Annotated in this window: 213 protein-coding genes, 1 tRNA gene, 1 pseudogene and 1 riboswitch (1 of these 216 only partly in view); of the genes and pseudogenes, 133 read left to right on the top strand and 82 right to left on the bottom strand. The window is 71.0% G+C overall.

Features of this window, described 5'->3' with window-relative positions:
* Nucleotides 1–249 precede the first annotated feature (249 nt).
* The gene (locus tag H293_RS0121210) at nt 250–1491 is read right to left on the bottom strand and encodes a glycosyltransferase 87 family protein (RefSeq protein WP_020119853.1); all 1242 of its coding nucleotides are present in this window, start codon (nt 1489–1491) and stop codon (nt 250–252) included.
* A 120-nt stretch (nt 1492–1611) separates the two neighbouring features.
* Between H293_RS0121210 and H293_RS0121215 the strand changes: the two genes are divergently transcribed.
* Entirely contained in the window at nt 1612–2754 is a 1143-nt protein-coding gene (locus H293_RS0121215) for a glycosyltransferase family 4 protein (RefSeq protein ID WP_020119854.1), read from the top strand.
* Between the two features lie 47 nt (nt 2755–2801).
* On the top strand, nt 2802–4418 hold the full coding sequence (locus H293_RS0121220; protein WP_472726405.1) for a GMC oxidoreductase: 1617 nt from the start codon (nt 2802–2804) through the stop codon (nt 4416–4418).
* A gap of 15 nt (nt 4419–4433) precedes the next feature.
* On the opposite strand, the gene H293_RS0121225 is transcribed toward H293_RS0121220, so the two are convergent.
* Nucleotides 4434–6230: an AMP-dependent synthetase/ligase gene (locus H293_RS0121225; protein ID WP_020119856.1), complete on the bottom strand. Its 1797-nt coding sequence runs from the start codon at nt 6228–6230 to the stop codon at nt 4434–4436.
* Between the two features lie 333 nt (nt 6231–6563).
* Between H293_RS0121225 and H293_RS0121230 the strand changes: the two genes are divergently transcribed.
* From H293_RS0121230 to H293_RS0121255, 6 genes are all read left to right on the top strand, one after another.
* Nucleotides 6564–7319 (top strand): metallophosphoesterase family protein, encoded by a 756-nt coding sequence (locus H293_RS0121230; protein WP_020119857.1) that lies wholly within the window; start codon nt 6564–6566, stop codon nt 7317–7319.
* Nucleotides 7320–7402: 83 nt separating this feature from the next.
* A complete protein-coding gene (locus H293_RS0121235) occupies nt 7403–7843 on the top strand; it encodes an SRPBCC family protein (RefSeq protein WP_007381461.1) in 441 nt (146 codons plus the stop codon).
* 108 nt (nt 7844–7951) lie between these two features.
* Nucleotides 7952–9109 carry an ArsA family ATPase gene (locus H293_RS0121240; protein ID WP_020119858.1) on the top strand — a complete coding sequence of 386 codons (1158 nt, stop codon included), beginning with the start codon at nt 7952–7954 and terminating at the stop codon, nt 9107–9109.
* A gap of 57 nt (nt 9110–9166) precedes the next feature.
* The gene (locus tag H293_RS0121245) at nt 9167–9649 is read left to right on the top strand and encodes a DUF5304 family protein (protein ID WP_020119859.1); all 483 of its coding nucleotides are present in this window, start codon (nt 9167–9169) and stop codon (nt 9647–9649) included.
* Nucleotides 9650–9716: 67 nt separating this feature from the next.
* Entirely contained in the window at nt 9717–10670 is a 954-nt protein-coding gene (locus tag H293_RS0121250) for an ROK family glucokinase (RefSeq protein ID WP_007381458.1), read from the top strand.
* A gap of 87 nt (nt 10671–10757) precedes the next feature.
* On the top strand, nt 10758–11465 hold the full coding sequence (locus H293_RS0121255) for an endonuclease/exonuclease/phosphatase family protein (protein ID WP_020119860.1): 708 nt from the start codon (nt 10758–10760) through the stop codon (nt 11463–11465).
* A gap of 6 nt (nt 11466–11471) precedes the next feature.
* Here H293_RS0121255 and H293_RS0121260 read toward each other — a convergent pair whose 3' ends face one another.
* Nucleotides 11472–12071, bottom strand: a complete 600-nt coding sequence (locus H293_RS0121260) for a hypothetical protein (RefSeq protein ID WP_020119861.1) — start codon at nt 12069–12071, stop codon at nt 11472–11474.
* The gene (locus tag H293_RS0121265; protein WP_020119862.1) at nt 12064–12843 is read right to left on the bottom strand and encodes an alpha/beta hydrolase; all 780 of its coding nucleotides are present in this window, start codon (nt 12841–12843) and stop codon (nt 12064–12066) included. Before H293_RS0121265 ends, H293_RS0121260 begins: the two co-directional genes overlap by 8 nt.
* A 146-nt stretch (nt 12844–12989) precedes the next feature.
* Between H293_RS0121265 and H293_RS0121270 the strand changes: the two genes are divergently transcribed.
* The 5 genes from H293_RS0121270 to H293_RS0121290 all read left to right on the top strand — a co-directional run bounded on the left by H293_RS0121270 (nt 12990) and on the right by H293_RS0121290 (nt 17819).
* Entirely contained in the window at nt 12990–13745 is a 756-nt protein-coding gene (locus tag H293_RS0121270; RefSeq protein ID WP_078612643.1) for a lysophospholipid acyltransferase family protein, read from the top strand.
* A 37-nt stretch (nt 13746–13782) separates the two neighbouring features.
* Nucleotides 13783–15009 carry a MacS family sensor histidine kinase gene (gene macS, locus H293_RS0121275; RefSeq protein ID WP_020119864.1) on the top strand — a complete coding sequence of 409 codons (1227 nt, stop codon included), beginning with the start codon at nt 13783–13785 and terminating at the stop codon, nt 15007–15009.
* Nucleotides 15006–15680 carry a response regulator gene (locus H293_RS0121280; RefSeq protein ID WP_020119865.1) on the top strand — a complete coding sequence of 225 codons (675 nt, stop codon included), beginning with the start codon at nt 15006–15008 and terminating at the stop codon, nt 15678–15680. Before macS ends, H293_RS0121280 begins: the two co-directional genes overlap by 4 nt.
* Nucleotides 15681–15733: 53 nt before the next feature.
* Entirely contained in the window at nt 15734–16762 is a 1029-nt protein-coding gene (locus H293_RS0121285) for a 6-phosphofructokinase (protein WP_020119866.1), read from the top strand.
* A 61-nt stretch (nt 16763–16823) separates the two neighbouring features.
* Nucleotides 16824–17819: a 2-hydroxyacid dehydrogenase gene (locus H293_RS0121290; RefSeq protein ID WP_020119867.1), complete on the top strand. Its 996-nt coding sequence runs from the start codon at nt 16824–16826 to the stop codon at nt 17817–17819.
* Here H293_RS0121290 and H293_RS0121295 read toward each other — a convergent pair.
* Together H293_RS0121295 and H293_RS61675 are read right to left on the bottom strand one after the other, a co-directional pair.
* Entirely contained in the window at nt 17771–19672 is a 1902-nt protein-coding gene (locus H293_RS0121295) for a phenazine-specific anthranilate synthase component I (RefSeq protein WP_020119868.1), read from the bottom strand. The two genes, H293_RS0121290 and H293_RS0121295, sit on opposite strands and share 49 nt — an antisense overlap.
* A 117-nt stretch (nt 19673–19789) precedes the next feature.
* On the bottom strand, nt 19790–19846 hold the full coding sequence (locus tag H293_RS61675) for a trp operon leader peptide (RefSeq protein WP_071528813.1): 57 nt from the start codon (nt 19844–19846) through the stop codon (nt 19790–19792).
* A 96-nt stretch (nt 19847–19942) separates the two neighbouring features.
* Between H293_RS61675 and H293_RS0121300 the strand changes: the two genes are divergently transcribed.
* Together H293_RS0121300 and H293_RS0121305 are read left to right on the top strand one after the other, a co-directional pair.
* A complete protein-coding gene (locus tag H293_RS0121300) occupies nt 19943–21295 on the top strand; it encodes a class II 3-deoxy-7-phosphoheptulonate synthase (protein WP_020119869.1) in 1353 nt (450 codons plus the stop codon).
* A gap of 147 nt (nt 21296–21442) precedes the next feature.
* Entirely contained in the window at nt 21443–21676 is a 234-nt protein-coding gene (locus tag H293_RS0121305) for a (2Fe-2S)-binding protein (protein WP_033415555.1), read from the top strand.
* Here the strand turns inward: H293_RS0121305 and bfr are convergent.
* Nucleotides 21673–22152 carry a bacterioferritin gene (gene bfr, locus H293_RS0121310; protein WP_020119871.1) on the bottom strand — a complete coding sequence of 160 codons (480 nt, stop codon included), beginning with the start codon at nt 22150–22152 and terminating at the stop codon, nt 21673–21675. The two genes, H293_RS0121305 and bfr, sit on opposite strands and share 4 nt — an antisense overlap.
* 177 nt (nt 22153–22329) lie before the next feature.
* Between bfr and H293_RS0121315 the strand changes: the two genes are divergently transcribed.
* Nucleotides 22330–22962: a sulfite oxidase-like oxidoreductase gene (locus H293_RS0121315; protein ID WP_020119872.1), complete on the top strand. Its 633-nt coding sequence runs from the start codon at nt 22330–22332 to the stop codon at nt 22960–22962.
* A 3-nt stretch (nt 22963–22965) separates the two neighbouring features.
* Here the strand turns inward: H293_RS0121315 and H293_RS0121320 are convergent, their stop codons facing one another.
* A complete protein-coding gene (locus H293_RS0121320) occupies nt 22966–23472 on the bottom strand; it encodes a DUF4396 domain-containing protein (RefSeq protein ID WP_020119873.1) in 507 nt (168 codons plus the stop codon).
* A gap of 233 nt (nt 23473–23705) precedes the next feature.
* On the opposite strand from H293_RS0121320, the gene H293_RS0121325 reads away from it, so the two are divergent.
* From H293_RS0121325 to H293_RS0121345, 5 genes are all read left to right on the top strand, one after another.
* Nucleotides 23706–24404 (top strand): Crp/Fnr family transcriptional regulator, encoded by a 699-nt coding sequence (locus tag H293_RS0121325; protein ID WP_028808062.1) that lies wholly within the window; start codon nt 23706–23708, stop codon nt 24402–24404.
* A 105-nt stretch (nt 24405–24509) separates the two neighbouring features.
* The gene (locus H293_RS49815) at nt 24510–25250 is read left to right on the top strand and encodes a nucleotidyl cyclase domain-containing protein (protein ID WP_051138137.1); all 741 of its coding nucleotides are present in this window, start codon (nt 24510–24512) and stop codon (nt 25248–25250) included.
* Nucleotides 25247–27448 carry a hypothetical protein gene (locus tag H293_RS0121335; protein WP_020119875.1) on the top strand — a complete coding sequence of 734 codons (2202 nt, stop codon included), beginning with the start codon at nt 25247–25249 and terminating at the stop codon, nt 27446–27448. The genes H293_RS49815 and H293_RS0121335 overlap by 4 nt, the downstream gene beginning before the upstream one ends.
* The gene (locus H293_RS0121340; protein ID WP_028808064.1) at nt 27445–28521 is read left to right on the top strand and encodes a hypothetical protein; all 1077 of its coding nucleotides are present in this window, start codon (nt 27445–27447) and stop codon (nt 28519–28521) included. The genes H293_RS0121335 and H293_RS0121340 overlap by 4 nt, the downstream gene beginning before the upstream one ends.
* A complete protein-coding gene (locus H293_RS0121345; RefSeq protein WP_020119876.1) occupies nt 28518–29006 on the top strand; it encodes a Pycsar system effector family protein in 489 nt (162 codons plus the stop codon). Before H293_RS0121340 ends, H293_RS0121345 begins: the two co-directional genes overlap by 4 nt.
* Before the next feature lie 29 nt (nt 29007–29035).
* Here H293_RS0121345 and H293_RS0121350 read toward each other — a convergent pair whose 3' ends face one another.
* The 5 genes from H293_RS0121350 to thiO form a co-directional block, all read right to left on the bottom strand.
* The gene (locus tag H293_RS0121350; RefSeq protein WP_078612637.1) at nt 29036–29899 is read right to left on the bottom strand and encodes a deoxyribonuclease IV; all 864 of its coding nucleotides are present in this window, start codon (nt 29897–29899) and stop codon (nt 29036–29038) included.
* A gap of 135 nt (nt 29900–30034) precedes the next feature.
* The gene (gene pknB / locus H293_RS0121355) at nt 30035–31972 is read right to left on the bottom strand and encodes a Stk1 family PASTA domain-containing Ser/Thr kinase (protein WP_020119878.1); all 1938 of its coding nucleotides are present in this window, start codon (nt 31970–31972) and stop codon (nt 30035–30037) included.
* 118 nt (nt 31973–32090) lie between these two features.
* On the bottom strand, nt 32091–32885 hold the full coding sequence (locus H293_RS0121360) for a thiazole synthase (RefSeq protein WP_020119879.1): 795 nt from the start codon (nt 32883–32885) through the stop codon (nt 32091–32093).
* Nucleotides 32886–32888: 3 nt separating this feature from the next.
* The gene (thiS, locus tag H293_RS0121365; RefSeq protein ID WP_020119880.1) at nt 32889–33089 is read right to left on the bottom strand and encodes a sulfur carrier protein ThiS; all 201 of its coding nucleotides are present in this window, start codon (nt 33087–33089) and stop codon (nt 32889–32891) included.
* Nucleotides 33086–34243 carry a glycine oxidase ThiO gene (gene thiO, locus H293_RS0121370; protein ID WP_020119881.1) on the bottom strand — a complete coding sequence of 386 codons (1158 nt, stop codon included), beginning with the start codon at nt 34241–34243 and terminating at the stop codon, nt 33086–33088. The genes thiS and thiO overlap by 4 nt, the downstream gene beginning before the upstream one ends.
* Nucleotides 34241–34353, bottom strand: a riboswitch (TPP riboswitch). (Overlaps the previous gene by 3 nt.)
* A 52-nt stretch (nt 34354–34405) precedes the next feature.
* Between thiO and H293_RS0121375 the strand changes: the two genes are divergently transcribed.
* The 6 genes from H293_RS0121375 to H293_RS0121400 all read left to right on the top strand — a co-directional run bounded on the left by H293_RS0121375 (nt 34406) and on the right by H293_RS0121400 (nt 39641).
* Complete coding sequence (locus H293_RS0121375; protein ID WP_020119882.1) at nt 34406–34756, top strand: avidin-fold protein; 351 nt, start codon at nt 34406–34408, stop codon at nt 34754–34756.
* Between the two features lie 32 nt (nt 34757–34788).
* Nucleotides 34789–36003 carry an NAD(P)/FAD-dependent oxidoreductase gene (locus H293_RS0121380; RefSeq protein ID WP_020119883.1) on the top strand — a complete coding sequence of 405 codons (1215 nt, stop codon included), beginning with the start codon at nt 34789–34791 and terminating at the stop codon, nt 36001–36003.
* A gap of 440 nt (nt 36004–36443) precedes the next feature.
* Nucleotides 36444–36815: an Rv2175c family DNA-binding protein gene (locus tag H293_RS0121385; protein ID WP_020119884.1), complete on the top strand. Its 372-nt coding sequence runs from the start codon at nt 36444–36446 to the stop codon at nt 36813–36815.
* A gap of 93 nt (nt 36816–36908) precedes the next feature.
* Nucleotides 36909–37559 (top strand): thiamine phosphate synthase, encoded by a 651-nt coding sequence (thiE, locus tag H293_RS0121390; protein ID WP_020119885.1) that lies wholly within the window; start codon nt 36909–36911, stop codon nt 37557–37559.
* Between the two features lie 124 nt (nt 37560–37683).
* The gene (gene metF, locus H293_RS0121395) at nt 37684–38607 is read left to right on the top strand and encodes a methylenetetrahydrofolate reductase [NAD(P)H] (RefSeq protein WP_033415556.1); all 924 of its coding nucleotides are present in this window, start codon (nt 37684–37686) and stop codon (nt 38605–38607) included.
* 56 nt (nt 38608–38663) lie between these two features.
* Nucleotides 38664–39641 (top strand): SCO2102 family sporulation regulator, encoded by a 978-nt coding sequence (locus tag H293_RS0121400; protein WP_020119887.1) that lies wholly within the window; start codon nt 38664–38666, stop codon nt 39639–39641.
* Nucleotides 39642–39657: 16 nt separating this feature from the next.
* On the opposite strand, the gene H293_RS0121405 is transcribed toward H293_RS0121400, so the two are convergent.
* The 5 genes from H293_RS0121405 to H293_RS0121425 form a co-directional block, all read right to left on the bottom strand.
* Nucleotides 39658–41160, bottom strand: coding sequence for a phytoene desaturase family protein (locus tag H293_RS0121405; protein WP_020119888.1), 1503 nt, complete (start codon nt 41158–41160; stop codon nt 39658–39660).
* Nucleotides 41161–41237: 77 nt separating this feature from the next.
* Nucleotides 41238–41852: a DUF4126 domain-containing protein gene (locus H293_RS0121410; RefSeq protein WP_020119889.1), complete on the bottom strand. Its 615-nt coding sequence runs from the start codon at nt 41850–41852 to the stop codon at nt 41238–41240.
* Nucleotides 41853–42241: 389 nt separating this feature from the next.
* Complete coding sequence (locus H293_RS0121415; RefSeq protein ID WP_020119890.1) at nt 42242–42874, bottom strand: TetR/AcrR family transcriptional regulator; 633 nt, start codon at nt 42872–42874, stop codon at nt 42242–42244.
* Nucleotides 42875–42921: 47 nt separating this feature from the next.
* Nucleotides 42922–45006: a YhgE/Pip domain-containing protein gene (locus H293_RS0121420; protein WP_020119891.1), complete on the bottom strand. Its 2085-nt coding sequence runs from the start codon at nt 45004–45006 to the stop codon at nt 42922–42924.
* Nucleotides 44978–45733, bottom strand: a complete 756-nt coding sequence (locus H293_RS0121425) for an ATP-binding cassette domain-containing protein (RefSeq protein ID WP_020119892.1) — start codon at nt 45731–45733, stop codon at nt 44978–44980. The genes H293_RS0121420 and H293_RS0121425 overlap by 29 nt, the downstream gene beginning before the upstream one ends.
* 180 nt (nt 45734–45913) lie before the next feature.
* Here H293_RS0121425 and H293_RS0121430 point away from each other — a divergent pair, with 180 nt between their 5' ends.
* From H293_RS0121430 to H293_RS0121440, 3 genes are all read left to right on the top strand, one after another.
* Entirely contained in the window at nt 45914–46483 is a 570-nt protein-coding gene (locus H293_RS0121430; RefSeq protein WP_020119893.1) for an SAV_6107 family HEPN domain-containing protein, read from the top strand.
* A 164-nt stretch (nt 46484–46647) separates the two neighbouring features.
* Nucleotides 46648–47418 (top strand): methyltransferase, encoded by a 771-nt coding sequence (locus H293_RS0121435; protein WP_020119894.1) that lies wholly within the window; start codon nt 46648–46650, stop codon nt 47416–47418.
* A gap of 277 nt (nt 47419–47695) precedes the next feature.
* Nucleotides 47696–48091, top strand: coding sequence for a DUF3040 domain-containing protein (locus H293_RS0121440; RefSeq protein ID WP_020119895.1), 396 nt, complete (start codon nt 47696–47698; stop codon nt 48089–48091).
* Nucleotides 48092–48244: 153 nt separating this feature from the next.
* On the opposite strand, the gene H293_RS0121445 is transcribed toward H293_RS0121440, so the two are convergent.
* The 4 genes from H293_RS0121445 to H293_RS0121460 all read right to left on the bottom strand — a co-directional run bounded on the left by H293_RS0121445 (nt 48245) and on the right by H293_RS0121460 (nt 53932).
* Complete coding sequence (locus H293_RS0121445) at nt 48245–50653, bottom strand: transglutaminase TgpA family protein (protein WP_020119896.1); 2409 nt, start codon at nt 50651–50653, stop codon at nt 48245–48247.
* Nucleotides 50653–52020 carry a DUF58 domain-containing protein gene (locus H293_RS0121450; protein WP_020119897.1) on the bottom strand — a complete coding sequence of 456 codons (1368 nt, stop codon included), beginning with the start codon at nt 52018–52020 and terminating at the stop codon, nt 50653–50655. The genes H293_RS0121445 and H293_RS0121450 overlap by 1 nt, the downstream gene beginning before the upstream one ends.
* Nucleotides 52020–53054 carry an AAA family ATPase gene (locus H293_RS0121455; protein WP_020119898.1) on the bottom strand — a complete coding sequence of 345 codons (1035 nt, stop codon included), beginning with the start codon at nt 53052–53054 and terminating at the stop codon, nt 52020–52022. The genes H293_RS0121450 and H293_RS0121455 overlap by 1 nt, the downstream gene beginning before the upstream one ends.
* A 272-nt stretch (nt 53055–53326) precedes the next feature.
* Complete coding sequence (locus tag H293_RS0121460; RefSeq protein WP_078612638.1) at nt 53327–53932, bottom strand: beta-class carbonic anhydrase; 606 nt, start codon at nt 53930–53932, stop codon at nt 53327–53329.
* Nucleotides 53933–54285: 353 nt separating this feature from the next.
* Between H293_RS0121460 and rsmH the strand changes: the two genes are divergently transcribed.
* From rsmH to H293_RS0121540, 16 genes are all read left to right on the top strand, one after another.
* On the top strand, nt 54286–55242 hold the full coding sequence (gene rsmH / locus H293_RS0121465; RefSeq protein WP_028808068.1) for a 16S rRNA (cytosine(1402)-N(4))-methyltransferase RsmH: 957 nt from the start codon (nt 54286–54288) through the stop codon (nt 55240–55242).
* A 60-nt stretch (nt 55243–55302) separates the two neighbouring features.
* Nucleotides 55303–55881: a cell division protein FtsL gene (gene ftsL, locus H293_RS49820; protein ID WP_033415557.1), complete on the top strand. Its 579-nt coding sequence runs from the start codon at nt 55303–55305 to the stop codon at nt 55879–55881.
* A 5-nt stretch (nt 55882–55886) separates the two neighbouring features.
* Complete coding sequence (locus tag H293_RS0121475; protein ID WP_020119902.1) at nt 55887–57863, top strand: peptidoglycan D,D-transpeptidase FtsI family protein; 1977 nt, start codon at nt 55887–55889, stop codon at nt 57861–57863.
* Nucleotides 57864–58097: 234 nt separating this feature from the next.
* Nucleotides 58098–59618, top strand: a complete 1521-nt coding sequence (locus H293_RS0121480) for a UDP-N-acetylmuramoyl-L-alanyl-D-glutamate--2,6-diaminopimelate ligase (protein WP_028808069.1) — start codon at nt 58098–58100, stop codon at nt 59616–59618.
* A gap of 4 nt (nt 59619–59622) precedes the next feature.
* A complete protein-coding gene (locus tag H293_RS0121485; RefSeq protein WP_020119904.1) occupies nt 59623–61023 on the top strand; it encodes a UDP-N-acetylmuramoyl-tripeptide--D-alanyl-D-alanine ligase in 1401 nt (466 codons plus the stop codon).
* Nucleotides 61020–62093 carry a phospho-N-acetylmuramoyl-pentapeptide-transferase gene (gene mraY, locus H293_RS0121490; RefSeq protein WP_020119905.1) on the top strand — a complete coding sequence of 358 codons (1074 nt, stop codon included), beginning with the start codon at nt 61020–61022 and terminating at the stop codon, nt 62091–62093. Before H293_RS0121485 ends, mraY begins: the two co-directional genes overlap by 4 nt.
* Nucleotides 62075–63508, top strand: a complete 1434-nt coding sequence (gene murD / locus H293_RS0121495) for a UDP-N-acetylmuramoyl-L-alanine--D-glutamate ligase (protein ID WP_199790183.1) — start codon at nt 62075–62077, stop codon at nt 63506–63508. Before mraY ends, murD begins: the two co-directional genes overlap by 19 nt.
* Before the next feature lie 20 nt (nt 63509–63528).
* Nucleotides 63529–64890, top strand: coding sequence for a putative lipid II flippase FtsW (gene ftsW, locus H293_RS0121500; RefSeq protein WP_020119907.1), 1362 nt, complete (start codon nt 63529–63531; stop codon nt 64888–64890).
* A gap of 6 nt (nt 64891–64896) precedes the next feature.
* Nucleotides 64897–65991 carry an undecaprenyldiphospho-muramoylpentapeptide beta-N-acetylglucosaminyltransferase gene (murG, locus tag H293_RS0121505; protein ID WP_020119908.1) on the top strand — a complete coding sequence of 365 codons (1095 nt, stop codon included), beginning with the start codon at nt 64897–64899 and terminating at the stop codon, nt 65989–65991.
* 19 nt (nt 65992–66010) lie between these two features.
* Entirely contained in the window at nt 66011–66805 is a 795-nt protein-coding gene (locus H293_RS0121510) for a cell division protein FtsQ/DivIB (protein WP_028808071.1), read from the top strand.
* Between the two features lie 287 nt (nt 66806–67092).
* Nucleotides 67093–68289, top strand: coding sequence for a cell division protein FtsZ (gene ftsZ, locus H293_RS0121515; RefSeq protein WP_007381416.1), 1197 nt, complete (start codon nt 67093–67095; stop codon nt 68287–68289).
* Nucleotides 68286–69014, top strand: coding sequence for a peptidoglycan editing factor PgeF (gene pgeF / locus H293_RS0121520; RefSeq protein WP_020119910.1), 729 nt, complete (start codon nt 68286–68288; stop codon nt 69012–69014). Before ftsZ ends, pgeF begins: the two co-directional genes overlap by 4 nt.
* 6 nt (nt 69015–69020) lie before the next feature.
* On the top strand, nt 69021–69740 hold the full coding sequence (locus tag H293_RS0121525; RefSeq protein ID WP_020119911.1) for a YggS family pyridoxal phosphate-dependent enzyme: 720 nt from the start codon (nt 69021–69023) through the stop codon (nt 69738–69740).
* Between the two features lie 129 nt (nt 69741–69869).
* Entirely contained in the window at nt 69870–70511 is a 642-nt protein-coding gene (locus H293_RS0121530; RefSeq protein ID WP_020119912.1) for a cell division protein SepF, read from the top strand.
* A gap of 51 nt (nt 70512–70562) precedes the next feature.
* Nucleotides 70563–70853: a YggT family protein gene (locus tag H293_RS0121535; protein ID WP_020119913.1), complete on the top strand. Its 291-nt coding sequence runs from the start codon at nt 70563–70565 to the stop codon at nt 70851–70853.
* Nucleotides 70854–70905: 52 nt separating this feature from the next.
* Nucleotides 70906–72129, top strand: coding sequence for a DivIVA domain-containing protein (locus H293_RS0121540; protein ID WP_020119914.1), 1224 nt, complete (start codon nt 70906–70908; stop codon nt 72127–72129).
* 162 nt (nt 72130–72291) lie between these two features.
* Here H293_RS0121540 and ileS read toward each other — a convergent pair whose 3' ends face one another.
* Entirely contained in the window at nt 72292–75423 is a 3132-nt protein-coding gene (gene ileS / locus H293_RS0121545) for an isoleucine--tRNA ligase (protein ID WP_020119915.1), read from the bottom strand.
* Nucleotides 75424–76011: 588 nt separating this feature from the next.
* Between ileS and H293_RS0121550 the strand changes: the two genes are divergently transcribed.
* The 6 genes from H293_RS0121550 to H293_RS0121575 all read left to right on the top strand — a co-directional run bounded on the left by H293_RS0121550 (nt 76012) and on the right by H293_RS0121575 (nt 82136).
* Entirely contained in the window at nt 76012–77601 is a 1590-nt protein-coding gene (locus H293_RS0121550; protein ID WP_020119916.1) for a TraR/DksA C4-type zinc finger protein, read from the top strand.
* A 61-nt stretch (nt 77602–77662) separates the two neighbouring features.
* Complete coding sequence (gene lspA / locus H293_RS0121555) at nt 77663–78238, top strand: signal peptidase II (protein WP_020119917.1); 576 nt, start codon at nt 77663–77665, stop codon at nt 78236–78238.
* A 58-nt stretch (nt 78239–78296) separates the two neighbouring features.
* A complete protein-coding gene (locus H293_RS0121560) occupies nt 78297–79241 on the top strand; it encodes an RluA family pseudouridine synthase (protein WP_020119918.1) in 945 nt (314 codons plus the stop codon).
* Entirely contained in the window at nt 79238–79708 is a 471-nt protein-coding gene (locus H293_RS0121565) for a GNAT family N-acetyltransferase (protein ID WP_020119919.1), read from the top strand. Before H293_RS0121560 ends, H293_RS0121565 begins: the two co-directional genes overlap by 4 nt.
* A 92-nt stretch (nt 79709–79800) precedes the next feature.
* Entirely contained in the window at nt 79801–81375 is a 1575-nt protein-coding gene (locus H293_RS0121570) for a Na+/H+ antiporter (RefSeq protein ID WP_020119920.1), read from the top strand.
* 20 nt (nt 81376–81395) lie between these two features.
* Nucleotides 81396–82136: an SDR family NAD(P)-dependent oxidoreductase gene (locus H293_RS0121575; RefSeq protein ID WP_020119921.1), complete on the top strand. Its 741-nt coding sequence runs from the start codon at nt 81396–81398 to the stop codon at nt 82134–82136.
* A 451-nt stretch (nt 82137–82587) separates the two neighbouring features.
* On the opposite strand, the gene H293_RS0121580 is transcribed toward H293_RS0121575, so the two are convergent.
* A complete protein-coding gene (locus H293_RS0121580; protein WP_020119922.1) occupies nt 82588–83718 on the bottom strand; it encodes a mechanosensitive ion channel family protein in 1131 nt (376 codons plus the stop codon).
* Between the two features lie 119 nt (nt 83719–83837).
* Here H293_RS0121580 and H293_RS0121585 point away from each other — a divergent pair, with 119 nt between their 5' ends.
* The gene (locus H293_RS0121585; protein ID WP_020119923.1) at nt 83838–84407 is read left to right on the top strand and encodes a dienelactone hydrolase family protein; all 570 of its coding nucleotides are present in this window, start codon (nt 83838–83840) and stop codon (nt 84405–84407) included.
* Nucleotides 84408–84425: 18 nt separating this feature from the next.
* On the opposite strand, the gene H293_RS0121590 is transcribed toward H293_RS0121585, so the two are convergent.
* The 4 genes from H293_RS0121590 to H293_RS0121605 all read right to left on the bottom strand — a co-directional run bounded on the left by H293_RS0121590 (nt 84426) and on the right by H293_RS0121605 (nt 89187).
* Nucleotides 84426–86081, bottom strand: a complete 1656-nt coding sequence (locus H293_RS0121590; protein ID WP_028808072.1) for an alkaline phosphatase D family protein — start codon at nt 86079–86081, stop codon at nt 84426–84428.
* 84 nt (nt 86082–86165) lie between these two features.
* On the bottom strand, nt 86166–86981 hold the full coding sequence (locus H293_RS0121595; RefSeq protein ID WP_028808073.1) for a thioredoxin domain-containing protein: 816 nt from the start codon (nt 86979–86981) through the stop codon (nt 86166–86168).
* Nucleotides 86982–87077: 96 nt separating this feature from the next.
* Nucleotides 87078–87770 (bottom strand): hypothetical protein, encoded by a 693-nt coding sequence (locus H293_RS0121600; protein WP_020119926.1) that lies wholly within the window; start codon nt 87768–87770, stop codon nt 87078–87080.
* Nucleotides 87771–87861: 91 nt separating this feature from the next.
* Complete coding sequence (locus tag H293_RS0121605; protein WP_020119927.1) at nt 87862–89187, bottom strand: DUF2252 domain-containing protein; 1326 nt, start codon at nt 89185–89187, stop codon at nt 87862–87864.
* A 203-nt stretch (nt 89188–89390) separates the two neighbouring features.
* Between H293_RS0121605 and dnaE the strand changes: the two genes are divergently transcribed.
* Complete coding sequence (gene dnaE / locus H293_RS0121610; protein ID WP_020119928.1) at nt 89391–92930, top strand: DNA polymerase III subunit alpha; 3540 nt, start codon at nt 89391–89393, stop codon at nt 92928–92930.
* A 93-nt stretch (nt 92931–93023) separates the two neighbouring features.
* On the opposite strand, the gene H293_RS59235 is transcribed toward dnaE, so the two are convergent.
* Nucleotides 93024–93188, bottom strand: a complete 165-nt coding sequence (locus H293_RS59235) for a hypothetical protein (protein ID WP_020119929.1) — start codon at nt 93186–93188, stop codon at nt 93024–93026.
* 221 nt (nt 93189–93409) lie between these two features.
* Between H293_RS59235 and H293_RS0121620 the strand changes: the two genes are divergently transcribed.
* The 4 genes from H293_RS0121620 to H293_RS0121635 all read left to right on the top strand — a co-directional run bounded on the left by H293_RS0121620 (nt 93410) and on the right by H293_RS0121635 (nt 97336).
* Nucleotides 93410–94630 carry an NYN domain-containing protein gene (locus H293_RS0121620; RefSeq protein ID WP_020119930.1) on the top strand — a complete coding sequence of 407 codons (1221 nt, stop codon included), beginning with the start codon at nt 93410–93412 and terminating at the stop codon, nt 94628–94630.
* 106 nt (nt 94631–94736) lie between these two features.
* A complete protein-coding gene (locus H293_RS0121625) occupies nt 94737–95711 on the top strand; it encodes an ABC transporter ATP-binding protein (RefSeq protein WP_028808074.1) in 975 nt (324 codons plus the stop codon).
* A 73-nt stretch (nt 95712–95784) separates the two neighbouring features.
* Nucleotides 95785–96609, top strand: a complete 825-nt coding sequence (locus H293_RS0121630; RefSeq protein WP_020119932.1) for an ABC transporter permease — start codon at nt 95785–95787, stop codon at nt 96607–96609.
* A 34-nt stretch (nt 96610–96643) separates the two neighbouring features.
* Nucleotides 96644–97336, top strand: a complete 693-nt coding sequence (locus tag H293_RS0121635; RefSeq protein ID WP_078612639.1) for a DUF2567 domain-containing protein — start codon at nt 96644–96646, stop codon at nt 97334–97336.
* A 183-nt stretch (nt 97337–97519) separates the two neighbouring features.
* Here H293_RS0121635 and ybaK read toward each other — a convergent pair whose 3' ends face one another.
* The 4 genes from ybaK to H293_RS0121655 form a co-directional block, all read right to left on the bottom strand.
* Nucleotides 97520–98020, bottom strand: a complete 501-nt coding sequence (gene ybaK, locus H293_RS0121640) for a Cys-tRNA(Pro) deacylase (RefSeq protein WP_020119934.1) — start codon at nt 98018–98020, stop codon at nt 97520–97522.
* Nucleotides 98021–98036: 16 nt separating this feature from the next.
* Entirely contained in the window at nt 98037–98777 is a 741-nt protein-coding gene (locus tag H293_RS0121645; RefSeq protein WP_020119935.1) for an LON peptidase substrate-binding domain-containing protein, read from the bottom strand.
* An 11-nt stretch (nt 98778–98788) separates the two neighbouring features.
* Nucleotides 98789–99799 (bottom strand): hypothetical protein, encoded by a 1011-nt coding sequence (locus H293_RS0121650; RefSeq protein ID WP_020119936.1) that lies wholly within the window; start codon nt 99797–99799, stop codon nt 98789–98791.
* A gap of 163 nt (nt 99800–99962) precedes the next feature.
* Nucleotides 99963–101540 carry a hypothetical protein gene (locus H293_RS0121655; protein ID WP_020119937.1) on the bottom strand — a complete coding sequence of 526 codons (1578 nt, stop codon included), beginning with the start codon at nt 101538–101540 and terminating at the stop codon, nt 99963–99965.
* Nucleotides 101541–101697: 157 nt separating this feature from the next.
* Between H293_RS0121655 and hisD the strand changes: the two genes are divergently transcribed.
* From hisD to H293_RS0121705, 10 genes are read left to right on the top strand one after another with little or no spacing between them, the layout of a single operon-like run.
* Nucleotides 101698–103047 (top strand): histidinol dehydrogenase, encoded by a 1350-nt coding sequence (hisD, locus tag H293_RS0121660; protein WP_020119938.1) that lies wholly within the window; start codon nt 101698–101700, stop codon nt 103045–103047.
* Nucleotides 103044–104189: a histidinol-phosphate transaminase gene (locus H293_RS0121665; RefSeq protein ID WP_020119939.1), complete on the top strand. Its 1146-nt coding sequence runs from the start codon at nt 103044–103046 to the stop codon at nt 104187–104189. Before hisD ends, H293_RS0121665 begins: the two co-directional genes overlap by 4 nt.
* Complete coding sequence (hisB, locus tag H293_RS0121670; protein ID WP_028808075.1) at nt 104186–104779, top strand: imidazoleglycerol-phosphate dehydratase HisB; 594 nt, start codon at nt 104186–104188, stop codon at nt 104777–104779. Before H293_RS0121665 ends, hisB begins: the two co-directional genes overlap by 4 nt.
* Nucleotides 104776–104940, top strand: coding sequence for a hypothetical protein (locus H293_RS59240; protein WP_020119941.1), 165 nt, complete (start codon nt 104776–104778; stop codon nt 104938–104940). Before hisB ends, H293_RS59240 begins: the two co-directional genes overlap by 4 nt.
* Entirely contained in the window at nt 104937–105584 is a 648-nt protein-coding gene (gene hisH / locus H293_RS0121680; RefSeq protein WP_020119942.1) for an imidazole glycerol phosphate synthase subunit HisH, read from the top strand. Before H293_RS59240 ends, hisH begins: the two co-directional genes overlap by 4 nt.
* Entirely contained in the window at nt 105584–106321 is a 738-nt protein-coding gene (gene priA, locus H293_RS0121685) for a bifunctional 1-(5-phosphoribosyl)-5-((5-phosphoribosylamino)methylideneamino)imidazole-4-carboxamide isomerase/phosphoribosylanthranilate isomerase PriA (RefSeq protein ID WP_020119943.1), read from the top strand. Before hisH ends, priA begins: the two co-directional genes overlap by 1 nt.
* Nucleotides 106318–106716, top strand: a complete 399-nt coding sequence (locus H293_RS0121690; protein WP_007381379.1) for a RidA family protein — start codon at nt 106318–106320, stop codon at nt 106714–106716. Before priA ends, H293_RS0121690 begins: the two co-directional genes overlap by 4 nt.
* Nucleotides 106713–107468, top strand: coding sequence for an imidazole glycerol phosphate synthase subunit HisF (hisF, locus tag H293_RS0121695; RefSeq protein ID WP_020119944.1), 756 nt, complete (start codon nt 106713–106715; stop codon nt 107466–107468). Before H293_RS0121690 ends, hisF begins: the two co-directional genes overlap by 4 nt.
* Before the next feature lie 53 nt (nt 107469–107521).
* A complete protein-coding gene (locus H293_RS57315) occupies nt 107522–107662 on the top strand; it encodes a hypothetical protein (RefSeq protein ID WP_020119945.1) in 141 nt (46 codons plus the stop codon).
* 57 nt (nt 107663–107719) lie between these two features.
* A complete protein-coding gene (locus H293_RS0121705) occupies nt 107720–108961 on the top strand; it encodes an MFS transporter (RefSeq protein WP_020119946.1) in 1242 nt (413 codons plus the stop codon).
* 4 nt (nt 108962–108965) lie between these two features.
* Here the strand turns inward: H293_RS0121705 and H293_RS0121710 are convergent, their stop codons facing one another.
* Complete coding sequence (locus H293_RS0121710; protein ID WP_020119947.1) at nt 108966–109601, bottom strand: TIGR03085 family metal-binding protein; 636 nt, start codon at nt 109599–109601, stop codon at nt 108966–108968.
* Between the two features lie 83 nt (nt 109602–109684).
* On the opposite strand from H293_RS0121710, the gene hisI reads away from it, so the two are divergent.
* The 11 genes from hisI to lgt all read left to right on the top strand — a co-directional run bounded on the left by hisI (nt 109685) and on the right by lgt (nt 118472).
* The gene (hisI, locus tag H293_RS0121715) at nt 109685–110083 is read left to right on the top strand and encodes a phosphoribosyl-AMP cyclohydrolase (protein ID WP_020119948.1); all 399 of its coding nucleotides are present in this window, start codon (nt 109685–109687) and stop codon (nt 110081–110083) included.
* Between the two features lie 11 nt (nt 110084–110094).
* Nucleotides 110095–111573 carry an anthranilate synthase component I gene (locus H293_RS0121720; RefSeq protein ID WP_020119949.1) on the top strand — a complete coding sequence of 493 codons (1479 nt, stop codon included), beginning with the start codon at nt 110095–110097 and terminating at the stop codon, nt 111571–111573.
* Nucleotides 111574–111644: 71 nt separating this feature from the next.
* Nucleotides 111645–112283: a TIGR02234 family membrane protein gene (locus tag H293_RS0121725; protein ID WP_020119950.1), complete on the top strand. Its 639-nt coding sequence runs from the start codon at nt 111645–111647 to the stop codon at nt 112281–112283.
* Nucleotides 112284–112391: 108 nt separating this feature from the next.
* The gene (locus H293_RS0121730) at nt 112392–112640 is read left to right on the top strand and encodes an HGxxPAAW family protein (protein WP_020119951.1); all 249 of its coding nucleotides are present in this window, start codon (nt 112392–112394) and stop codon (nt 112638–112640) included.
* Nucleotides 112641–112719: 79 nt separating this feature from the next.
* Complete coding sequence (locus tag H293_RS0121735) at nt 112720–113160, top strand: DUF2752 domain-containing protein (protein WP_020119952.1); 441 nt, start codon at nt 112720–112722, stop codon at nt 113158–113160.
* A gap of 138 nt (nt 113161–113298) precedes the next feature.
* Nucleotides 113299–114108: an indole-3-glycerol phosphate synthase TrpC gene (trpC, locus tag H293_RS0121740; protein WP_020119953.1), complete on the top strand. Its 810-nt coding sequence runs from the start codon at nt 113299–113301 to the stop codon at nt 114106–114108.
* A 33-nt stretch (nt 114109–114141) separates the two neighbouring features.
* On the top strand, nt 114142–114297 hold the full coding sequence (gene trpM, locus H293_RS61680) for a tryptophan biosynthesis modulator TrpM (protein WP_389112687.1): 156 nt from the start codon (nt 114142–114144) through the stop codon (nt 114295–114297).
* A 132-nt stretch (nt 114298–114429) separates the two neighbouring features.
* Complete coding sequence (gene trpB / locus H293_RS0121745; protein WP_020119954.1) at nt 114430–115716, top strand: tryptophan synthase subunit beta; 1287 nt, start codon at nt 114430–114432, stop codon at nt 115714–115716.
* Nucleotides 115713–116531, top strand: coding sequence for a tryptophan synthase subunit alpha (gene trpA / locus H293_RS0121750; RefSeq protein ID WP_020119955.1), 819 nt, complete (start codon nt 115713–115715; stop codon nt 116529–116531). The genes trpB and trpA overlap by 4 nt, the downstream gene beginning before the upstream one ends.
* A 104-nt stretch (nt 116532–116635) precedes the next feature.
* Nucleotides 116636–117418, top strand: coding sequence for a DsbA family protein (locus tag H293_RS0121755; RefSeq protein ID WP_020119956.1), 783 nt, complete (start codon nt 116636–116638; stop codon nt 117416–117418).
* A 103-nt stretch (nt 117419–117521) separates the two neighbouring features.
* Nucleotides 117522–118472: a prolipoprotein diacylglyceryl transferase gene (gene lgt, locus H293_RS0121760; protein WP_033415560.1), complete on the top strand. Its 951-nt coding sequence runs from the start codon at nt 117522–117524 to the stop codon at nt 118470–118472.
* 57 nt (nt 118473–118529) lie between these two features.
* On the opposite strand, the gene H293_RS0121765 is transcribed toward lgt, so the two are convergent.
* From H293_RS0121765 to H293_RS0121795, 7 genes are read right to left on the bottom strand one after another with little or no spacing between them, the layout of a single operon-like run.
* Nucleotides 118530–119363: an HpcH/HpaI aldolase/citrate lyase family protein gene (locus H293_RS0121765; RefSeq protein WP_020119958.1), complete on the bottom strand. Its 834-nt coding sequence runs from the start codon at nt 119361–119363 to the stop codon at nt 118530–118532.
* Nucleotides 119360–120550: a CaiB/BaiF CoA transferase family protein gene (locus H293_RS0121770; RefSeq protein ID WP_020119959.1), complete on the bottom strand. Its 1191-nt coding sequence runs from the start codon at nt 120548–120550 to the stop codon at nt 119360–119362. The genes H293_RS0121765 and H293_RS0121770 overlap by 4 nt, the downstream gene beginning before the upstream one ends.
* Nucleotides 120547–121440 (bottom strand): ribokinase, encoded by an 894-nt coding sequence (rbsK, locus tag H293_RS0121775; protein ID WP_020119960.1) that lies wholly within the window; start codon nt 121438–121440, stop codon nt 120547–120549. Before rbsK ends, H293_RS0121770 begins: the two co-directional genes overlap by 4 nt.
* Nucleotides 121437–122795, bottom strand: a complete 1359-nt coding sequence (locus tag H293_RS0121780; RefSeq protein WP_020119961.1) for an ADP-ribosylglycohydrolase family protein — start codon at nt 122793–122795, stop codon at nt 121437–121439. The genes rbsK and H293_RS0121780 overlap by 4 nt, the downstream gene beginning before the upstream one ends.
* The gene (locus tag H293_RS0121785) at nt 122783–123949 is read right to left on the bottom strand and encodes an ADP-ribosylglycohydrolase family protein (RefSeq protein ID WP_020119962.1); all 1167 of its coding nucleotides are present in this window, start codon (nt 123947–123949) and stop codon (nt 122783–122785) included. The genes H293_RS0121780 and H293_RS0121785 overlap by 13 nt, the downstream gene beginning before the upstream one ends.
* Before the next feature lie 8 nt (nt 123950–123957).
* On the bottom strand, nt 123958–125199 hold the full coding sequence (locus tag H293_RS0121790; RefSeq protein WP_078612640.1) for an ADP-ribosylglycohydrolase family protein: 1242 nt from the start codon (nt 125197–125199) through the stop codon (nt 123958–123960).
* Nucleotides 125200–125234: 35 nt separating this feature from the next.
* A complete protein-coding gene (locus H293_RS0121795) occupies nt 125235–126332 on the bottom strand; it encodes an ADP-ribosylglycohydrolase family protein (protein WP_020119964.1) in 1098 nt (365 codons plus the stop codon).
* A gap of 285 nt (nt 126333–126617) precedes the next feature.
* On the opposite strand from H293_RS0121795, the gene H293_RS0121800 reads away from it, so the two are divergent.
* From H293_RS0121800 to H293_RS0121810, 3 genes are all read left to right on the top strand, one after another.
* Nucleotides 126618–127349 (top strand): VIT1/CCC1 transporter family protein, encoded by a 732-nt coding sequence (locus H293_RS0121800; protein ID WP_020119965.1) that lies wholly within the window; start codon nt 126618–126620, stop codon nt 127347–127349.
* A gap of 379 nt (nt 127350–127728) precedes the next feature.
* On the top strand, nt 127729–132336 hold the full coding sequence (gene gltB, locus H293_RS0121805; RefSeq protein ID WP_028808078.1) for a glutamate synthase large subunit: 4608 nt from the start codon (nt 127729–127731) through the stop codon (nt 132334–132336).
* Complete coding sequence (locus tag H293_RS0121810) at nt 132329–133789, top strand: glutamate synthase subunit beta (RefSeq protein ID WP_020119967.1); 1461 nt, start codon at nt 132329–132331, stop codon at nt 133787–133789. The genes gltB and H293_RS0121810 overlap by 8 nt, the downstream gene beginning before the upstream one ends.
* A 99-nt stretch (nt 133790–133888) precedes the next feature.
* Here the strand turns inward: H293_RS0121810 and H293_RS0121815 are convergent, their stop codons facing one another.
* Complete coding sequence (locus tag H293_RS0121815) at nt 133889–134794, bottom strand: rhomboid family intramembrane serine protease (protein WP_020119968.1); 906 nt, start codon at nt 134792–134794, stop codon at nt 133889–133891.
* Nucleotides 134795–135035: 241 nt separating this feature from the next.
* Between H293_RS0121815 and H293_RS61685 the strand changes: the two genes are divergently transcribed.
* Nucleotides 135036–135185 (top strand): hypothetical protein, encoded by a 150-nt coding sequence (locus tag H293_RS61685; RefSeq protein ID WP_020119969.1) that lies wholly within the window; start codon nt 135036–135038, stop codon nt 135183–135185.
* Here H293_RS61685 and H293_RS0121825 read toward each other — a convergent pair.
* Both H293_RS0121825 and H293_RS0121830 read right to left on the bottom strand, forming a co-directional pair.
* Nucleotides 135163–136149 (bottom strand): acyl-CoA dehydrogenase family protein, encoded by a 987-nt coding sequence (locus H293_RS0121825; RefSeq protein WP_020119970.1) that lies wholly within the window; start codon nt 136147–136149, stop codon nt 135163–135165. The genes H293_RS61685 and H293_RS0121825 overlap by 23 nt on opposite strands.
* A complete protein-coding gene (locus H293_RS0121830; RefSeq protein WP_020119971.1) occupies nt 136149–137279 on the bottom strand; it encodes an acyl-CoA dehydrogenase family protein in 1131 nt (376 codons plus the stop codon). The genes H293_RS0121825 and H293_RS0121830 overlap by 1 nt, the downstream gene beginning before the upstream one ends.
* A gap of 48 nt (nt 137280–137327) precedes the next feature.
* Here H293_RS0121830 and H293_RS0121835 point away from each other — a divergent pair, with 48 nt between their 5' ends.
* Genes H293_RS0121835 through H293_RS0121845 form a run of 3 tightly spaced genes read left to right on the top strand, consistent with a single transcriptional unit; the run spans nt 137328 to nt 139925 of the window.
* Nucleotides 137328–138113 carry an SDR family oxidoreductase gene (locus tag H293_RS0121835; protein WP_020119972.1) on the top strand — a complete coding sequence of 262 codons (786 nt, stop codon included), beginning with the start codon at nt 137328–137330 and terminating at the stop codon, nt 138111–138113.
* Nucleotides 138114–138126: 13 nt separating this feature from the next.
* On the top strand, nt 138127–138741 hold the full coding sequence (locus tag H293_RS0121840) for a TetR/AcrR family transcriptional regulator (RefSeq protein ID WP_028808079.1): 615 nt from the start codon (nt 138127–138129) through the stop codon (nt 138739–138741).
* A gap of 26 nt (nt 138742–138767) precedes the next feature.
* Nucleotides 138768–139925 carry an acetyl-CoA C-acetyltransferase gene (locus H293_RS0121845; RefSeq protein ID WP_020119974.1) on the top strand — a complete coding sequence of 386 codons (1158 nt, stop codon included), beginning with the start codon at nt 138768–138770 and terminating at the stop codon, nt 139923–139925.
* A gap of 143 nt (nt 139926–140068) precedes the next feature.
* Here H293_RS0121845 and H293_RS0121850 read toward each other — a convergent pair whose 3' ends face one another.
* Genes H293_RS0121850 through H293_RS0121865 form a run of 4 tightly spaced genes read right to left on the bottom strand, consistent with a single transcriptional unit; the run spans nt 140069 to nt 143376 of the window.
* On the bottom strand, nt 140069–141118 hold the full coding sequence (locus H293_RS0121850; RefSeq protein WP_020119975.1) for an NAD(P)H-dependent flavin oxidoreductase: 1050 nt from the start codon (nt 141116–141118) through the stop codon (nt 140069–140071).
* Nucleotides 141118–141834 carry a CoA-transferase subunit beta gene (locus H293_RS0121855; RefSeq protein WP_020119976.1) on the bottom strand — a complete coding sequence of 239 codons (717 nt, stop codon included), beginning with the start codon at nt 141832–141834 and terminating at the stop codon, nt 141118–141120. The genes H293_RS0121850 and H293_RS0121855 overlap by 1 nt, the downstream gene beginning before the upstream one ends.
* Entirely contained in the window at nt 141815–142636 is an 822-nt protein-coding gene (locus tag H293_RS0121860; RefSeq protein WP_020119977.1) for a CoA transferase subunit A, read from the bottom strand. The genes H293_RS0121855 and H293_RS0121860 overlap by 20 nt, the downstream gene beginning before the upstream one ends.
* Nucleotides 142633–143376: an enoyl-CoA hydratase family protein gene (locus H293_RS0121865; protein ID WP_020119978.1), complete on the bottom strand. Its 744-nt coding sequence runs from the start codon at nt 143374–143376 to the stop codon at nt 142633–142635. Before H293_RS0121865 ends, H293_RS0121860 begins: the two co-directional genes overlap by 4 nt.
* Nucleotides 143377–143430: 54 nt before the next feature.
* Between H293_RS0121865 and H293_RS0121870 the strand changes: the two genes are divergently transcribed.
* Nucleotides 143431–144171, top strand: a complete 741-nt coding sequence (locus tag H293_RS0121870; RefSeq protein ID WP_020119979.1) for an SDR family oxidoreductase — start codon at nt 143431–143433, stop codon at nt 144169–144171.
* A gap of 22 nt (nt 144172–144193) precedes the next feature.
* Nucleotides 144194–145099, top strand: a complete 906-nt coding sequence (locus tag H293_RS0121875; RefSeq protein ID WP_020119980.1) for an SDR family oxidoreductase — start codon at nt 144194–144196, stop codon at nt 145097–145099.
* Between the two features lie 68 nt (nt 145100–145167).
* Here the strand turns inward: H293_RS0121875 and H293_RS0121880 are convergent, their stop codons facing one another.
* Together H293_RS0121880 and H293_RS0121885 are read right to left on the bottom strand one after the other, a co-directional pair.
* Entirely contained in the window at nt 145168–146049 is an 882-nt protein-coding gene (locus H293_RS0121880) for a hypothetical protein (protein WP_020119981.1), read from the bottom strand.
* A 37-nt stretch (nt 146050–146086) separates the two neighbouring features.
* Nucleotides 146087–147856 carry a glycoside hydrolase family 35 protein gene (locus H293_RS0121885; RefSeq protein WP_020119982.1) on the bottom strand — a complete coding sequence of 590 codons (1770 nt, stop codon included), beginning with the start codon at nt 147854–147856 and terminating at the stop codon, nt 146087–146089.
* An 84-nt stretch (nt 147857–147940) separates the two neighbouring features.
* On the opposite strand from H293_RS0121885, the gene H293_RS0121890 reads away from it, so the two are divergent.
* From H293_RS0121890 to H293_RS0121915, 6 genes are all read left to right on the top strand, one after another.
* Entirely contained in the window at nt 147941–148813 is an 873-nt protein-coding gene (locus H293_RS0121890; RefSeq protein WP_020119983.1) for a helix-turn-helix domain-containing protein, read from the top strand.
* A 128-nt stretch (nt 148814–148941) separates the two neighbouring features.
* Nucleotides 148942–149292 carry a chorismate mutase gene (locus H293_RS0121895; protein ID WP_020119984.1) on the top strand — a complete coding sequence of 117 codons (351 nt, stop codon included), beginning with the start codon at nt 148942–148944 and terminating at the stop codon, nt 149290–149292.
* A gap of 138 nt (nt 149293–149430) precedes the next feature.
* Nucleotides 149431–150006, top strand: a complete 576-nt coding sequence (locus H293_RS0121900) for a response regulator (RefSeq protein WP_020119985.1) — start codon at nt 149431–149433, stop codon at nt 150004–150006.
* Nucleotides 150007–150062: 56 nt separating this feature from the next.
* Entirely contained in the window at nt 150063–152549 is a 2487-nt protein-coding gene (pepN, locus tag H293_RS0121905; RefSeq protein ID WP_020119986.1) for an aminopeptidase N, read from the top strand.
* A 116-nt stretch (nt 152550–152665) separates the two neighbouring features.
* Nucleotides 152666–154084: a pyridoxal phosphate-dependent decarboxylase family protein gene (locus H293_RS0121910; RefSeq protein WP_020119987.1), complete on the top strand. Its 1419-nt coding sequence runs from the start codon at nt 152666–152668 to the stop codon at nt 154082–154084.
* A complete protein-coding gene (locus H293_RS0121915) occupies nt 154081–155505 on the top strand; it encodes a lysine N(6)-hydroxylase/L-ornithine N(5)-oxygenase family protein (RefSeq protein WP_020119988.1) in 1425 nt (474 codons plus the stop codon). Before H293_RS0121910 ends, H293_RS0121915 begins: the two co-directional genes overlap by 4 nt.
* Before the next feature lie 80 nt (nt 155506–155585).
* On the opposite strand, the gene H293_RS0121920 is transcribed toward H293_RS0121915, so the two are convergent.
* The gene (locus tag H293_RS0121920; protein ID WP_020119989.1) at nt 155586–157385 is read right to left on the bottom strand and encodes a bifunctional metallophosphatase/5'-nucleotidase; all 1800 of its coding nucleotides are present in this window, start codon (nt 157383–157385) and stop codon (nt 155586–155588) included.
* A 151-nt stretch (nt 157386–157536) separates the two neighbouring features.
* Between H293_RS0121920 and H293_RS0121925 the strand changes: the two genes are divergently transcribed.
* Together H293_RS0121925 and pyk are read left to right on the top strand one after the other, a co-directional pair.
* The gene (locus tag H293_RS0121925) at nt 157537–158232 is read left to right on the top strand and encodes an SIMPL domain-containing protein (protein ID WP_020119990.1); all 696 of its coding nucleotides are present in this window, start codon (nt 157537–157539) and stop codon (nt 158230–158232) included.
* Between the two features lie 144 nt (nt 158233–158376).
* On the top strand, nt 158377–159813 hold the full coding sequence (gene pyk, locus H293_RS0121930; protein WP_020119991.1) for a pyruvate kinase: 1437 nt from the start codon (nt 158377–158379) through the stop codon (nt 159811–159813).
* Between the two features lie 13 nt (nt 159814–159826).
* Here pyk and H293_RS0121935 read toward each other — a convergent pair whose 3' ends face one another.
* Both H293_RS0121935 and H293_RS0121940 read right to left on the bottom strand, forming a co-directional pair.
* Nucleotides 159827–160603, bottom strand: a complete 777-nt coding sequence (locus tag H293_RS0121935; RefSeq protein ID WP_020119992.1) for a hypothetical protein — start codon at nt 160601–160603, stop codon at nt 159827–159829.
* A 106-nt stretch (nt 160604–160709) separates the two neighbouring features.
* Nucleotides 160710–160784 (bottom strand) — tRNA-Leu (locus H293_RS0121940).
* A gap of 100 nt (nt 160785–160884) precedes the next feature.
* On the opposite strand from H293_RS0121940, the gene H293_RS0121945 reads away from it, so the two are divergent.
* Complete coding sequence (locus H293_RS0121945; protein WP_020119993.1) at nt 160885–161541, top strand: ANTAR domain-containing response regulator; 657 nt, start codon at nt 160885–160887, stop codon at nt 161539–161541.
* A gap of 72 nt (nt 161542–161613) precedes the next feature.
* Here the strand turns inward: H293_RS0121945 and H293_RS0121950 are convergent, their stop codons facing one another.
* From H293_RS0121950 to H293_RS0121985, 8 genes are all read right to left on the bottom strand, one after another.
* Nucleotides 161614–162330, bottom strand: a complete 717-nt coding sequence (locus H293_RS0121950) for an ABC transporter ATP-binding protein (protein WP_020119994.1) — start codon at nt 162328–162330, stop codon at nt 161614–161616.
* A complete protein-coding gene (locus H293_RS0121955) occupies nt 162327–163175 on the bottom strand; it encodes an ABC transporter ATP-binding protein (protein ID WP_020119995.1) in 849 nt (282 codons plus the stop codon). Before H293_RS0121955 ends, H293_RS0121950 begins: the two co-directional genes overlap by 4 nt.
* Nucleotides 163176–163180: 5 nt before the next feature.
* Entirely contained in the window at nt 163181–164950 is a 1770-nt protein-coding gene (locus H293_RS0121960; protein ID WP_051138141.1) for a branched-chain amino acid ABC transporter permease, read from the bottom strand.
* A gap of 5 nt (nt 164951–164955) precedes the next feature.
* On the bottom strand, nt 164956–165885 hold the full coding sequence (locus H293_RS0121965) for a branched-chain amino acid ABC transporter permease (protein ID WP_020119997.1): 930 nt from the start codon (nt 165883–165885) through the stop codon (nt 164956–164958).
* A gap of 134 nt (nt 165886–166019) precedes the next feature.
* Nucleotides 166020–167246, bottom strand: a complete 1227-nt coding sequence (locus H293_RS0121970; RefSeq protein ID WP_020119998.1) for a branched-chain amino acid ABC transporter substrate-binding protein — start codon at nt 167244–167246, stop codon at nt 166020–166022.
* 226 nt (nt 167247–167472) lie between these two features.
* A complete protein-coding gene (locus H293_RS0121975) occupies nt 167473–168159 on the bottom strand; it encodes a hypothetical protein (RefSeq protein WP_020119999.1) in 687 nt (228 codons plus the stop codon).
* 259 nt (nt 168160–168418) lie between these two features.
* A complete protein-coding gene (locus tag H293_RS0121980; protein WP_020120000.1) occupies nt 168419–168880 on the bottom strand; it encodes a PaaI family thioesterase in 462 nt (153 codons plus the stop codon).
* Nucleotides 168881–168932: 52 nt separating this feature from the next.
* The gene (locus tag H293_RS0121985) at nt 168933–171227 is read right to left on the bottom strand and encodes an FdhF/YdeP family oxidoreductase (protein WP_020120001.1); all 2295 of its coding nucleotides are present in this window, start codon (nt 171225–171227) and stop codon (nt 168933–168935) included.
* Nucleotides 171228–171395: 168 nt separating this feature from the next.
* On the opposite strand from H293_RS0121985, the gene polA reads away from it, so the two are divergent.
* Complete coding sequence (gene polA, locus H293_RS0121990; protein ID WP_020120002.1) at nt 171396–174125, top strand: DNA polymerase I; 2730 nt, start codon at nt 171396–171398, stop codon at nt 174123–174125.
* A 537-nt stretch (nt 174126–174662) separates the two neighbouring features.
* Nucleotides 174663–175109: a hypothetical protein gene (locus tag H293_RS0121995; RefSeq protein WP_028808080.1), complete on the top strand. Its 447-nt coding sequence runs from the start codon at nt 174663–174665 to the stop codon at nt 175107–175109.
* On the opposite strand, the gene H293_RS0122000 is transcribed toward H293_RS0121995, so the two are convergent.
* Complete coding sequence (locus H293_RS0122000; RefSeq protein ID WP_020120003.1) at nt 175042–175887, bottom strand: DUF4184 family protein; 846 nt, start codon at nt 175885–175887, stop codon at nt 175042–175044. The two genes, H293_RS0121995 and H293_RS0122000, sit on opposite strands and share 68 nt — an antisense overlap.
* Before the next feature lie 308 nt (nt 175888–176195).
* On the opposite strand from H293_RS0122000, the gene H293_RS0122005 reads away from it, so the two are divergent.
* The 3 genes from H293_RS0122005 (at nt 176196) to pgfA (ending at nt 179216) form a co-directional block, all read left to right on the top strand.
* Nucleotides 176196–177935: a lytic transglycosylase domain-containing protein gene (locus tag H293_RS0122005; protein ID WP_020120004.1), complete on the top strand. Its 1740-nt coding sequence runs from the start codon at nt 176196–176198 to the stop codon at nt 177933–177935.
* A gap of 146 nt (nt 177936–178081) precedes the next feature.
* Nucleotides 178082–178216 carry an SPW_0924 family protein gene (locus tag H293_RS49825; RefSeq protein ID WP_106968376.1) on the top strand — a complete coding sequence of 45 codons (135 nt, stop codon included), beginning with the start codon at nt 178082–178084 and terminating at the stop codon, nt 178214–178216.
* A 16-nt stretch (nt 178217–178232) separates the two neighbouring features.
* Nucleotides 178233–179216, top strand: coding sequence for a cell envelope lipid trafficking protein PgfA (gene pgfA / locus H293_RS0122015; protein WP_020120006.1), 984 nt, complete (start codon nt 178233–178235; stop codon nt 179214–179216).
* Here pgfA and hrpB read toward each other — a convergent pair.
* Nucleotides 179206–181680, bottom strand: a complete 2475-nt coding sequence (hrpB, locus tag H293_RS0122020) for an ATP-dependent helicase HrpB (RefSeq protein WP_020120007.1) — start codon at nt 181678–181680, stop codon at nt 179206–179208. The two genes, pgfA and hrpB, sit on opposite strands and share 11 nt — an antisense overlap.
* Nucleotides 181681–181718: 38 nt before the next feature.
* Nucleotides 181719–182615 (bottom strand): class I SAM-dependent methyltransferase, encoded by an 897-nt coding sequence (locus tag H293_RS0122025; RefSeq protein WP_028808081.1) that lies wholly within the window; start codon nt 182613–182615, stop codon nt 181719–181721.
* Nucleotides 182616–182931: 316 nt separating this feature from the next.
* On the opposite strand from H293_RS0122025, the gene rpsA reads away from it, so the two are divergent.
* From rpsA to H293_RS0122045, 4 genes are all read left to right on the top strand, one after another.
* Entirely contained in the window at nt 182932–184440 is a 1509-nt protein-coding gene (gene rpsA, locus H293_RS0122030) for a 30S ribosomal protein S1 (protein WP_020120009.1), read from the top strand.
* Nucleotides 184441–184716: 276 nt separating this feature from the next.
* Nucleotides 184717–185655 carry a PAC2 family protein gene (locus H293_RS0122035; RefSeq protein WP_028808082.1) on the top strand — a complete coding sequence of 313 codons (939 nt, stop codon included), beginning with the start codon at nt 184717–184719 and terminating at the stop codon, nt 185653–185655.
* A 28-nt stretch (nt 185656–185683) separates the two neighbouring features.
* Nucleotides 185684–186301: a dephospho-CoA kinase gene (coaE, locus tag H293_RS0122040; protein WP_020120011.1), complete on the top strand. Its 618-nt coding sequence runs from the start codon at nt 185684–185686 to the stop codon at nt 186299–186301.
* 50 nt (nt 186302–186351) lie between these two features.
* The gene (locus H293_RS0122045) at nt 186352–186732 is read left to right on the top strand and encodes a tetratricopeptide repeat protein (protein ID WP_007381308.1); all 381 of its coding nucleotides are present in this window, start codon (nt 186352–186354) and stop codon (nt 186730–186732) included.
* Between the two features lie 13 nt (nt 186733–186745).
* Here H293_RS0122045 and H293_RS0122050 read toward each other — a convergent pair whose 3' ends face one another.
* On the bottom strand, nt 186746–187012 hold the full coding sequence (locus H293_RS0122050) for a DUF6343 family protein (protein ID WP_199790185.1): 267 nt from the start codon (nt 187010–187012) through the stop codon (nt 186746–186748).
* 76 nt (nt 187013–187088) lie between these two features.
* On the opposite strand from H293_RS0122050, the gene H293_RS0122055 reads away from it, so the two are divergent.
* Both H293_RS0122055 and H293_RS0122060 read left to right on the top strand, forming a co-directional pair.
* On the top strand, nt 187089–187988 hold the full coding sequence (locus H293_RS0122055) for an acyltransferase domain-containing protein (RefSeq protein WP_020120013.1): 900 nt from the start codon (nt 187089–187091) through the stop codon (nt 187986–187988).
* Nucleotides 187989–188065: 77 nt separating this feature from the next.
* Nucleotides 188066–188530 carry a DoxX family protein gene (locus H293_RS0122060; RefSeq protein WP_028808083.1) on the top strand — a complete coding sequence of 155 codons (465 nt, stop codon included), beginning with the start codon at nt 188066–188068 and terminating at the stop codon, nt 188528–188530.
* Between the two features lie 123 nt (nt 188531–188653).
* Here the strand turns inward: H293_RS0122060 and H293_RS0122065 are convergent, their stop codons facing one another.
* Nucleotides 188654–189382, bottom strand: coding sequence for a S4 domain-containing protein (locus H293_RS0122065; protein WP_020120015.1), 729 nt, complete (start codon nt 189380–189382; stop codon nt 188654–188656).
* Between the two features lie 127 nt (nt 189383–189509).
* Here H293_RS0122065 and H293_RS0122070 point away from each other — a divergent pair, with 127 nt between their 5' ends.
* The gene (locus tag H293_RS0122070) at nt 189510–190241 is read left to right on the top strand and encodes a uracil-DNA glycosylase (protein WP_033415573.1); all 732 of its coding nucleotides are present in this window, start codon (nt 189510–189512) and stop codon (nt 190239–190241) included.
* Between the two features lie 9 nt (nt 190242–190250).
* Entirely contained in the window at nt 190251–191213 is a 963-nt protein-coding gene (pip, locus tag H293_RS0122075) for a prolyl aminopeptidase (RefSeq protein WP_020120017.1), read from the top strand.
* Here the strand turns inward: pip and H293_RS0122080 are convergent.
* The gene (locus H293_RS0122080) at nt 191210–191878 is read right to left on the bottom strand and encodes a GntR family transcriptional regulator (protein WP_020120018.1); all 669 of its coding nucleotides are present in this window, start codon (nt 191876–191878) and stop codon (nt 191210–191212) included. The two genes, pip and H293_RS0122080, sit on opposite strands and share 4 nt — an antisense overlap.
* A gap of 193 nt (nt 191879–192071) precedes the next feature.
* On the opposite strand from H293_RS0122080, the gene H293_RS0122085 reads away from it, so the two are divergent.
* A complete protein-coding gene (locus tag H293_RS0122085; protein WP_020120019.1) occupies nt 192072–193544 on the top strand; it encodes an NCS1 family nucleobase:cation symporter-1 in 1473 nt (490 codons plus the stop codon).
* Nucleotides 193545–193546: 2 nt separating this feature from the next.
* Entirely contained in the window at nt 193547–194266 is a 720-nt protein-coding gene (locus H293_RS0122090; protein ID WP_020120020.1) for an aspartate/glutamate racemase family protein, read from the top strand.
* Nucleotides 194267–194274: 8 nt separating this feature from the next.
* On the opposite strand, the gene H293_RS0122095 is transcribed toward H293_RS0122090, so the two are convergent.
* Complete coding sequence (locus H293_RS0122095; RefSeq protein ID WP_020120021.1) at nt 194275–194724, bottom strand: GNAT family N-acetyltransferase; 450 nt, start codon at nt 194722–194724, stop codon at nt 194275–194277.
* The gene (locus H293_RS0122100) at nt 194721–195134 is read right to left on the bottom strand and encodes a RidA family protein (RefSeq protein ID WP_020120022.1); all 414 of its coding nucleotides are present in this window, start codon (nt 195132–195134) and stop codon (nt 194721–194723) included. Before H293_RS0122100 ends, H293_RS0122095 begins: the two co-directional genes overlap by 4 nt.
* A 182-nt stretch (nt 195135–195316) precedes the next feature.
* Between H293_RS0122100 and H293_RS0122105 the strand changes: the two genes are divergently transcribed.
* Nucleotides 195317–196081 carry a nucleotidyltransferase domain-containing protein gene (locus H293_RS0122105; RefSeq protein WP_020120023.1) on the top strand — a complete coding sequence of 255 codons (765 nt, stop codon included), beginning with the start codon at nt 195317–195319 and terminating at the stop codon, nt 196079–196081.
* Between the two features lie 199 nt (nt 196082–196280).
* Complete coding sequence (locus H293_RS0122110; RefSeq protein ID WP_028808085.1) at nt 196281–198275, top strand: FUSC family protein; 1995 nt, start codon at nt 196281–196283, stop codon at nt 198273–198275.
* A gap of 3 nt (nt 198276–198278) precedes the next feature.
* On the opposite strand, the gene H293_RS0122115 is transcribed toward H293_RS0122110, so the two are convergent.
* Nucleotides 198279–199259, bottom strand: a complete 981-nt coding sequence (locus H293_RS0122115; protein WP_020120025.1) for an endonuclease/exonuclease/phosphatase family protein — start codon at nt 199257–199259, stop codon at nt 198279–198281.
* A 136-nt stretch (nt 199260–199395) separates the two neighbouring features.
* Here H293_RS0122115 and H293_RS0122120 point away from each other — a divergent pair, with 136 nt between their 5' ends.
* From H293_RS0122120 to H293_RS55025, 5 genes are all read left to right on the top strand, one after another.
* On the top strand, nt 199396–200748 hold the full coding sequence (locus tag H293_RS0122120) for an amidohydrolase (protein WP_020120026.1): 1353 nt from the start codon (nt 199396–199398) through the stop codon (nt 200746–200748).
* Between the two features lie 118 nt (nt 200749–200866).
* Nucleotides 200867–201082 (top strand): hypothetical protein, encoded by a 216-nt coding sequence (locus H293_RS0122125; RefSeq protein WP_020120027.1) that lies wholly within the window; start codon nt 200867–200869, stop codon nt 201080–201082.
* A 25-nt stretch (nt 201083–201107) separates the two neighbouring features.
* Nucleotides 201108–202304, top strand: coding sequence for a cytochrome P450 family protein (locus H293_RS0122130; RefSeq protein ID WP_020120028.1), 1197 nt, complete (start codon nt 201108–201110; stop codon nt 202302–202304).
* A 57-nt stretch (nt 202305–202361) separates the two neighbouring features.
* Nucleotides 202362–203051: a DUF899 domain-containing protein gene (locus H293_RS0122135; RefSeq protein WP_020120029.1), complete on the top strand. Its 690-nt coding sequence runs from the start codon at nt 202362–202364 to the stop codon at nt 203049–203051.
* Nucleotides 203052–203223: 172 nt separating this feature from the next.
* A complete protein-coding gene (locus H293_RS55025) occupies nt 203224–203409 on the top strand; it encodes a hypothetical protein (protein ID WP_028808086.1) in 186 nt (61 codons plus the stop codon).
* 2 nt (nt 203410–203411) lie between these two features.
* Here H293_RS55025 and H293_RS0122145 read toward each other — a convergent pair whose 3' ends face one another.
* The 3 genes from H293_RS0122145 to H293_RS0122155 all read right to left on the bottom strand — a co-directional run bounded on the left by H293_RS0122145 (nt 203412) and on the right by H293_RS0122155 (nt 206650).
* Complete coding sequence (locus H293_RS0122145) at nt 203412–205355, bottom strand: ABC transporter ATP-binding protein (RefSeq protein WP_020120031.1); 1944 nt, start codon at nt 205353–205355, stop codon at nt 203412–203414.
* A 171-nt stretch (nt 205356–205526) separates the two neighbouring features.
* Nucleotides 205527–205973, bottom strand: coding sequence for a hypothetical protein (locus tag H293_RS0122150; RefSeq protein WP_020120032.1), 447 nt, complete (start codon nt 205971–205973; stop codon nt 205527–205529).
* On the bottom strand, nt 205964–206650 hold the full coding sequence (locus tag H293_RS0122155; protein ID WP_259294507.1) for an ATP-binding protein: 687 nt from the start codon (nt 206648–206650) through the stop codon (nt 205964–205966). The genes H293_RS0122150 and H293_RS0122155 overlap by 10 nt, the downstream gene beginning before the upstream one ends.
* 261 nt (nt 206651–206911) lie before the next feature.
* Between H293_RS0122155 and H293_RS0122160 the strand changes: the two genes are divergently transcribed.
* Both H293_RS0122160 and H293_RS0122165 read left to right on the top strand, forming a co-directional pair.
* Nucleotides 206912–207772 carry a helix-turn-helix domain-containing protein gene (locus tag H293_RS0122160; protein ID WP_020120035.1) on the top strand — a complete coding sequence of 287 codons (861 nt, stop codon included), beginning with the start codon at nt 206912–206914 and terminating at the stop codon, nt 207770–207772.
* Nucleotides 207773–208027, top strand: a complete 255-nt coding sequence (locus tag H293_RS0122165) for a DUF397 domain-containing protein (protein ID WP_020120036.1) — start codon at nt 207773–207775, stop codon at nt 208025–208027.
* A gap of 165 nt (nt 208028–208192) precedes the next feature.
* Here H293_RS0122165 and H293_RS0122170 read toward each other — a convergent pair whose 3' ends face one another.
* Nucleotides 208193–209761, bottom strand: a complete 1569-nt coding sequence (locus H293_RS0122170; RefSeq protein ID WP_020120037.1) for an aminotransferase-like domain-containing protein — start codon at nt 209759–209761, stop codon at nt 208193–208195.
* A 46-nt stretch (nt 209762–209807) separates the two neighbouring features.
* Here H293_RS0122170 and H293_RS0122175 point away from each other — a divergent pair, with 46 nt between their 5' ends.
* Entirely contained in the window at nt 209808–210287 is a 480-nt protein-coding gene (locus H293_RS0122175; RefSeq protein WP_020120038.1) for a carboxymuconolactone decarboxylase family protein, read from the top strand.
* 95 nt (nt 210288–210382) lie between these two features.
* On the opposite strand, the gene H293_RS0122180 is transcribed toward H293_RS0122175, so the two are convergent.
* The 3 genes from H293_RS0122180 to H293_RS0122190 form a co-directional block, all read right to left on the bottom strand.
* Complete coding sequence (locus tag H293_RS0122180) at nt 210383–211870, bottom strand: glutamate synthase subunit beta (protein ID WP_020120039.1); 1488 nt, start codon at nt 211868–211870, stop codon at nt 210383–210385.
* A gap of 233 nt (nt 211871–212103) precedes the next feature.
* Nucleotides 212104–212583, bottom strand: a complete 480-nt coding sequence (locus H293_RS0122185) for an anthrone oxygenase family protein (protein WP_028808088.1) — start codon at nt 212581–212583, stop codon at nt 212104–212106.
* A gap of 278 nt (nt 212584–212861) precedes the next feature.
* A complete protein-coding gene (locus H293_RS0122190) occupies nt 212862–213569 on the bottom strand; it encodes a DUF2293 domain-containing protein (RefSeq protein ID WP_078612642.1) in 708 nt (235 codons plus the stop codon).
* Between the two features lie 140 nt (nt 213570–213709).
* On the opposite strand from H293_RS0122190, the pseudogene H293_RS52795 reads away from it, so the two are divergent.
* Nucleotides 213710–214341 (top strand): annotated as a pseudogene (locus tag H293_RS52795) (nucleoside/nucleotide kinase family protein).
* A 158-nt stretch (nt 214342–214499) separates the two neighbouring features.
* Complete coding sequence (locus tag H293_RS0122200; protein ID WP_020120042.1) at nt 214500–214931, top strand: CBS domain-containing protein; 432 nt, start codon at nt 214500–214502, stop codon at nt 214929–214931.
* 22 nt (nt 214932–214953) lie between these two features.
* Here H293_RS0122200 and H293_RS0122205 read toward each other — a convergent pair whose 3' ends face one another.
* Entirely contained in the window at nt 214954–216081 is a 1128-nt protein-coding gene (locus H293_RS0122205) for a magnesium and cobalt transport protein CorA (protein WP_020120043.1), read from the bottom strand.
* Nucleotides 216082–216282: 201 nt separating this feature from the next.
* On the opposite strand from H293_RS0122205, the gene H293_RS0122210 reads away from it, so the two are divergent.
* On the top strand, nt 216283–217077 hold the full coding sequence (locus tag H293_RS0122210; RefSeq protein WP_020120044.1) for a methyltransferase domain-containing protein: 795 nt from the start codon (nt 216283–216285) through the stop codon (nt 217075–217077).
* 130 nt (nt 217078–217207) lie between these two features.
* Here H293_RS0122210 and H293_RS0122215 read toward each other — a convergent pair whose 3' ends face one another.
* Together H293_RS0122215 and H293_RS0122220 are read right to left on the bottom strand one after the other, a co-directional pair.
* Nucleotides 217208–218149, bottom strand: coding sequence for a carbohydrate kinase family protein (locus H293_RS0122215; RefSeq protein WP_020120045.1), 942 nt, complete (start codon nt 218147–218149; stop codon nt 217208–217210).
* Nucleotides 218146–219054, bottom strand: coding sequence for a pseudouridine-5'-phosphate glycosidase (locus tag H293_RS0122220; RefSeq protein ID WP_020120046.1), 909 nt, complete (start codon nt 219052–219054; stop codon nt 218146–218148). The genes H293_RS0122215 and H293_RS0122220 overlap by 4 nt, the downstream gene beginning before the upstream one ends.
* 99 nt (nt 219055–219153) lie before the next feature.
* Between H293_RS0122220 and H293_RS0122225 the strand changes: the two genes are divergently transcribed.
* The gene (locus H293_RS0122225) at nt 219154–219582 is read left to right on the top strand and encodes a VOC family protein (RefSeq protein ID WP_020120047.1); all 429 of its coding nucleotides are present in this window, start codon (nt 219154–219156) and stop codon (nt 219580–219582) included.
* A 21-nt stretch (nt 219583–219603) separates the two neighbouring features.
* Here the strand turns inward: H293_RS0122225 and H293_RS0122230 are convergent, their stop codons facing one another.
* A complete protein-coding gene (locus tag H293_RS0122230; protein WP_020120048.1) occupies nt 219604–220158 on the bottom strand; it encodes a methylated-DNA--[protein]-cysteine S-methyltransferase in 555 nt (184 codons plus the stop codon).
* A 56-nt stretch (nt 220159–220214) separates the two neighbouring features.
* On the bottom strand, nt 220215–221084 hold the full coding sequence (locus tag H293_RS0122235; RefSeq protein WP_020120049.1) for a glycerophosphodiester phosphodiesterase: 870 nt from the start codon (nt 221082–221084) through the stop codon (nt 220215–220217).
* 279 nt (nt 221085–221363) lie between these two features.
* Here H293_RS0122235 and H293_RS0122240 point away from each other — a divergent pair, with 279 nt between their 5' ends.
* The 7 genes from H293_RS0122240 to H293_RS0122270 form a co-directional block, all read left to right on the top strand.
* The gene (locus H293_RS0122240; protein WP_020120050.1) at nt 221364–222233 is read left to right on the top strand and encodes an MHYT domain-containing protein; all 870 of its coding nucleotides are present in this window, start codon (nt 221364–221366) and stop codon (nt 222231–222233) included.
* 590 nt (nt 222234–222823) lie between these two features.
* Entirely contained in the window at nt 222824–224959 is a 2136-nt protein-coding gene (gene uvrB / locus H293_RS0122245; RefSeq protein WP_028808089.1) for an excinuclease ABC subunit UvrB, read from the top strand.
* Between the two features lie 133 nt (nt 224960–225092).
* Nucleotides 225093–225671, top strand: coding sequence for a TerD family protein (locus tag H293_RS0122250; RefSeq protein WP_007381272.1), 579 nt, complete (start codon nt 225093–225095; stop codon nt 225669–225671).
* 51 nt (nt 225672–225722) lie between these two features.
* Nucleotides 225723–227762, top strand: coding sequence for a TerD family protein (locus tag H293_RS0122255; RefSeq protein ID WP_020120052.1), 2040 nt, complete (start codon nt 225723–225725; stop codon nt 227760–227762).
* A gap of 226 nt (nt 227763–227988) precedes the next feature.
* Nucleotides 227989–228990: a TerC family protein gene (locus tag H293_RS0122260; protein ID WP_028808090.1), complete on the top strand. Its 1002-nt coding sequence runs from the start codon at nt 227989–227991 to the stop codon at nt 228988–228990.
* A gap of 130 nt (nt 228991–229120) precedes the next feature.
* A complete protein-coding gene (locus tag H293_RS0122265) occupies nt 229121–229423 on the top strand; it encodes a hypothetical protein (RefSeq protein ID WP_020120054.1) in 303 nt (100 codons plus the stop codon).
* A 45-nt stretch (nt 229424–229468) separates the two neighbouring features.
* Nucleotides 229469–229758: the start of a calcium:cation antiporter gene (locus tag H293_RS0122270; RefSeq protein ID WP_020120055.1), read on the top strand. It continues 811 nt past the right edge of the window; the window shows 290 of its 1101 coding nt (coding positions 1–290); it begins with the start codon at nt 229469–229471; the stop codon falls past the right edge of the window.

Here is a 229758-nt window from a genome sequence, read left to right on the forward strand (position 1 = left end):
GGGGTCGGCGCGGGTTGTGGGGTGTCGGGCGCGGTGTCGCGGACGGCGTCCGGGAGCGGGGTCGGGTGGTTCAGGCCGGTGGCCGGTGGCCGGTGTCCGGGTTCGGGGGAGGTGGAGGTCTCGTGGGCGGGGGCGGTGGCCTGATCCGGGTGGGCGGGGTCGGCGGGTCTGTGGGATGTCGGGCGAGGTGCCGCGCACGGCGTCCGCGAGCGGGGTCGGGTGGTTCGGGGCGTTGGCCGGTGTCCGGGTTCAGGAGGAGGCCGAGGCTTCTCGGGCCGGGGCGGCGGGCTGGTCCGGGACCGGGGGCGGCGGGGTCTGCTTCGGGACCGTGGCCAGCCACAACTCGCGCATGCCGATGACCGTGGCGAGGACCAGCAGGCCGTTGCGCACGAGCAGGAGGGTGATGCCGCGCGGGGTGCTGCCCACGACGTCCGCGAACCAGATCGGGAACTCCAGGACCGTCACGAAGCACGCCGCCAGTACCAGAACGGCCGGGAGGCCCATCCGGCTCGCGCGGAAGCACAGACAGGCCGCCGCGAGGCCGACCAGCCACACCATGTACTGCGGGCTGATCACCCGGCTGGTGGTGGTGAACATCAGGACCGCCACGAGCGCCGCGTCGGCCACCGTGTGCGCCTCGAACCGCGTGGCCGTCAGCCGCCACAGCAGCAGCAGTCCGAAGGCCATGCCGGTCAGCGCGAGCGCGGCCGTGCTGACGGCGGTCACCCAGGGGCCGAGGAACTCGACCGAGCCGTAGTTGAGCAGGACCGAGCCGTCCCAGCCGTGATGGCGGGCGACGTGGAAGACCAGGGAGCCCAGCGACTCCACCTCGGTGCCCCGCTCCCGCTGGAAGGTCAGGAAGGCGAAGGCCCCCGGCATCGCCACCCAGAACACCCCGGCGACCACCGCGACCGTCACCGCCGCCGAGGCCCAGACGCTGCGCCTGCGGATGCCGACCAGGATCAGCGCCGGCCACACCTTCAGCATGGCCCCGAAGCCCACCAGCGCCCCCGCCACCTTCGGATGCCGGGCGGCCGCGAGAACCGCGGCGACCGCCACCGCGGTCACCATCACGTCGTAGCGGGAGTAGACGGTCGGCCCGAGGAGAGGTACGCCCGCCACCCAGACCCAGGCCCCCCGCAGCCGCCGCCCGGGGCGCAGGCCCGCGTACAGCAGCAGGAGGAGGACGGCCAGGTCGGCGGCGAAGGCGATCAGGAAGAAGGCCTGGGTGTACTCCAGGAAGGGCAGCAGCGCGGGGGAGAGGATCGCGAGTGCCGCGGCCGGCGGGTACTGCCAGGTCACGTCGTCCTGCGGGAACGTTCCGGTGCGCAGGACGTCGTACCAGCCCTGGTAGATGACCGACACGTCACTGGTGACGTCCGGGCCCGGGAAGACGTACACCTTGTAGACCCACAGCAGGAGCAGCAGCCTGGTCACGCCCCAGGTCAGCAGCAGTCCGGTCAGGGATCGCCGCCAGGCCGTCGTCTCCACGTGGTCCCCTGCCGTTCTCTTGCGGTCTTGAGGGGAACATGATGTCCCGCTCTCCTGTGAGGGTGCCACAAACGTGGCCGCGCCCGGCTGTGAGCAGCCGGTTCGGTAGGGTCGGCCGCGATGCACAAGACCCTGATCGTGACGAACGACTTCCCGCCCCGCCCCGGTGGCATCCAGGCGTTCCTGCACAACATGGCGCTGCGGCTCGACCCCGAGCGCCTGGTCGTCTACGCCTCCACCTGGAAGCGGAGCCGGGAGGGCGTGGAGGCGACCGCCGCCTTCGACGCCGAGCAGCCCTTCACCGTCGTACGCGACTCCACGACCATGCTGCTGCCGACGCCCGGAGTGACCCGCCGGGCCGTCGGGCTGCTGCGGGAGCACGGCTGTACGTCGGTGTGGTTCGGGGCGGCCGCGCCGCTCGGGCTCATGGCCCCGGCGCTCCGGAGGGCCGGTGCGGAGCGGCTGGTGGCGACGACCCACGGGCACGAGGCCGGGTGGGCACAACTACCCGCCGCACGGCAGCTGTTGGGCCGTATCGGGGAGTCCACGGACACGATCACCTACCTCGGCGAGTACACGCGGTCGCGGATCGCCGGCGCGCTGAGCCCGAAGGCCGCCGCACGGATGGTGCAGCTGCCGCCGGGGGTCGACGAGAAGACCTTCCATCCCGGGTCGGGCGGCGACGCCGTGCGGGCACGGCTGGGACTGACGGACCGGCCGGTGGTCGTGTGCGTCTCGCGGCTGGTGCCGCGCAAGGGGCAGGACACCCTCATCCTCGCCATGCCGCGGATTCTGGCCGAGGAGCCCGACGCCGTGCTGCTGATCGTCGGGGGCGGCCCGTACGAGAAGGAGCTGCGCACACTCGCCCACGAGACCGGGGTCGCCGACTCCGTGCGCTTCACCGGGGCCGTGCCCTGGGCCGAGCTGCCCGCGCACTACGGCGCCGGGGACGTCTTCGCGATGCCGTGCCGCACCCGCCGGGGCGGGCTCGACGTGGAGGGGCTCGGGATCGTCTACCTGGAAGCCTCGGCCACCGGACTGCCCGTCGTCGCCGGCGACTCGGGCGGTGCCCCGGACGCCGTGCTCGACGGCGAGACCGGCTGGGTCGTGCGCGGCGGCTCCCCCGAGGAGGTCGCCGAACGGATCACCGTCCTGCTCGGCGACGCGGAACTGCGGAGGCGCATGGGGGAGCGGGGACGGGAGTGGGTCGAGGAGAAGTGGCGATGGGATTTGTTGGCGGAAAAGTTGAAGGCATTGCTATAGCCGGAGGCCGATAATCCGCCGATGCTGCGGGCATGGCAGCAAAACTGATGCAGCGTCAGCTGACTAGACGTCAGATCCTTGGTATGGCCGCCCTTCAGACGGCGGCCACTCTCGGCTTCACCCGCGTCGGGCTCCAGTCGGCCCGGGCGGACGAGCCCGCCGCGGTCGAGTCCGCGCCCGCCATCGTCGTCGGCTCCGGCTACGGCGCCTCGGTCGCCGCCCTCCGCCTCGGTCAGGCCGGCATCCGCACCCTCGTCCTGGAGATGGGCCGGCTCTGGAACACCGCCGGTCCCGACGGCAAGGTCTTCTGCAACACCGCCAACCCCGACCAGCGCTCCATGTGGTTCCGCACCCGCTCCGAGGCGCCGCTGGCCACCTTCCTGTGGCTGGACGTCGTCAACAAGGACATCAACCCCTACCCGGGCGTCCTGGACCGGGTCCACTTTCCCAACATGTCCGTCTTCGTGGGCCGTGGCGTCGGCGGCGGCTCCCTCGTCAACGGCTCGATGGCGGTCACCCCGCTCCAGTCCTACTTCGCCGAGCAGTTCCCGAGCGTGGACGCGACCGAGATGTACGGCACGTACTTCCCGCGCGCCCGCGCCATGCTCGGCGTCAACACCATCGACCCGGCGTGGTTCGAGTCGACCGAGTGGTACCGGTTCAGCCGTATCTCCCGGAAGCACGCCCAGAACACCGGCCTGAAGACCACTTTCGTGCCCAGCGTCTACGACTTCGGCTACATGCAGCGCGAGGCCGCCGGCACCGCCACCAAGTCCGCCCTCGGCCAGGAGGTCATCTACGGCAACAACTTCGGCAAGAAGAGCCTCGACAAGACGTATCTGGCGTCCGCGCTCGGCACCGGCAACGTCACCATCCACACCATGGAGAAGGTCACCGGGATCAGCCGGGCGGGCGACGGCAGTTGGGTGCTGAGCGCCGAGCGCATCGACTACACCGGCGCGGTCGTGGAGACCAAGCAGTACGGCTGCACCTATCTGTTCCTCGGCGGCGGCAGCCTCGGCACGAGTGAACTCCTGCTCCGGTCACGGCAGTCGGGGACGCTCCCGGCGCTGGACGCGAGCGTAGGAGCGGGCTGGGGGCCCAACGGCAACACGATGCTCGGGCGGGCCAACCACCTGTGGGACACCGTCGGCGCCAACCAGTCGACCATGCCGGTCATGGGCATCGACGACTGGGCCAACACCGACAACCCCGTGTTCGCCGAGATCGCGCCTTTGCCCACGGGACTCGAACACTGGGTGAGCCTGTACCTGGCCATCACCAAGAACCCGCAGCGCGCCAGGTTCTCCTACGGCAGCGGCGGGTTGAGCCTCGACTGGAGCGCCGCACAGAGCGCGGTCTCCTCCGGCATGGCCAAGAAGCTCTTCGACCGGATCAACTCCGCCAACTCGACCATCTACCGGTACGACCTCTTCGGATCGCCCAGCAGGGTCTTCGCCGACGACTTCACCTACCACCCGCTCGGTGGCTGCGTGTTGGGCAAGGCCACCGACAACTACGGCCGCGTGAAGGGCTATTCGAGGCTGTACGTCACCGACGGCTCGCTGATCCCCGGCAACATCGGGGTGAACCCGTTCGTCACCATCACCGCGCTCGCCGAACGCACGATGGCGCGGGTCCTCGTGGAGGACACCGCGCCATAGGTCCCGTACGGGCGACTACTTCGCGTAGATCGCCTCGATCTCGTCCGCGTAGTCCTTCGCCACCACGTTCCGCTTGAGCTTCAGGGACGGCGTGAGGTGGCCCGTCTCCTCCGTGAACTGGGAGGACAGAATGCGGAACTTCCGCACCGATTCCGCCTTCGACACCGCGGCGTTGCCGTCGTCGATCGCGGCCTGGATCGCCGCGTTCAGGTCCGCGTCCCCGGCCAGCGACGCCGCGGTGGAACCCGCCGGCTTGCCGTGCTCCTCGGCCCAACGGCCCAGGAACTCCTCGTCGACGGTGATCAGCGCGCCGACGAACGGCCGCCCGTCGCCCACCACCATGCACTCCGCGACCAGCGCGTGCGCCCGGATGCGGTCCTCGATCACGGCCGGGGCGACGTTCTTGCCGCCCGCGGTGACGATGATCTCCTTCTTGCGGCCGGTGATCCTGAGATAGCCGTCCTCGTCGAGGGTGCCGATGTCACCGGTGTGGAACCAGCCGTCGGTGAGCGCCTCGGCGGTCGCGGCCTCGTTGTTCCAGTAGCCCTTGAACAGGTGCTCGCCGTGCAGCAGCACCTCGCCGTCGTCCGCGATCCGGATCACCGAGCCCGGCAGCGGCTGCCCGACCGTGCCGATCTTCGTGCGGTCCCAGGGGTTGAAGGCGGTCGCGGCGCACGACTCGGTCAGGCCGTAGCCCTCCAGGACCGTGAAGCCGATGCCGCGGAAGAAGTGCCCGAGGCGCTCGCCGAGCGGGGCGCCACCGGAGATGGCGTACTCGCCGCGACCGCCGAGGACGGCCCGCAGCTTGCTGTAGACGAGTTTGTCGAAGGTCTTGTACTTGATCTTCAGACCGAGCGACGGGCCCGACGGGGTGTCCAGCGCCTTGCTGTAGGCGATCGCCGTGTCGGCGGCCTTGTCGAAGATCTTGCCCTTGCCGTCCGCCTGCGCCTTGGCGCGCGCCGAGTTGTATACCTTCTCGAAGACGCGCGGCACGCCGAGGATCAACGTCGGCCGGAAGGACGCCAGTTCGTCGGTGAGCTGCTTGATGTCCGGGACCATGCCCAGCTTGATCGGCGCCATCATCGGCGCGATCTGCACCAGCCGCCCGAAGACGTGCGCGAGCGGCAGGAAGAGCAGGACCGAGCACTCGCCGGTGCGGAACAGAGGGCGCAGCCGCTCCACGATGTTGCCGCACTCCGCGAAGAAGCTGCGGTGGGTCAGCACACAGCCCTTGGGCCGGCCGGTGGTGCCGGAGGTGTAGACGATGGTCGCCGGGTCGTCGGCCTTCGCCAGCGAGCTGCGCTCCTCGACGGTCGCGTCGCTGATGTCCTTGCCCGCGCGGCCCAGCTCCTCGATCCCGCCGCCCTCGATCTGCCAGACGTGCTTGAGCGCGGGCAGCTGCTCACGGACCGACTCGACCGCCGCGCTGTGACCGTCCAGCTCCACGACGCAGGCGGTCGCGCCCGAGTCGCTGAGAATCCACTGGATCTGCTCCGCCGAACTGGTCTCGTACACCGGCACGGTGATCGCGCCCGCGCTCCAGATCGCGAAGTCGAGCAGCGTCCACTCGTAGCGGGTACGGGACATCAGACCGACCCGGTCGCCCGGCTGGACGCCGGAGGCGATGAGCCCCTTGGCGGCGGCGTGCACCTCGGCCAGGAAGGCCGTGGCCGTCACGTCCTGCCACTGACCGGCCACCTTGCGGGCGATGACGGCGACGTCAGGATGCTGCGCGGCGTTTCTACGGACAATGTCGGTGAGATTGCCGTCCGCAGGGACCTCGTACAAAGCCGGAAGGCTGAACTCGCGCAAGACTGCTGCTCCTCATAGGGCGCCGGCGCCACGACGTTGTGTGATGCGACGGTCGGTCCAAGGCTCGGGCAGGTGCTCAGGATTTCAGTAATTGAATGCTGAGCACGACTGGACTGCCCGGACGTTACCCGCCGGTATGGCTTCTTCGACAGGGGGTCCCGGCGAGATGTTCGCTGCGTCACACGATTGGGGTTCCCCGGCACAGTAGTCCACCCGCTTGCCGACTGGCCAGTAACCGCAGGTCCGGTCGGCACTGTTCACGTATGCCGCACAGGCTTACCCTTGATCGTCATGGCACCCACACCGGCCGGAAACCGGAAGACACGCGTACATGTGGTGAGTGACGTGCACGGCAACGCCCGTGACCTGGCCAGGGCCGGCGAGGGTGCCGACGCCCTGATCTGCCTGGGCGACCTGGTGCTGTTCCTGGACTACGCCGACCACTCGCGCGGCATCTTCCCCGACCTGTTCGGGACGGAGAACGCCGACCTGATCGTGGAACTGCGCACCGCCCGCCGCTTCGAGGAGGCGCGGGAGCTCGGGGCCCGGCTGTGGGGCGGGATCGGCGCCGACCGGGGCTCGGTGATCGAGACGGCGGTGCGCAAGCAGTACGCCGAGATGTTCGCCGCGTTCCCGACACCGACGTACGCGACCTACGGCAATGTCGACATGCCACCTCTGTGGCCGGAGTACGCCGGACCCGGCACGACCGTGCTCGACGGCGAGCGGGTGGAGATCGGCGGCTGGACGTTCGGCTTCGTCGGCGGCGGGCTCAGGACCCCGATGCGGACGCCGTACGAGATCGACGACGAGGAGTACGCGGCGAAGATCGAGGCGGTCGGCGAGGTGGACGTGCTCTGCACCCACATCCCGCCGGAGGTGCCGGAGCTGGTCTACGACACGGTGGCGCGGCGGTTCGAGCGGGGGAGCCGGGCGCTGCTGGCCGCGATCCACCGCACCCGGCCCCGGTACTCGTTGTTCGGTCACGTCCATCAGCCCCTGGTCCGCCGGATGCGGATCGGGGCGACCGAGTGCGTGAACGTGGGGCACTTCGCGGGGAGCGGGAAGCCGTGGGCGCTGGAATGGTGACTCCGTCCGCGCGGTAGCCTTCACGCTGCACAGACGTGCGTACCACCCTTCCTCACCGGACCTTATCTGGAGGAGCCACGGCGATGGCGGAACACACCAGTTCGAGCATCACGATCGAAGCTGCGCCGGCCGACGTCATGGCCGTGATCGCGGACTTCGCCCGCTACCCGGACTGGACGGGTGAGGTGAAGCAGGCGGAGGTGCTCTCCACGGACGCGTCCGGCCGCGCCGAGCAGGTCCGGCTGGTCATGGACGCGGGCGCCATCAAGGACGACCAGGTCCTCGGCTACACCTGGACCGGTGAGAACGAGGTCTCCTGGACGCTGGTCAAGTCCCAGATGCTGCGGCAGCTGGACGGTTCGTACGTGCTGAAGCCGGCGGGTGCGGGGGCGACCGAGGTCACGTACCTGCTGACGGTCGACGTCAAGATCCCGATGCTCGGCATGATCAAGCGCAAGGCCGAGAAGGTCATCATCGACCGGGCGCTGGCGGGGTTGAAGAAGCGGGTCGAGTCGGGGCAGTAGGGGCACGTTTTCGGGTGCGGGCCCGTCGTGGCGACCAGCCCCCACCGGCCCGCAGCCGCAAGACGGCACAACGAGGCACATCCTCGGCGTCCGTTACGGTTCACCCCTATGCGCACCATCCTGATCACGGGCCCCGGCGGCAGTGGCCGTACGACCGTCGCCGCCGCCACCGCGCTCGCCGCCGCCCGCGAGGGAACCCGCACTCTTGTGCTGAGCGCCGACCGGACCGACACCCTGGGCACGGTCCTCGGCGCGGCAACCGGCCCCACCCCCACCCAGGTCACCCCCACCCTCACCGCCTGGCGCCCCGACGCCACCGCCGGATTCCGGGACGACCTCGCCGCCTTCCAGGACCGTGCCTCCCATGTGCTCGACCTGCTCGGCGCCTCCCGTCTCGACCCCGAGGAGGTCACCCCGCTCCCCGGCGCCGAGGAACTCACCCTGCTGCGCGCCCTGCGCGACGCGGCCCTCTCCGAGCGCCATGAGCTGCTGGTCGTGGACCTGCCGCCCACCCCGCAGGCCCTCGCCCTCCTCTCCCTCCCCGAGGAACTGCGCCGCTACCTGCGCCGGCTCCTCCCCGCCGAGCGCCAGGCGGCCGCCGGCCTGCGCCCCGTCCTCGGACGGCTCGCCGGCATCCCCATGCCCTCGGAGTGGCTGTACGAGACCGCCGCCCGCTGGGACACCGAACTCGGCGCGGTCCAGGCCGTCCTCGCCGACCGGCAGGCCGTGGTGCGACTCGTCGCCGAACCCGGCCCCGCCGGCACCGACGCCGTACAGGCCGCGAGCCTCGCCCTCGCCCTGCGCGGCCTGCGCCCCGACACCCTGGTCGCCAACCGGGTCGTACCGGAGGACTGGCCCGCGGGACTCGTCGCCCAGCAGCGCAAGGCCCTGGAGGAGTGGCAGGAGTCCTACGACGTCCGGGCCGTCCCGCATCTCGGCCACGACCCGCGCGGCGACGACGACCTCGGCGCGCTCGCCGTCCCCGAGGTCAACGACACGACCTCCACCGTCGAGTGGCCCGTCGTCGACCACCTCGCCGAGGACGGCGTGCTGGTGTGGCACATCCCGCTGCCCGGCGCCCTCCGCGACGAGCTGGACCTGGTCCGGCGCGGCGACGAACTCGTCGTCAGCGCGGGGCAGTTCCGACGGATCGTCCCGCTGCCCTCGGCCCTGCGCCGCTGCACGGTGGCGGGCGCCGCCCTGCGCGAGGGCGAGCTGCGGATCCGGTTCGCGCCGGACCCGGATCTGTGGCCCCGCACCCCGTGAACCGCGTACGCCCATTCGGGTAACGTCGTAGGGACGAACCGTAGTCAGGAGTCCGTCATGAGCGAAGAGCTCCCCCCGTCCGACGCCGCTGACCGTGAGCCCGCGGACGCCGTGGACGAGGTACGGGCGACCGACGCCGACGCGTGGGCGACGGCGGTCGCGGAGGACCTCGCGGCGGAGAAGGCCCGCCGCCGCACCCAGTACGGCCCGCCCCCGGGCTCGGCCGCCGAGGAGCTGCGCAAGCTCGTCGACAACGTCGCCGAGAAGCTGTCCGGCCTCCAGTCCCCGCTGCTCGGCGGCATCGCGGGACCCGCCGCCCAGCAAGTGGTCAAGCAGGTCGTCCAGCAGGCCAAGGCCGCGGTCGAGCCGGTCATCGAGCGCAACCCCGACGTCTTCGACCACCTCGCCGCCGCCGGTGGCGAACTCCTCGCCGCGTACCGCTCCGCGGTGCAGGCGCAGGAACAGCGCTGGAGCCGCCGTGACGACACCCTGCGCGACAAGGGCGAGGACCCCGGCCCCGAGCGCATCGACCTGGACTGAAACCCCCTGACGGCAGGGCCTCGGGTACGGTTGGCCGTAGCGGGGCTCGACCGAAACTGAGGGATTCATGGGACTCACCATCGGCGTCGACATCGGCGGCACGAAGATCGCGGCCGGCGTGGTCGACGAGGAAGGCAACATCCTCTCGACCCACAAGGTGCCGACCCCGGGCACGGCCGAGGGCATCGTGGACGCGATCGCCTCGGCGGTGGAGGGCGCGCGTGCCGGGCACGACATCGTGGGCGTGGGCATCGGTGCGGCCGGCTATGTCAACCGCCAGCGCTCGGAGGTCTACTTCGCCCCCAACATCCACTGGCGCAACGAGCCGCTGAAGGAGAAGGTCGAGACCCGGGTCGGCCTTCCGGTCGTCGTGGAGAACGACGCCAACGCGGCCGCGTGGGGCGAGTACAAGTTCGGCGCGGGCAAGGGCCACCGCAACGTCATCTGCATCACGCTCGGCACCGGCCTCGGCGGCGGCATCATCATCGGCAACAAGCTGCGCCGCGGCCACTTCGGCGTGGCGGCCGAGTTCGGCCACATCCGCATGGTCCCGGACGGCCTCCTGTGCGGCTGCGGCAGCCAGGGCTGCTGGGAGCAGTACGCCTCCGGCCGCGCCCTGGTGAGGTACGCCAAGCAGCGCGCCAACGCCACCCCGGAGAACGCCGAGATCCTCCTCGGACTCGGCGACGGCAGCCCCGACGGCATCGAGGGCAAGCACATCTCCATGGCCGCCCGGCAGGGCGACCCGGTCGCCGTCGACTCCTACCGCGAGCTCGCCCGCTGGGCCGGCGCGGGCCTCGCCGACCTGGCCTCCCTCTTCGACCCGTCCGCCTTCATCGTCGGCGGCGGCCTCTCCGACGAGGGCGAACTGGTCCTGGACCCGATCCGCAAGTCCTACAAGCGCTGGCTGGTGGGCGGCAACTGGCGCCCGGTGGCAGACGTCATCGCCGCCCAACTGGGCAACAAGGCGGGCCTGGTGGGCGCGGCGGACCTGGCGAGAGAGCCCGACCCGATCATGTAGGCCCGATCACGCAGGGGTGACTTTTCGGCTTCAGGGGCGTGGGGCGCAATCCCCGCGCCCCTTCCTCTCGGGCGTAGATTGATCCACATGGTTCTGGTCAAGGTCCTGAGCTACAACATCCGCTCGATGCGGGACGACACAGACGCGCTGGCCCGGGTCATCCAGGCCTGCGAACCAGATCTCGTCCTGATCCAGGAAGCCCCCCGCTTCTTCCGCTGGCGCAAGAAGCTGGCAAGGCTGGCGTCGGCCGCGGGACTGGTCGTCCTCACCGGGGGCGGCACCGCGGCGGGCCCCGCGATCCTCTGCAACCTGCGGGCCACGGTCGAACGTACGGAAGACGTCCTCCTCCCCCTTGCCCGGGGCCAGCACAGAAGAGGCTTCGCCACGGCCGTCGTACGCATCGGCGGAGCCCGGCTCGGCGTACTGAGCTGTCACCTGTCGTTGCAGAAGGACGAGCGCTACGACCAGGCAGGCATGCTCCTCGACCGCCTGGCCGGCATGGGCGTGGAGCACGCCGTGGCCGGCGGCGACCTCAACGAGCGCCCCGGCGGACCCGCCTTCAGCCGTATCGCGGACAGCCTTCAGGACTGCTGGGCGACCAGCCCCACCGGCGGCGAGGTCACCTGGACCCGCACCGAACCCCACCGGCGCATCGACGCAATCTTCGCCACGAAGGGCATCGAGGTGCGCGGCTGCGGGGTTCCCCTGGACCTCCCCGGAATCACGGCGACAGACCTGAGGGCGGCCACGGACCATCTCCCGGTCCTGGCCACCCTCGACATCCCCGCGAGCTGAGCCGGACTAGACGACCGCTCCCCGCCCGGGATTCTCGTCGTCCTCGTCGTCCGTCCGCATCCGCGTCACCAGTGTGCCGAAGCCGCCCAGGAACCCGCCGATCCCGACCGTGGCCAGCCACCAGGTCATCTCCCAGCCGAGCAGCACCGCGACCAGCAGCAGGACCGGGCCGCCCAGCACGCCCAGCCAGGCGAACTTCGCCGTGGTGTCGGCGGCGGGCAGCGGTGGCGGCTCCGGCGGCACGAAGTGCCCCTCGTCGTCCTCCTCGAAGTCGTCCTCGGACGGCTCCGGGCCGCTGTAGTCACGGGGGCCGACGCCGGGCGCGAAGGAGATGGAACCGCCCAGCGGCTTCGCGGGCTTCTCGTCCTTCTTCGGCTTGGGCTCCGGCTTCTCCAGCGCCGTCACCGTCGGCTCGTCGTTCGTCTCGGTCTCAAGAAGCGCGAGATCCTCGACCGACTTGAACGGCTTGGTGCCCGGCGGGTCCTTCGGCTCGTCGCCGTACCCGGCGACGATGGCCGCCCACGCGGCCTCCTCGTCGAACGGGACGCCCTGCTCCTCGGGCTCGTGGCCCTCGCGGTCCTCGCGTTCGGAGTCGTGCTCAGCCACGGGCGGCCGTCCCTTCACTGCCGATGCCGGTGGTGTGCCGGTCGATGAACGCGAGGCTCTCGTCGAAAATCCGCTCCGCGTCATGGTCCAACGTCGCCACGTGGTAGCTCTGTTCCAGCACGATCTCCGTCACGTCCGTCGAGGACACCCGGCTCAGCACGCGCGCGGAGTCGGCCGCCGGCACCACATGGTCCTGCGTGCTGCGCAGCACCAGCAGCGGCTGGGTGACCTGCGGCAGCTCGCCGTCGACCTGGCGGAAGAAGGTCCGCAGGGAGTGCGCCGCGTGCAGCGGCACCTTGTCGTACCCCAGCTCGACGCTGCCCTCCTTCTTGATGTCACTGGCGATCCCGGGCGCCGTACGGACGAAGTGGCGGGCCACCGGAAGGGCGTAGGGCGCGAGGCCGTGCATGCGGTTCGCCGGGTTGACGACGACGACACCGCTGACCGCGTCCCCGTGCTTGGCGGCCAGCCTGAGGGCCAGGGTGCCGCCCATGGACAGGCCGGCCACGAATACGGAGGTGCAGCGCTCGGTGAGGGCGCGCAGCTCGCGGTCCACCTCGGCGTACCAGTCCTGCCAGCCGGTGAGGGCCATGTCCTGCCAGCGGGTGCCGTGCCCGGGCAGCAGCGGCAGGGAGACCGTCAGGCCGTGCGCGGCGAGGTGCTGGGCCCAGGGCCGCAGTGACTGGGGGGAACCGGTGAAGCCGTGGCAGAGAAGGACACCGGCCTCCCCGCCCTCATGGCGGAACGGCTCGGCTCCGGGGAGGACCGGCACCTAGGTCTCCTGTTCATGAAAGAAGCGTGAGCAAGTCCAGGTGTGGTTCACCGTACGCGACCGCACTGACACCGACCAGGGCCGTCGGACTGTTTGACAGGCTCCGGGTTAAGGTCTGTTCGACGGACACAGGAGGCACTCGGTTGTTGTACGGCACGATGAAGGTAGCCATCGGCGGGCCGCTGAAGGTCGCCTTCAGGCCCTGGGTGGAAGGCCTGGAGAACATTCCCGCCGAGGGCCCGGCCATCCTGGCGAGCAACCACCTCTCGTTCTCCGACTCCTTCTTCCTGCCCGCGGTCCTCGACCGCAAGGTCACCTTCATCGCGAAGGCCGAGTACTTCACCACGCCCGGGGTGAAGGGCCGGCTCACGGCCGCCTTCTTCAAGGGCGTCGGCCAGCTCCCGGTGGACCGCTCCGGCGCGCGCGGCGCGGGCGAGGCGGCCATCAAGAGCGGCCTCGACGTCCTGGAGCGCGGTGAGCTGTTCGGCATCTACCCCGAGGGCACGCGCTCGCCCGACGGGCGCCTCTACCGCGGCAAGCCCGGCGGCCTCGCGCGCGTGGCGCTCGCCAGCGGCGCCCCGGTCATCCCGGTCGCCATGATCGACACCGAGAAGATCCAGCCGCCGGGCAAGGTCATGCCCAAGCTGATGCGGCCGGGCATCCGCATCGGCGAGCCGCTGGACTTCAGCCGCTACCAGGGCATGGAGCACGACCGTTTCGTACTGCGCGCGGTGACCGACGAGGTCATGTACGAGATCATGAAGCTCTCCGGCCAGGAGTACGTCGACATCTACGCGACCGCAGCCAAGCGGCAGATCTCGGAAGCGGCCAAGGCCGAGAAGGCCGCCAAGGCGGCTGCCGCGAAGGCCGAGCAGGACAAGCCCGGGCAGTCGGCGTCCTAGGATCCTGGGACAGCAGTCGAACCCGGGGGTGGGGGACATGGCCAAGCAGGTGCGCGTCATGCGCATGTCGGTCGAGCAGCCGCTGTGGCGTGCCCTGACCGGGTACCGGGTGCTCACCATGCTGTACGCGGTCGGGCTCTTCGCCACCGCCTACGACGAGTACGACCGGCCCGGCGTCGCCATCGCCTACTACGTCGTCCTGTGCGTCTGGACGCTCGCCACCCTGCCCCGCGTCCAGAACGCGGCCGCGTGCACCAAGCGCTTCCTCGCCGTCGACCTCGCGATCGCGATCACCGGGATCGTGCTGACCCCGCTGGTCGTCAACGACCACCACATCGACAGCGGCGGCCCCACCCTGCCGTCGATATGGACAGCCGGTTCCGTCCTCGCGTTCGCCATCAAGGGCGGCTGGCGCTGGGCCGCGCTCGCCTCCACGCCGGTCGCCGCCGCCAACCTGATCGAGCGCGGCCACCCGGCCCGCGACACCGTCCACAACGTGATCCTCGTCTGGGTCGCCTCCATCGCCATCGGCTACGTCGTCGAGGTCGCCCGCGCCTCCGAGCGCACCCTCGCCCGCGCCCTGGAGATCGAGGCGGCGACCCGGGAGCGCGAGCGGCTGGCCCGGGACATCCACGACAGCGTTCTCCAGGTGCTCGCCATGGTGCAGCGCCGGGGCGCGGTCATGGGCGGCGAGGCGGCCGAGCTGGGCCGGATGGCCGGCGAGCAGGAGGTGGCGCTGCGCACCCTGGTCTCCGGCGGCCTGACGTCGGTCTCCCGGGTGTCGCGGGACGCGGCCCAGGGGGCGTTCGTCCACGTGGTCGACGACGGGCCGGACGACGAGTCGGTCGACGGCCCGCTCGACCTGCGCGCGCTGCTCGCCCCGTACGCCTCGGCGAAGGTCTCCCTCGTCGAGCCCGGCGCCCCCGTCCCGCTGCCCCCGCCCGCCGCCCGCGAGCTGGCCGCGGCCGTGGGGGCCGCCCTGGACAACGTGCACCGGCACGCCGGAGAGCACGCGCGGGCGTGGATCCTCGTCGAGGACGAGCCCGATGGGGTGATCGTGACCGTGCGGGACGACGGACCAGGCATCGCCGAGGGACGACTCGCGCAGGCCGAGGGGGAGGGGCGGCTCGGAGTCGCTCAATCGATCCGGGGCCGGCTGCGTGACCTCGGCGGCAGCGCCGAGTTGATCTCGCCTCCGGGGCAGGGCACGGAAGTCGAGCTGAAGGTACCGAAGGTCTCCCGGGGGAAGGCAGGACAACGATGAGTGACAAGGACCTGATCAAGGTCATGGTGGTCGACGACCACCCCATGTGGCGCGACGCGGTCGCGCGGGACCTGGCCGAGTCCGGCTTCGACGTGGTCGCCACCGCGGGCGACGGCGACCAGGCCGTACGCCGGGCCAAGGCCGCCGGGCCCGACGTGCTGGTGCTCGACCTGAACCTGCCGGTGAAGCCCGGCGTCCAGGTCTGCAAGGAGCTCGTCGGCCACAACCCGGCCCTGCGGGTCCTCGTCCTGTCGGCGAGCGGCGAGCACGCCGACGTCCTGGAGGCCGTGAAGTCCGGCGCGACCGGCTATCTGCTGAAGTCGGCGTCGACCGAGGAACTCCTGGACGCGGTCCGCCGCACGGCCGTAGGCGACCCCGTCTTCACGCCCGGCCTCGCCGGCCTGGTCCTCGGCGAGTACCGCCGCCTCGCCTCCGACCCGGCGCCCGCCTCCGACCCCGACCAGCCCAAGGCCCCGCAGCTCACCGAGCGCGAGACCGAGGTGCTGCGGCTGGTCGCCAAGGGCCTGAGCTACAAGCAGATCGCCGAGCGGCTGGTGATCTCCCACCGCACGGTCCAGAACCACGTCCAGAACACCCTCGGCAAGCTGCAACTCCACAACAGGGTCGAGCTCGTCCGCTACGCCATCGAACGAGGCCTCGACGACGAGTGAGACGCGCGTCACACTGACCCTTCGTCAGGCACCTGCGGCGAAGGGAACTGTCCATGCGCGTCGGAGTACTGACCGGAGGCGGCGACTGCCCCGGCCTCAACGCCGTCATCCGGGCCATAGTCCGCAAGGGCGTACAGGAGTACGGCTATGACTTCACCGGCTTCCGGGACGGCTGGCGGGGTCCACTGGAAGACCGCACCGTGCGTCTCGACATCCCGGCCGTCCGCGGCATCCTGCCACGAGGCGGCACCATCCTCGGCTCCTCCCGCACCAATCCGCTGAAGCAGGAGGACGGCATCCGCCGGATCCAGGAGAACCTGGCCGCGCGGGAGGTCGAGGCGCTCATCGTGATCGGCGGCGAGGACACCCTCGGCGTCGCCGCAACACTGACCAACGAGCACGGCGTGCCCTGCGTGGGCGTACCGAAGACCATCGACAACGACCTCTCCGCCACCGACTACACCTTCGGCTTCGACACCGCGGTCGGCATCGCCACGGAGGCCATCGACCGGCTGCACACCACCGCCGAGTCCCATATGCGCGTCCTGGTCTGCGAGGTGATGGGCCGCCACGCCGGCTGGATAGCCCTGCACTCCGGTCTCGCGGGCGGTGCCAACGTCATCCTCATCCCCGAGCAGCGCTTCGACGTCGACCAGGTGTGTGCCTGGATCACCTCCCGCTTCAAGGCGTCGTACGCCCCGATCGTGGTCGTCGCCGAGGGCGCCATGCCGAAGGACGGTGACATGGTCCTCAAGGACCAGTCGCTCGACTCCTTCGGACACGTGCGGCTGTCCGGGGTCGGCGAGTGGCTGGCCAAGCAGATCGAGAAGCGCACCGGCAAGGAGGCCCGCACCACGGTCCTCGGGCACATCCAGCGGGGCGGCACCCCCAGCGCCTTCGACCGCTGGCTCGCCACCCGCTTCGGCCTGCACGCCATCGACGCCGTCCGCGACGGCGACTTCGGCACGATGGTCGCGCTGCGCGGGACGGACATCGTGCGCGTGCCGATCGCCGAGGCGACCGCACGGCTGAAGACCGTCGACCCGCAGCTGTACGAGGAGGTGGGGGTCTTCTTCGGCTGACCGGGCGGGGCGCGGCTGTGGGTCGTATATTCGGCCCACAGCCGGCCGAACGGGAGACGCCTTGGAGATCCTGGCCTTCGGCGTGCAGGCCGACGAGCAGCCCCTGATCGAGCACGCGTTCGCCGGGCACCACCAGGTCCGCTGCCTGGACGTCTTCCTCAACGAGGACACCGCCCCCATCGCCGCCGGCTACGAGACCGTCTCCACCAGCGTCAACGCCGAACTCGGTGCCCGCGTCCTGGAGATCCTCGCGGCGGGCGGCACGCGGATGATCGCCCAGCGCTCCACCGGCTTCAACAACATCGACCTCAAGGCCGCCGAGCGCCTCGGCCTGACGGTCGCCCGGGTCTCGTACTACTCGCCGTACTCGGTCGCCGAGTTCGCCTGGACCCTCGCCATGGCGGTCAACCGCCGTGTCGTGCGCGCCTCCACGCGCACGCGTGACTTCGACTTCCGCCTCGACGGACTGATGGGCCGCGACATGCACGGCCGCACCGTCGGCGTCCTCGGCACCGGCAAGATCGGGGAGGCCTTCACCCGGATCGCCCACGGCTTCGGCATGCGGCTGCTCGGCTGGGACGTCGCCGAGAACCCCGGCTGTCTCGAACTCGGCATGCAGTACGTCCCCAAGGAACAACTGCTCGCCGAGTCCGACCTGATCACCCTGCACGTCCCGCTGATGCCGGAGACCACCCACCTCCTGGACGCCGACGCCCTGAAGGCCATGAAGGACGACGCGATCCTGGTCAACTCCAGCCGCGGCGGCCTCATCGACACCGCGGCCCTCGTCACCGAACTGCGCGCCGGCCGCTTCGCGGGCGTCGGCCTCGACGTGTACGAGGCGGAGGCGGGCCTGTTCTACGTCGACCGGTCCCTGGAGGCCATCGAGGACGACATCCTGGCCCGCCTGGTCACCTTCCCGAACGTCCTGGTCACCTCCCACCAGGCCTACTACACCGAGGACGCCGTCGGCCAGATCATCGACGCCACGGTGAAGAACGTCCTCGACTACAAGGCGGGCCGCCGCTCCGAGAACGTGCTGGTGCCCCGCAGCTGAGCGACCAGCTCCCGTACGACGGCGGCGCCGTTCAGTGTCAGGACCGACTCGGGGTGGAACTGCACCCCGGCGAAGCCCGGCCCGCGCAGGGCATGGACCTCGTGCGTGCCGCTGCGGCTCACCTCGATGCCGTGCGCGGCCAGCTCCCTGGCGGCCTCGTCGTCGCAGCGCGCCACGAAGCTGTTGTAGAAGCCGACCGTCTCCGGCCGCCCGAACAGGTCGACGGTCGTCTGCGCCCCCTGGTACGGCACTTCCTTCCGTACGATCCCCAGCCCCAGCTCGGCCGCGATCAGCTCGTGCCCGAGGCAGACGCCGAGCACACCGTGCCGGTGGGTGCGGATGACGTCGGCGGTCAGGGCGCGCAGGAACCGCATCTTGGGATCGTCGAGGTCGGAGGGATCGCCGGGACCGGGACCGAGCACGACGGGCCCCTCGTGCGCGAGCACGGCGTCCCTGAGGCCCGGTTCGTCGTAGCGCCGCACGGTCACGTCCAGCCCGCCCGAACGCAGCACGTGCGCGAGCATCGAGGTGAAGGTGTCCTCGCCGTCGACCACGAGGGCGTGCCCTTCGAGCTCGTTCGACCGCTCCTGCATCCGCAGCCAGAACGGGGCGAGGTTCGTGCGCCGCCCGTCGAGCGCGGCACGCACGCGTGGATCGTCGGCGAGACTCAGGCGCGCGTGGTCCGCACGGGGCCGGGACGGCCGTACACCGAGAGCCGCCAGCACCCCCGCCGCCTTCGCGTGGGTCTCCGCGACCTCGCTCGCCGGGTCCGAACCGCGCACCAGGGTCGCGCCGACCGGGACCCTCAGGTGTCCCCCGGCGGAGATGTCCGCCGTGCGGATGAGGATGGGGGAGTCCAGGGTCTGCGCGCCGACAGATCCATCCCGCCCGCCACCCGCGCAACGGCCGAGCAGCGCCAGCGCGCCCGCGTAGTAGCCCCGCCCGCCGACCTCGTGCCGCTCGATGACCCGGCAGGCGTTCTGCACCGGGGAGCCGGTGACGGTGGCCGCGAACATGGTCTCCCTCAGGACCTCCCGCACATCCAGCGAGGACTTGCCGCGCAGCTCGTACTCGGTGTGCGCGAGGTGTGCCATCTCCTTCAGCCGGGGTCCGACGACGACCCCGCCCATGTCGCCGACGGTGCACATCATCTTGAGCTCCTCGTCGACGACCATCGACAGCTCCTCGATCTCCTTGCCGTCGGCCAGGAAGTCGAGCAGATGCTCGGGGCTCGGGCCCTCGGCGGGATAGCGGTACGTCCCGCTGATCGGGTTCATGACCACGGTCCCGCCGGTCATCCGGACGTGCACCTCGGGGCTCGCGCCGACGAGCGTGCGGTCACCGGTGTGGACGACGAAGGTCCAGTAGGCGCCCCGCTCGCCCACCAGCAGCCGCCTGAACAGCGCGAGGGCGTCCGCGCGGGAGAACCCCGGGATCTCGCCCTCGTACGTCCGCCGGATCACGAAGTTGGCGCCCTCGCCGCGCCCGATCTCCTCGTGCAGGACCCGTCCGACGATCTCGGCGTACTCCTCGTCGGGGACGTCGAAGCCGCCGTTCTCGACCCGTACGTCGTGAGCGGGGAGCTGTTCCAGCACTTCGGCGAGAGGGAGCTCGTACGTCTCCTCCGGGGTCAGCACCGCCAGTGGTGTGCCGTCGTCCCTGACGTCGAAGCCGCGCTCGCGGATCTGCCGGAAGGGGATGAGCGCGAGCCCCTCGTCGGGGAGGTCGGCAAGGCGGTCGTAGGAACGGACGGGGCCGAGCAGCAGCTCCACCGTGTTCTCGTCGTGGCCGGGGGTGCGGCGGCGGAGCAGGGCGAACGGACGGTCGTCGCCCAGCAGGTGTGTCAGGTCCATGGTTCCTCAGCTCTCGATGAGTCAATGGCTCGATGACTCGGTATCGGTGAGGAACGACCCCGGAAACGCCGAAGGCCGCCCCTCGGGCGGCCTTCGCGAAGTCTTGCGTACGCGCAGTCAGTGGGCCGCCGGATGAGCGGTCCACCACCAGTTCTGGGTCGAGTGCGCGAACATGCGAGGCACCTTATCCCATGTCCGACCCTCGTACCCTGTGTCTCATTTGCTGGGCACGGCGCTGGGGCCCCGACACGACCCCGTAATGTTGATGCCGTGACCGTGAACGCTAAGACCAGCGCGAGCGCTGGCAACACCTGGCGAGACCTGCCCGCGGCGCAGCAGCCCGAGTACCCCGACACCGAGGCTCTGCGCGCAGTGATCGCGGACCTCGAGTCGTATCCGCCGCTCGTCTTCGCGGGCGAGTGCGACCAGCTGCGCGCCCGGTTGGCGGCCGTCGCCAAGGGAGAGGCGTTCCTCCTCCAGGGCGGCGACTGCGCCGAGGCCTTCGACGCCGTGTCCGCGGACCACATCCGCAACAAGCTCAAGACGTTGCTCCAGATGGGCGCCGTGCTGACGTACGCCGCCTCGGTGCCGGTCGTGAAGGTCGGCCGCATCGCCGGCCAGTACTCCAAGCCGCGCTCCAAGGGCACCGAGACCCGCGACGGCGTGACGCTGCCGACGTACCGCGGCGACTCCGTCAACGGCTTCGAGTTCAACGAGAAGGCCCGCATCCCGGACCCCGAGCGCCTGAAGCGGATGTACAACGCGTCCGCGTCCACGCTCAACCTGGTGCGCGCCTTCACCACCGGCGGCTACGCCGACCTGCGCCAGGTGCACGCCTGGAACCAGGACTTCGTGAAGTCGTCCCCCTCCGGCCAGCGCTACGAGCAGCTGGCCCGGGAGATCGACCAGGCGCTGAACTTCATGCGGGCCTGCGGGACCGACCCCGAGGAGTTCAAGACCGTCGAGTTCTACTCCTCGCACGAGGCGCTGCTGCTCGACTACGAGTCGGCGCTCACCCGCGTCGACTCCCGCACCGGGCGGCTGTACGACGTCTCGGCGCACATGGTGTGGATCGGTGAGCGCACCCGGCAGCTGGACCACGCGCACATCGAGTTCGCCTCGCAGATCCGCAACCCGATCGGCATCAAGCTCGGCCCGACGACCACGGCCGAGGAGGCGCTGCAGTACATCGAGCGGCTGGACCCCGACCGTGAGCCCGGCCGGCTGACCTTCATCGTCCGCATGGGCGCCGACAAGGTCCGCGACAAGCTGCCCGAGCTGGTCGAGAAGGTCACGGCCTCCGGCGCGACCGTGGCCTGGATCACCGACCCGATGCACGGCAACACCTACGAGGCGGCCTCCGGTCACAAGACCCGCCGCTTCGACGACGTGCTCGACGAGGTCAAGGGCTTCTTCGAGGTCCACAAGGGCCTCGGCACCCACCCGGGCGGCATCCACGTCGAGCTCACCGGTGACGACGTCACCGAGTGCGTGGGCGGCGGCGACGAGATCTTCGTCGACGATCTGCACCAGCGCTACGAGACGGCCTGCGACCCGCGGCTCAACCGCAGCCAGTCGCTCGACCTGGCCTTCCTCGTCGCGGAGATGTACAGGGACCAGTAACGGGGGCACCTGTTACAGGGACGTGAATGGGGCGCGGATCACATACGATCCGCGCCCCGCTCCACTTTTGCGGTTCCTGAGCGCCGGGTAAGGTTAGGTTAGCCTCACCGATCATCGGGATGGCGACACTGATCAGCCCGTCGGGAGGTGAGCCGCGTGTACATCTGCAGTTGCTTCGGCGTCACCGAGCAGCAGGTCAAGAAGCACGCGGCGGACGGTGCCTGCACTCCCCGCCAGATCGCCTCCGCCTGCAAGGCGGGCACCGACTGCGGTTCCTGTGTACGGCGCATTCAGGCCCTTCTGGGCCGCGGGGCGTGCTCGCGGGGCGAACTCGTCGAGCAGGGCGAGCCCACCCGCGCCGCACTGGACGAGGCCGCCTAGCTCTCCGGCTGCTCGATCAGCTGCGCGATGTAGAGCGCCTCACCGAGCTTCTCCAGAAGCTCCAGCTGCGTGTCGAGATAGTCGATGTGGTGCTCCTCGTCCGCGAGGATCGACTCGAAGATGTTCGCCGAGGTGATGTCACCCTTGGCGCGCATCACCTCGATACCGCGCTTGAGGCGGTCGATGGCCTCGACCTCGACCTGCCGGTCGGCCTCGAACATCTCCTTGACGGTCTGGCCCACGCGCACGTGGAACAGCCGCTGGTAGTTCGGCAGGCCCTCCAGGAAGAGGATGCGGTCGGTCAGGATCTCGGCGTGCTTCATCTCGTCGAACGACTCGTGGCGCGTGTACTTCGCGAGCTTCGTCCAGCCGAAGTTCTCCTGCATCTTCGCGTGCAGGAAGTACTGGTTGATCGCGGTGAGCTCGCCCGTGAGCTGCTCGTTGAGGAATTCGATGACCTCGGGGTCGCCCTGCATCGCAGAGGCTCCTTCCAACCGTGGGGAACTGGCAGGCTGCGCCGCATCCTCGCACCGGCGAAGAAGATCGTCCAGTAAGCCCTCACTTAGTAAGTAAGGGCATGCTTATTCCGATTTGAGAGCCGCTGCGGGGAGCCTGGTCAGGTGCATCGCCTCGGGTCTGTCAGGATGGAAGGCATGGGTCAGCCGGTGGAGCGGGAGAGTGGAGAAGCGGCGCACTCCGAGCTTCCGCCGGGGCAGCGACTCCAGCGCGGCTGGCCCGTCACCCACTACGGCCCGGTCCCCCGGTTCCGGCCCGAGCGCTGGGAGTTCCGGGTCTTCGGCGCCACCGCGGACGACGAGAAGCACTGCTGGAACCACGAGGAGTTCACGGCCCTGCCGTACACCACCGTCGTGGGCGACCTGCACTGTGTGACGAAGTTCAGCATGCTGGGCGCCGAGTGGGGCGGCATCCCCGCCCGCACGCTCCTGGACGTCGCCCCGCCCGCGCCGGCGGTCACCCATGTGATGGTCTGGGCCGAGTACGGCTTCAGCTCCAACCTGCGGCTCGACGACTTCGCGTCCGAGCGCACGATCTTCGCCACCCACAAGGACGGGGAACTGCTGACCGCGGAGCACGGGTTTCCGCTCCGGCTGGTCGTCCCCCATCTGTACGCCTGGAAGGGGCCCAAATGGGTCCGCGGCGTGGAGTACATGATCGCCGACCGGCGCGGGTTCTGGGAGGAGCGCGGCTACCACAACGTCGGCGACCCCTGGAAGGAACAGCGGTACTCGTACCAGGAGGAGCCGGGAGACGGCCCCGAGCTGTGACGCTCAGTGGGCGTGGTGCCGGTGGACCACCGCGTGTCCCTTGCCGCGGCCGATCATCCACTTGTTGACCGGCACGGTGACGACGAACGCGATGGCCAGCGAGATCGCCAGCGACGCCCAGAACAGCAGATCGGCGAGTTCCGCGTCCATGGCGTCCGGCCACAGGGCGATCACGCCGTTGTCGATCAGCTCCATCACTGCGATGGACAGGGTGTCGGCGGCCAGCGCCACCCGAAGCGCGGCCCGGAAGCTCATGCCGGCCCTCAGGACCCCGCGCAGGGTGAGGGAGTAGCCGAAGAAGAAGGCCAGGACGATCGCCAGCACGGTGGTCGCCGGATTGCCCCACCCCAGCGCGGTGCCGATGACCATCCCGAGCACTTCGCCGATGGCGCAGCCGGTGAGGCAGTGGAGGGTGGCCTGGACGGCTGTGGACCAGGTGGCGCCCGGCGGTGCGGCGTCGGTGTGCCCGGTGTGGGTGTGTGCGGTCCCTGCGGTGTGCTCGTGGTCCACGACTGCCCCCGGTGTCAGGTGACGGATCCTTCGACAGGGGCAACTTTATACCCCCTGGGGGTATTCCTGTGAAGGTTCGGGCGCCGTTCCGTGTAACGGACAGCACATTCCGTGCCCAGAGCGCTACGCTGTGATCCTTGCCTGGCGGGGAAGGTCGGGTGGAGACGGATTCGTCGGGTCTGTGGGGTTCCGCTTGCGATCCGGTTCGGGGGAGAGCGGTTCGGGGGACGACGGTGGGCCTGTTCGGAGAGCGGCATACCTTTTTCGGGAGTCTCAGCCCGGCGGACCGGGAGGCGTTGTCGAGTCTCGGCACCCGGCACGAGTACCCACCGCACGACGCGCTCCTCGCGGAGGGGGACCGCACCACGTTCGTGGTGGTCCTGCTCAGCGGCTGGTGCACGGTGTGGACGCCGACCGAGCGTGGCGGCCGTCTGATCCTGGCCCTGCGGCGGGCCGGCGAGGTCGTGGGCGACATGGCGGCACTCGACGGCCGTCCCCGAAGCGCCTCGGTGAGCGCTCTTGGCCCGCTTACCGGACTGGTCGTACCCGGAGAGCGTTTCCGTCGCTTCCTGGGCTCGCGGCCGCACGCCAACGCGCTGATGACGATCCAGCTCACCGAGCGGCTGCGCAGCGCGGACCACGAGCGCCGTGCCCTCGCCTCCATGACCGTGTTGCAGAGACTGGCGGAACGCCTGGTCGAACTCGCCGACCGTACCGGCCGGCTGGAGAACGAGGCAGTGACCATACGGCTCCCCCTCGCACAGCACGAACTGGCCGCGTCCGTGGGCTCCACCCGCGAGGCCGTCGCCAAGGCCCTGCGCCTGTTACGCGAACAGGGCCTGGTCCGTACCGGCCCCGGCACCCTCGCCGTCGCCGACCTGGATCCGCTCCGCCTGCTCGCCGCCGGACAGCCTCATGGCACACAGACCTAGAAACACCGGGTGCCGCGCTGTGTAAACGGCTACAGCGGTGATCGGCCGGCTCCGCGACCATCCGAGGAGCCGGTGGTTCGACGGGACGGCAGACAGGAGAGAACGATGGAGGGGGAAGCCGCTTACGGCTTCATCGTCAACGTGGACGCGCAGGGCTCGGGCCTGCTGTCCGACACCGAGAAACCCGAGATGCGGCGCAGACTCTACGAGGTCACGAACGCCGCCTTCGAACAGGCTCGTATCCGCGCTCCCCGGCTCTACCAGGAGGACCGCGGTGACGGCATCCTCAGCGTCCTGGCGGCCGACGTGCCGCCCAAGCGGGTGGTGGGGGAGTGGCTGGAGTACCTCCACCAGGACCTCCGCCAGATGAACGGCGGCCTCAAGAAGCCGCTGCGGCTGCGGGTGGGCCTGCACATCGGCCCTGTCACGGCCGACGCGCACGGCCGCTCCGGGCGGGCCGTCGACCTGGCCTGCCGCCTGGGCGACTGCGACACCGCGAAGGCGATCCTGAAGGCCGCGGCCGGTTCACCCCTGGTGGTGGTCGCCTCCGACCGGCTGTACGAGGACGTCGTCCTCGCCGGCGGACGCTGGGTGGAGCCGGGCCGCTACCGCCGCCACGAGGTGGAGCTGAAGGAGGGCCGCAGTGCCGCGTGGTTCACCGTGCCCGGACTGTCGCAGCCGCCCGACCCGGGGGCCGCGGCGGAAACCGTCCGGCCCGAGCCGCCGCAGCCCCACGGCACCGGGGACAGCTTCGTCCAGAACAACCACCACCACGGCAGCGGTCAGTTCATCGCCAACGGCAACGTCGACACGTTGCACATCAACCAGTACGGCGGTGACCGGTGAACGCGCAGAGCCCCCAGCCCCCTCAGGGCAACCCGAAACCCCAGCAGCAACAGCCGCAGCAGAAGGCCGAGCCGGACAGGGCCGACGGCCCCGACCAGGGGAGCGGCCCGGAACCACCTCAGTCCGACGTCATCGGCGGCACGGCGGCCGACCCGCTCGGCGAGGAGGCGCTGCCCGGGGCCGCGGCCGCCGCCTCCCGGATCTACCGCTCGACCGTGTCCTCGCACGGATCCGGCACCCTCATCAGTTCCGGGTCCGTCCACACCATGAACTTCTACGGCGGACCGGCGGCCGAGCGGCTGCTCGCCGGCCCGCTCCCGGAGGACGAACTACGCAGGTTGCGCCGGGTCTTCCAGGAACCGAAGGACTACGGCGCGTACCACGAGCAACTGCGTGACGGACGGCTTCTGGTCCTGCTCGGCCGTCCCGGCACCGGCCGTGCCTACACCGCCCTGTCCCTGCTGGACGACCTGACCCGCGGCCAGGTCTCGCGGCTCGACCCGCGTACCGACCTGGACCACCTGGACGACGGCCAGGTCCATGGGGGCCACGGCTATGTTCTGGAACCCAGTGCCGTCGGACTGCCCGACGAGACAGGCCTGGACCGGCTGTGCGAACTGCTCCGCAAGAAGCAGGCGTACGCCGTCCTGCTGGCCACCCCCGAACCCGGGGACGTGCTCTCCCACAGCGGCCGTTACTACCGCGTCCACACCCCGGTCGCGCACACCGCCGTACTCGAAGGTCATCTCGCCGACGAACTCGACGAGGCGGGGCCCGGGTCGTACGAGCGGGCCCGGGCCATGGCCCTCGATCCCGAGGTGGTGGAGGCGCGGGGTCTCGACGACCTGCGGCCGGCGGAGGCCGCCCACTTCGCGACACTGCTCGCCCGCAACACCCGGGGCGAGCTCACGCACGACGAACTGCTCGCCGAATGCCGCAAGTTCGCCGAGAGCCAGGCCGCCGAATGGTTCGCCGGAGGCGTTCGCTCCGAGACCCCCGAGCGATTACGGGACGCGGCCTACCGGATCGCCGTCGCGGTCCTGGACGGGGCCTCGCTCAGCGCCGTCGCCGAGGCCGCCGAGGTACTCGCCTGGGAACTGGCCGTCACCGTCGATCCGGAGGCGACCCCCGGCCGACCGCTGTTCAGCGACGGCGTCGAGGCCCGGCTGGTCTCCGCCCGCGCGGTCGCCGAACTCGGCACGGAGGAGGTCGGTACCGAGGAGGTCCCGGTCCGCACGGTGCGCTTCGCCGGTGAGGCCCTCGCCCCGGCCGTCCTCGGCCACCTCTGGCAGCACCGGCACAACGCGCGCGGACCGGTGCTGCGGTGGCTGGCCGGACTGTGCGAGGACGACCGGCCCCAGGTCTGGGTGCGGGCTGCCGTCGCGGCCGGACAGCTGTGCCGCCTCGACCTGTCGCACACCGTGCACGAACTGGTCCAGCCCATGGCTCAGGCCAAGCAGGCTCGACGCCGGCTGTTCGCCGCGACCGTGCTCGACGTGGCCCTGCGCTCCCCGGACGTCGGCAGTGCGATCCGGGCCCTGGTCGGCTCCTGGGCCCGGCACGGCGACGAGCAACTGCGCTGGACGGCGGGCGCCGTACTCGGCAGGGGACGGGCCACGGCCACCCTGCGCGAGACGCTGGACCTGCTCGGCGGAATCGGCGTCTGGGACGAGGGGCGGCTACGGGCCGACGCGGCCGTCCAGGTCGCCCACTTCGCAGGCGCCCACCCCGACGGCCGCACTGTGAGCCGGATCCGGGCCTGGCTGTCCGACGAACGTCGGCCCCAGCAGGACCTGGGACTGCAGAGCACGATCTTCCTGGCTTCCGTCTCCGTGGTCGACCTCTGGAACCAGCACGACGATCTGGAAAGCCACGGCGACTGGCCGCTGATGCTCGCCCTGGCCGCGGTGCGGCCCGCGCAGGCCTTGGAACTCGCCGGGCTCCTGTGGACGGCTCTGCAGACCCCACGGTCCTACCAGGCCGCCGTCGACACTCTGTCCGGCTGGTTGCGCGACTCGGCCGACCAGCCCTGGGCCATGTGGCTGGAGCGGTTCCTGCCGCTGCTCGTGCACAGCCAGGACGACCGGGACCGGCTGCTGTCCCTGCTCACGGAACTGACCGAAGACCCCGACCAACCACTGAACGAACAGCAGGTCCGCCGCTTGTGGGGGGCGGTCCAGGGAGCGAGTACACGATGACGCACAACCAGTGGGGCCAGCAGTGGCCGCGCCAGGACGAGGAGTTCGTCCTCCCGCACGACCTCAGAGGCCCCTTCGTACGCGAGTTCGCCCCACAGGCCGCCTACCGGCACCGCAACAGCCAGGTGGCCTCGGTGCTCTACTACAAGAACGGCGGATACAGCGTCATCACGGTGCGTGGCGCTGAGCATGTCAACAAGCCGCTGATGGCCAAGCCCACCTCGGTGTGCTGGGTCGCCCGCGGTCAGCACCAGGTCTCCTTCCAGCTCGAACTGCCCACCCACGGCGACCGGTCGCGGTTCAAGGCGGGCGCGGACGTCAACTGGGAGGTGCGCGACTTCTACCTTGCCGCCGAGAAGCGGGTGGTGGACGTGGAACGTATGCTCCGGCCTCCGCTGGAGGCCCGACTGCGAGGGATCAGCCGACGCTACAGCCTGGACTCGGCGCAGCAGGTCGACGAGGCGATCCAGGACGAGCTGGCCAGCGGTCGGTGGAACGACTTCGGCGCCGACCTCGGCCTGGTCACCCAGGTCTTCATCCGCATCGACCTCGGCCAGGCCGCCGCCGACCACCAGGCCCAGATGATCGCGGTCGAGAAGGGCAGCAAGGTGCAGGAGGCCATGGACATCGCGCACAGGGCGCGGATCGCCGCCAACCTCGACGACGCGCAGAAGCTGATCAGCGCGGGCGAGACCGTCCAGTACGCCACGATGCTGGCCCAGGACCCGAGCCGGGCGCACGAGATCCTCGGCGTGCTCCAGCAGCAGGCCCGCGAGCAGCGCCAGGGCGCTCTGGACTACCTGACCAACCTGATCAACCAGGGCGTCGTCCAGCGGCACCAGATCGACGACCAGGTCCAGGCCCTCATCGACTACAGCCGTACGGTCGCCGGAGGTGTCTTCCCCAACGGGCTGCCGTCGGCCCCGACCTCGCTGCCGATACCTCCGATGCCGCCCGCTCCGCCGCTGCCTCCGGCCGACGCACCGTCGATTCCTCCCGCGCCGCCGACCGACTCGGTTCCCGGAGAGGGCACGGGGATGGAGTACGAATCCGGTTCCGGGACCCGCGAGTGACCCCAGACGCACCGGATGCCGCGCAGTACGTCGCCGAGCGGCTGCTGCTGACCGTACGCGAGGATCTGGGCAGGGCGGACGTGAAGGCGTCGATCCTGCTCTCGGGTGCCGTGGCGGTGCCGGCGCTGGCGCTCGGCAGAGGGATACCGACCGAAGCCTCGGGGCTGTCCCTGGTGCTCCTCGCGGCGGGCGGGGCGCTCTGGGCGGTCGGCACGCTCCTGCTCCTCGCGGTGATCCTGCCCCGCACCGGCACGGTCCGCTCGGTCCCGGGTCCGACGTACTACGCCGACGCTCTCCGGGACACGGACCTGGAGGTGTTGCGCCGTGCCACCGCCGAGGCAGGCGCGGACCGGGTGAGCTGGTTGCTGACCCAGTTCCAGGACGTCAGCGTCATCCTCTCGGCCAAGTACCGCTGGCTGCGTCGGTCGATGGCGCTTCTGGGGGCGGGGTTGCTGCTGGCGTTCCTGTCGGCCGTCGTGAGCTGACCCGGTCGTCCCGGCTTCCTTCGCCGTCCTCAGCCGTCCCGGAGCTTCTTCAACCGCTCCACGTCCGCCGCGTGCCCCTCCTTGCCGCCGGGGGTCTCGATGATCAGGGGGACGCCCTCGGTGGCGGGGTGGGTCATCAGGGCGCGGAACGGGTCCTCGCCGATATGGCCGGAGCCGATGTTCTCGTGGCGGTCCTTGTGGGCGCCGACGACGTCCTTGGAGTCGTTGGCGTGGATCAGCTTCAGGCGGCCCTCGCCGACCGTGTCCACCAGCAGGTCGAGCGTCTGGTGCATGCCGGAGGGGCCGGTCAGTTCGTGGCCGGCGGCGAAGATGTGGCAGGTGTCCAGGCAGACGCCCAGCTTCGGATGGGCGTCCAGGGCCTCGAAGTACGGGCCGAAGTCCCAGGTGCGGGAGCAGAGCGAGGCGCCCTGGCCGGCGGTCGACTCCAGGAGCAGGTGCGGGTCGTCGTCGTGGGTGAGTTCGTCGAGGAGCGGCAGCAGGTGCTCGCGGACCTGCTTCAGGGCCACGGAACGGTCCCGGCCGCCGGTCGCGCTGCCCGTGTGCACGACGACACCGAGCGCGCCGATCTCACGCCCGCGCCTCAGGGAGTGCCGGAGCGAGTCGACCGACTTCTCCACCGTCGCCTCGGTGTGCGAGCCGAAGTTGATCAGGTACGGGGCGTGCACATACGCCGGAATCGACCGTTCCGCGCAGGTCTCGCGGAACGCCTCGTCCTGGCGGGGGTTTCCGACGGGGGTGGCCCAGCCGCGTGGGTTGGCGACGAAGACCTGCACGGTCTCGGCATCGAGGTCCTGGGCGTACGACAGGCCCACCGAGTGGAGACCGCCGGCCACGGGGACATGGCCGCCGACGGGGTTGCGCTGAGTTGTCACCGGTCAAGGGTGCCATTGCCTGCGGCGCCTGTGCGAGGCGCCCCAGGCGTGTGCCCCGGCAGGCCGTCGCGCGGGTGCGGGCCGGTGGGGCTGGTCGCGCAGTTCCCCGCGCCCCTGCGGGGCGGCGCGCCGCGCTCAGCGGATCGTGATCGTGATCGTCGAACCCTTGGGCGCCGTGTCCCCGCCCTTCACCGACTGCTTCTTGACCGTGTCGCCGAACAGGCCCAGCAGGCCGCGGTCCTCGTCGACCTGGAAGCCCGCGTCCTCCAGTTCGGCCTTGGCGTCGTCCACGCTGTCGCCCGTGACGTCCGGGACCTCGACCATCACCGGGCCCTTGGAGACCGTCAGCGTGACGGTGTCGCCCTCGGCCGCCTGACTGTCGGGGGTCGGGGTCTGCTTGGCGACCTGGCCCGCGTCGTACTCGGAGTTGACCCGGGTGGTGGCGACCTCGACCTTCAGGCCGGCCTCCGCCAGGTCGGCCTTGGCGTCGGCCAGGTCCTCGCCGGTGACGTCCGGGACGTCGACCGGGGCGCCTTTGCTGACGGTGAACGCGACGGCCGAGCCGGCGCGCAGCGTGGTGCCGCTCTCGGGGTCGGTGCCGATCACGAACCCCTTCGGGACGTCGTCGCTGAACTCTCGGGTGGCCATGCCCGGCTCCAGTCCCTCCGCCTTCAGCCGGGCTCGCGCCTTGCCCAGCACCCACCCGTCCACGTCGGGCACCTTCACCGTCTGCGGGCCCTTGGAGAGGGTGAGCGACACGGAATCGTGGTTCCGGATCCGGCTGCCGACCCCTGGGTCCGTGCTGATGACGGTGCCGCGCTTCACGGTGTCGCTGTAGGCGTATGTGACCTTGCCGGTCTCCAGACCTGCCTCGTCCAGCCGGTCCCGGGCCTGCGCCTCGGTCTTCGTCAGGAGGGCCGGGACCTGGGTGAACTGGCCGGAGTTGATGTACCAGACACCTGCCCCGAGCCCGAGGGCCAGCAGAACCGCGGCGACGATCAGGAGTGGGCCGCGCCGGGGCCTGCCGGAGGAGCGGTCACGCCGGGACGGCGGGAGCGGGGGGCTCTGCAGGACGCTGGTGCGGTGGTATCCCGGCTGGGGCTCGTCCTCGTTGACCGGCAGCAGGCGCGGCACCGTCAGCGAGCGCGGGATCACGCTCGTACGGTTCTCGGCGCCCCCGTACTCCGTGGCGAGCGCCTGCGGCGGCACCGCGTCCAGCTGGTCGGCGCTCAGTCTGCCGCGGGCCTCGCGGGTCTGCGCGAGCAGGGCCACGGCGTCGTACGGACGCAGGTCAGGGGTGCGGGCGGTCGCCGACGCGACCAGCTCGTCCAGTTCGTACGGCAGCCCCGGGACCACGGCCGAGGGCGGCGGGACGTCCTCGTGGAGGTGCTTGTAGAGGACTATCGCGGGGGATTCGCCTTCGTGCGGCTGGCTGCCGGTCAGCATCTCGTACAGGACGACACCGCACGCGTACACGTCGACGCGGGCGTCCGCGGCGCCGGGCTGGTCGATCTGCTCGGGCGAGAGATAGGACACGGTGCCAAGGACGGCTCCGGTGGTGCTGGTCACGGTGTTCACGGACCGCACGAGACCGAAGTCGGCGACCTTGACCCGGCCGTCGTCCCCGATCAGGACGTTCTCCGGCTTCATGTCCCGGTGCACGAAACCGGCGCGGTGCGCGGCGCCGAGCGCGGCGAGCACCGGCTCCAGGATGTCCAGGGCGGCGCGCGGCTGCAGCGCCCCGCGCTCGCGCAGCACGTCACGCAGAGTGCAGCCGGCGACGTACTCCATGGCGAGGTAGACGTACGACCCGTCGGTGCCCTGGTCGAAGACCTGCACGACGTTGGGGTGGGAGAGCCGGGCGACGGACTTGGCCTCCCGGATGAACCGCTCGACGAAGGTCCCGTCCGCCGCGAGCGCGGGGTGCATCACCTTGAGCGCGAGCACGCGGTCCAGACGGGTGTCCAGGGCCCGGTAGACCGTGGCCATCCCGCCGACCGCGATACGCGCGTCCACGCGATAGCGGCCGTCGAGCACCTGCCCGACCAGCGGGTCCTGAAGGGTCGTATCCACGCAGGCGAGTCTACGAGCCGCCGCCGACAGTCCATCCGCTTCGGCGGTTTTGACGGCCGTACTGCAGCTGACCTGTGACGGAGGTCGCACCTGCCCGTGTCCCAGGTCGAACGTGCGTTCAGAACGCGGGACGTTCCGGGTCCAGTACGGCCCTGCCCTCCACCGGGGAGGAAGCCTCGGCGAAATGCCGCCGCGGGATGCGCCCCGCCCGGTACGCCAGCCGTCCCGCCTCCACCGCGTGCCGCATCGCGTGCGCCATCAGCTCCGGCTCCTGCGCCCGCGTCACCGCCGAGGCGAGCATCACACCCGCACAGCCGAGTTCCATCGCCAGGGCCGCGTCCGAGGCCGTGCCGGCCCCGGCGTCCAGGATCACCGGCACGCGCGCGTGCTCGACGATCAGCTGGAAGTTGTGCGGATTGCGGATGCCGAGGCCCGAGCCGATCGGGGAGCCGAGCGGCATGATCGCCGCGCAGCCCACGTCCTCCAGCTTGCGGGCCAGCACGGGGTCGTCGTTGGTGTACGGCAGTACCGTGAAGCCGTCGTCCACCAGGGTCTCCGCCGCGTCCAGGAGCTCTATGGGGTCCGGCAGAAGGGTGCGCTCGTCGGCGATGACCTCCAGCTTGACCAGGTCGGTGCCGAGCGCCTCGCGCGCGAGGCGGGCCGTCAGGACGGCCTCCCCGGCGGTGAAACAGCCCGCCGTGTTCGGGAGCACCCGGATGCCGAGCTTCTCCAGTACGGACAGCACCGAGCCGTGCACCGAGGGGTTCACGCGGCGCATCGCGACCGTCGTCAGCTCGGTGGCGGAGGCGAGCAGCGCCCGCTCCAGCACGTCCAGGCTGGGCGCACCGCCCGTGCCCATGATCAGCCGGGACGAGAAGGACGTACCGCCGATGACGAAGGGGTCGTCGGCCATGGGTCAGCCTCCTTGGACGGCGGTGAGGACTTCCACGCGGTCTCCCTCGGCGAGGGACGTCGAGGGCCACTGCGCGCGCGGGACGACGGTCTCGTTGAGCGCGGCGGCCACCCCGGAGGGCGCCGGAGTCAGCGCCCGCACCACGGTGTCGAGAGCCGTGCCGGGAGCGAACTGGCGCGGCTCCCCGTTGACGGAGATGTTCATGCCGGCTGCTCCACGGACTCCAGGAACCGCCTCGGAGTGAACGGGCGGGCCACCTCCGGCAGTTCACCGGTCGTCAGGGCATGTGCCAGCGCGTCCCCGGTGACCGGTGTCAGCAGCACGCCGTTGCGGTAGTGCCCGGTGGCCAGCAGAAGGCCGGGCAGTTCCGTCGGGCCGAGCAGCGGCGCGTTGTCCGGGGAGCCCGGGCGCAGTCCCGCGCGGGTCTCCGTCAGCGGCAGCTCGGTGATGCCGGGGACCAGTTCGTGCGCGTCCCGCAGCAGCTCGTACACCCCGCCCGCGGTCACCGTGGTGTCCCAGCCCAGCTCCTCGCTGGTCGCGCCGATCACCAGTTCGCCGCTCTCGCGCGGCACCAGGTAGACGTGGCTGCCGCGTACGACGGCCCGTACGGTTCGGCTCAGGAAGGGCGCGTGGCGCGGCGGCACGGTCAGCCGCAGCACCTGCCCCTTCACGGGCCGTACGGGCGGCAGGAGGGCCTGCGGGACCCCTTCCAGGCGGCCGCTGAGGCTTCCGGCGGCGAGCACCACCTGCTCGGCGCCCAGTTCCTCGCCGTCCGTGGTGGCGACCCCGGCGGCCCGGTCCCGTACGACACACAGACGCTGCGCCCACGTGCGGTGGAACAGCACGCCCGCCCGCTCGCACGCGGCCAGCAACGCGCGCGTGAGGCGGCGCGGATCGATCTGGTGGTCGCCGTCCACCCGCAGCCCGCCCCGCACCCCCGGCGCGAGCATCGGTTCCAGGCGTCGGCACTCCCGGCCGGACAGCCACTCCGACTCCAGCCCCGACTGCCGCTGGAGCGCGTGCAGTTCGCGAAGGTGGGCGCGGTCGTCGGCGTCCAGCGCGACGGCGAGCGTGCCGCAGCGGCGGTAGCCGAGGTCCTGTCCGGTCAGCTCGGTGAGTTCGGCGGTGAAGGCGGGATAGCGGTGGGCGGAGGCGAGGTTCAGGCCCAGCAGGGTCTGCTCGCCGTAGTGCAGTTCGGTGACCGCGGCCAGCATCCCGGCGGCCACCTGGGCGGCCCCGCGGCCCGGTTCGGGGTCCACGACGGCCGTGGTGAGACCGCGTTGCGCGGACCGCCAGGCCGTGACCAGGCCGATGATGCCGCCCCCGACGACGAGGACGTCTGACGTACGTGAGGACATGGGCGTCCAGCCCCTCCCTTCGCCGGCATGACCCGGATCAGGTTCGTACGGTCGGAGGCCGCCCAGCCTCCCTCTCAGCCCGGTGCGTCCGGGCTCCCGCGAGTGCTCTACGTTGGCCACCCTAGCCCGACGCCGTGCGTCTCAGTAAGGGAGCCTCTTCTCGTGGCACGCTCGCTCGACGGTCTCGTTCTCGCCCCTGTCGCCGACCAGGCTCCAGGTCAGGTGGGTACCCGGACCCGGTTCACGTACCACGAGAAGGACGGGGAGATCTGGGCCGAGTACACGGGAGGCGACGTCGTACGCGGGTACCTGGTCGGCACGCGCGCGGGGGACCGGCTCGACTTCCGCTACGTGCAGCTCAAGCACGACGGAACGACATCCTCCGGGCACTGCGTCTCGACGGTCGTGGAACTCCCCGACGGCCGGGTGCGGCTGGAGGAGACCTGGGAGTGGGAGTCGCAGCCGGGCAGCGGGACGAGCGTTGTGGAGCAGGTCACTGCGCACGACTCCTGACTGACTGATTGTCAGCTGACTATGGTGATCAAATGAGCGAGCAGACGCAGGCGCAGCGGCGGGTGGTCGTGGTCGGCGCGGGCATGGCGGGGGTGCAGACCGCGGTCGCCCTGCGCGAGCAGGGCTTCAGCGGAACCGTCACGCTGATCGGCGCGGAGCCCCATCAGCCGTACGACCGTCCGCCGCTCTCCAAGGCCGTGCTGCTGGGCAAGGCCGAGGGTTCCGCCTTCGACCTGGACTTCGAGGCCCTCGGCATCGAACTGCTGCTCGGCCGCGAGGTGCTGGGCGTACGCCCCGAGGCGCACGAGCTGGACACCGAGGACGGGCCCTTCCCGTACGACGTCCTGGTCCTCGCCACCGGCGCCGAGCCGATCCGGCTGCCCGGCACGGAGGGCGTGCCCGGGGTGCATCTGCTGCGCACCCTGGACGACGCCGAGCGGCTGCGCCCCGTGCTCGCCCGGCAGCACGACATCGTCGTTGTCGGCGCGGGCTGGATCGGCGCCGAGTTCGCCACCGCCGCGCGCGAGGCGGGCTGCGCGGTGACGGTCGTGGAAGCCGCCGACCGGCCGCTCGCGGGCGCCCTGCCCGCCGAGGTGGCCGCGCCGATGACCTCCTGGTACGCCGACGCGGGTGCCGTGCTGCGCACGCACGCGCGCGTGGAGCGCGTCGAGCCCGGTGGGGTCGTCCTGGACGACGGCTCGCGGGTGCCCGCGGGCGCGGTCGTGGTCGGCATCGGTGCCCGGCCCGCCACGGCCTGGCTCGCCGGTTCCGGCATCGAACTCGGCGCCCACCGCGAGGTCGTCGCCGACGACCGCCTGCGCACCTCCGTGCCGGATGTCTACGCGGTCGGCGACTGCGCCTCCTTCCCCTCGGGGCGGTACGGCGAGCGCCTGCTGGTCCACCACTGGGACAACGCCCTCCAGGGTCCCCGCACGGTGGCCGCCGACATCCTCGGCGAGACCCCCACGGTCTACGACCCGGTCCCGTACTTCTGGTCCGAGCAGTTCGGCCGCTTCGTCCAGTACGTCGGCCACCACGCCTCCGCCGACACGACCCTGTGGCGCGGCGAGCCCTCCGGCCCGGCCTGGACGGTGTGCTGGCTGCGCGAGAACCGCCTGGTCGCCCTCCTGGCGGTGGGCCGGCCCCGCGACCTGGCCCAGGGCCGCCGCCTGATCGAGGCGGGCACGGAGATGGCCCCGGAACTGCTGGTGGACCCGGCGAGGCCCCTGAAGGCGGCGACGGCGTAGGCGAGGGCCGGGCGTCTCGGGCATCTCGGGCGGGCAGCGGCGACCCTGCACAGCGGAGGTTTCGGCGCCGCTGGCTGCGGGCCTGGGCGGTGGAGTTTCGGGCTGGTTGGCTGTGGGCCTGTGCGGCGGAGTCTCGGGGGCTGGCTTCGGGCCTGGGCGGTGGAGTTTCGGGCTGGTTGGCAGCGGGCTTGAGCGGTGGGGTAATCGGGTGGCTGGCTGGCTGTGGGCCTGGGCGGCGGAGTCTCGGGGGCTGGCAGCGGGTCCGCCGTGCGGAGTTTTCCGGCGGCTCGCTGCGGCCTGCGCGGCGGAGTCGGTGGTGCCGGGTCATCGAGACCCGCGCGGTTCTGCTGGAGTCAATCCCCGGCCATTCGCGCCCCTCGTTCCCCCGCCGGAGGCGCCCCGGCTTCCGACTGTCAGTGCGGGATGGCACGCTTAATCCCGTGACCGAGATTGACGCAAAGATCGATGCTCTCGTCCCCGCCTGGCTCACCCTCCCCGACATCGCAGAGATGCTCGATGTCGAGGTGACGCGTGTGCGGCAGCTGGTCAAGGACGGCCAGCTCATCGCCGTACGCCGTGGTGAGAACCGCGCGCTGCACGTCCCCGCCGCCTTCATCGACGGGGCCGAACAGAAGGTCGTCAAGGGCCTGGCCGGGACCTTGACGCTCCTGAGGGACGACGGCTTCACCGACGAAGAGATGCTGGAGTGGCTCTTCACGCCCGACGAGAGCCTGCCCGGCACCCCCGCGCAGGCCCTGAGCGAGAATCGCGGCACGGAGGTGAAGCGCCGGGCCCAGGCGCTCGCCGTCTGATCCGAACCACACCGGCGTACGGGCCGTGACCGCCGGGGCCACGGCCACGGTCCGGCACGGCCCGTACGCACCGAACCCGGGGGAGACTCACGCATGCCCGACACCGCCCGCGCCCAGCTCGCCGACGCCCGTGTCTACCTCTGCACGGACGCCCGCGGGCGACAGGGCGACCTCGCCGAGTTCCTGGACGCGGTCCTGGCCGGCGGCGTCGACATCGTGCAGCTGCGGGACAAGGGCATGGAGGCGGCCGAGGAACTGGAGCACCTCCAGGTCTTCGCCGACGCCTGCGCGCGGCACGGCAAGCTGCTCGCCGTCAACGACCGGGCCGACGTCGCCCACGCGGCCGGGGCCGACGTACTGCACCTGGGCCAGGGCGACCTGCCCGTCCCCGCCGCCCGCGCGATCCTCGGCGAGGACGTCCTCATAGGCCGCTCCACGCACGCCGAGGCGGAGGCCGCCGCGGCCGCCGTGCAGGACGGCGTGGACTACTTCTGCACCGGCCCCTGCTGGCCGACCCCCACCAAGCCCGGCCGGCACGCTCCCGGCCTCGACCTGGTCCGGTACAGCGCCGCACTCGGCACCGACCGCCCCTGGTTCGCCATCGGCGGCATCGACCTCGGCAACCTCGACGAGGTCCTGGAGGCCGGCGCCCGCCGGGTCGTCGTCGTCCGGGCGATCACCGAGGCGGACGATCCGGGCGCGGCCGCCGCGGAGTTCGCGAAGCGGTTGCGTGACACGCGGTGACGGGCATGTGCCGGCCGGTCGCATGATCGGCCTGGTGTCCGAGGGGTGGGACAACAAGTCGACAAAACGGGCAAATTTCCGTGATCTGGTTGGGTGACCGCCGCCCCCTGGCTAACCTGCCGGTATGGCCCTAGGAACCGCATCCACCAGGACTGACCGCGCACGCACCGTGCGTGACATGCTCGCCGCGGGCAAGACGACGTACTCCTTCGAGTTCTCGGCGCCGAAGACCCCCAAGGGTGAGCGGAACCTGTGGAGCGCGCTCAGGAGGGTCGAGGCGGTCGCCCCGGACTTCGTCTCCGTCACCTACGGCGCCGGCGGCTCCACCCGCGCGGGCACCGTCAAGGAGACCCAGCAGATCGTCGCGGACACCACCCTGACCCCGGTCGCCCATCTCACCGCGGTCGACCACTCCGTCGCGGAGCTGCGCAACATCATCGGCCAGTACGCCGACGCCGGGATCCGCAACATCCTGGCCGTGCGCGGCGACCCGCCCGGCGACCCGATGGCCGAGTGGGTGGCGCACCCGCAGGGCCTGACCTACGCCGCCGAACTCGTCCGGCTCATCAAGGAGTCGGGCGACTTCTGCGTCGGCGTCGCGGCCTTCCCGGAGATGCACCCGCGCTCCGCCGACTGGGACGCCGACGTCGCGCGCTTCGTCGACAAGTGCCGCGCCGGCGCGGACTACGCCATCACCCAGATGTTCTTCCAGCCGGAGTCCTATCTGCGGCTGCGTGACCGAGTCCACGCGGCGAGCTGCGAGACCCCCGTCATTCCCGAGGTCATGCCCGTGACCAGCGTGCGGATGCTGGAGCGACTGCCGCAGCTCAGCAACGCGAGCATCCCCTCCGTCCTGAAAGAGCGGATCCTCACAGCAAAGGACGATCCGGTCGCTGTACGCTCAATCGGAATCGAGTTCGCCACGGAGTTCTGCGCACGGCTGCTGTCCGAGGGAGTGCCCGGACTGCACTTCATCACGCTCAACAACTCCACGGCGACGCTGGAAATCTACGAAAACCTGGGTCTGCACCATCGACCGCAGGCCTAGACCGGCCGCACGGATATACGACACACTGCGTAGCGGTCACTGGGAGAGGGGCGTACATGGGCTGGACGGTCCTCTACATCGCGTTCGGATTCGTCGCGCTGTGGCTGCTCGGCGAGGTGCTGCTGCAGTACAAGGCGCGGCTGCGCTGGCGGCTGCTCGCCTTCGTGGGCTTCCTCGGCGTGGTCCTCGGCGTGCTGATCCCGTCGGTGATCGTCATCGGCCTGGGCGCGATCGCCTTCGCGGTCGGCCAGACCTACGTCACCCTGTCGTTCCGTCGCGGCTTCGAGCAGGGCTGGGCGGTCAACCCGCCGGCCGCGCTGGGCGGTCTGACCGGCGGCAAGAAGAGCCGCCGGGAGCGCGGCCACGAGGAGCCCGGCCTTGAGGTCTCCGACCTGGAGACGGGCGAGGCGGACTACGGCGACGAGCTCGGACACGACCAGGGCCGCCCGGCCGGCGCCGGTTACGGACACGACGACGAGTACGACCGCGACGACGTCTTCTCGCCCGCCCGCTCCGCCGGCCCCACGGCCGCCGAGACCACCGCCGTCTACGAGCCGCAGCCCCTGCCCGACGACACCGGCTCCTACGGCGTGTACAACGACGCCTCCTACACCGGCGGCCAGTCCTACGGGGCCGCCGGGCAGACCCAGGACCAGTACGCGACGGCCGCCGCCGACCAGACCTACGGCTACGACGGCTATACCGGTTACGACCAGCAGCAGTACGGCTACGACCAGGCCGGACAGCAGCAGTACGCCGCCTACTCCGACCCGTACATCGGCACCCAGACCTACGGCGCGGGGTCGTACGACACCTCCTACGGCGGCCAGCAGCAGTTCGTCCAGCAGGGCTACGACCAGTACGGCGGGACGTACGGCGGCGAGACCCCGTCCGGCGGCGTGTGGGTGCCGCAGCAGCGGACCGACGAGTCCTACGGCGGCGAACTCCCGCCCGAGCAGGGCTACTACCCGGACAACGGCGGCCAGGGGCAGCACAACCAGGGCCAGGGGTACGACGAGCAGTACCGCTTCTGACGCCGGGCGGCTCCCCTCACTGGGAACCGCGGAACTCCGGTCCCTCCACGATCAGTCCGGCTACCAACGCGCCCGACATGCCCGCGTGGGCGATGCCGCCGCCTGGGTGCGACCAGCCGCCGGCGGTGAACAGGCCCGGTACCGCAGTGCTGTTGGACGGGTGCAGGGTGCCCTCGCCGCCGGACAGCGAGGGCGGGGGGACGGCGCCGCCCTCGGCCCCCGTCTCCTGCTCGGTGTGCACCGGCGTCCGCACCTCACGCCAGAGAATCCGCTCGCGCAATCCCGGAACCGCCCGCTCGGCGGCGGCGACCATCCGGTCCGCGAAGCTCTCGACGACGGCCGGTGTGGTCCAGTCGTGCCCGAGTCCGCAGGGCACGGTCGCCGTCAGCACCACGGACTCGTGGTCCGCGTCGGGGCGCAGGGCGGGGTCGTCCGGCCGGTCGATCCGGACCGTGGGGTCGGGTGTCTCCCCGTGCGCGAACAGGTGCAACTCGCCCTCCGGGTCAGGGCTGTAGACCACCGTGCGGTGCGCTGCGTCCGGCTCCCGCGCGCCCCGCAGGGCGAGGCACACCACGACCCGGCCCGGGCGCAGGCCCTCGGCGTCGGGCCGTACGTCCTTCGCGCCGTAGAGCTCACGGCCCGGTACAAGGCCGCGCAGTCGCCAGGGTCCGGCGCCGACGACGGTGTCCGCCTCCACCACGGTCCCGTCGGACAGCTCCAGGCCCGATGCGCGACCGTCCTTCTCCAGGACGCCCGTCACCTCCGCGCCGAAGTGGAACTCGACCTTGCGCCGGACGCACCGCTCGTACACCGCGCGCGCCAACTCCCGTATGCCGCCCCGGACATACCAGGTGCCGAAGGCGTGCTCCATGTACGGCAGGACGGCCGCGCTCGCCGGGGCGCTGCCGGGGTCCACGCCGTACGCGAGCGCGTGGCCGTACAGCAGGGCCGCGAGGCGGGGGTCCCGCAGCTCCCAGCCGCCGATCTCCTGCAGCGTGCAGGCCCGCCGGGTGCGCAGCAGCCGCTTGTGCGGCACCGCCGGGTAGGGCTCGCGCATCAGCACCTGCCAGTTGGGCCACAGGGGCTCCTCCAGGAGCGGCCTGCGCGTGCGGTCCCAGGCCTCGCGGGCCCGGATGAGGAAGTCGCCCCACCGGGCGCCCGCGCCCGCGCCGAGCGCCTCGTCCAGCGCGGCGACCACGCCCGCGCGCGAGGCGTTCGGCAGGGACACCTCGGTGCCGTCCGTGAACACGTGCCGTGACGACGGGTCGACCTGGACCAGTTCGACCAGGGACTCCAGCGGCTCCTTGCCGGTCTTGATGAACAGGTCGCGGTAGACCGCGGGGAGCGTGAGCAGTCCCGGCCCGGTGTCGAAGGCGAACCCGTCCCGCTCGAAGCGGCGCACCGCCCCGCCGTACGTCTCCGTACGCTCGTACACCGCCACCCGGTGGCCCGCGACGGCCAGCCGGGCAGCGGCCGCCATCGCGCCCATCCCGGCGCCGATCACCGCAATCCGTGCCATGCCTGCGACTTTATCGGCCGCCACTGACACTCCGGCCGCGGGCCGTCACGGAGGGACCGTCTCCGGCCGCGGCGCGGTCAGACCGGTGGTCGCTCCATGCGTGCCGCCAGCCGTCTCTCCTCCCGCCGCAGGGCCCGGCGGCGCCGGAATCTGCGGATCCGGGAGATCAGGAAGTACAGCACCACCAGTCCCGCCGCCAGCAGGAGGCCCGCGATGATCGCCGCTGCCTCCGGGTGGAACACCGCGAAGGTGACGATGCCGGCGACGCCGAGATCCTCCGCCAGGCTCAGGACGATGTTGCTGAAGGGCTCGGGGGAGGCGTTCACCGCCATGCGGGTGCCCGCCTTGACGGTGTGGCTGGCCAGTGCCGTCGAACCGCCGATCAGGCCCGCGGCCACGTCGGAGAGCGACCCGCTCTGACCGGCGAGCAGCGCACCGACCCAGGCGCCGGCGACGGGACGGATCACCGTGTGGACCGCGTCCCACGCCGAGTCGACGTACGGGATCTTGTCGGCCACCGCCTCGCACAGGAACAGCAGGCCCGCCACCACGAGGACCTCGGGGCGCTGCAGGGTCTCGGGGACGTCGTCGCTCAGTCCCGTCGCGCCGAACAGGCCGAGCAGCAGCACCACCGCGTACGCGTTGACACCGCTGGCCCAGCCGCTGGTGAACACCAAGGGGAGTACGGACACGGACGCGATCGTAACCAGTCGGCGACAAGCCGTCCTGGGGGTGAGCGCGCAGGCCTGAGTACGCGTACCTAGTGGGTGAGTTGAGTACGCGCGCGGATGGGCCCCGACCTGCGTGGACGAGAGAGTGGGGGCACGGCGAAGGGGAACGGCTCCGGCACCGGCGACACGGGGCGCCGGAACGGAGCCGCCCCGGATCCGCTCCTTCCGCCGGCCGAGGTCGGCGGGAGCGAGGCACGGGGGAACCCGGAAAGCGGGGGAACGACCGAACGGGGGCCCAACGGGGGGACGGGGGAAACGGGGGATCGGGGGAGCAGGGAAGGCGCCGGTTCGAGGTGGCCCGCGGGGGACGCGGCCACATCGGACCGGCGCTTTCGCCTGTCAGTCCGGTGTCAGCCCCTGCGCCCGCTCACCCGGCCCTGCAACAGCCGCGACAGCGCCGCGTGCACGTCGTCCAGGGACCGCTCGGGCTGGAAGGACTGCCAGTCCAGGGCGGCCACCAGGACCATGCCGACCAGGGCGGAGGCGGTCAGCGGGACGTCGATCTCGTCGCTGAACTCGCCGTTCTCCACCCCCTCGCGCAGCACGCCCTCCACGACCGCCACGGCCTGCTGACGGACCACCATGAGCGTGGACTGCCAGGCCCGGTTGGTGCGCCACAGCTCGGCCACGTACAGCTGGGTGAAGGCCGGGTAGCGGTCGATGAAGACGAGGCCCGCGCGGATCATCGCGTCGAGGGCGTCCACCTTGCCGCCGCCCGCGCGGGCCGTCGCTTCCGCCGCCTCCCTCAAGGAGGCGGTCAGCAGCCCCACGCCGTGCCGCAGCAGCTCCTCGAAGAGGACGGACTTGCTCGCGAAGTTGTAGTAGACCGTGCCCTTCGCGACTCCGGCCCGCTCGGCGATCTCGTCGACCGTGGTGGCGGAGAAGCCCTGCTCGGCGATGAGCGTGACGGCCGCCTCGTAGAGCTTCTGCCGGGTGGCCTCGCGACGCGTACTGACGCCCGCCGTGGCGCTGCTGCTTTCCATGGTCCTGATTCTCACAGGTGAGGACGCCCCTGAGGTCGCGGAAGGGCTCACAGGGTCAGCTCCGGGTGCAGCCGGTCCAGCGTCCACACCTGCCGGCGACGGGCCGAGACGGCGGTCAGCGCGAGGGCACCCGCGGTGAAGGCGAGGAGCACCACGCACGCGTGCCACACCGGAGTGAGACCTCCGCCCGTGATGAGCCTCCTGAGGGCCTCGACGACATAGCTCATCGGCAGGAAGGGGTGGAGTGCGTTGAAGAACTCCGGGCTGGTCTGGACGGGGTAGGTGCCGCCCGCGGACGTCAGCTGGAGCATCAGCAGCGCCAGGACGAGGATCCGGCCCGCCGCTCCGAACCGTGCGTTCAGCCATTGGACGATCGCCGCGAAGCAGGCGGTCACCAGGAACAGGAAGCCCACGGTTCCGGCCGCCCGCACCATCTGGAGGCCGATCGCCCAGTGCAGCACCGACATCAACGCCACGACCTGGAGCACTCCGATCGCCACCACGGGCAGCCATCCCGCCAGCGCGATCCGCCAGGCCCCGGCACCGGCGGCGAGAGCACGCCGGTTCATCGGGGTGATGAGCATGTACGCCACCATCGCGCCCACCCACAAGGACAGCGGGATGAAGTACGGGGCGAATCCGGTGCCGTAGTTCGGCGCCTTGTGCAGGTCCTTGGAGACCAGCTGGACCGGGTCGGCCATCACGTCGGTGCGCCGGTCGCGGGCCTTCTTGTCGTAGTCGGGGATCTGTGAGGCGCCGTCGTGCAGCCCGTCGGAGAGCTTCCCGGAGCCGTCCGCGAGCTTGTACATGCCGCCGCTGAGGGTGTCGGCCCCGGTCTTGAGCCTGCCGAGGCCCGCGTCCAGGTCCTGTGCGCCGCTCCTCGCGGTGCCGAGGCCGGAGTGGAGCGTCCTGGCGCCGGCGGCGACCTTGCCGGCGCCCTGGTTCAGCTTGTTGATCTTGGCGACGGCGTCGTCGAGGTCCTCGGAGAGGTGGGGTGCCCGCTCGGCGAGGGTCCGGGCCTGCCGCTGGAGCGTGGCGAGTTGGCCGTCGAGCTTCTTCAGGTCGCCGTTCTGGTCGGCGACGAGCGCGTTGACGTCGTCGGCGACCTTCGCCACGTCGGCGGCGGCCTGCTGGGCCTTCTTCAGGTCGGCGCAGGCCGGGTCCGGCAGCACCGGGTCCGTGCAGCGCGCCTTGTAGACGGCGTTCAGGGCGGTGGCGGCCTTGTGTGCTCCCTGAGCGGCCGCCGGAGCGGTCCTGACCAGGGTGTCGAGATTGTGGCGGACGGCCCCGGCCGAGTCGGCGACGAGCCTGGCGGTGTCGCCGATGGTCTCCTCGTTGTCCCTGAGGAAGGGTCCCGCCTTGTCCGCGACCCCGTTGACCTTGTCGGCGAGGTTCTGGGTGCCGTCGGCGACCTGCCGCGCGCCGTCCGCGAGGTCCCCCGAGCCCTTGTCGAGCTTCGCCAGCCCGTCGGAGAGCCTGCCGCTGCCCGACTTGGCCTGCTCGAGGCCCGCGGCGAGGTCCTGGGAGCCCTTCTCCGCCTTGCCGATGCCGCCTTCGAGGTCGTCCGCCCCGTTCGCGGCCTTCACGGTGGCGCCGTGGATGTCGGAGAAGGAGATGAAGATCCGGTCCAGGAAGGACCGCGACGCCTTGGTGGACGCGGCCTGGCGCACCTCGGCGAAGACCGTCCGGGAGATCTGCCCGACGATGTAGTTGTTGGAGTCGTTTGTACGGACCTGGAGGGCGCCGGTCTCGGGGGAGTCGCCCGCGCTGGAGGCGATACGCCGGCTGAAGTCGGCCGGCATGGTGAGCGACAGGTAGTAGGTGCCGTTCTCGACGCCCTCACGCGCCTCGGCGGCGCCGACCTCGTGCCAGTCGAAGGTGTCGCTCTCGCGCAGCCCCTTGGTGAGGTCGTCGCCCGCGGTCAGCTTCTTCCCGTCGGCGGTGGCGCCCTTGTCGTCGTTCACGAGGGCGACGGGGATGCGGTCCAGGCGGCCGTACGGGTCCCAGAAGGACCACAGGTACAGGGCGCCGTACAGCAGCGGCAGCACCAGCAGGGCCACCAGGGCGGCGCGCGGCAGCTTCCCCCTGCCGAAGCGGCGCAGCTCAAGCGCGGCCAGTCTCGGCGAACGCATCGGTGGTCTCCTCACTCGTCTCGTCCTTCTCGTCAGCCGGTCGCGTGGACACCGTCACGGCGTCCTCCGGGGCCTCGCTGCACACCGCCACGACCGTGGTCCCTGCCGCGGCGAGGGACCTGAGCTGCGCCCAGGCCTCGGTGCGTTCGGCGTCGGACAGCTTCAGGTCCAGGTCGTCGACGGCGAGCAGCCGCGGACGGCCGATCAGCGCCAGGGCGATCGACAGCCGCAGGGCTTCCAGGCGTTCCAGATCCCGTACGGCCGTTCGCGCGCCCTTGGGCAGCGCCTCCGGGGCGAGCCCCGCGGCCGACAGCGCGGTGTCGATCCGCAGCCTCGCCTCGGCCGTACGCTCCTCGCGCGGCCGCAGCAGGGCGCGCACCGAGTCGCCGAACCGGCGCTGCAGCAGCGCCCGTTCGCGCAGATGCTCCCCGACGGTCAGGGCCGGGTCGAGGTCGGTGACCCCGGCGACGTTCGCCGGCGCGCTGAACCGGCGCACCGCCGCGAGCTGCTTCGGCAGCCGGGCCCCGCCCACGGTCGCCGTCCCCTCGGTGGCCTTCATCCGCCCGGTGAGCGCGAGCAGCAGGCTCGTACGACCGGACCCCGACGGCCCCTCCACGGCGATCAACGCGCCGGACTCCGCGGCGAGGTCGATCCCGCGGAACGCCCAGCCGCGGGGCCCCTTCAGGCCGAAACCCTCGGCCGTGACAGTGACTCCGTCCACGGCCACCCCCTGATCTTCTTGAATCGCGAACTTTTTGAACTGACTGGTCAGTGCAAAAACTAACCCGAACCTTCGATCGAAGCAAAAGCGCAGGTCAGAACGGATTGTCAGTGGCATACCTCACGATGGGCACATACGGCACTCCGTAGCGCGAGCTGCCGTCAACCAGACGACAGGAGGTTCGTCATGGCCAGCTACCACGCAGCCGCCGCCCGTCGGCGCCGCGCCACCGGCCCTGCCCCCTCACTGACCGGCCCGGCGAGCGACGTGCACCCCGTGCTGCGCCGGGCGACGGCCCCGCCCGCCGCCCTCGACCTGCTCGCCCAGGCCCGCGCCGCCCTCGACGAGGCCTCGGCGCTGGAGACGCCGAACGAGCGCTATGCGACGGCCCATCTCGCCGCCCTGCGTACCGCGGCCGCCGTGCTCGCCGCCCGGGGGCGTCCGGAGCCGACGCCCCGACGCCGCGCCAAGATCCGGAGCGCCTGGGAAGTGCTCCCCGAGATAGCGCCCGAACTCACCGAGTGGAGCGCGCTGTTCGCCTCCGGAGCCCGGCGCCGCGCCCGGGCCGAAGCCGGCATCCAGGGCGCGGCCAGCCGCCGGGACGCGGACGACCTCATACGCGACGTGGCGATGTTCCTGCGCCTCGTCGAGCGGATGCTGGTGCTCCAGCCGGTCCTGCCGCAGCCACGCCAGGACGCGGAGGGTCCGCAGGAGAGCGGCCACGGCACCGACCGAGGCTTTCCGGACGCCGGGTGACCGGGTGACCGGCGGGCCGCGTTACGGGTCACCGGGGCCCGGCCAGGGTCCGCCGTACGAGACAAGCGGCCGGTCACGGCACCGGAGTGACCAGGCGGGGTACCGGAGGCAATAGGGTGGAAGGCGCCTGAAGCCTTCCCCTCCGCGCCGAGGAGTCAACTGTCGTGTCGGACCCGCTGCGACCCCGCGCCTCCCTCCGTACCGCCGTGGTCTGGGAGGTCCTCCAGGACGCCCTCGACCGCCGGGTCAAGGCCACGGGACGCCAGGCGCTGGACGTCCTCGACACCGGAGGCGGCAGCGGCAACTTCGCGGTGCCCGTGGCCCGCCTCGGCCACCAGGTCACCGTCGTGGACCCCAGCCCCAACGCGCTGTTCGCCCTGGAGCGCCGCGCCGCCGAGGCCGGTGTCGCCGACCGGGTGCGCGGCGTCCAGGGAGACGCCCACGGCCTCTTCGACGTGGCCGAGCGCGGCGGCTACGACGTGGTGCTGTGCCACGGCGTCCTGGAGTACGTGGACGACCCGGCCGAAGGCGTGCGCAACGTGGTGGCCGCCCTGCGCCCCGAGGGCGTCCTCAGCCTGCTCGCCGCCGGTCTCGGCGGCGCCGTGCTCGCGCGGGCCCTGGCCGGACACTTCAAGGAGGCCCGGCAGGCGCTCGACGACCCGAACGGCCGCTGGGGCGACGGCGACCCCGTGCCGCGCCGTTTCACCGCCGACCAGCTCACCGCGCTCGTCGAGGGGGCGGGCCTGACCGTGGGCGCCGTGCACGGCGTGCGGGTCTTCGCCGACCTCGTCCCCGGCGTACTCGTGGACACCGAGCCCGGCGCCCTGGAAGCCCTGCTGAAGCTGGAGGAGGCGGCGGCCGAGCTCGCCGCCTTCCACTCCGTGGCCACCCAGCTCCATGTGCTCGGTGAGACGCGAGAGGCAGCCGAGGCCTGAGCCGCCCCCTGTGCCGGAGTGCTGATCAGGTACTTGATGGCACATGGAGTACGCCACAGGCCCCCCGATAGCGCGCTCAGCGCCGTATGATCGAGGGAGACCGCCCGGCATGACGGGACGGCCGCTGGGGAATGACAAGATTCAGCAGCCGGAGCGTTCATGGCGGAATCCGGTTGGCCAATTGGCGCAGAGGGGCGGGTTTCACGGGGGCGATTCCCTGCCTATCCTGAAGAGACCCCCCGAGTCGCCCCGGCGACTGCACGATGAGGAGGACGCCGTGCCGCTCTCGGAGCACGAGCAGCGCATGCTCGAGCAGATGGAGCGAGCGCTGTACGCCGAAGATCCCAAGTTCGCGTCGGCGCTCGAGGGAAGCGGGCTGCGTACGTACACCCGGCGGCGGGTCTACCAGGCGGTCGCCGGCTTCCTCGTGGGTATCGCGCTCCTCATGGCCGGAGTGGTCGCCAAGCAGGTGTGGCTCAGCGTGGTGGGCTTCCTCGTCATGCTGGGGTGCGCGGTGCTCGCCGTGACCGGCTGGCGCAAGGCCCCCAAGCCGGGCGAGCAACCTGCCGCGGGCGCTCCGCACGCCCGTCGTCAGGGACGGCAGAAGCGCTCGGTGATGGACCGGATCGAGCAGCGTTGGCAGAAGCGCCGCGATGAGCAGGGCGGCCAGTAGCCGGCCCGACAAGCAGTTCCCACAGATGTTCTGAGGGGGTGAGCACCCAATCGGGTGCTCACCCCCTCACGCATGTCCTGCGCGCAGCTCGGTGGCCCGGGCCTTCGAGAGGCCCGGGCCACCGTCGTTCTGCCGCCTGCGGGGCGGCGTTCTTCAGCCGCTCTGACCCGACGGCTTGCGCAGGGTCGGCCGGGCCGCCGCCACACGTGTCCTGACCCCCGCCCACCACTCAGAGACCGCCCACGCCACCCTCGCGGTGGAACGCGGGGCGATCAGGGCACGCACCCGTGTGCGCCGGCCTGCCGAACCGCGCAGTCCGCCGATCACCTGGTGGACGTCCTGTGCGAGTCCGGCCGTCGGACGGGGCCGCGGGGCGTAGAGCACCTGCTCCACGGCGTCCGCCACCCGGTGCACCGAGGCCGCGGCCGGCGGGTCGAGATGCCCGAGCCGCACGATCCGCGCGGCCGCTCTACGGGGCGTCTGCGAGTCGTCCGGCGCAATCCCGAAGTCCCAGGCCGTGTCGGTCAGCTCCTGCCAGGCCGCGAGGGTGTGCGCGGCGGCCCCCTCGGCACTGCGGCCGTACCCGCCCAGGCGTACCGAACGGGTGCGCAGCCGCCACAGCATCGGCGCCGAGGGGACCGCGAGCACGAGCAGTCCGACGAAGAGCCAGAACAGCAGTTTCAGATACCACCACTGGCCCTGTACGGCCCACCAGGGGCCGTCACCGCCCTTGGCGGCCGCGGCCGCCGGGGACGCGCTGTCGCACGCCTGAAGCTTCCGCAGCTGGGGCGAGCAGATCTCGCTCGCCGAGGCCGAGGCCGACGGAGCCGTGGACGACCCCGCGGAGGGCCGCGCCGCACCGGGGTCGACGTTGCCGGTGGCGTCCGGGACGGTGTACGAGGGCACCGTGCCCCTGGTCGGGGTGGGCTCGAAGCGGGTCCATCCCACTCCCTCGAAGTACAGCTCGGGCCAGGCGTGGGCGTCCTTGAGCCCCACCGACACCGAGCCGTCCGCCTGCGGGGTGCCGGGCGCGAAGCCCACCGCGACACGGGCCGGAATGCCCAGCGAGCGGGCCATCGCCGCCATGGCGAAGGAGAAGTGGACGCAGAAGCCCTGCTTGTCCCGCAGGAAGTTGGCGATCGCGTTGGGCCCGTCGCCGACCTGTACCTGGGTGTCGTACTCGAAGCCCCCGGTCACCGCGAAGTAGTCCTGGAGCGCGACCGCCTGCTCGTAGGGGTTCTTGGCGCCCGCGGTGACCTCGCGGGCGGTCCTGGCCACCACCGCCGGCAGCGAGTCCGGCAGGTCGGTGTACTCGCGCTCGATGGCCGGCGGCGCGGCCGGTGCCGCGGCGAGCTGCTCGGCCGTCGGCTCGACGTCCAGGCTCTTCACCTCGTACGTCAGCCCGCGCGTGTTCTGCCCGTGGTCGCCGACGAGCGCCATGCCCTCGGGCTCGTAGCGCCAGTTGCCGCGGACCTGGACGCCGCTGGGCGGGTAGGGCATGGGCAGATAGCTCTGCTCGTACCAGTTCGCCGCCGAGATGGCCGTCTTGACCTCCGCGCGGTTGATGTCGGGGCCGAGGCCGATCGGGGTGGGGAAGTCCTTCGGTACGGCGCCGATGGACCGCTTGGACGGTTTCCAGGTCCGGCCGTCGAAGTCGTCCAGGGAGACGATCCGCAGATACAGGTCGGAGGTGTCGTTGCTCTGGGTCCGTACGGACAGGACCTGGCGGTCCTCGTCCACGTTCAGGCTGTCGCGCAGCGAGAGCAGCGGGTTCACGGCGGAGATCGTGCCGCCGCTGCCGTTCCCGGCGCCCACGCCCGCCCCGGTGGCGTCCAGGAGACCGCCGTTCATCGAGGGCAGGACGGCCGACACCACGAGGGCGATGCCGAGGCTCGCCACGCCGATCCGCCGGCCGGTGCGCACCGGCGCCACCGGCCCGGAGTCCACGCCCGGGGAGCGTGGCGCCCGGCCGAAGACACGGCCCCACTGGGAGAGCCGGTCGCGCCCCTCGGCCAGGAGCAGCAGCAGATAGCCGATCGCCGCGACCAGGAACCAGAACCAGTCGCCGTGGCCTTCGGACAGCCCCGCGGCGACGGAGTACAGCGCGAGCAGCGGCAGGCCCGCCGGGGCCGCGCTGCGGAAGGTCACCGCGAGGGTGTCCACCACGAGCCCGACGATCAGGACACCGCCGAGGACCATCAGCCTGATGCCCTCGGACGCCAGCGGCGCCGGGATCGCGTACCGCGCGATGTCGTCGCCGCCCTGCTGGAGCAGGTCCCCGAAGTGCAGCAGGACGCGCGGGCCGGGGATCAGCCCGAGGAAGGCCTGGTCACGGGCGAAGATCAGGGTCAGCATGACCAGTGTGACGAGCGCCTGGGCCGCCACCGTCAGCGGACGGGCCAGCGGGATCCGCCGGGTCGCCGCGCCCACGACGGTCTGCACCCCGAGCAGGAAGGCGGCCTGCACGATCCAGGTGACCGGCTGGACCAGCGGCAGCAGGGCGCACGCGGCCATCAGCGTGGCCGCCCACGCGCACAGCGCCAGTCGTCCCCGCCCGCTCATCACGACGCCTCCCCGGCGCCGGCCGCACCGACGCCCGTGCGCTCGCGGTCCGCGAGACGCCACAGCTCTTCGAGGGAGGTGCCCCGCGGCACGCCCAGTGCCGTCCAGCCCGACTCCCGCAGCATCCGCAGCGGCGCCTCGCGCTCGTCCACCGGCCCGGGCACGTCGGAGGGTTCCCGCACCCAGCTCTCGCTGTCGAGCACGAACGCGAGCGCGCCCCCGCTGCGCTGCCGCATCTTGGCGGCCACCGCGGCCTGCTCCTCGTCGAGGTCGCCGAAGAAGGCCACCAGCAGTCCTTCGTTCCCGCGGCGCAGCACGTCGTACGCGCGCGACAGGCCGGTGCCGTCGGAGTGGTCGATCACCGCGAGGGTGTCCATCATCAGGCCGGCCGCGTCCGCGGTCCCCTGGCTCGCGCCCGCGAAGCCGTCGGCGCCTTCGCCGGGCACGGAGTTGCCGGTGTCCGTCAGCAGCCGTACGGAGAAGCCCCGTTCGAGCATGTGGACCAGGACGGAGGCGGCGCCCGAGACGGCCCACTCGAAGGCCGAGTCGGGGCCCGCGCCCGCGAAGGCGAGGCCCCGGGTGTCCAGGAGCACCGTGCAGCGGGCGCGCTGGGGCTGCTCCTCGCGCCGGACCATCAGCTCGCCGTAGCGGGCGGTGGAGCGCCAGTGGACCCGGCGCAGGTCGTCGCCGTAGCGGTAGCCGCGCGGGATCACGTCGTCCTCGCCGGCCAGGGCGAGCGAGCGCTGCCGTCCGTCGCCGTACCCCTTGGCCTCGCCGCTCAGCCGCACCGGGGGCAGCGCCTCCACGCGCGGGATCACGGTCAGGGTGTCGTGCGTCGAGAAGGAGCGGGTCAGCTCGCACATGCCGAACGGGTCGGTCAGGCGCAGCTGGAGCGGGCCCAGCGGATAGCGGCCGCGCAGGTCGGAGCGGACCCGGTAGGAGACCTCGCGGCGGCCGCCCGGCTCGACGCGGTCGAGCACGAAGCGGGGGCGCGGGCCGAGGACGTAGGGGACCCGGTCCTGGAGCATCAGCAGGCCGGTGGGCAGCCGGGAGACGTTGTCCATCCGCAGATGGACGCGGGCCTCGCTGCCGGCGGGCACGCGCGCGGGGGAGAGCCTGCGGCTGCCCGCGACCCGGTAGCGGGTGCGGTAGAGCACGGTGGCGCAGACCAGGGGCAGTACGGCCAGCAGGAGGCCGACCCGCAGCAGGTCGGACTGGCCGAGGACGTAGGCGCAGACGGCCGCGGCGATGCCGGCGGCGAAGAAGGAGCGGCCCCGGGTGGTCAGTCCGGCCAGTGCCGTGCGGACCCCGCCCTTGTCGCCCCGGTCGGCCTCGGGGCCGCCGGCCGAGGGCACGCCGGTGGACATCACAGGCCCCGCGGCGGCTGCTGCGGATACGCGGGCGCGGTCCGGCCGATCCCGAGTCCGCCCTGCTGGGGCGCGGCGGGGACCGGGGTGCGCTGGAGGATCTCCTGCACGACCTGCTCGGCGGTGCGCCGGTTCAGCTGGGCCTGGGCGGTGGGCAGCAGACGGTGGGCGAGGACGGCCACGGCGAGCGCCTGGATGTCGTCCGGCAGCGCGAACTCGCGGCCGCTGAGGGCGGCGGAGGCCTTGGCGGCGCGCAGCAGGTGCAGCGTCGCGCGCGGGGACGCGCCGAGTCTGAGATCAGGGTGGGTGCGCGTGGCGGAGACCAGGTCGACGGCGTACCGCCGGACCGTTTCGGCGACGTGGACGCCGCGGACGGCCTCGATGAGCTTCACGATGTCGTGCGCGTGCGCCACCGGCTGGAGGTCCTCCAGGGGGCTCGCCCCGCCGTGGATGTCGAGCATCTGCAGCTCGGCCTCCGCGCTGGGGTAGCCGACCGAGACCCGGGCCATGAAGCGGTCGCGCTGGGCCTCAGGGAGCGGGTAGGTGCCCTCCATCTCGACCGGGTTCTGCGTGGCGACCACCATGAAGGGGCTGGGCAGCGCATAGGTCTGACCGTCGATGGTGACCTGGCGCTCCTCCATCGACTCCAGGAGCGCGGACTGGGTCTTCGGCGAGGCGCGGTTGATCTCGTCGCCGATCACGATCTGGGCGAAGATCGCGCCCGGTTTGAACTCGAAGTCCCGGCGCTGCTGGTCCCAGATGGACACGCCCGTGATGTCCGAGGGCAGCAGGTCGGGGGTGAACTGGATGCGGCGCACCGAGCAGTCGATGGACCGCGCCAGGGCCTTGGCCAGCATGGTCTTGCCGACGCCGGGGACATCCTCGATCAGAAGATGTCCCTCGGCGAGCAGCACGGTCAGTGAAAGCCGTACGACCTCGGGCTTCCCCTCGATCACGCCCTCCACCGAACTGCGAACCCGCTCGACGACGGCGGTCAGATCAGTGAGGCTCGATCGATCGTCATAGGTGGTCACCCGGCCCTCCTCGGCCCGTACTTTCCGGGCCGACGCTGTGATGCGCAACCGGCCCACCCCGAATCACGGACACCACGCGTGAATGGTTCCGCGCGACGTCACTCCCGCATTCTTGCTGCCGTTACCGATTCGTGTCACTCGACTGTGGACAACTGGCTGCACTATGTCGGGTCTTGCGGCGTTTTGGGCATCCCGAGAGCCGAAATCAACAGCGAAACGACAGCTACGGCGGGCCGTGCGGGCGGCCGCGCGGGCGGCAGTCGGGGCGGCCGTCAGGCGGGGTCGATCTCGCGCAGCAGACCCGTCTTCACGTCGAACACGAACCCGCGCACGTCGTCGGTGTGCAGCAGGAAGGGTGAGGTGCGCACCCGCTGCATGGACTGCCGTACGTCCTGGTCGACGTCACGGAAGGCCTCCACGGCCCACGCGGGACGCTGGCCGACCTCCATCTCCAGTTCGGTGCGGAAGTCCTCGGTGATCGCCTCCAGACCGCAGCCCGTGTGGTGGATGAGCACGATGCTGCGGGTGCCGAGCTTGCGCTGGCTGATGGTGAGCGAGCGGATCACGTCGTCGGTGACCACACCGCCCGCGTTGCGGATGGTGTGGCAGTCGCCGAGCTCCAGGCCGAGCGCGGCGTGCAGGTCGAGGCGGGCGTCCATGCACGCCACGACGGCGACGTGCAGGACCGGGCGGGCGTCCATACCGGGATCGCTGAACGCGGCGGCGTACCGCTCGTTGGCGTTGACCAGGCGGTCGGTCACACCGCCTTCGCGGGATATGGCGCCTTCGGTGGGAACGGATGCGGAAGTCGTCATAACCATGACGGTACTGGTCACCGCCGTCGCGGTCCTGCCGTGAGAAGGGAAAAAGAGCGTCATCACCTCTTCTGTGTGAGGTACCCCACAAGAGTATCGGGTGCACCCGAACGGGTGTTTTCCATGCTTTTGAGGCGTCGAGTCCGTGCCGGTGCGCGACGCGCAGGCCGGTTGATTGACCGCGAGACACCGTGGACTAAAGTGACGCGAAGCGGGAGGCGAGGCCTCCCTGCTGACGTTCCCCGGAGACCCCGGCTCGCGCTCGGAGGGTCTCCCCACGTGCGCGGCGCGTACGTACGGCTCGGCCTCCTCCCGCTCCCGGTCGACTGACGCTTCCGGCGCCGGCAGGCCTCCCCTTCATGAGCGGGCGGGGACCCGGCGGTGCGTACGGCCCGTGCCGGACCTGAGAGGGCCCCTTGAGCCAGAGTCGACACGTCCCGGTGATGCTCCAGCGGTGCCTGGACCTGTTGGCCCCCGCACTGGAGCGGCCCGGGTCGGTGGTCGTGGACTGCACGCTCGGCCTGGGCGGCCACAGCGAGGCCCTGCTCCAGAGGTTCCCCGAGGCCCGGCTCGTCGCCCTCGACCGTGACAAGGAGGCCCTGCGCCTGTCCGGCGAGCGGCTCGCGCCCTTCGGCGAGCGCGCCACCCTCGTCCACGCGGTCTACGACGAACTCCCGGACGTCCTCGACCGGCTCGGCATCGCGCGCGTGCAGGGCGTCCTCTTCGACCTCGGGGTCTCCTCCATGCAACTCGACGAGGCCGACCGCGGCTTCGCCTACGCCCAGGACGCCCCGCTCGACATGCGCATGGACCAGACGACCGGCATGAGCGCGGCCGAGGTCCTCAACACCTACCCGCCGGGCGAACTCGTCCGGATCCTGAGGGCGTACGGCGAGGAGAAGCAGGCCAAGCGGATCGTGTCCGCGATCGTGCGCGAGCGCGACAAGGAGCCGTTCACCAACAGTGCGCGGCTCGTCGAGCTGATCCGCGACTCCCTGCCGCAGGCCGCCAAGCGCACCGGCGGCAACCCGGCCAAGCGCACCTTCCAGGCCCTGCGCATCGAGGTCAACGGCGAACTCTCCGTCCTGGAGCGGGCGATCCCGGCCGGGGTGGAGGCGCTCGCGGTGGGCGGCCGGATCGCCGTGCTGTCGTACCACTCGCTGGAGGACCGGCTGGTCAAGCAGGTCTTCGCGGCCGGCGCCGCCACCACCGCCCCGCCCGGGCTGCCCGTCGTCCCCGAGCGCTACCAGCCCCGGCTCAAGCTGCTCACGCGCGGTGCCGAACTTCCCACCGAGGAAGAGATCGCCGAGAACCGGCGGGCCGCACCGGCGCGTTGCAGAGGCGCCGAGCGAATCAGGGAGTCCATCGAGTGAAGTGCGTGAAGTGCGTGAGGCGCGTCAGTGGGTTGGGAAACCGGACTCACTGGAGGGTGTGTGCGTAGGAAACCCGAACTGAGGGGGAGGGCGGCTCGTCTCGCGCGTCTCCTCCCCGGCACGGCGAGCCCCGGACAGGCGGCCCGCACCCCCTTCGTGCTCCTGGTGGTCCTGCTGCTCGGCGGCGGCCTCATCGGGCTGCTGGTGCTGAACTCCGCGCTGAGCGAAGGGTCGTTCAAGCTCACCGACCTCCAGAAGGACACCAAGAGCCTCACCGACGAGCAGCAGGCCCTGCAGCGGGACATCGACGCCTACTCCGCGCCCGACGCCCTGCTGCGCCGAGCCCGGGAACTGGGCATGGTGCCCGGCGGCGACCCGGCCTTCCTCGACCCCGACGGCACCGTCAAGGGCGTCCCGTCCCCCGCCTCCGACGCCGAACCGCTCTCCTACCGGATGCCGCTCGTCCTCGCGCCCGAGGCGTTCGACAGCACGGCCGTCCCCATGCCGACGGCCAGCCCCACGCCGGCGGAGACGGCCGTCCGGGCCCCCGAGGACGCCGTACAAGCCCCCGAGGCCGTCTCATCGGACGTCCCGCTTCCCACGACTCCGCTCCCCACGACCCCGACCCCCGGCAGGTGACGGAAGTGTCCGACGACTTCGGCAGGCAACCGCCGCGCCGCCGCGTGCCGGGACCCGCGCGCCCCGAGCGCTCCGCCCGCCCCGTCGGCCGGGCGCGCCCGGGCCCCGGCGCCCGCCCGGCCCGCCGCCCGTCGGCGCCCCGCCCCGCGGCCCCCAAGACCATCCGCCTGGGCAGCCCCCGCCCCCGGCTGCGGCTGGTAGGCCTCGCGCTGACGCTGGTGCTGGCCGCCTTCGTCGTACGACTGCTCCAGGTGCAGGCCGTCGACGCGAGCACGTACGCCGCCAAGGCCGAGCAGAACCGGTACGTGGGCTACACGCTCGCCGCCGAGCGCGGCGGGATCACCGACCGCGCCGGGGTGGCCCTCGCGACCAGCGAGGACGCGTACGACATCACGGCCGACCCCACGCTGTTCACCCGCAAGCAGCTCAAGATCGACGACGGCCCCGAGCAGGCCGCCGCCCTGCTCGCCCCGATCCTGGGACAGGAGCAGGAGACGATCGTCAAGAAGCTGCGCCCCAAGGACAAGAAGCTCCGCTACGTCCTGCTCGCCAACCGGCAGACCCCGCAGGTCTGGAAGCAGATCAAGGACCTGAGGTCCGCGCTCGCCACCAAGAGCGAGACCGACCCCGGCACCGCCAACGTCCTCGCGGGCGTCCTGTCCGTGCCGACGACCAAGCGCGTGTACCCGAACGGCGATCTCGCCGCCGGGATACTGGGCTGGGTCAACGCCGACGGCAAGGGCGGCGGCGGTGTCGAGCAGCAGCTGAACTCCCTGCTGGCCGGCAAGGACGGCAAGATCCGTTACGCCCAGTCGGGCGGCCGTCAGGTGCCCACCGTGGGCTCCACGGAGACCCCCGCGGTGCCCGGCAGCGATGTCGAGCTCACCATCGACCGCGACATCCAGTGGGCCGCCCAGCAGGCGATCACCGACCAGGTGAAGGAGTCCAAGGCGGACCGCGGGTACGTGATAGTGCAGGACACCCGGACCGGCCAGGTGCTCGCCATGGCCAACTCGCCCGGCTTCGACCCCAACGACCTGTCCAAGGCGAGCACGGTGAACATGGGCAACGCGGCCCTCCAGGACGCCTACGAGCCCGGCTCCACCGCCAAGGTCATGTCGATGGCCGCCGTCCTGGAACAGGGCGTCGCCACCCCGCTCACGCATGTGATCGTGCCCAACCGGCTGCACCGCGGCGACCGGCTCTTCAAGGACGACATCGACCACGAGACCTGGTACCTCACGCTCAACGGCGTGCTCGCCAAGTCCAGCAACATCGGCACCATCCTGGCGACCGGCCAGCTCGGCAAGACCCAGGCGCAGGCCAACCAGGTCCTGTACTCCTACCTGCGCAAGTTCGGCCTCGGCCGCTACTCCGGGCTGGACTTCCCCGGCGAGACCCCGGGCATCCTGGCCAAGCCCGCGGACTGGTCGACCTCGCAGCAGTTCACGATTCCTTTCGGCCAGGGTGTGTCCCTCAACGCCATGCAGGCCGCGTCCGTCTACTCGACGATCGCCAACGGCGGTGTCCGCGTCGAACCCACGCTCGTGCGCGGCACGAAGGGGCCCGACGGGCGCTTCACACCCGCCGCGAAGCCCAAGGAGACAAGGGTCGTCAGCGCCAGGACGGCCAAGATGCTCGCCCAGATGCTGGAGTCGGTCGTGGACGACCAGGAGGGCACCGGCACCAAGGCGCGCATTCCCGGCTACCGGGTCGCGGGCAAGACGGGCACGGCCAACCGTGTGGATCCGGCCACCGGCAAGTACAAGGGCTACACGTCGTCGTTCGCCGGCTTCGCGCCCGCCGACAAGCCCCGGATCACCGTCTACTGCGCCATCCAGAACGCCACCAGCGGCAGCTACTTCGGCGGCCAGATCTGCGGACCCGTCTACAAGAAGGTCATGGAGTTCGCCCTGAAGACCCTCCAGGTCCCGCCCACGGGGGCGAAGGCCGCGAAGCTGCCCGTGTCCTACACGCCGTGATCAGCACGGCGTCAGCAAGGGCGGGCGCCTCGCCCGCACCTCACCCCCACTTCATCGGCACCTCATCAGCACCTCGGAAAGGCCACCAGGACCCACCTCGTGACGACGATCACCTCCGATTCCGGGAACCAGGGCGCCCCCCGCCCCTCACTTCGCTCCGAAGCGGGTGCGCCCGGTACGCTCACCGCCGTGCCACACGCTGATCAGTCCCAAACCACCCAGAAGGGCGCACCCGTGACCTATCCGGGACCGCCCCGGCCGGTCCGGGTCTCCGCAACACCCCTCGCGGAGCTCGCCGACCAGCTGGGTGCCGAGCCGCCGCAGAAGGCCGCGCAGGTCACGGGGATCACCCATGACTCGCGTGCCGTCCGTCCCGGCGACCTGTACGCCGCCCTCCCCGGCGCCCGTCTGCACGGCGCCGACTTCGTCACCCAGGCCGTCGGCCTCGGCGCGGTCGCGGTGCTGACCGACGCGACCGGCGCCGAGCGTGCCGCCGCGACCGGGCTTCCGGTGCTGGTCGTCGAGGACCCACGCGCGCGCATGGGCGAACTGGCCACCACGATCTACGGTCACCCCGGCCGGGACCTGCTCCAGATCGGGATCACCGGCACCTCCGGCAAGACCACCACGGCCTATCTCGTCGAGGGCGGTCTCAAGGGGGTCAGGTCCACCGGTCTGATCGGCACCGTCGAGACGCGCATCGGCGACGAACGCATCAAGTCCGAGCGCACCACGCCCGAGGCCACCGACCTCCAGGCCCTGTTCGCGGTCATGCGCGAGCGCGGGGTCGAGGCGGTCGCCATGGAGGTCTCCAGCCACGCGCTGGTCCTCGGCCGGGTCGACGGCTGTGTCTTCGACATCGGTGTCTTCACCAACCTCAGCCCGGAACACATGGAGTTCCACTCCGACATGGAGGACTACTTCCGGGCCAAGGCGCAGCTCTTCACGCCGAAACGCAGCCGTCTCGGCGTCGTCAACCTCGATGACGAGTACGGCCGCAGGCTCGCCAAGGAAGCCACCGTCCCGGTCGTCACCTACTCCGCCGAGGGCCACCCCGACGCCGACTGGCGTGCCGAGGAGGTCGAAGTCGGCCCCATGGACTCGACGTTCACCGTGATCGGCCCCAAGGGCGAGCGGATCGCCGCCAGGTCTCCGCTCGCGGGCCCCTTCAACGTGGCGAACACCCTCGCCGCGATCGTCGCCCTGGCCGCGGCCGGCCTCGACCCGCAGACCGCCGCCGACGGCGTCGCCGCCGTACCGGGCGTGCCGGGCCGCCTGGAGCGCGTGGACGCCGGGCAGCCCTACCTCGCGGTCGTGGACTACGCCCACAAGACCGACGCCGTCGAGTCGGTGCTCAAGGCGCTCCGCAAGGTCACCGAGGGCAAGGTGCACATCGTGCTCGGCTGCGGAGGCGACCGTGACACGACCAAGCGGGGTCCCATGGGCGCGGCCGCGGCCCGCCTCGCCGACACCGCCGTACTGACCTCCGACAACCCCCGCTCCGAGGATCCCCTCGCGATTCTTGCAACCATGCTCCAGGGCGCGGCGTCCGTACCGGCACACGAGCGTGGCGAGGTCCAGGTCTTCGAGGACCGGGCCGCCGCGATCGCCGCAGCAGTCGCCCGCGCGCGGCCGGGCGACACCGTACTGGTCGCCGGGAAGGGCCACGAGCAGGGCCAGGACATCGCCGGGGTGGTCCGTCCCTTCGACGACCGCCAGGTCCTTCGAGAAGCCATCCAGAAGACCCAGGGATGAACTTGTGATCGCCCTCTCTCTCGCCGAGATCGCCTCAGTCGTCGGCGGGCAGACGCATGACATACCGGATCCGTCGGCGCAGGTGCACGGGCCCGTCGTCATCGACTCCCGGCAGGTGAAGGACGGCAGCCTGTTCGCCGCCTTCGTGGGGGAGCGCGTCGACGGCCACGACTACGCCGACCAGGCCGTCCGGGCGGGCGCGGTGGCCGTGCTGGCACAGCGCCCCGTCGGCGTGCCCGCGATCGTCGTCGAGGACGTCCAGACGGCCCTCGGCGCCCTCGCGCGTCATGTCGTACGACGGCTCGGCGCGACCCTCGTCGCCCTCACCGGCTCGGCCGGCAAGACCAGCACCAAGGACCTCATCGCGCAGGTGCTCCGGAGCAAGGCGCCGACGGTGTTCACGCCGGGCTCGCTCAACAACGAGATCGGGCTGCCGCTCACCGCGCTCACCGCCACCGAGGAGACGAAGTTCCTCGTCCTGGAGATGGGCGCCCGCGGGATCGGCCACATCAGCTACCTCACGGATCTGACGCCCCCGAAGATCGGTCTGGTCCTCAACGTCGGCTCCGCGCACATCGGCGAGTTCGGCGGCCGCGAGCAGATCGCGCAGGCCAAGGGCGAGTTGGTGGAGGCGCTGCCCGCGGAGGGTGCGGCGATCCTCAACGCCGACGATCCTCTCGTAAGGGCCATGGCGTCCCGTACGAAGGCGAAGGTGATCCTTTTCGGAGAGTCCGGCGAAGCGGACGTACGCGCCGAGAACGTACGACTCACGGACAGCGGACAGCCTGCCTTCATGCTTCACACACCCTCCGGTGCAAGCGAAGTGACCATGCGCCTGTACGGTGAGCACCACGTGTCGAACGCGCTCGCCGCGGCCGCCGTCGCCCATGAGCTGGGCATGTCCGCAACCGAGATCGCCACCGCGCTCTCCGAGGCGGGCTCCCTCTCCCGCTGGCGTATGGAGGTCACCGAGCGCCCGGACGGCGTGACCATCGTCAACGACGCCTACAACGCGAACCCCGAGTCCATGCGAGCGGCCTTGCGCGCGCTCGCGGCGATGGGCAAGGGGCGGCGGACCTGGGCGGTGCTCGGCAAGATGGCCGAGCTCGGAGACGAGGCGCTCGCCGAGCACGACGCGGTCGGACGGCTCGCCGTCCGGCTCAATGTCGGCAAGCTCGTCGCGGTCGGGGGCAGGGAAGCGTCCTGGCTGCAACTGGGCGCATATAACGAGGGTTCGTGGGGTGAGGAGTCGGTGCACGTGTCCGACGCACAGGCGGCGGTCGACCTGCTGCGCAGTGAGTTGCGCCCGGGAGACGTCGTCCTCGTGAAGGCGTCCCGTTCGGTCGGCCTGGAGAGCGTCGCCCAGGCGCTGCTCGACGCCGAGGGTGAGGTTGCCGCCCGATGATGAAGCAGATCCTGTTCTCAGGAGTCATCGGCCTCTTTCTGACCCTGGTCGGCACCCCGCTGCTGATCAAGCTGCTCGCGCGCAAGGGTTACGGCCAGTACATCCGGGACGACGGCCCGCGCGAGCACGCCAGCAAGCGCGGTACGCCGACCATGGGTGGTATCGCCTTCATCCTGGCGACGGTCGTCGCCTACTTCCTGTCCAAGGTCATCACCGGCTACCCGCCCACCTACTCGGGTCTGCTGGTGCTCGGCCTGATGTGCGGCATGGGCCTGGTCGGCTTCCTCGACGACTACATCAAGATCGTCAAGCGGCGTTCGCTGGGCCTGCGGGCCAAGGCGAAGATGGCAGGTCAGCTCATCGTCGGCATCAGCTTCGCGGTGCTCGCGCTGATGTTCCCGGACGCCCGCGGCAACACCCCGGCCTCCACCAAGCTGTCGTTCATCACCGACTTCGGCTGGAAGATCGGCCCGATCCTGTTCGTGGTCTGGGCGCTGTTCATGATCCTCGCGATGTCGAACGGCGTGAACCTCACCGACGGTCTGGACGGCCTCGCCACCGGCGCCTCCGTCCTCGTCTTCGGCGCCTACACCTTCATCGGCGTCTGGCAGTTCCAGGAGTCCTGCGCCAACGCGGGCACCCTGACCAACCCGGGTGCCTGCTACGAGGTACGGGATCCCCTCGACCTCGCGGTCATCGCCTCGGCACTGATGGGTGCCTGCCTGGGCTTCCTGTGGTGGAACACCTCGCCGGCCAAGATCTTCATGGGTGACACGGGTTCGCTCGCGCTCGGCGGTGTCCTCACCGGCCTGGCCATCCTCTCCCGCACGGAGCTGCTGGTGGCCATCATGGGCGGCCTGTTCGTCCTCATCACCATGTCGGTGGTCATCCAGGTCGGCTCCTTCAAGCTCACCGGCAAGCGCGTCTTCCGCATGGCCCCGCTCCAGCACCACTTCGAACTCAAGGGCTGGTCCGAAGTCCTCGTGGTGGTCCGCTTCTGGATCATCCAGGGCATCTGCGTGATCGTCGGCCTGGGTCTCTTCTACGCGGGATGGGCAGCAGAAAAGTGACCTCCTCGGAGCACCTCGACTGGCAGGGGAAGCACGTCACCGTCGCCGGACTCGGTGTCTCCGGCATCCCGGCGGCCAGGGCGCTGCACGCGCGCGGGGCGCACGTCACGGTCGTCAACGACGGCGACGACGCACGCGCGCGTGAGCAGGCCGCAGAGTTGGAGGCGCTGGGCATCACCGTGCGCCTCGGCGACGGCGCGACCCTGCCCGAGGGCACCGAACTCGTCGTCACCGCGCCGGGCTGGAAGCCGGACAAGCCGCTCTTCGCAGCGGCCCGTGAGGCCGGTCTGGAGATCTGGGGCGACGTGGAGCTCGCCTGGCGTCTCAGGGGCCCCGACGCGGCCCCCTGGCTCGCGATCACCGGCACCAACGGCAAGACGACCACCACCCAGATGCTGGCGTCGATCCTGAAGGCCGCGGGGCTGCGCACCGCCGCCGTCGGCAACATCGGCGTCTCCCTCCTGGACGCGGTCCTCGGCGACGAGCAGTACGACGTCCTGGCCGTGGAGTTGTCGAGTTATCAGCTCCACTGGGCGCCCTCGCTGCGCGCCCACTCCGCCGCCGTGCTCAATCTCGCCCCCGACCATCTCGACTGGCACGGCTCCATGGAGGCGTACGCCGCCGACAAGGGCCGCGTCTACGAGGGCAATCGGGTCGCCTGCGTCTACAACGTGGCCGACAAGGCCACCGAGGACCTGGTACGCGAGGCGGACGTGGAGGAGGGCTGCCGGGCGATCGGCTTTACCCTCGGCACCCCCGGACCGTCCCAACTCGGTGTCGTCGAAGGCATCCTGGTCGACCGGGCCTTCGTCGAGGACCGGCACAAGAACGCCCAGGAGCTCGCCGAGGTCTCCGACGTCAACCCGCCCGCCCCGCACAACATCGCCAACGCCCTTGCGGCGGCGGCCCTCGCACGCGCATTCGGGGTGCCCGCCAGGGCGGTACGGGACGGGCTGCGGGACTTCACCCCGGACGCCCACCGCATCTCCCACGTGGCCGACGTGGACGCGGTCGCCTACGTCGACGACTCCAAGGCCACCAACACCCACGCGGCACAAGCCTCGTTGGCGGCCTACGAGTCGATCGTGTGGATCGCCGGCGGGCTCGCCAAGGGCGCCACCTTCGACGAACTGGTCGCCAAGTCGGCAAAGCGACTTCGCGGTGTCGTGCTCATCGGCCAGGACCGCGCCCTGATCCGTGAAGCCCTCGCGCGACACGCCCCGGAAGTACCCGTGGTGGACCTCGACCGGACCGACACTGGGGCGATGCTCGCGGCTGTCCAGGAGGCCTCCCGCCTCGCCGTCGCAGGGGACACGGTGCTGCTGGCCCCGGCCTGCGCCTCGATGGACATGTTCGCCAACTACAACAAGCGCGGTGACGCGTTCGCGGAGGCGGTTCGCGAACTCGGCTCCTGACCGACGTAGCGGAGGCGTTGATGCCCACCAGCCGAACCGGCAGGCCGCCCGTGCAGCGGGCGGCCCGACGCCCCGCCGTCGCCCGGCCCCTGTCCGAGAACCCCGTACAACGGCTCTACACGCGCGCGCGAAAGGCCTGGGACCGGCCGCTGACCGCCTACTACCTGATCCTCGGTGGCAGTCTCCTGATCACCGTGCTCGGGCTGGTGATGGTCTACTCGGCCTCCCAGGTCACGGCTCTGCAGATGTCGTTGCCGGGATCCTTCTTCTTCCGCAAGCAGTTCCTGGCCGCCGTCATCGGTGCCGCACTGCTGCTGATCGCTTCCCGGATGCCGGTCAAGCTGCACCGGGCGCTCGCCTACCCGATCCTGGCGGGCGCGGTCTTCCTGATGGCCCTGGTGCAGGTGCCGGGGATAGGGATGTCGGTCAACGGCAACCAGAACTGGATCTCGCTCGGCGGCTCCTTCCAGATCCAGCCCAGCGAGTTCGGCAAGCTCGCCCTCGTGCTGTGGGCGTCCGACCTGCTCGCCCGCAAGCAGGACAAGAAGCTGCTGACCCAGTGGAAGCACATGCTGGTGCCGCTCGTCCCGGTCACCTTCCTGCTGCTCGGGCTGATCATGCTCGGCGGCGACATGGGCACGGCGATCATCCTGACGGCGATCCTGTTCGGCCTGCTGTGGCTCGCGGGGGCCCCGACCCGGCTGTTCGTCGGAGTGCTGTCGATCGCCGGGCTGATCGGGATGATCCTCATCAAGACCAGCCCCAACCGCATGGCCCGGCTCGCCTGCATCGGTGCCACCGAGCCCAGGTCGGGGGGCGCCGACTGCTGGCAGGCCGTGCACGGCATCTACGCCCTGGCCTCCGGCGGAATCTTTGGCTCCGGGCTCGGTGCCAGTGTGGAGAAATGGGGCCAACTACCCGAAGCCCACACCGACTTCATCTTCGCCGTCACCGGTGAGGAACTGGGCCTTGCGGGGACGCTGTCGGTACTCGCTCTCTTCGCGGCTCTAGGCTATGCGGGTATCCGCGTGGCCGGACGCACGGAGGACCCCTTCGTGAGGTATGCCGCGGGAGGCGTGACCACCTGGATCACCGCTCAGGCAGTGATCAACATCGGTGCGGTGCTCGGTCTGCTGCCGATCGCCGGAGTCCCGCTCCCGCTGTTCTCCTACGGAGGGTCCGCCCTGCTGCCGACCATGTTCGCCATCGGGCTGCTGATCGCGTTCGCGCGTGACGATCCCGCTGCGCGGGCGGCGCTTTCGATGCGGCAACCCCGCTTTGGTAGAAAGCGGGCGGGAGGCGCCGTGCCGGCACGGGGGCCTCGGAGATGGAACACGATGAGACGGCGCGCCCCATCGGCGCGTTCGTCCGGAGAGCGGTGAATTTCGGTGCATGTCGTACTCGCCGGTGGGGGGACCGCCGGCCACATCGAGCCCGCGCTCGCCCTCGCGGACGCCCTGCGCAGGCAGGACCCGACCGTGGGGATCACGGCCCTGGGCACGGAACGGGGCCTGGAGACCAAGCTCGTCCCACAGCGCGGCTACGAGCTCGCGCTCATCCCGGCCGTCCCGCTGCCCCGTAAGCCGACCCCCGAGCTGATCACCGTCCCGGGCCGGCTGCGTGGCACGATCAAGGCCACGGAGCAGATCCTGGAGCGCACCAAGGCCGACGCGGTCGTCGGCTTCGGCGGCTACGTGGCGCTGCCCGGCTACCTCGCCGCCAAGCGGCTCGGCGTGCCGATCGTGGTCCACGAGGCCAACGCCCGTCCCGGCCTCGCCAACAAGATCGGGTCCCGGTACGCCGCCCAGGTCGCCGTCGCCACGCCGGACAGCAAGCTGCGCAACTCCCGCTACATCGGCATCCCGCTGCGCCACACCATCGCCACCCTGGACCGGGCCGCCGTCCGCCCCGAGGCCCGGCACCTGTTCGGCCTCGACCCGAACCTGCCGACCCTGCTGGTCTCCGGCGGCTCGCAGGGCGCCCGGCGCCTCAACGAGGTCGTCCAGCAGGTCGCGCCCCTGCTCCAGCAGGCCGGGATCCAGATCCTGCACGCGGTCGGTCCCAAGAACGAACTGCCGCATGTACAGCAGATGCCGGGAATGCCCCCGTACATCCCGGTAAGTTACCTGGACCGGATGGACCTCGCGTACGCCGCGGCCGACATGATGCTCTGCCGCGCGGGCGCGATGACCGTCGCCGAACTCTCCGCCGTCGGGCTCCCGGCCGCCTACGTCCCGCTGCCCATCGGCAACGGCGAACAGCGGCTGAACGCCCAGCCGGTGGTCAAGGCCGGCGGCGGACTGCTGGTCGACGACGCGGAACTGACGCCCGAGTGGGTACGGGGCCACGTCCTGCCCGTGCTCGCCGACCCGCACCGGCTGTACGAGATGTCCCGCTCCGCCGCCGAGTTCGGCCGCCGGGACGCCGACGACCTGCTCGTCGGCATGGTGTACGAGGCGATCGCCTCGCACCGACGCCAGTAGCCAGGAAGAGGGAGTGCGCGTGGCCGGATCGACGACCGCCGAGCGCGGTGAACGCCAACAGGAGTCGTCCGGCCCGCCTCCCGCCCGGCGGTTGAGGGTGCGTCGGCTTCGTATGATCATCATCCTTGCCGTGGCGTTCGCGTTTCTCTCCGCGGGTGCCTTCGGGCTGTTGTACGGCTCCCAGTGGTTCCGCGTTGAACGCGTCTCGGTCTCGGGAACCCTGGTGCTGACTCCGGAACAGGTCCGCGAGGCCGCGGACGTCCCGGTCGGCTCGCCGCTGATTTCCGTCGACACCGACGCGATCGAGGCACGACTGCGCCGGAAATTGCCCCGAATTGACTCGGTTGATGTCGCTCGATCCTGGCCGCATGGAATCGGGCTGAAAGTGACTGAGCGTACTCCGGTTCTGCTTGTCCAAAAGGGCCGAAACTTTGTCGAAGTGGACGACGAAGGTGTCCGATTCGCCACGGTTCCCGTGGCCCCGAAAGGCGTCCCCGCACTGGAATTGGCGCTCGGCCGGCCGGACACCCGCGCCGCGAGCCTGCGCCGCTTCGGCGAGTCCCGGCTCGTGCGCGAAGCGGTGCGCGTGGCGGGTGACATTCCGATCGACGTCGCGCGCGCGACCCGTTCCGTCAAGGTGCGTTCGTACGACGACATCTCGCTGGAGTTGAGGGGCGGGCGCACCGTCGCCTGGGGGAGCGGCGAGAACGGCGCCGCCAAGGCCCGTACGCTCACCGCTCTCATGAAAGCCGCCTCCGGTGCGCGGCACTTCGACGTCAGCGTTCCCACCGCCCCCGCGTCATCGGGGAGTTGACGCACATCAGCGCAGGCCAGCACCCTGGTTGGGCACTGCTACGGCTGATCACATAGGGTGAAAAGAAAAACGGGAGGTTCGGCGTGTTCGTTGAACGTGCGCCACTTGTCGACTTAGTGTCCTGTTCAGAAGACTCCAGGGAACAGACACACTGGTAACCCTAAACTTCAGCGTTAGGGTTCGGGTCGGCGCTACGGACCGTCCCATTCGGCATCAGTCGACGGATCGCGAGGCAGCACTGCTTCGTCGGTTCGGCGACACGTAACTCGAGGCGAGAGGCCTTCGACGTGGCAGCACCGCAGAACTACCTCGCAGTCATCAAAGTCATCGGTGTCGGCGGCGGTGGTGTCAATGCCATCAACCGGATGATCGAGGTCGGTCTCAAGGGCGTCGAGTTCATCGCCATCAACACCGACGCGCAGGCGCTGTTGATGAGCGACGCCGACGTCAAGCTCGACGTCGGCCGCGAACTCACCCGCGGACTCGGCGCCGGCGCCAACCCGGCCGTCGGCCGCAAGGCGGCCGAGGACCACCGCGAGGAGATCGAGGAGGTCCTCAAGGGGGCCGACATGGTCTTCGTGACGGCCGGTGAAGGCGGCGGCACCGGCACCGGCGGCGCGCCCGTCGTGGCCAACATCGCCCGCTCGCTGGGCGCCCTCACCATCGGCGTGGTCACCCGCCCGTTCACCTTCGAGGGCCGGCGCCGCGCCAACCAGGCCGAGGACGGCATCGCGGAACTCCGCGAAGAGGTCGACACCCTCATCGTCATCCCCAACGACCGACTGCTGTCCATCTCGGACCGCCAGGTCTCGGTCCTCGACGCCTTCAAGTCGGCCGACCAGGTCCTGCTCTCCGGTGTCCAGGGCATCACCGACCTCATCACCACGCCCGGTCTGATCAACCTCGACTTCGCCGACGTCAAGTCGGTCATGTCCGAGGCCGGTTCGGCGCTCATGGGCATCGGCTCGGCCCGCGGCGACGACCGCGCGGTGGCCGCGGCCGAGATGGCGATCTCCTCGCCGCTCCTGGAGGCGTCCATCGACGGCGCCCGGGGCGTGCTGCTCTCCATCTCCGGCGGCAGCGACCTCGGTCTGTTCGAGATCAACGAAGCGGCCCAGCTGGTGAGCGAGGCCGCCCACCCCGAGGCCAACATCATCTTCGGCGCGGTCATCGACGACGCCCTCGGCGACGAGGTCCGCGTCACCGTGATCGCCGCCGGCTTCGACGGTGGCCAGCCGCCGACCCGCCGCGAGACGGTCATGGGTTCCTCCTCGACCTCGGCCCGCCGCGAGGAGCCCACTCCGGTACGGCAGACCGAGAGCCGTCCGTCCTTCGGCTCGCTCGGCAGCGTCACGCCGAAGGAGGACCCGGAGCCCGCGCCCGAGCCGGCCGCCGACCTCCCGGTCGCCCCGCCCGTCCCGCCGTCCCGGAGCTACTCGGACAGCGCGGCCGAGGAGCTGGACGTGCCGGACTTCCTGAAGTGATAGGACAGCGCGACAGCGTGAGCGGCGCGCACTTCGCCTTCACCGACCGGTGGGGCGGGGTGAGCGCCGCTCCGTATGAGGAGCTCAACCTCGGCGGAGCGGTCGGCGACGACCCCGAGGCCGTGACGACCAACCGCGAACTGGCCGCCAAGTCGCTCGGTCTCGACCCGGCCCGCGTGGTCTGGATGAACCAGGTGCACGGGGCGGACGTGGCGGTGGTCTCGGAGCCCTGGGGCAAGCAGCCGGTGCCCCGGGTCGACGCGGTCGTCACCGCCGAACGCGGTCTCGCCCTCGCCGTCCTCACCGCCGACTGCACCCCGGTGCTGCTCGCCGACCCGGTCGCCGGGATCGCCGCGGCGGCCCACGCGGGCCGGCCCGGCGTGGTGGCCGGAGTCGTCCCGGCCGCGCTACGCGCGATGACCGAACTCGGCGCCGATCCCGCCCGGATCGTCGCCCGCACCGGACCCGCCGTCTGCGGCAGGTGCTACGAAGTGCCCGAGGAGATGCGCGCCGAGGTCGCCGCCGTCGAACCCGCGGCGCACGCCGAGACGAGTTGGGGCACTCCCGCGGTCGACGTGAGCGCCGGAGTGCACGCGCAGCTCGACCGGCTCGGGGTGCACGACCGGCGGCAGTCGCCGGTGTGCACGCTGGAGTCGGGCGACCACTTCTCGTATCGCCGCGATCGCGCCACGGGGCGACTCGCGGGATATGTCTGGCTGGACTGATGGGGCATGACGGACCGTAAGGATGAACTCGCCGCAAATCTGGCGAAGGTGGAGCAGCGCATCGCCGCCGCGTGTGCGGCCGCCGGGCGGGAGCGCGAAGAGGTGACCCTCATCGTGGTCACCAAGACCTACCCCGCGAGCGATGTGCGGATTCTCTCCGAGCTCGGGGTGCGCCACGTCGCCGAGAACAAGGACCAGGACGCGGCCCCCAAGGCCGCCGAATGCTCGGATCTGCCCCTTACTTGGCATTTCGTTGGCCAATTGCAGACCAACAAAGTGCGATCTGTAGTGGGTTACGCGGATCTCGTGCAGTCTGTCGATCGTTCGAAGTTGGTGACGGCTCTCTCCAAGGAGGCCGTGAAGGCCGAGCGCGACGTGGGCTGCCTGATCCAGGTCGCACTCGACGCCGGTTCGAGCGAGCGAGGGGAGCGGGGTGGTGTGGCGCCGGGCGGAATCGGGGAGTTGGCCGGTCTCGTGGCCCGGGCTCCGGGACTGCGGCTCGACGGTCTGATGACCGTCGCTCCGCTCACCGGGGAGTACGCGGGGCGCGAACAGGCGGCGTTCGAGCGGTTGATGGATTTGTCGACCGACCTGCGCCGGGACCATCCGGCTGCGAACATGGTCTCGGCAGGGATGAGCGCGGACCTCGAACAGGCCGTGGCGGCAGGGGCGACACATGTGCGCGTCGGCACCGCGGTACTCGGAGTCCGCCCCCGGCTCGGGTAACGTCGCCAGGAAGTCGGACCACAGCAGAAAATATGGTCATTGCCGCCGAAAGGCGGTCATAACGACCTCGTGGATGGCGGGCACTTGGCAGTCGTCAGCCGATCCACCACAGAGCGGAGGACTCAGAGAATGGCCGGCGCGATGCGCAAGATGGCGGTCTACCTCGGCCTCGTGGAGGACGATGGGTACGACGGCCGCGGTTTCGACCCCGACGACGACTTCGAACCGGAACTCGACCCGGAGCCAGAGCGGGACCGTCGACGGCATGAGCCGTCTCATCAGTCACATCAGGCACTTCAGCCTGAAAGGGATGAATCGGTCAGAGTGGTGCAGCCCTCGGTACAGCGCGACCCGGTGCCCCGATCCTCTTCGCTCGCCGCGGAATCGGTGCGTCCGGCGCGCATCGCGCCCGTGGCATCCATCACACAAGAGCGCGCAAGCCTGGAGAAGAACGCACCGGTGATCATGCCCAAGGTCGTGTCGGAACGAGAGCCTTACCGGATCACCACACTTCACCCCCGGACCTACAACGAGGCCCGTACCATCGGGGAACACTTCCGTGAGGGCACCCCGGTGATCATGAATCTGACTGAGATGGATGACACAGACGCCAAGCGACTTGTCGACTTTGCGGCCGGTTTGGTGTTTGGTCTTCACGGCAGCATCGAGCGGGTGACGCAGAAGGTGTTCCTGTTGTCGCCTGCTAACGTCGATGTCACGGCGGAGGACAAGGCCCGCATCGCAGAGGGCGGGTTCTTCAACCAGAGCTGAGAAGCAACAACCGGAACGAAGCACGGAACAGGGGAGAGGGAAAGACAGTCCATGAGCGTGTTCGCACAGGTGATCTACATCGCGCTGATGGTGTTCCTCATCGTGCTCATCTTCCGGTTGGTCATGGACTACGTCTTCCAGTTCGCCCGCTCATGGCAACCCGGCAAGGCGATGGTGGTCGTTCTGGAGGCCACCTACACTGTCACCGATCCACCGTTGAAGCTTCTGCGGCGGTTCATCCCGCCGCTGCGTCTCGGGGGCGTGGCGCTCGACCTGTCCTTCTTCGTGCTGATGATCATCGTCTACATCCTCATCTCCATCACGGGAAACCTGTCGAGGTGACTGTGGACGATACGGTCTTGCCGACTGCCGATGACTACGTTGAGGTGAAGAGATGCCGTTGACCCCCGAGGACGTGCGGAACAAGCAGTTCACGACCGTCCGCCTCCGAGAAGGCTATGACGAGGACGAGGTCGATGCCTTCCTCGACGAGGTCGAAGCCGAACTGACCCGCCTGCTGCGCGAGAACGAGGACCTGCGCGCCAAGCTGGCCGCGGCGACGCGTGCTGCTGCCCAGAACCAGCAGAACATGCGCAAGCCTCCGGAGCAGCAGGACCAGCAGCAAGGTGGCATGCCCGGACAGGGAATGCCGCAGCAGGGCATGCGTGGGCCCGGTCCCGGCGCCCCCGTGCCGGCCGGCATATCCGGTCCGCCGCAGCAGATGGGCGGCCCCATGGGTGGCCCGCCCCAGCTGCCGAGCGGTGCCCCGCAGCTGCCCGCCGGTCCCGGCGGTGGCCAGGGCGGCCCGCAGGGTCCCGGTCCGATGGGCCAGGGGCCCATGGGTCAGGGCCCGATGGGCCAAGGCCCGATGGGTCAGGGCCAGATGGGTCAGGGCCAGATGGGTCAGGGTCCGATGGGCCAGGGCACCATGGGCGGTCAGCCGCCCATGCAGCAGCAGATGGGTGGCCCGATGGGCGGCCCCATGGGCGGTCCGATGGGCGGCCCCGGTCAGGGCCCCGGTGGCGACAGTGCCGCCCGAGTCCTCTCGCTCGCCCAGCAGACCGCCGACCAGGCGATCGCGGAGGCCCGTTCCGAGGCCAACAAGATCGTCGGCGAGGCGCGTTCGCGTGCCGAGGGTCTCGAGCGTGACGCCCGTGCCAAGGCCGACGCCCTGGAGCGGGACGCGCAGGAGAAGCACCGCGTCGCGATGGGCTCCCTGGAGTCCGCCCGCGCCACGCTGGAGCGCAAGGTCGAGGACCTGCGCGGCTTCGAGCGCGAGTACCGCACGCGTCTGAAGTCGTACCTCGAGTCCCAGCTGCGTCAGCTGGAGACCCAGGCCGACGACTCGCTGGCTCCGCCGCGTACCCCGGCGACCGCGTCGCTGCCGCCGTCCCCGGCGCCGTCGATGGCTCCGGCCGGTGCGAGCGCGCCGTCGTACGGTGGCAACCAGGGCATGGGCGGCGGTCCTTCGGCGGCCGGCCCGTCCTACGGTGGCCAGCAGCAGATGTCGCCCGCGATGACCCAGCCGATGGCGCCGGTGCGGCCGCAGGGTCCCGGCCCGATGGGGCAGGCTCCCTCGCCCATGCGTGGCTTCCTCATCGACGAGGACGACAACTGACGGCCTCTAGTACGCCTCAGGCGTCGGCAGCGTTCAGGGCAGGGCCCCGGATTTCGATCCGGGGCCCTGCCCTTTTACGCGGGTTGATCACGGTGTCGCGGACATGAGGAAAGGCCCGGTCCCCCTCGCGTTCGCGGGGGAACCGGGCCTTTCTTCTCGGTCCTACGCCTTGCGCAGGCGGAACGTCAGCGACAGGCCCTCGTCGGTGAACGGGGTGCCGTAGGTGTCGTCCGCCTCGCTCTGGGAGAAGTCCGTCGCCAGGACCTCGTCGGCGATCAGAGCCGCGTGCTCGCACAGGGCCGCGAGAACCGCCGGGTCCGTGGAGGTCCAGCGCAGCGCGATGCGGTCGGCCACGTCGAGGCCGCTGTTCTTGCGGGCCTCCTGGATCAGGCGGATCGCGTCACGGGCCAGGCCCGCTCGGCGCAGCTCCTCCGTGATCTCCAGGTCCAGGGCCACCGTCGCACCGGAGTCGGACGCCACCGACCAGCCCTCGCGCGGGGTTTCCGTGATGATCACCTCGTCGGGGGCGAGCGTGATCGTCTCGCCGTCGACCTCCACCGACGCCGTGCCCTCGCGCAGGGCGAGGGAGAGCGCGGCCGCGTCGGCGTTCGCGACGGCCTTGGCCACCTCCTGGACGCGCTTGCCGAACCGCTTGCCCAGGGCGCGGAAGTTGGCCTTCGCCGTGGTGTCGACCAGGCTGCCGCCGACCTCGCTGAGGGAGGCGAGAGCGGTCACGTTCAGCTCGTCCGTGATCTGCGCGTGCAGTTCGCGGTCGAGGGCGTCGAAGCCGGTCGCGGCGATGAGCGCCCGGGACAGCGGCTGCCGGGTCTTCACACCCGACTCCGCGCGCGTGGCACGGCCCAGCTCGACGAGCCGGCGCACCAGGACCATCTGCCTGGACAGGCCCGGGTCGATGGCCTTGAGGTCCGCCTCCGGCCAGGAGGCCAGGTGCACCGACTCCGGGGCGCCCGGGGTGACCGGCACGACCAGGTCCTGCCAGACCCGCTCGGTGATGAACGGGGTCAGCGGGGCCATCAGCTGGGTGACCGTCTCGACGACCTCGTGCAGCGTGCGCAGCGCGGCCTTGTCGCCCTGCCAGAAGCGGCGCCGGGACCGGCGTACGTACCAGTTGGACAGGTCGTCGACGAAAGCCGACAGGAGCTTTCCGGCGCGCTGGGTGTCGTACGACTCCAGGGACTGGGTCACCTGGTCGGTCAGGGCGTGCAGTTCGGACAGCAGCCAGCGGTCCAGGACCGGACGGTCGGCCGGGGCCGGGTCCGCCTCGCTGGGCGCCCAGTTCGACGTACGCGCGTACAGGGCCTGGAAGGCGACCGTGTTCCAGTACGTCAGGAGCGTCTTGCGGACGACCTCCTGGATCGTGCCGTGGCCCACCCGACGGGCCGCCCACGGGGAACCGCCGGCCGCCATGAACCAGCGCACCGCGTCCGCGCCGTGCCGGTCCATCAGCGGGATCGGCTCCAGGGTGTTGCCCAGGTGCTTGGACATCTTGCGGCCGTCCTCGGCGAGGATGTGGCCGAGGCAGACGACGTTCTCGTACGACGACTTGTCAAAGACCAGGGTGCCGACGGCCATCAGCGTGTAGAACCAGCCGCGCGTCTGGTCGATGGCCTCGGAGATGAACTGTGCCGGGTAGCGGGACTCGAACAGTTCCTTGTTCTTGTACGGGTAGCCCCACTGCGCGAACGGCATCGAACCGGAGTCGTACCAGGCGTCGATGACCTCCGGCACGCGCGTGGCCGTCTTCTGGCACTGGGGGCACGCGAAGGTGACGTCGTCGATGTACGGGCGGTGCGGGTCCAGTTCGGAATGGTCCGTGCCGGTCAGCTCGGAGAGCTCCGCGCGGGAGCCGACGACGGTGAGGTGGTCTTCCTCGCAGCGCCAGATGGGCAGCGGGGTGCCCCAGTAGCGGTTGCGGGACAGCGCCCAGTCGATGTTGTTCTGGAGCCAGTCGCCGAAGCGGCCGTGCTTGACCGTCTCCGGGAACCAGTTGGTGTTCTCGTTCTCCTGGAGGAGGCGGTCCTTGACGGCGGTGGTGCGGATGTACCAGGACGGCTGCGCGTAGTAGAGGAGCGCGGTGTGGCAGCGCCAGCAGTGCGGGTAGCTGTGCTCGTACGGGATGTGCCGGAAGAGGAGGCCGCGCTGCTGGAGGTCCTCGGTGAGCTTTTCGTCCGCCTTCTTGAAGAAGACGCCGCCCACGAGGGGGACGTCCTCCTCGAAGGTGCCGTCCGGGCGGACCGGGTTCACCACGGGCAGACCGTAGGCGCGGCAGACCTTGAGGTCGTCCTCACCGAAGGCGGGGGACTGGTGGACCAGGCCCGTACCGTCCTCGGTCGTGACGTATTCGGCGTTGACGACGTAATGCGCCGGCTCCGGGAACTCCACGAGCTCGAACGGACGTTGATAGGTCCAGCGCTCCATCTCGGCGCCGGTGAAGGACTGGCCGGTGGTCTCCCAGCCCTCGCCGAGCGCCTTGGCGAGCAGCGGCTCGGCGACGACGAGCTTCTCCTCGCCATTGGTCGCGACGACGTAGCTGACCTCCGGGTGCGCGGCGACCGCCGTGTTGGACACCAGGGTCCAGGGGGTCGTCGTCCACACCAGGAGCGCGGCCTCGCCGGCGAGCGGACCGGAGGTGAGCGGGAAACGGACGTACACGGACGGGTCCACGACCGTCTCGTAGCCCTGCGCCAGCTCGTGGTCGGACAGGCCGGTGCCGCAGCGCGGGCACCAGGGGGCGACGCGGTGGTCCTGGACCAGCAGGCCCTTGTCGAAGATCGTCTTCAGCGACCACCAGACGGACTCGATGTACTCCGGGTCCATCGTGCGGTACGGGTCCTGGAGGTCGGTCCAGTAGCCCATGCGGGTCGTGAGCGCCTCGAAGGCGTCGGTGTGGCGGGTCACGGACTCGCGGCACTTGGCGTTGAACTCGGCGATGCCGTACGCCTCGATGTCCTTCTTGCCGCTGAAGCCGAGCTCCTTCTCGACCGCCAGCTCCACCGGGAGGCCGTGGCAGTCCCAGCCGGCCTTGCGGGCCACGTGGTAGCCGCGCATGGTGCGGAAGCGGGGGAAGACGTCCTTGAAGACGCGCGCCTCGATGTGGTGGGCGCCCGGCATGCCGTTGGCGGTGGGCGGGCCCTCGTAGAACACCCACTCGGGGCGGCCCTCGGACTGCTCCAGGGTCTTGGCGAAGATCTTCTGCTCGCGCCAGAAGTCGAGCACCGCGTGCTCGAGCGCGGGCAGGTCGACCTGGGCGGGCACCTGGCGGTACTGCGTCATCAGTCTTCCTCCGGCGGATGTGCTGCCTTCCGTCCGGAGGGACGAGAGCCTTGTTCTCTACGCCGGTCTCGGCGCGCTCCCGCGGTACCACCCTCCTTGGCCCGCCGACACGGGGTGTGCGTCGGTGAGCCCCCTCATTGGGGTCGCGATGCCGGGTCTACGCCCCCCGCTGGGGGTTTCTTCCGGCGGCTCCGGGGTGATCTTCGCGTCGCGCTCGCCCCCGGGCTTCCACCGTCCCCGGGTCGCTCTGGGCTGCGTACGCCGCTACTCGTCCCCATCCACGCTTCTCGCTCCGCCCAGTGTACGGCGCCCCGGGGACAGTGGCCGACCGCTTTTCCGGGGCCGGGCGGGGCGGCCGCCGTAGGGCGTCGAGTGACCCGAATGGAGCGGCACGGCTGTTCGGATTCCGGGACGGGCGATTGTGCGGATTACCCGGCGGGGAGCTGGGCACAACGCATGCATGCTTCCCGCCCCGCACGTGCGGGGCGGGCGAATCGGGCGGCGTGCCCCGTTGCCGCGGGACTCAAGTCGATTTATCGTCCCAGCACGATTCGCGTGCAAGATCACAATATGTGAAGGGGCCGCGGCATGGTGGCGAAGAAGACCGCCGTACAGCAGTCGGCGTCGGGCCGTTCCACCCATGCCCGTGCCTCCGGTGGCGAGGCCAAGGACGCGGGCGGGAAGAAGAGTGTGCGCGGGGTGGCGTCCGAGGCCGCGTCGTCCGGCAAGGGCGCCGCGACCAAGGCCGTGAAGGCGGTCGGAGCGGCGGCGAAGAGTGTCGCGAAGAAGGCCACGGCCTCCCGGGGTGCCGGGCGGGAGGAGGCCCAGGCCGGGAGCCCGGAGGCCGAGCCGCCGGTCGGTGGAACGGCGGAGGCCACGAAGGGCGTCGGCAAGGCCTCGGTCACGAAGAAGGCGCTGGCGACGAAGAAGGCCCCGGTCACGAAAAAGGCTGCGGTCACGAAAAAGGCTGCGGTCACGAAGAAGGCGGTCACGAAGGAGGCCGGGGTCGCCAAGAAGGCGGCCACTGGGAAGGCGGCTACCGGGAAGGGGGTCGCCAAGGCGGCGGTCGGGGAGGCCGGAGCCACCGGGAAGGCGGGTGCCGGGAAGTCCGGGGCCGCCCCGAAGGCGTCGGTGACCAAGAAGTCCGCGGCCACCGGGAAGGGGGTCGCCAAGGCGGCGGTCGGGGAGGCCGGAGCGACTGAGAAGGCGGCCGCCGGGAAGTCTGAGGTTGCCGCGAAGGCGTCGGCCAAGAAGAAGTCCGCGGTCGCCAAGAAGGCAGCCACCGGCAAGGCGGTCGCCAAGGGGGCGGTCGCGGAGGCCGGAGCCGCCGGGAAGGCAGGCGCCGAGAAGTCCGCGGCCGCCGAGAAGGGGTCGGCCACGCAGAAGAAGGCGGTCACGAAGAGGGCCGCCGCGAAGAGCACGGCCGCGACCGGGAGTGCGGCCAAGAGCACGGCGGCGCGGAAGAGCGCGGTCGCCAAAACCGCCGCGCCGAAGGGTGCGGCCAAGAGCACGGCCGCGACGAAGGCCGCGGGGAGGAAGACGGCCGCGAAGGACACCGCGGTCGAGGAGACGGCCGCCACGGAGGCCGGGGCCCCGCAGGGGGCCGCCGGGCAGGGCACCTCCGGGAAGACGGCGGCCAGGAAGAGCACGGCCAACAAGGCGGGCGCGGCCGAGGCCGCGAAGCAGACGGGAGCCACGACGGTGGTTGCGAAGAAGACCCCTGGCACGGCCACAGCGGCGAAGAGCGCCCTACCCAACGCGCGTGTCGCCGCGGTGGAGCCCGGCGAACTCGCGGTGCGCCCGGGTGAGGACCCGTGGACGCCCGAAGAGGTCGCGGAGGCCCGCGCGGAACTGACGGCCGAGGCTCTGCGGCTGCGCACCGAGATCTCCACGTCCGAGGAGTCCCTGGTGGGGCTCATGCGGGACTCCGGGGACGGCGCGGGCGACGACCAGGCCGACACCGGCACCAAGAACATCACGCGCGAGCACGAGATGGCCCTCGCGGCCAACGCGCGCGAGATGCTCCTCCAGACCGAGCGTGCCCTGGGACGGCTCGACGCCGGCACCTACGGCCTGTGCGAGAACTGCGGCAACCCCATCGGGAAGGCACGTATGCAGGCCTTCCCGCGCGCGACCCTGTGCGTGGAGTGCAAGCAGAAGCAGGAACGCCGGTACTGAGGGACCTTGGAGGCGTGTCGTACCCTCGTCCTCAGTCAGGTACCTAGGTCGAGGGACTCACGTGGCAGAGGCGGAGCGCATCATCGGTACGCCGGATACCCCAGAGGCGGCGGGGACCGAGCCGGAGCAGGACCAGGCGGCGCGGCCCAGGGGGAAGCGCCGTATCGCCGTGCTGTTCACGGTGGCCGCCTTCGCGTACGCCCTCGACCTGGTCAGCAAGATGATCGTGGTCGCCAGGCTGGAGCACCACGAGCCGATCGAGATCGTCGGGGACTGGCTGAAGTTCGAGGCGATCCGCAACGCGGGCGCGGCCTTCGGCTTCGGTGAGGCCTTCACCGTGATCTTCACGGTGATCGCGGCCGCGGTGATCGTGGTCATCGCCCGGCTCGCCCGCAAGCTCTACAGCCTGCCCTGGGCGATCGCGCTCGGGCTGCTGCTGGGCGGCGCGCTCGGCAACCTCACCGACCGGCTCTTCCGTTCGCCCGGCGTCTTCGAGGGGGCGGTCGTCGACTTCATCGCGCCCAAGCACTTCGCCGTCTTCAACCTCGCCGACTCGGCGATCGTGTGCGGCGGCATCCTGATCGTGCTGCTGTCCTTCAAGGGCCTCGACCCGGACGGCACCGTCCACAAGGACTGAGCCCCGGTTTTCCACAGGCTCGGTCGGGGCTGTCTCACCCGTCCGGCATACTCGACGGGTGAGCACCATTCCCGAGATCCGTACCCTGCCCGTGCCCGACGGCCTGGAGGGCGAGCGCGTCGACGCCGCCATCTCCCGCATGTTCGGCTTCTCCCGGACCAAGGCGGCCGAGCTCGCCGCCTCGGGGAAGGTCATGGTCGACGGGTCGGTGGTCGGGAAGTCCGAGCGGGTGCACGGCGGGGCCTGGCTGGAGGTCGAGATGCCACAGGCGGCCGCGCCCGTGCAGATCGTCGCCGAGCCGGTCGAGGGCATGGAGATCGTCCATGACGACGACGACGTGGTCGTCATCGTCAAGCCGGTCGGCGTGGCCGCGCACCCGTCGCCGGGCTGGACCGGGACGACCGTGATCGGCGGGCTCGCCGCCGCCGGGTACCGCATCTCCACCTCCGGTGCCGCCGAGCGCCAGGGCATCGTGCACCGGCTCGACGTGGGCACCTCGGGACTGATGGTCGTGGCCAAGTCCGAGCGGGCGTACACCTCGCTCAAGCGGCAGTTCAAGGAGCGCACGGTCGACAAGCGGTACCACACGCTCGTCCAGGGCCACCCGGACCCGACCAGCGGCACCATCGACGCGCCCATCGGCCGGCACCCCCAGCACGACTACAAGTGGGCGGTCACCGCCGAGGGCAAGCCGTCCGTGACGCACTACGACCTCATCGAGGCGTTCCGCGCGGCCTCCCTGCTCGACGTGAAGCTGGAGACCGGGCGCACCCACCAGATCCGCGTCCACATGGCGGCCCACCGCCACCCGTGCGTCGGCGACCTGACATACGGCGCCGACCCGACGCTCGCCAAGCGGCTCCGGCTGACCCGGCAGTGGCTGCACGCCGTGCGGCTCGGCTTCGAGCACCCGGGGGACGGGGAGTGGGCGGAGTTCGCGAGCGACTATCCCGAGGATCTCCAGCAGGCCCTGGACCTGGTGCGTGAGGAGACCTACGGGTGAGCACACCCGCGTACGACGTGCGGGTCGCCGAGGACCCCGCCGACCGTGAGGCCTGCTTCACGGTCCGCAAGGAGGTCTTCGTCGGCGAGCAGGGCGTGCCCGAGGACATCGAGTACGACGCCTACGACGCCGGGGCGCTGCACGTGCTGGCCGTACGGGAGGACGGGGTGCCGCTCGGGACCGGGCGGCTGCTGTTCGGTGACGCGGCGGCCGGGAAGACCGGCGGTGACGCGTCGGTGGGCTCGCTGGGGCGGCTCGCCGTGACCCCGCAGGCGCGCGGGCTCGGGGTGGGTGCCGCGCTCGTACGGGCCGTCGAGGAGGCGGCACGCGCGCGTGGGTTGACGGCGGTGGACCTGCACGCCCAGACGCACGCGCTGGGGTTCTACGAGCGGCTGGGGTACGTGGCCTACGGTCCGGAGTTCCCGGACGCGGGGATGCCGCACCGGGCCATGCGGCGGGTTCTCTGAGGGTCGGCGGGAGCGGCGGTCGGGAGGGTTCGGGCGTTTTGCGGGCAGACTGAAGTGACCGATGTTCTGTCGATCTGCCCGGAGTTCTGACCGTGGATCAGTTGGCCCTGTTGTTCATGTTGTTGTTGGGGGCTCTGATCAGCGTCCCGGTGGGGGACCGTTTCGGGTTGCCGGCGCCGGTGCTGATGACCCTGCTCGGCATAGTGCTCGCGGTGCTGGACTTCGTACCGAATGTCGACATCCCGCCGGACCTGATCCTGCCCATCCTGTTGCCGCCCCTGCTCTACGCGGCGGTGCGGCGCACTTCCTGGCGCCAGTTCGCGGCCAACAAACGGCCGATCTTCCTGCTCGCCGTCGCGCTCGTGTTCGTGACGACCCTGTGCGTCGCCGCCGTCGCGCACGCGATCGTGCCGGGGCTGCCGATCGCCGCCGCCCTCGCGCTCGGCGCGCTGGTCGCGCCGCCCGACCCGGTCGCCGCGACCGCCGTCGCGGGCCAGCTGGGGCTGCCCCGCAGGCTGGTGTCCATCCTGGAGGGCGAGGGCCTGTTCAACGACGTGACGGCGATCGTGCTCTACCACGTGGCCGTCGCCGCGGCCGTCAGCGGCTCGTTCACGGCCGGGGAGGCCGTGTTCGAGTTCGTGCTCTCCGCGGTGGTCGCCGTCGCCGTGGGGCTCGCGCTGGGCTGGGGTGCCAACAAGCTGATGGACCTCCTGGGCGACGCCACCCTCCAGATCGGGCTGACGGTGCTCGTGCCGTACGCCTCCTATGTGCTCGCCGAGGAACTGCACGGCTCCGGTGTGCTCGCCGTGCTGACCACGGCCCTGTTCCTTGCCGAGCACGGCACCGACGCCGACGACGTGATGACCCGGCTGGCGGGGCACACCTTCTGGGACATCGTCGACACGCTCGTCACCGGTGTGGCCTTCGGGCTGATCGGGCTCGAACTGCACAACGCGATCCGGACCGCGTCCGGCCGCTGGGGCGAGATGCTCGGCTGGGCCGCGGCGATCGTGGCCGTGGTCGTCCTCGTACGGCTGGCGTGGCTGATGCCGGCCACCTGGCTCACCAAGCGGATGCACGCCAAGCGGGACTACAGTGAGGAGATCCCGACCAGTTGGCGGGAGACCGTCATCATGTGGTGGTCCGGGATGCGGGGCGTGGCGTCGGTCGCGCTGGCCCTGGCCATTCCGCTGAAGACCGACTCGGGGGCGGGCTTTCCCGACCGGGACGAGATCATCTTCATCGCGTTCGGGGTGATCATGGCCACGCTGGTGCTCCAGGGGCTGACCCTGCCGTGGCTGGTGAAGCGGCTGGGGGTGGAGGCCGACACCGAGCGGGAGAAGGAGTTCGAGAAGGTCCTCGCCGTCCGGGCGGCGAAGGCGGCCAAGCAGCGGCTGCGGGAGATCGAGAACGTGGAGGAGCTGCCGGAGGACCTGTCCGAGCAGATGCTGCGGCGGGCGTTCGAGATCGGCGTGCGGATCCATCCCGAGACGGGGGACGAGGAGCGGCGCGAGGCCAGGCGGCGGCTCAAGCGGGCGCGGCGGATCCACGGCGAGATGCTGAGCGCGGCGCGGCACGAGGTGCTGGCGGCGCGGAGCGAACCGGGGGCCGACCCCGAGGTCGTGGACCGGGTGCTGCGGCACCTGGACGTCCGCAGTCTGCGGTGAGCTTTTTGTAGGCTGCGGTTATGGCTCGCAACGTGGTAATCAGCGGTGGCGGTACGGGAATCGGGCTCGCGGCGGCGCAGGTGTTCGCCGCGGAAGGGGACCAGGTGCTGCTGCTCGGGCGGCGCGCCGAGGTGCTGGAGAAGGCCGGGGTGCCCGGGGCGCTGACGTACGCCGCCGATCTCGCCGACGTCGACCAGGTGCGCGGTGTCGTCGGCTTCGTGGAGCGTGAGTTCGGGGCCGTGGACGTGCTGATCCACAGTGCCGGGGGCACCGGGCAGCTCGAACCGTCCGTCGACGTCTCCGACCCGCTCGACGCCGTCGCCCACAACTGGACCGTGAACTTCCGGCTCAATCTGCTGACCGCGGCGCTGCTCACCGAAGGTCTGAAGGACCGGCTCGCCTCACCGGGCGGCCGGGTGCTGTTCGTCAGCTCCATCGCCGCCTACCGGGGGTCCGGGAGCGGGGCGTACGGGGCGGCGAAGGCGGGGCTGCATCCGTACGCCCATGATCTGGCCCGGGAGTTGGGGCCGCGGGGGATCACGGCGAACGTGGTGGCGCCGGGGTATGTCGAGGACACGGAGTTCTTCGGCGAGGCGATCGACCCGGCCAGGCGCGAACGGCTCATCGGTGACACGTCGACGGGGCGGGCGGGGACGCCGGGGGATGTCGCCGCCACGTTGCACTGGCTGGCGTCGTCCGGGGCCGGGCATGTGACGTCGCAGATCGTGCAGGTCAATGGCGGGGCTGAGCGCGGGAGGTGACGGGGGGTCGGTGGCCGTCGACGGACCGTGGGCGGGTGCGGGTCCGTCGTGGCCGGTCGCGCCCGCGCGGCGGTGCCGCGTATTGATACGGCCCCGCGCCCCTGGGTGGGTGCGGCTGACACGGCGTGGTGCCGGGACGAGTCGGGAGGTGCGGGTCCGTCGTGGCTGGTCGCGCCTGCGCGGCGGTGCCGCATATCGACACAGCCCCGTGCCCCTTAGCGGGTGCGGCCGCGCGGAACCACGAAGGACCCTCCGCCGCGCGGCGCCACCACACACCGTTTGCCGCGCGGTGCCACCGCGGACTGTTTGCCGTGCGGTGCCACCACGGATCGTTTGCCGCGCGGTGCCACGACGGCCCTCTGCCGCGCTGTGACAGGGCGGGGGCGGGCCTTCTGCCGTGCGACGCCCCCCCCGGGCCGTCCGCCGTTGCGCGGCCCGCGTCTACGCCGTGTCAGCCGCGGCCCGTTCGAGGGGGCTCCTGGGATCCGCCGACGGTGACGCCGTCGGAGTCGTGGCCGTTGCGACGGTCGCCGTTCCGATGGAACCCCGGTGCCAGCGTGGCGTCCGCCGTGTTGACCCGGGGCAGGGCGTACGGGTGGTTGTCGGTGAGCCAGCGGAGCATCTGTTCGCGGACCGTGACCCGTACCGTCCAGATGTCGTCGGCGTCCTTGGCGGTCACCAGGGCACGCACCTGCATGGTGTTCGGAGTGGTGTCGGTGACGGCGAGGCCGTAGTCGCGGCCGTCCCAGGCGGGGCACTCGCGCAGGATGTCCCGCAGCCGCTCACGCATCAGCTCCACCGGGGCCGTGTGATCGACGTGCCAGTAGACGATGCCGGTCATCTGCGGGGTGCCGCGCGACCAGTTCTCGAACGGCTTCGAAGTGAAGTACGACACCGGCATGGTGAGCCGGCGCTCGTCCCAGGTCCGTACCGTCAGGAAGGTCAGCGTGATCTCCTCGACGGTGCCCCACTCGCCGTCCACCACCACGGTGTCGCCGATGCGCACCATGTCGCCGAAGGCGATCTGCAGCCCGGCGAACATGTTGCTGAGCGTCGACTGGGCGGCCACACCGGCGACGATGCCGAGGATTCCGGCCGAGGCCAGCAGCGAGGCACCGGCCGCGCGCATCGCCGGGAACGTCAGCAGCATCGCGGCCGCCGCCACCACTCCGACGACCGCGGCGACCACCCTCATGATCAGCGTGACCTGGGTGCGTACCCGCCGGACCCGGGCGGCGTCGTGGTGGGCGCGGGCATAGCGGGTGTACGTCGTCTCCACTATGGCGGCGGCGATCCGGATCACCAGCCAGGCGGTCGCCCCGATGAGGATCAGGGTCAGCGCCTGCCCGATGCCGGCGCTGTGCCGCTGCGCCAGCCGCGCCTCGTCGTACGCCCCTCTCAGCATCGCCGCGCACAGCACGAGCATGTAGGGGATGCGGCCTCGGCGCAGCAGACCCCACAGCGGGGTCTCGCTGTGGCGGTCGTCGGCCTTGCGCAGCAGTAGGTCGGTGGCCCAGCCGATCACGAGAGTGAGCAGCACCGAGCCGCCGACCACGATCAGTGGGCGGAGTACGTTCTCCATGACCCCGAACCTAACCAGCATGGGGGACGCATGAACATGTGACTTCCGCCGCGAAGTGGGTACGGCCGCCGTCGTGCCCGTGGATCGGCACTGTCGGTGCAGGCTGGCACCATGGCCTCATGAACATCATGCTCTTTCACTCGACCTACGGCCTCAGGCCCGCCGTCCGTCAGGCCGCCGAGCGGCTGCGGGAGGCCGGGCACGAGGTCTGGACGCCGGACCTCTTCGAGGGGCGCACGTTCGAGACGGTCGAGGAGGGCATGGCCTTCAACGAGGAGATCGGCAAGGACGAACTGCTCAAGCGGGCGGTCCTGGCCGCCGCGCCCTACTCCGAGCGCGGCCTCGTCTACGCGGGGTTCTCCCTCGGCGCCTCGATCGCGCAGACCCTCGCCCTCGGCGACGAGAAGGCCCGCGGCCTGCTGCTCCTGCACGGCACGTCCGACATCGCGCCGAACGCGACCGCCGACGAACTGCCGGTCCAGCTGCACGTGGCCGAACCCGACCCCTTCGAGACCGACGACTGGCTGAGCGCCTGGTATCTCCAGATGGGCCGCACCGGCGCCGACGTCGAGGTCTACCGGTACGCCGGGGCCGGCCACCTCTACACCGACCCCGGCCTGCCGGACTACGACGAGGAGGCCGCCGAGGCCACCTGGCGGGTGGCCCTCGGCTTCCTCGACAGCCTCTAGAGAGCCTCTGGAGCTGCTTTAGGCCGGCGTGTACGTCCGCTCGACCTTCTGCGTGCCGGTCCGCGTGCGGTACGAACGCGCCCAGGACGAGGTCGCGTTCGCCTTCGTCTTGTCGGACAGCACGTAGTAGTCCATCTGCGCCCGGTCGGCGGTGATGTCCAGGACGCCGTAGCCGTGGCGGTCGGTGTCGACCCAGTGGACGTGCCGGTTGGCGACCTGGATGACCGGGGCCGCGAGCGCGGTGACCGTGCCCTCGGGGACCTTCAGGATGTCGTCGAGGTTGTCCGAGCTCACCGAGGTGACGACGAACTCCGTGGCGGCCGAGGCCGACAGCGGGTAGGTACCGGCGTCCACCGGGACGTCGTTGGCCCACGCCATGTGGATGTCACCGGTCAGGAAGACGGTGTTGCGGATGGCGTTGGAGCGCAGGTGGGCGAGGAGTTCACGGCGGTCGTCCGTGTAGCCGTCCCACTGGTCGGTGTTGAGGGCTAGGCCCTCCTTCGGCAGGCCCAGCAGCTCGGCGAGCGGCCTGAGCAGGTCGGCGGAGAGCGAGCCGATCGCGAACGGCGAGATCATCACGGAGTTGCCGACCAGCCGCCAGGTGGTGTCACTCGCCTTCAGACCGGCCTTCAGCCAGTCCAGCTGGGCGCGGCCCGTGATCGTGCGGTCCGGGTCGTCGACCGAACCGTTGCCCACGGCGGCCTGCTGCGAGCGGAAGGACCGCAGGTCGAGCAGCGAGAGGTCGGCGAGCTTGCCGAAGCGCAGCCGGCGGTAGGTGGTGCCCGCGAGCGCGGGGCGGACCGGCATCCACTCGAAGTAGGCCTGCTTGGCGGCGGCCTGACGAGCCGACCAGGCGCCTTCCGCCCCCTCGGTGTGGTTCTCGGCGCCGCCCGACCAGGCGTCGTTGGCGAACTCGTGGTCGTCCCAGATCGCCACGACCGGGGCGACCGCGTGCAGGGCCTGGAGGTCCGGGTCGGTCTTGTACTTGCCGTGCCGGATCCGGTAGTCGGCGAGGGTGAGTATCTCGTGGGTCGGCGCGTGCTGCCGTACGACGGTGTCGCGGGTGCCGTACTCGCCGGTGCCGTACTCGTAGATGTAGTCGCCCAGATGCAGCCAGGCGTCCAGGTCGCCGCGGGCCGCGAGGTGGCGGTAGGACGAGAAGTAGCCGGCCTCCCAGTTGGCGCAGGAGACCACGCCGAAGCGGAGGTTGGTGACGGCCGCGTCCGCCGCCGGCGCGGTGCGGGTGCGCGCCGCCGGGGAGTCGGTGCCGCCCGCCGAGAAGCGGAACCAGTAGTCGGTCGCGGGGGCCAGGCCGCGCACGTCCGCCTTGACCGTGTGGTCGGAGGCGGCGGTCGCGGTGACGGAACCCCTGGCGACGACGGTCGTGAAGGCCTTGTCCCTGGCGACGACCCAGCCGACCTCGGTGTCCGGACCGAGCCCGGAACCGGGTACGGCCTCGGCGGTCGGGGTCACCCGGGTCCACAGCAGGATGCCGTCCGGGAGCGGGTCGCCGGAGGCCACACCGTGCAGGAAGGCGGGGGCCTCGACCGCGCCGGCCGGCCATGCGGCGGCGAGCGGGGCGGCCAGGACAGCAGTGGCCGCCGCGGCTTTGACGACCGTACGGCGGCGTGGGGACAGGGAGTTGCTGTCGGCTGATCTCTGTCTACTAGTCACGGCCGATCAGGTTACTGATCGGTATGAACGAGAGCGGGCGAACTCATGAAAGTTCGCCCGCTCTTTGCCTGAAGAGTGCGGGGATCAGCCCTTCAGGGCCGCTTCGAGTGCCGTGTTGAAGTCGGCGACCGTCATCGGCGCGCTCTTGCCGTCGGAACCGGTCAGCGTCTTGCCGTCCATCTTCAGGGTCGGGGTGCCGGTCACGCCGTCCTTGTTGAACTTCTCGGACATGACCAGGGCCCACTTGTCGTAGGTGCCGTTCTTCACGGCGTCCTGGAAGGTCTTGTTGTCCTTCAGCTCCGGGACGGTCTGCGCGATCTTGATGAGATAGGAGTCGTCCTTGAACTTGTCGGGGCCGCTCTCGTCGGGGTGCCACTTCGTGGAGTACATCGCGGTCTTGTACTTCAGGAACGCGTCGGTGCTGACGTTCAGCGCGGCGCCGAGGGCGCTGAGGCCGTTCTTGGAGCCCTCGCCGCCGAGGTTGCCGTCGAGGAAGGTGGCGCCGACGTACTGGAGCTTGAACTTGCCGTCCTCGACGTCCTTGTCGACGGTCGAGCCCACGGTCTGCTCGAACTGCGCGCACACGGGGCAGCGCGGGTCCTCGTACATGACCAGGGTCTTCTTGGCGGTGCTCTTGCCGATGACGACCGTCGTGCCGTTGGCGCCCGTGCTGTTGGCCGGCTTGACGAGCTTGTCGTCCTTGGCCGCCTCCCAGTAGCCGGGCTTGTTGCCCTGCACGACCGCGTAGCTGATGCCGCCGGCTATCGCCAGGACGCCGACTATGGAGCCGATGACGATGAGCTGACGCTTCATCTTGTCGCGCTTGGCCTGGCGCTCGCGCTCCTGCCGCAGCCGCTCGCGGGCGGCGGTCTTCGCGGCCTGGCTGTTCCGCTTGCTCATGGTGGTGTTCTCCATCGAGGGGACGCGCACACGTCGTGTGCGGGGATACGTAGGTCGGGACTGGTGGTGCGCGGACGCTGTGCGAGCGGGAGAGGCTCAGGCGACAGCGGGCGAGCACGGCGGTCCACGCCGTCCCAGGGAGTGCACGAGGAACTCGTCGAGCACGACGGCCTTACGGCGGCCGGGGCGCACCGGGCGGGCCGGTTCCGGCGCCGACCGCACGGTCAGCGCGGCGGCCGCGAGGAGCAGCGGCCGGAAGGTCGTGGCGGCCACGGCCCGCAGCAGCTGGGCCAGGGCCCGCTCGCCGCGGCGCAGCCAGGCGGCCGCGAGGAGGCCGACGCAGACGTGGGCGCCCAGCAGCAGCCAGGCGGTCTGCGGGTCTGCGTGAGCGAGCAGCCCGCCGAGCCGGCCGGGGTCGGTGCCGGTCATCCGGGCCAGCGGCGAGCCGACGCTGGTGCCGTCACCGCAGAACACGTCCCAGCCGACCGAGCGCAGCGGGCCCGCCACCGGGCCGCCCGCGGCGCCGTAGCAGACGTGCTGGCCGGTGGTGAAGACGGTGTCGGCGGCGAGCTCCAGCGGGATCAGCACGACGGCGATCCGCCCGAAGCCGCGCTCCCGGCCGGCCAGCGCGTAGGTGAGCGCGAACACGGCGACGGCGACCACCGCCACCGTGTTGAGCGGCAGGGGAGCCCGGGACAGCAGCACGTGCGACGCGGTGCTGAGCGTCACGACGAGAGCCGTGAACAGCGCCGCGCGGAGCGCTCGTAGCTGGGTCCCGGATATGTCCATAGCGTGGAGAGTGTGTCACGCGGGCCTGTAAGGGACCCCTAAAGAGTCCCTGTGAGCGGCCCTATCGTTATCGACAGCGGTACGGGGCCGGTCACAGGCCGGGGATGCGGCCGTTGCGGAACAGGTCCACGAAGGTCTGGTGGTCGGCACGCGCGCGGGCGCCGTAGCTGTGCGCGAAGTCGACCAGGAGGCCCGCGAAGCCGTCCTCGTCGGCCGCGATCGCCGCGTCGATGGCCCGCTCGGTGGAGAAGGGGACCAGGGACTCGCCCGAGGTGTCGTCCGCCGCCGCGTGCATGGTGGCCGTGGCCCGGCCGAGGTCGGCGACGACGCCCGCGATCTCCTCCGGGTCGTCGATGTCGCCCCAGTCCAGGTCCACGGCGTACGGCGAGATCTCGGCGACCAGCTGGCCCGCGCCGCCCAGCTCGGTCCAGCCCAGCCACGGGTCGGCGTGCTGCTGGAGGGCGCGCTGGGAGATCACCGTGCGGTGGCCCTCGTGCTGGAAGTAGTCGCGGATCGCCGGGTCGGTGATGTGGCGGGACACGGCCGGGGTCTGGGCCTGCTTGATGTAGATCACGACGTCGTTCTCCAGGGCGTCGGTGTGCCCTTCGAGCAGGATGTTGTACGACGGCAGCCCGGCCGATCCGATGCCGATGCCGCGGCGGCCGACGACGTCCTTGACGCGGTAGGAGTCCGGGCGGGCCAGGGAGGCCTCCGGGAGGGTCTCCAGATAGCCGTCGAAGGCCGCGAGCACCTTGTAGCGGGTGGCGGCGTCCAGCTCGATGGAGCCGCCGCCCGGCGCGAAGCGGCGCTCGAAGTCACGGATCTCCGTCATCGACTCCAGGAGGCCGAAGCGGGTCAGGGAGCGGGCGTCGCGCAGCGCGTCCAGGAGCGGGCCCTGGGCGGTGTCCAGGGTGAAGGGCGGCACCTCGTCGCTCTTGGCGCCGGTGGCCAGGGCGTGGATCCGCTCGCGGTACGCGCCCGCGTACACCTCCACCAGCTCGGTGATCTGCTCGTCGCCCAGCGCCTTGGCGTACCCGATCAGCGCGACGGAGGCGGCGAAGCGCTTGAGGTCCCAGGTGAACGGGCCGACATAGGCCTCGTCGAAGTCGTTGACGTTGAAGATCAGCCGGCCGTTGGCGTCCAGGTACGTGCCGAAGTTCTCCGCGTGCAGGTCGCCGTGGATCCACACGCGCGAGGTGCGCTCGTCCAGGTACGGGCCACCCCTCTTCTCGGCGTCCAGGTCGTGGTAGAAGAGGCACGCCGTACCCCGGTAGAACGCGAACGCCGAGGCCGCCATCTTCCGGAACTTCACGCGGAACGCGGCCGGATCGGCGGCCAGGAGCTCGCCGAAGGCGGTGTCGAAGACAGCGAGAATCTCCTCGCCGCGGTGCTCGTCGTTGAGCTGCGGTACCGACATCGCGGGGTGCCTCCAGGTACATGTGTACGACAGCGTTTCTGTCGTCTCTCCAACGGGCGGGTCCCGGCGAAAGTGCCCGCGACCCTCGTTGTGAAGGTACGCGGGGCGGCCCCCTGAGTGTCAGTGCCGAGGCATAGACTTCGACGCTGTCCCCCGCACTGTCCGCCCGCCTGTCGTCGAGTGTTTTCCATGGAGGCCACGCCGTGTCAAAGCCGCCGTTCACGCACCTGCACGTCCACACCCAGTACTCCCTGCTGGACGGTGCCGCGCGGCTCAAGGACATGTTCAACGCGTGCAACGAGATGGGCATGACCCACATCGCCATGTCCGACCACGGCAACCTGCACGGGGCGTACGACTTCTTCCACACCGCGAAGAAGGCCGGGGTCACCCCGATCATCGGGATCGAGGCGTATGTGGCGCCGGAGTCCCGGCGCAACAAGCGCAAGATCCAGTGGGGCCAGCCGCACCAGAAGCGGGACGACGTCTCCGGTTCCGGTGGCTACACCCACAAGACGATGTGGGCCGTGAACAAGACCGGCCTGCACAACCTCTTCAAGCTCTCCTCCGACGCGTACGCCGAGGGCTGGCTGCAGAAGTGGCCCCGGATGGACAAGGAGACGATCTCCCAGTGGTCCGAGGGGATCGTCGCCTCCACCGGCTGCCCCTCAGGTGAACTCCAGACCCGGCTGCGCCTCGGCCAGTACGACGAGGCCCTGAAGGCCGCCGCCGACTACCAGGACATCTTCGGCAAGGACCGGTACTTCCTGGAGCTGATGGACCACGGCATCGAGATCGAGCACCGGGTCCGCGACGGCCTCCTGGAGATCGGCAAGAAGCTCGGCATCCCCCCGCTGGTCACCAACGACTCGCACTACACGTACGCGCACGAGGCGACCGCCCACGACGCCCTGCTGTGCATCCAGACCGGCAAGAACCTCTCCGACCCCGACCGCTTCCGTTTCGACGGCACCGGCTACTACCTGAAGTCGACCGACGAGATGTACGCCGTCGACTCCTCGGACGCCTGGCAGGAGGGCTGCGCCAACACCCTCCTGATCGCCGAGATGGTCGACACCACCGGCATGTTCGAGGCCAAGAACCTCATGCCGAAGTTCGACATCCCCGAGGGCTACACCGAGGTCACCTGGTTCAAGGAGGAGGTGCGGCGCGGCATGGAGCGCCGCTTCCCGGGCGGCGTCCCCGACGATCGCCAGAAGCAGGCGGACTACGAGATGGACGTCATCATCCAGATGGGGTTCCCGGGCTACTTCCTCGTGGTCGCCGACTTCATCATGTGGGCCAAGAACAACGGCATCGCGGTCGGCCCCGGCCGAGGCTCCGCGGCCGGTTCGATCGTCGCCTACGCCATGGGCATCACCGACCTCGACCCGATCCCGCACGGCCTGATCTTCGAGCGGTTCCTCAACCCCGAGCGCGTCTCCATGCCCGATGTCGACATCGACTTCGACGAGCGTCGGCGCGTCGAGGTGATCCGGTACGTGACGGAGAAGTACGGCGCCGACAAGGTCGCCATGATCGGCACCTACGGCAAGATCAAGGCCAAGAACGCGATCAAGGACTCCGCGCGCGTGCTGGGTTACCCGTACGCGATGGGCGACCGCCTCACCAAGGCCATGCCCGCCGACGTCCTCGGCAAGGGCATCGACCTCGACGGCATCACCAACCCCTCGCACCCGCGCTACAGCGAGGCCGGCGAGATCAGGTCGATGTACGAGAACGAACCGGACGTGAAGAAGGTCATCGACACCGCCAAGGGCGTCGAGGGCCTGGTCCGGCAGATGGGTGTGCACGCGGCCGGCGTGATCATGTCCAGCGAGCCCATCGTCGACCACGCCCCGATCTGGGTACGGCACACCGACGGCGTGACGATCACGCAGTGGGACTACCCGCAGTGCGAGTCGCTCGGCCTGCTGAAGATGGACTTCCTGGGCCTGCGCAACCTCACGATCATGGACGACGCCATCAAGATGGTGAAGGCCAACAAGGGCATCGACCTGGAGATGCTCGCCCTCCCGCTGGACGACCCCAAGACCTTCGAACTGCTCTGCCGCGGTGACACCCTCGGTGTCTTCCAGTTCGACGGCGGCCCCATGCGCTCGCTGCTCCGCCAGATGCAGCCCGACAACTTCGAGGACATCTCCGCCGTCTCGGCCCTCTACCGGCCGGGCCCGATGGGCATGAACTCGCACATCAACTACGCGGAACGCAAGAACGGCCGCCAGGAGATCACGCCGATCCACAAGGAGCTGGAGGAGCCGCTCCAAGAGGTCCTCGCGGTCACCTACGGCCTGATCGTTTACCAGGAGCAGGTGCAGAAGGCCGCCCAGATCATCGCCGGGTACTCCCTCGGCGAGGCCGACATCCTCCGCCGCGTGATGGGCAAGAAGAAGCCCGACGAACTGGCGAAGAACTTCACCATCTTCCAGGCCGGCGCCCAGAAGAACGGCTACAGCGACGAGGCGATCCAGGCCCTGTGGGACGTACTGGTCCCCTTCGCCGGCTACGCCTTCAACAAGGCCCACTCCGCCGCGTACGGACTGGTCTCCTACTGGACCGCGTACCTCAAGGCCAACTACCCGGCCGAGTACATGGCCGCGCTGCTCACCTCCGTCAAGGACGACAAGGACAAGTCGGCGGTCTACCTCAACGAGTGCCGGCGCATGAAGATCAAGGTGCTCCCGCCGAACGTCAACGAGTCGGAGCACAACTTCGCCGCCCAGGGCGACGACGTCATCCTCTTCGGGCTCGAAGCCGTGCGCAACGTCGGTACCAACGTGGTCGAGTCGATCATCCGCAGCCGCAAGGCCAAGGGGAAGTACGCCTCCTTCCCCGACTACCTCGACAAGGTCGAGGCGGTCGCCTGCAACAAGCGCACCACGGAGTCGCTGATCAAGGCGGGCGCGTTCGACACCATGGGGCACACCCGCAAGGGCCTCACCGCGCACTTCGACTCGATGATCGACAACGTGGTCGCGGTCAAGCGCAAGGAGGCCGAGGGCCAGTTCGACCTCTTCGGCGGGATGGGCGAGGCGGACGCCAGTGAGCCCGGCTTCGGACTCGACGTGGAGTTCACCACCGACGAGTGGGACAAGACCTATCTGCTCGCCCAGGAGCGGGAGATGCTCGGTCTGTATGTCTCCGACCACCCGCTCTTCGGCCTGGAGCACGTGCTGTCCGACAAGGCCGACGCGGGCATCGCCCAACTCACCGGCGGTGAGCACGCCGACGGCGCGGTCGTCACCATCGGCGGCATCATCTCGGGCCTCCAGCGCAAGATGACCAAGCAGGGCAACGCCTGGGCGATCGCCACCGTCGAGGACCTCGCCGGCTCCATCGAGTGCATGTTCTTCCCGGCGACGTACCAGCTGGTGTCGACCCAACTCGTCGAGGACGCCGTGGTGTTCGTCAAGGGCCGCCTCGACAAGCGCGAGGACGTGCCCCGGCTGGTGGCGATGGAGCTCCAGGTCCCCGACCTGTCCAACGCCGGTACCAACGCGCCCGTGACCCTCACCATCCCGGCGCTGAAGGTCACCCCGCCGATGGTCAGCAGGCTCGGTGAGATCCTCAGCCATCACAAGGGGGAGAGCGAGGTCCGCATCAGGCTCCAGGGGCCCAGCAAGACCACGGTCCTCAGGCTGGACCGGCACCGGGTGAAGCCGGACCCGGCGCTCTTCGGCGACCTGAAGGTGCTGCTCGGACCGTCCTGCCTGGCGGGCTGAGCGAGCCGGGCGGCACCGGCCATGCAGAGGGGCGCACTCCTGACGGGGTGCGCCCCTCTGTGTGCTGGGTCTCAACAACCCTTTATGCAGATGTCAGTTGTGGCCGAAGCTTTTCTGCCGCCCCTTGCGGGCCACGTCGCCGGGGGTCACCTGCGGGGCATGCTGCTCGGTCGGCGTCTCCATCGAGGAGTGCTGGGGCTCCTGCCCGGCACGCTCGGTCTGCGACGGCTTTCGGTTCTGCTTCTTGTTCTTGGCCATGGTGTTGCCTCCTGTGGGGATCTAGGGGCCAGGGCCGGGACCAGATTCACATAGGCTGACAACAGGCGCATTTCGGATAATTACCGTCTGTGACAGGGGATGTCGCCGGGCAATGCCCCGAAACGCCACGCCGAAGATCGAGTTCCGGCCGTTAACCCTCGCGTGGTCGGGCAGACTCGAAGGAAGCCCGAAGCAAACCTCCCGGAAAGAGGGTGGATCGCGTGGACCGCTGCATCGTCCTGGTGGACGCCGGGTATCTGCTGGGGGCCGCCGCCAGTCTCCTTGCCGGGGAGCCCTCCCGTTCCCGTATCACCGTCGATCACGCCGCCCTCGTGCAGGGGCTGCGCGACCGGGCCGAGTCCGACACCGAACGGCCCCTGCTGCGCATCTACTGGTTCGACGGCGCCCCCGACCGCGTCCCGCAGCCCGAGCACCGCAGACTGCGGGTGATGCCCCGGGTCACCGTCCGGCTCGGCGCCCTGACCCGCAGCGACGGACGCTGGGCCCAGAAGGGCGTGGACGCCGCCATGCACGCCGAGCTCACCGAGCTGGCCCGCAACCGCGCCTGCTCCGACATCGTGCTCGTCACCGGCGACGGGGACCTGCTGCCGGGCATGATGGCAGCCAAGGAGCACGGGGTCGCCGTACACCTGTGGGCCGTGCAGGCCGCCGACGGGGACTACAACCAGTCGGAGGACCTGGTCGCCGAGGCGGACGAGCGGCGGGTGCTGGACCGCGCGTGGATCACCAAGGCCGTCCGCGCGAAGGAGCTCGGCGGGATCTGCGCGCCGCAGCCCGTGCCGCGGCCCGAGATCGCCGCGATCCTGTCGGCGCCGCTGCCCGAGTCCGCGCTCTCGCAGGCGCCCGAGCGGCCCGCGGAGGAGAGCGAGCACGCCCCGGCGGCCGCCTCGGAGAACGGCACGCAGGAGCGGGTGCCGGCGCCGAAGGGCGTACCGACGCCCAAGGACCTCGCCGCGCTGCGGGCCCACGGTGCCCAGCAGCCCGCCCAGCACCCCGCGAGCGCCACTCTGCGCTGGTCCTCCGACAAGGGCTGGGTCGACCGGCCCAGTGGTGCCGCCGAGCCGCCGGAGGTCGCCTCCATGCCGACGCTCGCGCAGCTGACCACGGCGGAGCAGCGGTGGGCCGACCGGGAGGAGGACATCACCACGGTCGGCGGCGACCCCTTCGAGGTGGGCCAGGTCTTCGCGCGGCGCTGGATGGAGCGGCTCGGTGACCAGGCGCATCTGCAGCGGCTGTCCGGGATGTACCCGCGGGTGCCGCACCGGATCGACGGGGAACTGCTCCGGTACGCGGCCCGGTTCGGGCTGCTCGCGCACAAGGACGACCAGATCGACGAGCACGACCGTTATGCGATCCGGGCCGGCTTCTGGCGGGAGATCGATGTGCGGACGGCCGCGGAGCACGCTCCCGCCGGGGAGTGAAACGGCACATACACCGCCCCAAGGGCGAGCAAAGCTCCCCGACCCCGTAGTCTCGTCCTTTGTGAGTACGCGCGCTGCACCGGCACTTCGACACCGTGGTGATGTCGTGTGTGCGGTGCGCGGACTGACCAAGACCTATCCCGCGGTGCGCGGGCGGCGCGGGACGCCGGCGACGCCCGAGGTACGGGCCACCGACGACGTACGGCTGGACATCCGCCGCGGTGAGATCTTCGGGCTGCTCGGGCCGAACGGCGCCGGGAAGACCACGCTCGTACGGCAGCTCACCGGTCTGATGCGGCCCGACCGCGGCAGCGTGGAGATCCTCGGGCACGACATCGTGCGCCACCCGGACCGGGCCTCGCGGATCCTCGCCTACCTCGGTCAGGAGTCCACCGCCCTCGACGAGCTCACCGTCTCCCTCGCCGCCGAGACCACCGGTCGGCTGCGCGGCCTGGAGGCCAGGAAGGCGCGGGCCGAGCGGGACGCCGTACTCGACGAGCTGGGGCTCACGCCGATCGCCGGGCGGCCGCTGAAGAAGCTGTCCGGCGGGCAGCGGCGGCTCGCCTGCTTCGCGTCGGCGCTCGTGGGGGAGCGGCCGCTGCTCGTGCTCGACGAGCCGACCACCGCGATGGACCCCGTGGCGCGGCGCGCGGTGTGGTCCGCCGTGGACCGGCGGCGGGCCGAACGCGGCACGACCGTGCTGCTCGTCACCCACAACGTCATCGAGGCGGAGACGGTCCTGGACCGGGTCGCCGTCCTCGACCAGGGCCGGGTGATCGCCTGCGACACACCCACCGGCCTCAAGCAACAGGTGGCGGGCGAGGTCCGCGTCGACCTCGTGTGGCGCGAGGCGGCCCCGCTGCACGTGCCCGAGGTCGCCGCGCTCCTGGACCGGGCCGTGGCCGCCGGACGCCGCTGGACGCTGCGGCTCGCCCCCGAGGAGGCGCGCGCGGTCGTCGCCACCGTCACCGGCGGGGCCGCGTTCGCCGCGCTGGACGACTTCACGCTCGCCACGCCCAGCCTGGAGGACGTGTACCTCGCGTTGGGCGGGGCCGCGCAGCAGGGACTGGTGAAGGCTTGAGCACTTTGAGTACGCGGACGGCCCTGTCCGTACGTCACAGGGCGAGTGCCGGAGCGAAGAGGAGCTGAGCCACGTGAGTGTCGTACCCGCCGAGGCTCTGCAAGGTGGCGCGCCGGCCGTCGAGGAGACGGGCCGGGGCGCGGCCGCCGAGCTCGGGCCGCGCGCGCGGCTGTGGCCGTCGCTGGCGGCCGTGTACCGGGCGCAGCTGTCCCGCGCGCGGGTCGCCCGCATCCCGCTGCTGTTCGTGGCGACCTTCCAGTCGATCGGGATCATGATCCTGATGCGGGGGGTCGTGGACGGCGGGGACGAGGCGCAGTCCGTGGTCGCCGGGGCGTCCGTGCTGGTCGTGGCCTTCGTCGCGCTCAATCTGCTCGCGCAGTACTTCGGGCAGCTGCGGGCCAGCGGAGGGCTCGACCACTACGCCACCCTGCCGGTGCCGCCCGCCGCAGTGGTGCTCGGCGCCGCGGGCGCGTACGCCTCCTTCACCGTGCCCGGGACCGTGGTGACCGCCGTTTTCGGGTGTGTGCTGTTCGGGCTGCCGCTGGCGCACCTGTGGGTGCTGGTGGCGGTCATTCCGCTGGCGGGAGCCGCTCTGGCGGGCCTCGGTGCGGCCCTCGGACTGCTCGCGCCCCGGCCCGAGCTGGCCACCCTGCTGGGACAGCTCGGGATGTCCGCCGCGCTGCTGCTCGGGGTGCTGCCCGCCGACCGGATGCCCGAGGTGGTGCGGTTCGCCCGGGACCTGCTGCCGTCGACCTACGGCGTCGAGGCCTTCGCCCGGACCTTCGGGCCGCATCCCGACTGGGCCTTCGTGCTCGGCGACCTCGCCGTGTGCGGGTGCGTGGGAGTGGTCTCGCTGGCCGTCGCCACCTGGGCCTATCGCCGGGCGGCCGTCCGGTGACGCGCCGCACAGGCGGGCCTGGCACGATGTCAGGGTGACCGCTCCGTTGACGCCTCCTCCGCCGCCGCACGAACCGTCCTCGCACGAACCGTCCTCGCACGATGCCTGGCAGGCCCCCGGTGCCGCCTACGCGGCTCCTGCCGAACCCCGGTACGGGCACGGCGGGCCCGGGATGAAGACCGAGCTGCTGGAAGGCACGGTGATCATGGTCGCCGTGGCGCTCGCCGGAGCGCTGCTCGGGGTGCTGTGGTGGTGGCTGGCTCCGCATGTGCCGCTGGTCGGGGACGTGGACGAGCGGGGGAACTGGGTCGTCTATCTCAAGGACACCGAGGGGGAGCAGGCGGTCGGGGTGGACGGGACGCTCACCCTGCTGGCCCTGGCCTTCGGTTTCGTGAGCGCGCTCGCCGTGTTCCTGTGGCGGCGGCGGGGCGGGGTGCCGCTGGTCGTGGGGCTGGCCGTCGGGGGAGTGCTGGGATCCCTGCTCGCCTGGCGGGTGGGGACGTGGCTCGGGCCCACGTCCGACGTGATCGCCCATGCGAAGGCCGTGGGCAAGGGCGTCACGTTCTCCGCGCCGCTGAAGCTGGGGGCGAAGGGGGCGTTGCTCGCCTGGTCCTTCGCCGGCCTCGTCGTGCATCTGGGGCTCACGGCGCTGTTCGGGCCCCGGGATCCCGAGTCGGCGTACGGGGCCGCGGCCCCGGGGGACGGGTACGGAACGCCCGCGCAGTAGGGGCTCCGAAGGGGCCCCGTCCTCGAAGGCGGGACGGGGCCGAATGACCTGGGCCGGAGTCGGCCCCCTACGCCGGGCGGCTGCCGTGGTTCGAGCGGCCCTTCTTCGTGCGCCACCTGCGCTTGCGCGTTCTCTTCGACATACCCCTTCTGCTTAGTCCAGGAAGGGGCCCTCGTCGAGGGGTCACGCGCGGGCGATGGGCGCCAGGACCGCGTTCGTGAGATCGGCCAGGTCCTTCGGCGCGAGTTCCACCTCCAGGCCCCGGCGGCCCGCCGAGACACAGATCGTGTCGTGGGCGGAGGCGGACGCGTCCAGGACCGTGGGCAGCTTCTTGCGCTGGCCCAGCGGGGAGATGCCGCCCCGGACATAGCCCGTGGTGCGTTCCGCGAGGGTCGGGTCGGCCATCGCCGCCCGCTTGCCGCCCGCGGCCGTCGCCAGGGCCTTCAGGTCCAGGGAGCCCGCCACCGGGACCACCGCCACCGTCAGCGCGCCGTCCACGTCCGCCACCAGCGTCTTGAAGACGCGCTCCGGGGAGACTCCCATCGCCTCGGCCGCCTCCTCGCCGTAGGAGGGATGGGCGGGGTCGTGGTCGTAGGCGTGCACGGTGAAGGAAACGCCCGCGGTGGTCAGGGCCACGGTCGCGGGGGTGCCGCCCTGCTGCTGCTTCTTCGACTTCTTCGCCATCTGACGGGTTCCGGCCTCAGTTCAGACTCGTCGGGCCGCGCGTCAGTTCCGACGCCGGCAACGACGGCAGATTACGGATGATCGCCGTCTCCGCGCGCAGGATTTTCAGTTCGTCGCGCAGCCGGGACGCGGTGTCGGGGGCCTGGAGCAGGCGCTGCTTGGTGGGGATGTCGAGCATCACCGCGGCCGCCACCAGGTACGAGACCACCGAGGGTTCGTCCGGGAGGTCCGCGCCGGACGACAGGGAGCGTTCCCTCGCTCCCGCCAGGCGCTTCTGGTACTGGCGGAATGCCCGCAGTACGCCCTCCGCCAGGGGCCCGGACTCGTCGCCCGGCTCCTCCGGCAGCTCTTCCAGTTCGGCCGTCAGATAGGGGCCCGAGGCGTCGACGGACAGCAGCCGGACCCGGGTCGTGCCCGTCGCCAGGACCTCGAAGGTGCCGTCGGGCCGTTCCCGGATCGTCGCCGCGTCCGCGACACAGCCGACCGAGTGGAACGCCTGGACAGGGTCGTCGCCGAAGCCGGCCCCGGGGCCGCTGTCGGGCACGGCCGTCCGGTCCGGCAGGCCGGGGGCGCTGGGCGCCACCTCGTGGCCGTCCCGGATCGCCACGACGGCGAACCGGCGCGGTTCCTCCTCGGGCGTCTTCAGCAGTTCGCGCATCATGGCGCGATAGCGCTCCTCGAAGACGTTGAGAGGAAGCACGAGCCCCGGGAACAGCACAGAGTTCAGGGGGAAGAGCGGGAGCCGCACGGTGGTCACGGCGCCAAAGCCTAATGGCCCGCGGAGCGGACTCGTCCCCCGTGCCCACTTCGTGGATGGATCAGGGCGTGCCGCCGGACCTCCTCCCGGACCTCCAGGAAGCGGCCCAGCGGGTCCTCGGCCTCCCGGCCCCACGGGAACGAGGTCGCGTACGGGCCGAGCATGCGCAGCTGCTCCAGGGCGTCCTGCCAGCGGCCCAGACGCACCAGCACGTAGACCAGCTTGTTGCGGATCTCGGCGGGCCAGGGGTCGGCCGGCGCGAACGTGGCGGACAGCTCGATCGCCCGGTCGGCTGCCGCGTCCAGCCGCTCGCGCGGCACCGCGTCGGAGCCCGCCTCGGTCAGACACGCGAGGGCGGCCCGCGCGGGCAGCGCCTGGATCAGGGAGCCGGGCGGGGCGTCCTGAGCGGCCCGGTCGGCGAAGTCGAAGCACTCGCGGTGCGAGCCGCGCCAGGACGTCGCCAGATAGCGCAGGGCGGCGACATGGCAGCCGTAGTGCAGCGGGGCGCGCCTGAGGGCCGCCTCCCACAGTTCCCCGAAGTAGGTGTGCCCGGCCTGGGAGCCGCGTGCGTGGTCCAGGGCGATCCGCCACGGCACCGGGTCCCGGTCCTCGCCGCGCGCCGCGGCCGTGATCAGCGGGCTCACCTCGCGCAGCAGCTCCGCGCGGGCCGGCGAGTCCCACACCCGGTCCACCGCGAGCTGGGCGCCGAGCAGCAGCTGGTCCGGGTCGTGCGGGGCTTCGGCGCGCCAGGCGTCGTACCACTCGGGGCGGGAGCGGGCGAACGCGGAGAGCCGCCGGACGTACCGGTCGCGCAGTTCCCAGGCGGCGCTCTCGCGGGTCATGCGGAGCAGCTCGGCCGCTCGCCCGTGCGTGCCCTGACCGGCGGCGACCAGCGCGGGTCCGAGCCGGTCGTCAGGCGCGTCGAGCAGCACCTCGTCGTCGGCGGACAGTCCGCCGGTGAGGTACGGGGGCATCCGCGTCGCACGGATGAAGGGGGGCAGCAGAGCCATGGTGTCGACCATTGAAAGTCCGACGGCGAAGGCTGCGCCAGTGCGAACGTGCAATTCATGGAAAGTTGTACGCCGCGGGGTCAAGGGACCTTAAAAAGGTGACCGTTGAACAACTCTCTGACCTGCTGTCTCACCGGTCCCACCCGGTGCCCTGCCGAATTCTTCACAGGGCCCGTCAGCTCCGCCGCAGCAGCCTCGTGGCCCCCGCCGCCACGGTGGTCGCCAGGACCCAGCCGAGGAGGACCATCGCCGCCGCCAACCACTGCCAGCCGCCGCGCAACTGCCAGAAACCGACCTGCCCCAGGTCGATCACCGGAAGCAGCAGGTCGAGGGCGAACAGGGCGGGATTCCAGGCGGGATGGTCGCCGCCCTTGAGCGGCGGATGGCTCGCGTGTGCGAACGCCACGGAGCTCGCCGCCCACAGCACCGCCATCCATACGGCGGCCCGCCCCGGCCGGTACCCGTAGGCGACCGTCCAATCCTGCACGTACCCCCACAGCTTGGCGGCCGGCGGCAGGCTCTCGCGGCGCCGGCGCTGCTTGGCGAGCAGCACCTCGCGCGCGTCCTCGTCCTCGCCGCCGGCCCGCAGCACGGCGGCGAGCCTCTCGTACGGCTCCGGGTTGTACTCGGCGGTCGCGGCCGCCACCCACTCCAGCCGCTCTGCGAGCGGGAAGGGGCCGTGGGGCACGAGGTTCTCGTAGGCGAAGCCGCCCATGTGCAGATTGCCGGGCCCCGGCCAGGCGCTCGCCCGGTCCACGAGGTTGCCCACGCGCGCGCCCGACAGCACCACCTTGCCGCGCTGCGGCTTCTCGCCGAGGAAGCGCAGCTCGGGCGCCTGGATGCGGCGCAGCGACAGCTCCTGCTCGTCGGTGAAGACGAAGCGGGCCCGCTCCAGGTCCACGGCGTCCCCGAACCGCCCGTCGTCCAGCCGCACCCCGCCCTGGCACTCGAAGCGCTGGATGCGCGTCCCGCGCGCGGGGGTCGCCCCGCTCAGCATGGAGGCGCCGACGCCCGCGGGCGTCAGGTACAGCGTGCGCTCCACGGTCAGCTGCGGGGCGTTCAGCGCGAGCCGGGTGTACGGGTTGGTCAGCCGGGCGCCGCGCAGGCTCAGCGAGACGCCGATCGTCGCGCTGCGCAGGCTCAGCTCGCCGTGCGACTCCAGGAGCTCGGCCTGGAGGTCCTGGCCCACGGTCATGCCGTCGGCGGCGATGGAGCGGCCGCTGCGGTCGCGGTAGACGATCGCCTGGTTCATCAGCAGGTCCGTGCCGATGTGCGCGTCGGTCAGCCGTACGCCGTTGTGGAACCGGCAGCGCGGAAGATGCAGATCGCCCTCCGTGTGCACCCGGGCGGCCTCCAGGCGCGGCACCGAGCAGTTCACGAACCGCGCGGTGGTGAAACGGGCCTCCGGCAGCAGGATCTCCCGCTCGAAGCGGCAGCTCTTCAACTCCATGTACGGCACCACGGTGCCGCCCGCGAGGTCCAGGGTGCCGCTGATCTGCACGCCGGTGAGCTTCAGGGACGACACCCGGCCCGCGAGCGCGGGCGGACCGTCCAGGAGCAGCCAGCACACGATCCGGGCGCGGACCGTCCGCTCGGGGCCCCAGGGGTGTCCGCCGTGCGGATCGTCGACGACGGTGTCGCCGCTGCTCAGGTCGTACGTGGTGCCGTTGCGGAAGGCCTGCCACATGCCGGCCTCGGCGGCGGTCAGATCGTCCGGCAGGTCTCCGCTCCGGATGCCGGCCCCCTCGGTCACGGTTCTTCCAGCTCCTTGCGGCTCGTGAGATTCGTACAACCGTTCATGCCCGTTGAGTAACGCCCCGAACGCTAGACGTGAAGGGGATCTTCCGGGTTGCGTATCAGCCATTGGAATGCGCGAACAGGGCCTGATGCGGGTCTGCGAGAATTGACGCGTGATCTCCCGAATCGATCTGCGCGGCGACGCCCTCCCCGAGGGCCCCGCCCTGCGCGACCTGCTGCCCCGAGCCGACTTCGACGTCTCGGCCGCCCTGGAGAAGGTGCGTCCGATCTGCGAGGCCGTGCATCATCGGGGCGACGCGGCGCTGATCGACTTCGCGGAGAAGTTCGACGGCGTGCGGCTGGAGCGGGTGCGGGTGCCCGCCGAGGCCCTCACGCGCGCGTTGGAGGAGCTCGACCCGGGCGTACGGGCGGCCCTGGAGGAGTCCATCCGCCGCGCCCGTCTCGTCCACCGCGAACAGCGCCGGACGAACCACACGACCCAGGTCGTGCCCGGCGGCAGCGTGACCGAGAAATGGGTGCCGGTCGACCGGGTCGGGCTGTACGCGCCCGGCGGCCGGTCGGTCTACCCGTCTTCCGTGATCATGAACGTGGTGCCGGCGCAGGAGGCGGGCGTGCCCTCCATCGCGCTCGCCTCGCCCGCCCAGGAAGAGTTCGGCGGCCTCCCGCACCCGACGATCCTCGCCGCGTGCGCGCTGCTCGGCGTCGACGAGGTCTACGCCGCCGGTGGCGCGACCGCCGTCGCGATGTTCGCGTACGGCACCGAGTCCTGCCCGGCCGCCACCATGGTCACCGGCCCCGGCAACATCTGGGTCGCCGCCGCCAAGCGCTACTTCACCGGGAAGATCGGCATCGACGCCGAGGCCGGCCCGACCGAGATCGCGGTCCTCGCGGACTCCTCCGCCGATCCGGTGCACGTGGCCTCCGACCTGATCAGCCAGGCCGAGCACGACCCGCTGGCCGCGGCCGTCCTGGTCACCGACTCCGTCGAACTCGCGGACGCCGTCGAGAAGGAGCTGGAGCCGCAGGTCGCGGCCACCCGGCACATCGAGGACCGGATCGTGCCCGCCCTGAAGGGCAGGCAGTCCGCGATCGTCCTCGTCGACGGCATCGACGAGGGCCTCAGGGTCGTCGACGCGTACGGCGCCGAGCACCTGGAGATCCAGACGGCCGACGCCGCCGCGGTCGCCGACCGGGTCCGCAACGCCGGTGCGATCTTCGTCGGCCCCTGGTCCCCCGTGTCCCTCGGCGACTACGCCGCCGGGTCCAACCACGTCCTGCCCACCGGCGGCTGCGCCTGCCACTCCTCGGGCCTGTCCGTCCAGTCCTTCCTGCGCGGCATCCACATCGTCGACTACACGAAGGACGCGCTCGCGGACGTGGCGCACCACGTGGTCACGCTGGCGGAGGCGGAGGACCTGCCGGCCCACGGGGCGGCGGTCAAGGCACGTTTCGGCGGAGCCGAACAATGGATGCGCGACTGGAAGGTTCCCGAGAGCAAGTGACCGGCATCGACGATCTCCCCGTACGGGACGAGCTGCGCGGCAAGTCCCCCTACGGCGCGCCCCAGTTGGACGTCCCGGTCCGGCTGAACACCAACGAGAACCCCTACCCGCTGCCCGAGCCGCTGGTCGAGCGCATCACCGAGCGCGTCCGGGCGGCCGCCCGCGACCTCAACCGCTACCCGGACCGGGACGCGGTCGAGTTGCGCACCCAGCTGGCCAAGTACCTGACGGGCGCGTCCGGGTACGAGGTGGGCCTCGCCAACGTCTGGGCGGCGAACGGCTCCAACGAGGTCATCCAGCAACTGCTCCAGACCTTCGGCGGGCCGGGCCGTACGGCGATCGGCTTCGAGCCGTCGTACTCGATGCACGCGCTCATCGCGCGCGGCACCGGCACGGGCTGGATCTCGGGCCCCCGGAACGAGGACTTCACCATCGACGTCGAGGTAGCCGCGCAGGCGATCGCCTCGCAGAAGCCCGACGTCGTCTTCATCACCACCCCCAACAACCCCACGGGCAACGCGGTCCCGCCCGGGACGGTCCTCGCGCTCTACGAGGCCGCGCAGGCCGCGAAGCCCTCCATGGTCGTGGTCGACGAGGCGTACATCGAGTTCAGCCACGGCGACTCGCTGCTGCCGCTGCTCGAAGGACGGCCGAATCTCGTCGTCTCCAGGACGATGTCGAAGGCGTTCGGGGCGGCCGGCCTGCGCCTCGGCTACCTGGCCGCGCACCCGGCGGTCGTGGACGCCGTCCAGCTCGTACGGCTGCCCTACCACCTGTCGGCCGTCACGCAGGCGACCGCGCTGGCCGCCCTGGAGCACACCGACACGCTGCTCAAGTACGTCGAGCAGCTGAAGGCCGAGCGGGACCGGCTGGTGAGCGAGCTGCGCGCGATCGGCTTCGAGGTCGTGGAGTCGGACGCGAACTTCGTGCAGTTCGGGCTCTTCGACGGCCCCGGGGGCTCGCACGCGGCCTGGCAGAAGATCCTCGACCGGGGTGTCCTGGTCCGGGACAACGGCATTCCGGGGTGGCTGCGGGTCTCCGCCGGAACCCCCGAAGAGAACGACGCGTTCCTCGACGCGGTCCGTGACTTGCAGTGTCTTGTGGGGGACACCCCCACACCCCCGAAGGAGCAGAGCACATGAGCCGCGTAGGACGCGTGGAACGAGTGACCAAGGAGACCTCGGTCCTGGTCGAGATCGATCTCGACGGGTCCGGGAAGGTCGAGGTGGCGACGGGCGTCGGCTTCTACGACCACATGCTCGACCAGCTCGGCCGGCACGGTCTGTTCGACCTGACCGTGAAGACCGAGGGCGACCTGCACATCGACTCGCACCACACCATCGAGGACACCGCCCTCGCCCTGGGCGCCGCCTTCAAGCAGGCGCTCGGCGACAAGGTGGGCATCTACCGCTTCGGCAACTGCACGGTCCCCCTGGACGAGTCCCTCGCCCAGGTGACCGTGGATCTGTCAGGCCGCCCCTACCTCGTGCACACCGAGCCCGAGAACATGGCGCCGATGATCGGCGAGTACGACACCACGATGACCCGGCACATCCTGGAGTCCTTCGTGGCCCAGGCGCAGATCGCCCTGCACGTGCACGTGCCGTACGGGCGCAACGCCCACCACATCGTGGAGTGCCAGTTCAAGGCGCTGGCCCGGGCCCTGCGCTACGCCTCCGAGCGCGACCCGCGCGCGGCCGGCATCCTCCCCTCCACGAAGGGCGCGCTGTGACCGGCCTGTCGACCCTCCTGATCGTCGTCGGCCTCTTCCTGGCCGGCGGCATCTACTCCTTCGTCAAGCAGCAGATGCCCAAGGGCCTCATCGTGCTGCTCTCCATCGCCGCCGCCCTGTGTCTCGTCGCCGGTGTCGTGAGGCTGGAGGTGTGGAATTGAGCGCTCCGACTTCGAAGAAGGTCGTCGTCTTCGACTACGGCTTCGGCAATGTGAGGTCAGCCGAGCGCGCCCTCGCGCGCGCGGGGGCCGAGGTCGAGATAACGCGCGACTACGACAGGGCCATGAACGCCGACGGCCTGCTGGTGCCGGGCGTCGGCGCCTTCGCCGCCTGCATGAAGGGCCTGCACGAGGCTCGCGGTGACTGGATCATCGACCGCCGGCTGTCCGGCGGGCGCCCGGTCATGGGCATCTGCGTCGGCATGCAGATCCTCTTCGCGCGCGGCATCGAGCACGGCGTGCAGACCGAGGGCCTCGACGAGTGGCCCGGCTCGGTCGAGCCGCTGAAGGCCGACATCGTGCCCCACATGGGCTGGAACACCGTCGACGCACCGGCCGGCTCCCAGCTGTTCGCCGGCCTGGACGCCGACGCCCGCTTCTACTTCGTGCACTCCTACGCCGTCCACGACTGGTCCCTGGAGACGCACAACCCGTCGATGCAGGCGCCGCGCGTGACCTGGTCGACACACGGCAAGCCCTTCGTGGCCGCCGTGGAGAACGGCGCCCTGTGGGCCACGCAGTTCCACCCCGAGAAGTCCGGCGACGCCGGTGCGCAGCTGCTGAAGAACTGGATCGGAACCCTGTGATGCCCTCGAAGCACTCCCGGCTCGAACTCCTGCCCGCCGTCGACGTGCGCGACGGCCAGGCCGTCCGCCTCGTGCACGGCGAGTCCGGGACCGAGACCTCGTACGGCTCCCCCCTGGAGGCGGCCCTGTCCTGGCAGCGGGCGGGCGCCGAGTGGCTGCACCTGGTCGACCTGGACGCGGCGTTCGGCACCGGCGACAACCGGGAGCTGGTCCGGCAGGTCACCGAGGCCATGGACATCAAGGTGGAGCTGTCCGGCGGCATCCGCGACGACGCCTCGCTGGCCGCCGCCCTCGCCACCGGCTGCACCCGGGTGAACCTGGGTACGGCCGCGCTGGAGAGCCCGGAGTGGGTCGCCAAGGTCATCGCCGAGCACGGCGACAAGATCGCGGTGGGTCTCGACGTACGCGGGACGACCCTCAAGGGCCGCGGCTGGACCAGCGAGGGCGGCGACCTCTACGAGGCGCTGGAGCGGCTCGACAAGGAGGGCTGCGCCCGGTACGTCGTCACCGACATCGCCAAGGACGGCACGCTCCAGGGTCCCAACCTGGAGCTGCTGCGCAACGTCTGCGCCGCGACCGACCGCCCGGTCGTGGCCTCCGGCGGGGTGTCCTCGCTGGACGACCTGCGGGCCATCGCCGAACTGGTCCCGCTCGGTGTCGAGGGCTCCATCGTCGGGAAGGCGCTGTACGCGAAGGCGTTCACCCTGGAAGAGGCTTTGGAGGCGGTGGCTCAGTGAGCGATCTGCGACGCGTCACGACCGGTGCGCCCTGGGAGGACACCTTCGGGTACTCCCGGGCGGTGGAACTGCCGAACGGCCTGGTGCTGGTCTCCGGCTGCACCTCGGTGGTGGACGGTGAGATCGTCGCGGGCGATCCCTACGAGCAGACCGTCAACTCCTTCAACGTCGCGTTCGCGGCACTGAAGGAGCTGGGGCTCGGCCGGGACGACGTGGTGCGCACGCGCCTGTACATCACCCACGCCCGGGACGTCGAGGAGGTCGGACGCGCTCACAAGGAGCTGTTCGACGCCGTCCGGCCCGCCGCATCCATGATCATCGTCTCCGGCTTCGTGGACCCCAGCCTGGTCGTCGAGGTCGAGGTGGAGGCGTTCCGAGGAGACACCGCAGCATGACCCTCGCCGTACGAGTCATCCCCTGCCTGGACGTGGACAACGGCCGGGTCGTCAAGGGCGTCAACTTCCAGAACCTGCGCGACGCGGGCGACCCCGTCGAGATGGCCAAGGTCTACGACGCCGAGGGCGCCGACGAGCTGACGTTCCTGGACATCACCGCCTCGTCGGGCAACCGCGAGACGACGTACGACGTGGTGCGCCGCACCGCCGAGCAGGTGTTCATCCCGCTCACGGTCGGCGGCGGTGTCCGCACGGCCGAGGACGTCGACAAGCTGCTGCGGGCCGGCGCGGACAAGGTGGGCGTGAACACCGCGGCCATCGCCCGCCCCGACCTGATCCGCGAGATCGCCGAGCGGTTCGGCCGGCAGGTGCTGGTGCTGTCGGTGGACGCGCGGCGCACCGCGTCGGGTTCCTTCGAGGTGACCACGCACGGCGGCCGCCAGGGCACCGGCATCGACGCCGTCGAGTGGGCGCACCGGGCCGCCGAGCTGGGCGCCGGTGAGATCCTGCTCAACTCGATGGACGCGGACGGCACCAAGGACGGCTACGACCTGGAGATGATCGTGGCCGTCCGCAAGCACGTGACGGTGCCGCTGATCGCCTCCGGCGGCGCGGGGAAGCTGGACCACTTCCCGCCGGCCATCGGGGCGGGCGCGGACGCGGTGCTGGCGGCCTCGGTGTTCCACTTCGGCGATCTGCGGATCGGCGAGGTGAAGGAGACGCTGCGGGGGGCGGGGCATCCCGTTCGCTGAACGGCGTCCCCCGCGAACAAGTCCACGTCACGGCTTTCCGCGGTGACGAACAGGTGGGCCCCGACCTGGAGTCCCTGTACCGCCGCTACCTCGACGAGCGGCCCACTTGGAGCGCTGAGTGGAACGGGGCCGCCTCGGACAGCGAGCGCGAGAACGTCGCGCTGCACAAGTACGGCTTCCCGTTCCGGGTCTGATCCCCGCTGATCCGTTCCGCCGCCGACTCCCGCTCCGCGTCCGAGAGGGTCCCACCCGTGACCGCCACCGCCGCCACGCCCACGGCCGACGTCGTCGACATCCCCGCCCACCGCGACGGCAACGTCCTGCGCTGGCTCGCCGCCTACACCGCCTCGATGACCGGCGACAGCGTCTACTACATCGCCCTGTCCTGGGCGGCCGTCCAGTCCGGCACGCCCGCGCAGGCAGGCGTGGTGATGTCGGTCAGCGCGCTGCCGCGGGCAGTGCTGATGCTCGGCGGAGGAGTGATCGCCGACCGGCTGGGCCCGCGCAGAGTCGTCATCGGCAGTGACGCGGTGCGCTGCGCGGCCGTGCTCGCGGTGGCGGCGCTGCTGTTCCTCACCAGCCCCGGCCTGTGGCCGCTGGCTCTGCTGGGCCTCGTCTTCGGGACCGTCGACGCCGTGTTCATGCCGGCCGTGGGAGCCCTCCCCGCGCGCGTGACGAGCCGCGGGCAGCTCGCGCGCGTGCAGGGCATGCGAGGGCTCGGCATCCGCTTCGCGAGCGTCGTCGGCGGCCCGCTCGGCGGACTCGCGGTGGCGGCCGGGGGAGCGAAGGCCGCGTTCGTCCTAGCCGGAGTGCTGATCGCGATATCCGTGCCGCTGCTGGTCGCCGTCCGGACACGGGACCTGCCCGCCGACGACACCAAGGCCGCCGGCACCGCCTGGCACGACCTGCGCGCCGGACTGCGGTACATCCGCCGCCACCGCGTCCTCGCCCCGCTGATGCTGGCCATCGCCCGCGGCGACCTCGGCTTCGTCGGGCCGCTCAACGTCGGGCTGACCCTGCTGGCCGACGAGCGCGGCTGGGGTGCCTCCGGAATGGGCTGGGTGCTCGGCGGGTTCGGGACCGGTGCCGCCTCGCTGCTGCTCGCCGTACGCGGGCGCGTGCCACACGCCGGGCACGTGATGCCGTACGCCTGTCTCTGCGGGGCGGTCGCCATCGGCGCCCTGGCCTTCGTCCCGGGGGTCGTCGCGGCGGCCGGGGTCGCCCTGCTGATCGGACTGCTCGCCGGGCTCAGCGGCGCGCTGTGCGGGGCGCTGCTCCAGACCCAGTCCGACCCCGCCTGCCTGGGCCGGGTGACCGCCGTGTCCTCACTCGTCAGCCTCGGCTTCGCGCCGCTCAGCATGCCGCTCTCGGCCGTCGCGATCGGCGCCTGGGGCACCGGACCGGTCTTCGTGACCAGCGCGGCGGTGTGCGGGCTCGGCGGGGTGGTCGCGCTGTGCGCACCGAACCTGCGCCGCGCCGAGCTCCCCGCCTGACCCGTCAGATCCCGAGCTCCTTCGCCTCGTGCAGCTTGGCGATCGCCTCCTTGTCGCCGTCCAGCTCCACCTTGGCCGCGCTCTGCCGCCCGTACAGGAACAGCAGCAGCTCCGACGGCTCACCGGTCGCCGTCACGACCGGAGTGCCCCGGTGCGCGACCGCCGTCTGGCCGTCCGGGCGGCGCAGCACCAGACCGGTGGGGACCCCACGGCCCATCAGCCGGGCGGTGCGCTCCAGACGGGACCACAGGGTGTCCTGGAAGACCGGGTCCAGCTCGCGGGGCGTCCAGTCGGGGCGGGCCCGGCGGACGTCCTCCGTGTGGACGTAGAACTCCACCGTGTTCGACAGCTCCTCGACCTGCTTGAGCTGGAACGGCGAGAAGCGCGGCGGGCCGGTGCGGATCAGCTGGATCAGCTCTTCGTAGGGCTTCTCGGAGAACTCGGTCATCACCCGGTCCAGACGGGACGCGAGCTGCTTGATCAGCAGACCGCCGGCGGCGTCGGGACGGCGCTCGCGCACCACCACGTGCGCCGCGAGATCCCGGGTGAGCCAGCCCTGGCACAGAGTGGGGGCCTCGGGACCCTCGGCCTCCAACAGGTCGGCGAGGAGAAGTCGTTCACGCTTGGCGAAAGTCGACATGCAGTCAGCCTACGACCGCCTCCCCGGTCCGCACAGTGGACACCCCACGGTCACTGTCAGTGGCGCGCGGCACAATGGCACCCATGACCAGCACGCCCCTGCCCAGCAGCAGCCTCGACCCCGAGATCGCCGCGCGCCTCAAGCGCAGCGCCGACGGCCTCGTCCCCGCCATCGCCCAGCAGTACGACACCGGTGAGGTGCTCATGCTCGGCTGGATGGACGACGAGGCGCTGCACCGCACGCTGACCACCGGCCGCTGCACCTACTGGTCGCGCAGCCGCCGGGAGTACTGGGTCAAGGGCGACACCTCCGGCCACTTCCAGTGGGTCAAGTCCGTCGCCCTGGACTGCGACGCCGACACCGTGCTGGTCAAGGTCGACCAGGTGGGCGCCGCCTGCCACACCGGCGCGAGGACCTGCTTCGACGAGGACGTGCTCCTCAAGGACGGCGCTGATTCCGGTCCCGCCGCCTCGGATCAGTAAGGTCAGCCGCCATGGACCTCGAGACCTTCCGCAAGCTGGCCACCGACCGCCGTGTCATCCCCGTCACGCGCAAGCTCCTGGCCGACGGCGACACCCCGGTCGCCCTCTACCGCAAGCTCGCCGCCGAGCGCCCCGGCACCTTCCTGCTGGAGTCCGCGGAGAACGGCCGCTCGTGGTCCCGCTACTCCTTCGTGGGCGTGCGCTCGGCCGCGACCCTGACCGCGCGGGACGGACAGGCGCACTGGCTCGGCACCTCGCCGGTCGGCGTCCCCGTCGAGGGCGACCCGCTGGCCGCCCTGCGCGCCACCATCGAGGCCCTGCACACCCCGCACCAGGAGGGCCTGCCGCCCTTCACCGGCGGCATGGTCGGCTACCTCGGCTACGACATCGTCCGCCGGCTGGAGAAGATCGGGCCCGGCGAGCGCGACGACCTGAAGCTCCCCGAGCTGACCATGCTCCTGACCAGCGACCTCGCCGTCATGGACCACTGGGAGGGCTCGGTCCTGCTGATCGCCAACGCGATCAACCACAACGACCTCGACACCGGTGTCGACGAGGCCCACGCGGACGCGGTGGCCCGACTGGACGCCATGGAGGCGGACCTGTCCCGCGCGGTGGCCCAGCCCCCGGCGGTCCTCCCGCCCTCCGAGCTGCCCGAGTACTCCGCGCTCTGGGGCGGCCCCGACTTCCAGGAGGCCGTCGAGGACATCAAGGAGCGCATCCGGGCCGGCGAGGCCTTCCAGGTCGTCCCCTCGCAGCGCTTCGAGACACCGTGCACGGCAAGCGCGCTGGACGTCTACCGGGTCCTGAGGGCCACGAACCCCTCCCCGTACATGTACCTGTTCCGCTTCGACGGCTTCGACGTCGTGGGCTCGTCCCCCGAGGCCCTGGTCAAGGTCGAGGACGGGCACGCCATGGTGCACCCCATCGCCGGCACCCGGTGGCGCGGGGCGACTCCGCAGGAGGACCAGGCCCTCGCCGACGAACTGCTCGCCGACCCCAAGGAGCGCGCCGAGCACCTGATGCTGGTGGACCTCGGCCGCAACGACCTGGGGCGCGTCTGCGAGCCGGGCTCGGTCGAGGTGGTCGACTTCATGTCCGTCGAGCGGTACTCCCACGTGATGCACATCGTCTCCACGGTCACCGGCAAGGTCGCGCCGGGCCGTACCGCCTTCGACGTCCTGACCGCCTGCTTCCCCGCGGGCACCCTCTCCGGCGCCCCCAAGCCCCGCGCGATGCAGATCATCGACGAACTGGAGCCGTCCCGGCGCGGGTTGTACGGTGGCTGCGTCGGCTACCTCGACTTCGCGGGCGACTCCGACACCGCGATCGCCATCCGCACGGCCCTCCTGCGCGACGGCACGGCCTACGTCCAGGCCGGTGCCGGCATCGTCGCCGACTCCGACCCGGTCGCCGAGGACACGGAGTGCCGCAACAAGGCCGCGGCCGTCCTGCGGGCGGTGCACACCGCGAACCGGCTCGGCAAGTAGGGGGCTTCGGCGCCGAATGGGGCGCTTCTCACGGGGCCCCGGGTGCCCGTTCGCCCGGGGTTCGGGTGATAGTGGGGTACGTGACTGCTGTACCGCATCCCCGTTCCGAAGCCGCCGGACCCGCCAGGGCCGGACGTCTGAGTCTCGCCGTCGCCCTGCTGGGCGGCGCGCTCGGCGCCGCCGTGGCGCTGCTGGCCACCCGTCAGCAGTGGGCGGAGGGCACCGCGACCGTGGCGGGCGGCGCCTTCCCGCTGACCGCCAAGGGCAGTGACGTCACGGGCGTCCCCGCGGCCCTGGCCATAGTGGGCCTCGCCGCGCTCGTCGCCGTCTTCGCCGTCCGCAAGGCGGGCCGTCTCCTGGTCGCCGGGGTGCTCGCGCTCTCCGGCGCGGGAATCGCCGCCGCGGCGCTGGTCGGGGCGAGCGATTCGTCCGCGCTGGACGAGCAGGCGGCGAAGGCCTCCGGCGACACCTCGGCGACGGTCGCCTCGCTGTCGCACACCGCCTGGCCGTACGTCGCCGTGGTGGGCGGCGCGCTGATTCTGCTCGCCGGGCTGCTCGCGCTGCGGTACGGACGGCTGTGGCCCGCGATGTCCGGACGGTACGAGCGGGACGGGGCGCCCCGTGTCCGTCGTAAGGCCGTGGTGGATCCCGATCGGCCCGAGGACATCTGGAAGGCACTCGATCGCGGGGAAGACCCGACTGGGGCGTAGCGGTGGGGGGCGCGTCGGGTGCCCCCCGGACACGTCGTTCCCCCGCGTACGGAACAATGGCCTTCGAGCGTTCGGCTCAGTCACGTACTCAGCACCTAGGAGCAAGCAATGGCGGGCAGCAGCCACGGTCACACCCCGGCCGCCTGGACCGGTGTCACTATCGCCTTCATCGGTTTCTGTGTCGCGGGCGCCTTCATGGTGATGGCCCAGCCGGCGGGCTTCTGGGCCGGTATGGCGATCGTGGTCCTCGGCGGGGTCGTCGGCTGGATCATGAGCGCCATGGGGATGGGCATGCCCAAGGACACCCACAAGCCGCTCGCCACCTCGCGGCCCGAGTCGGCGGACGCCAAGAGCTGACACACGCACCTCGTGAAGGGGCGGCCCGGCGAAACTGCCGGGGCCGCCCCTCACGCGTTCGACGGGAGGGCGGGGGACAATGCCGGACGTGAACGCAGAAACGCAGCGCGTGCTGCCCCGGACCGGCCTGGCGGGACGTCTCGCCGTCCCGGGCGGCATCCTCGCGGCCGTCGCCGGGGCCTTCGCGTATGTGGGGACCGTGGACCCCAACCAGCCCGGCCACTACCCGGTCTGCCCGCTCTACCGGATCACCGGCCTCTACTGCCCCGGCTGCGGCGGACTGCGCAGCGCGCACGCCTTCATCCACGGGGACTTCCTGGCAGCGCTCCAGGACAACGCGCCGGCCGTGCTGGGCTATCTGGGCTTCGCCGTGCTGTGGACCGTCTGGGTGGTCCGCGCGGCCCGCGGCCGGCCGCTGAAGCTCGGTCTGGGGCCGGTGCACCTGTGGACGGCGGGGACATTGCTGCTGGTCTTCACAGTTGTCCGGAACCTGCCCTTCGGTGGCTGGCTTCATCCTTGATCAACTGGCGAATGTCCAGGTAGTGGGACCGGCGTCAACCGGATGCGAGGGCTACGCCCTCCTGCGGATACCATCGCAGTGACCACCTGTTTTCATCGGTCGCTGGAACTGTCAACCGTCTGGAAGGGGGCCGCTCGCGTGAGTGTGCTCGACGAGATCATCGACGGAGTCCGTGCCGACCTCGCGGAACGGCAGGCGCGCGTCAGCCTCGACGAGCTCAAGGAACGCGCGGCGAAGGCTCCCGCGGCCAAGGACGGCGTGGCCGCACTGCGCGGCGACGGCGTCAAGGTCATCTGCGAGGTCAAGCGCTCCAGCCCCTCCAAGGGCGCGCTGGCCGCGATCGCCGACCCGGCGGGCCTCGCCGCCGACTACGAGGCGGGCGGCGCGGCCGTCATCTCCGTCCTCACCGAACAGCGCCGCTTCGGCGGCTCGCTGGCCGACCTGGAGGCCGTCCGCGCGCGCGTGGACATCCCGGTCCTGCGCAAGGACTTCATCGTCACGTCGTACCAGCTCTGGGAGGCCCGTGCCTACGGCGCCGACCTCGCGCTGCTCATTGTCGCGGCCCTGGAGCAGCCCGCCCTGGAGTCCCTGATCGAGCGCGCCGAGTCCATCGGGCTCACCCCGCTCGTCGAGGTGCACGACGAGGACGAGGTCGAGCGCGCGGTGGACGCCGGAGCGAAGATCATCGGCGTCAACGCGCGTAATCTCAAGACCCTTGAGGTCGACCGCGGCACGTTCGAGCGCGTCGCCCCCGAGATCCCCGCCCACCTGGTCAAGATCGCCGAGTCCGGCGTCCGCGGCCCGCACGACCTGATCGCCTACGCCAACGCCGGCGCCGACGCGGTCCTGGTGGGCGAGTCCCTGGTCACCGGCAAGGACCCGAAGACGGCGGTCGCGGACCTGGTGGCGGCGGGCGAGCATCCCGCACTTCGGCACGGGCGCGGCTGATCACCGGTTAGAGTTGGCCCGATGACTGTCACCATGACCACCGCGGACCGGCACGCGCGCCTCGCGCGCGGTTGCCGTCCCCGCGGCTGCCGCGCCCCGGCCCGCCGGGTGCACGGTCGCCGGGTGCGGTACGTCATCGGTGACGAACCTGGGCAGGTAAACGGTCGTCGATGGCAGCGCGCCCTTTAGGGGCGCGGGGCTGTATTCGATGTGCGGCTACCGCCGCGCGAGCGCGACAAGCCACGGGCGGCCGTCAGCCGTCTTACACACCCCGCTCCCACGGCGATTAGGTATTTCCCAGACTCACCGTGAGGTTCAGCCATGCCCAGCGAGTTCTTCATCCCCGACCCCGAGGGTCAAGTCCCCAGCGCCGAAGGCTACTTCGGCGCCTATGGCGGCAAGTTCATCCCGGAGGCCCTCGTCGCCGCCGTGGACGAGGTCGCCGTCGAGTACGACAAGGCCAAGCACGACCCCGAGTTCGCCCGTGAGCTCGACGACCTGCTCGTGAACTACACGGGCCGCCCCTCCGCGCTCACCGAGGTGCCGAGGTTCGCCGAGCACGCCGGTGGCGCCACGGTCTTCCTGAAGCGGGAAGACCTCAACCACACCGGCTCCCACAAGATCAACAACGTGCTCGGCCAGGCCCTGCTGACCAAGCGCATGGGCAAGACCCGGGTGATCGCGGAGACCGGCGCCGGCCAGCACGGCGTCGCCACGGCCACCGCCTGCGCGCTCTTCGGCCTCGAGTGCACCATCTACATGGGCGAGATCGACACCCAGCGCCAGGCCCTCAACGTGGCCCGGATGCGCATGCTCGGCGCCGAGGTCATCGCCGTGAAGTCCGGCAGCCGCACGCTGAAGGACGCCATCAACGAGGCCTTCCGCGACTGGGTCGCCAACGTCGACCGCACCCACTACCTGTTCGGCACGGTCGCGGGACCGCACCCCTTCCCGGCCATGGTCCGCGACTTCCACCGGGTCATCGGCGTCGAGGCCCGCCGCCAGCTCCTGGAGCGCGCAGGACGGCTGCCCGACGCGGCCATCGCCTGCGTCGGCGGCGGCTCCAACGCCATCGGCCTGTTCCACGCCTTCATCCCGGACACCGGCGTACGCCTCATCGGCTGCGAGCCCGCCGGGCACGGGGTGGAGACCGGCGAGCACGCGGCGACCCTCACCGCGGGCGAGCCCGGCATCCTGCACGGCTCCCGCTCCTATGTCCTCCAGGACGAGGAGGGCCAGATCACCGAGCCGTACTCCATCTCGGCCGGTCTGGACTACCCGGGCATCGGCCCCGAGCACTCCTACCTCAAGGACTCCGGCCGCGGCGAGTACCGCGCGGTCACCGACGACGCGGCCATGCAGGCGCTGCGCCTGCTGTCGCGCACCGAGGGCATCATCCCGGCCATCGAGAGCGCCCACGCACTGGCCGGCGCCCTGGAGGTCGGCAGGGAACTCGGCAAGGACGGGCTGATCGTCGTCAACCTGTCCGGGCGCGGTGACAAGGACATGGACACGGCCGCACGCTACTTCGGCCTGTACGAGACCGACGCGGCCGTCGCAGCGGACGAGGCCGGCACCGGCGCGGAGATCGAGGGGGACGCGAAGTGAGCGGGAACATTCAACTGCTGTCCGACACCCTCGCCGCTGCCAGGGCCGAGGGCCGGTCCGCGCTCATCGCCTACCTCCCGGCCGGGTTCCCGACCGTGGACGGCGGCATCGAGGCGATCAAGGCCGCCTTCGAGGGCGGCGCGGACGTCGTCGAGGTCGGTCTGCCGCACAGCGACCCCGTCCTCGACGGCCCCGTCATCCAGACCGCCGACGACATCGCCCTGCGCGGTGGCGTCAAGATCGCCGACGTCATGCGGACGGTCAAGGAGACCTACGAGGCCACCGGGAAGCCGGTGCTCGTCATGACGTACTGGAACCCCATCGACCGCTACGGCGTCGAGCGCTTCACCGCCGAACTCGCCGAGGCGGGCGGCGCGGGCTGCATCCTGCCCGACCTGCCCGTGCAGGAGTCGGCCCTGTGGAGGCAGCACGCCGAGAAGCAGGGGCTCGCCACGGTCTTCGTGGTCGCGCCCAGCAGCAAGGCCGCGCGGCTCGCCGAGATCACCGCGGCCGGCAGCGGGTTCGTGTACGCCGCCTCACTGATGGGCGTCACGGGCACGCGTGAGTCGGTCGGGGCGCAGGCCCAGGACCTGGTCGAGCGCACCCGGGCCGCCGGGGCCGGTCTGCCCGTCTGCGTCGGGCTCGGTGTCTCCAACGCCCGACAGGCCGCCGAGGTGGCCGGCTTCGCCGACGGCGTGATCGTCGGCTCGGCCTTCGTGAAGCGGATGCTGGACGCACCGGACGACAAGGCCGGCATCGAGGGCGTCCGCGCCCTCGCGGGCGAGCTGGCGAAGGGCGTGCGCCGACAGGCGTAGGCCCGCCGTACGCCCGTCACGGCGTGACGGGAGATCCGCTCACTCGAACGGGTGGACCTGGGGCCGGGGAGGCGCGGTGCGCCTCCCCGGTTCGTTCTGCGGGTGTGAGCGAGAAGAACCGTGAGGGAAAGCGCACCGCCCGGGAGCGGCTGGCGGAGGAGCGCGCGAAGCAGAAGTCCGCGGAGAAGCGGCGCCGGGTGCTGATCGTGGGCGCGAGTGTGGTGTGCGTCCTCGGGCTCGCGGCGGTGATCGGCGTCGTCGCGGCCAACGCAGGCAAGGACAAGGACAAGGACAAGGACTCCGCGGGCCCGGTCGTGGCGCCCTCGGGGGCCAAGGGCCAGGACAGTCTCGCCATCCCGGTCGGCAAGGAGGGCGCCAGGTCGACGCTGGTCGTCTGGGAGGACTTCCGCTGCCCGGCCTGCAAGGCCTTCGAGACGGCGTACCGCCCGACCGTCCACGAGCTCACCGGATCCGGGAAGCTCAAGGTCGAGTACCACCTGGCGACGATCATCGACGGCAACATGGGCGGCACCGGCTCCCGCAACGCGGCCAACGCGGCGGCCTGCGCCCAGGACGCCGGGAAGTTCCCGGGGTACCACGACGTGCTGTACGAGAACCAGCCCGACGAGACCAGCGACGACTACGCCGAGAACGAGAAGCTGCTCGACCTGGCGAAGAAGGTCGACGGCCTCGACACGCCCGCGTTCCGCACCTGTGTCGAGAAGGGCACCCACAACAGCTGGGTGGAGAAATCCGCGGCCGCCTTCCGCAACGGCGGCTTCTCCGGCACCCCGACCGTGCTGCTCGACGGCAAGAACATCTACCAGGACCGCACGATGACCCCGGCGAAGCTGAAGCAGCAGGTGGAGGCCGCCAACAAGGGGTGACGGCGGGTAAGGCGGCGGCCGCCTTCTCTCACCCGCCTGTTATGGACCCGTTGCCGGGCCGCCTGCCGTGGGCCCGGCCCGGCAGGGTAGCGTCGACCCTGCCATGGAACTTGCCTACATTCCCAGCCCGTCGCGCGGGGTGATCCACCTCGGTCCCATCCCGCTGCGTGGCTATGCGTTCTGCATCATCATCGGCGTCTTCGTTGCCGTCTGGCTCGGCAACAAGCGCTGGATCGCCCGGGGCGGGCGGGCCGGCACGGTGGCCGACATCGCGGTCTGGGCCGTGCCGTTCGGACTGCTCGGCGGCCGCCTCTACCACGTGATCACGGACTACGAGCTGTACTTCAGCGAGGGCCGTGACTGGGTGGACGCCTTCAAGGTCTGGGAGGGCGGCCTCGGCATCTGGGGCGCGATCGCGCTCGGTGCGGTGGGCGCCTGGATCGGCTGCCGCCGCCGGGGCATCCCGCTGCCGGCCTACGCCGACGCCATCGCCCCCGGTATCGCCCTCGCGCAGGCCATCGGACGCTGGGGCAACTGGTTCAACCAGGAGCTGTACGGCAAGCCGACCGACCTGCCGTGGGCCCTGCACATCACGTCCTCCACGGACGGCCGGGTACCGGGCTACTACCACCCGACCTTCCTCTACGAGTCGCTGTGGTGCATCGGTGTCGCGCTCCTCGTCATCTGGGCCGACCGCCGCTTCACGCTCGGACACGGACGGGCGTTCGCGCTGTACGTCGCCGCGTACTGCACGGGGCGCGGCTGGATCGAGTACATGCGCATCGATGACGCCCACCACATCCTCGGACTCCGGCTCAACGTCTGGACCGCGATCATCGTGTTCCTGCTCGCGGTGACATACATCGTGGTGTCGGCGGACAAGCGACCCGGACGCGAGGAAACCGTCGAGCCTGGTGCCACCGACGACGAGACCGAGTCCGGCCGCGAGACCGAGCCCGGGGACGCTGCCGAGAGCGACGAGAAGACCGGGCCCGCCGCCGAGACCGACACCGCCGAGGTGTCCGACGAGGCCGGGTCGGCGAAGAAGACCTGACGGCCGGTCGTACGTAGCGGAGGGCGCCCCGAGCTGTCGGGGCGCCCTCCTCGTATGTCAGGCGCGCTCGGCGAGGGAGAGGGTCCGGTGCGCCTGGGTCACCACCGCCGCGTCGATGAACGTACCGTCCGCGAGGGCCTGGGCTCCCTGGTGGGCCTCCGCCGCCTTGAGGATCGTTTCCGCCTGCTCGATCTCCTCCGCCGTGGGGAGGAACGCGCGCTCGATCACCGGGAGTTGGCGGGGATGGACGGCTGCCCGGCCCAGGAAGCCCAGAGCACGGCCATGGGCGCAGGACGTCCGCAGGCCCTCCAGGTCCCGGGTGTCGGGGTGGACCGACTGGGACGGGGGAGGAAGCGCCGCCGCTCGCGCCGCCACGACCACCCGGGAGCGGGACCAGTCCAGGCCCCGGTCGTGTCGGACGCCCAGGTCGGCGCGTAGGTCGGCCTCGCCGAGGGCGATGCCCCGCAGACTCGGGTGGGCGGTGGCGATGGCGTGGGCACGCTCGATGCCCAGGGCTGATTCCAGGAGGGCGTACAGGGGTGGGGCGCCGCCTCCTTCGGTCCGGGCCGTCCTCCGCGCGACGCGGGTGATCTGGGCGGGGGAGGTGACCTTGGGCAGGCGGAGACCGCAGACGCCAGGGAGCGGGGCGAGCGCTGCCAGGTCCGCTGCCGCCAGGGGGCCGTCGAGGGCGTTCACCCGGACGTGGACCGGGACCGGCTGGGGGTCGCTGAGACGTTCGGCGGTCGCCTCACGGGCGTACCGCTTGCGGTCGGGGGCGACCGCGTCCTCCAGGTCGACGACCACGACGTCGGCGCCGGCCACGAGGGCCTTGGTGACGGTCTCCGGGCGGTCGCCGGGGACGTAGAGCCAGGTCAGAGGGTACGGCCTCACAGGGCGCCCTCCGTGCGCAGGGCCGTCAACTCGGCCTCGGTCAGGCCCAGTTCCCGCAGGATCTCGTCCGTGTCCGCACCGTGCGGGCGGCCCGCCCAGCGGATCGCGCCCGGCGTCGAGGAGAGCCGGAAGAGGACGTTCTGCATGCGCAGGGGGCCGAGGTCCGGGTCGTCGACGGTGGTGACGGTGTCGAGCGCCTGGTACTGCGGGTCGGCCAGCACGTCCCGGACGTCCTGGATCGGGGCGACCGCCGCCTCCGCCTTCTCGAAGGCCGCGAGGACGTCGGCGCGGCTGCGTCGGGCGATCCAGGAGCCGACCGCCGCGTCGAGGACGTCGGCGTGGGCGGCCCGCTCGGCGCCCGTCGCGAACCACGGTTCGTCGATCAGCTCCGGGCGCCCCACCAGGTGCATCACGCGTTCCGCGATCGACTGGGCCGAGGTGGAGACGGCGACCCAGGTCCCGTCGGCCGTGCGGTAGGTGTTGCGCGGGGCGTTGTTGGCGGAGCGGTTGCCGGTGCGCTCCTGGACGTGACCGAGTTGGTCGTACCAGGTCGGCTGGGGGCCGAGGACCGTCAGGATCGGCTCGATGAGCGCCATGTCGACGACCTGGCCCTCGCCCGTGCGGTCCCGGGCCGCGAGCGCCGTCATCACCGCGTACGCCGTGGCCAGGCCCGCGATCGAGTCGGCCAGGCCGAAGGGCGGCAGGACCGGGGGCGCGTCGGGTTCGCCGGTGATCGCCGCGAAGCCGCTCATCGCCTCGGCGAGGGTGCCGAAGCCGGGGCGGTGGGCGTAGGGGCCGAACTGGCCGAAGCCGGTGACGCGGGTGAGGACCAGGCGGGGGTTGACGGCGGACAGCTCGGACCAGCCGAGGTCCCACTTCTCCAGGGTGCCGGGGCGGAAGTTCTCGACGACCACGTCCGCTGAGGCGGCCAGCCTGAGGAAGGTGGTCCGGCCGCCCGGCTTGGACAGGTCCAGGGTGATCGTGCGCTTGTTGCGGCCCAGGACCTTCCACCACAGGCCGATGCCGTCCTTCGAGGGGCCGTGGCCGCGGGAGGGGTCCGGTTTCGTGGGGTGCTCGATCTTGACGACCTCCGCGCCGAAGTCGCCGAGCAGGGTGGCGGCGAGAGGGCCGGCGAAGAGGGTGGCCGTGTCGAGCACGCGCAGGCCTTGGAGGGGGGTCTCGGTCATGACGGGTACCGGGCCTCGATCTCGGAGCGGTAGGGCATGGACGCCGAGGCGCCTTCCCGCTGGACGGACAGCGCGGCCGCCGCGGCGGCCCAGGTCATGGCCTCACGCATCGGCCGTTCCTCACCGAGGGCGACGGCGAGCGCGCCCACGAAGGTGTCGCCCGCCCCCGTGGAGTCCACCGCGGTGACCCGCGGGGCGGGGACGGCGAGGGGTTCGGCGTCCCGGGTCAGATACAGGCTGCCGGCCGCGCCCAGGGTGATCACCACGCGCGGGACCCGGTCGAGGAGGGCGGCACCAGCGGCGAACGGGTCGGCGAGGCCGGTGAGAGTGGCCGCCTCGTGCTCGTTGGGGACCAACAGGTCGGTGGCGTCGAGGAGTTCGGGCGGCAGGTCCTGGACCGGGGCGGGGGTGAGGATCGTACGGACACCGTGGGCGCGGGCCGTCTGCGCGCCCGCGAGGACCGCTGCCAGGGGGATCTCCAACTGGAGGAGCAGGGCGTCGGCGGAGGCGATCAGGCCCTCGTCGCCGGGGACGAGGTGGTCGACGGTGCCGTTCGCGCCGGGGATGACGACGATGGCGTTGCCGCCCTCGTCGTCCACGACGATGTGCGCGGTGCCGGAAGGGCCCTCGACGGTGCGCAGGTGGTCGGTGGTGACGCCGGAGTGTTCCAGGGTGGAGCGCAGCCGGGTGCCGAAGCCGTCGTTGCCGACCGCGCCGATGATCGAGACGGTGGCGCCGGAGCGGGCCGCGGCGACGGCCTGGTTGGCGCCCTTGCCGCCGGGGATCGTGCGGAACTCCCTGCCGGTGACGGTCTCTCCGCGCCGGGGTGCCTTGTCGACGTAGACGACCAGGTCCATGTTCGTGCTGCCGAGCACGGCGATGTGGGTCATGGGCGAGCAGTCTCCCGGTGGGTGAGGTGGGCCAGGGTGTCGAAGCCCGTGCCGTTGAAGTCGGCGACGGAGGTGGCCAGGCGGTTCTTCAGGGGGGTGGTCCAGCGGTCGGGGAGGTTTTCCGGGGCGCCGCAGCGGAGGCCGGCGATGCTTCCCGCTGTCGCGCCGTTGGAGTCGGTGTCCCAGCCGCCGCTGACCGCCTTGCAGAGGGAACCGGTGAAGTCGCCGTTCGCGTGGGTGAGGGCGGCGGCGATCAGCGCGGTGTTGGGGACGGCGTGGACCCAGTGGTGGGTCGCGCCGTGGGTGGCGTGGAGTTCGTCCACGACCGTGTCGAAGTCGTCGTGTGTCTCGGCCAGTTGGACGGCGTGGGTGATGGCCCTGGTGAGGCGGGAGTTCGGGGGGATCACGCTGAGGCCGGTGCGCAGGCAGGTGTGGATGTCGGGGGTCGCCGCCGCCTGGGCGATCACGGCGGCCGTGAACATCGCCGCGTAGACGCCGTTCGCCGTGTGGGTGAGGGTGGCGTCCCGGTGGGCCTGTTCGGCTGCGGCCGCGGGGTCGCCGGGGTTGGTCCAGCCGTGGACGTCCGCGCGGATCAGGGCACCGATCCACTCGCGGAAGGGGTTGCGGTGGCGGGCCGTTCGGGGAGGCTCCAGGCCCTGGAGGAGGTTGCGGTAGGCGATGCGTTCGGCGGTGAAGGTGCGGCCGGCGGGGAGTTCGTCGAGCCAGAGCTTCGCCACGTCCGTGGTGGTGAAGTGCTTGCCGTGGCGCTGGAGCAACAGGAGGTTCAGCAAGGGGTAGTTGAGGTCGTCGTCCTCGGGCATGCCGTCGATGTTCTCGGCGAGGGAGGTCGCCGCGGAGCGGCGGTTCCAGGGATGGGCGGCGAGGAGTTCGGCGGGGACGCCCTTGGCCGTGAAGTAGGTGTTCAGGGGCCAGTTGCCGGTGGATCGGGCGAGTGCGCGGATGGCTTCGAGGGGGAGTTTCTCCACGGGTTTGCCCAGGAGGCAGCCCACGGCCCGGCCCAGCCAGGCCGCCTCCAGGCGGGCCTCGGTGAGGGGGGCCGTGGCGGTGGGCGCCGGCCATGCACGGCAGCGGGCCTTGATCCTCGCGAGGTCGGTGGGTTCGTCTTCCGCCCACGCGCTCGGTAGATCCGCGAGTTCGTCCAGCAGGTCCTCCGCGAGCTGCCGCAGATACCGGGACGTGGGCTCCGCCGAGGCGCCCGCTCGGGTCGGCGCCTGTCCGCCTCCGGCCGCTCGCCATCGCGCCGCGATCGCCGACGGCTCCCTGCCGTCCTGGGCCGCCTGGCGGAGCTCGTGGCCGATCAGGTCCTCCGGTTGCACCCAGGTCAGTCGGAGCATCTCGGGCCTCCGAGTTCCGCGAAGGCCGCCTCGTGGGCCCTGCGGCGGGCCACGTTCTTCTCGAAGATGTCCCGGGTCACGGCGGTCAGCGTCGTCGCCGGTTCCCACAGGTCCAGACGGCTCGCCTCCGAGACCGTTTTCGACCAGTCGTCCGGGACCGGGAAGCCCATTGCGCCCGACAGGGCGCCCGCCATCGTGGCGATCGAGTCGCAGTCCCTGCCGTAGTTCACCGCGCCGAGAACGGCCTGCCGGTAGTCGCCCCCGGCCACCACCAACATCCCGAGCGCGACGGGAAGTTCCTCGATCGCGTGGAGGCGGGAGGGGCGGCGTGCGCCGAGGGAGGGGGCGCGGTAGTCGGGGCCGACCGTGTCGTAGGGAGCCACGGCGTCCCGCAGGGGTCGTAGGGCCGACTCGAAGTCCGTGTGGCGGGCGGCCACTTCGCAGACCTGCTCGATCGCCGTACGGGTGCCGTCCTTCGCCAGCGACAGACAGGCCGTCACCACGGAGTCCGGTGTCGCTCCCGGTGCGGCCGCCGCCGCCACCGCCGCCGCGAAGACTCCCGCCGCCTCCCGGCCGTACGACGACTGGTGGGCGCCCGCGATGTCCAGGGCCTCGGCGTAGGCGGCCCGCGGGTCGGCCGCGTTGACCAGGCCGACCGGGGCCATGTACATCGCCGCGCCACAGTTGACGATGTTGCCCACTCCTGCCTCGCGGGGGTCGATGTGGCCGTAGTGGAGGCGTGTGACCAGCCACTTCTCCGCGAGGAAGATGCGGTGCAGGGGGAGGGCCTCCGCCTCCAGTTCCGGGATCCAGCGCGGGTTCGTCATCAGGTCGGGGACCAGGTGGTCGGCGATCGCGTAGGCGTCGAGATGGTCTTTGACCCGGTCGTAGACGCGGATCAGCGCGTGGGTCATCAAGGTGTCGTCGGTGACGTGGCCGTCGCCCTTGTGGTACGGGGCGATGGGGCGGGCGGTGCGCCAGGCGTCGCCGTTCCAGGGGCCGACGATGCCGTGGACGCGGCCTGCGTGGCGTTCGAGGATCTGGTCGGGGGAGTAGCCCTCGACGGGGCCGCCGAGGGCGTCGCCCACCGCCGCGCCCACGAGGGCTCCGGCGATCCGGTCCTCAAGGCTGCTTTCTGTGTTTTTGGGCGTCATGCCCGGAATCATCCTCCTGGGAGAGGCGGTTGTGCGGCTTCCAGGAGTTCGGCGAGTTCCACGAGGTCCGTGCCGGTGAGACGGGGGAGGGCGCAGCCGGAGAGGGTGCGGCAGGTGTCCCGCCAGGTGGCGGGGATCGCGCCGGCCCCGCCGAGTGCGCCGGTCAGGGCACCCACCAGGGCCGGGGCCGAGTCGGCGACCCGGGAGAGACAGGCTGCCGCGGGGATCGCCTCGGCGATGCGGCCCTGCGCCGCGGTGGCCAGGGCGAGGGCCACGGGGACGGTTTCGGCGGCCGCGATGCCGTAGCTGTAGACGTGGTCGACGATCTCGTGTTCCAGGGCGGGGATCAGGGCGAAGGCGGGGCCGGCGGTCCGGGCCAGGTACAGGGCGTGACGGGCGTTGCGGCCGATCTCCGTCTCCTCGGGGAGTTCGGTGAGGGCGGCTGTCACACAGGCTTCGACGGGGGCGCCGGTCAGCGCCAGGGAGACGGCCGAGGCCATCGCCCTCGCTCCGTGCACCCCGTCTCCGTCCTGGGTGTAACGGGCGTCGAACTCGGCGAGGTCCGCGGCGAGTCGGGGGTCGCCGGGGTGGGAGACGGCGAGGACGCAGGCCCTGACGCAGGCCGCGTCGTCGAAGTAGTGGGGGTTGTCGTGGCCGGTGGCGGGTGGGCGCAGGCCGGTGGCGAGGTTGCCCAGTCCCGCTCTCACGGAGATGCGGGCGCGGAGGGGGAGGACGGCGGACTCGATCTCGGGGGCGCGGTCCGCCGCGGCGGCCACTTCGGCGGCGAGGGCGTTCCACGCGAGGTCGATGGCGGCTCTCGTACGGCGGTGTCGCGTCCGGTCGCCCAGGGCGGTGTCGTCGCCTGCCCTGAGGAGGGCCTCCGCGGTGAAGGCCGCCCATTCGGCGTCGTCGGAGGGGCCGAGGCGGAGGGGTTCGGGGGGTTGGTTCAGGGCGATGGGGACGGGGAGGGTGGTGGTGGCGTTCTGTTCGGCGAAGGTGTCCAGTTCGCGGGTGAGGCGGCGGGTCCACTCGGGCATGCGGGCGGCTCTGTGGCGGGCCGCGGGCCAGCCGGCGGCGTCGCCTGCGGCCAGGCCCAGGAGGAGGCCGGTGACCCTTTGACCGGCCTCGGCTTCGCCTTCGGCCCTTGTGTTCCCCCCCGCACTACCTGTGCACCTTTCGTCGTCGGGTGCCGGTGGCCCCCCTGGGGCGATTTCGCCGTCGGCGGCCGCGGGTTCGAGCGGCCTTTGCATGCCCGACGTGGTCTCGCCCCACGGCCCCGGCGGCCTCACCGGTCCGTCCCCGAGTCGGTGCCCGCCGCCAGGGTGAAGGCGTCCGGGGCGGGTGGGGGCCACTCCTGGGCGAGACCGGTCGTGCCCCACTTGCCGTCCTCGCCCGCCACCAGCAACTCCGCCACGTCCAGCACGTGATGGCCCGCCATGGAGGGCAGGCAGCTGCCTCTCGCCGGGCCGATCGCCGCGGCCCACTCGGCCGGGATCGCCGAGACGCCCCTGGTCGCCCCGGCCAGCGCCCCCGCCACCGCCGCCGTCGTGTCCGCGTCTCTCCCCATGTTCACCGCGGTCAGGACCGCCTCGCGGAAGTCGCCGTCCGCCGCCGCGTACGCGCCGAAGGCCAGGGCCACCGCCTCCGGGGCCAGGTCGGTCCACGGATAGCCGCCGATGACGACGGCGGAGCGGACCGCGCGCTCGCCTCTGTGGGCCACTGCCACGGCGCGGCGCAGGGAGCGGGCCGTCCAGCTGTCGTCCGGGATCACCGCCAGCGCCGAGGCGACGACGGTGATCGTCGGGGCACCGGCCATCGCCGCGGCCACTCCCGCGGCGACCGCCTGGCCGCCGTAGATGCCCTCGCCGTCGTGGCTCACCGAACCGTCGACGGCCACCAGGCGGGCCGCCTCTGCGGGGCGGCCCGCCGCGAAGACGCCGAAGGGAGCCGCCCGCATGGCCAGGCCGTCGCTCCAGGCGTGGCGGTGCTGGGCCGAGATGGGGGCGGCAAGGCCGCGGCGGAGGTTCTCCAGCGTGCCGCGTTCGCTGAAGCCGGCGCCCCGGAACGGGCCCTCGTCGCGGTCCGCGATCCACTCGTGCCAGGCCGACTCCACATGGCAGGGGGTGAGGGCGGAGCCGTGGCGGGCCAGGAGCAGGCCCGAGAAGATCGCGTACTCCGTGTCGTCCGTGCCGGCCGGCTCGTCCTCCACGTAGCCCTCGATACGGCCCCAGCGGGCGCGGATCTGCGACGGCTTCATGTTCTCGGCGGGGGCTCCCAGGGCGTCCCCCACGGCCAGGCCCAACAGGGCGCCGCGGGCCCGCTCGCGGAGTTCGGCGGTGTCCTGGGGCGCCGGGACCGAGGAAACGCGGGCGATCGATGTCATACGCGGCCTCTCCACAACAGGGAGCAGAGGTGGTTCGCGCGGAGCGCGGAACCTTTTGCCGCATATGTCCCACCATCGGCGGTTGACCTCAGCCTCCCTTGCCCCAACGTCACCCGGTCGACATCTGAGCGAAGCCATGATCGTTTGCGCATTCGAAGGCAAAGTCGCAGGTTAGCCGAGCCTTTCCTTGCTGGCGGACGGGAATGGGGCGTCGTACTGTGTGTGTTGTTGAGAATTAGAATCTGTCCAAAGTTAGCTTTGGCTTAGCTTCCCTGGGGGACCGGAATGGCCGTCATCGACATCGAAGCGCCCCTGCACGCGGCGCACCGCGACAACCACACGCACCGGGACGTGAACGGTGGTTGGCTCAGGCCCGCCGTCTTCGGGGCGATGGACGGGCTGGTCTCCAACCTCGCCCTGATGACCGGAGTCGCCGGTGGAGCCGTCGGCCAGAACACCATCGTGCTGACCGGACTCGCCGGGCTCGCCGCCGGCGCCTTCTCCATGGCCGCCGGTGAGTACACCTCCGTCGCCTCCCAGCGTGAGCTCGTCGAGGCCGAACTGGACGTGGAGCGCCGGGAACTGCGCAAGCACCCCCAGGACGAGGAGGCCGAGCTCGCCGCCCTGTACGAGGGGCGCGGGGTCGAACCCGAGCTGGCCAGGGAAGTCGCGCGGCAGCTGTCGAAGGACCCCGAGCAGGCCCTTGAGATCCACGCCCGCGAGGAGCTGGGGATCGACCCGGGCGATCTGCCCTCGCCGCTGGTCGCCGCCGTGTCCAGCTTCGGGTCCTTCGCCCTGGGCGCCCTGCTGCCCGTGCTGCCGTATCTGCTCGGCGCGACCGTGCTGTGGCCCGCCCTGCTGCTCGCTCTTGCCGGGCTGTTCGCGTGCGGTGCCGTCGTGGCCCGGGTGACCGCGCGGACCTGGTGGTACAGCGGACTGCGGCAGCTCGTCCTGGGAGGCGCGGCGGCCGGTGTGACGTACGCCCTGGGCGGTTTCTTCGGGACGGCCGTAGGATAGGTCGGCTGCTACTTATGCGTTGGGCCGCATAAGTAGCCGTTACTCGCTGGTTTCGAGTGCTTAACCACTGGGCATGAGCCGTAAGCGCTGCGGGCAATGACGCTTGCGGTGCACTCGCGGGGGCCGGCGACGACGCCTTCGCCGCCCCATGGACCGACGGACGACGATCTGACCGATCGGTCCGGTTCGGTCCCACATACTTCAAGCCACGTGTGCGACACCCCCCTCGCACCGCGTGGCGTCCGCATGTTGGAACGGAGTATCCGGTTCCCGAGATCCGCTCCATCATGTAACCTGCACGAAATTTTGCACTCACGCAGAGGGCCAACGTCGTCCCTCGGCAAGCTGAATATGCCAATTGACGACGACGGGAGAGCCGATGCGTACGCCGCGCCAGCCGTCCCAGCACTCCACGAATGGCCAGAAGTGGTCCTTCATGGATGCTCGCCCTGCTGCGCAGGGTATGTACGACCCCCGCAACGAAAAGGACGCCTGTGGCGTCGGCTTCGTGGCCACCCTCACCGGCGAGGCGAGCCATGCGCTGGTCGAGCAGGCGCTCACGGTTCTGCGCAACCTGGAGCACCGCGGTGCCACCGGCGCCGAGCCCGACTCGGGTGACGGCGCGGGCATCCTGTCCCAGGTTCCGGACGCCTTCTTCCGTGAGGTCGCCGGCTTCGAGCTGCCCGCGGCCGGTGGATACGCGGTCGGTACCGCCTTCCTCCCGAAGGACGGCATCCAGGACGCCGTCTCGAAGATCGAGACGATCGCCGCCGAGGAGGGCCTCATGGTCCTCGGCTGGCGCGAGGTCCCGGTCGCCCCCGAGCTGCTCGGCGCCACCGCCCGCTCGACGATGCCGGCGTTCCGCCAGCTCTTCGTCGGCGACGCCTCCGCCGCGCCCGCCACGGACCTCGCCCTCGACCGCAAGGCGTTCGTGCTGCGCAAGCGCGCCGAGCGTGAGGTAGACGTCTACTTCCCCTCGCTGTCCGCGCGGACCATCGTCTACAAGGGCATGCTGACCACCGGCCAGCTGGAGCCCTTCTTCCCGGACCTGTCCGACCGCCGCTTCGCCTCCGCGATCGCGCTCGTGCACTCCCGGTTCTCCACGAACACCTTCCCGTCGTGGCCGCTCGCGCACCCGTACCGCTTCGTCGCGCACAACGGTGAGATCAACACCGTCAAGGGCAACCGCAACTGGATGGCGGCCCGCGAGTCGCAGCTGGTCTCCGACCTGTTCGGGAACGACAGCAAGGCCATCGAGCGGGTCTTCCCGATCTGCACGCCGGACGCCTCCGACTCGGCGTCCTTCGACGAGGTCCTCGAACTCCTGCACCTGGGCGGCCGTTCGCTGCCGCACTCCGTGCTGATGATGATCCCGGAGGCGTGGGAGAACCACGACTCCATGGAGCCGGCCCGCCGCGCCTTCTACCAGTTCCACTCCAACCTGATGGAGCCCTGGGACGGTCCGGCCTGTGTCACCTTCACCGACGGCAAGCAGGTCGGCGCGGTCCTGGACCGCAACGGCCTTCGCCCCGGCCGCTACTGGGTCACCGACGACGGCCTCGTCGTCCTCGGCTCCGAGGTCGGCGTCCTCGACATCGACCCCGCCAAGGTCGTCCGCAAGGGCCGCCTCCAGCCCGGCCGGATGTTCCTCGTCGACACCGTCGAGCACCGCATCATCGAGGACGACGAGATCAAGGCCGGCCTCGCCGCCGAGCAGCCCTACGCGGAGTGGCTGGAGGCCGGCGAGATCGAGCTCGGCGACCTGCCCGAGCGTGAGCACATCGTGCACACCCACGCCTCGGTCACCCGCCGCCAGCAGACCTTCGGCTACACCGAGGAAGAGCTCCGTGTCCTCCTCGCGCCGATGGCCAAGGCCGGTGCCGAGCCGATCGGTTCGATGGGCACCGACTCGCCGATCGCCGCGCTGAGCGAGCGCCCGCGGCTGCTCTTCGACTACTTCACCCAGCTGTTCGCGCAGGTCACCAACCCGCCGCTGGACGCGATCCGCGAGGAGCTCGTCACCTCGCTGCGCTCGGCCCTCGGCCCGCAGGGCAACCTGCTCGACCCGAGCGCCGCCTCCTGCCGCTCCGTCGTGCTGCCCTTCCCGGTGATCGACAACGACGAGCTGGCCAAGCTCATCCACATCAACGCCGACGGCGACATGCCCGGCTTCAAGGCCGCGACCCTGTCCGGCCTGTACCGGGTCTCCGGCGGCGGCGACTCCCTCGCCGCGCGCATCGAGGAGATCTGCGCCGAGGCTGACGCGGCCATCGCCAACGGCGCCCGGCTGATCGTCCTCTCGGACCGCCACTCGGACGCCGAGCACGCGCCGATCCCGTCGCTGCTGCTCACCGCGGCCGTCCACCACCACCTCATCCGCACCAAGCAGCGCACCCAGGTGGGCCTGCTGGTCGAGGCCGGTGACGTCCGCGAGGTCCACCACGTCGCCCTGCTGATCGGCTTCGGCGCCGCGGCCGTGAACCCGTACCTCGCCATGGAGTCCGTCGAGGACCTGGTCCGCGCGGGCACCTTCCTGTCGGACATCGAGGCCGAGCAGGCCATCCGCAACCTGATCTACGCCCTTGGCAAGGGTGTCCTCAAGGTCATGTCGAAGATGGGCATCTCGACCGTCGCCTCGTACCGCGGTGCCCAGGTCTTCGAGGCCGTCGGTCTCGAAGAGGGCTTCGTCCAGAAGTACTTCAGCGGTACCGCCTCCAAGATCGGCGGCGTCGGCATCGACGTCATCGCCAAGGAGGTCGCCGCCCGGCACGCCAAGGCGTACCCGGCGAGCGGCATCGCGCCGGCCCACCGCGCCCTGGAGATAGGCGGCGAGTACCAGTGGCGCCGTGAGGGCGAGCCGCACCTGTTCGACCCGGAGACGGTCTTCCGCCTCCAGCACTCGACGCGCGCGAACCGCTACGACATCTTCAAGAAGTACACGGACCGAGTGAACGAGCAGTCCGAGCGCCTGATGACGCTGCGCGGCCTGTTCGGCTTCAAGAGCGACCGCCAGCCGATCTCCGTCGACGAGGTCGAGCCGGTCTCCGAGATCGTCAAGCGCTTCTCCACCGGCGCCATGTCGTACGGCTCCATCTCCAAGGAGGCGCACGAGACCCTCGCCATCGCCATGAACCAGCTGGGCGGCAAGTCCAACACCGGTGAGGGCGGCGAGGACGCGGACCGGCTGTACGACCCGGCGCGGCGTTCGTCGATCAAGCAGGTCGCCTCCGGCCGCTTCGGCGTGACCTCCGAGTACCTGGTCAACGCGGACGACATCCAGATCAAGATGGCCCAGGGCGCCAAGCCCGGCGAGGGCGGCCAGCTGCCCGGCCACAAGGTGTACCCGTGGGTCGCCAAGACCCGGCACTCGACCCCGGGCGTCGGTCTGATCTCCCCGCCGCCGCACCACGACATCTACTCGATCGAGGACCTGGCCCAGCTGATCCACGACCTGAAGAACGCGAACCCGCAGGCGCGGATCCACGTGAAGCTGGTCTCCGAGGTCGGCGTCGGCACGGTCGCGGCGGGTGTGTCCAAGGCGCACGCGGACGTCGTGCTCATCTCCGGTCACGACGGCGGTACGGGTGCCTCCCCGCTGACCTCGCTCAAGCACGCCGGCGGTCCCTGGGAGCTCGGTCTCGCCGAGACCCAGCAGACCCTGCTGCTCAACGGCCTGCGCGACCGGATCGTCGTCCAGACCGACGGTCAGCTCAAGACCGGCCGTGACGTCGTCATCGCCGCGCTGCTTGGCGCCGAGGAGTTCGGTTTCGCGACCGCGCCGCTCGTCGTCTCCGGCTGCGTCATGATGCGCGTCTGCCACCTGGACACCTGTCCGGTCGGCATCGCCACCCAGAACCCGGTGCTCCGCGACCGCTTCACCGGCAAGGCCGAGTACGTCGTGAACTTCTTCAAGTTCATCGCCGAAGAGGTCCGCGAGATCCTCGCCGAGCTGGGCTTCCGCTCCATCGAGGAGGCCGTCGGCCACGCCGAGACGCTCGACGTCGAGCGGGCCGTCAACCACTGGAAGGCGCAGGGCCTCGACCTGGCTCCGCTCTTCTACGTGCCAGAGCTGCCCGAGGGTGCCGCGCTGCACCAGGTCATCGAGCAGGACCACGGCCTGGAGAAGGCGCTCGACAACGAGCTGATCAAGCTCGCCTCCGACGCCCTGGCCGCCGACTCGGCGACCGACGCCCAGCCGGTGCGCGCCCAGGTCGCGATCCGCAACATCAACCGCACGGTCGGCACCATGCTCGGCCATGAGGTGACGAAGAAGTTCGGTGGCGCGGGCCTGCCCGACGACACCATCGACATCACCTTCACGGGCTCGGCGGGCCAGTCCTTCGGTGCCTTCCTGCCGCGCGGTGTCACGCTGCGCCTGGAGGGCGACGCCAACGACTACGTCGGCAAGGGCCTCTCCGGCGGCCGGGTGATCGTCCGTCCCGACCGGGGCGCCGACCACCTCGCCGAGTTCTCCACGATCGCGGGCAACACCATCGCCTACGGAGCGACCGGCGGCGAGCTGTTCCTGCGCGGTCGTACGGGCGAGCGGTTCTGTGTCCGCAACTCCGGGGCCACGGTCGTCTCCGAGGGCGTGGGCGACCACGGCTGCGAGTACATGACCGGCGGTCGCGCGGTGGTCCTCGGCGAGACGGGCCGCAACTTCGCGGCCGGCATGTCCGGCGGCATCGCCTACGTCATCGACCTCGACCGGGACAACGTCAACGTCGGCAACGTGGACGCCGTCGAAGCGCTGGACGACACCGACAGGCAGTGGCTGCACGACGTGGTGCGCCGTCACCAGGAGGAGACCGGATCCACGGTCGCCGAGAAGCTGCTGGCCGAGTGGGACACCGCTGTCGAGCGCTTCAGCAAGATCATCCCCAGCACGTACAAGGCAGTGCTCGCCGCCAAGGACGCCGCCGAGCAGGCGGGACTCTCCGAGTCCGAGATCACCGAGAAGATGATGGAGGCGGCGATCAATGGCTGACCCGAAGGGCTTCCTGAACCACGGCCGTGAGGTCGCCAAGTCCCGCCCGGTCGACGTACGTCTGAAGGACTGGAACGAGGTCTACGTCCCCGGCTCCCTGCTGCCGATCATCAGCAAGCAGGCCAGCCGCTGCATGGACTGCGGCATCCCGTTCTGTCACAACGGCTGTCCGCTCGGGAACCTCATCCCCGAGTGGAACGACTTCGCCTACCGCGAGGACTGGTCCGCCGCCTCCGAGCGGCTGCACGCGACCAACAACTTCCCGGAGTTCACCGGTCGTCTGTGCCCCGCTCCCTGTGAGTCGGCGTGTGTGCTCGGCATCAACCAGCCGCCGGTCACCATCAAGAACGTCGAGGTCTCGATCATCGACAAGGCGTGGGACAGCGGCGACGTCGAGCCGCAGGCCCCCGAGCGCCTGTCCGGCAAGACCGTCGCGGTCATCGGCTCGGGACCCGCCGGTCTCGCCGCCGCCCAGCAGCTCACGCGGGCCGGTCACACCGTCGCCGTCTACGAGCGCGCGGACCGCGTCGGAGGCCTCCTGCGGTACGGCATCCCCGAGTTCAAGATGGAGAAGCGGCACATCAACCGGCGTATCGAGCAGATGCGCGCGGAGGGCACCCGCTTCCGTACCGGCATCGAGATCGGCCGCGACCTCAAGGCGACCGACCTGAAGAAGCGGTACGACGCCGTCGTCATCGCCGCCGGCGCCACCACCGCGCGTGACCTCCCGGTCCCCGGCCGCGAGCTCAAGGGCATCCACCAGGCCATGGAGTACCTGCCGCTGGCCAACAAGGTGCAGGAGGGCGACTACGTGGCGCCCCCCATCACGGCCGAGGGCAAGCACGTCATCGTCATCGGCGGCGGCGACACCGGCGCCGACTGCGTGGGCACCGCCCACCGCCAGGGCGCGGCCTCGGTGACGCAGCTGGAGATCATGCCCCGTCCGGGCGAGGACCGGGCCCCGCACCAGCCGTGGCCGACCTTCCCGATGCTCTACAAGGTCACCTCCGCGCACGAGGAGGGCGGCGAGCGGGTCTACTCCGTCTCGACGACCCACTTCGAGGGCGACGAGGACGGCAACGTCCAGTGGCTGCACCTGAGCGAGGTCGAGTTCATCGAGGGCAAGCTGACCCCGAAGCCGGGCACGGAGCGCAAGATCCCCGCCCAGCTGGTCACCCTCGCCATGGGCTTCACCGGCACCGACCGCGAGAACGGCCTGGTCGAGCAGTTCGGCCTGGAGCTCGACGAGCGCGGCAACATCGCCCGCGACGCCGACTTCCAGACCAACGTGCCGGGCGTCTTCGTCGCCGGTGACGCGGGCCGCGGCCAGTCGCTCATCGTGTGGGCGATCGCGGAGGGCCGCTCGGCCGCCCGCGGCTGCGACCGCTTCCTGACCGGCGCGAGCGAACTGCCCGCCCCGATCCGGCCGACGGACCGCTCGCTGATGGTCTGACGGCCAATCAAGAAACGTCCCGTACAACGGCGTACGGAACGCTGACGGTGTCCGCCCTCCCAGTCCCCGACCGGACGAGGGGCGGGCACCGTCGCCATGTCAGCGGGCAGTGACCTTGGCCCAAGTGGACACCAGGAGCGCCACCAGCAGGACGGTGCACGCTCCCGCCTGTACCAGGGCGCGACGGCCGTCCCGGGGGGCGTACGCGTAGGCGAGCGTGACGACGGTTCCCGCCAGCAGGCCGCCGAGGTGGCCCTGCCACGATGTCAGCCCCGCGGAGATCAGCAGCCACAGCAGCAGGCCTGCCATGAAGCGGTTGACCTGGGCCATGTCGGCGCCGAGCCGGCGGGCCATCACGTAGTAGGCGGCCCCGAGCCCGAAGATCGCGCCGGACGCGCCGAGCGTGGGTGTGGTGGGCGCGATCAGCAGGACGAGGACCGAGCCGCCGAGCGCCGAGAGCAGATAGAGGGCGAGGTACCGGATCCGGCCGAGCTGGAGCTCGACCACGCGGCCGATGTTCCACAGCGACACCATGTTCATCACGATGTGCAGGATCCCGAACGTGCCCCCGGTGGGCGGCAGATGGAGGAACGCGCCGGTCAGCAGCCGGTACCACTCGCCGTCGACGACACCCTCCATGTGGAAGTCGGCGGGGTATGCGGCCTGCCACACGTAGTGGCCGCCGTCCGGGCCCACCAGGCCGACGCCCAGCATCTCGAACCGGTCCACGATCGCCGGGCGCACGAGCTCGCCGACGTAGGCGAGCACGTTGAGGCCGATGAGGACGTACGTCACCAGCGGTACGGCCGTGATCCGCCCGCCGAACGCGGTCCGGGCCTGCCGCACCGATCGCGCCCCCTCCCGCACGCACTCGGGGCACTGGTGACCGACGGCCGCCTCCCGCATGCAGTGCGGGCAGATGTACCGCTCGCAGCGGGTGCAGCGGACATGGGACTCCACCGTGGGATGGCGATAACAGGCGGTGAGGGTGGATTCGGGTTCCACGGCCGGCTCTCCTCGGAGTGACAGGGGTGATGATCGAGCCGGTGGGGTCGGCGGCGAACAAAATAGCGAACTCCGGTGGAGGGAGGCAGCGGCGGGGCCGTCGTCGGCCGTCCCCCCGTCTTCCGGCACCATCAGGCGGCGCCCGCACGGGGAGTGCGTCGAGGTCCACGAGCCCCTCGCGCAGGAGCAGCTGCACACCCTCACCCAGCACGAGCAGGAACCGCCGTACGGGACAGGGCCGTTGACCGACGCCAACGGGCTGCGGCGGCCGGTCAGCCGCTCCCAGCGGTTGCGGGCCGGGCTCGGGCGGGCGATGTTCGGGCCCGGCACGCGGATCGCGAAGCCGACGGTGGAGGAGTGCCGGGAGGTCACCAGCGGCGACCACCACTGAGGACGGTCGCGCGGCACGCGTCGGGGCTGCCCCACGCGGTGCGCAGGGCGCGGGCCTTGGTGAGCCACAGGGACAGGTCGTACTCGGCCGTGTACCCGATGGCCCCGTGCAGCTGGAGCGCGGTGCGGGCGGCCCGGTACGCCGCCTCGCACGCCGTGACCTTGGCGGCGGCGACGTCTTCCCTGGTCATCGTTAGGGCGGCGCCGAAGAGCAGGGGCCGCGCGAACTCCAACGCGATCTTCACGTCGGCGAGTTGGTGCTTGACCGCCTGGAAGGAGCCGATGGGGACGCCGAACTGGGTGCGCTGCCTGACGTAGGAGACGGTCTTGTCGAGCAGCGCGAGTCCCACACCGAGAGCTTGGGCGGCGGTGGTGAGGCGGGCGGTGGTGAGGGCGCGTTCTGTGGCCGTGGCCACCTGGGGGCCGGTGGCGAGTCGTTGTCCCCCGGCGGGGAGGGGGAAGAGGCGCCGGGCGGGGTCCACGGGCCGAAAACCCTTCAGGGGCGCGGGGAACCGCGCGACCAGCCCCCGCTCACCCGCACCCGAGATCGCCAGCCGTACGTCCGCCACGTCCGCGTCCGGCGCATACGACCCCGTCGTCACGGTCGCCACCGACTCGCCCGACGCCAGCGCGGGCAGCAGCAGCTTCGCCGGGCCGGTGTCGTCCAGCGCCGTGAGCAGCGTCGCCGCCGTCACCGTCTCCACCAAAGGGCCCGGTACCGCGTGCCGCCCCAACTCCACGAAGGCCACGACGAGTTCCGCGGGGCGCGGCCCCAGCCCTTCGTATGCCTCCGGTACCGCCAGTGCGAACACGCCCGCCTCGGCGATACGGCTCCACAGTGCGAGCCCGCTGTCGTGGTCGCCGCGGCTCCAGTCCCGTACGACGGAGGGAGTGTCGGCCGCGGTCAGCATCGAGTCCAGCGAGGCGGCGAACTCCCGCTGCTCCGGATCGAGGAGGAAACGCATCAGCGGCGACCCTTCGGCAGACCCAGTAGGCGTTCGGCGATGATGTCGCGCTGGATCTCGTTGGTGCCGGCGTAGATGGGGCCGGCGAGCGCGAAGACATAGCGCTCGGACCAGTCCGGGTCCTCTTGCTCACCCAGGAGGTCCAGGGCCGTCTCCGTGAGCGCGATGTCGTACTCGGACCAGAAGACCTTGTTGAGGCTGGACTCCGGGCCCAGCGTGTCACCGTCCAGGAAGCGGGAGGCGGACGCGTAGGTGAAGAGCTGATACGCGCGGGCTCCGATCAGGGCGTCCGCGACCCGGTTCCCGGTCTCCCGCGGGCTTCCCTGGGCCTGCCAGAGCGCGGACAGCCGGTCGGCGGCCGCCAGGAAACGGCCCGGTGAGCGCAGCATCAGCCCCCGTTCGTTGCCCGCCGTCGACATCGCGATCCGCCAGCCCTGGCCGGGCCCGCCGATGACGTCCTCGTCCGGCACGAACACCTCGTCCAGGAAGAGCTCGGCGAAGGCCGGTTTCCCGTCGAGGCGGTGGATCGGACGGACGGTGACACCGGGCGCCCGCAGGTCGAACATCAGGTAGGTCAGGCCCTGGTGGGGTTTCGGGGTGTCCGGGTCGGTGCGGAAGAGCCCGAACGCGCGGTCCGCGAAGGCCGCCCGGGAGGACCAGGTCTTCTGGCCGCTGAGCAGCCAGCCCCCTTCCGTACGCACCCCTTTGGACCTCAGGGACGCCAGGTCCGAGCCCGCCTCCGGCTCCGACCAGGCCTGCGCCCAGACCACCTCACCGGTGGCCATCGACGGCAGCACGCGCGCGCGTTGCTCCGGTGTGCCGTGGTCGAAGAGGGTCGGGGCGAGGAGGCTGATGCCGTTCTGGCTGACGCGCCCGGGTGCCCCCGCCGCGTAGTACTCCTCCTCGAAGACCAGCCAGCGGACCAGCCCGGAGTCCCGGCCGCCGTACTCGCGGGGCCAGTTGACCACCGACCAGCGGTCCGCGGCGAGTTCGGCCTCCCACCCGCGGTGGGCCGCGAAACCCTCCTCGGTCTCCAGGGAGGGCAGCGGAGCGGCGGGCACATGTGCGCGCAGCCACGCGCGGGCCTCGGCGCGGAAGGCCTCTTCCTCCTGCGTGAACGCCAGATCCATGGACACCCGTCCTTCCCTAACAAGTGTTTGGTAGGTTAGCGTGGCGCCATGACAGGCGTCGAGAGTCCGGTGTACGAACCGGGGCACGGGCTGCTGAAGGGGCGCACCGCCGTCATCACCGCCGCCGCCGGAGCGGGCATCGGCGGGGCGACCGCGCGCCGCTTCCTGGAGGAGGGCGCGCGCGTCCTGATCAGCGACGCGCACGCGCGGCGGCTGAAGGAGTGCGAGGCCGAGCTCGGACGGGAGTTCCCGGGAGCGGTGTCGGCCGTGCCCTGCGACGTCACCGACGAGGCACAGGTGCGCGCGCTGTTCGACGCGGCCGCAGAAGAGCACGGGCGGCTGGACGTCGTCGTCAACAACGCGGGACTCGGCGGCACTTCGGCGCTCGTCGACATGACCGACGAACAGTGGTCCCGGGTCCTGGACGTGACCTTGAACGGCACCTTCCGGTGCACCCGCGCCGCCCTGCGGCTGATGCGGGACTCCGGCGGCGGGGTGATCGTCAACAACGCCTCCGTCGTCGGGTGGCGCGCGCAGGCGGGGCAGGCGCACTACGCCGCCGCGAAAGCGGGCGTGATGGCGCTGACCCGGTGCGCGGCGGTCGAGGCGGCCGAGTACGGGGTGCGGGTCAACGCAGTGTCGCCCAGCCTCGCCATGCACCCCCACCTGGTGAAGGTGACCTCGGCCGAACTGCTGGAGGAACTCACCGCCCGCGAGGCCTTCGGGCGGTACGCCGAGCCCTGGGAGGTGGCCAACGTGATCGTGTTCCTGGCGTCGGGCTACTCCTCGTACATGACCGGCGAGGTCGTCGCCGTCAGCAGCCAACACGCCTAGGACAATGGACGATGTGCCGACCAAGAAGAAGCCCCAGGTGAGCGCGGCAGCCCCGGCCCGCCGCCGTGAACTCCTCGACACCGCCGCCGAGGTCTTCGCCGAACAGGGCTACAATGCCACGACCGTACGCAAGATCGCGGATCACGCGGGCATGCTCGCGGGCAGCCTCTACTACCACTTCGACTCCAAGGAATCGATGCTGGAGGAGATCCTGCGGACCTTCCTCGACGAGCTCTGGGGCGGCTACGACGCCGTCCTGGGCGCCGAACTCGGCCCGCGCGAGACGCTGGAGGCCCTGGTCACCGAGTCGTTCCGGGAGATCGACCGGCACCGCGCCGCCGTCGCGATCTACCAGAAGGAGAGCAAGCAACTGGTGGCGCAGGAGCGGTTCGCGTTCCTCGCCGAGTCACAGCGCAGGTTCGAGAAGGCCTGGCTGTCCACGCTGGAGCGCGGGGTCGCGGCCGAGGTGTTCCGGGCCGACCTCGATGTCCGGCTGACCTACCGGTTCGTGCGCGACACCGTGTGGGTCGCCGCGTCCTGGTACCGGCCCGGCGGACAGCACAGCCCGGAGGAGATCGCCCGGCAGTACCTGTCGATGGTGCTGGACGGGATCGCCGTACGTACCTAACTCATTGGGATGTCTGGGGAGTCGCCATGGCCGAGGCTTACATCGTCGAAGCGGTCCGCACGCCCGTCGGGCGGCGCGGGGGAGGGCTCAGCGGGGTCCACCCGGCCGACCTGGGCGCGCATGTGCTGAAGGCGGTCGTCGCGCGGGCCGGGGTCGACCCCGCGGCCGTCGAGGACGTCGTCTTCGGGTGCCTGGACGCGGTCGGGCCGCAGGCCGGGGACATCGCGCGGACCGCGTGGCTCGCTGCCGGGCTGCCCGAGGAGGTGCCCGGGGTGACCGTGGACCGGCAGTGCGGGTCCTCGCAGCAGGCCGTGCACTTCGCCGCCCAGGGCGTGCTGTCCGGGACGCAGGACCTGGTGGTGGCCGGCGGGGTGCAGAACATGTCGATGATCCCGATCGCCTTCGCGACCCGGCAGGCCGCCGAGCCGCTCGGGCTGACCCAGGGGCCCTTCGCGGGCAGCGAGGGGTGGCGGGCCAGGTACGGGGACCGGGCCGTGAACCAGTTCGCCGGCGCCGAGATGATCGCGGGGAAGTGGGGGATCAGCCGCGAGGACCAGGAGGAGTTCGCGCTCCGGTCCCACCGGCGGGCTCTGCGGGCCATCGACGAGGGGCGCTTCGAGCGCGAGACGGTGGCCTACGGCCCGGTCGCGGTCGACGAGGGCCCGCGCCGGGACACCTCCCTGGAGAAGATGGCCGGACTGAAGCCGGTGATCGAGGGCGGCACCATCACCGCGGCCTGCTCCTCGCAGGTCTCCGACGGAGCGGCGGCCATGCTGCTGGCCTCGGAGCGGGCGGTGCGCGAACACGGCCTCACCCCACGCGCACGCGTGCACCACCTCTCCGTCCGCGGCGAGGACCCCATCCGCATGCTCACCGCCCCCATCCCGGCCACCGCCCACGCCCTGAAGAAGAGCGGCCTCACCATCGACGACATCGACCTCGTCGAGATCAACGAGGCCTTCGCGCCGGTGGTGCTGGCCTGGCTGAAGGAAACGGGAGCCGACCCGGAGAAGGTCAACGTCAACGGCGGCGCGATCGCCCTCGGGCATCCGCTGGGAGCGACGGGCGTGAAACTGATGACCACCCTGCTGCACGAACTGGAGCGCACGGGTGGGAGGTACGGCCTCCAGACCATGTGCGAGGGCGGGGGACAGGCGAACGTGACGGTCATCGAGAGGCTGTGACGACGGTGGGACCACCCACTCCGTCGGACGGAGTCCGGCGCAGGCTCCCGAAGCCCGTGAGGTCCCCCGGGGGCCGAAGGGTGCGAGGGGGCCGTCGGGGATGGTGCCCATGTGTGAGGGCGGGGGACAGGCGAAGGTGACGGTCATCGAGAGGCTGTGAGGCCCTGAAGGACCTCCTCGGCCTCCTTCATGATCCGCTCCATCAGCTCCGCGCACGACGGCAGGTCGTCGATCACCCCGGCGACCTGTCCGGAGGCCATCACGCCGAGATCCGTACGGCCGTCCACCATCGCCGACTTGAGGAGCATGGGCGTGTTGGCGGCGAGCAGGACCTGGCTCCAGGTGAGGTCCTTGCCGTGGCGCAGGGCGAGGCCGTCCTGGACCAGTTGCCGCCAGGTGAGCCCGGACAGCCGCCGGAAGCCGGCCGCTCTGCGGACGGCCCGCGCCAGGGACTTCGCCCGCCCGGAGTCCTCCAGCGCGGTCACCAGGTCGGTCCGCAGCATGCGGTGCGGAAGGCCGTCGACCGCCCGGGTCACCGTCACGTCCTTGACCGTCGCCGCCAGATAGCGCGCCTTCACCGCGTCCGGCACCGTCGAGTCCGCGGTGAGCAGGAACCGCGTGCCCATGGCGACGCCCGCCGCCCCGTACGCCAGCGCCGCGACCAGACCCCGCCCGTCGAAGAAGCCGCCCGCCGCCACGACCGGGATGTCCACCGCGTCCACCACCTGAGGCAGCAGAACCGTCGTCGCCACCTCCCCGGTGTGTCCGCCGCCCTCGCCGCCCTGCACGATCACCGCGTCCGCACCCCAGCCCGCGACCTTCTCGGCATGGCGCCGGGCGCCGACGGACGCAATGACGACGATCCCCGCCTCCTTGAGCCGCGTGATCAGCTCCGGGGAGGGCGCGAGGGCGAAGGAGGCGACCCGGGCCCCCTCCTCGATCATGATCCGCACCCGCTCCCCGGCGTCCGCCGCGTCGGCGCGGAGGTTGACCCCGAAGGGCGCGTCCGTGCGGGAGGCGACCTCGCGGATCGCCTCCCGCAGCCGGTCGGGGGTCATCGTCGCGGACGCCAGGATGCCGAGTGCGCCCGCGTTCGCCGCGGCGGAGACCAGGCGCGGTCCCGCCACCCATCCCATCCCGGTCTGCACGACCGGGTGGCGGACCCCGACCAGCCGGGTGAACGCGGTCTCCATCAGGCGCCGACCTCCCGGGCCCGGGTGTCGGCCGGGTCGAGCACCTCGCGGATCAACTCCAGTTCTTCGGCGGTCGGTTCGCGGGTGTACGGCACCTCGTCCGGTACGGCCAACTCGAAGCCGGTGGCCTCCCGGACCTGCTCCACGGTGACCCCGGGATGCACCGAGGCCAGCCGCATCGAGCGGTCCGGGGTGTCGAAGTCGAACACGCCCAGGTCGGAGACGACCCGCGGGATGCGGTGGAAGCGCGCCCCGGCGGCGTGGTCGTACCCGACTCCGCACACCATGTCGACCTTCTCCACGAACACCCGCCGGGAGTGCCTGGGCACCCAGTAACTGGTCGGGTTGTTCAGGGTGTTGACCGGTGCGCCCCGCACCCCGAGCAGCTGCCGCTTCGGCCTCGCCCAGTCGCCGATGCAGGAGATGTTCTGGTTGCCGTACCGGTCGATCTGGCTCGCGCCCATCATCACGTGCCGCCGCCCGCCGGTGACCAGGGCGAGGTGTTGGCGGTAGGGCAGCCAGCCCTCGGGTGTGCCGTCCGGGCGGACCAGCAGGGCCTCGCCGTCGGTCAGCAGCAGGTCGGGGGAGAAGGTGAGACGGGCGAGCCGGGCGCCCACCGAGGGGATCAGGCCCATCGGGCTCGCCAGGATCTCGCCCGCGTCCCGCCAGGCCTCGGCGCAGGCGATCACGCAGTACTCACTCCGGGTCGCGGTCATGCGGTCCTCCCCCGAGATACCGTGCGGCGAACTCCGGCCAGGGCGTGGTCGCGTACTCCCGCTGCAGGGCCTCGTCCCGGCCGTAGTCGGGAGCGCAGGAGGTGAAGTGCGCGCCGCCCGGAGCCTCGACCACGCCGGTCACCGTGTGCCGTTTGACGAGCAGTGACTGCGGCGGCGCGTCCTTGGTCAACTCGGCGGTCTCCACGATCCGTTCGCAGGAGACGTACGCGGTGTCGGCCGCCTCGCAGAACAGGTCGTCGAAGTACGGGTCGGGGCCGAGACACTGGCCGTTGCCCAGCCGGTCGGCGCGGTTCAGGTGCACCAGGGCGGCATCCATACCGAGCGCGGGCATGGCCACGAACGTCTCCCGGTCGTCGTACGGCGAAGTCACCGTCCGAAGGCCCGGGTTGACCCGCACGACGTCCGATCCGATGCCCGCCCGCACCGGCAGGAACGGCAGCCGGTTGGCGGCCGCCCGCAGGCCCCACATGAACATCGCCTCGTCGACCTCCATCAGCTCGAAGGCACCGACTTCGCGGGCCGCCCGGTAGTGGGGTTCGAGGGGGATCGAGTCGAGGGTGACGAAGGCGGCGACGAGCTTGCGGATGCGCCCGGCGGCGGCGAGCATGCCGACGTCCGGGCCGCCGTAGGAGACGATCGTCAGGTCGGTGACGTCCGAGCGCAGCAGCGCGCGCACCAGCGCCATCGGCTTGCGGCGCGAACCCCAGCCGCCGATGCCGAGGGTCATGCCGCTGCGCAGCCGGGAGACGACCTCGTCGGCCGTCATGGTCTTGTCGCTCACTCGGCCTCCCTGCCGAACCTGTCACGGACCCGGTCGGCGACCCCGCTGACGCTCGCCTCGTAGGTGAAACCCTGTTCGTAGCGGTAGCTGCGGCGGACGTCGACCGGGTCGATGCCGTTGATGGCGGCCTTGGCCAGGCGCAGCAGCTCGCCGTCCTTGGCGGCGATCTCGCGGGCCGACTCCAGGGCCGCGGCGGTGAGTTCGTCCCTCGGGACGACCCTCCACACCGCGCCGTGCCGGTGCAGTTCGGCGGCGGTGACCGTGCGCGAGGTGAAGTACAGGGCGCGCATGAGGTGCTGGGGGACCAGGCGGGCCAGGTGGGTGGCCGCGCCGAGGGCGCCGCGGTCCAGCTCGGGCAGGCCGAAGGTGGCGTCCTCGCTCGCCACGATCACATCCGCGTTGCCCACCAGGCCGATGCCCCCGCCCAGGCAGAATCCCTGCACGGCCGCCAGCACGGGCACCTCGCAGTCGTACACCGCCGAAAATGCCTCGAAGCAACCGCGGTTGGCGCCCACGAGGGCGGCCGAGCCACGCGACTGGATCTCCTTGATGTCCACGCCCGCGTTGAAGCCGCGCCCCTCGGCCGCCAGGACCACACACCTGACCTCCGGATCACGGCCCGCCGCGCGCACGGCGTCGGCCAGGGCGAACCAGCCGTCCACCGCGAGGGCGTTCACCGGCGGGAAGTCGATCCCGACCCGGACGATCCCCTTTTCCGGGGACGAGGTGGAGACACCCATGGCCGCATCAGCTACCTTTCCACCAAACGTTTGTTAGGTGAAGGGTAGCGGTGAATGGAGCTGAGCGGGAGGGTCGTGGTCGTCACCGGGGGCACGCGGGGAGTCGGCGCCGGGATCGCGCGCTCCTTCGCGGAGGCGGGGGCGGAGGTCGTCGTCTGCGCGCGCAGACCGCCCGAAGTCCCCCTGCCGAAGGCGCGGTTCGTGCCCCTGGACGTCCGGGACGCCGACGCCGTAGGGGACTTCTTCGCCGAACTGCCGCGCCTGGACGTCCTGGTCAACAACGCGGGCGGCGCCCCCTACCGGCTGCTCGCCGACACCGGCCCCGAACGGCATGTCCGCGTCCTGGAGTTGAACCTCCTCGCCCCGCTCACGGTGTCCCTCGCCGCCTACGAACACCTGAAACGCACCCGCGGCTCGATCGTCATGATCGGCAGCGTCAGCGGCGGCCGGCCCTCGCCCGGCGCCGCCGCGTACGGGGCGGCCAAGGCGGGCCTGGAGAACCTCGCCCGATCGATGGCCGTGGAGTGGGCGCCGGACGTCCGGGTGAACACCCTGGTCGTCGGCATGGTCCGCACCGAGCGGTCGCAGCTGCACTACGGCGACGAGGAGGGCATCGCGGCGGTCTCCCGCACGGTCCCGCTCGGCCGCCTGGCCGAACCCTCGGACGTGGGCGCCGCAGCCGTGTTCCTCGCCTCGGACGCCGCCGCGTACATCAGCGGGGCCTCGTTGCTGGTGCACGGCGGCGGGGAACGGCCGGCGTTCCTCGACGCCGCAACGGTCAACAAGGAGACGTGAACCATCGACAAGGAGACGTGAGATGACCGGAATCAGCGACGGCCGGGTCGTCGTCGTCACCGGCGCGGGCCGCGGTCTCGGCCGCGCCCACGCGCTCGCCTTCGCCGCCGAGGGGGCACGGGTCGTCGTCAACGACCTCGGCGTGGGCCTCGACGGCACACCGGACCCCGAAAGCCCCGCCGTCCTCGTCGCCGAGGAGATCCGCGCGGCGGGCGGCGAGGCCATCGCCCACGGCGGCGACATCGCCACCCCCGACGGTGCCGCGTCTCTCGTCCGGGCGGCCCTGGACGCCTACGGCCGCCTCGACACCCTCGTCAACAACGCCGGGTTCCTGCGCGACCGGATGCTGGTCAACCTGGAGGAGGACGACTGGGACGCGGTGATGCGCGTCCACCTGAAGGGCCACTTCCTGCCGCTGAAACACGCGGCCGCGCACTGGCGGGCGGAGACGAAGGCGGGCCGTGCGCCGGCGGCCAGGATCGTCAACACCTCCAGCGGGGCAGGCCTGTTGGGCTCGGTGGGACAGGGCAACTACAGCGCCGCGAAGTCCGGGATCGTCGGCCTCACCCTGGTCGCGGCGGCCGAACTCGCCCGCTACGGCGTCCAGGTCAACGCGATCGCCCCCGCGGCACGGACCAGGATGACGGAGCGGACGTTCGCCGACACGATGGCCGTTCCGTCCGACGGCTTCGACGCGATGGCTCCGGAGAACGTGTCCCCGCTGGTCGTGTGGCTGGGCTCGGCGGAGTGCGCAGGGGTGACGGGCCGGGTCTTCGAGGCGGAGGGCGGCCGGATCACGGTGATGGAGGGCTGGCGGCCGGGCCCGAGCGCCGACCGAGGCGCGAAGTGGACCCCGGCGGAGGCAGGAGAGACCGCACGGAAGCTGCTCGGCGAGGCGGAGACACCGGCTCCGGTGTATGGCGCGTAACTGGACCTGCCCAGGGACGCGGGGAACTGCGCGACCAGCCACAGGACACTCGCAGACGGGCGCAAACCCTACGTGTCACACTCCAGAACCGTCCGGCACAAAGCGCATCGCGCCCGCACCCGCCCCCGCACCGGCACCCGGAGCCGCTGGTGACAGGTAGGACAGGGAAACGACACCCGCAGACGCCCGGGCCCGTCCGGGGTGAACGTGTAGGGAACCCCCGGCTGCGGACCGGGGGCGTGGCGGCGGTCCCGGGCGTAGCGGCGGCGGCCCGCCCAGCCCGCCGCAGTGAGGGGTGGCTGTTCGGAGTCCTGGCGGGCCTGCGCCATCCCCTTCACATACGCCGTGTACGCCTGCGCGCTGGTGAACCACACCGAGGGGTCCTCCCCGAACACCAGCGACCGCTTCGCCAGCACGTACCCGAACTCCTCCGGCGTGAGATACCCCAGCTTCTGCGACGACGCCGCGTCCTCCCGGTAGGCGTCCAGCAGCAGCCAGCCCGCCCCCAGATACGTCGTCGCCGTGTCCGTGAGGATCTCGTTCTCCCGCACCCCTGGGAAGGAGAGGTCCAGCCGGTGCAGATACACGTGCATGACCTCGTGGGCCAGTGCCGCGCCGATGTCCCGCCGATGGGTGCGGAAACGGTCGTTCAGCTCGACGAAGTACTCGGGGCCCGCGGTGAGTTCGACGTTCGCCGCGTGGGTCATCTCCCGGAAGCTGACCACGAACCGGGCGTCCGGCAGCCGGTAGTGCCGCACCAGCTCCCGGGCCACCCGCTGCGTCCCGAGATAGAGGTCGTCGGTGTCGCAGAACGCCACGTCCACCGGCGCCACGCTCGTCGCGAACGTCTGGACGGTGTCGTAGGAGAGCCGCTTGTAGAGCGCGTTGATCGAGGCCCGCACCGTCTCCAGGTGCGGGTAGCCGTGCTGGACCGGTCCGTCGTTCGTCACGCCCGTACCCCCAAGACGCCCTGAACCCGATTCCACTCTACGAGGTCGCGGGCGGATTCTCGTGGGTCGGATCCGGCGCACGGAGCCGGAGCGCGGGCCCGCTCGCCGGTGCATCCTCCAGCTCCAGCACCCACACGTCGTTGCCTCCCTCCCGCAGCACCGGGCCGGGCACGTACAGCGTCCGCTGCGGGCCCGCGGACCAGTACCGGCCGAGGTTGAAGCCGTTGACCCACACGAACCCCCGGGTCCAGCCCGGCAGCTCAAGCACCGCGTCCCCGGCGCCCCGCACGCTCACCTCACCCCGGTACAGCCCCGCCGAGCCGTCCCCGGGGACCGCCCCGAAGCCGATCCCGGTCACGGAGTCCAGCGCGTCGAGGCGCAGCCCCCGCGCCCGCACCCCGTGCAGGAACTGCCGTTCGTGCAGCAGCCCCCCTGTGATCCCCTTGGCCTCCCCGCTCCTGGGCCCGTAGTTGACCCGCCCCAGCGACTCCACCCACAGCTCCACGCGCGCGTACCCCGCGACCGGCTCCTTGAGCTGCGCGTCGTCCTCGGTGAGCACCCCGGCCCGCTCCCCGTTCACGTACACCACCGCGAGATCCCGCAGCCCCCGCGCGATCAGCGGGTACGGCTGCCGCGGCCCCGGCACGGTCACCTCGTACCGCACCAGCCCCCGGTCGACGTCCAGCTCCTCGAAGGTCGGCGGCACGGGGCCCTCGTGGACCGGTCCGCCGTGCTCCTCCAGGACGGCGGACAGGGAAGCCCATGCGGTCAGGTCCACGTCAGTCATGGCACCCAACACCTCCGGCGCGGGCGGCAGCTCCGCCACCGGACCGTACGCGGACAGCACCTCACGGAAGCGCCAGAACTTCTCCGTCGGCCTGCCGTACTCGTCGATCGGCGCGTCGTAGTCGTACGACGTCACGTCCGGCTCCAGCGGACCGTCGTGCAGCGCGCCCCCGCCCCGGTTGGCGCCCGCCCAGCCCGCGAAGTTCGTGCCCCCGTGCGCCATGTACAGGTTCACCGAGGCCCCGCACTCCAGGATCTCCCGCAGCGCCGCGGCCGCGTCCCCGGCGTCCCGTACGACGGGCCCACCGCCCCAGTGCTGGAACCAGCCGCACCAGAACTCCATGCACATCAGCGGGCCGTCCGGCCGGTACCGGCGCAGCGCCTCGAAGGCCGTACGGGCGCCGGAGCCGAAGTTCACCGTGGCGAGGACACCCGGGACCGAACCGCCGGTGAGCATGTGGTCCTCGGGGCCGTCCGAGGTGAACAACGGCACCGTGACGCCCTCCGCGCGCAGCAGCTCCGTCAGCCGCAGGAGATACCCGGCATCCGAGCCGTAGCTGCCGTACTCGTTCTCCGCCTGGACCATGATCACCGGGCCGCCGCGGTCGATCTGCCGCTCCACGACCTGCGGCAGCAGCCGCCCGAACCAGCGTTCCACCTGCCCGAGGTACACCTCGTCGCTCGTGCGTGCGTGCCCCTTGAGCCAGTGCGGCAGACCGCCGTTCTCCCACTCCGCGCAGATGTAGGGACCGGGGCGCACGATCGCCCACAGCCCCGCCTCCCGGGCCGCGTCCAGGAACCGGCCCAGCGCCGCCACGTCCCGGACGTCACCCGGGTGCGGCTCGTGCAGATTCCACGGCACGTACGTCTCCACACAGTTGAGGCCCATCGCCCGCAACATCGCCAGCCGGTGCCCCCACCCGGCCTCGTGCACCCGGAAGTAGTGCAGCGCGCCGGACAACAGCCGCACCGGTCGGCCGTCCAGCAGGAAATCGGTTTCACCCACCGTGAACTCGCTCATAGGCTCCACCCTCGCCACTGGCGGCGATCAGGTCCATGGACAAAGATCGGCGCTGCTTGGACCGAAGCGCACGCAAGGAGCGCGATGTACCACACCTGGATGCGATTCCTCACCCCCAGCCCCGTCCACCACCGCCTGGGCGTGGTCTGCCTGGGAGTCGGGCTCCAGTACGGCGCGCTGCCCACCGTCGGCCCCCGCACCCTCGACAGCCACGTCGCCGTCGTCATCAGCACCGGCACCGGGTGGTACGAGACCCCCGACGGCCGCCGTACGACCGTCACCGCGCCCTCGCTGCTGTGGCTCACCCCCGGCATCCCGCACCACTACGCACCCGACCCGGAAACCGGCTGGGACGAGGGGTTCGTCGGCTTCACCGGCCCCGCCACCGCCACCTACACCGAACTCGGCTACATCGAACCCGACCGCCCCGTCGTGCCCCTGTCCGACGCCACCGGGCCGCGCGCGGTCATCGCCCGCATCGCCCGCGCCGCCCGCCGCGACAACCCCCTCCTGGAGGTCGAGACCGGCGCCGCCGTCCACGAACTCCTCGTCGCCCTGCGCCGCGCCCGTGCCGACCTCGCCCCCGACGGCGACCCCGTCCTCAAGGCCCTCGCCCGCGACGCCTTCAAACCGATGTCCGTCGCCGACCACGCCACCCGGCACGGCATGACCCTCGCCGAACTGCGCACCGCCGTCCGCCGCGGCGCCGGCTGCAGCCCCAAGGACTACCTCCTCGGCATCCGCCTCGGCCGCGCCAAGGAACTCCTCGCCGCCACCGAACTCCCCGTCGCCGCCGTCGCCCGCCGCGTCGGCTACGACGACCCCGCCTACTTCTCCCGCCTGTTCACCCGCCGCGTCGGCATGGCCCCGATCCGCTTCCGCGCCCAGGAGAGCCGGACGGTGCCCGGTGGCTGGAGCAACCAGGTACCGGATCCGGACGATCCGCCGAGGATCTGAAGGGGCGGGGTCGGGGGCCGGGTAGCCGATCACCCGCCTCCCGCTCCGGCCGTTTCGCCGACAGTCGACGTCCAGGTCCCCCGATCCGACGTCGAACCGTTCACCCCGTCCCCTTAGGGTTGTCGCCCATGACCACCAGCAACACCGGATCCGGTGACGTCGCCCCCGCCGTCCGCGAAGAGCTCGGACGGCTGCGCGACAGCATCGACAACATCGACGCGGCCGTCGTCCACATGCTCGCCGAGCGCTTCAAAGCCACCCAGCAGGTCGGCCACCTCAAGGCCCGCCACCAGCTGCCGCCCGCCGACCCGGCCCGCGAGGCCCGCCAGATCGAGCGGCTGCGCACCCTCGCCGAGAACGCCAAACTCGACCCGGCGTTCGCTGAGAAGTTCCTGAATTTCATCATCGCCGAGGTGATCAGGCACCACGAGCGCATCGCCGAGGACACCGTCGACGACTCCACCCCCCTGGCCGATTGACCTCGCCGGACGCCCCGGGGAGGTGACACGGGCGCCCGCACCCGGCATGCTGCGCTGTGCACTCCTTGTCAGCCCGCGAGCACTCCGTGTCAGCACACGGACGTAGGCTGGCTGTCCGCGAGGGAGGGACGTCGGGCCATGCCTTCGGATGCCAAGATCCTCATCGTCGACGACCACGAGGACACGCTCTACGCCCTGGAGAGCGCCCTGGCCCCCCTGGGCTACCGGCTCGGCCGCGCCACCAGCGGTGACGAAGCCCTCAAGCAGGTGCTCAGGGGCCAGGTCGGCCTCCTGCTCCTCGACGTACGGATGCCCGGCGTCAGCGGCCTCGACGTGGTCCGCTACATGCGGCGCCTGGAGCAGACCCAGCACATCCCCGTCGTCCTGCTCACCGGCTTCGGCCCCGACCACGAACTGACCTCCGCCGCCTTCGGCCTCGGCGTCGCCGACCTCGTGATGAAACCCATCGACCCCTGGGCCCTGCGCACCAAGGTCCGCTACCTCTTCGACACCCACCGCCGCCACCTCGCCCTCGAACAAGAGGTGCGGGAGTTACGCGCCCTCGTCAAGGACCACGGCGAGGACAAGGGCCACGACGAGGAGGACGGCGACGCGGCGGCCCGCCACCGCGCGCTGCCCCACCCGGACGCGCGCGTACCGGTCCAGCGCATCAACGGGGCGCACACCGGGGAGCTCGAACAGGACCGGACATAAGGCGTGTACCGATCCGCCTCTGTGAGTTGCCTCTGCCATCAGGCAGCATGTCCTGCATGTCCGTACTGACGCGCGACGAAGCGCAGACCCGTGCCAAGCTCCTCGACGTTCACCACTACGCCATCGCGCTCGACCTCACCACCGGTGACGAGACCTTCACGTCCCGGACCGTCGTCCGGTTCACCGCGCGCACGCAGGCGGACACCTTCGTCGAACTCAAGCCGGCCGAACTGCGGGAGGCCACCCTCGACGGCCACCCCCTCGACCCGGAGACCCTCAAGGACAACCGGCTGCCCCTCAAGGCACTGACCCCCGGCGAGCACGAACTGCGCATCGACGCCGTCATGCGGTACTCCCGCACCGGTGAGGGCATGCACCGCTTCACCGACCCCACCGACGGCGAGACCTACGTCTACACCCAGCTGTTCATGGAGGACGTCCAGCGCGTCTTCGCCGCCTTCGACCAGCCCGACCTCAAGGCCGTCTTCGACCTGTCGGTCAAGGCCCCCGCCGGCTGGAGCGTCCTCGCCAACGGCATCACCACCGACCTCGGCGACGGCCACTGGCAGGCCGCCGCCACGCCCCTGATCTCCACCTACCTGGTCGCCGTGGCCGCCGGCCCCTGGCACTCCGTGCGCACCGAACACCGCGGCCTGCCCTTCGGCATCCACTGCCGCCGCTCGCTGGCCCCCTACCTTGACCCGGACGCCGACGAGATCTTCGAGATCACCAGGCAGTGCTACGACCGCTACCACGAGAAGTTCGAGGAGCCCTACCCCTTCGACTCCTACGACCAGGCGTTCGTCCCCGAGTTCAACGCCGGCGCCATGGAGAACCCCGGCCTCGTCACCTTCCGCGACGAGTTCGTCTACCGCTCCGCCGTCACCGACACCGAACGCCAGACCCGCGCCATGGTCATCGCCCACGAGATGGCCCACATGTGGTTCGGCGACCTCGTCACCCTGCGCTGGTGGGACGACATCTGGCTCAACGAGTCCTTCGCCGAGTACATGGGCTACCAGACCCTCACCGAGGCCACCCGCTTCACCGACACCTGGGTCGACTTCGGCGTCATGCGCAAGGGCTGGGGCTACGACGCCGACCAGCGCCCCTCCACCCACCCCGTCGCCCCCGAAGCCGTCGACGACACGGCAGCGGCCCTGCTGAACTTCGACGGCATCTCCTACGCCAAGGGCGCCTCCGCACTGCGCCAGCTGGTCACCTGGCTCGGCGAGAAGGACTTCCTCGCCGGCATCAACACCCACTTCGCCCGCCACCGGTTCGCCAACGCCACCCTCGCCGACTTCATCGACTCCCTCGCCTCCGCCACCGAACGCGACGTCCACGCCTGGGCCGACGCCTGGCTGCGCACCACCGGCGTCGACACCCTGCGACCCGTGGTCACCCCCGGCGAGGAAGGCACGTACACCCTCCAGGTCGAACACAAGGGCAGCCGCCCGCACCGCGTCGCCGTCGGCCTCTACGACCTCGACGTCGCCGACGAGGGCCGCCACCTCGTCCTGCGCGAACGCCTCGACCTCGACGTCCCGCAGAGCACCCCGCAGTCCATCGGCAAGCGCCCCACCCTCCTCCTCCTCAACGACGGCGACCTCACCTACACCAAGGTCCGCTTCGACCCCGAGTCCTTCAAAGCGGTCACCGAGACCCTCTCCGGCCTGCCCTCGCCCCTGAGCCGCGCCGTCGTCTGGAACGCCCTCAGGGACGCGGTCCGCGACGGCGAACTCCCGCCCACCGCCTACCTGGACGCCGCCCGCACCCACCTCCCGCACGAGACGGACCTCGCCCTCGTCCAGGGCGTCCTCGCCTTCGCCTCCACCTACGTCGCCGACCGCTACGTCACCCCCGAACAGCGCCCCGCCGCCCTCGCCACCCTCTCCTCCCTCTGCCGCGACCTCATCCGCCGCACCGAGGACGGCGACAACCCCGGCCTGCGCCTCATCGCCGTCCGCCACAGCGTCAACGCCGCCGCCCACCCCGACACCATCGCCGCCTGGCTCGCCGACGGCACCGTCCCCGGCGGCCCCGAACTCGACCCCGAACTGCGCTGGCGCGTCCTCGCCCGCCTCGCCGTCCTCGGCGCCACCGACGAGAGCGCCATCGCCGCCGAACTCGCCCGCGACCCCTCCGCCACCGGCCAGGAAGGCGCCGCCCGCTGCCGCGCCGCCCTGCCCACGGAAGAGGCCAAGGCGCAGGCCTGGGAAGCGATGTTCACCCGCGACGACCTCTCCAACTACCTGTTCACCGCCACCGCCCAGGGCTTCTGGCAACCCGAACAGACCGACCTCGTACGGCAGTACGTGCCCCGCTACTACGAGGACGCCGTCGCCCTCGCCGCCCGCCGCGGCCCCGCGATCGCCGACGCCGCCGGTCGCTGGGCGTTCCCCGACCACGCCATCGACGAGGACAACCAGGCCCTCGGCCAGGCCTGTCTGCGCGACGCCGACCCCATCCCCGCCCTGCGCCGCAAACTGGTCGACCAACTCGACGACCTGGGACGCGCGTTGCGCGTGAGGCAGTCGTAGAGCGGATTTTCCCCGTACGGGAGTACCCCCTTCCGGGTCAGGATCGTTGAACTCTCCGGGCGCGCCCAGGCAACCGCGTCCAAGCTGGAAGCTCCCAGCGCCCCCGGAGGTCGACGATGAGCACGCCGCCCCTGGCCTCAGGCCCCGAAGGCCGCGATGTGCTGCGCCCGCTGCTCGACACGGTTCTGGACGCGCTGGGGGAGGGAGAGCGTCTCAGGGGCGGTCCGCTGCCGGCCGGGGGCCCGCCCGAGGTCGCCGAGCGGATGCGGGCCGCGGCGGGGGACGTACTCCCGCAAGAGGGTGACCCGGAGGCGCTACGGCGCCTGGTGCGCGCCTTGGCGGAAGGCTCCGCGGACCCGGCGGACCCTTTCTGCACAGCCCACCTCCACTGTCCGCCTCTCGCGGTGGCCGCAGCGGCAGACCTGGCTGTGAGTGTTCTGAACCCGTCGATGGACTCGTGGGACCAGGCCCCGGCAGCCTCGGAGCTCGAGGCACTGGTGACACGTGCACTGGCAAACGAGGTCTACGCAGACCCACCCAGGGGCGCGGGGCCGTATCGACAGGCGGCTCCGCCGCGGGGCGCGACCAGCCCCCACCGGCCCGACGCCCTGATCACAACCGGTGGCACGGAATCCAACCAACTCGCCCTCCTCCTGGCCAGAGAGACACATGGCCCCGGTGTCCGCCTCATCTGTGGCGAAAACGCTCACCACTCCCTCCCGAGGTCCGCCTGGCTCCTGGGCCTGCCCGAGCCGGTGATCGTGTCCACCCCCCACGGCACCCTCGACCCCGCAGCCCTCGACAAGGCCCTGCACGGACCGTCGGTCATCGCCGCGACCGCCGGCACCACCGACGCCGGCCTCATCGACCCCCTCCCCGAGATCGCCGCCCTGTGCGCACAGCGGGGCGCGCGGCTGCACATCGACGCGGCCTACGGCGGAGGACTCCTCTTCAGCGCACGGCACAGAGCCAAGCTCACCGGCCTGAGCGTCGCAGACACCGTCACCCTCGACCTGCACAAACTCGGCTGGCAACCGGTCGCCGCAGGCCTCCTTGCCGTACGCGACGACAACGACCTCGCCGCCCTGACCCATCGCGCCGACTACCTCAACGCCGACGACGACACCGAAGCCGGCCTCCCCGACCTCCTCGGCCGCTCCCTGCGCACCACCCGCCGCCCCGACGTCCTCAAGCTCGCCGTCACGCTGAAGACCCTGGGACGGACGGGGATCGGCGCACTCGTCGACCAAGTCTGCGATCAAGCAAGGCAGTTCGCGGAACTCATCGACCGGCACCCCGGCTTCGAACTCCACGCCCCGCCCACCATCAGCACGGTCCTGTTCCGCCCCGCGGGCGCCACCGACGACGCCGTCGCCGCCGTACGCCGAAGCCTCCTGACCGACGGCCGCGCCGTCCTCGGCCGAGCCCGCGCAGCGAACCGGCTCTGGCTCAAGGCCACCCTCCTCAACCCCACCACCCGGCCGGCCGACCTCGCCGGACTCCTGCACCTCGTGGAAGGAACCACCCCCCGATGAACCCCCACCCCCCACACCACGAGCCCGACGCACCCCGCGACCTCGTCGGCATCGGCATCGGACCCTTCAACCTCTCCCTCGCCGCCCTCGCCCAGCCCCTCACCGCACTCGACACCGTCTTCTACGACCAACGCCCCGCCTTCGGCTGGCACCCCGGGCTCCTCATCGACGGCGCCACCATCCAGGTCCCCTTCCTCGCCGACCTGGTGACCCTCGCCGATCCCGCCAGCGAATGGACCTTCCTCAACTACCTCAAAACCCGCGAGCGCCTCTTCCCCTTCTACTTCGCCGAGCGCTTCCACATCCAGCGCGCCGAATACGACGCCTACTGCCGCTGGGTCGCCGAGAACCTCCCCGGACTCCACTTCAGCCACCAGGTCGACGCCGTCCGCTTCAACCCCGAACGCGACGTCTTCGAAGTCGACTTCACCCAGCTCGACAACGACGGCGAAGCCGAAGCACTGGGCCGCACCTACACCAAGAACATCGTCCTCGGCATCGGCACCGAGCCCTACGTGCCGGAGCCGTTGAAGCCCCTCGTCGAGGCGCCCGGCGTGCCCGTCATCCACGCCACCGACTACCTCGACCACCGCCAGAGCCTCCTCGCCGCCGACCACGTCACCGTCGTCGGCTCAGGACAGTCCGGCGCCGAGATCTTCCTCGACCTCCTCCGCCACCGCCCCACCGGCCGCGAAAAACTCCACTGGCTCGGCCGCACCGAGGCCTTCGCACCCATGGAGTACTCCAAGCTCGGCCTCGAACACTTCACCCCCGACTACACCCGCTACTTCCACGCCCTGTCCGAAAGCGTCCGCGACCGCCTCGGCACCACCCAATGGCAACTCCACCGCGGCATCGACACCGACACCATCGCCGCCATCCACGACGAGCTCTACCGCCGCACCCTGCACGGCGGCTGGCCCGACACCGTCCTCACCCCCGGCGTCCGCGTCCGCACCGCCGGCAGAATCGCCACCACGAAGATCGAACTCCACCTCGAACACATCCAGCAGAGCACCCGCTCCCGCCTCACCACCGACGCCGTCGTCCTCGCCACCGGCCACCGCGAACGCCCCCTCGACCGCATCCTCGCCGGACTCGACCCCTACATGCGCCGCGACAGCCGCGAACGCCCCCGCGTCGACGAACACTTCCGCCTCGCCCTCGACCCGTCCGTCACCGGCGCCGACTGCCACGTGTACGTCCAGAACGCCGAACGCCACACCCACGGCGTCGGCACCCCCGACCTCGGCCTCGCCGCCTGGCGCAGCGCCACCATCCTCAACACCCTCACCGGCAAGGACGCCTACCCCCTCCCCACCCGCACCGCCTTCACCACCTTCGGCCTCGAAGACCGGCTGCCCCTCATCCCACCCGCCCGCAAGGCCTCCGTCCTGACACCCCTCGTCGAAGGACGGTAAGAAACCGGCGACGGCCTCCACGCCAACGGCGCCGGCGTGAAAGTCATCGCCGGCGCCGCGGACACCACCCTGCTCAGCCTCTAGAAGACCGGCGTACCGTCCCGCGTGAGCCTCCAGTCCACCGACGCGAACTCCTTCGGGTCCAGCACACCCTTCGCGGTCACCCACTCCGCGATCCGCGTCCGGATCTCCGTCGACTCCGACCACAGCTCGGTGGCGGAGGCCACGTGCGGAAACGCCCCGCCACCGTTCGCCCGGTAGTTGTTCACCGCGAACACGAACTTCTGCGCGTCGTCCAGCGCGGCACCGTTGTAGGTCAGGTTCTTGATCCGCGAACCCGCCGCCTGAGCGATGTCGATGTCGTACGACAGCCCCGACACGTAGTCGTAGTTGTAGTCCGGACGGTTACCCGCGTTCGTCAGCTTCTCCACGTCCACCACCGCGCCCGCCGCCGTCCGCACGAAGTACTCCGCCGAGTACTCCAGGTACGCCCTGACCTGCGCACCCGTCAGCAACTTCGCCACCAGCGTGTTGTCGTACACATACAGGCTGGACAGGTCCCGGATCGTCACGGAGCCCGCCGGGATCTCCGACGTCCGCGAGAACGGCGACGCCTGCGCGATCACGGGCAGCGAGGCGTACTCCGTACCCGCCAGCGCGGCCTTGACCACGTCCTCCTGCACCTTCGTGATCAGGTCGATGATCGGGGCGTCCTTGTAGCGCGCCTCGACCGTCGTCAGCGTCTCAGTCGCCGTACCGACCACCTGGTTCACGTACCTCACGACGACGTCGTGATCGGCCTTCAGCAGCTTCGTGATCTTCGGGTCGTCCGCGACCGAGTTCGAGTTCAGCACCTTGGACGACACCGACTCGACCGACCAACGCCCCTTCGCGAAGACCAGCTCGATGTCGAACAGCGACAACCGCTCCGCGTACGCCAACGGCTCCGACAGCACGACCGTCTTCCCGGTCTTCGCGTTGGTGACCTTCAGCTCCGGGATCTCCACATGCGCATGCCCCACCAGGATCGCGTCGATCCCCGGCACCTGCTGCGCCACCAGCGCCGCCGAGTTCTCGACATACGGCAACTGGTCACCGTACGACGACGTACCCGACGAACCCGAGTGCGCCGACACGACCACCACGTCCGCACCCATGGACCGCAGCTTCGGCACCCACTTCGCCGCCTGCTCCTCAAGCCCCGGGAACGTCAACTTCCCCTGCACATAGGCCTTGTCCCAGATCGCGATACCCGGGTTCGTCAGACCCAGCACCGCCACCTTCACCGGCGGCGCGCCCTTCACATGGAACGTCTTGATGAAGAACGGCGGAAAAGCGGGCTTCAGCGTCTTCGCGTCCAGCGCGTTCGCGCCAAGCAGCGGGAAGTCGCACTGCTCCTCGAACTTCCGCAGCGTCTCGATGCCGTAGTTGAACTCGTGGTTGCCCAGCGCCACCGCGTCGTACCCGATGGCGTTCATGGCCGCCGCCATCGGATGGACGGGACCGCCCTTCGCGGTGATCGGGTCGACCTTCGCGTAGTAGTACGTCAGCGGCGTCCCCTGGATCGTGTCGCCCGCGTCCAGCAGCAGCGTGTTGCAGCGGCCCTTCTCCGCACGGACCTGGTTCACCAGCGTCGAGATCCGCGACAGACCCTGCGCGTTGCCCGCGGTGTCCTTGTACTCCGCGTCCTTGAAGTAGTCCCAGTTGAAGACATGACCGTGCAGGTCGGTGGTGCCCATCACGGTCAGCGAGTACCGCTTCTCGCGCCCCTTCCCGGCCTCCGCGGCCTGGGCGGCCGGAGCACCCACGGCACCGGCCAGCGCGACACCCGCACCGGTCACGGCGGACTTCTCCAGGAACTTCCTGCGGTTCAAGGCCATGTCTTGATCTCCTCGGGGAACGGTCAACAACGCGCGTAGATTCTGACCCGCACATGTCGAACGGCAACAGCCCCCGCAGGTTTCGATCTGATGACCCAACCAGCCACCGACCGGGTCCGTAACCGGCCAAGAACTGACACAGTGGGTCGTTATGGCCACCGACTCCGTTCCCTACGGCACCCCCGACGCCCCCCGCATCGCCGTCCGCGGCGAAGCCCACCTCGAAGTCGACCCCGAGATCGCCCGCATCAGCGTCACCGTCGCCTCCCGCGGCAAGGACCGCCGCACCGCCCTCGACGACCTCACCCGCCGCAACACCGCCGCCCTCGACCTGCTCAAGTCCTACGGCGACGCAGTCGAACACCTGGAAACCGGCTCCTTCTCCGTCACACCCGAACTCAAGGAACACGGCCGCGGCGAACGCGTCCACGCCCACCACGGCCGCGTCCACATCACCGCGGAACTGACCGACTTCACGGCCCTCGGGGAACTGACGACCCGACTGGCCGACCAGGAGTTGACGCGGGTCGACGGACCCTGGTGGGCCCTGCGCCGCGACTCACCCGCCTACCGGGAAGCCCGCCAACAGGCCGTACGGGAAGCCGTCCAGCGGGCGAGGGAGTACGCGGAGGCGCTGGGCACGTCACTGGCGTCCTTGGTCGAACTGGCCGACATCGGCGCCGAGGACCCCGAACCCCGCTTCGTCGGCAAGGCCAGCCGCGCTCGCTCCATGGCCTACGAGGCCGCAGCCGACACCTCGGCCGCCCCACTCGACCTCGAACCCCAACGCCAACACGTCCACGCCCAGGTCAACGCACGCTTCACCATGGCACCACCCGCACTGTGAGCGGCACTCGAATTTGCATTCGGAATGCTCATCAGAGCGGGGTGGCGCACACTTCAACGCTTGTCAACAACCCTTCACCCAGAGGTTGTTGAGTCGTCATACCTCCCCAATTCCCTACCCGTCGGTAAGGTCTAGGCTCGAAACATGCGCCGAGCAAAGATCGTCTGCACCCTGGGCCCCGCCACCGACTCGTACGACCAGATCAAAGCCCTGGTCGACGCCGGAATGGACGTAGCCCGCTTCAACCTCAGCCACGGCAGCTACGCCGAACACGAGGAGCGCTACCACCACGTCCGCAAGGCCTCCGACGAGACCGGCCGCAGCGTCGGCCTCCTCGCCGACCTTCAGGGCCCGAAGATCCGCCTCGGCAATTTCACCGAAGGACCCGTACTCCTTGAACGCGGCGACACCTTCACCATCACGGTCGAAGAGGGCGCGGCGGGCGACCAGCGGTCCTGCGGGACGACGTACGGCGGACTCGCCTCGGACGTCACCGTGGGTGAGCGCATCCTCGTCGACGACGGCAAGGTCTGCCTGGAGGTCACGTCGGTGGAGGGCCCCCGCGTCCACACCAGGGTGGTCGAGGGCGGCATGGTCTCCGACCACAAGGGCCTGAACCTCCCGGGCGTCGCCGTCTCGGTCCCGGCGCTGTCCGAGAAGGACGAGGAGGACCTGCGCTGGGCCCTGCGCATGGGCTTCGACGTGATCGCCCTGTCCTTCGTACGGTCCGGCCAGGACATCGAGGCCGTCCACCGCATCATGGACGAGGCGGGGCGCCGGGTCCCGGTCATCGCCAAGGTCGAGAAGCCCCAGGCGGTCGAGGCGATCGACGACATCGTCGCCGCGTTCGACGGCATCATGGTCGCGCGCGGAGACCTGGGCGTGGAGATGCCCCTGGAGCAGGTGCCGATCGTCCAGAAGCGCGCGATCAAGCTGGCGAAGCGGAACGCCAAGCCGGTGATCGTCGCCACGCAGATGCTCGACTCGATGATCGAGAACTCGCGTCCGACGAGGGCGGAGGCGTCCGATGTGGCGAACGCGGTCATCGACGGCACGGACGCGGTGATGCTGTCGGGTGAGACGAGCGTGGGCAAGTACGCCGTCGAGACGGTCCGGACGATGGCGAAGATCGTGGAGGCGGCGGAGGAGGACATCCTGGCGAAGGGGCTGCCGCCGCTGACGGAACGGAACAAGCCCCGCACCCAGGGCGGTGCGGTCGCCCGAGCGGCGGCGGAGATGGGTGACTTCCTGGGCGCGAAGTTCCTGGTGGCATTCACCCAGTCCGGCGACACGGTCCGCCGTCTGTCCCGCTACCGCTCCCCGATTCCCCTGCTGGCGTTCACCCCGGAGCCGGCGACCCGGTCCCAGCTGAGCCTGACCTGGGGTGTGGAGACGTTCCTCGGCCCGCAGGTCGACTCCACGGACGCGATGGTGGACCAGGTGGACGAGTTGCTGTTGCAGTACGGGCGGTGCGAGAAGGGCGACGTGGTGGTGATCACGGCCGGTTCACCGCCCGGGGTATCCGGCTCGACGAACCTGGTCCGGGTGCACCACATCGGGGAGGACGACAGTCCGAAGTAGGGGGCGGGGTCGGTCAGTGCTTGGGGCCTACGTGGGTGTCCATGAGGGCTACTGAGGCTTTTCGGGCGATCGAGATGTTGCAGGCGTTCATCTGGCGCCAGTCGACGCCCACTCGGTCCAGGGTGCTGGTGAAGAGCCGCATGATGTCGACGGACCTGTTGCTGAAGCAGTACCGGGGATATTCGTAGCGCTTGCGCTCACCGGCTACGAGGCGTGTCGTCCAGTTGGTGATGCGGCATCCGTCCGAGTGGATGAGGCCGCGGATGAAATCCCAAGGGTGGGTGTCGACGATGGCCTGCTGCCACGGCACAAGGGCGATGGTGCGCTCGTGCTTCTTACCGGGGCCGTGCTGTGGAAACAAGCAGTGCAGATGCTTCGAGTAGACCTTTACGTTGCGGCAGCCGATCTTCCGCACGCGGCAGACGGCATTGTCAGGGAACACTGCGCGCATGGCCTGCTCGCAGGCGTCCATCAGGCCTGGCCAGGATTCATCGCACGTGATCATCAGGTTGGGCACCCGGTGCTCGGAGTATCGGCTGATGTGGCCGTCCCCCAGGTAGAGGCCGAGCAGGTAGCTGTACGCCTCTTCGTCGAGGTCCCTGTCATCGCATCGTGGGCAGCTCGGATCGTGTTTGCCCGGGCACTCGCCGCGCTTCGCTCGATCCAGGTGCTTCCAGTAGGCAATAGTGCCGGGCGGGACGCTGAACTTGCGCGCGACTTCTGCGTTTTTGGCGCCGCCGCGTAGCAGTGCCAGGGCCTTCTGTCGAACCTCAGTGCCGTGATCGTTCATGCGGCCACTCTGTGAGAGTGATCGCGACGACACGCAGCAAAAAGCGGATGTTCACGAGAACGTGGACATCCGCTTCTTAGTGGGAACCTTGGAATCCAAGGAAAAGTGCCCCAGGTGGGATTCGAACCCACACTGTCCGCTGTTTGAGAGCGGCCTCTCTAACCGGTTGGAGTACTGGGGCCTTGGAAAGGAAGGATAAGTCCAACCCCTCGCGCACCTACCTTACCGCAGCTAGGTACGCTCTTGTCAGCAGTACCCCTGCCCCTGAACGAGGAGCCCCCGTGACCGCCCCCGAGTCGCCCCAGCCCGTAGACGCGCCCGACGACGACAAGTCGCACGTGCCTCCGCTGACGACCCGTGTCGTCATTGCCGAGGACGAGGCCCTGATCCGGCTCGACCTCAAAGAGATGCTGGAGGAAGAGGGCTACAGCGTCGTAGGCGAGGCGGGCGATGGCGAGCAGGCCATCGAGCTCGCCCGTGAGCACAAGCCGGACCTCGTGATCCTCGACGTGAAGATGCCCAAGCTGGACGGTATCTCCGCCGCCGAGAAGATCGCCGAGGAGCGCATCGCCCCGGTACTGATGCTCACCGCCTTCTCGCAGCGCGACCTCGTCGAGCGGGCGAGGGACGCCGGTGCGATGGCGTACCTGGTCAAGCCGTTCAGCAAGAGCGATGTCGTGCCGGCGATCGAGATGGCGGTGTCCCGGTTCACGGAGCTGCGGGAGCTGGAGAACGAGGTCGCCGACCTCACCCTGCGCCTGGAGACCCGCAAGCTGGTCGACCGGGCGAAGTCGATTCTTCAGACGTCGTACGGTCTGACGGAGCCCGCCGCGTTCCGGTGGATCCAGAAGACGTCGATGGACCGCCGTATGTCGATGCAGCAGGTCGCGGAGGCGGTCATCCAGGACGCCGACGAGAAGAAGGCCAACAAGGGCTGAGCGGCCGTAGAAGAACAACGAGGCCCGCGTCCCCGGTGAAGGGGGCGCGGGCCTCGGCGTACTACCGAACGATCAGTCCTCGCCGAGGTACGCCTTGCGGACGGACTCGTCGTGGAGGAGGTCCTGGCCGGTGCCGGAGAGGACGATGTTGCCGACCTCCATGACGTGTCCCTGGTCGGCCAGGGAGAGGGCCGCCTGGGCGTTCTGTTCGACGAGGAGGATCGTCGTGCCCTGGGACTTGAGTTCGACGATGGTCGCCATGATCTTCTGCATCATGATCGGGGAGAGGCCCATGGAGGGCTCGTCGAGCATCAGCAGCTTCGGCTGGGACATGAGGGCGCGGCCCATGGCGAGCATCTGCTGTTCGCCGCCGGAGAGGGTGCCTGCCGCCTGGTTGCGGCGTTCTCCCAGGATCGGGAAGAGCTCGTAGGCGCGCTGTATGTCCTTTTCGATGCCTTCCTTGTCCTTCCTGAGGAAGGCTCCGAGTTGGAGGTTCTCGAAGATCGTCAGGCGGGGGAAGATGTGCCGGCCTTCGGGGGAGTGGGCGAGTCCGAAGGAGACGATCTTGTGGGCGGGGACGCCGCTGAGGGGCTTGCCGTCGAAGAGGACCTTGCCGGAGGTGGGCTTCAGGAGGCCTGAGAGCGTCCGGAGGGTCGTCGTCTTGCCGGCGCCGTTGGTGCCGATGAGGGTGACGACCTGGCCGGCTTCGACGCTGAAGGAGATGCCCTTGACGGCTTCGATCTTGCCGTAGGAGACCCGGAGGTCCTCGACTTCGAGGAGTGCGGTCACTGGCCTTCTCCCTTGGTGCTGGTGGTGCTCTGCGCGTCGGCCGCGTCGGCGCCGGCGGCTTCCGTCGCGCCGGGGTCGCCGTCGAAGGGTTCGCCGAGGTAGGCGGCGATGACGCGTTCGTCGGCCTGGACGACCTCGGAGGTGCCTTCGACGAGTTTTTCGCCCTGGACGAGGACGGCGACGCGGTCCGAGAGGTTGAAGACGAAGCGCATGTCGTGCTCGATGAGGAGGACGGCGACGCCCATGTCGCGGATGGCGAAGACCAGCTCTTCGGTGGCTCGCGTCTCCTGGGGGTTCATGCCGGCCGTGGGCTCGTCCAGGAGGAGCAGGCCGGGTTCGGAGGCCAGGGCGCGCGCGATCTCCAGCTTGCGCTGTTCGCCGTAGGGGAGGTTGCGGGCGAGGTGGTCGCGCTTGGCCTCCAGGCCGATGAACTCGAGGAGTTCCATGGCCCGTTCTTCGCTGGCCTTCTCCGCCTTCTTGAAGCCGGGTCCGCGCAGGAGGGCGGACCAGAGGCCTTCCTTGGTGCGGGTGTGGCGGCCTACGAGGACGTTCTCGAGGACCGTCATGTTGGCGAAGAGGCGGATGTTCTGGAAGGTGCGGGCGATGCCGGCCTTGGTCACCAGGTGGGGCTTGGGGGGAAGGACGGTGCCCTGGTAGGTGACCGTGCCTTCGGTGGGGACGTAGAGGCCGGTGAGGCAGTTGAAGAAGGTGGTCTTGCCGGCGCCGTTGGGGCCGATGAGGCCGACGATCTCGCCTGCGTTGACGGTGAAGTCGACCGAGCGGACGGCGGTGAGGCCGCCGAAGCGCATGGTGACGTTGCGGGCTTCGAGTACAGGTGTGGTCATGGTGCTCACGCCCCCGCCTTGGTGACGGCTGCGGGTTCGCCGGTCAGCGTTGTTGTTTCCGGTACGTCGAGTTGGCCGGTCTCGTGGAATTCGAGTTGGCGTCGGCGGTTGGCGATGATGCCTTCGGGGCGGAAGCGCATCAGCAGGATGAGGGCGATGCCGAAGGCCAGCAGCGACTTGTCCTGGAGGAACACCAGCTTCTCGGGCAGCAGGTAGAGCAGTGCCGCGCCGAGGATGGGGCCTGCGACCGTGCCCATGCCGCCGAGGACGACCGCGGCGAGGAGGAAGGCCGAGTTGGGGGGTGTCGAGCCCGCGAACTGGTACGGCGTCGGGACGACGCTGTAGGTGACGTGGGCGCTGACGGTGCCGGCGAGGCCGGCGAGGGTGGCGCCGAGGGCGAAGGCGATGAGCTTGACGCGGAAGCCGTTGATGCCCATGGCGGTGGCGGCGGTCTCGTCCTCGCGGATGGCGATCCAGGAGCGGCCGATGCGGGAGTCGGCTGCGCGGGTGTAGACCAGGACCACGATGGCCATGATCAGCACCATGAGCAGGTAGTAGTTGGCGAAGCGGCCGAGGGTGAAGCCTGCTATGTCGTGGGCGTCGCCGAGGTTGAACCCGAAGAACTTGAGGTCGGGGATGGCCGGGATGCCGTTGGGGCCGTTGGTGAGGTCGGGGCCGGAGTCGCCGTCCAGGTTGTTGACGGCGATGCGGAAGATCTCTCCGAAGCCGAGGGTGACGATGGCGAGGTAGTCGCCGCGCAGTCGCAGGGTGGGGGCGCCGATGAGGACGCCGAAGACGAGCGATGCGGCGGCGCCGGTGAGGGCGGCGGCCCAGAAGGGGAAGTGGACGCCGGAGAAGCGGGAGAACTCGGAGCCGGAGACGAGGGCGGCGGTGTAGGCGCCGACGCCGAGGAAGGCGACGTATCCGAGGTCGAGGAGGCCGGCGAGGCCGACGACGATGTTGAGGCCCAGGGCGACGGTCCCGAAGATCAGGATGTTGACGCCGATGTTGGCGTAGTGGTCGTTGGTCTGGGTGAAGGGGAACGCGATGGCCGCGGCGAAGCCCATGGCGAGCGTGAAGCTGCGGTTGCGGGCGACGATGCGGGAGAAGCGGTCGTTGAGGCCGGCGGTGTGCATCGCCCAGACGGCGAAGACGACGACGATGAGGTAGCCGACGAAGAGTTCGCCGTACTCGGTGTCGATGCCGTAGGTGAAGACGGCCAGGCCGACGATGGTGGCGACGGTGATGATCGCGCGCTCGACCCAGGGGCTGAGGGGTGCGGGGGCGGGGATGCCGTCGGGCTTGGCGAGGTAGGCCTTGAGGTTGCCCTTGGCGCTCGCGGTGCGGGGCTCGGGGAGGGCGAAGGCGCCGATGACGGGGAGGAGGGAGGCGATGGCCGCGACCCAGCCGCCCGGTTCGAGGTTGGCGAGTCCGCCGAGTTCGGCGGCGATCGAGACGACCGTGTACCAGGTGACGCCGAAGCCGCCGAGTGCGGTGAGCACGAGGGGGGCGTTGTTGCGGGCGGGGATGAGTCCGCGCAGGCCGCGGATGTCGTAGGCCGCGAGCGCGAACACGGTGGTGAGGAGGCCGGCGATGAAGGTGAGCCACTGGAGGCCGCCGGGGTAGCCGCTGATGGTGAGGTCGCCGGGGAACTCGCTGGTCCAGGTCCAGGCGAGGAAGGCGGAGGCGGCGGTGGCGATGCCTCCGGCGAGGAGGAGTGCGCGGGCCGCGGGGAGGGGCAGGGGGATCAGGCCGCGGGTGGTGGTGTCGGTCATCGTGATCACGCCCTGTCCGCTACGCGTTCGCCGAGCAGGCCTTGTGGCCTGACGAGGAGGACGATGATGAGCAGGCAGAAGGCCCAGACGTCCTTCCAGGAGCCGCCGCCGAAGAGGTGCATGCCGGGGATGTCGTCGATGTAGGCGGAGGCGAGGGTCTCGGCGACGCCGAGGACGAGGCCGCCGAGCATGGCGCCGTAGATGTTGCCGATGCCGCCGAGGACCGCTGCGGTGAAGGCCTTGAGGCCCATCAGGAAGCCCATGCGGTAGTCGATGCTGCCGTATTTCATGCCGTAGGCGACGGCGGCGACGGCGGCGAAGAAGCCGCCGATGGCGAAGGCGATCACGATGATGCGGTTGGTGTCGATGCCCATGAGCTGTGCGGTGTCCGGGTCCTGGGCGGTGGCCTGCATGGCGCGGCCGGTGCGGGACTTGCGGACGAAGAAGGCGAGGGCGGACATGCAGACGATCGCGGCGACGATCAGGAAGATGTCGGCGTCCTTGATGGTGATGGAGCCGATGTCGTGGGTGGCGTCGAGGCCGGGGAAGGCGACGGCGCGGTCCGCGTGCGGGTAGAAGTTGCGGACGACTTCCTGGAGGGCCAGGGAGAGGCCGATCGCGGTGATGAGCGGTGCGAGCCGTGGGGCTCCGCGCAGGGGCCGGTAGGCGAACCGTTCCGCTCCGACGGCGATGAGGATGGCGACGATGCCGCCGCCGATCAGCATCAGGGGGACGGCGAGGGCCATCGAGGTGCCGTCGGGGAGGATGTAGAAGTAGACCGTGAAGGCGCCGAAGGCGCCGGTCATGAAGATCTCGCCGTGCGCGAAGTTGATGAGCTGGACGATGCCGTACACCATCGTGTAGCCGATGGCGATGAGCCCGTACATCGAGCCTAGAAGCAGCCCGTTGGCCAGCTGCTGCGGCAGGGTGTTCACCGCGTGGCCTCCATTGTCGCTGGTGGTCGTGTGCACGTTTGGCGTGCCGGGGTGGGGTGTGGCAAGGGCCGCGCGGTCGGGGTCCCCTCCCGCGCGGCCCGTGAGTGGTGTCGCTGTGTGCTGCTGGGCCTGGACTAGCCGAGGTCGGCGGTGCCGGTCTTCACAGCCTTCCACGCACCCTTGGTGACCTGGTAGACGGTGAGCTGCTTGTTGGTGGTGTCACCGTACTGATCGAAGGCGACCTTGCCGGAGATGCCTTCGAAGTCGGACTTCTGGACACCGTCGACGACGGAGGAGCGCAGGGCGTTGATGTCGCTGGGGACCTTGCCCGAGTTGGCGTCGACGGCGGCCTTCACGGCCTTGATGATGGCGGTGGCGGCGTCGTACGAGTACGCGCCGTAGGCGCCGTAGTCACCCTTGTAGCCCTTGGACTTGTAGGTCTCGACGAAGGTCTTGGCCGCGGGCAGGGTGTCGGCGGGGACGCCGACGGCGGTCGCGAGGTCGCCTTCGGAGGTGGCGCCCGCGGTCTCGATGTAGGTGGAGGCGAACATGCCGTCGCCGCCGAAGAGCGGGATCTTGACGCCGGCGCCCTTGAGCTGCTTGGTGATCAGCGAGGACTCGTCGTACTGGCCGCCGTAGTAGAGCAGGTCGGCCTTGGCGTTCTTGATCTTGGTGACGAGGGAGCCGAAGTCCTTGTCGCCGGTGTTGATGTGGTCGGTGCCGACGACCTTGCCGCCGAGCTTCTTGAACTGCTCGGTGAAGATCTTGGCGAGGCCGGCGCCGTAGGTCTGCTTGTCGTCGACGACGTAGACGCTCTTCTTCTTGAGGCCGTTGTACGCGTAGTCGGCGGCGAAGCTGCCCTGGAGCTCGTCGGTGGTGGCGGTGCGGAAGTACGTCTTGTACGGCCGCTTCTTGTCCGTCTGCCAGTTCTTGCCCTGGGTCAGCTCGGGGTTGGTGTTCGAGGGGGAGATCTGGACCATGTTGGCCGAGGCGAACACCTGCTGCATCGACTGGGCGACGCCGGAGTTCAGGGGGCCGACGGCGCCGACGGCGGTCTTGTCACCGGTGATGGTGGTGGCGTTGGACTGGCCGGTGGCCGGCTGCGCCTTGTCGTCGAAGGCCTTCAGTTTGAAGGTGACCCCGGGGACGAGCTTGTTCTTGTTGGCGTCGTCGACGGCGATCTGGGCGCCGTACTGGATGCCGAGACCGGTGGTGGAGTTCTCGCCGGAGAGCGGGGCGTCCACGCCGATCGTGAGGGTGGTGCCACCCCCGCCGTTGCTGTCGCCGCCCTTGTCGTCACGGGAGCCGCAGGCGGTGAGTGTGAGAGCCCCCGTCGCCATGACGGAGGTCAGGATCACCATGGAACGTCGCACAATCATTCCTTTCCGCAGGCTCGCGCGCCCTGATGGGTGCGACTGGTGCCCGCGCTTTACCGAACTCCCGATGGAGCGGTGACTGGCCGTGACTCTAAGCCCGGTGTGCAGGCAGGGGCATCGCTGTGTGCGGGCTTGTGACTTTCTTGTTATGACGTGATGGATGGCGGGCTTCCGCCGTGGGGGCTCTCAACCGGTTTGGCGGAATATCCCCTCAGTCCGCATTTTGAGAACCTGCACTTCCGCTTGGCCGTCCGGGCTGTGGCGCGGATCTCGTGGCGCAGGCGCCCCGAAGGAGCCGGAAAAGGTCGCGGGAGTACGCCCGGCCGAAGATGAAGCTGTGATGTTGTATTGCGCGCGTGTTACGGAGCGTTACGTCAAGAAAGGGTAGGTCGGCACTCAGGGGCAGACCCGAGCAGTCGGAAACCGTTATCTCCACGGTGACGAGGCGTGTCGTGCCGGGGTGGACGGTGAAGGCGTCGGGCAGGGCGTGGGCGGTGAGGCCGGTGAAGGCGGCGCCGGTGACCTGGAGGGTGACGGGGGGCCCGCTGCCGACGTTGACGGCGAAGCGGAAGCGGCCGCTGGTGGGGTGGGTGCCGGGGGGTTCGGGGAGGCCGGCGGGCCCGAGGTACCGCCAGGCGGTGACGTTGGCGGGCCAGGGGACGGGGGCGCGGTCCGGCTGGGGGTGCTGGTCCTCGGAGAGGGCGCGGGGGACCAGAACTCCGGCCGCGAGCAGGGTGATCGCGGTGGCGGCCAGGGTGGCCCTGCGGACCCGCGGCGGCAGGCCGCGCCACCACACGCTCCAACGGTCCGTCAGCCGGGGCCCGTCGGCACCGATGACGTCGTAACTCTCCCCGCGCTCGGGGGACTCGACGGGCTCGACGGGGCCGATACCGGTCATGGGAGAACGGTAGGGGAGTCGGGGGGCCGTGCCCAGTCGGTGACGGACCGGGGTCTGCCGGCGGGAACGGAGCGAGGGCGGGAGGCGGTGCGGGAGCGGGCGAGCCGAGTGATGCCGACTGGTCCGCCGGCCAGTCTCATGCGGCCGGAGGTGTCCCGTCCAGGCTGTCCGGGCGGGCGGAAGGGGCCGGCAGGGGGCGGCGGCACCCCGGAGGGGTGGGTCGGTGCCGCGATGCCGGCCCAGCCCCCCGGGGCGGCTTCTAGCGGCCGGGGGCGTCTCGCAGGAGGCAGGTCAGGCGGGCGGTGCAGACGCGGCGCCCGTCCTCGTCGCTGATCACGATCTCGTAGGTCGCGGTGGAGCGTCCCCGGTGCACCGGTGTGGCCACTCCGGTCACCAGTCCCGAGCGCACCCCGCGGTGGTGGGTGCAGTTCAGGTCCACCCCCACCGCGAGCTTGGAGCTGCCGGCGTGCAGCATGGAGCCGACGGAGCCCAGCGTCTCGGCGAGCACGGCGGAGGCGCCTCCGTGCAGCAGGCCGTACGGCTGGGTGTTGCCCTCGACGGGCATGGTGCCGACGACCCGGTCCGCCGAGGCCTCGACGATCTGCACGCCCATGCGGGTGCCCAGGTGCCCGGCGGAGAACATGGCGACGAGGTCGACGCCGAGCGCCGCGTACTCGTCGATGACCTCTTGAGGGAACGTGGCGTGCTGCTGCTCACCCATGGGCGGGCTCCGTTCGTCCTGGTCGCTACGACTGTCTGCGCTGAGCAAACGCTCAGTCGGTTGCCGATTGTTCCAGACGCACGACGACGGACTTGCTGGCCGGGGTGTTGCTGGTGTCGGCGGTGGCGTCCAGCGGCACCAGGACGTTGGTCTCGGGGTAGTACGCGGCCGCGCATCCCCGTGCGGTCGGGTAGTGCACGACCCGGAACCCGGTGGCCCGCCGCTCCACGCCGTCCTTCCACTCGCTGACGAGGTCGACGTACGACCCGTCGGCGAGGCCGAGCCGGTCGGCGTCCTCGGGGTTGACCAGGACCACCCGGCGGCCGTTCTTGATGCCCCGGTAGCGGTCGTCGAGGCCGTAGATCGTGGTGTTGTACTGGTCGTGCGAGCGCAGCGTCTGCAGCAGCAGCCGGCCCTCGGGCAGCTCGGGGTACTCGACGGGCGCGGCGGTGAAGTTGGCCTTGCCGGTGGCGGTGGGGAAGCGGCGCTCGTCGCGCGGGGCGTGCGGCAGGGTGAAGCCGCCGGGGCGGGCCACGCGCGCGTTGAAGTCCTCGAAGCCGGGGATCACGCGGGCGATGCGGTCGCGGATGGTGGCGTAGTCCTTCTCGAACTCCTCCCACGGCACCCGGCTCTCCTCGCCGAGGACCCGGCGGGCCAGCCGGCACACGATGGCGGGCTCGGAGAGCAGTTGGCCGCTCGCGGGCTCCAGGCGGCCCCGGGAGGCGTGCACCATGCCCATGGAGTCCTCGACGGTCACGAACTGCTCTGTGCTTTTCCCATTCGGGCCGACCTGGAGGTCGCGCTCGGTGCGGCCGAGGGTGGGCAGGATCAGGGCACGCGCGCCCGTGACCGCGTGCGAGCGGTTGAGCTTGGTCGACACGTGCACGGTCAGCCGGGCACGCCGCATGGCGGCCTCGGTGACCTCGGTGTCGGGGGAGGCGGAGACGAAGTTGCCGCCCATGGCGAAGAAGACCTTGGCCTCGCCGTCGCGCAGGGCGCGGATCGCGCGCACCACGTCGAAGCCGTGCTCACGCGGCGGGGCGAAGCCGAACTCCTTCTCCAGGGCGTCCAGGAAGGCGGGCGCGGGGCGCTCGAAGATGCCCATGGTGCGGTCGCCCTGCACGTTGGAGTGGCCGCGGACCGGGCAGACGCCGGCGCCGGGGCGGCCGATGTTGCCGCGCAGGAGGAGGAAGTTGACCACCTCGCGGATGGTCGGCACGGAGTGCTTGTGCTGGGTGAGGCCCATGGCCCAGCAGACGATGGTCCGCTCGGAGGCGAGGACCATGGCGAGGGCTTCCTCGATCTCCTGCCGGGACAGGCCGGTCGCGGTGAGCGTCTCGTCCCAGTCGGCGGCGCGGGCGGCCTCGGCGAACTCCTCGTAGCCGTGGGTGTGTTCGCGGACGAAGGCCTCGTCGACGGCCCCGTCCGTCTGAAGGATCAGCTTGTTGAGGAGGCGGAACAGGGCCTGGTCGCCGCCGATGCGGATCTGCAGGAACAGGTCGGTGAGGGCGGCGCCCTTGACCATGCCCTGCGGGGTCTGCGGGTTCTTGAAGCGCTCTAGGCCGGCCTCGGGCAGCGGGTTGACGCTGATGATCTTCGCGCCGTTCGCCTTGGCCTTCTCCAGCGCGGAGAGCATGCGGGGGTGGTTGGTTCCCGGGTTCTGCCCGGCGACGATGATCAGGTCGGCCTGGTAGAGGTCGTCGAGCAGGACGCTGCCCTTGCCGATGCCGATGGTCTCGCTGAGCGCCGAACCGGACGACTCGTGGCACATGTTGGAGCAGTCCGGCAGGTTGTTCGTGCCGAGCTCGCGGGCGAAGAGCTGGTACAGGAACGCGGCCTCGTTGCTGGTGCGGCCCGAGGTGTAGAAGACGGCCTCGTCGGGGGAGTCGAGGGCGGCGATCTCCTCGGCGATGATGTCGAAGGCGCGCTCCCAGGTCACCGGCTCGTAGTGGGTGCCGCCCTCGGGGACGTACATGGGATGGGTGAGCCGCCCCTGCTGGCCGAGCCAGTAGCCGCTCCTGGTGGCGAGGTCGGCGACGGGGTGCGCGGCGAAGAACTCGGGGGTGATCCGGCGCAGGGTGGCTTCCTCGGCGACCGCCTTCGCGCCGTTCTCGCAGAACTCGGCCGCGTGCCGGTGCTCGGGCTCCGGCCAGGCGCAGCCGGGGCAGTCGAAGCCGTCCTTCTGGTTGACGCGCAGCAGGGTCAGCGCGGTGCGCTTCACGCCCATCTGCTGCTGCGCGATCCGCAGGGTGTGGCCGATGGCGGGCAGTCCCGCCGCCGCGTGTTTCGGGTCGGTGACCTGGGGAGCGTCCTGAACCGGATCACCCTTGGGCGGCTTCGTGGCCATCGGACTCTCTCCTTCGCACACACCTGTGAGGTACGTCTCCGATCCTCGCACGCGCCGGTGACAGCGGGGTTTGCCGGGTTCGGGAGAGACGACGGCAGAGGTTGCGGCTTCCGCGCCGTCGGCGGCGGGCGGGTCTGACTGTCAGTGGGGCGTGGCAGGATCGGGGGCGTGGCAGAGACAGCAGCGAAGAAGACCGACAACAGCCCCGGCGGCAGCCGCCCGCGCCTGATGCTCATGGACGGGCACTCGCTGGCCTATCGCGCGTTCTTCGCGCTGCCCGCGGAGAACTTCACGACCGCGACCGGCCAGCCGACGAACGCGATCTACGGCTTCGCGTCGATGCTGGCCAACACCCTGCGCGACGAGGAGCCCACGCACTTCGCGGTGGCCTTCGACGTGTCCCGCAAGACCTGGCGTTCCGAGGAGTTCACGGAGTACAAGGCCAACCGCTCCAAGACCCCGGACGAGTTCAAGGGCCAGGTCGAGCTGATCGGTGAGCTCCTCGACGCGATGCACGTCTCGCGCTTCGCGATCGACGGCTTCGAGGCCGACGACGTCATCGCCACGCTCGCCACCCAGGCCGAGGCCGAGGGCTTCGACGTGCTGATCGTCACCGGCGACCGCGACTCCTTCCAGCTGGTCTCCGAGCACACCACCGTGCTGTACCCGACGAAGGGCGTCTCGGAGCTGACCCGGTTCACCCCGGAGAAGGTCTTCGAGAAGTACGGTCTGACGCCCGCCCAGTACCCCGACTTCGCGGCCCTGCGCGGCGACCCGTCCGACAACCTCCCCGGCATCCCCGGCGTCGGCGAGAAGACCGCCGCGAAGTGGATCAACCAGTTCGGCTCGTTCGCCGAGCTGGTCGAGCGCGTCGAGGAGGTCAAGGGCAAAGCCGGGCAGAACCTCCGCGACCACCTGGAGTCCGTCAAGCTCAACCGCCGCCTCACCGAGATGGTGCGCACGGTGGAGCTGCCGAAGACGGTCATCGACCTGGAGCGCGCCCCGTACGACCGCAAGTCGCTCGCGATGATCCTCGACACCCTGGAGATCAGGAACCCCTCCCTGCGGGAGCGGCTCCTGGCCGTCGACCCGGGCGCAGAGGAGGCCGAGGGGGCCCCGGTCGCCGCGCCCGGCGTGGCGGTGGACGGCACGGTGCTCGGCACCGGTGAGCTGGCCGGCTGGCTCGCCGAGCACGGCGCGCGGCAGCCCCTCGGTGTCGCCACCGTCGACACCTGGGGTCTGGGCACCGGCTCGGTCGCCGAGGTCGCGCTCGCCGCGGCCGACGGGGCGGCCGCCTGGTTCGACCCGTCCGAGCTGGACGAGGCCGACGAGAGGGCGTGGGTCGCCTGGCTCGCCGACGCCGAGCGGCCCAAGGTGCTGCACAACGCCAAGGGCGCCATGCGGGTCTTCGCCGAGCACGACTGGAGCGTCGTCGGCGTCACCATGGACACCGCGCTCGCCGCGTACCTCGTCAAGCCGGGGCGCCGGTCCTTCGACCTGGACGCGCTGTCGCTGGAGTACCTGGGCCGGGAGCTGGCGCCCCCGGCCGCGGCCGACGGGCAGCTCGCCTTCGGCACGGACGACGGAGCCGAGGCCGAGGCGCTGATGGTCCAGGCGCGGGCCGTGCTCGATCTGGGCTCGGCCTTCGAGGGCCGCCTGGCCGAGGTCGGGGCCGCGGACCTGCTGCGGGACATGGAACTGCCCACCTCCGCCCTGCTCGCCCGCATGGAGCGGCACGGCATCGCGGCCGACCTGGCCCACCTGGAAGCCATGGAGCAGATGTTCGCCGGGGCGGTCCAGCAGGCCGTGAAGGAGGCGCACGCGGCGGCCGGGCACGAGTTCAACCTCGGCTCGCCCAAGCAGCTCCAGGAAGTCCTCTTCGGCGAGCTCGGCCTGCCGAAGACGAAGAAGACGAAGACCGGGTACACGACGGACGCCGACGCGCTCGCGTGGCTGGCGACCCAGACGGACAACGAACTGCCGGTGATCATGCTCCGGCACCGTGAGCAGGCCAAGCTGCGGGTGACCGTCGAGGGCCTGATCAAGACGATCGCCGCGGACGGCCGTATCCATACGACGTTCAACCAGACGGTCGCGGCGACGGGCCGGCTGTCGTCCACGGATCCCAACCTCCAGAACATCCCGGTCCGCACCGACGAGGGGCGGGCGATCCGGCGCGGGTTCGTGGTGGGGGAAGGCTTCGAGTCCCTCATGACCGCGGACTACAGCCAGATCGAGCTGCGGGTGATGGCCCACCTCTCCGAGGACGCGGGGCTCATCGAGGCGTTCACCTCGGGGGAGGACCTGCACACCACGGCCGCGTCGCAGGTGTTCGCGGTCGAGCCCGGTGCGGTCGACGCGGAGATGCGGCGGAAGATCAAGGCGATGTCGTACGGGCTGGCGTACGGGTTGTCCGCGTTCGGGCTCTCGCAGCAGCTGAACATCGAGGCGGGGGAGGCGCGGGCGTTGATGGACGCGTACTTCGAGCGGTTCGGCGGGGTGCGGGACTATCTGCGGCGGGCCGTCGACGAGGCGCGGGCCACCGGGTACACGGCGACGCTCTTCGGGCGCCGGCGGTATCTGCCCGACCTCAACAGCGACAACCGTCAGCGGCGTGAGGCGGCCGAGCGGATGGCGCTCAACGCGCCGATCCAGGGGACGGCGGCGGACATCGTCAAGATCGCGATGCTGAAGGTGGACGGGGCGCTGCGGGACGCCGGGCTCGCCTCGCGCATGCTGCTCCAGGTCCACGACGAAATCGTGCTGGAGATTGCGCCGGGGGAGCGGGGGGTCGCGGAGGAGATTGTGCGGCGGGAGATGTCGGACGCGGTGGATCTGCGGGTGCCGTTGGGGGTGTCGGTGGGGGATGGGGCGGACTGGGAGTCCGCAGCGCACTAGCCTCCGGCGGTTGGGCGGTGTCTTGTGCGGGTTCGGTGGGGGTGGGCGTTTTTGCGCAGTTCCCCGCGCCCCTGGATGCCTGCGGCGCAGCTGCGGGCCCGGTGGGGGCTTGTGTAGCGCGTGCGGTGTGGTTTGGGGTCGGGGCCGGGGTGGGGGGTGTCCGTCCTCGGTTCGGCGGTTCCGCTGCTTCAACAGGGCTCGGTGACGGACGTCGGCCGCTGCGGGCGGACACCCCCCACCCCGTCCCCTGCCCGCCGTACGCGGCTACCGGCCCATCGGGGCGCGCGGTCCCCCGAGGCGCGAGGGCTGCCGGATGGACCGTCGCGGCGCGTGAGGTGGCGAACGGTCCATCCTGGCCGGGGCGACTGCAACCCCTAGGGGCGCGGGGAACTGCGTGACCAGCCCCCACCGGCCCGCACCCGCCAAACAACCGAACCCGGCACCCCCTAGGCGCCCCGCCCAAGCCCAGCGCAGCGTTCGTCACTCGCGTGGACCCCAGCCCGCGCCCTCGCCCCGCCCCCCGGCCAGGATGCCGTCATGGGTATACGCATGCTTCACCGCTGGGCGGCCCCCGGACGGACGCAGGCACCGGTGTACGCCGGGAAGGCCCCGTCCGTACGTCCCCCGGTTCCGGCCCACGCGGCCACCGCAAGCACCGCCCGCATTCCCTTCGACCTGGCGACACGGCTGCGCAGGGCGCGAGCCAGGGCGGCAGGCCCCCGCATCCAGGTCCGCGTCGGCAGAGGGCTGCGGCGCGCCGCCGCGGAGCTACGGCACCGCGTCACCCGCCGCGACCGGGACGCCGTAGAGCGGTGGGCCGAGCTGGCGCTCAGTTATCTCTCGCTCGCCCTCACTCTGCTGCCCCGATCCCGTCCGATGCCCACCATGACGGTGTTCGTCGCGGCCGCGGACGCCGTCAGCGAGCGAGCGGGAGACCGGTCTCTTCCCGGGCGTCGGACACCGGGGCCGGGCGCCACAGCCTGACGCCCGCGGCGTACAGCAGTACCCCGAGCACCAGGCCGGCGCCCGCGCCGAAGCAGAGGGCCGGGATCAGTTCCCAGGGCTTCGCGGTGGAGCCCCAGTACGCCCACCACCGCGAGGCCCGTTGCAGTGCGGCCAGCGTCATGCACCCGCCGATCACGGTGACGGCCGACCATCTGTCCCGCGCCGACAGAACGGGGACACCGGACGGCTCGGCCGCCGCGGGTGCCCGGCGCAGCGCGTGCAGGCAGAACGCGGTGATGACCACCGCGGCCAGCGCCGAACCGCCGTACTGGAGGTACCAGTAGAGAGGGGAGCCGGCCACCTGCCTGCCCAGGGCGGGGAAGAGTCGCATCCCCCACCGGTCGTGATGCGTGAACGCGTCCCACACGACATGGGTCAGCGCTCCGACGGCGGCGGAGGCGTACCAGCGCGCGGCCAGTGGCGTACGCACGCGTGCGCGTGGCGTGCCGCAGCGCAGGAGTGTCGCCACTGTGCCCTGTCGCCCCCGTGGCAGCAGGGCCACGAGCGGCTCCCGCAGCAGCAGCCACAGCCACACCAGCGCCCAGGCGACGAGCACGTCGATCGTGAAGACGCCCGGAAAGGAGTGCGTGACGGTGCCGAACTCCATCGCCCCGGGCACGACACTTGCCGCGTAATAGGTCATGTCCGGCGCGAAGGATCCGGCCACGAGGACGGCCGGAACCAGTCGGCCCCGGCCCGTTCCGTCGGCGCGCACCGCGGGCAGTACCGCCGCCGCATGGCTCAGGGTGAACGGCAACGGGGCTCCTCGTGGCGGGTGTTGGCCGGGCGGCGGCCCGGGTGATCGGTGCCGTCCAGTATGGGCGACGCGGGCCCGCACCGATGGAACATGGCCAACCGGTGAATACCGGGCACGAACCGGTGTCCGAGGAAAGGAAGTTGTCGTAGGGTCACACGGGTCACCGCGCTGGGGAGCTCGGGCGAACGTGCGACTCAGGAATTACCGCGCGTCACAGGGGCAACCTCAAGGGCGGTTCGACTGTCTCAACGGGACGAGAGCGACAGACGGAGAAGGGCGCTCAGGCGTCCACAGGAGGGGTTCACTTTATGGCGGCGCAATTCGGCAGGAGGCTGCGCAAGGGAGCGGTGACCACCGCCGTGGCCGCGGCCGCGGTCGCGGCACTGTCCGCCTCCCAGGCCCCGGGGGCCACGGTCGACGACCACGGCAGATCCACCGCCGCCGACGCCCAGCCCTCTCCCGACGCGACCGCCGAGGACAGCGGCGCGACCGGCAACTCGCCGTACTACACGGACCTGCCGCCGCTGAACACCCCGAGCCCCGCGCCGACCGACGGCACCTCCACCGTCTCTCCGGTCGAGTCCGAGGCGGGCATACCCGCGACCGTCCTGGACGCCTACAAGAAGGCCGCGGCCGAACTGCAGGAGTCCAAGCCCGGCTGCAATCTGCCCTGGCAACTGCTCGCCGCCATCGGCCAGGTCGAGTCGGGCCAGGCCCGCGGCGGCCGGGTCGACGCGGACGGCACCACCACCTCCAAGATCCTCGGCCCGCAGCTCGACGGCAACGGCTTCGAGCTCATCAAGGACACCGACAACGGTGCCTACGACGGCGACACCGCCTACGACTCGGCCGTCGGGCCCATGCAGTTCATCCCGTCCACCTGGGCGTGGGCCGGCCGTGACGGCAACGGCGACGGGGTGAAGGACCCGAACAACATCTACGACGCCGCTCTCGCCACCGGTCACTACCTGTGCCGCTACGACTGGGACCTGTCGGACAGCGGCGACCTGGACCGCGCGATCCTCAGCTACAACCCCTCGCGGCACTACGTGAACACGGTCCTTTCGTGGCTGGAGTACTACCGCAAGGGCACCCACGAGATCCCCGACGGCACCGGCACCGTCCCGGGCAACCGCAGTGACGGCGGGACCGGCGGCGGCTCGACCATCTCGCCGTCCCTGCCCTCGACTCCGAGCGCGCCGCACCACCCGTCGAAGCCGAGCACGCCCGGCTCGCCGCGCCCGACCCCGCCGTCGACCACCCCGCCCTCGTCGGGGACCCCCACCACTCCGCCCTCGTCCCCTCCGGCCACCCCCACCCAGTCCGTGGATCACCTGGAGGACTCGGGCACCGCGAAGCTCACCGCCATGGCGGGCGACGCGTTCGCCGAGAAGATCAGCACCAAGGCCGAGAACGCCGCCGGCAAGGGTGTCGCCAAGGTCCGGATCCGGTTCACGATCGTCGGCGACACCGACGCCACCTTCACCGGCGGCGAGAAGGTCGCCACCGCGCTGACCGACAGCTCCGGCGTGGCCACCGCGCCCGCGCTCCAGGCGGGCGATACCACCGGCGCCTTCACGGTCCGCGCCACCCTCATCGGCCGTACCGTCACCGGCCCGGACTACCCGGCCACCGTGACCCAGCGCGTCGCCGACACCCTCGTGCGCACCAGCGACACCGCGCTGACCTGCACCCCGGGCGGACAGTTCGCCGACGCGGTCCAGGTCAAGGCCACCTACAAGGACGCGGTCGCCGACAAGGTCGGCGCCACCGCCACCCTGATCAAGTCGGCCGACGACGCGACCGAGAACGACAAGGGCCCCTACTTCAAGGACGCCGACGGCAAGACCGTCCGCACCCTGACGGCCCTCACCACGGACGCGGACGGCCTGCTGAAGCTGCCGCAGCTCTACGCCGACGACACCACCGGCACCTTCCTGCTCCGCATCACCACCGCGGGCGGCGCGACGCTCGACGTGACGTTGACCGTGGCGGCCGCCGCCGACACTTCGGCGAGCCCGTCGCCGAGCCCCAGCGCGAGTTCGTAGACACCGGCCCCACCCTTTCGAAGGGCGTCCTTTCCGCTACGGCGGACAGGGCGCCCTTCGCCGTGCGCGAGCTGTTCTCATCTCGCCCGCCCGTTGCTACGGTGCCGGACCTGACGATGTATCAGTTCCTGTGCCGGGAGGTGGACATGCGTGCCCTGATCGCCGCCGCGACCGGTCTCGCCCTCGCGTTCGCGCTGGTCCTCACCCTCACCGCTCTCGGCACGCCGACCGGCAAGACGTCCCCGAAGCCGCTGCTGACCACGGTGCCCGCGCACCCGTGACCCCCGGGAGGCCGAGATGCGCCGCAAGACCAGCCTGGTCCTGCTCGCCCTCGCCGTGTTCTTCGCGGCGCTGTCCCCGCTGCTGCGCTGGTACGCCTTCCCGCGCCTCGCCAAGATCCCCGCGAACCAGTACCAGGACATGGTCCTGGAGGCCAAGGACGCGACCCTCATCGACTACGGCTCGATGACCGCGAAGAAGGTCTCCAAGGTGACCATCGTGCAGACCCTCAAGGGCAACGTTGAGGCCTCGGAGAAGATCGAGAAGACGGCCGGGAAGGACGTCGTCGTCTGGGACGGGCTGTCCTACGTCGTCGGGCCCGACGGCAAGATGGTCTCCAAGATCCCCGAGCGCTACATCTTCGACGCCCACACCCAGGACCCCGTCCACGCCACCGGCGAGATGGTCGACGGCGACCCTGTGAAGCGTGCGGGCATCGAGTTCAAGTGGCCCTTCCTCACCGAGAAACGGGACTACGTCTACTTCGACGCCCAGGCCCGCACCTCGGCCCCCATCCACTACGAGGGCACCCGGAACTTCCGCGGCCTCGACGTCTACTACTTCGAGCAGACCATCCCCTGGACCAAGGTGCCCTTCCCGAAGACCATGCCGGTCCAGGGCATCACCCCCCAGTCCATCGCCAGGACCGGCACCACCCGCTGGTACACCACGATCCGCAAGTTCTGGGTCGAACCCCTCACCGGGGCCCCCGTCTACGGCGAGGAACTCCACAAGGAGGAACTGCGCGGCGGCACCCTGCTCGGCGGCCGCGACAAGGTGACGGTCTTCGCCGGCGACGTGAAGATGCGCGAGGACTACATCCGGAACACCGTCGACCTGGTCAAGTCCAACCGCACCCTCGTCCTGCTCATGACCTCGTACCTGCCGTGGGGCTTCCTCATCCTGGGCGTCCTGCTGCTGGCGTCGTCGCTGTGGCTGGAGGCCCGTGGCCGCCGCCCGGCCCCCGCGACGGTCGACGAACCCGAACCGGTCAGCGCCTGAGCCGCGCGTTGGTGTACCGCGTCGGCTCGGCGCCCGCCGGGTCCTCGGGCCACGGATGCTTCGGGTACCGGCCGCGCAGCTCCGCCCGGACGCCCCGGTAGCCGTCCTTCCAGAAGGAGGCCAGGTCGGCGGTGACCGCGGCGGGGCGCCCGGCGGGGGACAGAAGATGGACGAGGAGGGCCACGCCGGCAATCCGCGGCGACTCCTGGAGCCCGAACATCTCCTGCAACTTCACCGCGAGGACGGGCTGTTCGGGGGTGCTGTAGTCGATCCGGACCCTGGACCCGCTCGGTACGGCCATCCGCTCCGGCGCCAGCTCGTCCAGCCGCGCGGCCTCGCCCGAGGCCCAGGGCAGCAGCCTTCGCAGCGCCTGTCCGGCGTCGATGCGCGCCAGGTCGGTACGGCGCCGGGCGCGGCTCAGCTCGGGCTCCAGCCATTCGTCCACGCGCGCGTGGAGCGCGTCCTCGCAGACGTCGGGCCACGGGTCGCCGAGGTGGTGGTGCAGGAACGCGAGCCGCTGGCGCAGGACGTCCGCGTCGGGCGTCCATCGCAGCAGCCGTAGCCCTTCCTGGCGGAGCCCTTCGAGAAGGGCCTCGCGTACGAGGACGGGGTCGGCGTCCTTGAGGGGCCGTACCGCGAGTTCGATCGCTCCGAGCCGCTCGACCCGGCGTGCCACGACGTCCCCGTCGGCCCAGTGCACCTCCTGGCGCTCGGAGTACAGGGACGCGGCCGCCGACCGGGCGGTGTCCTCGTCGATCACGGCGGCGAGCTGCACCCGCGCGTGCCCCTTTCCCACGGGCCGGTCGGCCACGGCCACAGCGAGCCAGGGCGAGCCCCGCAGCGGGGAGCCGTCGGAGAGTTCGGCGCGGGTGCCGGACGCCATGAGATAGGAGCCCGAGTCGGCCTTGGCGACCCGTTCGGGGAAGGCGAGGGCGGCGACGAGACCGTCGTTCACCGCGGCCGACTCGGTGAACTCCGCCGAGGCGGAGCGCAGCCGCCGCACCTCCGACCGCCACCGCCCCGCGTAGGCGTCGCCGCCCCGGCGCGCGGTCCGCACGGCGGCCGCCAGGTCGTCGCCGTACTGCCGCGGCGGCTCCTCCGACAGCAGCGCGACCGCCTCGGCGCCCGCGCCCGAGGTGTCCAGGAGCGCCCGGCCCAGCCGGGGATGCAGGCCCAGGCGGGCCAGCCGCGCGCCGCGCGCGGTCGCCCGGCCGTCCGTGTCCACCGCCCCCACGGCCGTCAGCACGTCCCGCGCGGCCGCCATCGCCCCGCCCGGCGGCGGATCCAGCAGGGCGAGGCCGGACGCGTCCGGATCGCCCCAGCAGGCCACCTGCAACGCGAACGCCGTCAGGTCGGCCACCTTGATCTCCGGCGACGGGAAACGCGGCAGCCGGACGTCCTCGGCCTCCGCCCAGCACCGGTACACCGCACCCGGCGCCTCCCGCCCGGCCCGCCCCGCCCGCTGCCGCCCGGCGGCCTGCGAGGCCCGCACGGTCGCGAGCGCGCTCAGCCCGCGCGCGTGGTCGACGCGCGGCTCCCGCGCGAGCCCCGAGTCGACGACCACCCGCACCCCCGGCACGGTCAGGGACGACTCGGCCACGGCGGTCGCGAGCACCACCCGGCGCCGCTCCCCGCCCATTAGCACCGCGTCCTGCACGGCCGCCGGCGCCCGCCCGTGCACCTGGAGCACCTCGACGCCACCGAGGCCGCCCAACTGCCCGGCCAAGCGCGCGATCTCGCCCACGCCGGGCAGAAAGCACAGCACGTCCCCGTCCCGCTCGGACAGCGCCCGTCGTACGACCGACGCCACGTGCGTGAGCAGCGCGGGATCGACCCGCATGCCGTGCGGCGGGCGCACCGGACGCGCCGGCGGTGCCCACACGACCTCCACCGGATGCGAGACGCCCTCCGCCTCGACCACGGGCGCGTCGCCCAGCAACCGCGCCCACCCCTGCGCGTCGGTCGTCGCGGACGCGGCCACCAGGCGCAGCTCCGGCCGCAGCGTCTGCCGCACGTCCCACAGGAAGGCCGCCGTCGTGTCCGCGTCGAGATGCCGCTCGTGGCACTCGTCGAGCACCACCACGTCGACGCCCGTCAGCTCCTGGTCGCGCTGGAGCCGCTGGAGCAGCACACCCGTGGTGACGACCTCCACGCGCGCGTGCCGTCCGACCACCCGCTCGCCGCGCACGGTGTAGCCGACGCTCTCGCCGACCTGCTCGCCCAGCAGCCACGCCATCCGCCGGGCCGCCGCTCGGGCGGCGATCCGGCGGGGTTCGGCGACGACGACCTTCCGCGCGGGCGCGCCGGAATCCAGCAGGCCCGCGAGCACCAGCGGGACGAGGGTCGTCTTGCCGGTGCCCGGCGGTGCCACGAGGACCGCCGTGCCGTGCCCGTCCAGGGCGTCGCCCAGCGCGGACAGGGCACTGCGTACGGGAAGGGCGTCCAGGGCGTCGTAACGGATCACGTCCCTAGTGTCGTACGGCCGCCCGACGCCCTCGCGCGTCAGTCCCGTTCACACACGAAGATCGCGGTGCCCGGGATCAGGCCGCCGCGCAACGGGGACCAGCCGCCCCACTCCGAGGTGTTCCAGACCGGCCACTCCGGCTCCACCAGGTCGACCAGGCGGAAGCCGCCCGCGACCACGTCACGGACCCGGTCGCCGATCGTGCGGTGGTGCTCGACGTAGACCGCGCGGCCCTCCTCGTCCTGCTCGACGTAGGGCGTGCGGTCGAAGTAGGAGGCGGAGACGGACAGGCCCTCGGGGCCGGGCTCGTCCGGGAAGGCCCAGCGAATGGGGTGGGTGACGGAGAAGACGAAGCGGCCGCCCGGGCGCAGGACGCGGCGCACCTCCTTCAGGACGAGTACCGGCTCGGCGACGAACGGCAGCGCGCCGTACGCCGAGCAGGCCAGGTCGAAGGAGCCGTCCGCGAAGGGGAGCGCGCCCGCGTCGGCGCACACCAGGGGGAACGACGCGCCGATGCGCAGGGCGTGCTGGAGCTGGCGGTGCGAGATGTCGAGGGCGACCGGGCGGGCGCCCTGCTCGGCCAGCCAGCGCGCGCACTGGGCGGCGCCGGCGCCGATCTCCAGGATGTCCTTGCCCTTGAGGTCCTCGGGCGGGCCCAGCAGCTCGGCCTCCACCTCGTCGAGGCCCTCGGGGCTCCATACGAAGCGGTCGTCGCCGAGGAACGTGCCGTGCTCGATCTGGTACTCGTCCGCGTTGCGGTCCCACCAGCCACGGTTGGCGCGGGCGCTCTCCGTGACGTCCGCGTCACGGCGGGTGGCCTGCGAGTCGGCGTCCGGCCCTGACTCCTGCGGGTGTGATGCGGGCTCTTGGATGATCGGCTCCCTCGTATTAGTCTGCGGGCTCTTCCGTCTGACGGCCGTCGCGACGGCCGTCAGAAATGGGGCGCCGTCACGCGCACGTGGCCTCGTGAGACAGGTTTTGTGCCGGGTATGCGGCGATCCGCCCCGGGTGTGCGCCTTCGCGCATTGACCCTGTCCGGCTGCCCCCGTATGCTACAAGTTGCGCTGCGGGCCTGCGCTCCTCAGACGTAGCAGGCTGCGCTCGCATCTGTTGTATGTCCCCTCGGTTGTCGAGGCGCCACCAGTGGTTTTGTGTGGCGCTTCCTTGGCTGTCCGGCTTCTTCAGAGCGAAACAGGCTCCCGGCGTAAGCAGTACCTACGACTCACTGTCCGTACCGGAGCCCTTTCCCACATGACGAGCAGCACCGAGACCACCTCTACCACTCCGCAGGTAGCGGTCAACGACATCGGTAACGAGGAAGCCTTCCTCGCCGCGATCGACGAGACGATCAAGTACTTCAACGACGGCGACATCGTCGACGGCGTCATCGTGAAGGTCGACCGGGACGAGGTCCTGCTCGACATCGGTTACAAGACCGAAGGCGTTATCCCGAGCCGCGAGCTCTCCATCAAGCACGACGTCGACCCCAACGAGGTCGTCGCCGTGGGCGATGAGATCGAGGCCCTTGTTCTCCAGAAGGAGGACAAGGAAGGCCGTCTGATCCTGTCCAAGAAGCGCGCTCAGTACGAGCGTGCCTGGGGCACGATCGAAAAGATCAAGGAAGAAGACGGCATCGTCACCGGTACCGTCATCGAGGTCGTCAAGGGTGGTCTCATCCTCGACATCGGCCTCCGTGGCTTCCTGCCGGCCTCCCTCGTCGAGATGCGCCGTGTTCGCGACCTCCAGCCTTACGTGGGCAAGGAGCTCGAGGCGAAGATCATCGAGCTGGACAAGAACCGCAACAACGTGGTCCTGTCCCGCCGCGCCTGGCTCGAGCAGACCCAGTCCGAGGTTCGCCAGACGTTCCTCACGACCCTCCAGAAGGGTCAGGTCCGCTCCGGTGTGGTCTCCTCGATCGTCAACTTCGGTGCCTTCGTGGACCTGGGTGGCGTCGACGGTCTGGTCCACGTCTCCGAGCTGTCCTGGAAGCACATCGACCACCCCTCCGAGGTTGTCGAGGTCGGCCAGGAAGTCACCGTCGAGGTCCTCGACGTCGACATGGACCGCGAGCGTGTCTCCCTGTCGCTGAAGGCGACGCAGGAAGACCCGTGGCAGCAGTTCGCCCGCACCCACCAGATCGGCCAGGTCGTGCCCGGCAAGGTCACGAAGCTGGTTCCGTTCGGTGCGTTCGTCCGCGTGGACGAGGGCATCGAGGGTCTGGTCCACATCTCCGAGCTGGCCGAGCGCCACGTGGAGATCCCGGAGCAGGTCGTCCAGGTCAACGACGAGATCTTCGTCAAGGTCATCGACATCGACCTCGAGCGCCGCCGCATCAGCCTCTCGCTGAAGCAGGCCAACGAGGCCTTCGGTTCCGACCCGGCCTCGGTCGAGTTCGACCCGACCCTGTACGGCATGGCCGCGTCGTACGACGACCAGGGCAACTACATCTACCCCGAGGGCTTCGACCCCGAGACCAACGACTGGCTCGAGGGTTACGAGTCCCAGCGTGAGGTGTGGGAGAACCAGTACGCCGAGGCGCAGACCCGCTTCGAGCAGCACCAGCAGCAGGTCATCAAGTCCCGCGAGGCCGACGCGGCTGCTGCCGCCGAGGGCGGGGACGCCGCGGGCGCTGCTCCGGCCGCGGGTGGCGGTGGCGGTGGCGGTTCGTACTCCTCCGAGGGTGCGGACACCTCCGGTGCGCTGGCTTCCGACGAGGCGCTCGCCGCGCTTCGCGAGAAGCTCGCCGGTGGCCAGAGCTGACCGCTTGCCGCTGAGGCTTAGCCGGTAACTGAGGGGCCGTACCTTTCGAGGTGCGGCCCCTCTGTGTTGTCCTCGCTTTGTGTTGTCCTCGCTTGTGGTGTTCGGCTGCCCGGCCGGTGGGGGCTCGGCGCGCAGGTCCCCGCGCCCCTTCGGGGCGCGTTGCGCTTCGGGCCCGCCATGAAAAGGGCCCCGGATGTGGCTGATCAGGGGCCCGGGTGGGAATGCCCCTGCTCCAGGGGGCGTTGATGTGTACGAACACGAGGAGGAGCGGTCACTGTGCTTGATCCGCAGGGTTTGTACACATGGGAGCCCAAGGGCCTCGCCGTTGTCGACATGGCTCTCGCCCAGGAGTCGGCAGGCCTGGTCATGCTCTACCACTTCGACGGATACATCGACGCGGGCGAGACCGGTGACCAGATCGTCGGCCGCCTGCTCGACTCGTTGCCGAACCAGGTCGTGGCGCGTTTCGACCACGACCGGCTCGTGGACTACCGCGCCCGCCGTCCGCTGCTCACCTTCAAGCGCGACCGCTGGACGGAGTACGAGGAGCCCACGATCGACGTGCGGCTCGTCCAGGACGCCACCGGAGCGCCCTTCCTGCTGCTGTCCGGCCCGGAGCCGGACGTGGAGTGGGAGCGCTTCGCCGCCGCCGTCCAGCAGATCGTGGAACGACTCGGCGTCCGGCTGTCCGTGAACTTCCACGGCATCCCCATGGGCGTTCCGCACACCCGCCCCGTGGGCCTCACCCCGCACGGCAACCGCCACGACCTCGTCCCCGGCCACCGCAGCCCCTTCGAGGAGGCCCAGGTGCCCGGCAGCGCCGAAGCCCTGGTCGAGTACCGGCTCATGGAGGCCGGTCACGACGTCCTGGGCGTCGCGGCCCACGTCCCGCACTACATCGCGCGCTCGCCCTACCCGGACGCCGCCCTGACCGTCCTGGAGGCCATCACGGCCGCCACCGGCATGGTCCTGCCCGGCATCGCCCACGCCCTGCGCACCGACGCCCATCGCACCCAGACCGAGATCGACCGCCAGATCCAGGAGGGCGACGAGGACCTCGTGGCCCTGGTCCAGGGTCTCGAGCACCAGTACGACGCGGCGGCCGGCGCGGAGACCAGGGGCAACATGCTCGCCGAGCCCGTGGAGATTCCGTCGGCGGACGAGATCGGGATGGAGTTCGAGCGCTTCCTGGCCGAACGGGAAGGCGACAACTGACCCGCGAGGAGCGTCTAGGCTTCCGGTCATGCTGAACGTGGGCCTGACCGGCGGTATCGGCGCCGGCAAGAGCGAGGTGTCGAAGCTCCTCGTGGAGCACGGCGCCGTCCTGATCGACGCGGACCGCGTCGCGCGCGAGGTGGTCGCGCCCGGTACGCCCGGACTGGCCGCGGTCGTGGACGCCTTCGGCGCGGACGTGCTCGCCGAGGACGGCAGCCTCGACCGCCCCAAGCTGGGCTCCGTCGTCTTCGCCGACCCGGAGCGGCTCGCCGTACTGAACTCGATCGTGCATCCCCTGGTGGGCGCCCGCTCCCGTGAGCTCGAAGCGGCCGCCGCCGAGGACGCCGTCGTCGTCCACGACGTCCCGCTCCTCACGGAGAACGGCCTCGCCCCGCTCTACGACCTGGTGATCGTCGTCGACGCGAGCCCCGAGACCCAGCTCCGCCGGCTCGTCGGGCTGCGCGGCATGACCGAGCAGGACGCACGCGCCCGTATGGCCGCCCAGGCGACGCGCGAGAAGCGCCTGGAGATCGCGGACATCGTGATAGACAACGACGTACCCCTGGATGAACTGCGCCACCGCGTGCGGGACGTATGGGGCGATCTCCTGCGGCGGGCGCGCGCGTCCCGGGCGTCCCAGGAATAGCGTCCCCCGGCCCGGGCGTTGAACCCTTCCAGTGAGGGAAGGACTGAGCCGTGCCCGAGATCAGCGGATCGACCGGACGTACTCCGGAGACGCATGTCATCGACTACCGCGCAGCCGAGCAGTTGCTCTCCGCGCGGGACCCGCGGGGCGCGGTGAAGCTGCTCGACTCCGTCATCGCCGCCCACCCGGAGAACACCGCGGCCCGGCTGCTGCGTGCGCGGGCGTTCTTCGCCGCAGCGCAACTGCGGCCCGCCGAGCTGGAGTTCACCATCGTCCTGGAGCGCGAGCCGGACAACGCCTTCGCGCACTTCGCGCTCGCCCGCACCTACGAGCGGCAGGGACGGTCCGACCAGGCCAGGCGGCACTTCCGGCTGGCGGCCGCGCTGGATCCCAACCCGGAGTTCCTGAAGGCGGCCCGGTTCGACTCCTGAGCGGGCCGGCCCGCTACCTGGGGCGGCTCTCCGGCGGCCGGTACGGCGGGATGTCGGGGCCCGGCTGGTAGTGCGGGCCCTGACGGATGTGCCGGAGGATCATCGTCATGTCGACGGTGATCACCAGCCACAGCACCCCGCAGGCGATCGCCCACCCGGGGCGGCCCGCCAGCGCGAACGCGGCCGTGCCGAAGACCGCCCAGACCAGCCCCCACACGCTCAGCCAGAACCGGGCCCGCAGTGCACTGCGCGCTGTCGTGGGCTCACTGCCTGTACGCATCGGGATCACCACCCCTCTCCTGCAACGTACTCTTCGGAACGAACGTTGACCAAAGGGCCGATGAGGGGGTCGCCGCGTGCTTCCGGATGCCGACGAACTGGCCGAGGTGCTGGTGGAACTCGCCGTACCGCATGAGGACGTCAACGAGCTTGTGCGGATGGGCCGACGGGTCATGGACGACCCGGAGCTGCGGCGGTTCCTGGAACACTCCGTCGACGAACTCGTCCGGGACATGGGCAAGGCCGACGAACCGGTCGTCCTTCCCGAGCTCGACTGGCCCGCCGGCGCCCTCCAACGCTGCTTCCCCGCCTACGTGTTCGTGGCGGCGCTGCCCCACACGCGCGCGTACCACCGCGAGCGCGGCATCCCGGCCGAGGTGTCCCGGCGCACCCTCGCCGACCTCGGGCGGAACATGGCCGTGCACCGCAGGCGGTACGGCAGGGCGGGCGTGGCGTCACCGCGCTGGCTGACCCGGCACTCGCGGGGCGAGCTGTACCAGCTGGGGAGACTCCAGTTCGAGCGGACGCGGTACGGGCCGTGGAACAGCCGGACGCTCGCGGCGGCCGGACTGGACCTCGCGCCCGGCACGCCCTGTCTGAGCCTGCACATTCCCGACTTCCTCGGCCCGCTGTCACCCGAGGCCTGTGACCGCTCGCTGGCCCTGGCCGCCGAGTTCTTCGCCCGGCACTTCGCGGAGGAGCCGCATCGTGCCGCGCTGTGTCATTCCTGGCTGCTGGACCCGCAGTTGAAGGAGTACCTGCCCGCGGACTCCAACATCATCCGGTTCCAGGAGCGTTTCCGGATCGCCCCCGAGGACCCGGAGCCGGAGGACACCGAGCCGGTGCAGTTCGTGTTCGGGGACCCGGAGTTGTCGGTGGAGAGCCTGCCCCGGCGGACGGCGCTGGAGCGGGCCGTGGGCGATCACCTGCGGGCCGGCGGGCACTGGTACATCGGGCACGGCTGGTTTCCCCTGTAGGACGGCGATGAGTTCGGGGCGGGGTGGGGGTCTACCTCTCCGACAGCACCACGGACCGCTTCCCACAGGAGACCCCGATGTCCGAGACCACCGTCCCCGTCACCCACGCCGCCGCTTCCGCCGCCGCCCCTGTCATCGCCGAGTCCACGACCCCCCGCGGCCGCCGGGCCCGGATCGCCCTGCGCACCCTGCAGGTCGTGCTCGCCCTCTTCTACGTGATCGCCAGCGCGCTCCCCAAGCTGATCGCGCACCCCTCGGCCGCCGAGGGCTTCGACAAGATGGGCTGGGGCAGCGCGGGGATGTACACCATCGGCGTCCTCGAACTGGCCGGTGGGATCGCCCTGTTGATCCCGGTGCTGCAGTCGGTGGCGGCCGTGGCGCTGAGCGGGCTGATGGTCGGCGCGTTCGTCGTGCAGCTCACCTACTTCGACGGGGAGAACGCGGCGACTCCGCTCATCCTGATCGTCCCGCTCGCCCTGATCGCCTGGGCCCGGCGGCGGCACAATGCGGACCTGCTGCGGCTGGTGCGACGACGGGCATGATGCGACGACGGGCATGAGGAGAACGGCCCACGGTCAGCGCGGCCTCGCCGCGCTGACCGTGGGTGTTTTCGGTTCGGTGCCGGGTGCCGGGTGCCGGGTGCCCGCTGTCGCTCGGGCGTTCGCTCAGCGCGAGCGTCCACTTCTGTCCGCGTTCCCGGCCTGGTCCGAGCGGCGGGTCCGCTCAGAACGGCGTGCCTTGGCGCCCGAGCCGCCCGAGCCCTCCGGGGCGTCGGGCCCGTCCGGGCTGGTGTCGGCTCCGCCCGGGCCGCTCGGTCCGGCGAAGCGGCCCCGGCGGTTGCCTTCCGTGAGGCCGCGCAGGCGTTCCAGTTCGCGGCGGTCGCGCTTGGTGGGGCGGCCGGCGCCGCGGTCGCGGATACCGGCGGGGGCGACGGCCGTGCGCGGCGGGGGCGGGGGAGAGTTGTCGATGTAGCACTGGACGGCCACGGGGGCGCCGACCCGCTTGCGGATCAGACGCCTGACGACGACGATCCGCTCCCGGCCCTCCTGACGGACGCGCACCTCGTCGCCGACGCGCAGGGAGTGCGCGGGCTTCACCCGCTCGCCGTTCACATGAACATGCCCGCCCCGGCACGCGGTGGCTCCCGCGGAACGGGTCTTGACCAGGCGTACGGACCAGATCCAGCTGTCGATCCGCACGGTCTCGCCGCTCTGCGGCCCGGCGGCCTCCGCGGCGGCGACGGCGGCGGCGATCTTCGGGTCCGGCTCCTGGGAGGCCACGGCACCGGGAGCCGTGGGGCCCATGTCGGCGGCCTTCGCGCCGGGAGCGTCGGCCGTCGTCGCGGCCCGGCCCGCCCCACCGGTCTCGTTGTCGTCCGTAGGTTCCACAGCCATGGCTCCGACCTTAGTACCCGGGACCGCGCACCCCGGCTGGGTTTCCCGGGCGGGGGTGATCGGCAACGCGGTCCGGCCGCCGCCGCCCCGGCCCACCACCCCGGCGGCCTGCCCGTACCGTGGACGCGTGGACGCCCTCGCTGATCTCGACCGCCGGATCTCGGGCTGCCGTGCCTGCCCACGGCTGGTCGACTGGCGGGAGGAGGTGGCCCGGACCAAGCGGGCCGCGTTCGCCGACTGGACGTACTGGGGGCGGCCGGTGCCCGGCTTCGGTCCTGCGGACGCCCGGATGCTGATCGTCGGGCTCGCTCCGGCCGCGCACGGCGGGAACCGTACCGGACGGATGTTCACCGGCGACCGTTCCGGGGACGTGCTGTACCAGGCGCTGTACGACATCGGGCTCGCCTCGCAGCCGACCGCCCTGACCGCGGACGACGGACTGGAGCTGCACGGCGTGCGGATCACCTCGCCCGTGCACTGCGCCCCGCCCGCCAACAAACCCACCCCCGGCGAGCGCGACACCTGCCGGCCCTGGCTGGTCCAGGAGCTGAACCTGCTGCGACCCACACTCCGTACCGTGGTCGTGCTCGGCGCCTTCGGCTGGCAGGCCGCGCTGCCCGCGTTCACGGCGGCCGGCTGGAGCGTGCCCCGGCCGCGACCCGCCTTCGGACACGGGGCGCGCGTCCCGCTCGACGGCCTCGAACTCTTCGGCTGCTTCCACGTCAGCCAGCGCAACACCTTCACCGGCAAGCTCACGCCCGAGATGCTGCGGGACGTACTGCGCACGGCGGCCGAAGCGGCGGGTCTGCGGGGCCGTACCGGCGAAAACGGGACGACGAGGCCGTCGTACGACGGTTAGGGTCGCCGGATGCCTCTCTACCCGGAGATCGAACCGTACGACCAGGGCATGCTCGACGTCGGTGACGGCAACCTCGTGTACTGGGAGACCTGCGGGAACCCGGACGGCAAGCCGGCGGTGGTGCTGCACGGCGGGCCGGGGTCAGGGTGCTCGCCGTGGGCGCGGCGGCTGTTCGACCCCGCCGCGTACCGGATCGTGCTCCTCGACCAGCGGGGCGCCGGGAGGTCGACGCCCCACGCGAGCGCGTACGACACCGACATGAGCGTCAACACGACCCCGCATCTCCTCGCGGACCTGGAGCTGCTGCGGCGGCACCTGGGGATCGAGCGGTGGCTGGTGTGGGGTGTGTCGTTCGGGTCGGTGCTGGGGCTGCGGTACGCGCAGACGCATCCGGAGGCCGTGACGGAGATCGTGCTGACGGGGGTCGCGACCGGGTCCGACGCCGAAGTCGCTCTGCTCACCAGGGGGTTGGGGAAGATTTTCCCCGCGGCCTTCGAACGGTTCGTCGGCGAGTTGCCGGTCGCCGAGCGGGACGGGAACCTCGCCGCCGCGTACAACCGGTTGCTGGAGTCGCCCGACGTGGAGGTCCGTGAGCGGGCGGCGCGGGCCTGGACGGACTGGGAGACGGCGACCATTCCCGCCCCGCCCGGGTCGGTCGAGCGTTTCGAGGACCCGGTGTTCCGCCTGGGCTTCGCCCGTACCGTCACCCACTACTGGGGCAACGGTCACTTCCTCGACGAGGACGGCGTCGTCCTGCGTGACGTGCCCCGGTTGAAGGACATCCCCGGCACCCTCGTCCAGGGCAGCCTCGACTTCGGCAACCTCCTCGGCACCGTCTGGCGGCTCCATCACGCCTGGCCCGGCAGCGAGTTGACGGTGATCGACGAGGCCGGGCACAGCCCTGGGGCCCCCGGATCGGTCGAGGCGATGGTGCGGGCGACGGACCAGTACGCGCGCGGCCGGACCCGTTAGACCATCTCGCCCGTCTCCCCGAACAACTGCCGTACCGTCGACTCGTAGTTGGTCCGCACGTGCGCGAGGGCGTGCGCGCGAGCCCGGTCCGGGTCGCCCGAGGCGATCGCCTCGTACAAGTCGCGGTGTTCGACGAGGAGTTGGGGCCACTCCTCGTTGCGCCGGGTCATCCAGCGCAGCCGTCCCGCAACCGGTTCCAGGGCCTCGACCAGCAGACTGTTGCGGGCCATCGCCACGATGCTGTCGTGCAGACGGCTGTTGACGTCCGTGATGGTCTCCGCGTCGCCCGCCTCGGTCGCGGTCGCCGCGAGGTCGAGGAGCCGCTCCACCTCGGCGAGATCCTCCGGGGTCGCCCGGGCCGCGGCGAGGCCGGCCGCGTACACCTCCAACGCCTCGCGGAGTTCGAAGAGTTCCTTGACGTCGTTCGGGGTCAGCCGCCGTACGACCGTGCGGCGGGGCGTCTCGAAGTGCACGAAGCCCTCGGCGACCAGCGCGCGGATCGCCTCGCGGACCGGCACTCGGGAGACCCCGAAGCGCTCGGCGAGCTCCCGCTCGACCAGTCGGTCGCCCGGCCGCAGTCCGCCCGCGATGATCTCCTGCCGCAGGGTGGCCAGGACGCGTTCGCGGACGGCGCCGAGGGGCTCGGTGTTCGTCGTGGAGCTCATGGGGCCATCTTCTCCGACGCCTGAGCCTTCGTGGACGCCGGAGCTGTTTCACGGAGCCTGGGCTGTTTTACGGAGCCTTAACAAACGCGACATCGGACGGGACTCTTGACGGCGGGACCATGACGGCAGTTTGGTATACCAAAACCGGATGCCAGGCGGCCGCCACCCTCCTGTCCCCGTCCTTGGAGGCCCTGTGTCCCTCGCCGACCGTGCCGAAGTCACCGGCACACCAGCGTTCGTCCCCGATCCCCGGCTCACCAACGAAGACCTCGCGCCCGCGGGCAAGCGGAACTGGAAGGTCTTCGACCTCTTCGCCATGTGGATGTCGGACGTCCACAACCTCGGCAACTACACCTTCGCGGCCGGTCTGCTGGTCCTCGGCATGAACGTGTGGCAGGTCTTCACGTCCCTGCTCGTCGGCTTCGTGCTCATCTACGTCGGCATGAACTGGATGGGGAAGATCGGCCAGCGCCACGGCGTGCCGTTCCCCGTGGTCAGCCGGATCAGCTTCGGTGTGTGGGGCGCCAACATCCCCGCCCTGATCCGCGCCGTGATCGCCATCATGTGGTACGGCATCCAGACCTACCTCGCCTCCGTCGCGGTCAACGTGATGCTGCTGGCCGCCTGGCCCGGCCTGGAGTCCTGGACGCACAGCTCCTTCCTCGGCCTCGACGCGCTCGGCTGGGTCTCCTTCCTGTCGCTGTGGCTGATCCAGGCACTGATCATCAGCCAGGGCATGGAGTCGGTCAGGAAGTTCCAGGACTTCTGCGGACCGGCGATCTGGCTCGTCATGATCGCGCTGGCGGTCTGGGTACTGGCCAAGGCCGGCTGGAGCATCTCGCTCACCAGCACCCCGCACCCGGTCTCGGTCGGCGAGCAGTGGCGGCAGTGGTTCGGCGCGATCGGCCTGATCCTCGCCACCTACGGCACCCTGATGCTCAACTTCTGTGACTTCTCCCGCTTCGCGCCGGACTACAAGACCGTCCGCCGCGGCAACTTCTGGGGCCTGCCCATCAACTCCACGGCCTTCGTGGTCGTCTCCGTGATCGTCACCGCGGGCTCGCTGGAGGTCTGGGGCCAGGCCATCACCGACCCGGCCGAACTGGTCGCCAAGGTCGGCAACACCTGGGTGATGGTTCTGGGCGCGCTCACCTTCGCCGTCGCCACCATGGGTGTCAATATCGTCGCGAACTTCGTCTCACCGGCGTACGACCTCGCCAACGTCTGGCCGCAGAAGATCACCTTCAGGGTCGGCGGCATGATCAGCACGGTCGCCGCGCTGCTCGTGACCCCGTGGAACCTCTTCTCCAACCCCACGGTCGTCAACTACTTCCTCGGCGGCCTCGGCGCCTTCCTCGGCCCGCTGTTCGGCGTGATCATGCTCGACTACTACTGGGTCAAGAAGGGCCGCGTGAACGTCGACGAACTGTTCAAGGCCGAGCCAGGCTCCCGCTACTACTACCGCAAGGGCGTCAACCCGAAGGCACTGTGGGCGTTCCTGCCCGCGGCCGCCGTCGCCGGGGTCCTCGCCCTGGTGAAGACGTTCAGCGACGTGGCCCCGTACTCCTGGTTCATCGGCACGGCGCTCGCGGCCGGCCTGTACGCCCTGCTGTGCCGGAGCGAGCGAGCCGCTCCCGAGATCCCCGAGGCTGTGGAGGTCCGATAGACGTGCGGATCGTCGTCACCAACTGCAACACCACGCAGGAGATGACCGAGGAGATCGTACGAGGTGCCCGGGCCGCGGCAGGCCCGGGCACCACCGTGCTCGGGCTCACCCCCGCCTGGGGTACCGAGTCCGCGGAGGGCTGGCTCGACAGCTACCTCTCCGCGGCGGCGGTCATCGACCTGCTGCGCACGTACGAGGGTCCTTCCTACGACGCCGTCGTCATGGCCGGCTTCGGCGAGCACGGACGGGAGGGCGTCCGGGAGCTGGTGGACGTACCGGTCGTCGACATCACCGAGGCCGCCGCCCATCTGGCCTGTCTGCTCGGCCGGCGCTACGGCGTGGTGACCACGCTGGAGCGGTCCTGCGGGCAGATCGAGGACAGCCTGGAGCTGGCGGGGGTGGGGCGCAACTGTGCCGCCGTCGTCGGGACCGGACTGGGCGTTCTCGACCTGGGGGACGCCGACCGCACAGAGGCCGCCTTCCTCGCGGCGGCCGAGCGGGTACGCGAGGCCGGCGCCGAGGTGCTGGTGCTGGGGTGCGCCGGGATGACCGGACTTCAGCGCACGGTGGGGGAGAAGCTCGGGCTCCCGGTGGTCGACGGGGTGGGCGCCGCGGTGAAGCTGGCGGAGTCGCTGGTGGGGCTGGGGCTGAGCACCAGCCGGGCGGGCGGCTATGCGAAGCCGGTGCCGAAGAGGCGGGTGTGGGGACCGCGGTCGGACTGACCGGGTGCTCAGGGCCGCCAGACGTACCGCACGTCCGGCTCCCGCTCCTCGTTGCCGCTGCCGTCGGTGCGTTCGGCCTCGACGAAGCCGTGGCGTTCGTAGAAGCGGTGGGCCGGCCTGTTGACCTGGAAGGTCCACAGGCTCACACCCTGCGGGCTGCGTTCCTTGGCGAGCGCGACGAACCGGTCGCCGATGCCGCGCCCCCGCCAGTCGGGGTCGAGATACAGCTGGGACAGCAGATCACCGGCGAGGACCATGAGGCCCACGACCTGTTCCTCCGCGACAGCCACCCACGTCTGCCGCGAGGGCACCACCACGTCCCGGATGTAGGCGCGCACCTCGTCGTCGGACCGGGGCCGTACGACCGTCGGCAACGCGGCGGTGAAGGAGCGCAGATAGACGTCGGCCGTGGCGGAGGCGTCGCAGGCCGTGGCCCTTCGGATGACGACCGCGCTCACCGTGAGGCCCTCTCCGGTACGACGGCCGTGGCCGTGATCTCCACCAGCTGGCCCGTGTAGCCGAGGCAGGCGACCCCGATCAGCGTCGACGAGTGCGGACCGGCGCTCAGTTCGGACGCCTCGACGACCTCCCACACGGCGGACAGCACCGCGGGCTCGCTGCTCACGACATGCACATCGGTCGCCAGCACGTGCTCCAAGTCGCTGCCGACCGCGTGCAGTTGCTCCCGCAGGTTCGCGATCACCTGCTCGGCCTGCCGCGCGGGGTCCCCCTCACCCACGAGGTTCCCCTCGGCGTCCAGCGGAACGGACCCGGCGAGCAACGCGAGCCTGGTGCCGGCCTCGACGACGGAGGCGTGGGAGTAGGTCGGCGGCGGGAAGAGGGCCGGGGCGGTGACGCGCTGGATCACGTGGACTCCTGTGGCGGACGGCGGACGGCGGACGGTGGACGGCGTAGGGCGGACAACCTTTCGATCATCGGGGGCCGGAGGTCGGGACCGCACCTGAATTTCCGCTAGTCAGCTGTGCCCGGGCAGTCGCCGGCCGCGTAATTCCGTGGAGGGGACGGCGCCGGTCTCCGTACGCTGCGCCCATGCCCCCCACCCTCCCCGACGCCGGCTTCCTGGACGCCACCGCGGACCGTCTCGCCGCCCTCCCCACCGTCCGCGCCGTGGCGCTCGGCGGCTCCCGTGCCCAGGGCACCGCACGACCGGACAGCGACTGGGACCTGGCGGTCTACTACCGGGGTGCCTTCGACCCGGCCGATCTTCGAGCCGTCGGCTGGGCGGGCGAGGTGTCCGAGGTCGGCGGCTGGGGCGGCGGGGTGTTCAACGGGGGCGCCTGGCTGACGATCGACGGGCGGCGGGTCGACGTCCACTACCGGGATCTCGACGTGGTGGAAAGGGAGTTGGCCGAGGCGGAGGAAGGACGCTTCCGGGTGGAGCCCCTGCTCTTCCACCTGGCCGGTATCCCCACCTACCTGATCGTGGCCGAACTCGCCGTCAACCAGGTCCTCAGGGGCGACCTGCCCCGTCCGGCGGCGTACCCGGCGAAGCTCCGCACTTGCGCCGCCGCCCGTTGGCGGGACACCGCCCACCTCACCCTCGCCTACACCGAGGCCAACCACGCCCCGGTCGGCCGCCTCACCGAGACGGCCGGCGGCCTCGCCACGGCCGCCGTGCAGATGGGGCACTCGGTGCTGGCGGCGCGAGGGGAGTGGGTGACCAACGAGAAGCGGTTGCTGGAGCGGGCCGGACTGCGGGACATCGACCGGATCGTCGAGTCCCTGACGGCCGCACCCGGGTCGGCCGTCCGCGCGGCCGCGGAGGTGCGGGAGCTGTTCGACAGCGCGGGCTGAGCGGCCGTAGGACCGCCGCCGTCCCACCTTCCCGGGTTGCGTTCATAAAGAACGTGGCTTTTGCATGCATCGTCACATGTGGGTAACACAAGCGTCCCGGACCCTCCAAGAACGCGCTCTACCGTGGAGAACACAACCCACCGCCCGGCCACCGTCGCCCGTAGGCACACCCCCGCCTCGTCCAGACGACAGGAGCCCCGTGTCACTCGCCCCACCGCCCTGGCTCGCTCATGCTCTCCGTGCTCAGCGGGGGCCGATTCCCTGGAGTGCCGTGGTGCGCGGGGCCCTGTCCGCCGGGCCCCTTCTGCTGGCCGGAGTGCTCGCCGACCGCACCTCCCTCGGTGTCGTCGCCGCCATCGCCGCCATGCTGGCCGGGATCAACGACCGGCCCGGGAGCCGGCGGGTCTCGGTGAAGAGGATCGGGGTGCCCGCGCTCGCGGGCGCGGTCGGGATGGTCGTCGGGACGTACGCGGGGGAGTACATGGGGGCCGTGGCTCTCACCGTTCTGCTCACCTTCGTCGGGCTCGTCGCCGGCGGTGTCAGCGCCGTCGGGCCCGTCGCCTCCGGGGCCGGTACGCAGTTGCTCGTCGCGTCGGCGATCGGAGCGGGCATGCCGCTGCCTTTGGAGGGGTGGCTGCGGGCCGTCGCCTTTCTCGGCGGGGCCTGCTGGCTGCTCGCGCTGCGGCTCGCGCTGCCCACGCCCGGCGCCCTCGCCGGGGACTTCCGGTTCGACGGCGAGCGGGAGGCGGTCGCCGCGGTGTACGAGGCCGTCGCCGACCTGCTCGACGCCGTGGGCACCGAGCACGCCACCGCCCGCCGTGTCGCGCTCACCGCCGCTCTCGATCACGCACAGGACGCGCTCACCGGGCCCCGGCTGCGGCGGTACGCCGGCTCGGCCGCCGAGCGGCGGCTGCACGCGCAGTACGCGGCCGCGCTACCGCTCGCCGAGGCGGCCACCGCGCTCGCCTGGGCGGAGGAAGCGGTGCCCGGACGGGCCTCCGCCGGGCCCCGGCGGCTCGCCGCCGCCGTACGGGAGAACACGCACACCGGGCCGTTGCCCGCGCCCAACCGGTCCGGGCCCGCGCTGCGGGCGCTCGACGACGCCCTGCTGCGGGCCGCCGAGGCGTTCGACCGCGGGCGGGGCGAGAACCTGCACACGCGCCGGCTCACCGCCCGGGACCTGCTGCGGTCCGTTTTCGGGGCCGGCGGGCGGGAGTACGGGCTGCGGGTCGCCCTCTGCTTCGGGGCCAGCGCCGGCGTGGCCCAGGCCCTGCACCACTCCCACTGGTACGGGGAGCACGCGCACTGGTACTGGCTGCCCGCCACCGCCGTCTTCCTCGTCAAGCCCGACCTCGGACCGCTCGCCTCCCGGGTGCTGTGCCGGGCCGCCGGGACCGTCCTGGGCGCGCTGGTCTTCGCCGGTTTCGCCCTCGTGCTGCCGCGGCCCGAAGGGCTCATCGCGCTCGTCGCCGTCAGCGGGGCCCTCATTCCGGTGGCCACCCGGCACTTCGCCGCGCAGACCGCGGTCGTCACGGTCCTCGTGCTGGCGCTCGTGATGGTCGGCGGCGAGCCCCAGGCCTCCGTCGGCCGCATCACCGAGACCCTGCTCGCCTGCGCCATCGTGCTGATCGTCGGGCATCTGCCGATGCCGGGGCAGCGGGGCGGGGGAGTACGGTCCCGGCTCGCTGCGGCGGGCGGGGCGGCGCAGGAGTACCTCGCGCATGTGCTGCGGGAGACCGAGCGGCCTCTTCTACGGAAGACCGAGCGGCCCCTTGTACGGGAGACACCGCGGCCGGTTCCACGGGAGGCACCGCGGCCCGCCCCACGAGGCGCCGAGTCCGCCGTACGGGACATCCGCACCGAGGGCACGTCCACGGAGGACACCCGCGCCCTGCGCTGGACCCTGCGCCGCGAGGCCTACCGCGCACTCGCCGAGGCACGTACCGCCATCGCCCACGCCGCCGCCGAACTCCCCGCGCTGGCCCGGCACTCGGAGGGTGCCGACGAGATCGTCGCCGTGCTCGAACGGATCGTCGACACGACCACCGCGTGCGCCGTCCACGTCGACGACTCCGGGCGGCTCACCCCCGAACAGGTCCACCGGCTCACCGAACTCCTCGACGAACTCGGCCGACTCGACGAGGGGCAGGGGCGGGTGGAGATCCGGCTGCCCGAAGTGAACCTCGCCGGTTAGGAGTCACACCCGCACCCACACCGGGGCGTGGTCCGACCCGGGTGTTCCCACCCGCTTGACCGGATCCTGGTCCACCGACGGCAGAACGAGCGCGTCGTCCCGCTGCTCGGGCAACCCCGTTCCCGCCTCCGCGATGCGGCGGGCAAGACGGTGACTCACCAGGATGTGGTCGATCAGTTCGGGGCGTCCGAAGCTGACCCGGGAGAAGCGGCGCTTCTCGGGTATGCACGGGGCTATGTCCCACAGCCGGAACGGATCGCCCAGGTCGGACTTGTGGAACGCCTGCGGCCTGTCGAGCTCGGAGCCGGGCGGGCCGAGCAGGATCTGGGTGGTGGCGGCGTTCACCACGTCGTTCATGTCGCCGAGGACGATCACGTCCCGTTCGGTCCCGGCGCCTTCGAGCAGGAAGTCCGCGAGGGCGCGCAGGGTCGTCGCCTCGGCCGCCCGCCGGTAGAGGGCGTAGGCGCCGAACCGGGCCCGTTCGGCCTCGTCGTGCGGCTGGAAGCGGCTCTTGCCGCCGGATCCCGGATACGACAGCAGCTTCGACTTGAGATGGGCGACCGCCACGTGCAGCACCCCGTCCCCGGTGTCGGTCTCCACCGCGAGGAAGCCGCGGCTGGTCTCCCGGTCGTGCGGGTCCGGCTCGGTGCCGTCGTCACCCTGCACGGGGCGCAGCTTGTCCGCGAACGCATGGGTGTCCCGCCGTATCCGCAGGAGAGTACGGCTCAGGAAGCCGACGCGGATGCCCCTGTGGTCCGCGTGCCGGGACAGTGCGATGTGCCACTGCCCGCCTATGGCCTTGGCCAGGTCGGCGAGCGTCTCCTCCTGCCTGACCTCCTGGACGCCCAGCAGGTCCGGGTCGAGCGCGGTGATCACGGAGGCGAGGGCCTCCACTTTCGCCTCGTACTCGGCCTCGGTCCTGGGGGCGCCGTCGCCGCTGCGCGGCAGCATCAGATTCTCCAGGTTCCAGGTGCCGACGAGCATGCCCAACCCCTTCCGGAAGGCGTACGACGGGCGGTGGTGAGGCCAGGGTGCCTGCTCCCGCGCCGCCGCGACAGAGCGGCGACGGGATGCGCGGTCCACCCACTGCGAGGGCACGACCGCGTCGTACGGTGCCTGTATGACGCCTTCTCCCGCAGGTCTCGTCATCACCCGGTGCACGGTCCTCACACACGACGATCAAGAGCGGGTCGGGTTCGTCGAGGACGCGGCGATCGTCGTACGGGACGGTGTCATCGCGTCGGTGACGAGCAGTGCGCAGGCGGCGGAGCTGCCCGCGGTGGAGCGCATCGACGCGCGGGGGCAGATCGCCCTTCCCGGGCTCGTCAACTGCCACACCCACGCGCCCATGGTCGCCCTGCGCGGGATCGCCGAGGACCTGCCGACGGAGGAGTGGTTCAACGACGTCGTCTGGCCGATCGAGTCCAACCTCACCGAGAAGGACGTGGAGTTGGGGGCCTGGCTCGCCTGCGCCGAGATGATCCGGGGCGGGGTCACCTGCTTCGCCGACCACTACTTCTCGATGGACGCCGTCGCCGCGGTCGTCGGGGAGTGCGGGATCCGGGCGCACCTCGGGCAGGCGTACTTCTCCTCGCAGGGTCCCCAAGGGCGGGAGGATTCCCTGGGGTTCGCGCTACGGCATCGCGGCGGTGCCGGTGGCCGCATCACCACCGCCCTCGCCCCGCACGCGCCCTACACGGTCGACGACACCGACCTCGCCGCGACCGCCTCGCTGGCCCGGGAGCACGGGCTCCCCGTCCATCTCCACGCCTCCGAGAACCGTGACCAGGCCGAGGCGAGCCTCGCCCGGCACGCTGTCACGCCCATCGAGGTGCTGCGGCGCACCGGGATCCTCGACACGGACGTCCTGATCGCGCACGGCAGCGGCATCCTCGACCGCGACCTGCCGATCCTCTCAAGTGCGTCCGGTCGTACGGCCGTTGCCACCGCACCGCGCGGCTACCTCAAGTTCGCCTGGCCCACCACCACGCCCGTCCGCGCCCTGCACGACCTCGGCATCCCCGTGGGACTCGCCACGGACGGGGCCGCCTCCAACAACTCCCTCGACGTGTGGGAGTCGATGGCGCTCACCGCGCTGATCCAGAAATCCACCACCGGCGACCCGCGCTGGCTGACATCCCGTCAGGCCCTGCACCACGCAAGCCTCCAGAGCGCCCGCGCGGTCGGACTCGGGGACACCGTCGGCAGTATCGCGCCCGGCCGCCGCGCCGACATCGTCCTGGTCGACCTCACCGGCCCGCACACCCAGCCCGTCCACGACCTCGCCGCGACCCTCGTCCACAGCGCCCGCTCCTCAGACGTCCGCACGACGATCGTCGACGGCCGTGTGCTGATGCGGGACCGGGAGCTGCTGACCCTCGATGTGGACGCGGTCGTAAGGGAGTTGGGGGAGCGGATGCCGGCGCTGCTGGACCGGAGTCACGGTCGGCGGATCCAGTCGTACGACGTCTGAAATCCAGTCGAGGAAAGGCGCTTTGGCGCCAACCGTCGGTGATCGGGCCGTCGCGTGAGGTGGTTTCACGCTACAGATGAAAGCCGGGACATGCCTGTCTGACGGGGAGGGCCGGCAGGTGGAACTGACGATCAACGTCGCGGTGTTGCTCGCTGTCATCGTCTTCGTGCGGATTCGCCGCCGGGTGCAGGCCCGAAGCCGCTCCGACCAGTGGCTGACCGTGGCCGTCGTGCTCGTCCTCGGCATCCTGGTCGCTCCGACCGCCTTCGGTCAGGGGGTCCTGGACGTCGTGGGCCAACTCGCCCAGGGCGTCACCGAGTCGGGCAGTCCATGATCTCCGCGCCGCTAGGCTGACGCCCATGGACCCAGCCGACGGCCTCCTCGACCACCCCTACGACGTGTACCGGCGCCTGCGCGACACCGCGCCGGTGCACCGGATCGCCGGGCCCGACGGGACGCCGGCCTGGATCGTCACGCGGTACGACGACGTGCGGGCGGCTCTCGCCGATCCACGGCTGTCGCTGGACAAGAGGCACGCCACGGCGGGGACGTACAAGGGGTTCTCGCTGCCGCCCGCTCTGGACGCCAACCTGCTCAACATGGATCCGCCCGACCACACCCGGATCCGGCGACTGGTCGGACGGGCCTTCACCCCGCGTCGGATCGAGCGGTTGCGGGGGCCGATCCGGAACACCGCCGACCGGCTCCTCGACGCGCTCGGCGACGACGGCACGACCGACCTCATCGCCTCCTACGCCGCGCCCCTCCCGATCACGGTCATCTGCGACCTGCTCGGCATCCCGGACGAGCACCGGCTCGACTTCCGGGTATGGACCGACACCCTCGTCGCCCCGGACCCCGCGGCGGGACCCGGGGCCGCCAAGGAAGCGGTCGTGGCGATGCTCGGCTACTTCACCCGGCTGCTCGCCGACAAGCGCCGGGACCCCGCCGACGACCTGCTCTCCGACCTGATCGCCGTCCGCGACGAGGGCGACCGGCTCAGCGAGGACGAGCTGATGTCACTGGCCTTCCTCATCCTCTTCGCCGGGTACGAGAACACCGTGCAGCTGATCGGGAACGCGGCCCTGGCCCTGTTCCAGCACCCCGAACAGCTCACCGCCCTCCGCGAGGACCCGTCTCTGCTGCCGGCGGCTGTCGAGGAGTTCCTTCGCTACGAGGGCCCCGCCCTGCTGGCCATCCGCCGCTTCCCCGTCGAGGACGTCACCCTCGGCGGGGTCACGATTCCGGCGGGCGAGACGGTCTGGGTCTCCCCGTCCGCCGCCAACCGCGACCCCGCCCGCTTTCCCGACCCCGACCGCCTCGACCTGGACCGCCCCGACGCCTCCGGCCACCTCTCCCTCGGCCACGGCATCCACTACTGCCTGGGCGCCCCGCTGGCCCGCGCCGAGACCGAGATCGCCCTGGCCGCGCTGCTGGAACGCTTCCCGGACCTCGCCCTCGCCGACCCCGCCCCGAGATGGCGCGCCTCCCTGCGCGCCCGTGGGCTGCTCGCGCTGCGGGTGTCGTACGGAAGGAATCTCCCGCACGACCGATGAGTTCCGCCCCTCCCCACGGTCACCACCCCGAACGGACCGTTGCACAGGAGGGACCCCATGGCGCTTCCGGAGATCGTCTCGCGGGAAGAATGGCGCGCGGCGCGCGAGGAGTTGCTGGTCAGCGAGAAGGCGATCACGCGTGCGCGGGACGCCCTCAACGCCGAGCGGCGCAGACTGCCCATGGTCGAGGTGGCGGAGGAGTACCTCTTCGAGGGCGGCGACGGCAAGGCCACCCTGCTCGACCTCTTCGAGGGGCGCGGCCAGCTCGTCGTCTACCACTTCATGTTCGCGCCGGAGTGGGACGCGGGCTGCCGCAGCTGCTCCGCGTTCCTGGACCAGATCGGGCACCTGGCCCATCTGAAGGCACGGGGGACGACGTTCGCGGCCGTGTCGAGAGCGCCGTATACGAAAATCCTGCCGTTCAAGGCGCGGATGGGATGGACCGTGCCCTGGTACTCCTCGTACGGCGGCGACTTCAACCGCGACTTCGAGGCCACCCTGGAGATCGACGGGGAGCCGGCCGAGCGGCCCGGCATCAGCTGCTTCCTGCGCGACCGCGACCAGGTCTTTCACACCTACTCGACCTATGAACGCGGTCTCGACGGACTCGGCTCGACCACCAGCCTCCTCGATCTCACCGCGCTGGGCCGGCAGGAGGAGTGGGAGGAGCCCAAGGGGCGCGCGTCCGCTCTGGGTGCGCCCGCAGGCAGTGTGCGCATGCGTTATCACGATGAGTATGAGGACTGACACAAGGAGCGATGAAAGTGACCGCTGAGTAATCGAACTCTCACGCTTCGCGCTGAACGCGTGTCAACTACGTCTCAGTACGGCAACTCACCGAGGCTTTCTGGGCCCGGAAGGCGTTAACTCCTACAAGCGCTCCATGGGTGAGTGCAACGCTTTCTGGAGGTGCAGGGTGGTGAACGGGCGAACAGTGCTCGAACGCTTTCCCGCTGGCGGGCCGCGTGGATCGTGGCCGGCGGAGGAGTTCGCGCAGGCGAGGCGTCTTGAGGGACTGCCGGCGGAGGTCGTCATGGACCTCGCGTCCGACACGTTCCTGGTGATCGTCCGCAGTGGAGAGACGGTGGCAGACGTCCTCGCATGAGGTCAGCCCGCCTCCTCGGCGGGCACCTTTGCCGTGAACTGCTCGGCCTGGAGCGAGTACAGCTCCGCGTAGACACCGCCGGAGGCCAGGAGCTCGTCGGGCGTGCCCGACTCCACGAGGCGGCCCTGTTCCAGGACGTGCACCAGATCCGCGTGGCGTACGGACGCCAGCCGGTGGGTGATCAGGATGACCGTCTGACCGGTACCGGCCAGGGCGCGGATCTTCTCGAAGACCTCCAGCTCGGCCCGGGCGTCCAGGGCGGCCGTCGGCTCGTCCACGATCAGGATGTGACCGCGCCGGTAGGCGGCCCGGGCGATCCCGAGCCGCTGCCACTGCCCGCCCGACAGCTCGTGCCCGCCGCTGAAGTTGCGGGCCAGCAGCGTGTCCAGGCCGCGCGGCAGATCGGCCAGCACCTCCCCGGCCCCGGCCTCCGTGACCGCGCCGGCCACCCGTTCGTCGGTCAGCGGGACCGACGAGCGGCCCACCGCCACATTGACGCGGGCGGTGAACGGCCACCGCTTGAAGTCCTGGGCGACCATCGCGACCCGCTCGGCGAGCAGCCGCCGGTCCGCGTGCGCCGCGTCCACGTCGTCCCACAGGATCCGGCCCCGGTCCGGGGCGTACAGTCCCGCGAGCAGCTTCACCAGGGTGGTCTTGCCGGAGCCGTTCTCGCCGACCAGCGCGACGATCTTGCCCAGCGGCAGGGTGAGCGTCACGTCGTCGAGCGCGGGACGGGTCGTGTCACCCGGGTAGCCGAAGGTGACGTTCTCGAAGCGGATCTCGCGCGGATCGTCCGGGAGCGCGGTCCCGCCCGCCGGGATCGCCCACTGGGACGCCTCCTCGTAGAGCCGCTGGAGGTCGCCGACGAACAGGGCCTCCTCGTGCAGCGCGTTCATCTCGACGACCAGGGTGTTCAGGCTCTGTGAGCCGGTGCGCACCGCGATCACGGCCGTACCGGCCACCGACAGCGCCATCGCGCCGCCCAGCAGCAGCCCGCCGAGTGTGGCGTACGTCGCCACCGTCGCCAGGCCCGTCCAGGCCGCCGCGATCAGCCCGGTGCGGGCCGCGAGCCGGGCCAGCCGGGCCTGCTCCGCCTCCGCCGTCTCCGCCATCGCGCGGTAGTGCCTGAGCAGGAACGGGCCCACCCCGTGGACCCGGATCTCCGGCGCCGACTCCGGCTCGATCAGCAGGGCGCCGAGCAGCCGGCCCGCCCGCACGTGCTGCACCCAGGTGTGGAAGGACTCGTACTGGCGGCGCGCGATCGTCAGCGCGCCCCAGCCGCTCGGGATCGTCATCGTGACCAGCAGCGGCAGCAGCGCCGGGTGCAGCACGGTCAGCACGCCCGCCGCCGCGACCAGCGAGATCATCGCGTTCACCACACGGGTCGCGAACGAGATCATCCGGCGGGCCGAGGTGGCGCCGTACTGCGCGGTGTCCAGCAGCTTGTGGAAGGCGTGGTCCTCGATCGCGGCCAGTTCCACGGTGGCCGCCTGTTCCAGGTACCGCTCGGTCGCCACCCGCTCGACCTTGGGCTCTAGGCGTCCCGTGGCGTACGTGGACGCCGCCCGCAACAGCGCTCCCACGAACATGACGGCGGCCATGGTCACCAGCGCGGGCACGGCACCCCGCAGCCGGTCCTCCAGCGCACCCCCGCCGATCAGCCGCCCCAGCACACTGTTGACGGCGAGCAGACTCACCGCCTGCGTCAGCCCCCGGCAGACCTCGGCGACCAGCACGATCCGCGCGGCCTGCCGGTCGGCCTGCCAGGCCAGCCGGAGACTCCCCGACAGCAGCGACGGCAGCCGCCCCACCATGGCCCGGAACCCCAGCTCCAGGAACGCGTCGGAGTGCGAGTTCCACCCCGCGTCGTACCGCAACGGTCCCCCGAAGAGCAGCCGCTCCGACTCGGAGACCCCGGGTTGCCCGGCGTCCGGCTTTTTCCCCACCGTGGACCTCCCCCGATCGCTGGACGGGGGCAACTATGGCGGGGCGGACCGGGCGGGGGCAGGGCGCAGAGGGAATTACGGGCAGCGCGCGGGCGCACACCTTTTGACGCAAGGGACACCGGTCCGCCCTGGGACGCGGCCGGCCCTCAGGCCCGCACTGCGCAGGACGGCCTAACCGGCGGAGCTGACCGGCCGGGACCAGTTGGGTGTCGTCCCCGTCAGCCGGCACAACGCCAGGTACAGCGGTATCGGCGGCGTGTAGGGCAGGGTGCCCGCGCCCCGACGCACAAGAGACGGCACCACCGGGGCGTCCGGAACAACCGCCCCGGTGGCGTACTGGGCAGGTGTGGGCCACTCGAGCGCGTAGTCGGAGTCGGCGGGAACGAGCCACCACCAGTGCGTGGCATCGGCGTACACGCATCCGACCCGTGGCAACCGGGACACCAGCTGCCGGCCCAGCGACGCCGGCATCCCCACCGCGTCGCAGCCCAGCGGCACCGTCATCCCCTCCGGCACGGCCAGCTTGTGCGGCGTTCCCGGCGCCGACAGCCCACGTCCGAGGCGGACCAGCGTGTCCAGGGTCAGCACCTGGCCGCCGGACCCGCTCCTCACGCCCATGCGCCGGCGCCCCCCGCTCCGTGCTCGCGGGCATCCCCCTCGGGCGCCGCTCTGTGATGCTCCTCGGCCTCGTCGCCCTGGCCCGGCTCCCCGGAGGGAACCGGCTTCGGGCGGGCCCCCCAGCCCAGGTCGTTGCGGGCCCCCCAGCCCAGGTCGTTGCTCGGGCCGGTGTCCTCGCGGGGCTCGTCCGCCTTGCGCGGCAGCTCCGCCCAGACCAGCAGGCCGGGGCCGTGCTCATGGGCGCCCCACGCGTGGCAGAGGGAGTCGACGAGGAGCAGTCCCCTCCCGTGCTCCTCTTCGCCGCGCTGCGGGGACGAATGCGGTTCACCCGGCGCGCAGCCCTCGTCGCGTACGGCTATCCGCACCAGGTCGTCGTTGTCGTGCAGCTCGCAGACCACTCGGCTGCTCGCGGTGTGCACGATGGCGTTGGTCACCAGCTCGGAGACCACCAGGGCGGCGGAGTCGCAGGTGTCCTCGCAGACCGACCAATGGGTCAGTCGCGCCCTCGTCAGGCGTCTGGCCTGCGCGGGAGAACCCGGGTGCGCGGCCAGCTCGAAACGGAACCGGCGCCGGACAGCAGCCCTGGAGAGGCCTGCTCCCGCGGCGGCACCGAGACCCTGGGGGCGGTCTTCGGCAGCGTCTGTTCCTAAGGACGGGGACGGAATCACGCTTGCCACTATCGCCCCGTCGTGAACACTTGGCAAGTGTCACTCTGAAAAATGCAGAGTGCTGTGTGACGCGGTGGGAGGCCGTGGCACACTGCTCGCAACAGCGTGTTGAGCGGCGCCAGTTGGGATCACCGTAGATCCGTACGTATCGGTATTCGTACCGATGGTCATATCCGTACGGATCTTCGATTTAGGTCTTCGAATGGCGCCGCTGGCCTGTCAGCATGCCGGTGGCTGTGACGCCCGTACATGACTTCGTGGAGGTGGAGCGTGAGCGAACCGCGGTCCGCGCCGACGGTGGGCCAGGTCGTCCTCGGTCGGCGCCTGCTGGACCTGCGGGAACGCGCCGGGCTCAAGCGCGAGGAGGCCGCCCGCATCCTCCGCGTCGCCCCCGCCACCGTCCGCCGTATGGAGATGGCCGAGGTCGGGCTCAAGATCCCCTATCTCCAGCTGCTGCTGAAGGCCTACGGCGTCTCCGACCAGGAGGCCGAGGACTTCGTCCAGCTCGCCGAGGACGCCAACCGTCCCGGCTGGTGGCAGCGCTTCCACGACGTGCTGCCCGGCTGGTTCTCGATGCACGTCAGCCTGGAGGGCGCGGCCGCGCTCATCCGCGAGTACGAACCGCACTTCGTGCCCGGACTGCTCCAGACCGAGGACTACGCGCGTGGCGTCCTGCGCTCGGGCGCCATCGGCCAGACCAGCCCCGAGGACATCGAGCGCCATGTGGCCCTGCGCATGGAACGGCAGGGACTGCTCACCCGCCAGGACGCGCCCCGGCTGTGGGTGGTCATGGACGAGACCGTGCTGCGCCGCCCCGTGGGCGGCCCGGAGGTGATGCGTGCGCAGATCGACAAACTGCTCGAGGCGACGAAGCTGCCCAACGTGACGCTCCAGGTCGCCCCGTTCGCGGGCGGGCCGCACCCCGGCACGTACGGGCCCTTCGTGCTCTTCCGATTCGCCGTGCCCGAACTTCCGGACATGGTCTACAGCGAGTACCTGACCGGCGCGATCTATCTGGACGCGCGCGTCGAGGTGGCGACCCACCTCGAGGTCATGGACCGCATGGCGGCGCAGGCCGCTACGGCACATCGCACGAAGGAGATCCTCCGGGATCTCCGCAAGGAGCTGTGAATGAACCGCATCAAGCCCCGCCTCTCCGTCTACAACGGCATGCCCGCCCGGGAGCTGGGGAGCGAAGGCTGGCACAAGCCGTGGAGCGGCGGCAACGGCGGCAACTGCCTGGAGGCGATGAAGCTCGCCGACGGCCGGATCGCCGTGCGCCAGTCCACCGATCCGGACGGACCGGCGCTGATCTACACCACCGACGAGATGACCGCGTTCATCGAGGGCGCGAAGGCGGGGGTGGCCGACTTCCTGCTCTCGTGACCTCGTTGCTCCCTTGCTGGGTAATCACTGCTGGTTGATCACTGATGGGTAGTTGCTGATGGTTGAGATCGATACCACCGAGCACGACGAGCGGGGGCGCCGCCCACGTCCTTGAGGCAGTGGGGAAGGGGCGGCAGCTGCTCGCCCCGACCCACCACCGACGGTTCACGACACCCGCGTCCCACCCGACGCCAACGCCCCGCACAGCGCCTCCAGCGCCGCCCCGTACCCATGCTCGGGAGGCGTCGCGTACCCCACGACCAGACCGTCGTGGGCCGGCATGTCCGTCTCCGGGTGGCGGAACTCCGCGAGCCCGTCGAGCGCGACCCCTTGCCGTACCGCGGCCCCGACGGCGGACCTCTCGGTGCCCGGCGGCAACCGCAGGACCGCGTGCAGGCCCGCCGCCACCCCGCTGACCTCCACGTGCGGCGCCCGCTCGGCCAGCGCGGCGACGAGCCGGTCCCGGCGGCCGCGGTAGCGCTGTCGCATCCGCCGTACGTGCCGGTCGTAGGACCCCGAGACGATCAGGTCGGCGAGGGCCAGCTGGTCGAGCACGCTCGCCCAGGCCTCCCGTTCGCCCTTGGCCGCGAGCACGTCGTCGACGTACCGCTCTGGCAGCACCATCCACCCCAGCCGCACCGCGGGTGACAGGCTCTTGCTGACCGAGCCGATCAGGATCACCCGCTCGGGGTCGAGGCTCTGCAGGGCACCGACGGGCTTGCGGTCGTAGCGGAACTCCCCGTCGTAGTCGTCCTCCAGCACCACCGCGTCCCGCGCGCGTGCCCAGTCGACCACCGCGGCCCGACGCTCGGCGTGCAGCGGACCGCCGGTGGGGAACTGGTGCGCGGGCGTGAGCAGTACGGCCCGCTCGCGGCTCAACCGGTCGACCCGCGCGCCGTGTTCGTCGAGGGGGAGCGGGACGGTCCGTACGCCCTCGGCGGCGAGCAGCTCCCGGTGGAAGGGCAGGCCGTAGGCCTCGACGGCGAGCGGTCCGCGCAGGATCTGTCCGCTTCTGCCGCCGCGTCCGTCTCCGCTCGCGTTTCCACTCCCGATTCCGCCTTCGCCTCGGCCTCCGCCTCCGCCTCCGTCTCCTTTTGCGCTTCCGCTTCCGCTTCCGAAGAGCAGTCGTAGGGCGTGGGCGAACCCGGAGCAGACGACGATCCGGTTCGGCTCCGTGCGCACGCCACGCGCGCGTGCGAGATACGTGGCGAGGGCCGCTCTCAGCTCCGGCCGTCCGGCGGGGTCGCCGGGGCCGAAGACCTCGTTGGGGGCCTGGTGGAGGGCCCGGCGGTAGGAGGCGAGCCAGGCGGAGCGGGGGAAGGCGGAGGCGTCCGGGGTGCCCTGGCGGAGGTCGTGCGGGGCGGGCCGGCTGGGGTGCGGGGCACGCGCGTGTAGGGGTGGTGCGGGTGAGGGCGGTGCGGGTGCTTTCGGGGGTACGGCGGAGCGGAGCGGCCGGGCCCGTTCGGCGACGCGGGTGCCGGAGCCCTGGCGGGCGGTGAGCCAGCCCTCGGCGACGAGTTCGGCGTAGGCGTCGGCCACCGTGTTGCGGGCGACGCCGAGGTCGGCGGCGAGCGAGCGGTACGGCGGCAGCCGGGTGCCCGGGGCGAGCCGCCCGCTGCGTACCGCGTCCCGCAGCGCCCCGATGAGCGCGGCCCGCCTGCTCCCCGGCCCGGAGAGCTCCAGGTGCAGGTCGGAGCCGATCCGCTCCGCGTAATTGACCCACGAATCCGCCATGGAAATGCACCCTACAGGCGGTCTTTCCGGGTCGTAGATTGATCACATGACGACGACGAACCCGCACATGACCGGTACGGCTCGACTCAACCTCGCGAAGGCCGCCCCGAAGGTGTTCCGGGCTCTGATCGGCTTCGACACGGCGGCCCGCGAGGGCCTCGACCCCGTCCTCGTCGAGCTGATCCAGATCCGCGCCTCCCACCTCAACCACTGCGCGTACTGCCTCCACATGCACACCAACGACGCCCGCAAGGCCGGTGAGACGGAGGACCGCCTCCACATGGTCCCGGTCTGGCGCGAGGCCCGCCATTTCTTCACGGAGAAGGAACAGGCGGCCCTGACCCTCACCGAGGCGGTGACGCTGGTGGCCGACGGGGGAGTCCCCGACACGGTCTACGCCCAGGCCGCGGCCTGCTTCGACGAGCAGGAACTGGCCCACGTGCTGTCCCTGATCCTCACGATCAACACCTGGAACAGGGTGGCCCTGGCGACGGCGAAGGTGGCGGGGACGGATGAGCGGGGCTGAGTGGCCGGGGCGCTGAGTGGCCGGGTCGCTGAGCGTCCGGAGGGGGGTGAGCGGCCGGAGGGTTGAGCGGGCCGGGGGGTGTCCTCCGTGCCGCCCTACACCGTCATCGGACGGTCGTACGGCCCGATCGGCGCCGGCAGCTGCGAACTGCCCGTCAGATAACGGTCGACCGCCGCCGCGACCGCCCGCCCCTCCGCAATCGCCCACACGATCAACGACTGCCCCCGAGCGGCGTCCCCCGCGGCGAACACCCCCGGCACGTTCGTCGCGAACCCCGCGTCCCGCGCGACCGTCCCCCGAGGCTCCATCTCCAGCCCCAACTGATCCACCAGCCCGTCCCCCCGGTCCGGCCCGGAGAACCCGAGCGCCAGCAGCACGAGGTCGGCGGGAATTGTCCGCTGCGTGCCCTCCACCGGCCGCCGTGCCGCGTCCACCTCCACGAGGTGCAGCGACCGCACGTGCCCGTCCGCGTCCCCGGTGAAGCGCAGCGTGGACGCCGCGAACAACCGTGCGTCCGCGTCGGCCGCGGGCGCCGTCCGCAGCTCACCGGCCTCCTCGTGCGCCGCCGACAACCGGTAGATCTTCGGGTACGTGGGCCACGGCTCGACATCCTCGTCCCGTTCGCCCCCCGGCTGGGCGTAGATGTCCAGCTGGGTCACGGAGGCGGCCCCTTCCCGCACCGCGGTCCCCAGACAGTCCGCGCCCGTGTCACCCCCGCCCACGATCACGACATGCTTGCCTGCGGCCGACATCGGGGACACCGCGAGTTCCCCCTCGCGCACCCGGTTGGCGAGCGGCAGATACTCCATGGCCTGCTGGATCCCGGCCAACTCCCGCCCAGGCACGTCCAGTTCTCGCCAGGCCGTGGCACCGGTGGCGATCACCACCGCGTCATACCGCGTCCGCAGGTCCGCCGCGCCGATGTCCCGCCCGACGACCGTGGACGTACGGAACTTCGTCCCCTCGGCCCGCATCTGCTCGATCCGCCGCTCCAGATGCCGCTTCTCCATCTTGAACTCGGGGATGCCGTACCGCATCAGCCCGCCCGGCCGGTCGTCCTTCTCGTAGACGGCGACCGTGTGCCCCGCGCGCGTCAACTGCTGTGCCGCGGCGAGCCCGGTCGGCCCCGACCCGATCACCGCGACGGTCCGCCCCGACAGCCGGTCCGGCGGCCGGGGCGGCGTGAACCCCAGCTCCCAGGCCCGTTCCGCGACGGCCACCTCGACGTTCTTGATGGTGACCGCCGGCTGGTTGATGGCGAGCACGCACCCCGCCTCGCAGGGCGCCGGACACAACCTCCCCGTGAACTCGGGGAAGTTGTTCGTCGCGTGCAGTCGGTCGGAGGCCTGGCGCCAGTCCTCCCGTGAGACCAGGTCGTTCCACTCCGGGATGAGATTCCCCAGCGGACAGGCTTCGTGGCAGAACGGGATGCCGCAGTCCATGCAGCGATCCGCCTGTTCGGTGATGATGGGCAGCAGCGCTCCGGGGACGTACACCTCGTCCCAGTCCCGGACCCGCTCCTCGACCGGCCGACGGGGCCAGTCCTGGCGGGGGGTGGTCATGAATCCCTTGGGATCGGCCATGGCCGTCTTCCTCGCTCACGCTGGTGACGCTGACGCGTCCGACGTGGCCGTGCGTCATCGAGCGGCACTCCTGCGGAACTTCTTCCGGCCACGATACGACTCCTCGGCCACGCGCGCAGAGTGCCGGCGGGCCGCTGGGACGGCGCCTTCTCCGGACCGGGTGCCCCAGGCCGCGGAGCGGTGTGCGCGCGGTGTGCGCGTGGTGTACGCGTGGTGTGCGCCGGTGTGCGCGCTCAGGTGAGGGCCAGTACGTACGCCAGCGCCGCCGCGCCCGAGGCTATCGCGCGGACGTGGTTCCACATGGTCCACTCGCGCACGTACGTCGGCCAGTACGCCGTCGCCTCCGGGGTGCCCGGATCCAGTCTGAGCAGGGCGTCGTTGCGGGGCACGTTCGCCAGCATCGTCAACCCGAACGAACCGAACAGATACAGCGCGCTGCCCACCAGCAGTTCCACGGTCCCCTCCTCCGGCCACAGCACGAACGTCACCACCGCGATCACCGCGCACAGGACCGCGGAGCCCGCGAACACGGCCATGAACGCCGGTCGCACCGCGCTCACATTGATCGCGTTCATCGCGGCGACGCCCTGCGCGGGCGGCAACGCGGCGAGCCCTCTCATCACGAACGTCGAGAACGCGCAGAACACCCCGGCCACCAGCCCGGTGCCGAGCACCCCCATTACGACCAGCACGAAGTAAGGCCCATCGATCATGCCCACACCAGCTCCCGCCGCCGACCCAGCACACCCGTCCCCACCAGTGAATCCCGCGCCCACCCTCCTCACCATGGCCGTCCCGCGCACCCCCATAAGCGGACGTCCATCCCCATCGGCCGCCCAGAACTCCTTCACACCGGTCGATTGCGGCCTCTCGACCTGTGCGGGGCCACGTGACCATGACGGAGGGGGTGGCCGGGGTCGGCCCGGCGGTGCGGAACGACTCGGGCCCGGCGGCTCAGCCCAGCCCTGCCGTGCGGTCCGTGCCGGGATGGTCAACCCGCCCCCTCCCGCAGCACCGTCCCCAGATCCCGCCACCCCCTCAGTACCGCCTCCACCCGCCCCGAGATCCGCCGCCGTGCCTCGTGCCGTGCCACCCCGCTCATCAGCAACGTGTCGTACGGCGTGTCCACATGCCGTACGGACGCCACCACCGCCGACACCACCGCCCCCTCCGACAGGGCCCGCCCCGCCGCACTCCGCCCCACCCGCCCACTGCCCCGCACGGACGCGTGCGAGGCGATGGTCCGAGCCCGCTCGTCGGGGCACCCCGGAAACAGCCGCCGAATCTCCGCAGCGAACGCCTCCGCGAACCGCACGTCCTCCACCGCGCGCCGCCGCGCGTCCCGCACCCGACGCCGCCGTCGTGCCTCCGCGTCGGCCAGACACCGCTCCTCGGCCCGCGCCAGCCCCTCCTCCTCGACGAGGACGCCCTGCCGCTCGTAACGCCCCTTGCGTCGGTTGAACCGCACGACGACCGCCGACAGCGCGCTCTCCTCCCGCGACCGACGCGTGAGCGCCGTGTCCCCGCGCGGCAGGAACACCAGGTGTCCGAGGTCTGCGCAGTCGAGACACCGCGGCGCTCCGCCCTCGACGACGAGCAACGGCAGCGGCCCGCCGCGGCACTCCGCACAGTGCCGTCTCCGCAACGGCTGGACGACGAGAGGTCCACCGCGGGCCGGGGGAGTCGCGAGGCCTGTCATGAGGGGTCCATTCCCCGGCCGCACCCACCACTGACGCGGACCACGACAGACCTGGACATGGACCGCCGACACCTGTGTCCGATGCCGCGTCGGCCACTCGACCTCGTCACCCCCCGCCCCCGCTGACGCATCATGGCCACGTGCGACTCGAAGCGATCACCTGGGACCGGCTCGGCGAGCGGCTGGCCGACCGCCTCCTCGATCTGAAGCCCGCCGACGGCAGCCCCTGGCCCCGCGTCGCCCTCGACGGCGCCCCGGCGGCCCGCCCCGGTGAACTCGCCGAACGGGTGGGAGAGGCCCTGCGGATACGCGGCCGGCCTTCGCTCGTCGTCGGCACGGAGGGCTTTCTGCGCCCCGCCTCGCTCCGTCTGGAATACGGCCACCACGACCTGGAGGCCTACTACGACGGCTGGTTCGACACCGGCGCCCTCTGGCGCGAGGTCTTCGGCCCCCTCGAACCCGGCGGCGACGGCCGCGTCCTGCCCGACCTGTGGGACCCGGTCTCCGACCGCGCCACCCGCAGTCCCTACGTCCACCTCCCGCCCGGCGGCGTCCTGTTGCTCCACGGCCCCCTCCTGCTGCGCCACTGGTTCCCCTTCGACCTGACCGTCCACGTTCTCCTCTCCGAGGGCGCCCTCCGCCGCCGTACCCCCGAGCCCGACCACTGGACGCTCCCCGCCTACCAGCGCTACGCCGACGAGACCGACCCGGCCGGCACGGCCGACGTCCTGGTCCGCGCCGACGACCCCGCCACCCGGCGTGGAACGGCTGACCCGGCGGGTCCGCGGCTGCGGCGTCGCTGCCTGAGCCCGGCCGCCGCCACCGCGGGGTTGCGGGTGCGGGCTCCCGGTGACGCGGTGAGAATGTAGGGCGCCGGGACTTGCGGTGCCGCCCGCGTCGCGCCGGCCGTCCGGCATCGGGAGGTACTCCATGACCACGGCCGGAGACATCATGCACCGGGGTGCCCAGTGGATCCCCGCCCACGAGACCCTCGACCGCGCCGCCCAGCTGATGCGCGAACTAGGCGTCGGAGCCCTGCCCATCAGTGACGAGAACGAACGGCTGTGCGGCATCCTCACCGACCGCGACATCGTCATCGACTGTGTGGCCGTGGGCCAGGACCCGTCCAAGGTCACCGCCGGTGAGCTGGCCCAGGGCACCCCCCGGTGGATCGACGCGAGCGCCGACGTGGCCGACGTCCTGCACGAGATGCGGGAGCACCGGATCCGCAGGCTCCCCGTCATCGAGAACAAGCGCCTGGTGGGCATGATCAGCGAGTCCGACCTGGCCCGGCACCTGACGGGCGAGCAGATCGCCGGCTGGGCCGAGAGCGTCTACGCGCGCTCCTCCACCACCCACTGACCCGTCCCGCCAGAGCCCCCGGTCACAGCCAGCCGTTGCGCCGGAAGCCGCGGTACAGCACAGCGCAGGCGACGGCTATCACGCCCATCACCAACGGATAGCCGAACGTCCAGTGCAGCTCCGGCATGTGATCGAAGTTCATGCCGTACACACCGCAGACCATCGTCGGGACGGCGATCACCGCTGCCCAGGCCGTGATCTTCCGCATGTCCTCGTTCTGAGCGACCGTCACCTGCGCGAGGTGCGCCTGGAGGATCGAGTTGAGCAGTTCGTCGAACGCGGCGATCTGCTCCTTGGCACGCAGCAGATGGTCGGAGACGTCACGGAAGTACGCCTGTATCTCCGGGGCGACGACCTGGATCGGCCGGGTGGAGAGCTCCTCCAGCGGGCGGCTGAGCGGTACCACCGCCCGCTTCAGCTCCAGGAGTTCACGCTTGAGCTGGTAGATGCGGCCCGCGTCGACCCGCGCGCCGTTGTCCGCGAACACCGCGGTCTCGACCAGGTCGATGTCCGACTGGACGGAGTCGGTGACGTCCAGATAGCCGTCGACCACATGGTCCGCGATCGCGTGCAGCACCGCGGCCGGCCCCTTGGCGAGCTGCCCGGGGTCGGATTCCAGCTCCTCACGCAGAGGGCCCAGCGATCCGTGGCTGCCGTGCCGCACCGTGATCACGAAGTCCTCGCCGACGAACACCATGATCTCGCCGGTGTTGACCACCTCGCTCGTCGCCGTGAGCTCTTCGTGCTCGACGTAACAGACCGTCTTGAACACCGCGAAAAGTGTCTCGCCGTAGCGCTCCACCTTCGGGCGCTGATGGGCCTCGACCGCGTCCTCGACGGCCAGCGGGTGCAGGTCGAAGAGGTCCGCGATGCCCTCGAACTCATGGTCCGAGGGTTCGTGCAGGCCGAGCCAGACGAAACCGTCACGGCTCTTGCGCACCCGCTCCACGGTGTCGACCAGATCACCGTCGACCGGGATGCGGGCTCCCTCCTTGTACGTCACGCAGTTGACCACCGAGGTGCCCAGCGGGGAACGGGCGTGATGGCTCAGGTCGACGCGCGGGCGCCGCCGCGTCAGCCGGGCCACCTTGCGCAGGCCGCCGACCCTGCCGAGGCTCGTGACCTTTCGCAGATTCCCTGCCATGGACATCTGGGATCTCCTCGCGTGGATCTCCGTGCGACGCGTTTCTGCGTCCTGGCGCGCCAGTTTGCCAGGTCGGGGCAAGCGCCGGGTGAGCCTGTGGACAGGGCAGGTTCCGCTTGGTTCCCGACTGTGGAAAACCCGGCAGTCCTCACAGAAGGAACCGCGTCGTCCGTTTCGGACAAGCCCGGCGACTGGGATCATCGCGACATGACACGAACCGACGGGTATCTCCTCGACAACCGGCAGGCGGAGGCGGCAGAGCGCTTCGACGCCTTCGCCACCCTCTTCGACCCCACGACCTTCCGGCACATCGAAGGATTCGGCATCGGATCCGGCTGGCGCTGCTGGGAGGTCGGCGCGGGCGGCACGTCCGTGGTGTCCTGGCTGGCGAAGAAGGTCGGCCCGACCGGCAAGGTCGTCGCGACGGACATCGACACCACGCGTCTGACCCCGGCGGCCCGCCCGCCGGTGGATGTACGTGTCCACGACGTGAGCGCCGAGGAACCCCCCGGCGAGGGCTTCGACCTGGTGCACGCCCGGCTCGTCCTGGTCCATGTGCCGGACCGGGAACGGGCCTTGCGGTCGATGATCAAATCCCTTCGGCCCGGCGGACGCCTCCTGCTGGAGGACGCCGACCCCGCCCTGCAACCCCTGACCTGCCCCGACGAGTACGGCCCCGAGCAGCAACTGGCGAACCGGCTGCGCCAGGGCTTTCGCCGGCTGCTCGCCGACCGCGGTGCCGACCTCTCCTACGGTCGTACCCTCCCGCGCCTGCTCCGCGAGGCCGGTCTGCGGCAGGTGGCCGCCGACGCGTACTTCCCGCTCGCCTCCACGGCCTGCGCCGCGCTGGAGTCCGCCACGATCCGCCAGATCCGCGCCCAGTTGGTCACGGCGGGCCTGGCCACGGACGAGGACATCGACCGCCACCTCGCCAACGTCGCCACCGGCACGATGGACCTGGCCACGGCCCCGCTGATCTCGGCTTGGGGGCGCAAGGCGTAGACGCATGGGGCGCAGGGCGTAGGAGGGGAGCGGAAGCCGGCGGGAACCGATGGCCGGGCGGGAGCCCGCAGAAGGGTCCGCCGGCCGGCCGTCAGGCCCGGCATCGGCGGCCTCCCGTCCACCGCCGCTGTCACTCCGGCACCGGCGGCCTCCCGCCCACCCGCTCCACCGCCAGCGCGCCGGCCCGGGATCCCTCCGCCGCCGCGTCCTCCGGAGCGGCGCCGGCCAGCAGGGCCGCGAGGAACGCACCCGTGAAGGCGTCACCCGCCCCGGTGGTGTCCCGGGGCGTCGCCGCTACGGCGGGCACGTGCGCGTACACGGTGCCGGACCGGGCGATCAGCGCCCCCTCCGCGCCCTGCTTGGCCACCACCAGCGGGACATGGCGGCTCAACTTGGCCGCCGCGTCCGCCACGTCGGGCAACCCGGTGAGCAGACAGGCCTCGTCCCGGCTCGGCAGCAGGACGTCCACCCCCTCGATCAGGGAGAGAAAGCGGTCCGGTCCCATCTCCCGGAGGAAGCCCGCCGACGCCGGGTCGAGGCTCACCCGCACACCGCGCGCGCGTGCCGACTCCAGGGCCACCGCCACCAGCGCCCGGCTGGGCTCCGAGAACAGGAGATAGCCCGACAGATGCAGCCGCGCCACGCCGTCGAGCAACGCGTCCGACCAGTCGTCCGGGTCCAGCCGCAGTGACGCGCCGCTGTCGGTGAGGAACGTCCGCTCGGCGGCCTCACCCGTGTCCACGAGACAGATCACCGTCCCGGTCGGTGCCTCCGGATCGACCACCAGTCGCGGCCGTACTCCGCACGCGGCCAGCTCCCGCTCGTGCCACGCGGCCGCGTCCGCGCCCACCCGCCCCAGCAGACGTACCTCCGCACCGTCCCCATGGGCGGCGGCCCAGCAGGCCACGTTGGCCCCGGCCCCGCCCGGCACCGTACGGATCGCGGCGGCGGTGTCCGTACCGGCGGCCAGCGGCCCCCGATGCCGGGCGACGACGTCCGTGATGACGTCCCCGACGACCAGGAGGGCACCGCCTCCGACGGGCGCGGCGGTGCCGGGCCCGTCCGTCGTCACGCCCGGGCCCGGGCGGCCGCGATCCGTCCCGCCAGCCGTACGTTGCCCCGCACCGCCGCCAGGTTGGCGTTCAGAGAGGCGCCGTCGGTGTGCCGCACGAGGTAGTCCAGCAGGAATGGCGTGACCCCCTGGCCGGAGACCCCCGCTTCCTCGCAGGCCTGGAGTGCCTCCGCGAGCACACGCGCGTGCAACGCGGGATCCAGCTGCTCCTCCTCCGGCACCGGGTTGGCGACGATCAGCGCCGAGCCGGGCGCGTCGAGCGCCGCACGCGCGCGCATGACCTCCGCCACCTGCTCGGGGGAGTCCAGTCGCCACTCCACCGGAAAGCCGGAGTCGGACAGATAGAAGCCGGGGAAGCGGTCCGTGCCGTACCCGGCGACCGCGACCCCCAGGGTCTCCAGGCGCTGGAGCGTCGCGGGCACGTCCAGGATGGACTTCACCCCCGCGCACACCACGGTGATCGTGGTGCGCGCCAGCAGGCCGAGGTCGGCCGACTCGTCCTGGGTCGTGGTCCACTCCCGGTGCACCCCGCCGAGGCCGCCCGTCGCGAACACCTCCACCCCGGCCAGGGCCGCCAGCTGCGCCGTCGCCGACACGGTGGTCGCCCCGCTCACCCCCGCGGCCATCGCGAGCGGCAGATCCCGGTGACCCAGCTTGCGGATCCCGTCCTCGTTCGCGACCCGTTCCAACTGCTGCTTGTCCAGGCCGACATGGGGGCGCCCATCCAGTACGGCGATCGTCGCCGGTACCGCCCCCTCCTGCCGCAGAACGTCCTCCAGCTCCAGCGCCACCTGCAGATTGCGCGGACGCGGCAGCCCGTGCGCGATGATCGTGGACTCCAGGGCCACCACGGGTCGACGCGCGTCGATCGCCTCGCGCACCTCTTCGGACACCACCAGCACCACGGGCCTGCCTCCTGTCGTTCGGTCTTCCCTCATCTCTGGCGGGCGGCGCGTCCGGTCAAACCCTTGCGAGCTGTGGAGGACGCCACCAGCCTGGGGTGCATGACGGACAACTCGACGCGTCTCGACCATGTCGTCCTCTGGGTGCGTGACCCGGTGGCCTCGGCCGACTTCTACGAGAAGACCCTGGGCATGGAACCCGTGCGGCTCACCGACTTCGCCGCGGGGGCGGTGTCCTTCCCCTCCGTACGGCTCAACGACGAGACCATCTTCGACCTCATGCCGCTCACCCTGGCGGACGGCCTGAACATGGTGCCTGGCGCTGCCGAGAGCGCGGGACACCCCGTCAACCATGTCTGCCTGGCCCTGCCCGCCGACGATTTCGAGACACTCCGTGCCCGTCTTGAGGAACGGTCCGTGCCCGTCTCGGACTTCTCCCACGATTCCTTCGGCGCCCGCGGAATGGCCCGGCGCAGCTTCTACTTCCGCGACCCGGACGGGAACGTGTTCGAGGCACGGCACTACGACTGACCGCGCGAGGGTCACACGTGGTCAGAACAGCGGCTCGGGCAGCACGCCCTCCAGCGCGAGCAGCTTCCGCTTGGTCTCCAGACCGCCGCCGAACCCGCCGATGCCACCGTCGCTCTCGACGACCCGGTGGCAGGGCACGACGACCGGCAGCGGATTGGAGCCCATGGCCATACCCACGGCCTGCGCGGCACCCGGCTGGCCCACCCGCCCGGCGAGATCGCCGTACCCGACGACCTGGCCGAACCGCACGCCGGACGCCAGCTCGCGCAGCACCTGCCGGTTGAAGCCCGAGATCAGCGACCAGTCCAGGGGCAGCTCGAAGTCGTGCCGCTCGCCCGCGAAATAGGCCTCGACCTGCTGTATCGCCTCGACCAGAAGCGGGGAACCGGGCGCCTCCACGGGCTCGGCGCCCAGCCGGGACGCGAGCCGCTCCAGCGCCTTGTCGCGGACCGCGTCGGTGGCGTGGAAGACCACGTTGACCAGACCCTCGTCGGTCGCGGCCAGCAGCAGCGGGCCGATGTCCGTGCCGACGACGGTCCACACGATCCGCTGCTCGTCCTGCCCATGGCTGTTCATGCGACCACCGTACGAGCCGCCACTGACAACACCCGGCGACCTGCGCGAACGGCCCGCTACCCGCGCAGCGCGTCCCGCACCACGTCCGGCTTGTCGGTGATGATGCCGTCGACGCCGTACCCGGCGACCCTCCGCGCGGCGTCCGCGGTGTCGACGGTCCAGGCGAAGACCTCCAGCGGCTTGTCGTGCGGGCCGGTGAAGGCATGGACCGCCGTGACGTAGGCCCTGGAGACGGAGGTGTACGACGGGTTGATCTGATCGGCGAAGGCCGCGTACGTGTGCAGCTTCGCCACGGACGGCGTGCCGAGGAAGCCGGTCTTCACCCCGGGCTTGAGGTCGTGGACGGTCCGCAGACTCGCCGCGCTGAAGCTCTGCACGATCAGCCGGTTCCGGTGCCGTCCGTCGAGCCACCCCTCGTTGCCGAGGAGCTTGAGGGTCTCCCGCTCGATGCCCGGGTACAGGTCCGGGTTCTTGAGTTCGAGGAGCAGCTTCTGACGGTGAAGATCGACACGGCGCACGTACTGCTTCAGCGTCGGCACGCGTGCGCCCGCGTACGCGGTACCGAACCAGCTGCCCGCGTCCAGCCGCGCGATCTCGGCGGCGGTGAAGTCCTTCACCTTCCAGGGCGCCCGGCCGGGGAAGACCCGCTCCACGTCCGTCGTGCGCCGAAGGCTGTCGTCGTGGAGGACGACGAGTTCGCCGTCCCTGGTGCGCTGGACGTCGTTCTCGACCCAGACGGCGCCGAGCCGGGCGGCCTGGTCGACAGCGGCCAGGGTGTTCTCGGGGGCGTGGGCGGCGCCGGCCCGGTGGGCGACGACCGCGGGTGGCGTGCCGTCCTCGACGGCCCGGACGTCGGTCGCGGGGAGCAGGAGGGCGGAGGTCCCCAGGAGCGCGGTGGTCAGGGCGGTCACGGCGCGCGCGTGCATACGTACTCCTCGCGTCGAGCGATCACGTACAGCACCACTGTGACAGCACCGGGTCAACGGCACCGGGGTACACAATGGGCACATCCCGATGGGCGTCTCCCTGGTCCGCTCACCGGTGCCGCACAACTGGGGCAAGGGCGTGTTTCTTTGCCGGAAAATCGTTCGACCATTCCGGTGGCAGTCATACTCTCTGCCTCGACCCTGACCGTTCGTGCGGTGCTGGGAAGGGGAGCATTTCAGGGAATTCCAGGACGTAAGAGGGCGGAAGGGCAGCCGCGCATGCAAGGCACGGTCGACGGATTCAGCTACGGACTCGTCACACCGCTGGTGGCCTACCTCATGGCCTGCCTCGGCGGTGCCCTCGGCCTGCGTTGCACCACCAGATCCATGCTGGTCAGCCGGTCCTGGCGACCAGGTTGGCTGGCTCTCGGCTCGGTCGCGATCGGCTCCGGCATCTGGACCATGCACTTCGTCGCGATGATGGGGTTCAAGGTCGAGCAGACACCGATCCACTACGACAGGTCCATCACCTTCGCGAGCCTGGGCGTCGCCATCGTCATGGTGGGCATCGGGGTCTTCATCGTCGGCTACCGGGGCGCGACCGGTACGGCCCTGATGACCGGCGGTGCCGTCACCGGCCTGGGCATCGCCTCGATGCACTACCTGGGCATGGCCGGCATGCGCCTGAACGGGCAGCTCGAGTACAACACCGTCACCGTCGCCATCTCCGTGGTCATAGCCGTAGTCGCGGCCACCGCCGCCCTGTGGGCCGCCGGACAGGTCAGGGGATTCCTGTGGACTGTGGGCGCGAGCCTGATCATGGGCCTCGCCGTCACGGGCATGCACTACACCGGCATGGCCGCCCTCAGCGTCCACCTGCACAGCTCGTCCGCCCCCGTCGCCGGTGACTCTCCCGCCTCCCTGCTCGCCCCGATGATGATCGGCCCGCTGGCCTTCCTGCTGCTCGCGGGCGTCGTCGTGATGTTCGATCCGCTGATGGTCATGGGCAAGCCCGTCTGGTCGCCCGCCGAGAACAAGCCCGGCGTCCCCGCCCGCGAACTCGTCCACCACACGGCCGATCGCCGCCCGTCGCTCCGCACCCCCCGGAGCGTGCCCCACCGCGACTCCCGCACCCCGCAGAACCGCTGACCCATCGGGGCCGCCCCGCCCCTCTCGCTTCGCTCCCCGACCGGTCTCTGCCCCTTGGGTGGCCCCGCCCGCCTCATGCCGCCGCCGCGGTGACCGGTGCCGGGCTCGCCGTCTCGGCCCGGCCTCCGGAGCGTGCCCCACCGCGACTCCCGCACCCCGCGAAACCGCTGACCCATCGGGGCCGTCGACCGCCCCCGCCCCTCCCGCTTCGCCCCCGACCGGTCTCTGCCCCTGGTGTGGCCCCGCCCGCCTCATGCCGCCGCCGCGGTGGCCGGTGCCGGGCTTGCCGTCTCGGCCCGGCCTCCGGAGCGTGCCCCACCGCGACTCCCGCACCCCGCAGAACCGCTGACCCATCGGCGCCGCCCCGCCCCTCTCGCTTCGCCCCCCGACCGGTCTCTGCCCCTCGTGTGGCCCCGCCCGCCCCATGCCGCCGCCGCGACGGCCGCTCCCGGGGCTCGCCGTCTCCGCCCGCCCGGCCCCCCGCCGCCCAGGAGCCGCCGCACGTTGACCGTCGGCGCACACGCCCTCCGCCGACGCCCGGAACCCCTGATCAGACCGCGTTGTCAGTGGGGAGTCGTACGGTGGACTTCATGCGGCCCGTTTCCCACATCGAACGTACGGTGGCGCCTTTCGAGGTCGTCAGCTCCTACCAGCCCAGCGGCGACCAGCCGGCGGCGATCGCCGAGCTGGCCAAGCGCATCGAGGCAGGTGAGAAGGACGTCGTCCTGCTCGGCGCGACCGGCACCGGAAAGTCCGCCACCACCGCGTGGATGATCGAGAAGCTCCAGCGCCCCACCCTGGTGATGGCCCCGAACAAGACACTGGCCGCCCAGCTGGCCAACGAGTTCCGCGAGCTGCTGCCGAACAACGCCGTCGAGTACTTCGTCTCGTACTACGACTACTACCAGCCCGAGGCCTACGTCCCGCAGTCGGACACCTACATCGAGAAGGACTCCTCGATCAACGAGGAGGTCGAGCGCCTGCGCCACTCCGCGACCAACTCGCTGCTCACCCGCCGCGACGTCGTCGTGGTCGCCTCCGTCTCCTGCATCTACGGCCTCGGTACGCCCCAGGAGTACGTGGACCGCATGGTCCCCCTCAGGGTCGGCGACGAGATCGACCGCGACCAGCTCCTGCGCCGCTTCGTGGACATCCAGTACACGCGCAACGACCTGGCCTTCAGCCGGGGCACCTTCCGGGTCCGCGGCGACACCATCGAGATCTTCCCGGTCTACGAGGAGCTCGCCGTCCGCATCGAGATGTTCGGCGACGAGATCGAGGCCCTCTCGACGCTCCACCCGCTCACCGGCGAGATCATCAGCGACGACGAGCACCTGTACGTCTTCCCGGCCTCCCACTACGTCGCAGGACCCGAGCGCATGGAGCGGGCCGTCAACGACATCGAGAAGGAACTCGGGGAGCGCCTGGCCGAACTGGAGAAGCAGGGCAAGCTCCTGGAGGCCCAGCGCCTGCGGATGCGCACCACCTACGACCTGGAGATGCTCCGCCAGATCGGCTCTTGCTCCGGCGTGGAGAACTACTCGATGCACTTCGACGGCCGCCTGCCCGGCTCCCCGCCGAACACCCTGCTGGACTACTTCCCGGACGACTTCCTGCTCGTCATCGACGAGTCGCACGTGACCGTGCCCCAGATCGGCGCGATGTACGAGGGCGACGCCTCCCGCAAGCGCACCCTCGTCGACCACGGCTTCCGCCTCCCGTCGGCCCTGGACAACCGACCTCTGAAGTGGGAGGAGTTCACGGAGCGCATCGGCCAGACCGTCTACCTGTCGGCGACGCCCGGCAAGTACGAGCTCTCGCGCGGGGACGGCGTCGTCGAGCAGATCATCCGCCCCACCGGCCTGGTCGACCCCGAGGTCGTGGTCAAGCCCACCGAGGGCCAGATCGACGACCTGGTGCACGAGATCCGCACCCGCACCGAGAAGGACGAGCGTGTCCTGGTCACCACGCTCACCAAGAAGATGGCCGAGGACCTCACCGACTACTTCCTGGAACTCGGCATCCAGGTCCGCTATCTGCACAGCGACGTCGACACCCTGCGCCGCGTGGAGCTGCTGCGCGAGCTGCGTGCCGGCGAGTACGACGTCCTCGTCGGCATCAACCTGCTGCGGGAGGGCCTCGACCTGCCCGAGGTGTCCCTGGTGGCCATCCTGGACGCCGACAAGGAGGGCTTCCTGCGCTCCGGCACCTCCCTGATCCAGACCATCGGCCGCGCCGCGCGCAATGTCTCCGGCCAGGTCCACATGTACGCCGACAAGATCACCCCGGCGATGGAGAAGGCCATCGAGGAGACGAACCGCCGCCGGGAGAAGCAGGTCGCGTACAACAAGGAGCGGGGCATCGACCCCCAGCCGCTGCGCAAGAAGATCAACGACATCGTCGCGCAGATCGCCCGCGAGGACGTGGACACCGAGCAGCTGCTCGGCTCCGGCTACCGCAAGGGCAAGGACGGCAAGGCGGCCAAGGCACCCGTGCCCGCCCTCGGCGGCAAGGCGGCGGGCACCAAGGCGGCCAGGGGCAAGGCCAAGGAGACCGTCCCGACCGACCGTCCCGCGGCCGAGCTCGCCGAGCAGATCGAGGAGATGACGGCACGCATGCGTGCGGCCGCCGCCGACCTGCAGTTCGAGATCGCGGCCCGGCTGCGCGACGAGGTCTCCGAGATGAAGAAGGAGCTCCGGCAGATGAAGGAGGCGGGCCTGGCCTGACCCGCATCGCGCTGTGTTGCAAGACCGACACAAAGTGCGTTCCGGGGTGCGTCACTGTCAGTGGCCCTGCGTAGGGTTCTGACCACCGCGGGGACCGCGGCAACAGGGGACAGCAGCGAGAGGGGTTCGGCGCGTGACCGTCAACATGACCAAGGGTCAGGCCATCAGTCTGCAGAAGAACGACGGGGGCAGCCTGACCGCGGTGCGCATGGGCCTCGGCTGGCAGGCCGCTCCCCGGCGCGGCCTGTTCGGCTCGCGCACGCGGGAGGTCGACCTCGACGCCTCCGCCGTCCTGTTCGCGGACAAGCAGCCCGTCGACGTGGTCTTCTTCCGCCACTTGGTGAGCGACGACGGTTCGGTCAAGCACACCGGTGACAACCTCGTCGGCGGCGTCGGCCAGGGCGGGGACGACGAGTCGATCCTCGTCGACCTCTCCCGTGTCCCCGTCCACGTCGACCAGATCGTCTTCACCGTGAACTCCTTCACGGGCCAGACCTTCCAGGAAGTGCAGAACGCCTTCTGCCGCCTGGTCGACGAGACCAACGGTGACGAGCTCGCCCGCTACACGCTCGCCGGCGGCGGCGCCTACACCGCCCAGATCATGGCGAAGGTGCACCGGACGGGTGCGGGCTGGACGATGACGGCCCTCGGCACCCCGGCCAACGGCCGCACCTTCCAGGACCTGATGCCGGCGATCCTGCCGCACCTGTAACCGGCCCGCCGAGCGGCACCGACCGACACCACCACACGGGGGGAGAAGGCGATGACGGCCGAGCTGGTGCGGGGGCAGAACCACCCGCTCTCCCAGGCCCGACTCGAGATCCGGATCGCGGCCGGCACGCCGGTCGTGGTCGGAGCCACGCTCGGCGACGAGCACGGCAGGGTGCACGGCGTCGAGTGGGTCGTCCACCCGGGCGCGCCCACCCTGCCGGGTCTGGAGGTCTCCCGGCAGGCGGCCGCCGACCACCGCCTCGCCGTCGATCTCGGCGCGGTGCCCGAGGCCGTCCATCGGGTCCATGTGCTGCTCGCACTGCCGGCGGCGGGCGGCCCCGTGCGTTTCGGCGCCGTCGCCGCCCCCTTCGTCGCGGTCACCGGCCTGGACGGCACCGAGCTCGTCAGCTACACCATCACCGGACTGGACGCCGAGTCGGCGGTCGTCGCGCTGGAGCTCTACCGCCGCCAGGGCGCCTGGAAGGTACGCGCCGTGGGGCAGGGCTATGCGGGCGGCCTCGCCGAACTCCTCACAGACCAGGGCCTTCCCCAAGCCGGACAGCTCGCCCACGACATCCACGAGGCGGTGGCCCGGGGCCTGGCCCGCGCGGTGCCGATGCCACCACCGCTCACGGCGGACGGTGACCGTACCCGGCAGTCGGCCACACCGACGCCGGGCGCGGACCAGGGATCCTCCGCGACCCAGGGCACCCCCGGTGCCGTACCGCCGCAGCCACCGTCCCCGAACACCCCGCAGCCCCTGTCGCCCTACGGCACACAGTCCCCGAGCGGTGGTCCGGTCTCCGGCACACTGCAGTCCGGACACACCCCGGGTCCGGTGGACACCACGCCCCAGCCGCCCACCGTCGGTGGCCCGGTCGACTACAGCCACCCCCTACGGCAGAACACCACCCCGCCGCCGCCCCCGCCCGCCGTGCCTCCCGCTCCGCCGGGTCAGCCCGCGCGGCCCGTAGCCGGGGACGCCACCGGCTGGTCCATGGAGGAGCGGCTCTACAACCAGGTGTGGGGCATGTTCGAGGACCTGGCCCGGTCCACGGCCGCGTACCGCAGTGCCGTCGACTTCGCCGACTCGCGCATGGAGAAGGAGTTGGACGCGGCCCTCGCCGACCCGCGCAGCCGGATCGGCGGGCAGGGTGACGCCGCTCGGGAGGCGGCCCGTGCCAAGCACGCCCGGCTCGTCGAACAGGCCCGCGCGGCCTACGACCGGGATCTCGGCCAGCTCACGGCCGAGTCCGAGGTGGTCGAACCCGCCCTGCCGGCGGCGTACGCCAGCTGGGACAACCCGGTCTGGCACGGCTACCGGGTGCCGTTCGAGGTGCCCATGGCCGTGCGCCTGGGCGACCTGCATCTGCCCGAGTGCCCCGAGCTGCGCATCCCGATGCTGGTCCGGCTCCCGCTGGAGCGCGGCCTGTGGATCGACAGCGGGGCCGCCGAATCTCTCGACGGCTCGTTCCTCGACTCCGACGAACTGCACCGCCTCGCCCTGGACACGGCCGTGGCGCTCGCGGCCCGGCTGGTCGCCGTCCATCCCGCCGGGGACTACACCCTGCACGTCATCGACCCGGCCGGCTCGGGGGCGCAGGCGCTCGCCCCGCTGGTGTGGAGCGGCGTGCTCGCGGCCCCGCCCGCCGTCGGAGCCGCCGGCGTGGCGGAGGTCCTGGCGCGCCTCACCCAGCGTGTGGACCTGGTGCAGATGGCGGTGCGCGGCGGCGCGGCCGACTCCCTCCCGCCCGGCCTCGACACCTCCGAGCAGCTGCTGATCGTCAATGACTTCCCGCACGGCTTCGACGACCGGGCCGTGACCCAGCTGCGCTACCTGGCGGACGAGGGACCGTCCGTCGGCGTCCACCTGATGATGGTCGCGGACCGTGAGGACGCCTCCGCTTACGGCCCCCTCCTCGACCCCCTGTGGCGCTCGCTCATGCGGCTGACCCCGGTGCCCGACGACCACCTCGCCGACCCGTGGGTCGGGCACGCCTGGACCTACGAGCCCGCGCTCGTCCCGCCAGGCAGCCAGGTGCTCCAGCAGGTCCTGAACCAGGTCGCGGAGGCTCGCGCCAAGTACACGTAAAGCCCATTCCATCAGGTATTTTGACCTTTCTTTTGCCAATTGCTTTACCTTTCCTTGGTGATTGGGTACGGTGGATGGCACGGAGGGGAGTACTCCCTGTCGACTGCGGCGTACCCGTCAATACGGATCAGGCCTGATCCCGGGGCGTCGGCCCACCGTGGGTGGAAGAGACCTCCGGCAGCGCGACGACGCTGGTTACTTGCCGTTACGTATTGCCGGAGGAACTGTGGATGTTTCCGTGACCCTGTGGGTCCTGACGATCGTGGGCCTCGCGGCCCTCATCGCGGTCGACTTCTTCATCGGCCGCAAGCCGCACGACGTGTCCATCAAGGAAGCGGGCATCTGGACGGTCGTCTGGATCGCCCTGGCCGGCCTCTTCGGCCTCGGTCTGATGATCTTCGCCGGCGGCGAGCCCTCGGGTGAGTTCTTCGCGGGCTTCATCACCGAGAAGTCCCTGAGCGTGGACAACCTCTTCGTCTTCGTCCTGATCATGGCGAAATTCGCGGTGCCCTCGCAGTACCAGCAGCGGGTGCTCCTCGTCGGTGTTCTCATCGCCCTGGTGCTGCGCGCGATCTTCATCGCCGCCGGTGCCGCGATCATCGCCAGCTTCGCCTGGGTGTTCTACATCTTCGGCGCCTTCCTCATCTGGACCGCCTGGAAGCTCATCCAGGAGGCCCGGGCGGACGAGGAGGACGAGGAGTTCGAGGAGAACAAGCTGCTCAAGGCCGCCGAGCGCAGGTTCGGCGTGGCCGACCGCTACCACGGCACCAAGCTGTGGATCGTGGAGAACGGCAAGCGGGTCATGACCCCGATGCTCGTCGTGATGCTCGCCATCGGTTCCACCGACGTGCTGTTCGCGCTCGACTCGATCCCCGCGATCTTCGGCCTGACTCAGGACCCGTACATCGTCTTCACGGCCAACGCGTTCGCCCTGATGGGTCTGAGGCAGCTGTACTTCCTCATCGGCGGCCTGCTGAGGAAGCTGGTCCACCTCAGCTACGGCCTGTCGATCATCCTCGGCTTCATCGGCGTCAAGCTGGTCCTGCACGCCCTGCACGAGTCCGGGGTCCACGTCCCCGAGATCAGCATTCCGGTCTCGCTCGGGGTGATCTGCTCGGTCCTGATCGTCACCACCATCACCAGCCTGATGGCCTCCAAGAGGCAGGCGGCGGCCGAGGCGGCGCAGACGGAGAGTGAAGGCGCTCCGAAGGACAGCATCGAGGCCTGACCACGGCAGGCGTAGGAAGAACCACCCCCGGGAGCGGTGCGCGGCGAATTGCCGGGTACCTCTCCCGGTGCTTGTTTTGTTCCAGAGCGCGTTTCCCGGTCCGGGGGCGCCGCGGCCGGCTGGAGACACCATGAAGTTCGTGCAGATCATCGGCTTCGAGACCGAGCGCCTGGACGAGATGCGGCAGCTGCTGCAGGAGGCGGAGCAGCGCAGCGCGGGCAGGACGGGCGGCCCGACCCACCGCATGCTCCTGAAGGACCGGGACAAGCCCAACCACTACCTGGCGCTGATCGAGTTCGAGTCGTTCGACGAGGCCATGCGCAACAGCGACGACCCCGAGACGAGCAAACTCGCGGAGCAGTTGGGCGAGCTGAGCATCGGCGAGCGCGTCTACACCAACTGCGACGTCCTGGAATCGGGTGAACTCAAGTAGTCCCGGCGTAGTGCGAGGCCCGCGGGCCTCTGCGACGATCGCTGCATGATCGCTCGGCTCAGGTCGCTCACCACGAGCTGGACGTCCGTCGTGCCGGTACTCGCGGTCGTCCTGCTGGTGTTCACCTGGGGTCGCGATCTGCCCGCGGTGGTCGTCGTGCTCGTGACCCTGGTGCTCGCCGGGGCCGTGCTGGCCGCAGTGCACCACGCCGAGGTGATCGCCCACCGGGTCGGCGAACCCTTCGGCTCGCTCGTTCTCGCCGTCGCCGTCACGATCATCGAGGTGGCCCTGATCGTCACCCTGATGGCGGACGGCGGCGACAAGAGCTCGACCCT

It is taken from the genome of Streptomyces canus 299MFChir4.1 (assembly GCF_000383615.1).
Classification (GTDB): domain Bacteria; phylum Actinomycetota; class Actinomycetes; order Streptomycetales; family Streptomycetaceae; genus Streptomyces; species Streptomyces canus_C.

Excerpts from the sequence above, each read along its gene's own strand:
- H293_RS0121215 (WP_020119854.1), top strand. The coding sequence starts at position 1,612 with ATGCACAAGACCCTGATCGTGACGAACGACTTCCCGCCCCGCCCCGGT.
- H293_RS0121220 (WP_472726405.1), top strand. The coding sequence starts at position 2,802 with ATGCAGCGTCAGCTGACTAGACGTCAGATCCTTGGTATGGCCGCCCTT.
- H293_RS0121235 (WP_007381461.1), top strand. The coding sequence starts at position 7,403 with ATGGCGGAACACACCAGTTCGAGCATCACGATCGAAGCTGCGCCGGCC.
- H293_RS0121240 (WP_020119858.1), top strand. The coding sequence starts at position 7,952 with ATGCGCACCATCCTGATCACGGGCCCCGGCGGCAGTGGCCGTACGACC.
- H293_RS0121245 (WP_020119859.1), top strand. The coding sequence starts at position 9,167 with ATGAGCGAAGAGCTCCCCCCGTCCGACGCCGCTGACCGTGAGCCCGCG.
- H293_RS0121250 (WP_007381458.1), top strand. The coding sequence starts at position 9,717 with ATGGGACTCACCATCGGCGTCGACATCGGCGGCACGAAGATCGCGGCC.
- H293_RS0121255 (WP_020119860.1), top strand. The coding sequence starts at position 10,758 with ATGGTTCTGGTCAAGGTCCTGAGCTACAACATCCGCTCGATGCGGGAC.
- macS (WP_020119864.1), top strand. The coding sequence starts at position 13,783 with ATGGCCAAGCAGGTGCGCGTCATGCGCATGTCGGTCGAGCAGCCGCTG.
- H293_RS0121280 (WP_020119865.1), top strand. The coding sequence starts at position 15,006 with ATGAGTGACAAGGACCTGATCAAGGTCATGGTGGTCGACGACCACCCC.
- H293_RS0121285 (WP_020119866.1), top strand. The coding sequence starts at position 15,734 with ATGCGCGTCGGAGTACTGACCGGAGGCGGCGACTGCCCCGGCCTCAAC.
- H293_RS0121295 (WP_020119868.1), bottom strand. The coding sequence starts at position 19,672 with ATGGACCTGACACACCTGCTGGGCGACGACCGTCCGTTCGCCCTGCTC.
- bfr (WP_020119871.1), bottom strand. The coding sequence starts at position 22,152 with ATGCAGGGCGACCCCGAGGTCATCGAATTCCTCAACGAGCAGCTCACG.
- H293_RS0121315 (WP_020119872.1), top strand. The coding sequence starts at position 22,330 with ATGGGTCAGCCGGTGGAGCGGGAGAGTGGAGAAGCGGCGCACTCCGAG.
- H293_RS49815 (WP_051138137.1), top strand. The coding sequence starts at position 24,510 with ATGGAGGGGGAAGCCGCTTACGGCTTCATCGTCAACGTGGACGCGCAG.
- H293_RS0121340 (WP_028808064.1), top strand. The coding sequence starts at position 27,445 with ATGACGCACAACCAGTGGGGCCAGCAGTGGCCGCGCCAGGACGAGGAG.
- H293_RS0121360 (WP_020119879.1), bottom strand. The coding sequence starts at position 32,885 with ATGGCCGACGACCCCTTCGTCATCGGCGGTACGTCCTTCTCGTCCCGG.
- thiS (WP_020119880.1), bottom strand. The coding sequence starts at position 33,089 with ATGAACATCTCCGTCAACGGGGAGCCGCGCCAGTTCGCTCCCGGCACG.
- thiO (WP_020119881.1), bottom strand. The coding sequence starts at position 34,243 with ATGTCCTCACGTACGTCAGACGTCCTCGTCGTCGGGGGCGGCATCATC.
- H293_RS0121380 (WP_020119883.1), top strand. The coding sequence starts at position 34,789 with ATGAGCGAGCAGACGCAGGCGCAGCGGCGGGTGGTCGTGGTCGGCGCG.
- thiE (WP_020119885.1), top strand. The coding sequence starts at position 36,909 with ATGCCCGACACCGCCCGCGCCCAGCTCGCCGACGCCCGTGTCTACCTC.
- metF (WP_033415556.1), top strand. The coding sequence starts at position 37,684 with ATGGCCCTAGGAACCGCATCCACCAGGACTGACCGCGCACGCACCGTG.
- H293_RS0121400 (WP_020119887.1), top strand. The coding sequence starts at position 38,664 with ATGGGCTGGACGGTCCTCTACATCGCGTTCGGATTCGTCGCGCTGTGG.
- H293_RS0121405 (WP_020119888.1), bottom strand. The coding sequence starts at position 41,160 with ATGGCACGGATTGCGGTGATCGGCGCCGGGATGGGCGCGATGGCGGCC.
- H293_RS0121415 (WP_020119890.1), bottom strand. The coding sequence starts at position 42,874 with ATGGAAAGCAGCAGCGCCACGGCGGGCGTCAGTACGCGTCGCGAGGCC.
- H293_RS0121420 (WP_020119891.1), bottom strand. The coding sequence starts at position 45,006 with ATGCGTTCGCCGAGACTGGCCGCGCTTGAGCTGCGCCGCTTCGGCAGG.
- H293_RS0121430 (WP_020119893.1), top strand. The coding sequence starts at position 45,914 with ATGGCCAGCTACCACGCAGCCGCCGCCCGTCGGCGCCGCGCCACCGGC.
- H293_RS0121445 (WP_020119896.1), bottom strand. The coding sequence starts at position 50,653 with ATGAGCGGGCGGGGACGACTGGCGCTGTGCGCGTGGGCGGCCACGCTG.
- H293_RS0121450 (WP_020119897.1), bottom strand. The coding sequence starts at position 52,020 with ATGTCCACCGGCGTGCCCTCGGCCGGCGGCCCCGAGGCCGACCGGGGC.
- H293_RS0121460 (WP_078612638.1), bottom strand. The coding sequence starts at position 53,932 with ATGACGCTCTTTTTCCCTTCTCACGGCAGGACCGCGACGGCGGTGACC.
- mraY (WP_020119905.1), top strand. The coding sequence starts at position 61,020 with ATGATGAAGCAGATCCTGTTCTCAGGAGTCATCGGCCTCTTTCTGACC.
- murD (WP_199790183.1), top strand. The coding sequence starts at position 62,075 with ATGGGCAGCAGAAAAGTGACCTCCTCGGAGCACCTCGACTGGCAGGGG.
- ftsW (WP_020119907.1), top strand. The coding sequence starts at position 63,529 with ATGCCCACCAGCCGAACCGGCAGGCCGCCCGTGCAGCGGGCGGCCCGA.
- H293_RS0121525 (WP_020119911.1), top strand. The coding sequence starts at position 69,021 with ATGACGGACCGTAAGGATGAACTCGCCGCAAATCTGGCGAAGGTGGAG.
- H293_RS0121530 (WP_020119912.1), top strand. The coding sequence starts at position 69,870 with ATGGCCGGCGCGATGCGCAAGATGGCGGTCTACCTCGGCCTCGTGGAG.
- H293_RS0121535 (WP_020119913.1), top strand. The coding sequence starts at position 70,563 with ATGAGCGTGTTCGCACAGGTGATCTACATCGCGCTGATGGTGTTCCTC.
- H293_RS0121540 (WP_020119914.1), top strand. The coding sequence starts at position 70,906 with ATGCCGTTGACCCCCGAGGACGTGCGGAACAAGCAGTTCACGACCGTC.
- ileS (WP_020119915.1), bottom strand. The coding sequence starts at position 75,423 with ATGACGCAGTACCGCCAGGTGCCCGCCCAGGTCGACCTGCCCGCGCTC.
- H293_RS0121550 (WP_020119916.1), top strand. The coding sequence starts at position 76,012 with ATGGTGGCGAAGAAGACCGCCGTACAGCAGTCGGCGTCGGGCCGTTCC.
- H293_RS0121575 (WP_020119921.1), top strand. The coding sequence starts at position 81,396 with ATGGCTCGCAACGTGGTAATCAGCGGTGGCGGTACGGGAATCGGGCTC.
- H293_RS0121580 (WP_020119922.1), bottom strand. The coding sequence starts at position 83,718 with ATGGAGAACGTACTCCGCCCACTGATCGTGGTCGGCGGCTCGGTGCTG.
- H293_RS0121585 (WP_020119923.1), top strand. The coding sequence starts at position 83,838 with ATGAACATCATGCTCTTTCACTCGACCTACGGCCTCAGGCCCGCCGTC.
- H293_RS0121595 (WP_028808073.1), bottom strand. The coding sequence starts at position 86,981 with ATGAGCAAGCGGAACAGCCAGGCCGCGAAGACCGCCGCCCGCGAGCGG.
- H293_RS0121600 (WP_020119926.1), bottom strand. The coding sequence starts at position 87,770 with ATGGACATATCCGGGACCCAGCTACGAGCGCTCCGCGCGGCGCTGTTC.
- H293_RS0121605 (WP_020119927.1), bottom strand. The coding sequence starts at position 89,187 with ATGTCGGTACCGCAGCTCAACGACGAGCACCGCGGCGAGGAGATTCTC.
- H293_RS59235 (WP_020119929.1), bottom strand. The coding sequence starts at position 93,188 with ATGGCCAAGAACAAGAAGCAGAACCGAAAGCCGTCGCAGACCGAGCGT.
- ybaK (WP_020119934.1), bottom strand. The coding sequence starts at position 98,020 with ATGGCGAAGAAGTCGAAGAAGCAGCAGCAGGGCGGCACCCCCGCGACC.
- H293_RS0121650 (WP_020119936.1), bottom strand. The coding sequence starts at position 99,799 with ATGGTCGACACCATGGCTCTGCTGCCCCCCTTCATCCGTGCGACGCGG.
- hisB (WP_028808075.1), top strand. The coding sequence starts at position 104,186 with ATGAGCCGCGTAGGACGCGTGGAACGAGTGACCAAGGAGACCTCGGTC.
- priA (WP_020119943.1), top strand. The coding sequence starts at position 105,584 with ATGCCCTCGAAGCACTCCCGGCTCGAACTCCTGCCCGCCGTCGACGTG.
- hisF (WP_020119944.1), top strand. The coding sequence starts at position 106,713 with ATGACCCTCGCCGTACGAGTCATCCCCTGCCTGGACGTGGACAACGGC.
- H293_RS0121710 (WP_020119947.1), bottom strand. The coding sequence starts at position 109,601 with ATGTCGACTTTCGCCAAGCGTGAACGACTTCTCCTCGCCGACCTGTTG.
- hisI (WP_020119948.1), top strand. The coding sequence starts at position 109,685 with ATGACCAGCACGCCCCTGCCCAGCAGCAGCCTCGACCCCGAGATCGCC.
- H293_RS0121720 (WP_020119949.1), top strand. The coding sequence starts at position 110,095 with ATGGACCTCGAGACCTTCCGCAAGCTGGCCACCGACCGCCGTGTCATC.
- H293_RS0121730 (WP_020119951.1), top strand. The coding sequence starts at position 112,392 with ATGGCGGGCAGCAGCCACGGTCACACCCCGGCCGCCTGGACCGGTGTC.
- H293_RS0121735 (WP_020119952.1), top strand. The coding sequence starts at position 112,720 with ATGCCGGACGTGAACGCAGAAACGCAGCGCGTGCTGCCCCGGACCGGC.
- trpM (WP_389112687.1), top strand. The coding sequence starts at position 114,142 with ATGACCACCGCGGACCGGCACGCGCGCCTCGCGCGCGGTTGCCGTCCC.
- trpB (WP_020119954.1), top strand. The coding sequence starts at position 114,430 with ATGCCCAGCGAGTTCTTCATCCCCGACCCCGAGGGTCAAGTCCCCAGC.
- lgt (WP_033415560.1), top strand. The coding sequence starts at position 117,522 with ATGGAACTTGCCTACATTCCCAGCCCGTCGCGCGGGGTGATCCACCTC.
- H293_RS0121770 (WP_020119959.1), bottom strand. The coding sequence starts at position 120,550 with ATGACCGAGACCCCCCTCCAAGGCCTGCGCGTGCTCGACACGGCCACC.
- rbsK (WP_020119960.1), bottom strand. The coding sequence starts at position 121,440 with ATGACCCACATCGCCGTGCTCGGCAGCACGAACATGGACCTGGTCGTC.
- H293_RS0121780 (WP_020119961.1), bottom strand. The coding sequence starts at position 122,795 with ATGCTCCGACTGACCTGGGTGCAACCGGAGGACCTGATCGGCCACGAG.
- H293_RS0121785 (WP_020119962.1), bottom strand. The coding sequence starts at position 123,949 with ATGACGCCCAAAAACACAGAAAGCAGCCTTGAGGACCGGATCGCCGGA.
- H293_RS0121790 (WP_078612640.1), bottom strand. The coding sequence starts at position 125,199 with ATGCAAAGGCCGCTCGAACCCGCGGCCGCCGACGGCGAAATCGCCCCA.
- H293_RS0121795 (WP_020119964.1), bottom strand. The coding sequence starts at position 126,332 with ATGACATCGATCGCCCGCGTTTCCTCGGTCCCGGCGCCCCAGGACACC.
- H293_RS0121800 (WP_020119965.1), top strand. The coding sequence starts at position 126,618 with ATGGCCGTCATCGACATCGAAGCGCCCCTGCACGCGGCGCACCGCGAC.
- gltB (WP_028808078.1), top strand. The coding sequence starts at position 127,729 with ATGCGTACGCCGCGCCAGCCGTCCCAGCACTCCACGAATGGCCAGAAG.
- H293_RS0121810 (WP_020119967.1), top strand. The coding sequence starts at position 132,329 with ATGGCTGACCCGAAGGGCTTCCTGAACCACGGCCGTGAGGTCGCCAAG.
- H293_RS0121825 (WP_020119970.1), bottom strand. The coding sequence starts at position 136,149 with ATGCGTTTCCTCCTCGATCCGGAGCAGCGGGAGTTCGCCGCCTCGCTG.
- H293_RS0121830 (WP_020119971.1), bottom strand. The coding sequence starts at position 137,279 with ATGGATCTGGCGTTCACGCAGGAGGAAGAGGCCTTCCGCGCCGAGGCC.
- H293_RS0121835 (WP_020119972.1), top strand. The coding sequence starts at position 137,328 with ATGACAGGCGTCGAGAGTCCGGTGTACGAACCGGGGCACGGGCTGCTG.
- H293_RS0121845 (WP_020119974.1), top strand. The coding sequence starts at position 138,768 with ATGGCCGAGGCTTACATCGTCGAAGCGGTCCGCACGCCCGTCGGGCGG.
- H293_RS0121850 (WP_020119975.1), bottom strand. The coding sequence starts at position 141,118 with ATGGAGACCGCGTTCACCCGGCTGGTCGGGGTCCGCCACCCGGTCGTG.
- H293_RS0121855 (WP_020119976.1), bottom strand. The coding sequence starts at position 141,834 with ATGACCGCGACCCGGAGTGAGTACTGCGTGATCGCCTGCGCCGAGGCC.
- H293_RS0121865 (WP_020119978.1), bottom strand. The coding sequence starts at position 143,376 with ATGGGTGTCTCCACCTCGTCCCCGGAAAAGGGGATCGTCCGGGTCGGG.
- H293_RS0121870 (WP_020119979.1), top strand. The coding sequence starts at position 143,431 with ATGGAGCTGAGCGGGAGGGTCGTGGTCGTCACCGGGGGCACGCGGGGA.
- H293_RS0121875 (WP_020119980.1), top strand. The coding sequence starts at position 144,194 with ATGACCGGAATCAGCGACGGCCGGGTCGTCGTCGTCACCGGCGCGGGC.
- H293_RS0121885 (WP_020119982.1), bottom strand. The coding sequence starts at position 147,856 with ATGAGCGAGTTCACGGTGGGTGAAACCGATTTCCTGCTGGACGGCCGA.
- H293_RS0121890 (WP_020119983.1), top strand. The coding sequence starts at position 147,941 with ATGTACCACACCTGGATGCGATTCCTCACCCCCAGCCCCGTCCACCAC.
- H293_RS0121895 (WP_020119984.1), top strand. The coding sequence starts at position 148,942 with ATGACCACCAGCAACACCGGATCCGGTGACGTCGCCCCCGCCGTCCGC.
- H293_RS0121900 (WP_020119985.1), top strand. The coding sequence starts at position 149,431 with ATGCCTTCGGATGCCAAGATCCTCATCGTCGACGACCACGAGGACACG.
- pepN (WP_020119986.1), top strand. The coding sequence starts at position 150,063 with ATGTCCGTACTGACGCGCGACGAAGCGCAGACCCGTGCCAAGCTCCTC.
- H293_RS0121910 (WP_020119987.1), top strand. The coding sequence starts at position 152,666 with ATGAGCACGCCGCCCCTGGCCTCAGGCCCCGAAGGCCGCGATGTGCTG.
- H293_RS0121915 (WP_020119988.1), top strand. The coding sequence starts at position 154,081 with ATGAACCCCCACCCCCCACACCACGAGCCCGACGCACCCCGCGACCTC.
- H293_RS0121920 (WP_020119989.1), bottom strand. The coding sequence starts at position 157,385 with ATGGCCTTGAACCGCAGGAAGTTCCTGGAGAAGTCCGCCGTGACCGGT.
- H293_RS0121925 (WP_020119990.1), top strand. The coding sequence starts at position 157,537 with ATGGCCACCGACTCCGTTCCCTACGGCACCCCCGACGCCCCCCGCATC.
- pyk (WP_020119991.1), top strand. The coding sequence starts at position 158,377 with ATGCGCCGAGCAAAGATCGTCTGCACCCTGGGCCCCGCCACCGACTCG.
- H293_RS0121935 (WP_020119992.1), bottom strand. The coding sequence starts at position 160,603 with ATGAACGATCACGGCACTGAGGTTCGACAGAAGGCCCTGGCACTGCTA.
- H293_RS0121955 (WP_020119995.1), bottom strand. The coding sequence starts at position 163,175 with ATGACCACACCTGTACTCGAAGCCCGCAACGTCACCATGCGCTTCGGC.
- H293_RS0121960 (WP_051138141.1), bottom strand. The coding sequence starts at position 164,950 with ATGACCGACACCACCACCCGCGGCCTGATCCCCCTGCCCCTCCCCGCG.
- H293_RS0121970 (WP_020119998.1), bottom strand. The coding sequence starts at position 167,246 with ATGGTGATCCTGACCTCCGTCATGGCGACGGGGGCTCTCACACTCACC.
- H293_RS0121975 (WP_020119999.1), bottom strand. The coding sequence starts at position 168,159 with ATGACCGGTATCGGCCCCGTCGAGCCCGTCGAGTCCCCCGAGCGCGGG.
- H293_RS0121980 (WP_020120000.1), bottom strand. The coding sequence starts at position 168,880 with ATGGGTGAGCAGCAGCACGCCACGTTCCCTCAAGAGGTCATCGACGAG.
- H293_RS0121985 (WP_020120001.1), bottom strand. The coding sequence starts at position 171,227 with ATGGCCACGAAGCCGCCCAAGGGTGATCCGGTTCAGGACGCTCCCCAG.
- H293_RS0121995 (WP_028808080.1), top strand. The coding sequence starts at position 174,663 with ATGGGTATACGCATGCTTCACCGCTGGGCGGCCCCCGGACGGACGCAG.
- H293_RS0122005 (WP_020120004.1), top strand. The coding sequence starts at position 176,196 with ATGGCGGCGCAATTCGGCAGGAGGCTGCGCAAGGGAGCGGTGACCACC.
- H293_RS49825 (WP_106968376.1), top strand. The coding sequence starts at position 178,082 with ATGCGTGCCCTGATCGCCGCCGCGACCGGTCTCGCCCTCGCGTTCGCG.
- pgfA (WP_020120006.1), top strand. The coding sequence starts at position 178,233 with ATGCGCCGCAAGACCAGCCTGGTCCTGCTCGCCCTCGCCGTGTTCTTC.
- rpsA (WP_020120009.1), top strand. The coding sequence starts at position 182,932 with ATGACGAGCAGCACCGAGACCACCTCTACCACTCCGCAGGTAGCGGTC.
- coaE (WP_020120011.1), top strand. The coding sequence starts at position 185,684 with ATGCTGAACGTGGGCCTGACCGGCGGTATCGGCGCCGGCAAGAGCGAG.
- H293_RS0122050 (WP_199790185.1), bottom strand. The coding sequence starts at position 187,012 with ATGCGTACAGGCAGTGAGCCCACGACAGCGCGCAGTGCACTGCGGGCC.
- H293_RS0122060 (WP_028808083.1), top strand. The coding sequence starts at position 188,066 with ATGTCCGAGACCACCGTCCCCGTCACCCACGCCGCCGCTTCCGCCGCC.
- H293_RS0122065 (WP_020120015.1), bottom strand. The coding sequence starts at position 189,382 with ATGGCTGTGGAACCTACGGACGACAACGAGACCGGTGGGGCGGGCCGG.
- pip (WP_020120017.1), top strand. The coding sequence starts at position 190,251 with ATGCCTCTCTACCCGGAGATCGAACCGTACGACCAGGGCATGCTCGAC.
- H293_RS0122080 (WP_020120018.1), bottom strand. The coding sequence starts at position 191,878 with ATGAGCTCCACGACGAACACCGAGCCCCTCGGCGCCGTCCGCGAACGC.
- H293_RS0122105 (WP_020120023.1), top strand. The coding sequence starts at position 195,317 with ATGCCCCCCACCCTCCCCGACGCCGGCTTCCTGGACGCCACCGCGGAC.
- H293_RS0122115 (WP_020120025.1), bottom strand. The coding sequence starts at position 199,259 with ATGCTCGTCGGCACCTGGAACCTGGAGAATCTGATGCTGCCGCGCAGC.
- H293_RS0122120 (WP_020120026.1), top strand. The coding sequence starts at position 199,396 with ATGACGCCTTCTCCCGCAGGTCTCGTCATCACCCGGTGCACGGTCCTC.
- H293_RS0122130 (WP_020120028.1), top strand. The coding sequence starts at position 201,108 with ATGGACCCAGCCGACGGCCTCCTCGACCACCCCTACGACGTGTACCGG.
- H293_RS0122135 (WP_020120029.1), top strand. The coding sequence starts at position 202,362 with ATGGCGCTTCCGGAGATCGTCTCGCGGGAAGAATGGCGCGCGGCGCGC.
- H293_RS0122150 (WP_020120032.1), bottom strand. The coding sequence starts at position 205,973 with ATGGGCGTGAGGAGCGGGTCCGGCGGCCAGGTGCTGACCCTGGACACG.
- H293_RS0122165 (WP_020120036.1), top strand. The coding sequence starts at position 207,773 with ATGAACCGCATCAAGCCCCGCCTCTCCGTCTACAACGGCATGCCCGCC.
- H293_RS0122170 (WP_020120037.1), bottom strand. The coding sequence starts at position 209,761 with ATGGCGGATTCGTGGGTCAATTACGCGGAGCGGATCGGCTCCGACCTG.
- H293_RS0122175 (WP_020120038.1), top strand. The coding sequence starts at position 209,808 with ATGACGACGACGAACCCGCACATGACCGGTACGGCTCGACTCAACCTC.
- H293_RS0122180 (WP_020120039.1), bottom strand. The coding sequence starts at position 211,870 with ATGGCCGATCCCAAGGGATTCATGACCACCCCCCGCCAGGACTGGCCC.
- H293_RS0122185 (WP_028808088.1), bottom strand. The coding sequence starts at position 212,583 with ATGATCGATGGGCCTTACTTCGTGCTGGTCGTAATGGGGGTGCTCGGC.
- H293_RS0122190 (WP_078612642.1), bottom strand. The coding sequence starts at position 213,569 with ATGACAGGCCTCGCGACTCCCCCGGCCCGCGGTGGACCTCTCGTCGTC.
- H293_RS0122200 (WP_020120042.1), top strand. The coding sequence starts at position 214,500 with ATGACCACGGCCGGAGACATCATGCACCGGGGTGCCCAGTGGATCCCC.
- H293_RS0122205 (WP_020120043.1), bottom strand. The coding sequence starts at position 216,081 with ATGTCCATGGCAGGGAATCTGCGAAAGGTCACGAGCCTCGGCAGGGTC.
- H293_RS0122210 (WP_020120044.1), top strand. The coding sequence starts at position 216,283 with ATGACACGAACCGACGGGTATCTCCTCGACAACCGGCAGGCGGAGGCG.
- H293_RS0122225 (WP_020120047.1), top strand. The coding sequence starts at position 219,154 with ATGACGGACAACTCGACGCGTCTCGACCATGTCGTCCTCTGGGTGCGT.
- H293_RS0122230 (WP_020120048.1), bottom strand. The coding sequence starts at position 220,158 with ATGAACAGCCATGGGCAGGACGAGCAGCGGATCGTGTGGACCGTCGTC.
- H293_RS0122235 (WP_020120049.1), bottom strand. The coding sequence starts at position 221,084 with ATGCACGCGCGCGCCGTGACCGCCCTGACCACCGCGCTCCTGGGGACC.
- H293_RS0122240 (WP_020120050.1), top strand. The coding sequence starts at position 221,364 with ATGCAAGGCACGGTCGACGGATTCAGCTACGGACTCGTCACACCGCTG.
- uvrB (WP_028808089.1), top strand. The coding sequence starts at position 222,824 with ATGCGGCCCGTTTCCCACATCGAACGTACGGTGGCGCCTTTCGAGGTC.
- H293_RS0122255 (WP_020120052.1), top strand. The coding sequence starts at position 225,723 with ATGACGGCCGAGCTGGTGCGGGGGCAGAACCACCCGCTCTCCCAGGCC.
- H293_RS0122265 (WP_020120054.1), top strand. The coding sequence starts at position 229,121 with ATGAAGTTCGTGCAGATCATCGGCTTCGAGACCGAGCGCCTGGACGAG.